This window comes from Solibacillus ferritrahens (assembly GCF_037027585.1).
Taxonomy (GTDB): Bacteria; Bacillota; Bacilli; order Bacillales_A; family Planococcaceae; genus Solibacillus; species Solibacillus ferritrahens.
In genome coordinates this window covers 1-230,686 of the sequence record NZ_JAXCLE010000002.1, presented here as the reverse complement: position 1 = coordinate 230,686, position 230,686 = coordinate 1, and the positions used below count along the sequence as shown (strand labels likewise).

The window sequence follows — 230,686 nt, the reverse complement described above, 5'->3', positions numbered from 1 at the left end:
GAATAAATTCAAATTGTAAGCCGGCTTTTTCCGCTTCGGCAAAAGCTGTTTTGATACGTTCGTCATCTGTATCATAGTCGAGTAATCCGCCGACAATAGCTACATCTGTGCCATGGCCCCGATAGGTTTCAGCAAATGAACCATACAAATAGATTTTAACCCATTTAGGTTGACGTCCGAACAAATCGCGTGCGACACGACCAATGCGTGCTGCACCAGCTGTATGTGAAGAGGATGGCCCAATCATAACTGGACCGATAATATCAAAAACAGATGTAAACTTCATAATGATAATCCTCCATTTTCTTTCATACTTTCATATACCTCTAGTGTACTCATTTTCTCTGCAATTAACAAACTTCTTGTTGTTAAAACAGAATAATAACCATTATAAGGATAAACGGCCATTTCTTCCTGATTGAAAAATAAACGAAGAAATCCTATTCCGTGGATAAGCGGAAAGTCTTTCATTATTTTAGCCCATATAAGTACTTTATCTATAATAAAAGCGGAATATCTCCACTTATTATAGGTTACCTCGTAAATTAAATCCCACATGATTGCAAACAGAAAAACATCAATTATTTCTCTGTGAGAAAAATTGATGTTTTTCGGATTATCCCAGCTGCTTTTACTATTTATTCTACAGAGAGAATGAATGGGTAAAGGGATTGCTTACCTTCAACAATTTCCACTTCTGCATCTGGATAATTTTCTTCAATAAAGTTTTGTAATTCATCTGCCTGCTCTGCTGTAGCATCTTCACCAAAAATGATTGTAACGATTTCTGAATCTTCATCCATTAATCCTTCAAGCACTTTTTTCGCTGCATTCATCAATTCAGAAGTCGATAAAATAATTTTGCCTTCAGCTAATGCCATGTAATCATCTTTGCGGATTTCAACACCATCAATCGATGTATCGCGTACTGCAAATGTTACTTGACCTGTCTTCACATGTGCAAAGCCTGATGTCATATTATTTTTGTTGTCTTCAACCGACTCGGCAGGATTGAATGCTAAAATAGCAGCCATCCCTTGAGGTATTGTTTTTGTTGGCACAACAGCAGCTTCAATTTCTAAAAGTTCCACTGCCTGTTCTGCTGCCATAATAATGTTTTTGTTATTCGGTAAAATTAATACACGTTCTGCACCAATTTCCTGTACTGCTTTTACGATATCCTCTGTAGAAGGGTTCATAGTTTGACCACCTTCAATTACATAGGAAGCACCGATTGAACGTAATAAATTTGAAACACCTTCTCCCATTGCAATCGTTACAATTGCATATGGAACTTTTGCTTTTTGCTGTTTAGCAGGTGCTTTTGGTGCATCATTTACGATAGCAGAATGCTGTTCACGCATATTATCTACTTTAATTTTAATTAGACTGCCATATTTTTGACCAGCTGCAAGTACAGCTCCTGGAGTTTCCGAGTGAATATGTACTTTCGCAATTTCATCATCTGAAATCACTAATAATGAATCACCCATTGGATTTAATTCTTGACGGAACTGCTCTTCGTCAAATGGCGTTTTATCTTCTTCAAATCGCACCATGATCTCTGTACAATATCCGAATTCAATATCAGATGTGTCCATGAAATCCTGTACACGATGGTGTTCAGCATTGATTAAATCATCTAGTGAAGATTCATTTTTCGCTGGTAAAGGTTCACCTTTCATTGAAGCAAGGAATCCTTCGTAAACAAATAGTAAGCCTTGGCCACCACTATCTACAACACCAACCTCTTTTAATACTGGTAAAAGATCTGGTGTACGATTTAATGATTGTTTTGCTTCTTCGATAAATGCTTCCATTACCGTAATCATATTATCTTCAGTTTCTGCTACTTCGACACCTTTTGCCGCAGCTTCACGTGCTACCGTTAAAATAGTACCTTCCACTGGTTTCATAACGGCTTTATAGGCAGTATCTACTCCTGCTTGGAATGCATTCGCTAAGCCCTTAGCATCAATTTCAGCATCTTTCTCGATTGCTTTACCGAAGCCTCGGAATAATTGAGATAAAATTACACCTGAGTTACCACGTGCTCCCATAAGTAAGCCCTTTGATAGCGCTTGTGCAGTTTTACCGATATGTGCACTTACATTTGCTTCTGTTTCATCTGCACCAGATGTCATTGATAAATTCATATTTGTCCCTGTATCACCATCCGGCACAGGGAATACATTTAGTGAATCAACATATGCTGCATTTTGGTATAGGTGATGTGCACCCATTTGGACCATTTCAGCAAATTTAATTCCGTCTAGAGACTTCATTCGATTCATTTCCTCCTCTTACACATTCGCAACACGAACGCCCTGTACAAAAATATTGACTGATTTAACGCTCATACCTAATGTTTTATTTACTGTATATTTTACTTTTGATTGTACTTGATAAGCGATTTCAGAAATTTTTGTACCGTAGCTTACAATAATGTACATATCAATATGTAAGTCATCACCTTCTTGGCGGATGAGCACACCTTTAGCAAAATTCTCTTTTCGTAAAATATCTGTTAATCCATCACGAATTTGATGTTTTGATGCCATGCCTACAATGCCATAACATTCAATCGCTGCTCCACCAGCAATTTGAGCAATAACATCATTGGAAATATCAATATGACCGAATTCGTTATTTAATTCTACTGACATAGTGAATGCCCCCTTGGCTCTATTTAACTAATCTATATTGTACTACACAAAAGTTGATTATAAAAGAAAACGTTCATCCACGTCTAGCTTGAAGTCATCTTTTTACCAAACTTCAATTTTTTTATTTAAAAAATTTCCATTCCATTCCTTTATGGAGTTGTTCAAACTTGATAATCTAGTATTCGACAAAATCCAATTGTTATACGGGAGCATAATTAATAATTGCTAATTATTACAATAAAATTCGATATGATTATGCAAAACTGTAATTTTCGCCGGCAATTGACTAATTAAGTCACCATCAACATTTAAAGGAAGTGCTTCATCTGCATTAATTTGAATTTCTTGTGCATCAAATTTAGTAATATTATCGTCCTTCTCATGATTTCCAGTTATGAGATTTTTTGCTGTACCGACTACCTGTAATGTATTAGTGCTTTTCACGATAAAACCGTGCAGTAGACCATCCGACGTGTCAGCGTCTTCATTGATTTGTCGGAAGCTGCCGACAGAGTTGGTTAACACACATATAAAAAGCATTATATCTTCTTTATAAGTTTGTCCGTTTGCTGTTATTTCTATATTGCAAGAGTCATTTTCGATCGCTGCTTTTACGCCCTCCAATAAATAGGCGAGTGCACCAAGTGATGTTTTTTGCTCTACCGATACTTCTCCAACTGCTTCCGCCAATGAACCGATGGCAATAATGTTTGTAAAATATTTATTATTTACCTTACCGATATCCGCCTTTCTTGTACGTCCTCCAAGTAAAGCTATAGCTTCATCCGGATTGAGGGAAATATTTAGCGCACGTGCAAAGTCATTAACTGTTCCTAATGGGACAATTCCGACAACCGGTCTATGCGGCTGTTCAGCAATACCGTTAATCCCCTCATTTAATGTTCCATCTCCACCTACTAAAATCACAGTATCATAGTGCTCATCACATGCCTTTTTAGCATGTTTGGTCGCGTCCCCTTCACCCGTTGTTTCTTTCATCACCACTTCATAATTATGTAACTGGGCAATAATTTTTTTTTCGTATTCTAACGCTTTCTCTTTTCCTGAAGACGGATTTATAATGACCATACATTTTTTCATGTAAATTTCCCCCAATAAAATATATTTTTTCATATATTCTATTACCTTTTATCAAGAATTTTTAATCTATAATTTTAAATATGGTGTAAAGGTTTTTTTCTTGAAAGGTTATGTAAAATGTCTTGCACTCATTGCTTTGGTATGTTAAATTATTATGGTATGTGAAATAACGAACTGAAATAAAGATTTCAGATTCAGCTGTAAGGAGGAATTTTACAATGCCAAAACAATGCGTAATTACTGGCCGTAAAGCTCGTACAGGCAACAACCGTTCACACGCTATGAACGCTAACAAACGTACTTGGGGTGCTAACCTTCAAAAAGTTCGTATCTTAGTTGACGGTAAGCCTAAACGTGTATGGGTTTCTGCTCGTGCTTTAAAATCAGGTAAAATCGAACGCGTTTAATCGCGTATAGAGTATCGGCTCTTTTGCTGGTACTCTATTTTTATGCAAAAAAAAACTACAGCCCCCAATCTTTATGAGCTGTAGTCAGGAACTTTATTTTTCTTTCTTTTCTCTACGAAACAACTTCACACAGCCTCTCGCTACCCCACTTAACCATTTCGGCATTTGAAATGTATAAACTTTCAGTGTTGTTCCTCCTTAATCTTTACTCTTTATCATTAAACATATGCCACCCGTAAATGAAATAGACCCTTCGCCTATTATTTCATTACTTGTAAAACGAGATGTGCCTTGCTCAATCAATTCATTCACTGTTTCATATTTAACACCGCGCAAAGTAACATTTTGAAGTGTCTTGCCATATGCAAAAAAGGAAACATATGAATAATCGGATTGTTCCAGCATATGTGTGCCCGGGAGTAAAAATTGAATAGTATTTTGTAAATTAATAATTTTAAATACTATATGAGGATATTGTTGCTGCATTAAAAATACTGATCGTAATGTCGCTTCATAATGATCTAAACGACCACCTGTAACACCCGTCAACAATACTTCCGTCGGCTCAAAGGTTATTGCTTTTTGCAATGCCAAATCTGTATCTGTTTCGTCCTTTTCTGCCTGAAATTGTTCAATATGATCAATAACTTCGGAGATTCGCGCAAATTCCCCCGCTGTGACTGAATCAAAATCCCCTACAATATGGTTCGGGTAAATGCCTTCGTCAATTAAATATAAAGCACCCCGGTCTACCCCTATCCATTTATCAGGCATTAAAGAAAAGGCGACCTCATCTATGGGGCCGCCTGAGCAGATTGCTACAATCACTGGATTGCCGCTAGTCCTGCCTGTTTAATTTCCTGTAAAGCCTGTGCGCGATCTTCTTTACTGTAAATAGCTGAGCCTGCTACAAAGACCGTTGCTCCTGCTTTAGCACACGGAACAATAGTTTCTGCGTTAATGCCACCATCAATTTCAATTTCGATATTTAAACCGCGTTCTTTAATAATTTTGGATAATGCCGCTACTTTTGGCACTACCGATTCGATGAACTTTTGTCCGCCAAAGCCGGGATTTACAGTCATAAATAATACCATATCTACATCTTCCAAAATATGCTGAATCGTTTCAATCGGCGTATGTGGATTTAACACGACACCCGGCTTTACACCGTAAGAGCGGATCAATTGGATTGTGCGGTGCAGATGTCTACATGCTTCCACATGAACAGTAATATAATCCGCGCCTGCTTTAGCAAATTGCTCAATATATTGGTCTGGATTTTCAATCATTAAATGTACGTCCATCGGTAAAGTTGATAGTGGGCGAATCGCTTCCAATGCAATCGCACCGAATGAAATATTCGGTACAAAATGACCGTCCATTACATCGATATGAATCAATTCTGCTCCTGCCGCTTCTACTTCCTTCACTTCTTGCCCCAGCTTTGCGAAATCTGCTGCTAAAATCGATGGTGCAATTTTAATCATGTCTAATACCTCGGCTTTCGATCGATAATTTCTTGTAAAATTTGTTCGTAATGCTCGTAACGGTACGAGCGAATTTCACCAGCTTCTACCGCTTGTTTTACCGCACATTTCGGCTCCTTAATATGTAGGCACCCACGGAACTTACAATTCTCGCTGATTCGCTCGAACTCCGGTAAACAAGATGTCAGCTCTTCTTTTTCTATCATTTCAAAATCAAATGAACTAAACCCTGGTGTATCCGCCAACAACCCGCCACAAACTTCAATTAGTTCAACATGGCGTGTTGTATGTTTCCCGCGCCCTAAGCTTTTTGAAATAATGCCTGTCTTCAAATCCAATTCAGGAAGTAATGTATTTAATAAGGTTGATTTTCCAACACCTGATTGTCCCGCAAGCACTGATGTCTTTTCTTGCAAGAATGGTTTGATTTTCTCCAGTAATGTTGGATCATCAATGTATGTTTCAATAATCTCATAACCAATTTCTTTATAGTCGTCGATATATGTTTGTAAATGCGCACGTTCTGCATCATTCAATAAATCTATTTTCGTTAAAATAATAATCGGTTGTACTTGGAACGATTCGAGCACGACTAAAAATCGGTCAAGCAGAACCGTATTAAAATCAGGCTCTTTTGCAGAAAATACAAGTAATGCCTGGTCAACATTCGCAATCGGTGGTCGAACTAGCTCATTTTGTCGTTCCAGAATTTTATCAATAGAACCATCCGATTCTCCATCATACGAATATTCTACAAAGTCACCGACAAGTGGAGATTCTCCGCGATTACGGAAAATCCCACGTCCACGGCATTGAATTAATTCGCCTTCTTTTTCAACATAATAATAACCACTTAATGCTTTTCGAATTTGGGCTTTCGCCATCCAATTCCTCCTCTATTCCACTAATTCTTCGTACGTAATTGTTTTATTTTCGATGACACTGTTATCACGATCAATTCGGTAGGCTGCTTTATCACCTTCCACAATAAATAGTTCAATTTGATACATCGTGTTTTGGGTAATCGTAAATGTCTCTACAGGCTCAACCAACGAACGTGTTTTATCCTGAATATATATCGTTACCGTTTGTTCCATACCTTCTTCGGTCGGTTCGTACGGAATTTCGATAGTATCTCTATATGACTTTTCTTTTTTCGCCTGTGGACCTTTAGACACTACTACATTAATCGTTCCACCCTTTTCAAGCTTTGTGCCTGCCTTTGGTGTTTGACTAATTACTTCTCCGACTGGTTTATCCGAATGTTCCTCACCTGTTACATTCACTTTAAAACCTGAACTAAGTTCGTATTCTTTGCGGTTGGCTTCGTTAAAAGTAAGTAAATTTCGAACCTCTACAACTTCTTTTCCTTTACTAACCGTCAATACGACATCCGTTTCATTGAAGAGTACTTCTTCTCCAGCTTCTGGTGTTTGCTCAATAATTTCGCCTGGTACATGATCAGAAGAATACACCTCTTCAAATTTGTAGTCCTTAAAGCCACCTTCCTCTAAGAGAGGTATAGCTTGATCCCGTTGAATCCCTACAAAATCCGTCATAGAGGTAGGTGCTTTCCCAATGCTGACAATTAAATCAATTTCCGAACCTTTTTCTCTTTCTCGACCGGCAATCGGATTTGTTTCAATGATTTTACCGGCTTCAATATCTTCAGAATTACGTTCCTCTTGTTCGCCAATAACAAAGCCTTGTTCCTGTAAAATACGGATGGCATCCTCTAATGTTTCGTTTGTCACATCTTCTATCACGACTTTATTCGGGGTCATCATAAATGCAATGACGGTAAAAATTATCGCTAAAGCAGCTAATATGCCGACAATTAACGGCCATTTTTTCTTCTTTTTTTTCTTCTGCTCTTGCGGTTCTATTGTCGGTTTTGACTCCATGCGTACTGTTTCTTCAGTCAATCCTGTAGATGGTTGTTGAACGGGTGCTACTACAGGTTTAGGGTCTTTTATGATTGGGATCAGCTTTGTTGCACCATTATCTACAGGTGGTACAAATTTAGGTTCATTCACTCGTTGAATAGATAAACAAGTATCTAAATCTTCTTCCATTTCTTCTGCGTTATTGTAACGGTGATTTGCATCTTTTGAAGTTGCTTTTAATACGATATTTTCTACACTTTGCGGAATGCTCGCATCAAATTCTCTAACAGAAGGTGTTTCTGTCTGTAAGTGCTTTAAGGCAATTGATACAGCTGATTCACCTGAAAATGGCAATTCCCCTGTTAACAGCTCATATAACACGATACCAAGTGCATAAATATCGGATTTCATCGTTGCAATGCCGCCACGCGCCTGCTCCGGCGATAAATAATGAACCGTCCCTATGACAGAATTTGTTTGAGTGAAGCTTGTGGCTCCAAGCGATGTCGCTATCCCGAAATCGGTAATTTTCACATTGCCTTCTTCATCCATTAATATATTTTGCGGCTTAATATCCCGGTGAATAATGCCATTTTCATGTGCATGTGCCATCGCAGAAGTGAGCTGTTTCATAATATGAACACTGCGCGCTGCTGATAAAGGTGAAAACTCCTGTATGTATTGTTTCAATGTTTTCCCTTTAATATATTCCATAACAATATAGTGCATATCTCCATCTTCGCCAACATCATAAATGCTAACGATATTAGGATTTGTTAAACTTGTAGCGGACAATGCCTCACGCTGAAAACGACGGTGCAATTCTTCTTCATTTGCTAAATCATAGCGTAAAATTTTGATCGCGACATCACGACCTAAAATAATGTCATGTGCTAAATACACATTTGACATACCGCCTCCGCCAATTAATTGTAATATCTTATAACGGCCACTTATATGTTTTCCTACAAGCATTGCTACACCTCCTGCACCGTTGTCATTAAAATAAGGGAAATATTATCTTCGCCACCACGGTCATTTGCCAGTTGCACTAATTTTTTCCCCTTTTCCTCTATGGAGATTTGGGGCGAAATAATTGTGGCCATTTCTGTTGTCGTTAGCTTATTGCTTAGACCATCTGAACAAATGAGTAAGTAGGCTTCATTCGATAAAGTCAATTCATAAAAATCTGGTTCAATTGAAATTTCTGTACCTAATGCTTTTAAAATAAAATTTTTCTGAGGATGATTTATTGCCTCTTCTTCACTAATTTCCCCATTTTCTAATAAAATATTTACATAAGAATGATCTCTTGTTACTAACTTTACTTCTTCATCTGCAAAATGGTAAACGCGACTATCGCCTACATGACTAATAAGGCATTCATTTTCATCAAGCAGCGCCGCAATCATCGTCGTTCCCATACCTTGACAATTTTCATGTGTTAAGGAATATTGATAAATTTTTTGATTAATATGTGAAACCGCATTGCGTAACCATTCCAACTTTAATTGTTTCGATGCAAAATCTTCTGCATCCACCAGTTTAAAAAGCCTGTGCATTTCCGTGATGGCCATTTCACTCGCAACATCACCTGCATTATGTCCACCCATACCATCTGCTAAAATTGCAAGCTTAAAATGATCGGGACGCTCAAAAAACGCGGCCCGATCTTCATTTATTTTTCGCTTTAACCCAATATCACTTTCCACTGTAAAGTTCACTATAGTCCACCTACTTTGTTTCGTGTGATCGTTCCTGTGCACGTAACTGGCCACAAGCAGCTGCAATATCAGCACCTTGCTCACGACGAATTGTTACGTTAATACCTTGCTCTTTAAGCGTTTTTTCAAAGGCAAAAATCTTACTGCGTGACGTACGAATATAATCGCGCTCCGGCACGTAGTTAATAGGGATTAAGTTGACATGACATTTAATATTTTTAATAAGCTTGGCAAGTTCTAACGCTACTTCTTCTGTGTCATTTTCTCCGGACATTAGGCCATATTCAAACGTTACACGGCGTCCAGATTTCTTCGTATAATATTTTACCGCTTCCATCAGATCTTCTAATTTATATGCTTTTGCAATCGGCATTAGTTTTTGGCGAGCTTCCTGATTTGGCGCGTGAAGTGATACAGCAAAGTTAATTTGCATGCCTTCATCGGCGAATTCATAAATTTTCGGTACGATACCAGATGTCGAAACGGTAATATGACGTGCACCGATATTTAGACCTTTGTCATCATTCATGATTTTCAGGAAGTTCATCATCGCATCATAGTTATCAAATGGCTCACCGATTCCCATAATTACGATTGATGATACACGTTCATCTGTTTCATCCAATTGCTGCTGCACTTTTACAACTTGCTCAACAATTTCGCCAGCCATTAAGTGGCGTTTTAAACCGCCTAACGTTGAAGCACAGAATGTACAGCCAATCCGGCAGCCTACTTGAGTCGTTACACAGATTGAATTTCCGTAATCATGACGCATTAATACCGTTTCGATTGAATAACCATCTTGCAATTGGAATAAAAACTTAATAGTGCCGTCTTTCGACTCCTGTTTAATAATTGTTGAAAGCGTAGTTAAAGCAAATTCAGCCTCTAGCTTTTCACGTAATGCTTTCGGCAAGTTTGACATATCCTCAAATGTTTGAACACGCTTTTCATAAAGCCATTCATAAATTTGCCCTGCACGGAAGGCTTTTTCCCCATTCGATGTTAACCATTCTTTCATTTCATCCAGACGCAATGAATAGATTGAAGGTTTTAACTGAGGTTTTTCCTTTTTCACACGACGTACTGGTTTATCTGTTGTTTCTTCCACTAAATCCTGAATTCGTTCATCAAATTGTTTTAATTGTTCTTGCTCCATTAGTTAATTGGACGCTCCTTTTTTTACGAATGCAGCAACGAAAAATCCGTCACTACCGATATCTTGTGGGAATACTTGCAGCATCCCGTTCTGTTGTTTCGCTTTTAGTTGTTCTGGTAAATTTTCTATTGGCTCCAAATTCATTTCAGGATGCTCTTTTAGGAAGGCTTGTACCGTGCCTTCATTTTCTCTCCGGTCAACTGTACACGTTGAGTACACTAATCGTCCGTTTTGCTTTAGTAGCTGTACTGCATTATTTAAAATTGCTAGCTGGATTGTTTGTAAACTTTCCAAATCTTCTTCGCGCTTCGTATATTTAATATCCGGTTTACGTCGCATTACACCAAGTCCTGAACAAGGGGCATCAACAAGTATTGCATCATAGCTTTCTTTCGCTAATAAGTTAGCTGCCTTTCTTCCATCAAGCGGTGCTGTTTCGATAATATTCAATCCTAAACGTGCAACATTCTCATCGATTAAATCCAATTTTTTTACATGTAGATCGGTCGCTAAAATTGAGCCTTCATTTTTCATCACTTCCGCTAAATGCGTCGTTTTCCCGCCAGGAGCTGCACACATATCCAGCACCTTCATGCCCGGCTGTGGATTCAGTACTTTTGCCGGTAGCATTGAGCTTTCATCCTGAATCGTAATAAGTCCATTTCGGAAAGCTCCTGTTCGTGCTGCTTGACCACTTTCCAGATGTATACACTCAGGCATAAATTCACTGCGACGCGCTTTTACACCTTCACGCTCAAGTGTTGTCAAAACCTGTTCAACAGTTGCTTTCGTCGTATTTACTCGCACAGTTTGCAACGGTGCAATATTGTTTTCAAGAAGCATTTCACGCGTCTGTTCATAGCCATAGCTTTCAACCCAACGATTGACTAACCACTGTGGATGGCTTGTTTCCACGGCTAATCGTTCATTTGCATCTTTTATTAAATCAGTTGAACGAACACCTTCACGTAAAATGGAACGTAATATTCCATTTACCATTGAGGCAATCCCTTTATGGCCACGACGTTTTGCAATTTCCACAGCTTCATTCACTGCAGCATGTGCCGGAATACGTGTTAGATAATGCATTTGGTACAGCGACATGCGGAGCAGCCAACGAACCCAAATATCAACCTTGCCATGAATAAAGGGTTCTAAATAATAATCCAGTGTCAGCTTATACTGTAAAGTTCCATATGTCAGCTCGGTTAACAGGCCGCGATCTTTTGCTTCTATTTTATATTTTTCAATCGTTTGGTGTAATAATAAATTACTGTAGGCTTGGCTTTTATCGACCGTTAATAAAATCGTCAAAGCCGCATCCCGTACATTGCCATCCCAAATTTCTTGCTTTTTTTTATTTTTACTCATTCAAAACGGTCCCCAATCTGTAATTTCGAGCCCGTTCCACGTAAATATTCTTCTGCGGTCATACGTTTTTTCCCGGCTGGCTGGACATCATATAGTGCCAAGGTATTTCCATCACCTGTTGCAACTTCGAAGTAATCTTTTGCTATTTTCACTACTGCTCCTGGTGTCGCATTCGTTGTAGTATCCCCAACTTTTGCCCACCAAATTTTAAAATTAGCCCCTTCAAAAGTTGTATATGCTACTGGCCATGGATGTAGTCCGCGCACTTGATTATACAATGCACGTGCATCATTATTCCAATCAATCAACTCCTGCTCACGGCTAATATTGCGAGCATATGTCACAAGCGATTCATCTTGAACGATGCGTTCATTCGTCCCATCAATAATCGAAGGCATTGTTTCTTTTAATAATTGACGACCGACCATACTAAGCTTTTCAAACATGCTACCTGTATGATCCGTATCTTCAATTGCAATTTCGCTTTGGGAAATGATATCTCCTGCATCAAGCTTTTCCGCCATATACATAATCGTCACACCCGTTTTTGACTGACCATCGATAATCGACTGGTGAATTGGTGCCCCGCCTCGATATAAAGGTAAAAGAGAGGCATGTACATTAATACAGCCTAGTCGTGGGGCTTCAAGAAGTTCTTTCGGTAAAATTTGACCGAATGCAGCTGTTACGACTAAATCCGGGTTTAATGCTAAAATTTCTTCAAGCTCCTTCGAACCGCGCAACTTTTCAGGTTGAATTATTGGTAAGCCTAATGCTAGTGCTTCTTCTTTTACAGGTGGTGGCGTCAATACTTTTTTCCGCCCTACAGGTCTGTCCGGTTGAGTAACAACAGCTAGAACATCATAGCCTTCTTCATGAAGCATACGCAAAATTGGCGCTGAAAAGGCAGGCGTTCCCATAAATACGATTTTTGTCATCGATTATTCCTCCTCAACATCCGCGTACAGCTCTTCTATTTCTTCGTCTGTCAACACCCGCGTCATTTTGGAATCAAATAATACACCATCTAAATGATCGATTTCATGCAATATACAGCGTGCTTCAAAATCTTCCGCTTCAAGCTCATATACACGGCCTTCACGATCAGATGCTTCAATTTTTACGTAAGTTGGTCGCTTTACCATACCAAAAAGGTCAGGGAAGCTTAAGCAGCCTTCCACATCTTCTGCTTCACCTCGGGTTTCAAGTACAATTGGGTTAATCATTTCAAGAATATCTTCACCTAATTCCACAATCGCTACTCGTAAGCCTACGTTGATCTGAGGTGCCGCGATTCCAACTCCATCGTTTTCGACCATTGTGTCATATAAATCATCCAGAAGCTGAATCGTACTTTCATCAATCACTTCTACTTCTTTTGTTACTTGCGATAATACATTCGCTGGGTTTTTTACTACTTCTTTAATAGCCATTTCTACTACCTCTTTCTATATGCATTAGATCATTGTTGGATCTAAATCAACTGTCAGCACAATGCCTTTTTTTATCCATTCCGAGCGATACAGCTTAATAAGCTGTAAAAGGACTGGAATTAATTGAGGCTCTACTTTATATTTTATCAAACATTGATAGCGATATCTATTTTGGAGCCGGGCAATACTGGCAGTCGTTGGCCCAATCACCGAAACATTAAATGATAAATTCTCTCGCAAATATTCCGCTACACGTCCTGCATATTCTGCAGCAAGCATCACATCTTCGTGAGAAACTTGAACAAGCGCAATATAATAATACGGTGGATATCCCGCTATATGCCTGGCATGCATTTCCCGTTCGTAAAACGGTGTATAATCCTGATCTTTCGATAACTGGATCGCATAATGATCGGGCGTATACGTCTGTACAAATACTTCACCTAATTTTTCATGGCGCCCTGCTCGTCCACTTACTTGGGTCATAAGCTGAAACGTCTTTTCTGCCGCCCGGTAATCCGGTAAATGGAGGGAAGTATCTGCACTTAAAACCCCGACTAACGTAATATTTGGGAAATCCAAACCTTTTGCAATCATTTGTGTACCGAGCAGAATGTCCGCTTCCCCGCGCCCAAATGCATCGAGCATTTTTTCATGTGCCCCTTTTTGCCTTGTCGTGTCTACGTCCATTCGCAGTACACGTGCTTCAGGAAACAATTTATAAATTTCCTCTTCTACCTTCTGTGTACCTGTTCCAAAATAACGAATGTTTTCACTTTGGCATTCAGGACAAGTTTCCGGAATGTATTCATCATGACCGCAATAATGGCATTTCAGCTTTTCCTGATAACGATGATATGTTAAGGAAATATCACAGTTCGGACATTGTACGGTTGTTCCGCAATCACGACATAAAACAAAGGAAGAGTACCCTCTGCGGTTTAAAAAAAGCACGGTTTGTTCTTTTTTATCCAGTCGATCCTGCAAGGCCTCCATTAATGGTTCGGAAAACATTGAGCGATTTCCCGCCTGCAGTTGTTCACGCATATCTACAATACGAACTGTAGGCAATGCTTGGTTTTTCGCACGATGGGCTAATGTAAGCAATGTATATACACCTTTTTTCGCCCGCGCAAAAGATTCCAAAGCAGGCGTCGCACTACCTAAAATAACCGGACAGTTATAATATTTCCCACGCCAGATTGCTACATCCCTAGCATGATAACGAGGTGAATCTTCCTGCTTATATGTGGACTCATGCTCTTCATCCAGAATAATTAATCCTAAATTTTTAAAAGGCGCGAAAATAGCTGAACGAGCTCCAACGACAACCTTTACTTTTCCTTGTTGTACTTTTCGCCATTCATCATATTTTTCACCAACAGATAACCCACTATGCATTACAGCTACTTCATCGCCGAAACGTGATTTAAAACGCTCTGTCATTTGGGGTGTCAGTGAAATCTCAGGTACTAATACGATTGATTCTTTTCCATCAGCGATAGTACGTTGAATCGCCTGCAAGTACACTTCTGTTTTCCCGCTACCTGTAATACCGTGCAGGAGAAACGTTTCCTGGCGCTGATCATCTATAGCAGCAATAATTTTAGATAGAGCATGATCCTGTTCATCTGTTAGCTGTAGAAATTCAGTTTTCTCAACATTTTTTGTGAACGGATCACGATATACTTCCTCTTGAATATACGCTGCAGCACCTTTATCAATGACACTATTCAAGACACTATTTGTAATATGCACTGCTTCGCAAATATCATCAGGCAATAAGATTTCCCCCGCATGCTGCATCATCCATTCGACTAACGCTACTTGCTTCGGTGCACGTTTACCTATTTGCTGCAATACATTTTCCAATTGTTCCTGGGAATGTATTTGGACTTTCCGTATTTGCTTAACTTGCCCTTTTTGTTTCACTTCATTGTCGATAATTATAAGACCATCTTTAACTGCACGCTTTATCGGTTTTAATAAATTTGCTTTTTCAAAATGAGATAAATTGACTTTTGCTGTTTTCAAATAGTATGGCTGAAGTATTGCTGGTAAATGTGAAGGTTCCCCATTTAAGACTGCATACTTTTCATACTTTGCCCGCAAAGCACCTGGCAGCATTACTTGCAGAGCATCAATTTCGTAACAGATTGTTTGGTGCTTTAGCCATTTTCCCAAACTGAGCATTTCCTCTGTTAAAATCGATTCTATATCAAGTATTTCGGTGATCGGCTTCACTTTTTCTACTGGCACTTCAGACTCGGACGTAATACCTACGACAAAACCGAGTACATTCCGTGGCCCAAATGGTACTTTTACTCGACACCCCAAATCGATTAATTCTTCCCAATCTTCCGGTATTAAATAATCAAACGGACGGTCCACCGGATAAGCTGAAACATCGACGATTACTTGTGCAAATTTCATTGTTCATCGCTTCCTAATTGATGATAAAAATGATTCACTACAAGTTCTGTAATTTTCTCCGGCTCTTCCAAACGACCTTTTCCAACATACCCACATGCTAAAAATCCTTCAGACGGCTCGATAAAGCGAATGCCATCTTCATGTAGTTGATTGATATTGCGTAGAACTGCTGGATGCTCATACATATGTACATTCATCGCGGGTGCTACCCAGACTGGAGCAGTAGTTGCCAGAAGTGTAGTCGTCAACATATCATCAGCCATTCCATGTGCCATTTTAGCAATAACATTTGCTGTTGCTGGTGCCACGATGATTAAATCTGCCCAATCTGCTAAATCGATATGGGCAATGACATTTGAATCTTTTTCATCAAAAGTATCATAAAACACATCATTTTTTGACATCACTTGAAAGCTTAAAGGTGTAACAAACTTTTGCGCAGATGCCGTCATTATTACTTTTACATTAAACCCTGCCTGTGACAGCTTACTTACTAACGCCACAGCTTTATAAACGGCTATTCCACCGGAAACACACAGTAATACATTGTTTTTCTTCATCACTTTAACCGTCCTTTCAAAGGATAAGCTCCCAAAGAAAGATTCTTAGGGAGCTTCTACTCAAAAATTATTCGATTATGCGCAAAAACTAAATTTCGTCTTCATAAACAGTAGAAGCATCTTGCTGAACTTTACGCAGCTTACCAGCAGCTACCTCTTCCAATGCTTTTCCTACTGGCTTATAAGAAACATATGAGCTTAAATGCTCGCCACCCTCTTCTTGCATTTGGCGGGCGCGTTTTGATGCTAAGCTCACTAAAGAATACTTAGAATCGATTTGTTTTTTTAATTTATCCACTGATGGGTATAACATGGTTTCATTCTCCTCTCAACATTGACAAATAGCGTTTTTCTACACGTTCACGACGGCAGTGTTCTGCTACAATGATTGCATTAATTTTATCACATGCATTATGAACTTGGTCGTTTTCTACAACATAATCGTATAAACTCATCATTTCGACTTCTTCACGAGCGGTTGCAATACGACGGGCGATGACATCTTCTGTTTCCGTACCACGTCCAACTAAACGTTGCTCAAGTTCTGTTATGCTTGGTGGTGCTAAAAAGATAAACAACGCATCTGGTGCTTTCTCACGAATTTGGGCTGCTCCCTGAACTTCGATTTCCAAAAAGACATCGCGCCCGGCTTCTAGTGTTTCTTGTACGTATGCAAGCGGTGTACCGTAGTAATTGCCGACAAACTCTGCATGTTCAAGTAACCCTCCTTGCTCGATTAATACTTCGAATTCCTCACGTGTTCTAAAGAAATAGTCTACACCATCTACTTCGCCTTCGCGAGGATTACGTGTTGTCATCGAAATCGAGTATTCGTAATTTGTATCAGGCTGCGAAAAAAGTTCTTTACGTACCGTACCTTTTCCCACACCTGATGGACCAGATAAAACAATTAATAATCCACGTTGTTTCTTCATAAGTAACTCCTTTATTTCATTCAATATTTTGAACCTGTTCTCGCATTTTTTCTAAAATTGTTTTAGCTTGCACAACTGCAGCTGAACAATCGGTTGATTGATTTTTTGAACCTATTGTATTAATCTCACGGTTCATTTCCTGCATGATGAAGTCAAGCTTCCGACCAATTGCAACTCGTTCGTTTAGCGTTTCTGTTAACTGATTAAAATGACTATCCAGACGATCCAGCTCTTCTGTAATATCAATTCTCTCTGCAAAAATCGCAACTTCTGTAAGCAGGCGGTCATCTAAAGTTTGCCCAATCGCTACTTCTTCCAATCGATTCATTAAACGATTCCGATATTTTTCAACAGCAAGTGGCGCACTTCGTCTTATATGTGCAATTTGCGCTTCAAGCTCTGCTTTATACTGTAACATTACGCCCTCTAAGCCCTGTCCTTCGCGTTCACGCATGGCAATCAAGTTTGTAATGGCTTCAGACAAAGCACTTTTTACAGCTTCAACGATTTCCTCCTGCTGGAGCTCTACCTTTTCCACTTGAAGCACTTGTTCAAGACTTACAATTTCTTGCATTGTCCATTTTTCCTGCATCGGAACCGTCTGGGACAATTCTTCTTTTGCCTGAAGGAAAGAATTAAGCAGCGACCAATTAATATGGATTGTTTGTTGTGTATCATGAAGCTCCTTCAAAAAAATGATAACATCTATTTTCCCACGGGAAATAGTATCCGACAACATTTTTTTTGCTATAACTTCAGATTCCATCCATTCTTTTGGAAACTTAGTATTAATTTCTAAAAAACGATGATTCACAGCACGAATCTCAACAGTCAGTTGAAAGTTTTTCGTTGTTGTGACCCCCCTGCCGAATCCGGTCATACTGCGTACCAAGGTTCGTCACATCCTTCTTTACATATTGTTTCAATTATAGCATATGTTCTACATATATTGCTTTAACGTTTATTGTATAGAAACATATTTTATCATAGTTAGGTTGTAATAAAATAGTTTTTATCTTTTTAATAAATGTTTAATTATCATTACAGTATATTGGAGCAACTACAGAATTGAATGAAAAAATGGTATGATAAAATAATCAAATAGACTTATTTAATGAAAGAGGCATAGAGATGGCATTTGACGGACTATTTACTCGTTCAATGAGCAAGGAATTACAAAACTTAACATCTGGACGAATTACAAAAATTTATCAGCCGAATGCACTTGAAGTCGTATTACAAATCCGTGCAGCCGGTCAAAACGTGAAGTTATTATTTTCTATTCACCCTTCATACTCACGTGTTCACCTAACTAATCAATCTATAGAAAACCCTTCAGACCCCCCTATGTTTTGCATGCTTTTACGCAAACATCTTGAAGGCGGGTTTATTCAGTCTGTTGTTCAAGATGGCTTTGAACGAGTAATTACACTGGAAATAGATAGCAAAAACGAAATAGGTGACGCAGTAAAGCGAAAACTTATTATCGAAATTATGGGACGTCACAGTAATTTATTATTAATCGATGCTAAAACAGATACGATTATCGATAGTTTAAAACATTTACCCCCATCGATGAACAGCTTCCGAACTGTTTTGCCTGGTCAGCAGTATATTGCGCCACCAAAACAGCAAAAGATTGCGCTTACTAGTTTATCAGATGAAGAAATTAAGCAGTTCTTTTCTAAGGAAGTAACGACGAAGGAAATAATTGAGCATTTTGCAGGTTTTTCTCCTCTCCATGCTGCCGAATTATTATATCGTTTATCCACAACGGATGCAGTTACGGCCTGCCGACAGCTAATGAATGAAATTGCAACAAGCGCTCAGCCAACCTATATGGAGCAAGAAGGTAAAATTTATTTTTCACCTACGAATTTGACACATCTATCCGGTGTCTCAACAATATATGAAACGCTAGGCGAATTACTGGACCGAGTATTTTTTGCCCGTGCCAAACGTGACCGTGTGAAGCAGCAGGCCGGTGATTTGGAACGCTGGCTGCAAAATGAATTAAACAAATTAAAACTCAAACAAAAAAAGCTCCAAAAAGATTACGAACGTGCACAAAACTTGGATCAGTTCCAACTTTACGGAGAGTTATTAATGGCAAACCTTTATAATTTTTCAAAAGGTGCGGAGTTTGTAGATGTAGAGAACTACTATAGTGAAAATGCGGAGACAGTTAGAATTCCAATCAGCCCAAGGAAAACACCGATTGAAAATGCACAAAGTTACTACACGAAATACAATAAGGCAAAAACAGCCTTAATTATGATAGAGGAACAGAAGAAAAAAGCAGCCGAAGATATCAACTATTTAGAAATGCTTACACAGCAAGTACAGCAGGCTTCTCCTTCTGACATTGAAGAAATTCGCGAAGAACTTGCTGAACAGGGATTACTTCGTATTCGCCAAGCGAAACGTAAGAAGAAACCGACGAAACCAGATCCTGAAAAGTTTATTTCTTCAACGGGAGTACCCATTTCTGTGGGCAAAAATAATAAGCAAAATGATTATTTGACATTCAAAATTGGGAAGCGTAATGAAACCTGGCTGCATACGAAGGATATTCCAGGCTCACATGTTGTCATTCATTCTGAAAATCCGGATGAAACAACATTGAAAGAAGCCGCGGTATTAAGTGCTTATTTCTCAAAAGCACGTGATTCGTCTTCGGTTCCAGTAGATTATACTGAAATCCGCCATGTAAAAAAACCAAATGGTGCAAAACCCGGATTTGTGATTTATTTTGAACAAAAAACACTTTATGTTACACCTGATGAAGCAGTCGTTATGCAGTTGAAAAAATAGCTAAAAATCTTCCTGGAATTTTTCCGTCTATTTTTTATGAAATTGTATAGATGTTTATTTAAATACAAAGAGCCGCTTAGAAAATTATTCTAAGCGGCTCTCTTTGTGCTAAAGATTATTTAATTGGGTCTTCAGCTGTTACTTCAAGTAAATGTAAATTATCCATTGAATCATTTGCGTAGTTAACATTGTATTGTTTCACACGTTTGTTAACAGGGATGATTTCTGTACGGAAGTACATTGGAACTGTTGTTGCTTGCTCAAACATGTACTCTTCCCATTTACGGAATGCATCAGCACGGTAACCTGCATCAATCGCTTCTTTTGAGTCGATATCTGCTAATAAAGTTTGTAGTTCAGGTGTTACGAAACGGCTGTAGTTGAATGCAGAAGCTTCACCGTATAAACCTAGTGGTGATGGGTTCGTACCTGTACCCCAAGCTGCCATAAACATATCGATTTCTGGATCATCTGCTTTTACTTTATCGTAGAAGCTGTTGAACTCGATTAGGCGCCCAGTAGTTAACTGTACATCTAAACCTACATCTTTCCAGTTTTGACGGTAGTACTCTACGATTGCTTCGTCAGTATCTGAACCTGACATACTCGCTAAACGGATTGCAAATTTCTCACCATTTTTATCTTCACGGATACCATCGCCATCAACGTCTTTATAACCTGCTTCTTCCAATAATGCTTTCGCTTTTTCAGGATCATAGTTATATCCTTCTAAAGTGTTGTCATGGAATGATGCGAACGCCGGTGGAATTAATGATGTTGCACGAGAACGTAAGCCTTGGTAGAAGCGCTCTCCAACTTGCTCGATATCCATTGCATAAGCAACAGCTTGACGTAACTTAGCATCGTTCATTTTTGCATTTTCATCAGTAATGTTTAAACCTGCATCACCTGCAGCTTTATCCCATTTACCAAGTTTGAAACCAATATAAGAGTATGCTAACTCTGGACGAGCTAAAACTGTTAAGTTTTCTAAATCTTTTACGCCGTCATACTGATTAGTCGGATAAGATGATGCCATATCATATTGACCAGTACGTAATGCTTCACCGATAGAAGTTGGAGGTACTACTTGCAATACAACTTTATCTAATTTCGGTTTACCTTTCCAGTAGTGCTCGTTGGCTACGAACTGAACAGATTCACCGTCAATTAATTTGTCTAATTTGAAAGCACCTAAAGTTACTGGAGCTTTACGAACTTGTGGTGAAGAAATTAAATCTTTGACTGGTGTTGTTTCTAAGTAATGTTTAGGCGCTGCATAACCCCATAAACCATCACCACCAGAGTAAATTGCTGGTGAAACTTTAGTCATAGAAATTTCTACAGTTTTGTCATCAATCTTTTTAATACCTGAGATCGAATCTGCTTTGCCTGATTTGTATTCTGTAGCACCGATAATGTTTTGGAAGTCAGCATCAAAACGGATACCTGTATAATCTGGGTGACCAATAATTTCATATGCATAAATAACGTCATCAGCAGTTAATGGCGTACCATCCGACCACTTAACATCATGTTGTATTGTTACTGTAACTTTATTGTTATCAGCGTCAACATCTAATTTTGCGATACCTTCATCAGTAATTAAGAAGTCACCATCTGTAGCAAAAATAGAGTTTGTCATAAAGTCCATAATATCAGCGTCATAACCATTTTCGTATAATTCAGCTAACAAAACTCCTGAGAATGGAGTGTCTGTTACTAAAGCGAACTTTAAAGTACCGCCTTGAATAACTTCACCATCGTTTGTTACTTCTTCTGGTAATGTAGGTGCTTCGGCTGTAGTAGCACCGTCATTTTTAGTATCTTCTGTTGCAGTGCCTTCCTTTTCAACCGGTTTTTCATTTGTAGTTTCTGTATCGTCCCCTCCACAAGCAGCTAATACTAACGCAGTAGCAAATACAGAAGAAAGCATAAGACCTTTCTTTTTCATCATTTGTTTTTCCTCCCTTTTTTTATCCTAAACGTTGTTTTGCGTCAGCTGCACGACGTAGCGCTTGGCCGACGTAATTTATACCAAGCATCATAATTAAAATTAATAATGACGCGGGTAACCATATCCACCATTTACTCGATAAGATTATCGGGTTCATAGCATAACTTACTAAAGTACCTAAACTTGGTGTTGACGGTGGTAAACCGAAACCTAAGAACGAGAGACCTGTTTCAATCCCTACGTTACCTGCAAAGCTTAATGTCACTTCGACAATCAGCAATGAGCTTAAGTTTGGCAATAAACCTTTAAACATAATCGCGAAATCGCTAGTACCCATTGTTTTAGAGGCACTAATGTAATCACGACGTGCTTCAGATAGTGCTTTTGAGCGCACAAGTCTTGCCGTCGACATCCATTGAAATGCTGCAATAATTAAAATTAAATCCATTATTCCGTATGATGGAATGATTGTTATAACTACGATGATAATCATAAGAGTTGGTAGAGTGATGAAAAAGTCGATAATACGCATGAAGAAGTTATCGATAAATCCACCGTAGTACCCCATGATAATCCCTAAAGCAATACCAACAAAATTGGCAAGAATCGTAATGGCGATTGCAATTAAAATCGAGTTTTTTGCACCTATGATTAGCTGACCGAACATATCTCGACCAGCTTCATCGGCACCAAGAATATAACCTCTTACCCCCGGTTCAGTAAAGCGCTCCAATAATTGAATGTTCATGATTTTAGCTTGGTCGATCACAACCGCTAAAACCATAACTGTAACTATTAATAAAATAACCCCTATTAAAGAGAACATTGCTAATTTATCTTTTTTAAACTCCCGCAAAATAACTTGAATTCCAGTTGGCGGAGAGCTTTGAGATTCTAACTTATCTACTGTCTGTGCATTATTATTTTCCATGATTAAAATCACCTCTCCTTAGTCATTATTAATTTGATTAGTCTATGCGAATACGCGGGTCAACAATACTTAAAATAATGTCGGACAATAGACTACCTAATAATGCTAAGAAGCCAAATAACATAACTAGTGCTGTAATGACACTGTAGTCACGACTTAAAATTGAATCGATAAATAATTTACCCATACCCTGATATCCGAATACAGTTTCAATGAAAATTGATCCGCTAAGTAATCCGGTAATCGTGAATCCTAAAAATGCTGCGATTGGTAATAGTGAGTTCCGGAAGATATGTCGAGAATATACTTTCTTCATCGGAATCCCTTTACTGCGCGCTGTTTTCACATAATCCATCGTCTTTGCATCAATAATCTCTGTACGTAAATATTGAATAATCCCTGTTGTCCCTAACAGCGCATATGTTATAGCTGGTAACAGCAGGTGGTAGAAACGGCTCCAATAATACTCCCACGTCCCTGCATCGAGAGATATATCTACCGTACCACTTGTTGGAAACCACATGAGCCTGTACCCAAATACGTATACGAAAATCAACGATAATACAAACGTCGGGATAGCATAAGAGATAAAGCTATATAGGACGATTGATTTATCCAAAAACGATTCTTGATAACGACCTGCAAGCACCCCAAGTGGAATGGCAATTAAATATACTAAAATTACACTTAATAATGAAAGTAATAAAGTATTCAATCCACGAGCTCCGATAATATCGGCAACCGGTTTTTTATACGTATAACTTTGTCCAAAGTCTCCTTTTGCAGCATTGGCAATCCAGTTATAGTACTGAACATACCATGGGTCATAGAACCCGGCTTTAATTCTCATTTCTTCAAGTACATTCGGGTCCGTTTCCGGTGTAATTAAGCCTGTAAAAGGATCCCCCGGCATTTGTTTCGCTAATATAAAAATTAGGAGACTTAAAATAAATAGCTGCGGAATCATTATTAATACACGGCGAATTATCGTTTTCCACATACTATACACGCTCCTTTTCATCTACAGACATGGCCACTTTATGTGTGTCTGAAATCGATTTTAAAGGATATACTTTTCCATCCTCATCATAATATTTATGCTGTTCTTCACGGTATGCTGCTTCTACTTTTTGACGTTCAAGCTTTCGCTCATTTCTCGTTTCTGGCTCTATATCAGGAATAGCAGAAAGTAGTCGGTTCGTATAGATATGCTTTGGATTTGTGTATATATCTTCACGCTTTCCTGTCTCTACAAATCTACCTTTATACATAATTGAGATGTTGTCACACATATGACGAACTACCCCTAAATCATGCGAAATGAATAAATAACTTATTCCGTATTGCTCCTGAATGTCCTTCATAAAGTTTAAAACTTGTGCCTGAACAGATAAATCAAGTGCTGATACTGGCTCATCTGCAATAATCATTTTAGGGTTACATGCTACTGCACGAGCAATCCCTAAACGTTGCTTTTGACCACCTGAGAATTCATGCGGATATTTCAGTAAAACATCTTCTGACATACCAACGATTGCAAGAAGCTCATTAATGCGTTTACGTTCTTCCTGCGGAGACAATTTCAAGAAGTTGCGAATTGGCTCTGCTAAAATATCCAAAACACGTTTTTTTGGATTCATACTGGAGTGTGAATCCTGGAAAATCATTTGAATATCCCGGTTATATGCTGAATCACGTTTACGTCGTGCATTCGTAACTTCTTCACCTTCGTAAATAATGCGGCCTGATGTAATTTTCTCTAGTCCAATTATCGCTTTACCAGTCGTTGACTTCCCTGAACCAGATTCTCCTACTAGACCGTAAGTTTTTCCACGTTCAAATTCCATTGTTACACCATCTACTGCATAAACATGGTCAACTACTGTGTTAAAAAATCCACCTCGGATAGGATAGTGAACTTTTAAATCTTCTACTTGCATAAAACTCATTGATTTACGCTCCCTTCCTCATCCTCAAAATGGAATTCCTTCCAGCAAGTACAGCGTACAAGATGTCCTGGAGCCACTTCGTGAAGCTCTGGGTTTTCTTCATGTGCTGATTGTGGTATCCACGGGATACGAGAGGAGAAACGACAGCCCTGGCGCGGCAGCTTCACAAGAGAAGGTACCATCCCTTGAATTACTTCCAATTGTTCATTCTCACTATTCGTTTGAGGGATAGATTTCAGTAATGATCTTGTATAAGGGTGCTTTGGATTTCTAAATAACTCTACAACCGATGCTTCTTCAATAACTTCTCCGGCATACATTACAGCTACGCGATCTGCTACTTCAGCAACAACACCTAAGTCATGCGTAATCAGAATAATGCCTGACTGAATTTCATCCTGTAGTGTTTTTAATAAGTCCAAAATCTGTGCTTGAATTGTTACGTCAAGTGCCGTTGTCGGTTCGTCAGCAATTATAATTGCCGGCTTTCCTGACAAAGCAATCGCAATCATTACACGTTGACGCATACCACCTGATAATTGGTGAGGGAATTGTTTGGCAACACGTTGAACGTTTGGAATTCCCACTTGATCCAATAGTTCCAATACACGATTCTCACGCTGTGTTTTGTTTAATTTAGTGTGATAAACTAAACCTTCCTCAATTTGCTCTCCAATTCTCATTAACGGATTTAATGCCGATAAAGGATCTTGGAATATGAATCCAATGTCGTTGCCTCGCAGTTTGTTAAATTGAGTATCCGTTAAATTTACTAAATTTTGATTGTTATAAAGTATTTCACCTTCAACTTTTGTATTAATTGAATTATGTAATCCAACGATTGAAGTTGCTAATGTACTCTTCCCACAACCTGATTCTCCTACAATTGCTAAAATTTCATTTTTACGAAGCGTTAATGAAACATTGTCTACAGCTGGGTAGTATGTATCTTTAATACGGAAACTCGTACGTAAATTTCGGATTTCTAATAATTCGTTCGTATTCGTAGACATTAAAATCGCTCCTTTCTTCATAAACATTCTTTCAACTCAGCTAAGCTCATCCTATAATCAAGTACGCTCTGGCGTAATTGCATCTTTACTCGAGAACTACAGTACATTTTCCTCAGTAGCCGATAGTTTATGAAATACTTTTGACCAACTGTTTTTCATATGTACTTAGCTCAAATCTACGATTGTTACTCTAGCTTTAAATTTCCCAAACGGGTTATATACCCTTGTTTAAAAGATTAAAACTTTTTATAATAATCAGATTTTTCAAGTGTTAATAATTTGTTGATTTTTTGTCAAATTTATAAAGAAATAAATTTACATATTAATTATTAAACTTTCTAACTATTCTAATTTAACATTTGGAAATTATCAATAGCAAACTATTCTTTAAAATTAAAATTTTCCATTAATTTTTTATAAATAAATTGCGTTTATGACTGTATTTATATCTTTTTTACATAAAACAAACTTAACAAATTCACTAAAAAAGTTTAATACACTAACATTCTATTAAACTTCACTTTTAAAAAAACTGAAAATTTTTATAACTGGATTATATAACTATAATAAAAACGTGTAAAGTAAATTTTTTTTACTTTCACACGTTTTTGAAAATTTATAATAATTTTTTATTTTAATTTTCCATCTTTTAAGTCTTTATGCCATTTTTTCAAGAATGGGATTTCTTTTTCTTGAATATTACCTGATTCTTTAGCCGCATCAACTAAAAAATCAAAATTTGTTAATGAAGTATATTTTACATCCGCTGCTTCAAATGCTTGCTCTGCTTTAGGTAAATTATAAGTGTATACACAGACAACACCTAAAACTTCACAGCCCGCCGCTCGCAATGCCTCTACTGCGGTGATCGCTGAGCCACCCGTCGAAATGATATCCTCTACTACGACTACTTTTTGACCCTTTGAATATTTCCCTTCAATTTGTTTGCCGCGCCCATGTTCTTTTGCTTTTGAACGTACATATACCATTGGCAATTCCAAAATATCAGCAACCCATGCAGCGTGTGGGATACCTGCTGTTGCTGTACCTGCTACTACATCACAGTCTGAAAAATCTTCTTTAATAATCTCTGCTAATCCATTAGCAATTTGTTTACGAATAATTGGATCAGAAATTGTTAAACGTGTATCACAATATATAGGAGATTTAATACCAGAAGCCCATGTAAATAAATCGGTTGGATTCAGTTCAACAGCTCCTACCTTTAACATTGCGTGTGCGATTTTATTTTGTAATGACATATTAGTTTTCCTCCCAAAGTTTAGAAACTTTTTTATAGGCAGCGACAGGATTGTCTGCCCCTGTTATAGCTCGACCGACTACTATAAGGGATGAACCATCTTTTTTTGCTCCATCTGGTGTAGCAATACGTTTTTGGTCATGCGCCTCACCGCCAAGCATACGAATACCTGGGGTTACCCGTAAAAAATCTTCACCGCAAGCTTCACGTATTGCGTGCGCTTCATGAACTGAGCATACTACCCCGTTAAGGCCAGCTTGTTTCGTTAACTGAGCATAATGTAAAACTGACTCTTGAAGCGATAAGCCGGTTTTTTGTTCATTTTGCATTTGCAGTTCTGTTGTTGATGTTAGCTGTGTCACTGCAATGAGTGCAGCACGTTTTTTCCCTGCTTCTGTTCCGGCTTCCAACCCGTCCAAAGCGCCTTCCATCATGGCACGTCCTCCCGCCGCATGAACATTCACCAAGTCCACTCCAAGTCGTGCTAAGCCCTTCATAGCCGACTTTACAGTATTAGGTATGTCGTGAAGCTTTAAATCCAAAAAGATGTCATGTCCTTCACTTTTTACTCGATGAACGATGCTAGGACCTTCCTGCATATAAAGCTCCATTCCAATCTTAACGAAAAGCTTTTCTTCAAACTGCGCTAAAAAGCCCATTACATCCTTTTCACTCGGAAAATCCAATGCAATAATTGGTTTTGTATTCATATTAACTGTGGCTCCTTCCGATAATTTCTGAAATATGTTCAACTTGCAATACATCTAGCAAACCTGGTAATTCTTCAATAATCGTAGGGCATACGAAGTGATCGACAAAGTTTGCAGTACCAACTGCAACGGCTGATGCACCTGCAGACATAAAATCAATGACATCTTGCGCGCATGTTATACCACCCATACCGATAATCGGAATATTTACCGCTTTATAAACATCATATACCATACGAATAGCAACTGGTTTAATAGCTGGACCGGATAATCCACCTGTTCCATTAGCGATGACTGGTTTGCCTGTTCGCTCATCCAAACGCATACCCACAAGTGTATTAATCATTGTAATGCCATCTGCTCCGCCTGCCTCAACAGCTTTTGCGATGTCGACAATATTCGTTACATTTGGCGATAATTTTACATAAACCGGTACGCTTGAAACAGCCTTAACAGCAGCAGTTAATTGTTGAGCAGTACTAGGGTCTGTTCCAAATTGGATCCCCCCGCATTTTACGTTCGGGCATGAGATATTTAATTCCAAGGCTTTTACATTAGATGCTTTCGATATACGTTCTGCGACTTCTACATAGTCTGCAACTTCCGTACCCGCAACATTTGCAATAATCGGTACATCATAGTCTTCTAAAAACTTAAGTTCTTCCCCCATAACTTTTTCAATACCTGGGTTTTGCAATCCAATCGCATTTAACATCCCAGCAGAAGTTTCTGCCACACGTGGCGTTGGATTCCCTTTACGTGTTTCTACAGTTGTTGCTTTAATCATGATTGCACCAAGAAGTGATAGGTCATAAAGCTTTGCATATTCGCGCCCGAAGCCGAAGCAACCTGAAGCAGGCATAATTGGGTTTTTTAGTTCTAATCCTGGAAGTTGTAAATTTAATCGGCTCATAATGCCACAACTCCTTTCGGGAATACTGGCCCGTCAGAGCACACTTTAACATAATCTTTTTCGTAGTTTTCAGTTGTATCACATACACAGGCAAAGCACGCCCCGATACCGCAGCCCATACGCTCTTCAAAAGATAAATAGCCCTCTTTTTCCGGATAGTAGGCTTCCAATGCACGCAACATCGGTAACGGACCGCAAGAGTAAAATACGTCAAATTCAGGTTTCACTTGGTCGAATACAGTTGTGACAAAACCTTTCGTTCCTTTCGTTCCATCTACAGTTGCAAAGTAAGTGTCGCCTAAAACCTTAAATTGCTCCTCATAGAAGCACACATCTTCCGATTGGAAACCTAAAACATGGATTGTTTTCACACCGCGCGCATTTAGTTGCTTAGATAATTCGTGTAGTGGTGGTACACCAATACCTCCGCCGACTAAAAGCGCTGTTTGACCAGGTTCCGCTGCTTCAACAGGGAAGCCATTTCCAAGAGGCCCTAATACATCCACTATTTGTCCTTCACGGTTTGTTGCAAGGAATTTTGTTCCGCGGCCTTCTGCACGATAAATCATTGTAAATTGGTTTTTTTCTTTATTTACATTTGCGATACTAATCGGTCTACGCAGCAACGGTTCGAATGTATCCGACACCTTTACATGAACAAACTGGCCAGGAGTCATGTCCTGAACCAGTTGTCCTTGTAGTGTCAATTCGAAAATATTCGTGGCAATTTGCTTCTGCAAAATAACAGTCATTTTCTCTTGACGAATCATTTTAATGTACTACCTCCGCTTTCGGCATTTCTTCTGCTGTAAATGTCATGGATTCAATAACACGCAGCATTGCTTCTGCTGTATCAAGTGATGTTAAACAAGGTACACCATTTTCCACTGACTCACGGCGAATTCGGAAGCCATCACGTGCTGGTTGTTTTCCCTTAGTTAATGTGTTAACAACTAATTGTGCTTCGCCATTTTGAATCATATCAATTAACGTTTTCCCTTTACCGCCGATTTTTTCAACGACATCGGTTTTCACACCATTTTCTTCAAATAGCTTAGCTGTACCTTCTGTCGCTACAATGCGGTAGCCAACTGTTGAAAAGCGTTTTGCTAAATTAACAGCCTCTTCTTTATCTTTATCCGAAACTGTAAACAGAATTGTACCGTGTGTCTTAATTTCCATACCTGCCGCTACAAAGCCTTTGTATAATGCTTTTTCGAAAGTTGCATCTTTCCCCATTACTTCACCTGTCGATTTCATTTCAGGTCCTAAAGTAATATCCACGCGACGTAATTTTGCAAACGAGAACACCGGAACTTTCACGAATACGCCTCGTTTTTCAGAAGCTAATCCTGTAGGGTAACCTTGCTCGACGATTGTTTGACCTAGAATCGCTTTCGTTGCAATGTTTGCCATTGGGATATTTGTGATTTTACTTAAGAATGGTACTGTACGAGAAGAACGTGGGTTTACTTCGATTACGTAAATCTCCCCTTCACTCATGACATATTGGATATTCATTAACCCAACAATTCCCAAACCTTTTGCAAGACGTGTTGTATAGTCTACTAATGTTTCTTTCTGTGTATCTGTTAATTTTTGAGGTGGATAAACTGAAATGGAGTCACCAGAGTGTACCCCTGCGCGTTCAATGTGTTCCATTATGCCTGGGATCAAAACGTTTTCTCCGTCACAGATTGCATCAACTTCAATTTCCTGACCTGTTAAATAACGGTCAACTAGCACCGGATGATCTGGAGATGCTTCTACTGCATGCTCCATATAATGCGCCAGTTCTTCCATATTGTAGACAATTTCCATTGCACGTCCACCAAGGACATAAGAAGGACGGACTAATACCGGGAAGCCTAATTTTTCACCGATTACTAACGCTTCTTCCTTTGATACCGCAGTTTCCCCAGCAGGTTGTGGAATACCAAGTTCCTGCAAGGCTGCTTCAAACTTATTACGGTTTTCAGCACGGTCAATATCTTCCAATGTCGTACCTAAAATTTTTACACCGTTCGCTTCCAACTTGTCAGCTAAGTTGATTGCCGTTTGACCACCGAACTGTACAACAACGCCAATTGGCTGCTCTAAATCGATAATATGCATAACGTCTTCGATTGTTAATGGCTCAAAGTATAATTTATCCGAAATCGAGAAGTCTGTTGATACCGTTTCAGGGTTTGAATTGATGATAATCGCTTCGTAGCCTGCTTCTTGAATTGCCCATACCGAGTGAACTGTTGCATAGTCAAACTCTACCCCTTGACCGATACGAATCGGGCCTGAACCAAGTACTACCACAGATGGTTTGTCTGTACGGATTGATTCATTTTCTTCCTCGTATGTGCCGTAGAAGTACGGTGTGTTCGATTCGAATTCGGCCGCACAAGTATCCACCATTTTATATACTGGGATAATGCCCTGCTCTTTACGGAATGCATACACCTCTTGCTCTTTCATCTCCCATAGCTGGGCAATTTTCTTATCTGCAAAGCCTAAACGTTTTGCTGTGCGTAATACTTCTTTATTCATTTTATTTTCGACAAGTGTATTTTCCATATCGACAATTTTCTTCAATTTTGTCAAGAAGAATAAGTCGATGGCAGACCACTCATGAATTTTTTCCACAGATACACCGCGGCGAATCGCTTCTCCAATGAAGAATAAGCGCTCGTCCCCAGCTTTTTTAATACGCTTTTCAATCCAAGAATCCGATAACTCTTCAGCGTTTTTCATCTCAATGTGTACATGACCTGTTTCCAATGAACGTACTGCTTTTAATAATGCTTCTTCAAATGTACGACCAAGTGCCATTACTTCACCTGTTGCCTTCATTTGAGTACCTAAGTTACGTTTTGCAGACTCGAACTTATCAAATGGCCAACGGGGAATTTTAGCTACGATATAATCAAGTGCCGGCTCGAAACATGCAAATGTTGAACCAGTTACCGGGTTTTTAATTTCATCCAAAGTAAGACCTACTGCAATTTTTGCAGCTAATTTCGCAATCGGATAGCCTGTTGCTTTTGAAGCTAATGCCGATGAACGAGATACACGCGGGTTTACTTCAATTACATAGTATTGGAATGAATATGGGTCTAACGCTAATTGTACGTTACAGCCACCTTCAATTTTTAATGCACGAATAATTTTCAGTGAAATATTGCGCAGCATTTGGTTTTCGCGATCCGATAATGTTTGTGTCGGGGCTACTACGATTGAATCTCCAGTATGAATACCTACTGGGTCGAAGTTTTCCATATTACAAACAACGATTGCATTATCTGCAGCATCACGCATTACTTCATATTCAATTTCCTTAAATCCTGCAATCGATTTTTCAAGTAAGCATTGTGTAACTGGAGAATATTTCAAACCTGAAGTTACAATCTCCTGTAAATCCTGGTCATTATGACATATTCCCCCGCCCGTACCACCAAGCGTGAATGCTGGACGCACAATTACCGGGTATCCAATTTTTGCAACGAAGGCTTTCGCTTCTTCCATATTGTGGATGATATCTGATTCTGGAACAGGTGCTCCTAGCTCATACATTAAATTACGGAAAAGATCGCGGTCTTCAGCTTTATGAATGGCATCTAATTTTGTCCCTAAAATCTCGATTCCTAACTCATCTAAAATACCCGACTCATCAAGCTCAATCGCCATATTTAAACCTGTTTGACCACCTAAAGTAGAAAGGATTGCATCTGGACGCTCTTTACGTAAAATACGGGATACGAATTCTAAAGATATTGGCTCGATGTACACTTTATCTGCAATTTCTGTATCCGTCATAATTGTCGCTGGGTTTGAGTTAATTAAAATTACTTTATAGCCCTCTTCTCTTAATGAAAGACAAGCTTGTGTTCCTGCATAGTCAAATTCTGCTGCTTGTCCGATAACAATGGGACCTGATCCGATTACTAAAATTGTATTTATGTCTGTACGTTTAGGCATGTTGGTTCTCCTTTGCTGCTTCTATTTCCATCATTTCAATAAATTCATCAAATAAGTGATTCGAGTCTTCCGGACCTGGTGAAGCTTCCGGATGGTATTGCACAGTGAAGATTGGATATTTTTTATGACGTACTCCTTCACAAGTACCATCATTTAATGCGATATGTGTTAATTCTAAATCTGTATCTTTTAATGAATCGATATCAATTGCATAGCCATGGTTTTGGCTCGTTAAATCGGTACGACCTGTTCGTAAATCTTTTACTGGATGGTTGCCCCCTCGGTGACCAAATGGCAACTTAAAGCTTCGCGCGCCACATGCTAATGAGAATAGTTGGTGACCTAGACAAATACCGAAGATTGGCACTTTTCCGATTAGACCTTTAATTGTTTCAATACCTTCTGATACGTCTTCCGGATTACCTGGTCCGTTTGATAGCATAATACCGTCTGGATGCAATGCTAAAATTTGTTCAGCTGTTGTGTTATAAGGAACAACGAGTACGTCGCAATCACGTTTGTTTAACTCGCGTAATATCCCATGTTTCATACCAAAATCCAATAAAACAACTCGTTTACCACGACCTGGTGATGGATATGCTGCTTTAGGCGACACTTCACGAACATGGTGTGTAATAAATGGTGTTTCCTGAAGTTGTGCAACTGTTTCTTCTACATTTACTTCAGCATCTGCTTCAGTTAAAATGGCACGCACCGCACCTTTTGCACGAATAATCCGTGTTAATTTACGTGTATCTATTCCTTCAATCCCAGGGATGTCCTGCGCTGTTAAATACGCATCCAACGACATATCCGATCGCCAATTTGATGGGTAATCCGCCAATTCACGTACTACAAATCCTCTAATAGCTGGTGTAATGGATTCAAAGTCATCACGGTTAATGCCGTAATTTCCGATTAAAGGATACGTTAATGTAACGATTTGACCATAAAATGAAGGGTCAGATAATGTTTCTTGGTAGCCCGTCATCCCTGTTGTAAATACAACTTCTCCCTGACTTGCTTTATCACTACCGAATGCCGTACCTGTAAATACAGTACCGTCTTCTAAAATTAATAAACGTTTCTTCATTATTCTGCCTCCTGATATACAATATTGCCTTCAAAAATTGTTACTACCGGCCAGCCTTTTGCGGCCCATCCATTAAATGGCGTGTTGCGTCCTTTTGATACAAAACCTTCTGCATCAATCGTCTGCTCTTTTTCTAAATCGATTAGTACGATATCCGCTGAAGCTCCTACCTCCAATGTTCCGTATGGAAGATCAAAAATTTGAGCCGCCTTCACACTCATCCAATCTACTAATTGTTTTAATGTCCATTTTCCCGTTGCTACAAAGTTTGTATATAGTAATGGGAATGCTGTTTCAAAACCGACAATTCCGAATGGTGCACCAACCATGCCACAGCATTTTTCTTCTACTGTATGTGGGGCATGGTCTGTTGCGATACAATTAATCGTTCCGTCAAGTAATGCTGCATACAGTGAATCTTTATCGTCTGCAGCACGTAATGGTGGGTTCATCTTCCAGTTGGCATCGTCTGATGGAATGTCCATTTCTTCTAATAATAGGTGGTGCGGACAAACTTCCGCTGTCACTTTAATTCCTGCTGCTTTGGCGTCTCTTACTGCACGTACAGATTCTTTCGTTGATACATGGCATACATGGTAGCGTGCACCTGCAGCTTCAGCTAGCAGTACATCACGTGCAATTTGAACAGATTCACAAATTGACGGAATCCCCGGTAAGCCTAGTTCTTTATTTCGTTTTCCTTCGTGCATAACACCATCGTAAATAAGCGAGTTATCTTCACAGTGTGCAACGACTACGGCATCAAGTTTTGCTGCTTGCTGCATTTGCTCATACATTGTAGAAGCCAACTGAATACCAACCCCATCATCAGAGAATGCTACTGCACCATGTGCTTTTAACTCTTCCATGTCAGTTCGGACTTCCCCTGATATATCCTTTGTTAGTGATCCATATGGTAATACGCGAATGATTGCACTGTCTTTAATTAAATTATTAATCAGCTGCATATTTTCTACAGAATCTGGTACAGGTTTTGTATTTGGCATGGCACAGATCGTTGTAAAGCCGCCCTTTGCAGCTGAAGCTGATCCTGTTGCAATCGTTTCTTTATGTTCAAATCCTGGCTCGCGTAAATGTGTATGTACGTCTACAAAACCTGGTGATGCGAAAAGACCTTTTCCGTCTATAATTGCGGCATTAGATGGAATGTCCCCATTAATTGAAGAGATTTTGCCATTTTCTATTACAATAGTAGAAATTACTAATTCTCCTTTTTCATTTAGCAAGTTTACGTCCTGTATTACTGTTGTCATCTTATTCTCTCCCTTTCAAAATCGTTTCTAAAATAGCCATTCGTGTGTAAACACCGTTTCGTACTTGTTGAAAAATTCGGGAACGTTCGCATTCTACAAGAGCATCAGCAATCTCTACATCACGGTTAACCGGGGCCGGGTGCATAATAATCGCATTTTCTTTCATCCGTATTTCTCTTTCAACCGTTAAACCATATTCTTCATGGTAGCTCTCTTTTGAGAAATTTTTACTTACTGAATGCCGTTCGTGTTGAATTCGTAATAGCATAATGACATCGCTATCTTCGAGCACTTCATCCCAGCTATGTGCTGCTTCAAAATCCCCCGCCCAGGCAGGGGGACATAAAAATCGGACATTTGCCCCTAAACGTTGTAGTGCTGTCGCATTCGACTTTGCTACGCGACTATGTGATATATCACCGACAATTGTTATATTTAAGCCTTCAAATTCACCAAACTCTTTTCGAATGGTATAAAGATCGAGTAAACATTGGGAAGGATGTTGACCAGCACCATCACCTGCATTAATAACCGCGCACCCGATTCCTTCTAAAAGCTCGTTGTAATATTCATCTTCCTTATCCCGGATTACGACTGCATCGATTCCGATCATTTCCAATGTTCTGACAGTATCGTACAGGGTTTCCCCTTTTGTAGTGCTCGAAAATTCTGCATCAAAGGGTATTACCGTACAACCTAGACGGCGTTCTGCCATTTCAAAGCTTGTTTTTGTCCGAGTGCTAGGTTCAAAAAATATATTTGCTACATTGTAAGCGCGCTTTAGAATCGGTTCTTTTCCATTTTCGAAACTTTGTGCTCGTTCTAAAATAGACATTATTTCTTCATTCGATAAATGATCCATTGATAATAAATTTTTCATGCCCGCGCCCTCCGCTACTATCATTTACATGTCAGCATAACTGATAGCGTAATTTTATTTTATTACATTATGTATATTTAATCTACTGATTGTTTAAATATGCATACACTGTTCATAAATAAGCCTCGCTATCATAGTTAGCGAGGCTTAAAGGGTGTAACAAACTAAGGTATCATTCTGTTAATGAACCTTGCATGTCATACCCTTCGCTGCCTCTCTGGACAAATCTTTAAAAGGTATTGCTTATTCTTCTATTTCATATATATCTTTTTCAACTATTTCACGACCAGGTAATACTAGATTTAAAACAACACCGATAATCGACGCTAACGCCATACCTTCAATTGCAAAGCTTTCTGTGAATCGCATTGCCGCTCCGCCGATTCCTACTACTAAAATGACAGAGGCAATTACCATATTACGGTTGTTTCCAAAGTCTATGTTGTTCTCCACAAACATACGTAAACCGCTTGCTGCAATGATACCGAACAGTAAAATTGAAATCCCGCCAAGCACTGCTGTTGGAATTGTTTCTATTAAAGCCATTAACTGCCCTGAGAATGACACGATAATTGCGACTATCGCTGCACCTAAAATAACGTAAACCGAGTAAACACGTGTGATCGCAAGTACACCAATATTTTCGCCGTACGTTGTTTTTGGAGGTCCCCCGATTAACGCTGATGCAAATGTTCCTAGTCCATCTCCTAAAAGGGAGCGATGTAAGCCTGGATCTTTAACATAGTTACGGTTTACAACTTTTCCTAATACTAACTGGTGACCGATATGTTCTGAAATCGTTACAATAACAACTGGTACCATACCGATTAAAATAGCACTTGTAACTTTGAATTCATAATCAACGCCTGGAATCAGGAAGTCCGGCATTGCCAAAAAATTCGCATTTTGCACTGCTGTAAAGTCAACGATACCAACAATTACTGAGTAAATATAACCCACTACGATTCCAAGTAAAATTGGCATTGCACTTAAAATATTTTTAAAGAATACGTTGAAAATAATAGCTGCTGCTAATGTTACCAATGCTGCCGAGAAGTGAAGTCCATTGTATTCCCCATCCACGTTCATCGCCATATCGACTGCTACACCTGAAAGTCCTAATCCAATAACGATAATAACCGGTGCTACAACGATTGGTGGTAATATATTCATTAGCCACTTATAACCTGTTTTCCAAATTAATAAAGATACAATTCCGTATACTACCCCGACCGCCATTGCTCCGATCATGGCATTTCCCGGATTCACCTCCACACCTGCTTGACCAAATCCTGTTACTAAAAGAATTGGTGAGATAAAAGCAAAGGAAGAGCCTAAGTAAGCTGGCACTTTAAATTGCGTTACGAGCAGGAAAATAATTGTGGCAATCCCGCTTGTTAAAAGTGCAATTGCAGGGCTTAACCCAACTAATTTCGGCACTAAAATTGTTGATCCGAACATGGCAAACATGTGCTGGAAGCTGAACGTTATAAGTTGACCGGCTCTTGGTTTCTCATGAATATCTAATACTGCTTTTGACATTATTTTCTCTCCCTGTACGCTCTAATTAATCTACTTTATGAATCGTGATAATATCTTGTCCATCTGTTTCTTCTAAATTCACTAGTATACGCTCTGCACTAGATGTCGGGATATTTTTCCCTACATAGTCTGCTCTGATAGGAAGTTCCCTATGACCACGATCCACTAAAACTGCTAACTGAATTTGCGCAGGTCTTCCTAAATCCATGACAGCATCCAAAGCCGCCCGTACTGTCCTTCCTGTATAAAGAACATCATCAATAAGAACAATTTTTTGGTCGCTTACTTGATATTCAATATCTACTTGCTGTACTTGAGCCTGATCATCCACTTGCTTTGTGGATAAATCATCGCGGTACAATGTAATATCCAGCTCCCCTGTTCGGATCGCTTTCCCTTCAATTGTTTCAATTCTTTCTGCAAGACGTTTGGCTAAATAGGCACCGCGCGTTTTAATTCCTACTAGAATTACTTCATCAATACCTTTATTACGTTCAATAATTTCGTGTGCAATCCTTGTAATTGCACGGTTCATCGATGGGCCATCCAGTAACACTGAAATATGTTCCATGTTCATTCTCCTTTCATTTTTTAGTAATGTTCACGGGGATGTTCAATGTCTTCATCTCAAACAAAAAACCCTCTAGAAGTTCTAGAGGGTTTGAAAAGGTCATGTTGAAAAAACTGCATACGGGTATTTTTGCGCACAAAAGTTCCGTAATGCTTACATTATCCCTTCTCAGCCTCTCTGGACTGCCATTAAAGGTGAACAATATTCTGATTAGTAGCGTCTACTTGCTTGCTCTCGTCAAGGTCTGTAGCTCACTGTAGTCAGTATATGCCTCATCAATTTAGAAGTCAATAAACATTCTGAAGGTCAGACAACTGAAAATAATGTTTAAATAATCGTAATTATCTGTTATTTTAAATCAAAACTACATAACCTATTATCTTGAAGTATATATAAAGCTAATCTGTACTTTCTATCAATTTTATATACCCTTCATTCTCCATTAGTTGTTCTGGTTCGGCAATTGATAAATATAAATACAAATTCCCCATAGGAGTTGTCTCAGCTTTTATTATATGAGAAGTTTCACTTGAATAAAGGTAATGGTCTCCATAAGCCGTAAATTTCATTCCATTGTATGCATTATATATTTTTTCCAACTGTTCTTCATTTGTATTCAGAAGTAACATTAAAAATAACTTCTCATCATAAAAATAAAATCTGGCCTCTCCCTTATAATCTAATATAAAATCAGCACCATTGCCGTCCTCTTGAATTTCTGTTATTTCATTATCCGCAAATAGTTCTGCTACTTGAATTTTTGTTGACTCCTTTTCTCCTAAGCGTTCTATTACTTTTGATTTTGAGTCGCCTAAAGTGAATCCATTAATAAAAAATAAGCCTTGTTCTTCATAAAATTCTAGTTGAGTAAAGTCAAATTGTGGAACATTAGCTGAATGCTGATTATCATTCATTATTTGGTTTAACATAAAGAACATCACACATAATGTAAAAACTGCACTAATTATTATAAAACGCCATTTATATTTTGGTTTTGGTGATTTATTCTCGATTTCATGCACTACATTTTGCATAACACGTTGTTTAATTATTTTTAAATCTTTTATCTCATTAGGTGTATAGTTATCCATTTAGCAGCACCTCCCATTCTATGTCTTTCAATCCATCCTTTAATAGTTCTTTTCCTCTTCTTAATCGCGTTTTAATTGTACTTTCTGGAGTAAATAATAACTGGGCTATCTCACTAATTTTCATTTCATTAAAATAATAATAGATAAGAACTTCTCTATGTTTTAACGGCAATCTAAGGATTGCCTCACCAACGATTGTTTGCTCATCTTTTCTAACCATTTCATCTGATTCTATTCTACTCGTCGAAGGAAAGATTTTATTTTGCAGCTGTACTTTTTTATAAGTCCAACTTTTCAAGTAATCTTTACTTTTATTGGCGGTTACTTTATATAAAAAAGCTTTTAGTTCCCCACGTTCTTCATATTTATATTGAGCATGATATATTTTTATAAATACTTCCTGTACAATGTCCTCGGCTGCTTGGCGATCCTTTACGTAGTAATAAGCTAAACGGATTAACGGTTCTGTATAGTGATTCATTATTTCTTTTAAATCATGAATAGTTAACAAGAATACAACCCCTTTCTCTAGATTATTAACGATTTCCAATATGTAAGAGTTTGGATTTATAAAAATAATTGTTTTCAATGTTTTAACTTCTCAGCATGATCAATAATATGGTATATATTGTATTATTTTACCATCAAAAAACCAAGTTTTTCATTCCCCCCTAAAATAAGGGAATATTTTACCGTTATTTGAATTAATTGTTCATTTTTAGGTTAAATAAGGGAACGTTTTACCGTTATTTTAAATAAAATTTTGAAATTTCATGTTTTTTAGGTCAATAACGGAAATTTCTCCCCTTATTTTCACTATTTTTTATGTTATTTTAAAAATAATGGAAATTCATTCTTCTATTTATCTCGTTATGCAATTCAATCTACAAAAGCTTTGGAGCCAAGCAGCCGGAAAGGATTACAACGGACACGAGCTTCAAAAACACTCGCTTCAACGCGTTTCCCTCGTAGCGTAGCAGATCGAACTTCAGTAGAAATTTTTATTTTTTCAATTTTGTCATTCCAACTTATGGTGAAGAATCACCTAAAAAACACAAAAAAACCGAACCCTCTAAAGGATTCGGTTGCTCTTATAGGAAATAAATTACCCGCGTAATTCTTCTATTAATTGTTTGAAGTCTTCCGGTATTGGGGACTCGAACTCTAAATATTCTTTTGTTACTGGATGGATGAATCCTAATACACCTGCATGTAATACTTGCCCGCCAAAATCGATTGTTTTCTTTGGACCGTATTTTGGATCGCCTGCCAATGGGTATCCGATATAATTCATGTGCACACGGATTTGATGTGTTCTTCCCGTCTCCAAGCGACATTCTACTAAAGTAAACTCACCAAAACGCTCCATTACTTGGAAGTGTGTCACTGCATGTTTGCCTTTATCTACAACTGCTTGCTTTTGGCGATCTTTTTGATCACGCCCGATTGGAGCATCAATTGTCCCTTTTTCATGAGCAATGTGACCATGTACAAGAGCTGTATATTTACGCGTTACCGATTTATCGACCAATTGATTTACTAATCCTTCATGGGCAACGTCATTTTTTGCAACCATTAATAAACCCGATGTATCTTTATCAATTCGGTGCACAATTCCAGGACGTGCGACACCGTTAATGCCTGATAAGTCTTTGCAATGATGCATTAAACCGTTTACTAAAGTGCCTGAAGCATGTCCAGGTGCTGGGTGTACTACCATGCCACGTGGTTTGTTTACAACTAATACATCTGCATCTTCATAAATAATCTCTAAATTTAAATCTTCTGGGACGATTTCTAAATCTTCCACTTCAGGAACATCTACTTCAATGACGTCCCCTTGTCTTACTTTGTATTTTGCTTTTACTTTCACGCCATTTACTAAAATGCGCTCTTCTTCAAGCCAATTGCCAATTTGTGAACGTGACCATGATTCTTCCATTTGTGAAAGTGCCTTATCAATACGTTCTCCAGCTAGTTCCTCTATCGTTAATGTGACTACTGCCATTATTTCACCTTTTTCTTATCCTTTTTTTCTTCTAGAATGATCGTAATAAAGAGCATGACTACAGCAATTGTCAATGCTGCATCAGCTATATTGAAGATTGGGAAGTGATAATTGACTACCGGTATATAAACATCGACAAAATCAACAACTTCTCCACGGAATAAACGGTCAATAAAGTTTCCAACCGCACCACCTAAAAGTAGCATTAAACTAATATGATAAAGTGGCTTACCCTTTGCTTCTGTATGATTAAAATAAATAATGGCGATAATGACAGCAACTGTTACGATTGTGAACAACCACATTTGTCCTTCCAGCATGCCCCAAGCAGCACCTCGATTACGATGCGATAAGATGCCAAACCAAGGATCCCAAACACTGATGCGTTCACTTAATTCCATATTTTTAACGACTAGCCATTTTGTCCATTGATCTAAAATGACTGCAACTATAGCTATTCCGTAATATTTATACACAGCAAATCCTCCGTTTACGATATATCTTTCCTATCTTATCATATAGACAATGCAACAAGCTACAAAAACACAAGCTCAAAGCCTTATAATATCAAGGTTTTCTATTTATATTATTAGCTTCAACTTTGCAATAAAATATATATTAATGTTTGTATTTGGGGCAAATTGGGCTAATCTTATGTACTAAATTTTTAGGGAAAGGAAATTGATACAGCAAAGGTTTATGAATTCTAAAATTTACGAAAATGGCTCAATTCCACTGATTTAGGAATCGAGCCATTATTATGTAATCGATGGACCGGAGATAAACAATTAATCCAATCCATCCGATATAAAATAATTTTTTCACTTTGAAATGTCATCTTTTTTAGTTTCAGAGTAGATTTTCAAAATTTCTTGTGTGACTGTCTGAATGTTAAATTTCTCTTTGATAATCTCTCTAGATTTCTTTCCATTTAGCTTGAGCTGTTCTTGATCCGTCAATAATTTTGTTAAATCGTCTCTTACTATGTGTCTGCTACAAGGCACTATTGATCCATGGTCTCCAAAGTAATGGTTCCATGCTTCTTCTAGATTGTCATTATTCACAATCCCAAAATAGCCATGGTTTCCAATCGCAATAATTTGTTTTTCCGATGCCATTGCTTCTAAAGCCACGCGTCCTGTTCCGACTATACAATCAGCAGCTCCATAAAAAGCATTCAAATTTTTTTGTTCACCTACGACGTGAATGAACGTGTCATTACATGTTTCTTCAATCTTTCGGGATAAGAATTTAATGTCATCTAATTTATCGCCACCTCCTACAATAATTACATGAAGATTAGGAAATAAATTCAATTTCAAATCTTTACAGGCTCGTAAAAAGATACTACAAACATGAGCCTTTGCCCATGCAATTCTACTTGCGTACAGAAGGACAATAGAGTCTTTAGGTATTTTTAAATCATTTCTAATCTCTTCAGAAGAGGAATTTCCTGGATAATCTTCTAAATCAATTCCGTTTGGTACTAAGTAAGGATTTTCTATATTAAATGTCTTTGCATAATTACATAAGGGAGGACTAACACAGATCACTGCATCGGCTAATTTAAAAAGTTCCTCTATTTCATGGTTTGGATAATAGGTTCCATGTATGGTTAAGACTGTAGCAATACCTTTATTATTTGCTGCCTGCCCAGCTAAATAACCTGATGGTGTCTGATGAATATGAATATGAGAAATATTTTCGAAGTCTATGATCTGTTCTATTTTTTGAACTAACTCTAATTCATGATTTTTTGAAAGGGAAATCGTTTTTGGGAAATCTATATGATAAATAGGACATTGCAACTCTTCGAAGGAATTAACTAAACTTCCATTTTTTTGAGCTGCAATAGCAACAAAAATATTATTTTTAATTAATTCTTTTGCTAAACCTAATACATGTGTTTCAGTTCCTCCAATATATAATGCATCAATTACAAGTAAAATTCTTACCCTATCCAATATTATCACCGCCATAAAATGTTTTAGATCGTTGTTGATCATGTTGCCGATAGTAATATAAGACCTCATTTAAATTTTCAACCATTAAATTCGCATTTAAAAATTTCACGATAAATTCATAGTCTTCTGCACCAAGAATTCTTCGAGTCGGACCGCCAAGCATGTCAAAAACCTTTCCACGGAACAAGATGGTTCCATGACAGATACAGTGACCACCTTCTGCATAAATCTTCCGAATATCATCCCCATATACTAACCAATTTGCCGTTTGCCCATTTTCTTTTAAATTGATATCAGTAAACACCTGATAATTTGTTCCGATTAAATCATACTCTTGATTTTTTTCTAAAAAGTCTACTTGTTTTTCAAAACGAAATGGATGTGAAATATCATCCGCATCATTAACCGCAATATACTCACCTGAACTCATAAAATATCCGATTGTCAGAGCTCCTGCAAACCCTGTATTTTTAGGAAGATTACATACGATTATTGGGAAAGTTGGATTTGATTCTTCTATCCACTTTTCTACTATATTTTGCGTTTGATCAGTCGAGGCATCGTTCACGAGTATTACTTCCATTTTTTCGTATGACTGGGCTTGTAGTGAATTTAGGCAATCTACTATATATGGGCCAGCATTATAGCACGGAATAACAACACTTACTAATCCATCTTGTCTATCCTTCATAATGATCACCTCACAGGTATGATATGAATTTTATTTCATATACTTTGTGCGCAATACTCAATTTTTATTAAAATAACAAAAGTTAGAATATATACCTAAGTAACTTTTTATTACAAACATATACTTTAAGATTCCATTATAGAAGGGGGATTAGTATGCAGCAGCTTCGTGCAGTTCTTAATTCTTTAAAAGATTCAACTTTAGAAGTTACAACGGAATATTCAAAAGTTTCTGGGACGTTAATAGAAGTTAAACCTGACTATATCACGCTAAGGTCAAATTCTAGTTTACTGTATATTCCATTAGGGAGTATTCAAAATATAGCTTATTAAAATAGGGGGTGATTGGATTGAATACAAAATTATTTTTACAGCTTGGAGAATATTTGAATAGGGAAATAACCGTTGCAGTAGGTGAAGAACTAATTACTGGAACATTAGAATCGGTAAATACGGATTTTTTAATACTAACTGAATCAACAGAACATTATGAAAGAGAATCTAGAACTAGAATCATCATTTTCTCACAAATAAGCTTTGTACAAGTAGCCGAACAGTTAGCATAAGTAAATGAACAAAGTTGATGTGATGGAATACAAAAGGATACTGTAAAAAAAAGGCTATCCTATAGTTCAATTTTTATGGATAGCCTTATTAATATAGAAGTGTAATTTTTGATGCAATTATGTTTAGGATTACAAAATATCAGCTTTTCACTTTAACTGAAAAAAAATCGAAATCCGGCCATTGTCACGACTCCGGCAATCACTGTTTTCGATAAACTTTTTGAAAGTAATGCGACAAGTAATGTCGGGATAAACACAAGTATATTTATCCATTGTACCGTTACAATAGTAGAATCTTTTTTGAAAAAACCTTCAATTACCAATGCTGATAATATACAAACGGGTATGTATGCAAGCCAGCGCAGGACAATTTTTGGCAATTTCATATTTTTCACTAATATAAACGGCAATATTCTAGGGATCCATGTTACAAGGGCACAGCCTAAAATTAATAATACCATTGCTATAGAAGTTGTCATTTTTCCAATGCCACCCCAATCGTTGCTACTACAACAGTCGATAATAGGACGGCTAAATGTCCCGGCATAAAGTAGAGCATTCCGTACATGCTGAAGACCATAATGAGAATCAGCTTTATGTAATGCATTAATTTTTCTTTTGGGATACTCGCGAGTGTTAGAACAAGCAATGCGACAAACATTGCCACTAACGCATAGTCCAGCCCCCATTTTTCAGGATTCGGTAGCCATTGACCGATGACTCCACCTATTGTACACGCCGCAATCCAAGTCGTATACGCTGTAATATTAAGACCATCCATCCATTTCCCGCCAAGACGTCCTTCTTTCCCAGCAGCGACAACGGATACGCCGAACGTCTCATCGGTTAGTAACGTACCAAAGCCTATGTTGCGCAATGTTGAATACTTAGTAAAATAAGGAGCAATCGTTAAAGACATAAGTAAATGACGTAAATTTACGATGAAAATAGTGATGATGACAGCAGTAACAGGTGCACCCGCTAAATAGAGTCCACAGAATATAAACTGAGCTGATCCTGCATAAACAAGCATCGACAGTAAAAACACTTCAAGTACAGAAATTCCGGATGCAATTCCAACAACTCCAAATGCTACACCGATGCTTATATAGCCGAGTAAAGTTGGGATACAATCTTTTACACCCTGTATAAATGTATCAGGTGTAAGCTGCTTTTGTTCTACTTGTTCCAAAGCTATATCTCTCCTAATTTTTTTATTTTTCAGAAAACAAAAAGCTATAAAGAACGCCATTACCTATTCGGCAACAGCGTTCTGAATTTTTTATACGTAATAGTTTTCTACAACATCCGCACAGCGTTTACATAAAGTCGCATGTAATTCGCTCGTCCCGACTGTTTCTGAAATTGTCCAGCAGCGCTCACACTTTTCACCGTCCGCTTTTTCTACTACTAAAGCTGTTTTCTCTAGTACTAAAGCTTCTTCCGGTGCATTTTCTTTACTGCCGGCGATAAAGAATTGAGAAACGATAGAAAGCTGTGCAAAGTCGATATTTGCATCATTTAACAATTCGATTGTTTCACTGTCTGCATAAACTGAAATTTTTGCTTCTAATGATTTACCGATTGTTTTTGCATTACGCGCTTCTTCTAGCGCCTTTAATACTTCATTTCTTACTGCAATAACTTTCGACCACTTTGCACGTAATTCGGCAAAGTTTTCTTTCTCTACCGCTTCAGGGAAGTCTGTTAATTGTACAGATTGTGGCTTGCCTTCAAATTCAATATAGCTCCACAATTCTTCAGTAGTATGTGGAATAATTGGAGTTAATAATTTTACTAACGCCATTAACGTATCATACATCACTGTTTGCATTGCACGACGGTAATTATTATCTTTCCCTTCGATATATACAACATCTTTTGCAATATCCAAATAGAAAGAAGAAAGCTCGATTGCTACAAAGTTATTCACAGTTGTATATACTGTCGAGAAGTCATAACGGTCATATGCAGCTCGAATTGTTTTGATCACATCTTGTAATCGCATATACATGTACTGATCCATCTCACGCAAATCTTCATATGCTACCCGGTCAGTCGTTTCGTTAAAGTCTGTCACATTTCCGTGTAAGAAGCGCAGGGTATTACGCACTTTTCGGTATGTTTCAGAAACTTGCTTCAACATATCCATTGAAATACGAACGTCCCCTGTATAATCAACTGATGCTACCCACATACGAATAATATCGGCACCATATTGATTCATCACTTTGATTGGGTCAATCGTGTTGCCAAGTGATTTTGACATTTTACGTCCTTCTCCATCTAATACGAAACCATGAGTTAATAGACCTTTATATGGTGCATGACCATTAATAGCTACAGATGTAATTAGAGAAGAGTTGAACCAGCCACGGTGTTGGTCGGAACCTTCTAGATAAAGGTCAGCTGGATATTTCATACCACGCTCTGCAAGTACACCTTGGTGAGATGAGCCTGAGTCGAACCATACGTCCATAATGTCATTTTCTTTTGTAAATTTACCGTTCGGGCTACCTTCATGCGTAAAGCCTTCCGGTAATAATTCTTTCGCCTCACGCTGGAACCAAATATTTGAACCATGCCCACGGAATAATTTTGAAATATGAGCAATAGTTTCTGGAGTAATGATCGGCTCGCCATTTTCTGCGTAGAAGATTGGAATCGGTACACCCCATGCACGTTGGCGGGAAATTACCCAGTCACCACGGTCACGAATCATATTGTAAAGACGTGTCTCACCCCATGCAGGTGTAAACTCAGTTGCAGAAACCGCATCTAATAACTCATTACGGAACATTTCTACAGATGCGAACCATTGTGGTGTTGCACGATAAATTACTGGTTTTTTTGTACGCCAGTCATGTGGGTAAGAGTGTTGGAATTTAGAAACACTCAATAACGCGCCTTCTTCTTTTAATTTTTCAATTACAATTGGATTAGCTTTTTCATAGAATAATCCTTCAAAGCCAGGTGCTTCGTCCGTGTAGCAACCGCCGTTATCGACTGGTGATAAAATATCCAAGCCGTATTGTTTACCAACTTGATAGTCATCTTCACCATGACCTGGTGCTGTGTGTACACATCCAGTACCCGCTTCAGCCGTAACGTGCTCACCAACCATTACTAATGAATCGCGTTTATAAATTGGATGCTCCGCTACGATCATTTCAAGCTCTGCGCCTTTTACTTCCTGAACGATTTGCACATCTTCCCAACCAAACGTAGAAGCTAATTTATCTAATAAATCTTTCGCTACGATATATTTGCCACCATTTGCTTCTACTACAGCATATGTGAATTCCGGATTTACTGAAATTCCTAAGTTTGCAGGAATTGTCCATGGTGTCGTTGTCCAAATAACAAATTTTGCATCTGCAGGAACAACACCTTTTGCATCTTTAATACCAAATCCTACGTAGATCGAATAAGATTCAACGTCTTTATATTCAATTTCCGCTTCTGCTAGTGCAGATTCAGAAGATGGTGACCAGTAAACTGGTTTTAAACCTTTGTAAATATAGCCTTTTTCCGCCATTTTACCGAAAACTTCGATTTGACGTGCTTCGAACTCTGGTTTTAATGTGATATACGGATTTTCCCAATCACCACGTACACCTAGACGACGGAATTGACCTTTTTGATTTTCGACTTGTTCATATGCATATTTTTCGCAAAGCTGACGGAATTCTGCAACCGACATTTCTTTACGCTTAACACCTTTATTCGTTAACGCCTGTTCGATTGGTAAACCGTGTGTATCCCACCCTGGAATATAAGGTACATGGAAACCTGTCATCGATTTTTGACGATTGATCATGTCTTTAATTACTTTATTCAATGCATGCCCGATATGGATATCACCATTGGCATATGGAGGACCATCATGTAATACATAGTGTGGACGATCTTTTGTGCGCTCTAACACCAATTTATTGATGTCCATTTCATCCCATTGTGCCTGAACTTGCGGCTCCTTCGTTGGTAACCCTCCACGCATCGGGAAGTCGGTTTTCGGCATTAATAACGTATCTTTATACTCTACCATTTAAAATTCCTCCTAATTATCTTATTGATTGCTGATTACTGATTGTTGATTTCCATTCCGGGGCGGACGCTTTCCGCGGGCGTGGCCTGAGCCTGTAGTCTCAGGCGTCACGCTATTCCCGCTGGAGTCGCCTCCCCTCCATTCCAATCAACGTTTAAGCAAATGATTTAGCGTTCTATATTAATTATAATTTTTTTAACGCTCTTAAGGATTTGGTTACTTTTTAAACAACAAAAAAGCCCCTCCATCCCTTATAAAAAAGGGACGAGGAGCATTAATCTCGTGGTACCACCCTAAATTCGCTAAAAATATAGCCTCATTAGACACTGTAACGTCGTGTTCTACGAAATAGCTTACTAATCAATTACGCCTTGGTGTAATTGTGTCCAGGTTTTTTTGAGTAAACTCAAAAATTCCCTTTAAAAAATCTGTGACATCTGCCAGAGGCTTCTCTTTATTAGAGTTTCAGCTATTTAGCTCGAGAGTGATTTTCAATTTAACCTGTTTCGTTCGAGCTCCCACCATCCTCGAATCGCTAACCCACACTGTTAAATTTACTGTCTCCGTCAACGCATGATGCAATATGCATCCTATTCATTATTTTTCAGTATATGAAAAGGCAAGATGAAATGTCAAGTCCCCACCATTAATAGACAGCATTTTCATCATTTTGACTATCTTCATTAGTTTCATGGCGATTGTTATCCTGAATTTCCGTTAAATCGACATCGTATTCTAACAAACGATCCCAATCATCAGTATTTAACAAATCGAGTTGAGCTTCTACTAGCATTTTAAAACGATTACGGAATACTTTAGATTGTTTTTTTAATTCGTCAATTTCAATTGCAATTTTTCGTGCTTTTGTTAAGGCATCATTTACAATACGATCTGCATTTTTCTCGGCTTCCTTGACGATTAACTTCGCTTCTTTTTCTGAGTTGCGACGCACTTCACCTGCAGCCTCTTGTGCAACGATAATCGACTTTTGTAATGTGTCTTCCAAAGAATTATAGTGATTCATTTGAGTAGACATCATTTTTACTTTCTCTTCCAGATCCTTTTTCTCGCGTAAAATAATTTCATAGTCTTTAATTATTTGATCTAAAAACTCATTTACTTCGTCTTCAGCGTATCCACGGAATCCGCGTGTAAATTCTTTATTATGTATATCAAGAGGGGATAATGGCATATCGTTCTACTCTCCTTTTTTTGCGTATGTTCTTAAGAGTATTATAATCGTTTCTCTACTGAATAACATCATATTTCCCCAAAAACTGATGAAAAATTATACTTTTTGCTCTAAACGTCCTACTTGTAAACGTATTTTATCTTTTTTCGTTCGCCCTTCTGTCATAATGACTTTCATGCGTCCATATCCGCGCGCAGAAATAATATCTCCTTCCTGTAGTTCAAAGGCGACTGCTTCACGCACTGTCCAATTTACTTTAACCTTGCCGCCCTGGATTAAGCTTTGCGACTTTTGCCGTGAAATATTTGTGATCGTTGCAAGTACAACATCCAATCGCATCGATGAAACAGTATGTGAACTTTCGCTCCATTGTTCCTCGTTTAGAATAAGAGCTGTACCAGGATTCACTACTTCAGCATGCACCTTTACTTTGCCAATTCCCGATAAATTCGCTCTTACATAATCAGCTATTTCTGTTGCCAAAGCAAATTGCACTGTATTTTCAGCAAGACGGATATCCCCAAACTTCCCACGATCCAAACCAATTGATAAAAGTGCACCCAATACATCAGGATGGCGAAGCTGCACAAACTTTGATGGATAACTCAACGCATAAACTTCTATTTGAAAATCCGATTCTTCCGGTTGTAAATAGGAAGGCGCAATCAACATACGTTTGCGCTCTGCATCTTCAAAGACTCCTTCTGTAAACACTTGAATTTCTTCCGATTGATGAATGATGGATTGAACGATAAAACGTTGGCGAGGATCTAAAAAATCAGTGAGCTTCGGGGCGTAACGATCCTCTACTTCACGTTGCCAACCGATTACTTGCTCAATAAATGGCTGCTCATCTTTGCGGAAATGTTGTATTAAATGCTCCATCACTATGCCTACTTTCTTATAGAATATATTTCTATTTTTTCCATTTTTCTTTTAATATAAACTTCTCGTAAAACATAATTACTTTACTTTTTATTAAAAATAAAGAAAACTCCTACATTAGCAGGAGTTCGTTCAACTATATTATAAGAAAAATGCTAGTACGCTATAAACGCCACGCTCAATAAATACTAATGCAAATAAACCTACAATTGGTGATATATCAATCATGCCAATCGGTGGGATAAACTTACGGAAAAATCCTAAATACGGTTCACATACTGTTTCAAGGAAACGACCAACGGGTGAATCTTGTAGCGCTGGAACCCAAGACATTAATATGTAACCAATCAGCATAAAACGATATATTAGAAATGCTGTTGATACTAATTGAAAAATCATAATTTTTTTACCTCACAAAATTTAATTACTCAAACGTTAAATTGGATATTTCTCCTGAAACTTCTACATTTTCTGGTGTACATAAGAAAATATCATTTCCAATACGTTGAATATCTCCACCTAAAGCATACACTGTTCCGCTTAAAAAATCGATTATTCGTTTCCCTTGGTCACGATCAATCCGTTGTAAATTAACTACGGTAGCACGCTTGTTTTTTAAATGTTCTGCGATATCCTGTGCTTCGGCATATACTCTAGGCTCAATTAAAACAAGTTTTGAATTTTTTGATGACGATGCAGCCTGTAAGCTCACAACATTGTTATGATTTTGCGTAACAACTTCATTGCGCGGTGGTTGCTGTTGCATTTTACGCTCCTTTTTCATTCGATTTTGAATGAGTTGTGGTTGATGCTTTTGCCCCGAATCCTGATAATACTGTTGTGAATCACTTTGTACAGCTTTTGGTGCTTGCTTTTGCGATGTTTGCGTTTGAGCCTGATCATATTCTTCTTCTAATTCTTCTAAATAAAAGAATTTATCAAAAATGTTTTTAATGCTCATATTAAACCCTCCTTAACCAACAAGAGCTGTTCCAATTCTAACAAATGTCGCCCCTTCTTCAACTGCAATTTCGTAGTCATTTGACATGCCCATCGATAATTCAGTACAAGGTACATTTGGTATGTTCAATTGTGACACTTCCTGTTGCAATTGTTTTAACTGTTTAAACACTTGCCTTATAACGGTTTCGTCTTCTGTAAAAGGAGCCATTGTCATTAAACCCACTACTATAATCTTTGAAAATTGCCCAAGTTGCTTCACAAATTCCAGCGTTTGCTGCTTAGTTAAGCCGTGTTTGGATTCTTCTCCAGAAACATTCACTTGTATAAAACATTTCACAGCTTTTGTTGCTCGTTTTTCAATTTCCTCAGCTAAGCTTAAACGATCAAGTGAATGTAAATAGTCAATATCATTGATAACTTGTTTTACTTTTCTCGTCTGTAGAGAGCCAATATAATGCCAGGAGACATTTGAATTAATAGATTGCAATTTATTCGTCAAGCCTTCAGGGCGATTTTCTCCCAAGTTTGTTAACCCAGCTTCTATTGCCTCTTTAGTACGATTGACATCTACTTCTTTTGTCACTGCAATAATGTTTACTGTTTGATCTGTATTTGCACGTTGTTTAGCATTTACTATTTGTTTTTGAATATTTAACAGATTATCCTCGATTTTCGCCACTTTTTTCCCAACTTTACAACAATAGTTTCTTACATTGTAACAAGGGACACTGGAATTTTCAATGAATAGGGTGAATTATTCATCATATGATTTCACCAATATAACATCTTTTCCAACTGTGAGTATATGACTAAATGCAATCTTCTTCACTAACTCTTCCCCTTGAAATAAATGGTAAAACTTTTTAGGTGGAGATATTATAAAGGCAGTGATAACTCCTTCTTTTTCATCTACCTCTGCATCCACAATATAACCTATAAATTTACCGCTTGTTGCTTCAATGATTTCCTTCTCTTGAACGGTTGAAAAACGCATTCCTCCATCCTCTCTTTGAAATTTAAATTACTCTTGCATAAGTATTTGAATATAGAATAAAAGGACAGCCCTACATAGTTGGACAGTCCTCATCATTTCTATTTAACGAAAATCACGTTTCATCATTTCTACTGCACTTTTTTCCAATCTTGAAATCTGTGCTTGTGAAATACCTAAAGATTGGGCAATTTCTGTTTGTGTCTCACCTAGGAAAAAACGTTTTTCTATAATCATTTTTTGTCTGCTATTTAATTTTTTCATACTTTCTTGCAGTGAGATCGACCCCACCCAATGTTCTTCTGTAACTTTGTCTTTAATCTGATCAATCATAAAGATTGCATCACCGCCATCGGAATAGATCGGTTCCTGTAATGACATAGGGTCCTGAATTGCATCCAGTGCAAATAGTACATCTTCTTTTTTCATCTCTATAGCCTGAGCTAATTGTTCGATAGTTGGTTCTGTTAAATGTTCTGCAATATATTGCTCTTTCGCTTTCATCGCCTTATACGCAATATCGCGTAATGATCTGGAAACACGTAATGCATGGTGATCTCTCAAATGACGGCGAATTTCACCCATAATCATCGGTACAGCATATGTCGAAAATCGTACATTATGCTTTAAATCAAAATTATCAATTGCTTTCATTAAGCCAATGCAGCCTACCTGAAATAGATCATCCGCCTGTTCACCACGATAGGCGTAGCGGCCGACAATGCTGAGCACTAAACGTAGATTGCAAAATACCAATTGCTCACGAACAATCAATTCCCCTTGCTGTAATCGGATAAATAAATCCTTCATTTCATCTGGCTTTAGTACCGGTAATGTTGATGTATCTACACCACATAATTCCACTTTTGTACGCATACAACTTCACCTTCCGAACTTGATTGTCTTTTGTCTTTTCAATCATTTTGTCCGAAATGTTCGTCGCTATGCGCGCCAAAATTAACCATCTTATGCAATTGGTTCGTTTAAATATTCCCGTAAATCTAAAATAATTTTTTTCTCTAATCTAGAGATATATGATTGCGATATGCCTAAATGATCCGCTACTTCCTTTTGCGTCATTTCGTCCTTTCCATTTAATCCAAAACGGCATTCCATAATGTATTTTTCTCTTGGTGTTAGTTGATTAATGGCATTGAACATGTGCTGACGTTCGATTTTACGTTCTACGTCCAATGTAATAATATGTTCCTCAGTACCTAGTATGTCAGATAGTAGTAATTCGTTGCCATCTGCATCGGCATTTAACGGCTCATCAAAGGAAACTTCCCCTTTCATACGGCTCGTCTTACGTAGATGCATCAAAATTTCATTTTCAATGCAACGTGATGCATATGTGGCTAATTTTATATTTTTGTCCAAATTAAATGTTTCGATCGCCTTAATAAGACCTATTGAACCGATGCTAATTAAATCCTCTATCGGTGTGCTTGTATTATCAAAACGTCTTGCAATATAAACAACTAAACGTAAATTTCTTTCAATTAACATGTCTCTGGCATGCAAGTCACCATTCATAAAAGCTTCGACTACGACAACTTCTTCTTCTCGAGTTAATGGAATAGGCAATGAATCATGTCCCCCTATATAGTATGTCCCTTTTTTTCTAAAGTAGCTCAGTATGTTTAAAATTATTGATTGAATTTTTCGAAACAATATCGATCCTCCCTTATGAATTCGTTAGGACAAACACATGTGCAATCATTTGTGCATTTTGCGGAAAACGCGCATCATTTTTCGTAAAAACAACATAGTGGTTTGGATACGCTTTATCACCAACAGTAATCGAAGCACGAAAAGCTGGTACGAGTACTGTGCCTTTTTGTACCGTGGTAATCGGAACTATACGTATTCGTTTTTGTACTTCTTTTGAAAACATTGTCAATGAGTAAGGTTCAGTTTCACTCCATGCAAGTAAACGTTCATTAAATTCCTGAGATAACATAGATTGAACAGATTTAAATGAGATAAAATGTACGGGTGCTTGGCTAAAAGGCTCCGTGCTTTCATTCCCTGTATCTATATAAGTTAATAGCTCTAATTGCATATCCAGTAATTCAACTTTACTAGTTGTCACATAACGACTTTGTGCAACTTGCTGCAATTTTTGAAACCAACCTTTTCTCATTATTGTCAAACTAATACATACTATGCCGAAACATATAAAAATATATGCGAAAAATGGAGATGCAAGCAAAAATGGCTGTAATGCTGTTAATAATCCACCAGCGAGCAAAGTAGCGATCACAATCCACTTGCCTTGCTCAAAAAATATTTTCCATTTAAATGAAAAAGCAATGCCTAATAGTAAGATGAAACTTACAAGCAACATAAAGATGTTTCCCATAAATAACACAGCAATCATCGCACTACTAAAGGCCGCTAAAATTAATCTCCAAATTGGAATGATGGTGTATGTCATAGTTGCTGTAAATTTTAATAATACGAGATTCATTAAAAAGTTCATTAAAAGAATCCATTCTGCATACATGTATTGTCCTCCTAAAACAAGGTTATCAAAGCAAATGCGAGATTTTTGTCTAACCGTTGCAGTAAAATCCAATAATCGTATGACATAGTATTACTTCATTCAAAATCATTCGACAAAAAAGCTAGTTTAACGCTTCAATTCCGAAACGTTAAACTAGCTTTTAAATTGTATATTTAATTGATAATTAGCGATTGCGACGGTTACGTAAAAACGTCGGAATATCCAGCGCATCATCCTGCTGATAGCTTGTTTGCTGCTGCTGTTGTTGTTGTGGTTGACGCGGCGCTTCTTGTTGTACCTGTTCTTGCATACGTGTAGGTTGCTGTTGTGTCGCAGCTTGTTGGCGCGCTCCAATTGACGGGCGCACAGGCTGTGGTTTTTGGACAATAAAGTCGTCAGAGAACCCTGTTGCAATTACAGTAACAATTATTTCATCATTTAAGTTGTCATTAATAACAGAACCGAAAATCATATTAACCTCTTCATCTGAAGCTAATTGTACGATATCTGCTGCTTCCTGAACTTCAAATAGACTTAAGTTCGTTCCACCTGTGATGTTCATAATAACACCTTTTGCTCCATCAATTGATGTTTCAAGTAATGGAGAAGAAATAGCCTTTTTAGCTGCTTCTACTGCGCGATTTTCACCTGCAGCAATACCAATACCCATCAATGCAGAACCTTTATCGGACATGATTGTTTTCACGTCAGCAAAGTCCAGGTTGATTAAACCCGGTGTAGCGATTAAATCCGAAATACCTTGTACACCTTGACGCAATACATTATCCGCCTCACGGAAGGCTTCTAGCATCGGTGTTGATTTATCTACAATTTGCAATAATTTATCATTTGGTATAACGATTAATGTATCAACGGCTTCCTTCATGGAAGTAATACCGCCAATTGCCTGAGTCTGACGTTTACGGCCTTCAAATGTGAATGGACGTGTTACAACACCTACCGTCAATGCACCTAAATCACGCGCAATAGAAGCGATTACCGGCGCTGCACCTGTACCTGTACCTCCGCCCATTCCAGCAGTAACGAATACCATATCTGCTCCGCGCAATACTTCTTCCAACTGTTCGCGGCTTTCTTCAGCGGCTTTTTTTCCTACTTCCGGGTTGGCACCTGCGCCAAGTCCTCGAGTTAATTTACCGCCAATCTGTAATTTATATTCAGCTTTTGATAGATTTAAAGCTTGTGCGTCTGTATTGACTGCAATAAAATCTACGCCTTGTACACCATGCTCTATCATGCGGTTTACAGCATTGTTACCGCCCCCACCAACGCCTATTACCTTAATAACGGCTAATTGGTCCATATCCGTTTCGAATTCTAACATACACTTCTCCTCCTAATTGTTCACGTCATTCATTTTCGTATTAATCGAAAAATTTGTTTAACAGGTTTTTTGCGCGATCAATCACACTTACTTTATTTGCGCTTTCTACTCTCTCCGGCCCATTTGCTTGTTTTTTAGAAGGAGTTGATTGAGTAGGATAAGGTGCTGCATATGAAGAAGCGTCTACTGGCTCACTTCTTCCATAAAAGTCGTCTTCTGCATTCGCGTATCGTATTAAACCAACCGAAGTTGTAAAGGCTGGTTCACGAACACCGATATAATCCGGCGTATAAATACGAACTCTCGTCAGCATAATTTGACGTGCCAATTGGGCAATGCCCTCCAGCTGTGCTACTCCACCAGAAATCACTATACCACCGGGTAAATCCTGTATACCCATTCGAGCTAATTCATCTAAAACTAGTTCAAATAACTCTTCTAAACGTACACCGATAATCTCCGAAATATAGCGTTGGCTATATTGATCTGTTGTATCTGTTCCAACGACAGGTACATCAAATAATTGCTCATCGGAAGCATCATCATAAAAAGCATGTCCATATTGCTTTTTAATTTTTTCCGCTTGTTCAGTTGGTGTTTTTAATACAATTGATAAATCTTTTGTAATATGATCTCCACCGACTGGGATAACAGCTGTATTCTTCAATAAACCATCCTGGAATACAGCGACCGTTGTGGAGCCGCCACCTAAATCTATATAAGCTGTTCCTTGGTTTTTTTCGTCTTCCGTCAGCGCAAAATTTCCTGCTGCTAACGGTTGTAAATAAATTTCACGAATTTGTAAACCTGCACGTTCTACACATCTTAATACATTATGTACAAGCGTCTTCGAGGTTGTAATCATCGTTGCATCCATCTCTAAGCGAATACCAATCATACCGCGCGGGTCCTTAATTTCATCTAAGTTGTCTACTATAAATTGTTTAGGAATTAAGTTTACTAGCTCTCGCTCTGGTGGAATCGACATAACTTGTGCAGAGTCAATTACCCGTGCCAAATCATCATCCGTAATTTCACGGTCTTCCCCATTTACCGCCACAACTCCTTTTACAGGCTGTAATATGGTTTGATTTGCTGGTACACCGAGCACTACTTCCTCTATTTTTATACCAGTCATTCGTTCTGCTTGGTCCACAGCTTTTTTTATCGACTGTACAGTTGCATCTATATCAACAATTGCACCTTTTCTTATACCAGTTGATTTCACATGACCTACACCAATTACGTGCAATTGATCATCGTTCATTTCTCCGATTAGGACCTTTATTGAAGAAGATCCTATATCGAGTGAGACATAAATTTCTTGATGATTCAACTTCTGCACCTCCTTCGATTACTCCTATAGTTTATTCTATTGTAAATTTACATGATTGTCTAAGTAAAACGATAAATTGTAATGATATTTTAACGTGATTGTTATGAGTTTTCCTACTTATTAAGTTTTCTATTTTCAAATTTTGTCAAAATTAGCCTACGAATTACCGCAATATTTTGAAATAGTCGTACTCCAAAGGCAAAAATTGCTGCTAAATACAAATCTACCCCTATATGAACTCCTAAAAAAGCTAACCCTGCAGCTAAAATTATATTAAAGAAAAACCCTGAAATGAATACTTTATCGTCATATACTTGTTGAAGTTGTGCGCGAATTCCGCCGACCATTGTATCGAGAGCAGCTAGCACAGCAATTGATAAATAGTTTTCATAGACGGATGGAATTTGAATATCTGTTAAAATACCCAATACCACACCAAATATAAGTCCTAAAAGTGGTAACCACATATTCGCATCCCCTTCTATTTCTCAGATAGATAATTACTTTTTTGTACGGTTACGACTGAGTTTATTCGTACATTTTTTTCTGCTTCATGAATCGTCAACACAAGATTGTCAATGTAGAATTCATCCTGAAATGACGATGCCAATAAATGATTCTTTAATTTTTCAGCTTGCTCATAAGTAGGGGTTATTACATTTATCTCTATATTTGTATCCTCTATCGGCTCACTATTTACAGTTGTTTTTCCGTTAATATCACGAATGGCGGTATTATACGTCAATCTTTTGTCATCAATTTCAATTGCTTGTGCATTACTGCGATATAAATCGTTAATAAGGCGAATTAATAATTCAGGGGATACGGGCTTGATTTCATAACCAAAGTTCATTAGCTCCTGCGAAGGCTCGATTGTCAATGTCAAACCTGGTCCCCTTGTTGGTAATATACCTGCACTCTCTTTTAAATTATCTACTGTTTGTTCTAATAGAATTTCAGGATTATTAAATTCCGCATCTTCGTATTTACTTACTGTGTCAGACAGGTCACTAATTGCTGTCAGAAGCTCTGAATGACGCTCCTGTTCCACTGAAAGTTGTTGACGTATTTCCCATATATCTACTGTGTTTCGTTCAGCTGGGCTTTGAACAGTGTTGTATTGCACTGCCAGCATAAAGCCAATGATGAACGAGATCATCGTAATATTACGGTACATTTTTTTCGTCATCATCTTCCCTCCGATATTATGCCTTACTCATCGCTGATAGTTTTCATTTCTATTAAGTCGCTTTTTTCTACCGTCACGACAATTTGTTCATTTATCAACTGGTCAAAGACCCCACCTGACAATTCCAATGAGGAGACTAACACCTCTTGGTTTCCTACTGCTTCCACAACAAACGGTGCTGGATACTGTTGTCCATCTATCGTAATGACTGGTCCGTTACAAATAATATACGAATTTGGTTTTAACCGCTGTCCGTTAATTGAGATGCCTTCAGCTCCAGCAATTTTTAATTCATTTAATAATTTAAATATGTGACTTTCGTGAACAATATACTCATTTGGATTCGTTGTATTGGGATTATAATCACCATCGCGAAGTGTAATTTTGATTCCTGGTCCTACTCCTGCCGATAATCCTAATAATAATCGTAATTGTTCTGCATCCTGTCGATTTTGTTCATATTGAGCCTCATTAGAGGAAAATTGCTTTTCATATGCTCGAATTTTATCTTCCAATTGTGCGAGCTCTTCTGCCAACTCTTTGTTGCGTTCCTTTTTTGCAATTAAATCTTCTCTGTACTGATTTTCTTGCTCAAATTGTGGCGAGGCAGAGCTTAGCGTACGCTTGTCCTTTGATAAATTATAAGAAAAACCGATTATAAAACCGGTTATTATACATACAATTAGTAAAGCAATATATTTACGAGACAACAATAATGACTTTTGCTTAGGTTGCTTACTGTTGTTGTTATCGCTATTCATCATTTTGTTCTTCCAGTTGCCCCCCTTCTTCGGTCTCCGCACTACCTTCATCATTTAACTCCGGATTTTCTGAATCCTTGCCCAATAAAGAGTATTCATCTGAAAAAGGTCTGTAGTAAGAACCCACTTCAATATCTACAACCCCTTTTTCAAATGCTTCCTCATTTTCAATTTGAGCGACAATTGACGGATAGTAATTAAGCTTTTCAGCTAAAGTATTTGCATCTGCCCTTACTTCATAACCATCATTCATATAAAGTGTAATCGAATAAGGATCAGCCTCGGAAGGATTTGCATTAATTTGGGATATGAGTGACAATACTTCAGGCTTTAATTTTGCAAGCTCCTTTAATAGCTTTTTCCGTAATGACTCATCTTCAAATTTCAAAAAAATTGGGGCGTCGATTGGAACAATTTCATTAGGTTCATTAAAAACAACCCCATTATCCAACATTGGGTGAAATTCTCCATCCTTTGAGATATAGGCAACTTTTTGCCATTCCTCGACCGTAATTTCAATTTCATTTAAAAACTTCCGTCGTACCTCTACCGATTTGACCCATTCATGCTGAGCAATCAATTCCTGCACATCAGGTATTTTAAATCCCCATAAAGAATCATCAACATTTAGATTTGACTGCTCAATATAAAATGTATCTTCTTTAAGCTGTGCGCCCTTTATATTGATTTTTTTAATATCGCTATAAGGTAATTGAAAATAAAGAAGTATCATGATGATGAAAAGAAATACCGTAACTAATGCAAGAAATTTTAAATTTGTACGTCGTCTTCTACGTTTTTTCATAGTAGGTACGCGCTCTGTAATATCGATTATTTTTTCCATCATCTTCCTACTCCTTTCTTTTATCATTTGAAAGATTCAAAATGAGCGCTACGGTGACCCATATTACAAGCAACGAAGTCCCTCCATAGCTAACAAATGGTAATGTAACACCCGTTACGGGTAATAAATTAATAACAACCCCGATATTAAGACCTGCCTGAACAGCAATCATCGTTGTTAGTCCGCATATTGCATAAAAGTGAAATACATGATCACACTGTAAAGCCAATCGATAACCAAATACTAAAAAGCACGCAAAAATAAGCAGTAGTCCCATCCCGCCAACAAGTCCGACTTCTTCCAAAATAATGGCAAAAATAAAATCATTCTGCGGCTCTGGTAAATATAAATACTTTTGTCTGCTTTTTAGTAAGCCATGTCCAAATAATCCTGCGGGTCCTATTGCAAATAAGGATTGTACTGCCTGGAATCCACTGCCCAAAGGATCGGCCCATGGATTGATAAAAGCTTCAATACGTTTTAGCCGGTATGGGGCAGCAATGATTAACCCGACCAATCCAGCCATTCCAAGACTTATTAGAATTACATAGAGTCGCAATGGATATTGCGCAATAAAAAACACAATTAAAACAACAACTACTAAAATAAAGACAGCACCAAAATCTGGCTGCAACATAATAAGTGCAGATGGAATCATTAAAATTACAAAATGTTTCAATTGAACAATACGTTCATACGATTTACGCTGAGATAATAATGCGCTAATATAAATAATTGTTGTTACTTTGGCAATTTCTGCAGGTTGAACGGTTAATGGCCCTATTCCAATCCAGCTCTGTGATCCATTTCTAACAATTCCGATACCAGGAATCAATACTGCAATAAGTAACACAATCGAGACAATATAAAGCATGCCCCATACCTGTTGACTTCTCAATAATTCCCATTTCATCATGGCTATACAAACAAATAGCGCAATAATAAAATATATAGCCTGCTTTTGGTAAAATGGGGTTTGTCCAGTATAGTGAACATTACCCCAATATGTACCCGCAGAAAATATAAAAACTATTCCTATTATTGACAAAACGATGGCACTTATAAAAAAATATTGCTGTAACTTTTGTGACAGTGTAACTATCCTTTCTTATGAAAGTTTCATAACACGATCAATAAATAAGTCGCCACGAATTTCAAAGCTCTCATGTTGATCCCAGCTTGCACATGCAGGTGACAATAGAATAATGTCACCTTCATCAGATATTTTTGCTCCATAACCGACTGCGTCCTCTACATCAATTGCACGTACAATATTTGTAATTCCACATGACTTTGCAAATTCAATTAAGCGAAGTGCAGTTTCCCCAAATGCGACAACTGCTTTTACGCGTGTCATTTCCTTACGAAGCTCTTCAAATGAATGCCCACGATCCAATCCACCGGCCAACAAAACAATTGGGCTGTTAAAGGCTGCTAATGCACTTTTTGTTGCCAGTACATTTGTTGCCTTTGAATCATTATAAATTTTTCGTCCTTGCCATTCTCGCACAAATTGTGTACGATGGCGAACTCCTGCAAAAGTTGCAAGCACTTCCTGAATCGCTTCAATCGGACAGTTTTGCAGCTTAGCGGCTGCTACGGCACATAATATATTTTCCAAATTATGTTCACCTGGTAAAACGATTTGTTCACGACTTAATATCGCTTCTCCGTACCAGTAAATATTATTAGTATCTGCACTAATGCCATTATCCGACCGGCCTTTAGTTGTGAAAGGTACTAATTGCGCTTTTGACTTTCGAGCATAATTAGCAACAATTTGCTGATCAGCATTATAAATAAAATAGTCGTCGCTCGTTTGATTACGTGTTACACCGAATTTTGCTTCTGCATATTCCTCAAATGTCCCATGGTAATCTAAATGGGCTTCATAAAGATTTGTTAAAATGGCAATACGTGGTCGGAAACTTTTAGTGCCCATTAGTTGGAAAGAGGATAATTCTGTCACAATGACCTCTTCTGCGCTTGCTTCTGCCGCAACACCACAAGCCACAGTACCAATATTCCCAGCAATTAGCGGCTTCAATTGGCCAGCTTTCAACATTTCATAAAGCAAAGTCGTTGTTGTCGTTTTACCATTCGAACCCGTTATACCGAAGAAAGGTGCTTCACTTACTAAATAAGCAAGTTCCATTTCTGTTATGACTGGCAAGCCCTTTTCAACGGCATCCGCAATAATTGGGTTCGTATAAGGAATACCTGGATTTTTAACGACAAGTTCAAATCCTTCATCCAACAAATCTTCTGGATGACGTCCACAAATTACTGTAATCCCTTTTGATAGTAGCTCTTGCGCTTCCGGGTTTGCATCAAATGGTTTTGCATCATTGACTGTTACAAATGCTCCTAATTGATGAAGTAGTTCTGCAGCCGCAACCCCACTTTTTGCTAAACCTAACACTAGTACTTTTTTTGATTGCAATCCTTCAAACTTCATCATATTAACGCCTCCGCTAAAACTGCTATAAGTGCTACGACACAACCAGTCGACCAAAATACAAGGACGACTTTCCATTCAGACCAACCTGATAATTCAAAGTGATGATGAATAGGGCTCATTTTAAAAATGCGCTTTTTACGAAGTTTGTAACTTCCTACCTGTAAAATAACCGACAATGTTTCGATGACGAATACAAGACCGATTAATAATAACAGCAACTCCTGCTTTACTAATACCGAAATCATTGCCAATGCACCACCAAGTGCAAGAGATCCTGTATCTCCCATAAATACTTTTGCCGGGTTTGCATTGAAAATTAAAAACCCAAGCAGAGCACCTGTTACAGCGAATGCAAATAGTGCAATATCGGGCTGCTCATTAAACAGCGCAATAACACCGAATGCTGCAAACGCGATTGAAGCTGTACCTGATACAAGTCCGTCTAACCCATCTGTTAGATTAACTGCATTCGAAAAGCCTACTAACCAAAAAATTAAAAACCCTACATACAAGATTCCTAAATCAATGGACATATCTGTATATGGAATTCCTACTGATGTGTCAAAAGATCCTAAACGTAATAGCAAAAATGCTGCAATAGCAATAGCAATTTGACCAATTAACTTTTGTAGTGAAGTTAATCCTAAATTACGTTTAAAAATAACTTTTAAACCATCATCCAAAAAGCCAATAACCCCAAACCCAACTAAAACAAGTAATAATACAACCGTTTGTGTTGTAAATAAGTCGAAAATAATTGCGACAATTATTGTCGAAATTATAATGGCTAATAAGAAAATTAATCCACCCATTGTAGGTGTCCCAGCTTTTTTCATGTGGGATTGAGGTCCTTCTTCTCGAATACTTTGCCCAAACTTCAATCTACGTAAAAGCGGTATCCCTATTGGTGCTAAAATGACCGTCAATAAAAATGATGAAAAAAGTATGGTCAATGTTGTTGATAATGTCATAATATATCTCCTTTAAAACTTCTGTCTGGATATGATGGAACGTTTGATTTTTCAACGGTTTGTATCTGTATATGTTATTGTGAAAAAACAACCCTCACTATAATAGTTGTTTTAGAGGAATTTTAAAAGGCTGAAATCCAATTAATTTCCTAAATATAAATGAACAATGTCGGTTTGAAGAATTTGGCTATCTGGTTTCGGCACTTGCTCGATCACTTCATTTCCTTCTCCGTGCCATTGAATTCTATAAGGATACAAATTCGGTATAACCTTTTCCTTTGTCAACCCAACAAAATTTGGTATGCGCTCTGTCAATTCATCGCCCCAAACATAGTTTCGTTCTATTTGATTCTCTTGCTTTTCTATATTGTATAGTGGTGCCGCGTCCTCAATAATGCGACCGACAATCGGTGCAGCAATTACACTACCAAACTGCAATCCACTTTTTGGGTTATCTACCGCTACATAAACGATAATTTCCGGATCATTCGCTGGTGCAAAACCGATGAAAGAAACGATATAATCTCCATCCTTATAACGTCCATTCTCAACTTTTTGGGCAGTCCCAGTTTTGCCTGCAATACGCAATCCATCTCGGAAAGCTTGGCGGCCGGATCCTTTTGCTACAACTAACTCTAAAGCATGACGGACTTTCTCCGATGTTTCTTCACTAACTACCTGGGCTTTCACCTCAGGTTTCTGCTCCATAATTACTTCATTTGTATTTCCATCCAAAATTTTTGCTACCGTATACGGCTTATACAGTGTGCCACCATTGATAGCAGCTGCGACCGCTTGCATTTGCTGAATTGGCGTTACGGAAACACCTTGACCAAAGGACGTAGTAGCGTGTTCTACAGGACCAAATGCCTCTTTTGAAAACAATATACCTGAAGATTCACCCGCTATATTGGAACCTGTTTTTTTACCGAAACCAAATCGATGGATATACTCGAGTAATTTATCCGAGCCAATTCGTTGTCCAAGCTCGACAAATCCCGGGTTACAGGAGTTTTGTACGACTTCGTAAAATGATTGGTCTTTATGCCCTTCACGTTTCCAGCAGCGTAAACGTGCTCCTTCAACCATTGTATAGCCCGCATCATGAAAATGGTCATGTTCCATATCTACAACATCTTCTTCAATAGCAGCGCTCAGTGTAATAATTTTGAATGTTGAACCTGGCTCATACGACATAAATACAGGCAGATTACGATTATATATACTTGGATCCACTTCTGAAAATTTGGTTGGATCATACGTTGGAAAAGAAGCAAGTGCCAGTATTTCCCCACTGTTCGGATTCATGGCAATCGCCAGCGCCTGATCAGCATCATATTCCACCATTGCCTGCGACAATTCTCGTTCGACAATCTTTTGGAGCTTTAAATCAATCGTCAGCTGGATTGTTGCCCCATCCTTACCGTTTTTCCATTCGTCATCTACATGCTCTAACGTATTCCCTTTTGCATCAGTGAATAATCGAATTGCTGCATCCGAGCTTTTTAATAATTCATCATATTCGTATTCAATTCCTGCTAAACCTTGATTGTCAACACCTGTAAAACCTAAAAAACGCGCTAACAAATTCCCGTGTGGATAGGACCTCACATAATCGACTCCACTGTACAAGCCTGGAATTTGCATTTGCTGGATTGTTACCGCTTGATCATATGAAATATTTTTTGCTTCCGGTGCTATTTTTACTAAAGAGATGCGTTGCTCCAGTTTTTTCAAAATTTTGGCTCGATCTTTGTTCAGTACTTTGGATATGGCATCTGCTACATACTCTTTATCTTCATTTTGTGATGGCATGAAGTACAACGTTGGTGCTAATTCATTAGAGACGATTACCTCTTCGTTTCGATCGGTAATTTTTCCTCGCTCCGCATGGAATGGAATTTCCCGGTCCCAATTCTCTTTCGCCATTGTCGAAAGCTTATCATACTGAATAACCTGAACGGACACTAACTTAACAAAAATCGCCACGCCGTATACTACTAGTGCGATGGCGATCCATGTTAAGCGTTTTTTTGATTTTGTTGTTACCCACTTCATTTTATGACACCTCACCTAAAATAGCGTATGTTATAAATGAAGTTTGTATTCAACTCTCTCTAATCTTGTGGAAGTTCTTCTTCAATTTCTTCGTCTTCCAATTCCATATCTTCTGCTGGTGGTATCGAATGTTTCTCTTCAGGTGTTTTCAGCTTTACAACAATTGGAGCATCGTCAACAATTATCGTCCCTTGGGATATACTCTGACTTTCTACATACCCCTCACCAACAATTTCAATCGGAAGTTTTGACAATGATTTATAGACAAGTAAATTACGCAATGACCAGTTTTCAAATGAAGGTACCGTAATGTCACCATCTGTTTTTAAAAATACGATACTTCCTTTTGTCAATGAAGTATCGGCAACCGGGAACTGTTCTGAAATCTCTCCGCCTTGACCGATTAATACTGGCTGTAGCCCATCTGCCTGTAGTTTAGTCATTACTGTATCGGTTTGTTGTCCTATATAATTCGTAATTTTGCTCGTTTGCACTTCTGCTACGTCCGCTGGATTAATATTCATGTATTTCAAACTATTTAATATAACTGAATTAAATACTTGAGATACCGGGTCAGAACCGATTTCTGTCTTACCAAGTTTCGGTTTTGCCACTGAAATAAACATAACCAGCTGCGGGTCTTCCATAGGTGCCATCCCTAAAAATGAATAAAGGAATTCATTTTTCCCCCAGTCATAGCCCACACCACTTACTTTAGGCATTTGCGCTGTTCCCGTTTTCCCAGCAACATTATACCCTTCAATTTGGAAACGTTTCGCATTACCTGCTTCACCATAAACTGTGGAAGCTAGGAGCTCTCGCGCTTTTTTTGCTGTATCTGCAGAAATGGGTTGTCCTTTTTTTGTAGGCTCAGAATCTACTATAATCTCACCTGTGTTTGGATTTACGATTTTATCAATAACATATGGCTGCATCATTTCACCGTCATTCGCAATTGCAGTTATACCTTGAATTAACTGAATTGGTGTAACAGTTGAGCCTTGTCCGAATGTTGTTGTATACTTTTCCAAAGGATAACGCGAGTTAATAATTCCACTTGCTTCATTTGGAAGATCAATACCCGTTTTTTGACCGAAGCCAAATTCCTTTATATAGCCTTCGTAAGTTTCCCATCCCATAATATCAAGCAAATTTGTCATTGCTGTATTGGATGAGCGCTGGAAACCTTCTAAATAGGAAATCCTTCCCCAACCGTACGTATTATGGTCTTTCACCGTATCTTTATAAACTTTATACTGTCCCGACTGGTATTTTTCATTCGGGTACCAATTTCCAGAATCGATTGCTGCTGCAACCGTAAATGCCTTAAAAGTAGAACCTGGCTCAATCGTGTTTTCGATCACATCGTTCAGCCAGTTACCCTCCAAACCTTCACGTGTATCCGGGTTAAATGTTGGCCGCTGTGACATTGCCAATATCTCTCCTGTTTTAGGATTCGCAACGACAGCAACCATTGATTGAGGTTTGTACTGATCATTTACGCGGGACATCGCCTCATCCAAAAAATTTTGAATGGTTTTATCGATTGTCAAATAAATGTCATTACCATCTTGCGCATCCTGTATAATTTTATCGCTATTTGGCAATAAATAATTACGAGCATCTCGTTGGTATGACAATTTACCATCTTTACCTGTTAACTGCTCGTTATAAATAGATTCAAGCCCCATTTTGCCTACGACAGAGGAATTGCCTTTATCATCCGTTTCGCGCAATGCAAAACCGATTAGATGGGAAGCGAAAGCACCATTCGGATAATAGCGCTTTTTGTCGCTATATAAAATGATTCCAGGTAATTCGAGTTCTTCAATTTTCTTTTTCACTTCATGACTAATCCCGCGCCCCGCAAGTCCAAATTCAACTTGATATGTGTTTGCTCCAGACTTTGGAGTTAGTCGGGCCAATATTTTTTCTTCATCCATTGGGATAAATTGAGCTAACAATTTGGCTGTTTCTGCCTTATCCACAACATGACGAGGTTTATTTTTATTTTCTGTTGCAGATTCATTAATCACGGCCACGAGCCGATAGCTTAGCGTATCTTCAGCAATTACATTTTCATTACGATCTAAGATTTTCCCACGGTCTGCCGATAGTACATAGCCCGTCTCGTACCTTGCTAAAGCTTCAGCCTCTAGCTCATGCCCTTTTACTACCCCAGTTGCCTGTATCGATACGAAGCGCCAATATAATAGTAAAAAGAGCCCTCCAAAGATTAAAAACATTAGAAAGGCTCCATACTGGTAACGAAATCTTCTCTTTTTCATTCCCCCGGCACTACCTTCACATTTTTCTCATTTAGTGTTAATCCGAGTTCTTTCGCTTTTTCCCAAATACGTTGATGAGTGGAGCGTTCACTTACTTGAACTTTTAAATCAGTATTATTATTATTTACCTCAGCTATGTCTCGTTCAATTGATTGGATTTCCATACTAAGTGTTTGGATTTCTCCTTGAGTATGTAATATGGAAACAGCGAAAAATGCTACTATGACTGTAAAGATTACGAACAAAAACTTTTCCCGTGCAGAAAAAAGCTTTAATTTCGGCTTTTTTCTAATGACAGGTTGTCTTTGTTCTTCTTGCTGATGTTGAGGTAGTTCTGGCTGCTGTTGAATATATACTTGCCTAGCTCTTAATGCCATTTATTACCCACGTCCTTTGTCATTAATTTTTTCAGCGATGCGCAATTTTGCTGAACGTGAACGATTATTCGCAGCTAACTCCTCGTCTGTTGGTAAAATAGGCTTTCTCGTCACTAATTTAAGGATAGGTTTCATATGTTCCGGAATAACCGGTAATCCATGAGGTAAATCCGGTAATGATGAAGCCTCTTTAAATAGTGTTTTTGTCAAACGATCTTCTAATGAGTGGAATGTGATAACACTAATACGACCGCCAATTTTCAATAAATCGATAGCATCTACTAATGAATCTTCTGCTGCACCTAACTCATCATTTACAGCAATTCGAATTGCCTGGAAGATTCGTTTTGCGGGATGCCCACCTTTTCGACGTGCTGGAGCTGGAATACCATCTTTAATAAGCTCTACCAATTGCCCTGTCGTTTCAATAGGAGCAATTTCACGAGCTTGTTCAATTTTACGCGCAACTTGTTTTGAAAACTTTTCTTCCCCATACCGGAAGAATATACGTACTAAATTTTCGTATGACCATTCGTTCACTACATGATATGCACTAATTTCTGCCGTTTGGTCCATACGCATGTCAAGTGGCGCATCATGGTGGTAGCTAAACCCTCGTTCTGGTGTATCAAGTTGTGGTGAAGAGACACCTAAATCATATAAAATTCCATCTACTTGATGTATATTCAGTTTGTGTAATTCCTCTTTTAAATAGCGGAAATTTGCATGGACGAATATGACACGATCTAAATAATCGGCTAATCGCACTTTTGCGTTTTCAATGGCTGTTGTATCTTGATCGAAACAGATCAAACGGCCGTTTTCTGACAATTGCTGTACAAGGTATTCGCTATGTCCCGCACCACCTAATGTACAGTCTACATATATACCATCTGGATTGATGTTCAACCCATCAACAGTTTCTTTCAATAATACAGTTGTATGATCGAACATAATTTAAAGCACCTCTTACTTAGTAGTTAAAAATCAAAACCAATTAAATTCTCTGCTATGTCACCAAAAGATTCAGCAGACTGTTCAAAGTATTGCTGCCAAGCTTCCTTAGCCCAAATCTCAATTTTACTCGATACTCCTAAAACAACGCACTCTTTTTCAAGATTAGCGTATCCGATTAGTGTAGATGGAATGTTAATTCGGCCTTGCTTGTCCACTTCTACCTCTGTTGCTCCTGAAAAGAAAAACCGTGCAAATGCACGAGCATCCTTTTTCGTCATTGGTAAATCTTTTAATTTTTCTTCGAGTTTTCGCCATTCATCCATAGGATATCCAAAAATACACTGATCTAGCCCACGTGTCAGTACAAAGTGTTCGCCAAGCGAATCTCTAAACTTTGCCGGGACTATCATTCGACCTTTTGTATCAATAGAATGTTGGTATTCTCCCATGAACATGCTACTCACCCCACTTTAATAAATAATGTACCACATTCCCCCACTTTCCACCACTTATTTCATTACTTCTAATACCAATAAAAATAAATTAAGTAAATGAGCATATTCTCACACATACGTTCGGTGAAAAAAGACCTAAAAAAGAGTTATCTTCATATGAGATAACTCTTGTTTCTTATAATGAAATTAGGTTGTGTTGATCTGAAATACCCATCGGAAGTTCTAATAAATCATCAATCAAAGACTCTCCGTAGGTGTTAAGAAATAAATACGGGTTATAAAATCGTTCTTGATACTGGTTATTTGGATATAATGAAGCTTGAATCGTTTTGTAGTGCCGAATTTCAGTTTCATGCTTATCAATATTTTGCTTCTCGAGCTTCGTTTTCAAATAGTTAAATTGTCTTTCATGGTAGTTTTTATTCTTTTCTAATAAATCCTCTCCATGATAGTTTTCACTTCGTAAATAGTCAGTAAGTTCTTCATATTGACGGTGCAATTGCATCTTCATCTGTTCAATAGCATTGTTTACGCGATCGTCTTTTAAGCTTTCTACGAATTGTGCCATCTTTTGCTCATTTTTATTTGTAAATACATCTGTTACCGTAAGCTCTTTTTGCTTCAACAATGTTTCTACCTGACGTGTAATCAATGTCATGCTTAATCGCGGTGCAAAAATCGGCATCTGCAGTTGCAATGTCTCAAAGGCAGGCTTTAATGTTGCCCAATAGGCTAATTCACCAGGACCACCAACAAAAGCTAGTACTGGAAGTGCCATTTCCTGCATTAAAGGACGAGTAACAACATTGTTGCTTAAATTTTGAGGAGATTCGCTCGCAAAGGCTAACAGCTCCTCTTCCGAAAATTTTACAGAAGCAGCACTGTTTTTGAAGATGTTTTTTTGCCGTTCCAATAAAAAACGCTCTCCTTCTCTAATGTAAAACAAATTCGCATTTTGCTCTGTCGCTTCAATAGGCATAGAATATCCTGCTTGAGCAAGCTTTTGCTCTTGAGCAACGACACCTTTCGCAATTTGTTCATTACGCTCAATCAATTGTGCAAAATACATTTTTTCATATTGTCTAAACGGCTCAAATGTTGCATCCAACATTAATAAACCATGTTTTTCGAACAAATCATTCATCAATAATGTGAAAAAATCAGTAAATGTTTTACTATTGCTCGCATGCTGCAATACATTTTTCAGTAATTCCTCTGTATATTGTGTTTCTCCAAAATCTTTAAAAACATTAACGATAAATTGCTGTAGGGCCTCGCCATTCAATTCAGTCGTAGATGCCATTTTTTTCAGCTTAGAACGTTCACTATAGCCGCGCTTTTTTATTTCTCCATTCACCATTGTGTACGTGTGATTTATCTCTTCTATGTCATGATCTTCACCGGCAATCCAAAACACAGGTACGACTGGTGTATTTAAAGCTTTTCGTTGCTGTTCGGCAAGTAAAATGACCGAAATTGCTTTATGGATAGAGTAAAGCGGTCCCGTTAATAGACCTGCTTGCTGACCACCTACTACAACTACAGCTCCTTGCTCCAATTCATTTAAGTAATGATTCGCCTTTTCCGATAAGCCGTATCGTTCCATATAACTTCGTATCACTTGAGATAATTCTTTTGAACGGTATGAACGGTTCTTTAAATACGCCATCCTTTTCCCAAAAGATTCCACATTGTATTTGTATTCAAAAAAAGAATGTATATTAGCGTGTTCCGACCAATAATCTTCCAATAGCTTATTCGTCACGGGGGAATGGATTTGTTCTAGCTGCATGAAAATTCTCCTCTACTTCTCTCTTACTCAATTTTAAAACCATTTAATAAATGCTTTTATCCCCTATTTGCCATTTAATTACAGCAAAAGAAGCAAGCAATACTATTTAATCTATCATCATAAATACCATAACTGAATGGGTAATTCCAACAATCCAAATCAGGAAATAACTGAAGCTGAACAACAGGAAGTAAATACGCCAAATTTTCCTTAAAAGCGGCTTTATTTCAATCTCTTTCTTCGTTCGCCAATCAATATATGTAAATACAATCGCAATAACAAGCACCATAATGAGCATTGGCATCAACACTCCAATATCCCATAGTCCCCTCATCGCAATCGGAATTGAAAAAAATAAAAGAAATGTCGTTATATCCGCCGCCAAACCAATCGTTCTACGTTTGTTCAGTCTCAGTTTACGGCAAACGGCTACTACGGCGATAAAAGCAATGATAGGACATATAATAATTGTCGCCAACGCGAATTGAAGGAATACGATCACGTTTTTTCACCACTCTCTTCAAATGCTTTCACGAGCAAATAAAGCGTCTGTAAAATAGGCATTTTTTTATTATTTTGCTCTGCTTTTTTTAAGACCGCACCTGCAATTGTATCAATTTCCGTTCTCCTATTCGCCAGTCTATCCGCCAGCATGGATGATTTGTTTTCCGCTGTTTGTTCACACAATGCGACAACTTGATCAAATTGGAATGTTTTTTCAAATTGCGGAAATGTAAATATTATTTCACTGTATAGACTTTTCAACAACAAAAAAGTACTGTTGTCGGAAATTAATTGGCCATTCTTTACTTTTAGTATCGCAGTCAATGGATTGATAAAACAATTTAATAACGCTTTTTCCATCAACATCATTTCTGCATCCCGCTCAAATATTATTGGAAGCTGTATAGATGAAAGTTTTTCTAAAAAAGCAAATTTATCACTGTCACCTTTAGCTACTGCAACTTTCATCACACCATTACCTTTATGTGCAACATGGTTTGCTGAAAGTTTCTGCGCACCAAATTGAATTGAGCAAAATGCAATATGTTGCATGTTCAGTGCAAGTGCTTCCTCATAATGAGCCAATCCATTTTGCAAAAACAAAACAGGAATAGAGGTTTTTACACCTTCCATACTTGCATACACTTCATGAAGTTGTCCATATTTTACAGCCACGATTATTAAATCCGCTTTATTTGAAACTGCAGAAATATACTTACCTTGAATAGTAGTAATAGATTGATCCAAATTTGTACGTATATATTTAAAGTCTAAATTCATCTCTTGTTTAGATGTTTTCCTGACAATAAATACATCCATTTTCTTTTCCGTAAAATAACTTGCTAGTAATAAACCAACTGCACCTGCACCTATGATTTCAATTCGCATTTATTATACCCCAAATTTATTTCGAATTAAAAAGGTCTGCCTTCAAGACAGACCTTCAGCTTACATTATTATACTGGATACACCGGATGTTTTCGATACGGTAAAACAATTTGTTTTGAATTATAGTAATTAAAGCGCTGAATTAATGTATTGCGCAGTTGATTTGGTGCAACTATATCGTCAATTACCATTTCTGAAGCCAATTTATATAAATCAATTTCTTCTTTGTATTCTTCTATTTTTTGTTTTACAAATTGAACGCGCTCTTTTGGATCCTCAATCGCCTCAATTTTATTTGAATAAACAGCGTTTACAGCAGCTTCCGGACCCATTACCGCAATTTGCGCAGTTGGTAATGCAATGACTGCATCAGGTTCGAATGCAGGACCGCACATCGCATAAAGACCAGCACCGTAAGCTTTACGAACAATAACTGAAATTTTCGGTACAGTCGCTGAACTCATGGCAGAAATGAATTTCGCACCATGTCGAATAATTCCTGCTTTTTCAACTTTCGTACCAATCATAAAGCCTGGTACGTCTGCCAAAAATAATAGTGGAATTGAAAATGCATCACATAGCGTAATAAACTTCGCAGCTTTGTCTGCTGAATCTATGAACAATACGCCACCTTTAACTTTCGGCTGATTTGCAATAATCCCTACTACCTGACCATCTATACGAGCGAGCCCAGTAATCAACTCTGGTGCAAATAGTTTTTTTATTTCAAAGAAGCTGTTTTCATCTATTAATTGATCGATACAGTCATACATATCAAATGGAGCATTTTGATTTTCAGGAATAATTTCTTCCAATGTTTTACCGCTTTTCGGAGACTTTGTTTCGTCAACCGGCGGAAACTCTGCAAAGTTCGCAGGGAAGTAGCTCACATAGCGTCTTGCTTCAAGTATTGCTTGTTCTTCATTTTCCGCCAATACATCTCCACAGCCACTTACGGTACAATGCATGCGGGCCCCGCCCATTTCTTCCAGCGAAACCTTTTCACCTATTACCTTTTCAGCCATACGCGGAGATCCTAAGTACATTGAAGCGTTACCATCCACCATTATAACTATGTCGCAAAAGGCTGGGATATATGCCCCCCCTGCAGCAGATGGACCAAATAAAATACATATTTGAGGAATCATTCCACTCATACGCACTTGGTTATGGAAAATACGTCCCGCACCACGGCGGCCCGGGAACATTTCAAGCTGATCTGTAATTCGGGCACCTGCAGAATCAACTAAATACAGCATTGGAACCTGCATTTTTTCTGCAGTCTCTTGAATACGTATTATTTTTTCAACCGTGCGCGAACCCCATGATCCTGCTTTAATTGTCGAATCATTTGCCATAACGCAAACGGTCTGTCCATCAATTTGGCCAATTGCCGTTACGACGCCATCTGCCGGTAAATCTCCAGCCTCACAATTGGCAAAACGAGCATCTTCCTCATACTTTCCATCGTCAAATAGTTGTTTTAAGCGTTCACGGACAAAAAGTTTGTTTGTTTCTTTTAACTTTTCGTGATACTTCTTTTGTCCGCCTTCATATATTTCTTCTACTTTTTGCTGTAAATGCTCATTATAAGTAGGCTGTGTCATTATCATTCCTCCATCGCTTATGCTAGTTCTACTAATACATCATTCTCTTCAACAAAATCTCCTTCAGCTACTACAACTTTCGCCACTGTTCCATCGGATTCTGCATCATGAGCGATTTCCATTTTCATAGATTCCAAAATAATAAGCGTTTGCCCTTTTGTCACACTGTCCCCTTCTTTAACACTTACTTCAAATACCGTACCTGCCATTTGTGCTTTTACTTCTGCCATACTAAAAGGCCCCCTTGTTAGAAGATATTTGCGCATTATTACGCTATGTTTCTACTTCTATTGTAAGTAGCCTTAAAATTAATTACAAATATTTTCTCGAAAAATAATTTTATTTCTATCTATTGCCTCATTTCCTTCAACTTGTTTTACCTTTTGTCAGAGTAACTCCTTGTTGAAGCCACTTCGAAATTTTGTCATAGTCCGATTGCAGTTCTGAATATTTCATTTCCAGATCGTTATACGCCTCTGTCAATTCTTCGAAGCTGGATAGGGCTAATTTCAGATGACTGCGCATTAATTGCTTAGGACGCTTTCTGACGCTATTTAGCACCTGTCCATACTGTGCACGTAATGTTTTATTCCAGCGGAAACCACACGCTTGTTTTGTCCTGTTCAATTGCTGTGCTGCCTCTTCAAACGCTTCTAATTGTGTACGTCCATTTTGCACCGTTTGAATAACAATTTCAGCTAACTTTTCATCATCTGTAATTGTCCATTGATCTTTCCTTCTTTTTTGTTCCACAGTTGCACCACCTCATATTTTTTACTACTATATGCCATGATGAACAAAATAGACTTAAAAACAAAAAAAGTTACGAGAAAAATAGTTTTCATCGTAACTAGGGGAATTGATTGCCATTTGGGTTCGGACACTTCCACAAAAGTCACCCCCTCCACTCCAATCAACTTGCTTTATATAACATTGTTCATTAATAAATCTTATACAAATTTATTTTTTCTTATTCAGGAAATTTTGTACCGCTTTATGGTGCGCTTCGGACTCCCATAGCTTTGCACATAATCTGATTTCTTCCATGACGCGCTCATACATGTTACGTTCACGCCATTTCCTTAATTCAATTTCTTTGTAGGCCTGGTGGACAGAAGGGTGGATTTTTGCCATATGTTCGATAAAATCCGCAAGCGCCTGTTCTTTTGTCCCTTCAATATATACACGCATAGCCCAACCTATATCAAATAAGGTTTGCGCATCATACGGCTTTGCATCGACCAACATCTTCAAAGCTCGGTCATGACGTAAACCTCGCTCAAATAAATACGTTCCACCACCCCATCCAGATGTAATCGCCAAAGAACCCTGAATGAAGCCGGCTTTTGCATGAGAGGCGATTAAGCGAAAATCACAAGCTGTCGCAATTTCACATCCACCACCCACAGCCGTACCATTTATTAACGCAATTGTCGGAACCGGCAATGTCGCTAAATCATATAAAATCTGTCCCATTTTATTAAGCATACCAAAAGCTTCTTCTTCTGTTTCCAAACTATGAAATTCAGATAAATCCCCACCTGAACAAAATGATTTTTCACCGGCACCCGTGACAACTAGAAAACGTACATCATCATGACTTTTTATGTATGTAATAACTTCCTTTAACCCATCCATAACAGCATAGTTAATTGCATTTCGTTTTTCTTCTCGATTAATCGTAAATGTCATAATTCCGCCTTCATTATGAATTAAGTAATCCATTCACCCATCCCCTTTTACTTTTAATATAACAGAAAATATATTTTGCTATTTCTTCAATCTAACATAATAGTAATGGAGCATGATTCGTTTGACAATCTATCCACGCCAATCCATGAATATATAGAAAAAAGACTAGTTAAGAGCCATGGCCTCTTAACTAGTCTTTATATAGCGTAAATACTGAATTATTTCGCTACTACTTCTTTACCTTTGTATTGTCCGCAAGCTTTGCAAACGCGGTGAGATAATTTAGCTTCTCCACAGTTTGGGCAAGCTACCATACCAGGTACAGATAATTTGAAATGCGTACGACGCTTTCTTTTTGCAGTTTTAGAAGTTCTTCTAAATGGTACAGCCATTGATGGCACCTCCTTACAGATATTTATTCATCTGTTTGATCAAAATACTTAGCTAAAGCAGCCAGTCTTGGATCCAATTTTGGTTCGTCAACTTCCTTAGCTTTTTCTACATCTTCATCCGTTGAATAGTCCCAGCCTTTACCGCCTTGCACTTGTCCTTCGGTATCCTCTTTGAATACTTGCATCGGTACTTCCAGAAGAATTAATTCTTCCAGGACTGGTTTCATATCAACGACGTCTCCAGTAACATAATGGATATCGCCTTCAATATCCCCGCGATTTTCTTCATCTACCCAACTGAAAATTTCAACTGTATCGATGTTCACAGGGTATTCAACATCTTCCCACGTGCGAGCACATGGAAGCGTTAACGTAGTGCTTACCGTTAATTGACAAGTCATTTGCGATGCACCTAAAGTACAAAGCCCTTTTACATGAACGGGTGAAACGTTACGTATATCTGTGTTACGAGTTTTTACATCATCCAATTGTACAAAAGTATCAATCGGCATTCCGTCTTTTCGAAACTTTGATAATTGATGAATTGACCATTTCATTCGTTAATCACCTCGAGACAACACTGTTGATTATATAGCTTACAAAAAAAGATGTCAAGATAATTTCTTGTCACTCTTTTAAAACATGCTTATAATCAAGTTAATTCTAACATAATGCATTATTACATTCTTTTATAATTGTAATAATGCGAACAAAAATTTATTTTATCGTAAGGAGGAAGTTTATGCAAGCAGTTGGCATTATCGTTGAATATAATCCTTTTCATAACGGGCACTTACATCATGTAAAAGAAGCGAAGTGTACAACCAATAGCGATGTTGCCGTTGCCGTAATGAGTGGTCATTTTCTACAGCGAGGCGAACCAGCACTCGTCGACAAATGGCACCGCACAAAAATGGCACTCGCAAGTGGAGTTGATGTTGTCATTGAGCTCCCTTATATTTTCAGTACCGCACAGGCCACTGGATTTGCTTCAGGAGCTGTTCAACTGTTAGAGGCAATGCAATGTACAACATTAGCATTCGGAAGCGAACAGGGTACCATTGAGCCCTTTCTCAGCACATATCATTTAATAGAGAACAATCGTGCACGCTATAACGAAATTATAAAAGAAAATATTCAACTCGGAAAAAGCTACCCACAAGCACTCTTTATTGCCTACGAACAGCTTAAACAACTTTCCCCAAATGCATACATTGATTTAGGTAAACCAAACAATATTTTAGGGTTTCATTATGTCGAAGCAATAGAGCAGCTTCATTGCTCGATGCGACCTGCTACAGTTCAGCGCATCGTAGCGGGTTATCATGACGCGATTGATACAAATCATGAAATTGCAAGCGCTACAGGTATTCGACAGGCATTATTCAGTGGACAATCGCTCCAGGAAGTTACTAAATATTTACCTTCTGCCAGCACGGATCAACTGCAAAATTGGCTGGCAGAGCATAAGAATTTCGCCAGCTGGGAAAGCTTTTGGCCTTTGTTAAAATATGCTATTTTAAGACATACTCCGCAACAATTAAAACAGTATGCAGATGTATCAGAAGGGCTTGAAAATTCGTTAATTAAATATGCCGCTTCAAGCTCAAATTATATGGATTTCATGAATGCACTTAAATCAAAACGCTATACGTGGACACGTCTCCAAAGGATGCTTACACATATTTATACCGGTGTAACGAAAGAACAGCTCCATGCCTATTCGGAACCCCGATACATTCGTATATTAGGAATGACAACAACAGGACAACAATATATTTCAGGTATTAAGAGGTCACTATCGCTGCCTCTAATAAGTAGAGTCGGAGCGGTTACAGACCCGATATTAGCAATTGACCTACGTGCCACACAAATGTATCAATTAGGCATACAACAATTTTCAAATAAAAAAATAGACGAAGATTATAAAACTCCGCCTATACGTTACTAATTTTTATTTTTTTGGTTGTAGATTTTTCAAATAGTTTAGCGCATCATCTATCGTTTTTACAGGAATAATTTTCATGTCTGAATCGATGGCTTTTGCTGTTTGAAAGGCGACTTCATAATTTGAGGTAATGCTCGGGTTATACTCAAGCATTGCTTCTGTTATGGTATCGTCAGGTGCAAAGAAAATGTCGATGTCTTCTTTATCAGCAGAAACAATTTTTTTCTCAATACCTCCAATTCGTCCTACCGTTCCATCCTCCAACATCTCACCAGTGCCTGCAATTTTATAGCCCTTTGTAATATCTTCGTCGATTAATTGATTCAACAGCTCTAACGTAAACATTAATCCGGCAGATGGACCACCAATATCTTCTGTTTTTACCGTCACTTTCGGATCAGTTTTAATGGATTTACTTTCAGAATAGGTTATTCCGATTCCAAATCGCCCATCTGAGCCGGGGATTTCTTTTATTTCCAGATTTTGATCAATAAGCTTTCCATCACGCTTTACAACAAGATGAACCTTATCTCCCTTAACTTTCGGTGTAATGATAGTACGAAACGTTTCCAAGCTATCAATACGCTCATTGTCTACTTCGACAATTTCATCCCCAGGCTTTAAATGCCCGGCTGCTGCTCCTTCTGCAAGCACATTCAATACGTATAGTCCTTTATATGTTACTTGATAATCAAGCCCCGCTCGGTCAAATGCTACATATGTTGCATTAAACTGCGAATCGGTCATATATTTTAATTGGCGCACCGTATATTCTTCATCGTCTTCTTCTTCCTGGCGCACATCGGTCATTTTAACGACATCATAGTAATCTGTTACTGCCGCCATCGCATAGGATAATGGTGTTGCCTGCCCCATTGCTACAGTCGTCATATAAAATGACCCCTGATCATCCTGATCACCATTCTGAATTGCCAGAAACTCACTTACATTATATGTACCACCCGGTTTTGTAATATAAAAATCCAACCTATAAAAAGATAAGCCCATTAATATAATGAAAAAAATACCGAACGCGTATTTAGCTTTATTTCCCATTTATTATAACGCCCCCAAATTTGTTGAAAGACTAATTCAATCGTCGTCTGCATACAATTAGTGTAGCATTTGAACGAGCGAATGACAAAATATTGAAAAGGATGAAAATTATTTGGACAATCCTTTTATGTATTACACTAATTAGTTTATTATTATTTTTTCCAGAAATAACGCATGAAGGCGCAGATATTGGCATTAACCTATTTATGGAGGCATTATTCCCCTATTTATTACCATATTTAGTATTAACAAATTGGCTTTTGAAATTAACACATTCTCATAAAAACGTATCTTTCCTTGTATTTATACAGACATATGGCATTAGTGCAATTGGGGGGTATCCTACAGGTGCTGCGACAATTACGCAACTCGTGAAGCGTAATTCGATTACCAAAAAACAAGCTGCCTATTTACTAGGAATATGCCATTGTCCAAGCCCACTTTTCTTATTTGGATTTGTCGGTAGTGACCTATTAAATTCCTCTACACTTAGTTGGCAATATTTAATTCTTTTACATAGCTTTTCATTCATTTTGCTGATCATCGTATATTTAAATGTTCCTACTCTTTCCAATGAAGTTCATAGAGTGCCGAAAGATCCTACTCCGTTCACTACGAGCATTCGAGAAAGCGCTCCGACAATATTAATTGTAGCAACAACAATTATTTTTTTCACGACGATTTATCACGTGTTTTTACATAGTGTTGAAGTCGTATTTGATTCAATTCCTACCTATTTGGAACTTGCGATTGCAAGCTTTCTTGAAATGACAAATGGTTTATTTTTGCTTCACCAAAATTTGTATGGGGATATGCTGCTATTTTTTACTGTAGTATTATTAACTACCCAAAGTCTAAGTATTCACTTACAAGTAATCGTCATTGCACGCACTGCCAATATCGCTATTCGCCCCTATATTATGATTAGAGTTCTATACAGCATTATCATTCCTCTTCTGTTTGCTTTATTTTTTCTATAGAAGAGATTTGGTAGTAAAAGCTTGTGGTAGAGAATTCACAAAAAGAGCTTTTGCGGAGGTTTTTCTCGTCCGCAAAAGCTCTTATTTTTGATTAAATTTTTCTTTTAATGCTTTTTCGACGACAGATGGTACAAGCTCGCCCACTTTACCGCCATACTTGGCTACTTCCTTGACAATACTTGAACTTAAAAACGAATATTGGTTTTTCGACATAATGAAGAATGTTTCAATATTTTCATCAAGCACTCGGTTCATCGATGTAATTTGCATCTCATATTCAAAATCCGAAACAGCGCGTAAACCACGGACGATTGCTTTTGCTTTTTTTTCGCGAGCATAATCAATAAGCAGTCCCGATGATGTTTCAATTCGAATATTCGGCAAATCTTTTGTAACTTCTGTTATTAATGCGGTACGCTCTTCAATTGAAAACAATGGGTTCTTTGAAGAATTATTCAATACAGCAACATATACAATATCAAAAACATCTGCTGCACGACGGATAATGTCAATATGGCCATTTGTTATTGGGTCAAAACTTCCAGGTACTACTGCAATTTTCTCTGTCAAACGATTTCTCCCTCTTCCTCTACATGACGATAAATTGAAATGATTGTACTACCATAAACTTCCTGTCTCACTAGGTTGAATACACCATATCTTTCAGGCAATGTCACTTCTCTAGAATGTTCACACATAATGATAGCATCTTTGGACAATTTTCCGCCTTCTACAAGTGTTTCCACTAAATCATAATATTCATTTTTATGATAGGGAGGATCTACGAACAAATAGTCAATTACGATATCTCTTTTTAGTAATGCTTTTACCGCACGCATTGCATCTGTTCTAAAAAGTTCCGATATCTCTTCATAGCGGCACTTTTTTATATTTTCCTGGAGCACTTGAAAAGCTCGTGCATCCTTCTCGATAAATAAAGCATGCGCAGCCCCGCGACTTAACGTTTCAATTCCAAGCCCACCACTACCTGCGAATAAATCCACTGCTGTACCACCATCAAAAAACGGTCCAATCATATTAAATATGGATTCTTTTACTTTATCTGTAGTAGGACGTGTCGTATTTCCCGTAATCGCCTTTAAAGGCATACCTTTTCTGTTCCCTGCAACAACGCGCATGATTTCCACCAAACTTTCTGATAACTAATTTCCAGGTGCCGTAATTGTAATACGTTCCTCCGACTTTTTTAATTCAACTAAAAATAGACGCTGCAACCATGACTCTTCAATAAAGTACTGTCCCGCAACTTGTTTAACCGGTAATGAAACCGTATTGTAACGTCTTTGGTTGAATACATAGAATCCCGAGTCATTCGGGAATCGGAACGCACGAGTCTCACTCGTAACATAATACCCATTTTCACCAATACTCACATCATAACCTAAATGTTTTAATAATGAATCTGCAGAATAAAGAACTTCGGCATCTTTTAAAACGACTTGAATATCGGATTGTTTTTCCTCGTTCACATAAATTTTTCTTGGGTCATTAAATAAAAATGGGTATGGCTGATTCGTTTGGGCATTCATCGTTAAATATTTTGTTGAAGCACCTAAAACTTCAGACAATAGTGCATCCAATGATTCCGTATTCAAGGTTTTGCCTTCCATTTCAAGTAAACGCTCTTTCCACTCTGCCAACTGATCATCCGTCATTTGGGAGGTAATTGTCGCAGAGACATATTTCGTTTTTTCACTTCCGAATACTGTACCAGTTAAAAATGATGCGACCATCTCTTTTAGCCAATGTGGACTTTCTCCAAAATCATAATTTGTTTCAACCTGAGTAATAATAACTTTTTGCTGTACTTTTTCTACGGTTATATTTGGCAAAAAGAGCATACGAGATCCTTCTATACCGTCTATATTTGTACCGTTAATAACAGCCAAATGCTCTTCACTTATAAATTTCACATTTTGCAGTTTTTCGTAAAATCCTGGTTTTAATGGGGTTTTTGAATAGATGGATAAAGCACCTATCTCATTTTGCAATCGAAATCCGCCATCTTGCCAGAATAAATCTTTAACAGGACCTTCCCCACTGAACATGGAATAGTTGACTAAGGATAGTTTTTGCTCACCAATTAACGGTAAGCCTGTTACCCATTGACCTTCAATTTCCTGTTCTGTTGTAATATGTACAGTTGAAAATTGAACATTGCCATTTTTTAATGTGGCTAATACATTTTTCATTAATTTCCGCGACTGCAGTCCATTCTCCAATGGAATAACGTAGGAAATAGATTGTGCCCTAGTTTCCCCTTCTTTAAACTTCTTGGAATCCTCACTTAAGCGCGCACAGCTATGTTCATTTTCTATAAAGCAATTCGGGTTAATAGAGTTTCTCGGCCATTCTATTGTTAGCTCTTCTTTCGGCAAATTTTTGAAATGTTGTCGAATATCCAAGCTTCCCCCACGATATACTATTTCAATTTCCTGTGAATACTTGTAGCCTTTATCTACACTCCCCACTTCATCTGAATAAACTTGGAACTGCATAAAAAGTACAGTTCCAATTAAAATGGCTAAAAACGAAAAAATACTTACGGCAATTTTCAAGTGCCTATCCTCCTGCGTCATGATACTATTGTAAAGAAAGGATGTGCTATAATTGATTCAACAATTTATCGAACTAGGTCAAGGCTACGGAGATATTTACGAGCTTTGTGAACTGATTAAAACAAATGAGACCCGTTTCCATAACGCGTTCGTTTTTACTGCGAACCATGAGGGTGTTTCTGTTGCTTCACTTGCCGTTGCATTTAAACCATCAGGCGAAAGCAAATTCATGCCAATTTATATTTGCCGCGAAGGGATCCCTTATAATGAGGAAAAACTATCAAAGCGAATCCAAATATTTAAACAAACAATCCAGGCAGCTGGACAACAGGAAAATATCCTCGAAATTAAACACTCATCTATTTTTTCGGAAAAAAATCAATTTTATCAATACCTAATTGGCATTTTACGATTAAATCATTATATACCACCTATGCAATAAGCAATTTATAATCCAATTTTATAATCATACTCTTTTGCTTTATCAGGCTTTGCATTTTCAAATTCATTTTTTACAAATGGACGGTATGATTCTACAACGTCTTTCACAAACGGAAGACGTTGTAGTTTATTTTTCAGCATTTCGATTTCATCTCGGTTGCAATAAATTACAACATACTTTAATTTTCTTGAGATGAAATTTACATGCCCATACTTTCTTAACGACTTCGCGTGCTTTAATTGATGAACGTATATAATTAACCCTTGTCTTTCATTCATGGAAAACTCCCCATTTCTACTATAAAAAAATTTATATTTAGCCAATTCATACAACAAATTTCTACAAATTCCCTCTGTTTTTCTACCTTCTTATCCAATAAAAGCATACCAAATGTACAATTTGTTAGCAACAGAGTTTAGACAGTTGCACGTATTTTCCGTTATAATGGAAAATAGTAGCGTGTCATAAACACACTATACTATTCTAAGATTTCAACACCTTATTTTTTGCACATAACTTACAATTAACAATGTACGGTTAGAGGAGGACGAATTTAATGGGAAAGAAAACAAAAGTTGCTTTAGCAATTGCTGCGGCAAGTGCAGCGGCATGGGCAGGAACAAAAGCGATTTCGAAACCACAAAAGCGTGAATCAAAAGAAGCATTGCAATTTGAACGTCCAATTATTATCGCACAACACGGTGGAGCAGGTTTAGCACCTGAACATTCTTTGCTTGCCTTTGATCAAGCAAAGAAAATTGGTGTCGATGGTTTTACAGTCAGTGTCCGTCTTTCAAAAGATGAGGAAATTATTGCTTTTCATGACGAAACTATAGATCGTACAACAAATGGCTCCGGTTTTGTGAAAGACTTTACATTCGAACAACTAAAAGAATTTAATATTGGCTATAATTTCGAAGATTTACAAGGTACATTCCCTTATAGAGAACAGCATGTTGCTGCAGTTACGTTACGTGAATTATTTGAAGCCTATCCGGACAAGTTGTTTATCGTTAACATTCAGGATAGTCCAGATACGTATGAAGGAAGTTTAATGCCTTCTAAACTATGGCGCTTAATAGAAGAATTAGATATTCAGTATCAAATTATCGTTTCCAGCCCTTATAGCGAACAAATTGACCGTTTCAATCTGTATGCACAAAATCGCATCGCTCTAGGTGCAGGCGAGGGGGATATCAAAAAGGCAATGACTTCTTTTACAAGTCAATTCGGCCATTTGTATCATCCGAAAGTCGATTTATTTGTAGTCCCTCTTAAACAGGGAATGTTCAATTTTGATTCGACTCGTTTTGTAAAGTTTTTATCGGAATTAAATGTACCAACAATCTATAGCGATATAGATGATCTAGTGACGATGAACCGCCTTCTTCGTCAAGGTGCTATGGGAATTGTAACAAACCGCCCGGATGTAGCAGAAGTTTTAATTCAAAAAATTTCACAGTAAGACTGCTTAATAAATTCGTTAAAGTTTACCATGTATATTGCTTTAATGGGCTTCAATGATTAACTTTATTTTAAAACACAAAAGCTCCCGTTTTTTTACGGGAGCTTTTGTGTTTCTATTGTTAGGCCGAACAAGAACACCCTCCACCTGTGCCACAACCTGTGCCACAAGAGGAACTACTAGCAAAAAAGGGATTGCTTACCGGAACTTTAACGGCTTCCGAAACGGAGCGTCCGATAATCAGGCTGATTTCATCCAATAAATCCTGAAAATCATTTTCTGCAACCTTGAGTGTCGCAATCTGTTCGATCATATCAATCCGACGCTTTTCTGTTCGGATTTTTTTCATAATTGTATTGTAATCAGGATGATATTTGCCAAAGCGCTGTACATCCTCATATTGATCTTTTAAACGTTGAAAGGCCATAATTTGTGCGCTTAATTCTATATCCTCATATACCGCCTGCTTTGCGAGGCGTAAGTTTTCGGCTTGTTTAGAGGAAAGGATCATCGCACTTAATTCATCGACCTCATCTAAAATAAAAACCCAATCAGAAGTCATGAGCATTTGTTTATTCCTCCCATCTCACTTTAATCATAACAGAAATGAAAGGAAAATCAATGTTGTTAAACCCGCTTTTCTAGTTGTTTTACCATTTCCTGGACGAACACCTTATCTGAAAAATACTTTTGTTTATCACCAATTTGTTGAGTTTTTTCATGACCTTTTCCTAATAAAACAATTGTATCTCCTACTTCTGCATAGTTTAATGCATGCTCAATCGCTTCTTTTCGATTCAATCGTTCAATATAGGATTGCGTTGAAGAAAAGCCTTGCCGAATTTGCTTATTAATAAGCTGCGGACTTTCATCACGCGCATTGTCTGTTGTTAAAATAATATAATCGGCATATATAGACGCGATCATACCCATCTTCGGGCGTTTAGCTCGATCCCGGTTTCCTCCGCAGCTAAATACAACAATTAATCTACCTGTCGTATGCTTTTTTAAGGTCTGTAAAATCATCTTCATCGCATCAGGTGTATGGGCATAATCTACGATAATTGATATACCTAATTGGTTTTCTACCCGTTCGAATCTACCTTCTGGCAATAGTAGTTTTTGAGCCGCGTTGCAAATATCCACCAATGGGAAATCCAGTTGGTTCACACAAGTAATGGCAGCAAGTACATTACTGCATTGATAGTCTCCTACTAAAGGAATATTCACAATATGCTTTTCTTTTTTATGCTGAATACAACATGTAGTGGATGACGGACCGTCGACCAGTGTTTGCAAAAAATAATCGACATGGCTCCCTTTCCCAAAGAAAATACGCTTTCCTTTAGTTGCTAAACCGATTGAACGACAAACACTATCATCACTATTAATAATATTTCTTTTCGCCAAAGTTGCTAAAATTTGCTTCGACATTTTGTATCGTTCAAAGCTTCCATGGTCTTCAATATGATCTTCCGTTACATTTAGGAAAATGCCAAGATCAATATCACAATAATCCAATCGATGTTTTTCCAACCCTATAGAAGATGCTTCTAAAATGACGTACGGAATATCGAGACGGATTGCTTCACTGAACAAAAAATGAATATTTTTTGCTTGCAGCGTAGTTAATGATTCCATATCCGGGTAGTATTTTTCCCCATCTATAAAAACCCCATTTGTTCCAATTACCATTGCTCTGTTATTAAGATTATTCAAAATTTGTCCTATAAAATGTGTGACAGTCGTTTTACCATTTGTTCCTGTTACTGCAATCACTTTTAAGGCTTCCGCAGGGAAGTTATGCATTTTTGCACTTGCATAGGCTATAAAACTTAAACAATTTGGCACCCATATTATCGGAACAGATAATTCAGACGTATTAAAATACGCTTCATCATCTACGACTACAGCAACCGCCCCTTTTTCCAACGCGCTATCAATAAAAGAAATACCACTCGATTTATTTCCCTTTCTTGCTATAAAAATATCTCCAGGTAAAATATGGTTGGCGTTATCTTCCACTCGATTTATTTCCACTCTAATGGAGCCCTTCATAGTGCAAGGCCAATCTTTAATTAATTCTCCAATTTGCACGGTTTCACTCCTTACCATACTTTATGAAGACAATAAAAAAAACGCTACAAATGCAGCGTTTAATTTTCATTATTTTATTTTTGTTCAACATAAAGTTGTGTAAAGTAATTTAAATAAGCACCCGAACCAATATGCGTAAATTGCTCATCTGTTAGCAATGCCCGATGCTCTTTGGAGTTTAGCCACCCGTGCAACACCTCGATTGCATCTTTATAATTTGTTGCAACATTTATCCCGTGCTGGTTATATTGCTGTTGCAATTCATTTAGTTGCTGCTCTATTGAGTTTTCACCATTCGTAGTATGCGACTCCATCGTCTGCAAAAACATTTCCTCGCTGTTTTCACTAGCTAATGATGATAGACTATCCAGCGGCAATAATACTGGTAAATCATATTTTATGCGAAATGAATTAGCCAAGTCAGTCAATTGCCTTCTGTTGGCCAAATTTATATCAATCTGCTTATAGCTTGATGGTGTGCTTGCCTCGTAAAGTTCCCCAAAAAATTGCATTTCATAAGGTTTATGCAATACAAGTGTTTCTCCATCCAGAAAACGGACACTATGCAATTGTTTTGTAATGTCATCTATGTATAATTGGGCATATAGATCATCGTATTTTACTAAAATTCTATTATGTAAATCCTGTTCATTCATTGCAAAAATATACATATTTTCATCAATCTCCACAGTTACCTCTTGCCCAAAAACAGTTGTCCGATAAATTTCTTCCAATGTTTGTCCTATTACAAACGGACTTGAGTGAAAGCTCATGTTGTTCGTATAGATTTGATTAACTCTATTATCTTTTATACTGACCATTAACAACCCATTCTTTAAATTATAAATCCACCATTCATAGCCAAATTCTGATTGATCAATGCGATTTGGTCGATTGTAGGTTTCCAGGATATCATTCGGTGTTTTGCCGATAAAATTAGAAATCCCTGATGCGGGACGCGGTTGATATTCAAGATCTCTCTGCTGGCTTTCTACATCCGCAATCGGTTTTGTTATGACAGGCGGTCCTTCCAATAATTCCGTTTGTGGTGAGTTACCCTCTGTATAATAGACAAGAATAACAAGACACGTCGCTACTATTAATATTTGAAACATCACCTTCATAGAAGTCCCCCATAACACTATTTTACTTAGTATAATTATACCAATTTTGGTCACGATGACACAATGTTGTCATTGCATCGATTACCATTTTGTTCTATTATTAAATTTGACCATATACTTATGTATGTTAGGCAAAAGGAGGATTATGAAATGTATTTTGAAGACACACAACTCGAAAATGTAAAGGTTGATCAAGAAGTTTTAACGACAGTAATGGGCAAATTCGGTTTAGAGTGCCATGGTGCATGGGATTATGACCGTATGGCATTTGATCGTTGTTATGATGTACGTGAAGGCCGTTTTTATTTACGTGTTTTTTGTAACGCAGTATCAGGTGACGTAGGTGCTCATAATGCCACTTTAAACATTAACAAGCCTGCAATTGGAAAATACTATTATCCACATGGCGTTGAATACACTGATGAAGTATTCCCTGGCCATCTTGTAAAAGAATGCGAAAAAGTATTGGCAGATGTTCGAAGAGAGCTTGCTGCATACGGTATATAATCCTTTTAAAAAGCTGGCAAATATCCAGCTTTTTTATTTTGGATTAAATACAAAAAAGTTCCTATACAAAATACTGTATAGGAACTTTTTGAATTAGAAGCCTAAAATGGCTTTGAATACAGAAGTTGTTTCTCCACCTTCATATATAATATACAACAGTGAATATACGGCCACACCTGTAATAGCTACGAAAAACCAAATAATACTTGTAATCGGTCCGATACGGCGATGCAACTTCAGGTTATTCTTAAAACCAGAAAGTAAGCTCGTAATTCCAAACACTGCCCCCACTGTTGCTAAAGTGATATGGAAAATTAAAAAGAATGTATAATATCCTTTTAATTCATCTGGACCACCGAAAGCTGTGTTACCAATGAATACTGTACGTGATGCGTAGATTATAAAGAAAATCAAAGCTGATGCACCAGCTGCCATCATCACTTTTTTATGTGCTTCTATATTTCTTTTTGCAATTAATACCCAACCAATTGCAACGAGCACCGCACTGATGACGATAAACGCTGTGCTTATTGTCGGTAAAATAGGTACATTCATTTTCAAATCCCCAATCTAAATAATATGTCCAATATAAATCCAATTATTTGATGCTTCCAACATGTATAAACAGTTTACCATGCTATTGATATCGAGTTCTATTTTGGAACTCTTTTAAAGCATTTTCTGTAATTTCCTCTGGATTTTTACGTTCTGTATTCCACCATCTACGGAAAATCTTAAATAAAATAACTCCGAAAATAATTTCCTGAATTATTTTCATCAATACACCGCCTACTTGCTGGTCACTTATTAAATCCATATTCGAGAATAACTCTGGCCCTGATAACGTAAGCCCTGACAATGTTGTAGAAGGTACACATAATTCCATTGCCTTCAGCCACATATCACTATCGCTATATGTACCATACATCGGACTTGTAGCAAAAATAATAAGTGCACATGCAGGTGTAATTAAAACCGCATTCGATGCAATGTAAGCTAATTTATTCATATTTTTCATTTCATGCTGACCCTCTACATTATTTAATAGTGGCCAATACATAAAAATAGCGGAAATAAATAAGATCGATGTATACGCTAAATGATAAAGCTCATTTAGTTTTATCGTGTCAAAAACAGATGGTAAATGGTAAACCGAAAATAGACCAATAAATACTACAATCGAAACTAATGGTTTAGTGAAAACCTGAAAAATTGTCCGGATAATTGGTGCCTCCACCACTACCTTCCAAACCCACCAAGGAATTCCTTTTATAAATAGGATCGGAACTAATAATAATAAAAATGCCATTTGCACCATATGCATTGTAAACATAATATGGCCAAGCAAATCAATAGGAGATCCTTTAATAATATAAAAAGAAATGATTCCAAGAATGAAGTATACTGCCTCGTTTTTCTTTAAAGGTTCACTTTCTTTAAATTTACCTTGCCACTTGACCGTTATTAAAAAATAGAAAATTGTTATGAATAGTAAGCCCACCAATAAATAGGGACTCCATAATGCTTGAAAACCAAATATACTTATCGGCATATGAACCGCTCCTTTAACCTCAGTAACTTCATTATAGATGGCAACTTCTCCAACATCAATGAAAGAACTATGACAATTGCTTGAAATTAAACATGTTTTTTTAATATTATTTATAATAAAAAATTAGTTCATCACCATACGTTGGGGATGACAAGATTGAAAAACAAGATTTTTCAATTAAAATCATTCTGCTGCGCTGTGGGGAAATGACGTTGAGGCATGTGTTTTTGAAGTTCGAGTCTGTTGTACTACGTTCCGTGGTAGAGTCTTTCCTTGCAATGAAAGCGTCAGCGACAGGAGCAACCCATTTTCCTTGCACGCTTAATCACCAAGGAGTACTCCCTACACTTCACATAACCCTTTTCGTTGAAGGAAGTATTTTGGTGGCTCACCCTTCACTCCGCGTCAATCTGCTTTGGCATAAAGTGAATTTCTGCAAAAATAAAGATATAAAACATAGTATTTCCGCTTTCCGCCGCGTCGCGATAGCGCAAGCGGCTTGATCCAAAAAATAAAAAAACGTCCTTAGCTTTCGCTAAGGACGCCTGGTTTAGTAATTGCCCCACCAAATAATTGTTGTAAACGCTACGAAGAACGTAAACGCAATAAAGGCTGCACTCCAAATAAAGAATTCAATTACGCCAACCATATGAGTTGAACGATCTTCCAAGTGCATAAAAGCATATAGTTGCAGCACCACTTGTATTCCAGCTAACAATAAAATAATTGGAATGATAAAAGTTGGTGAAAAATCTGCTAATACAGCAGCAAACGCGATAAATGTTAAGAAAATCATGATCGCAAAGTTTACTACTTGTTTACGCATATGAGCTCTTGAATGAGCTTTATCATATTCATATTGTGCCTGAGTACGTACTTCTACATGAGTTTCGTGTCCCATATTATCCCAACACTCCCATCAGATATACTACTGTAAAGATGAATACCCATACAACGTCGATGAAATGCCAGTATAGAGAAGCGGCAAAAAACTTCGGTGCATTGTATAAGTTTAATCCACGACTACTGTTACGGATGATTAAACCTGTAATCCAAACTAAACCAATGACTACGTGAAGCCCATGCATCCCTACAAGTGTAAAGAATGCAGAGGAGAATGCAGATTGTGTATAACCAAATCCAATATGCACATAGTGGTAAAACTCGTAAATTTCCAAGCATAAGAAACCTAAGCCTAAAAGAACTGTAATCCCCATCCAAGTACGAACACCTGAATAGTTGTAATTTTTCATATGGTACATTGCATATACCGATGTCAACGATGATGTTAAAAGCAGCATTGTCATAATAAATGCTAACGGTAATTCATATAGATCTCTTGCCGCGAACTCCATACCTGCTGGACCGCTATCTTTAAGTGCGATATATGTAGCAAATACACTCGCGAATAACACTGTATCCGATGCAAGGAAAATCCAAAGTCCAACTAACTTGTTTTTCCCTTCCAATGTAGCTTGTTCAGGGTGTTTTGGCCAAGTTTGTGGAGTAAATTTTTGATTAATATCCATTACTTGTTACCCCCTTTTTTACCTGTTGCACGGTAGTTAGCTAAATCTGCTTCAATGCTTTCAATTTCGGCAACTGTTACATGGAATCCTAAATCATCTTTGAATGAACGAATAATCATACATGCAATAGTTAAACCTAATCCACCAATAATCAATGCTAATGAAACCACTGCTGGAGCACCTGTAGCTGTACCTGCTTGCACTTGATCACCCCATGGGCTATATAACGCACCAAATGCAGCAATCATCGTACCAATTGACATAATGAACGGTAAAATTGAATTGTTTGGCATATGAATTTCACCTAGTGGCTCTGCATAGACCATACCTTCTTTGTTACCCTCTTCTTTTTCAATCCAATAAGGATCAAATCCACGAACAAGTGGAGTTTGTTTAAAGTTATAGAATGGCAGTGGAGTTTCGATTGCCCACTCAAGAGAACGACCATCGCCCCAGTAATCACGACGGTTAACCGGCTCTGATTTAATTGATAATAATACATCGATTACTAATATTATTACCCCGATACCCATCATAATAGCACCGATTGATGAAATAAAGTTGAATAAATCCCAACCTTGACCACCCATGTACGTGAATACACGACGTGGCATACCCATTAATCCTAAGAAATGCTGTACGAAGAACGTTAAATGGAAACCAATAAAGAATATCCAGAAAGTAAGTACTCCCAGTTTCGGATTCAACGCACGGTTAAACATAATCGGCCAGTAGAAGTGTGCTGAACCGAATAATGCTGTTACGATACCACCTACAATTACATAATGGAAGTGGGCTACGATAAAGTAAGAATCATGTAATTGGTAGTCAAGTGGTGCAGTTGCCTGCATTACACCTGTTACCCCACCCGCAACGAATGACGGGATGAAACCAAGTGCATAAAGCATTGGTACTGTAACTTTAATTGAACCGCCCCAGATAGTAAGAATCCAGTTGAATACTTTCATCCCTGTCGGAACAGCGATCGCCATTGTTGCAACAGCGAAGATTGCGTTCGCAGTAGCACCTAAACCTACTGTGAACATGTGGTGAGCCCATACCATGAACCCTAGGAAACCGATTAAGATTGTTGCGAATACCATTGAAGAGTATCCGAATAGACGTTTACGAGCAAACACTGGAATAATCTCAGAGAATAGGCCAAATGCTGGTAATACTAAAATATAAACTTCAGGATGACCGAAAATCCAGAATAAATGCTCCCAAATAATTGTGTTACCACCCATTGTATGATCGAAGAAATTTGCTCCGAACATACGGTCAACTAACATTAAGAATAATCCACCTGTAAGTGGAGGGAAAGCGAATAAGATTAATGAACTTGAAACTAAAGTAGTCCAAGTAAATAGTGGCATACGCATAAACGTCATACCAGGTGCACGCATCGTAATGATTGTTACGATAAAGTTAATACCTGAGATTAACGTACCCGCACCAGAAATTTGTAGACCTAAAATATAGAAATCAATACCATGGCCCGGTGAGTATAAAGATAATGATGCATACGAAGTCCAACCTGCATCAGGTGCTCCACCTAAAAAGAATGATAGGTGAAGGAATACCGCACCAATAAAGAATAACCAAAATCCTAATGAGTTTAAAAACGGGAATGCAACGTCACGCGCACCAATTTGAAGTGGAACGATCGCGTTCATAAATGCAAATATAATAGGTGTTGCTGCTAAAAACAGCATCGTTGTGCCGTGCATTGTTAATAATTCGTTAAATAGGCCTGCAGAAATGAATGTACTTTCTGGGAACATTAATTGAATACGCATAAGTAACGCTTCAAATCCTGCAATTGCGAAGAACAGTGTACCGGCGGCTAAATACATAATGGCGATCTTTTTATGATCGACCGTTGTTAAATAGTCCCATACATGTGCCCCGAAGCCCTTTTTCTGTGTAACAGAGCTCACAACTTTAACCTCCTTCAAAGTTTCTCTCTCGTTTTAAATTACTTTTCAACTGTTAATGTCATTAAGTACTCTGAAATTGCTTTTGCTTCTTCCGGAGTAACATTATATTTACCAGTCATTAAGTTACCTGGTTTTAGTTTTGATTCAGGCTCCATACCATCCATAATCCATTCAGTAGTATCTTCTACCGTATGATCCATGAAACCAGCTACGCGGTTACGGTCACCAAATGTTGTTAAGTTAGGGCCAAGACCATTACCGGCAACTGCCGATACTGCGTGACATCCTAAACAAGAGTTAGCAAATGTTGCTTCACCAATATCAGATGATTCTCTATCTGCTGTTTGGCCTTCTGTTGCTTGCATTGCTGTTACCCAAGCATTAAATGCTTCTGGCTCAAGCGCTTTTACTTTAAAGTCCATTAATGCATGGGAAGGACCACATAATTCAGCACATTTACCGTAGAATACGCCTTCTCCATCATTTAAGCCTGCAGACTCTTTATCAAACTGTAAATAGAATTTGTTAATGCCATCAACGTTTGTATCCATCTTACCGCCTACTGCAGGAATCCAGAATGAGTGCTTAACGTCAGATGCGATTAGGTTGAAGTATACTTTTTCTCCAGTTGGAACTACTAATTCTTGAGCTGTAATAATTCCTTGGTTTGGATACTCAAACTCCCACCAATATAACTTTGCCGTTACATTTACTGTAAGTGCAGTTTTATTACCTTCTTCGTCTACCTCATCCATTGCAGCTACATCTGCAAATTTATAAGTATAGGTTAATGTCGGTACAGCTAAGATTATTAATAGAATAATCGGAATAACTGTCCAGATAACTTCCAATGTGTGGCTACCTTCCACTTGCTTTGGCATATGGTTTTCGCCAACTTTTGTACGGCGGAATTTGAAGAATGCTACTAAATAGATAGCCGAAACTACAACTACTACTAATGTCATAATCCAAATAGATAATATTAAAATATCTAATTGCTCTTTACCGACCGCACCTGCTGGGCGAAGAGTTGAAATATATTCTTCACCACATGCTGAAAGGAATACTGTCATTACTGTTAATAGCGAAAATAGTCGCCATTTTTTAAGCCCTTTCATCATAGCTTATTAAACCCCTCTTTCTTCATTATATTTTCATGTGCAACCGGGACTGAATGTTTATAAGTCCCCACATGCCGGCAGCGAATCATGCCATCTTTTACAAAATTTCGCCTACGTATGAGGAAGGATATTGTAATTTTGGTTACACCTTTACCTGCTGTCTTCTTCACTTAGCGAATCTTTCTCACGTACTATTGGCATGGCGAGAAGCGTTTTAGACTATTTAACTTTTAATCTTCATTTAAGTCTTCACTGGTTTTGATTACCAATTTCAATCTATAAGTGCAAGAAAACTTATTAGAAGTATTATCGTTAAAGCTATAGTGTTACATGCACTATGGTAAATGTGTCCAATATATTACTACTCCTTTCAAATTTGTAAGCATATTCCGCTACCATAACTATATCTAAATTTGTATCGGATTTCTACACGTTTCGAGAAATTTCAAATTTCACCATGCCAAACAGGTCGAAGCGTACAGAAATCTAAAACAACATCTTTATAGTAATGCATTTTCTGCCAATATTTGTGAAGGATAGGAGACGAATTTATGAACAATTTGTGAAAAAATGGATACGTTTACATTACAAACCTTGATAGAAGTTGTATTTTTAACATTTTTTCGCTATCATCTAAAACTAGAGACGCTCTTTGTAGCGACCTGAAAATTAAAGTAGGTGGGCTCACTATATGCATCAAAAATATCATAAGTTTTTAAAATGGTTTGCTGTATTGTCTACACTCGGTATGCTACTCATCCTTCAAGGAGGAGCACTTGTTACAAAGACTGACAGCGGTCTTGGGTGTGGAAGAAACTGGCCTGACTGTAATGGTTCGTTGATTCCCAAAGAAATAACAACGGAAGTATTAATCGAATTTTCACATCGTCTTGTTACTGGATCTGTATCAATTTTCATTTTAATTTTAGTTGTTTGGACGTGGCGTACTCTAGGTCATATTCGTGAAGTAAAATTATTAGGCTTTTTAGCAATGTTCTTCTTAGTTCTCCAAGCGTTAATTGGTGCTGCCCAAGTTCTTTGGGGTCAAGGCGACTTTATATTAGCGTTGCATTTCGGTATTTCATTAATCTCTTTTGCTGCGGTTCTACTTCTTACATTAATAGTATTTGAGGTTGATAAAAAATTTGATGCTGACCGCTTATACATGAGCAAGAAATTAAAAATACATACAATATGCGTTACTTTATATTCATATATAGTTGTATACACGGGTGCTCTAGTGCGCCATACTGATGCAAGCCTTGTATGTCCAGATTGGCCATTCTGCCGAAACAATCAGCCATTTGCGTTGCCATACAATATGTACGAATGGGTTCAAATGGGTCACCGTTTTGCAGTATTACTATTCGTTATATGGATTGCGTATATTGCCATCCATGTCATTAGAAACTATAAACAGCAACGCGTTATTTATTGGGGCTGGATTATTGCCCTTTCAATTGTTATTTTACAAGTTATCGCTGGAATGCTTGTAGTACTTTTAAAGCTACAGTTGTTTGTATCTTTAATGCATTCTTTATTGATTACCCTATTATTCGGATTATTATGTTATTTAATTATGATAGTTTCAAGATCGAAGTAGAAAAGAAACAGAGATTAGTAGGACTAGTCAATTTTAAAATAAAAAGCGCCGCAAATTTTTGTTCTGAAATTTGCGGCGCTTTATTATTTTTTTATGTACTCATTGAGGGCGGACCCTCCCGAACTTGAACCTAATCCCCCATACGTAAAAAGAGAAATTGCACTGTACAATTTCTCTTTTTATCTGAACTAATTATAAAGTAGCGCTATCACTATTAATTACTCTAATTCTATTAATAAATCACCTGTTGAAATAGCGTCGCCTGCTTTAGCGTACACTTCTTTTACAATACCATCTTTTGGCGCCTGTACTGTCGTTTCCATTTTCATTGCTTCCGTGATTAATAAATGTTCGCCGCGTTTAACTGAGCTTCCTTTATTCACCACAACTTTTAATACCGTTCCGGGCATTGTTGCGCCTATTTGATTAGGGTTGGAAGGATCGGCTTTTAACGCAATGCTGCCATCTACTTCAACTGTTAAATCCTGAATAACTAGCTCACGGGATTGACCGTTCATTTCAAAATAAAGTACGCGTGTACCATCATGTTGAGGCTCGCCTATTGAAACAAGTTTGATAATAAGTGTTTTTCCTTTTTCGATTTCTACTTCAATTTCTTCACCCAGCCTTAAACCATATAGGAATGTTGCTGTGTCGAGTACAGAAATATCACCGAATGATTCTACCGCTTGCATATATTGCTCGAACACCTTCGGATACAATGCATATGCCAGTACATCTTGTTTGGATGGTGTACGTTCGAACTTTTCTGTTAACTCCTCTGACAATTTATCAAAATCAACCGGTGGCAATAGCTCTCCTGGTCGCACCGTTATTGGTGTACGGTCTTTTAATACAACTTGCTGAATTTCCTTTGGGAATCCTCCATGTGGCTGACCTAAATAACCTTGGAAAAATTCAATTACAGACTCAGGGAAGTCGATTGTTTGCCCACGCTCAACAATATTGTCTTCTGTTAATTCATTTTGGACCATAAATAATGCCATATCGCCAACAACTTTTGAAGAAGGCGTTACTTTTACGATATCACCAAACATTAAATTTACGCGAGAATACATCGATTTCACTTCATCCCAACGGTCGCCTAGCCCTACAGCTTTTGCTTGCTGCTGCAAATTACTATATTGGCCACCAGGCATTTCATGTACATAAATTTCAGAATGTGGTGCATTCATACCGCTTTCAAAATCAACGTAGTATTTACGTACATCTTCCCAATAATATGATAGCTTTTCCAAGCTTTCAATATCGGCTCTTACATTTCGTTCTGAACCTTTCATCGCATAGTATAAGGAATTGGCACTTGGCTGTGATGTTAAACCAGCCATAGAACCTAAGGCTGTATCAATAATATCTACGCCCGCTTCGATTGCTTTTGCATATAAATAAATTCCATTCCCGCTCGTATCATGTGTGTGCAAATGTATTGGTAGACTTGTAGATTCTTTAAGCTCTGAAATCAGGCGATATGCAGCTTGTGGTTTAAGTAAACCTGCCATATCTTTAATCGCTAAAATATGCGCACCTGTTGCTTCAAGCTCTTTTGCCATATCTTTATAATATTGAACTGTATATTTTGCACGGGAATCATCTAAAATATCTCCTGTATAGCAAATCGCCGCTTCTGCAACTTTTCCGCTATTACGCACTTCATCAATTGCTACTTCCATGCCCTTAATCCAGTTTAGTGAATCGAATATACGGAAAACGTCCACTCCAGAAGCTGCTGACTCCTGAATAAATTCACGGATTAGATTATCCGGGTAATTCGTATACCCGACTGCATTTGCTCCACGCAATAGCATTTGGAATAAAACGTTTGGAACCTTTTTGCGTAATTTTTCTAACCGGTCCCATGGGTTTTCGCTTAAGAAGCGATATGCTACATCAAATGTTGCACCGCCCCACATTTCAAGCGAGAAATAGTTATGCATTAAACGTGACGTTTCATCCGCAATTTCAAGCATATCCTGTGAACGCACACGTGTAGCAAGCAGCGACTGATGTGCATCGCGGAATGTTGTGTCTGTTAAAAGTACATCTTCCTGCTCTTTAATCCATTTCACTAGTCCATCCGCGCCATGGGAATCCAAAATTTGCTTTGTTCCAGAAGCTGAAGGTATTAAAATATCCACTTTCGGCTTTTCAGGCTGTACAAATATTGGCTTCGTACGTTTCTCAACACCTGGGAAACCATTCAATGTTACATTGCCGATATAGTTTAATAGTTTTGTTCCACGGTCTTTGCGTTCCGGGAATTCAAATAATTCAGGCGTTGTATCGATAAAGCTCGTATCAAATTCGCCTGATAAAAATTTATTGTGCAATACTACATTGCCTAAAAACGGAATATTCGTCTTAACTCCACGAATACGGAACTCGCGCAAGTTACGGTCCATTTTTGCTGCTGCTTCTTCAAACGTCATACCCCACGTTGAAATCTTAACCAACAATGAATCATAATATGGTGTTACAACAGCACCTTGGAAACCATTCCCAGCATCTAAACGTACACCAAAACCACCGCTTGAGCGATATACCATCAACTTACCTGTATCTGGCATAAAATTGTTTGCCGGATCTTCTGTCGTTACACGAGATTGGATTGCGTATCCGAATAGTGGAATTTTATTTTGTGCAGGTACGCCAACTTCCTTCGAGTGCAGGTTACGCCCTTCTGCTACTTTAATTTGAGCATGTACAATATCAATTCCGGTAATCATTTCTGTAATTGTATGTTCTACTTGAATTCTCGGATTTACTTCGATGAAATAAAATTTATCATCCGCTACTAAAAATTCCACAGTACCTGCATTAATATAATTTACATTTTTCATTAATTTAACAGCTGCTTCACAAATCTCGTTGCGCAATTGCTCCGAAATTGAATTGGATGGTGCGATTTCAACAACCTTTTGATGTCGTCGTTGAATCGAGCAGTCCCGCTCATATAAATGCACAATATTACCGTGTGTATCACCGATAATTTGCACTTCAATATGCTTCGGCTTAATAATTGCCTTTTCTACGTATACTTCATCTGAGCCAAATGCTGCTTTTGCTTCTGATTTTGCTCGTTCATAGGACGATTGAAGCTCTTCTTTCGAGGTTACTAAACGCATTCCACGCCCACCGCCGCCAAGAGCTGCTTTAATCATAATTGGGAAACCATAATTTTCACTGAATTTCTCAACTTCTTGTAAACTATCTACAGGCCCATCTGTACCTGGGATAACAGGAATATCAGCAAAAATTGCTTGTTCACGAGCTTTTACTTTATCGCCAAACATATCAAGGTGTGCCGAAGTAGGACCGATAAATTGAATGCCTTCTTCTTCACAACGTCTTGCAAAAACAACATTTTCAGATAAAAATCCGTACCCTGGGTGAATTGCATCCACATTCGCATCTTTAGCAATTTTCAGGATGCTTTCAATATCCAAATATGCATCAATCGGCTTTTTCCCCATACCGACAAGATAAGCTTCATCCGCTTTATAACGGTGATATGAACCACTATCTTCACGTGAATAAATCGCTACCGTCTTAATATGTAATTCATTACATGCTCGTAAAATACGAATGGCTATTTCGCCCCGGTTTGCAACTAGAATCTTTTTAATCGACTTCATTTCTCCTCATCCCCCAATTACTTTCTTTTTTCCAATTTGTGATGTGTGGAGACATTTATAAGTATCCCCATTGCTACTGAAAGCAATAATATAGAAGTACCGCCATAACTAATAAAAGGAAGCGTTACTCCGGTTAACGGGATAAGTCCCGATAATCCACCTAAATTAATAAAAGTTTGTAATCCAATCCATGTAGAAATGCCCGCCGCTAACATTCGTGCAAGCGGATCCATCGTTGACATCGCGATATAGTAACCGCGCATAACAATATAGCCTAATCCAATTATAACAATTGATACCCCCAAGATCCCCAATTCCTCGGCTATAATTGCCATTATAAAGTCAGTTTGAGGTTCTGGTACATATCCCAGCTTTTGAATCGATTGTCCGAGCCCACGTCCTTCCAAGCCCCCTGCACCTATTGCGTAATAGCCGTTCACAACATGATACCCCGAATTGAGCGGATCGCTGAAAGGGTCCAAAAAGGAAGTAATACGGCCTCTACGACTCGCATTAAAAACCGTATCCCATTTAAATATTAAAATCCCAATCATTCCGACAACACCCAATGCCGATAATAATCCAAAAATTCTGCCGAGCGTTTTACCCTTAAGTCCGCTCGTAATAACAACGACCAGTGCAATGGCAACAATGATAACCAGTGCGCCTAGATCTGTTTCAAATCCAACAACAAGAACGATAAATAGCCACATGCCCAAAGGATACGACACATCATCAAATGTTAGTAGCTGCATTGAACCACGATTCACGCTTTTACGATAAAATGTACCCGCAAAGAATACTATAATAAAGAGCTTTGCAAATTCGGATGGCTGGAAATTCATAAGGCCAAATAGGCTAATCCAACTTTTTGATCCGTTAATATTTTTACCGGCAACTATAAGCCATAACTCTAGTATAAACATAACAGCAAGGAGTACGCCTAAAATTGTTTTGCTTGATAATCTTTTATAAGGCGTAATGACAGCGACCGTAAACAAAATTAACGCTAAAATTATATTGACGAGCTGGCGATTATAATAAAAATTCGGATTTGCATCATATTGAATAATAGAAATCCAAATACTCGAACTATAAATCATAACAAGTCCAAATAACATTAATAGAATATAAACAAACAACAGACTGTAATCGAAATTGCGAAAATAATTTTTAAAGTAATGTTTCATGTTATAAACCTCTTCTTTGAAAAAAAAACTCAAACCGCAATGTAGCGTTTGAGTTTTCTTTTATTTGTCTGTATACGCATCATGTAATAAAGAAAGCTCTTTCTCTAAAGAATCGAGAATTTTCTTTCCCTGTTCACGCTCAATTAGCCCAAGCCTTGCAGCAAATTCTATTTCACGTGATAAACCAAACATTTGTGTATCTAATACTTCTTCATATAACGGACAAGACGGCATAGTTAAATTATCCATTTGTACGCGAATTAATCGAGCAATTTTATCTGCATCCGCAGTTAGTAGCTCTAATGCTTTTTCCTGAAAGGAAGCTTGTGCTTTCGTATCCATGAGGACGCCCCCATCTATGATATTTCTTCGATTCTATCTTAATAAAGTGTATCTTTTTACATTCAAAAATGCAAGCGTCTTTGTATGATTTACATTCAATTCAATTATATTTCTTTCTACCGGGAATAGCGTTATAATGATGAAGGAAAATAGTTTAGGGGGGACTTACAAATGGTCGAAACAATCATTCCTATAAAAGGCGCGGTCAAATTCCAATTGACGTTAGACCCTACCGTATGGATTTTTGATGATCGTAAACTTAATCTGAAAACGTATTTTGTTTCGGAAAAAGTTGAAGAAGATAATGAAAAGTACTTACGTGATATGGGTGCACACTGGTCACGCGAGATAATGGAAGGTGCTGTATTTCCGCCGACTTTAAAAACAGAGCGTAAATTTGATCGAAAAGGTATGCTTACAGGAACATTCGGAATGGAAATTAAGCCGTTTTTAAATAATGCACAAATTATAGATGGTGCAAACGAAGTCGTTTTCGAATGTACGACAGATGAAGAGTTTGTATTCCCACTGCAACAGGCTGAAAACTTTATTTTTAAATTTAGCCAAGATGGTAAACCGCTTGTAGAGGACGGTCCAGTACATGTACTTTTTGCAGACGGTTCAAATGTGGAAAATCCAATAAAAAATGTGCGTGCGATTCGTATTCAATAGGAGGAATTCGTCATGCGTGTAAAATGTGTCATTTGTGATACACTACATGATTTGCCAAACGATCTACCTTTAGCAAAAAAATTGCGAAATCGCCCAATTCATACGTTTATGTGTCCATCGTGCTCAGAACGCATCACAGATAATACGCAGAAACGTATTGAAACAGGAAATTTCCGCTTCTTCAGAACATCGTCTAAATTTGATGAAGAATTTTAAAGAGTCGGGAACAAAAACAAAAAATATCAATTTTCTCTCCCATGAGAAAATTGATATTTTTTCTTATTCTTATTAATTTCAGTTAGACATACATAACATCTGCATTAATTAAAATTGAAATGACTGATTGTGGAACTTGAAGTCAACAAAGCTTTGTGCATTGATTTTGCTTAGTTGGAAAAAATTGATTACTTCTGTTTTTACCCCTTCAAATACACGTTCTTCATCTACAACATAAGCTTCTACCGTAACTGCGATTTCCCCAAATTGAGCTTTTAATGTATCGGCAATTTTCTTGGCTGTATCTTCTGAAATATCTTCATCCACCACTAAATGAACCGTAGCTTTTTCGACATTTACTTCTTCCAAAGTCGCTTCTTCTTTCAAGCCATCCTGGAATACATTGGACATAACTAAAATATCTTCTCCAACAATTGGTTGAATCATTTCGTTAACTTGTATGTTAACATTTTCAGCAAAGTATTCACCAAAATATTCACCGTCTTTTACTTCAAAATCATACACTGCATTTGTCTTTTCCGACTGGACAGTAATTTCAAAATCATCACCAATTGCAGGTGCTGTCGATTTTGTTACGACAAATTGATCATTGTAAATATTGCTTAATTCTGCCGCTGCATTATCTTCGTTTTTTGCTGTTAGAACAGCGGGAACGAAGATAATGCAAGATATGATAACTAGCGCTAAAGCGACTGTTATAATGACTTGTTTTTTAGTAAAATTCATTTTATTCTCTACTCCATTTAATTTATTATCCCCATTAATGAATTATAACGTTTCCATTGAAGCGGTTTCAAATAAACACACTTAAAAATAAAGAGGTGTGTTAAATTAACACACCTCTTTAAAAGTATTAGTTTGCCTGCTTCGCTTCTTCTCGTTTTTCTCGCCATAAACGTGATTTATAAACAATTAGAATCAACGCAGCGACAATTAAACCTTCAATCATCGGTAGGAATAACGCTAGAAAAGTTAATATCATACATCCGATAAATAGGAACGCATAGATAACAATATTTCTTCCTAATGTTAGTTTTTTCGCAAACCCTAGTTTGTAAACTATTGCCGACATAAGGAACACGAGAATAAATGTTACATAACCAGCCATGTCGTAGTTTGGTAAATTTTGGTATAAATAACTTGTAATCCCTGACATACGATTAAAGACATATTCATTTTCACTACTAGATATAGATGCTAGTAATACTAAATCAAAATAGCTACTTAACACAGCCAACATCATTCACCTTTCCTTATTGACGCCAATTAAGCTTCTAACTCAGCGTTCTTTTTCTTTTTAGCAACGCGTTCACGTTCGCCTTTATCAAGAATCTGTTTACGTAAACGAATTGATTCTGGTGTTACTTCTAAATACTCGTCATCACCTAAGTATTCTAATGCTTCTTCAAGTGATAAAATACGAGGCTTTTTAATAACATTCGTTTGGTCTTTGTTTGCCGAACGGATATTTGTTTTTTGTTTTTGTTTTGTAATGTTAACAGTAATATCAGAATCACGTGTATTTTCACCAACGATCATACCTTCGTATACTTCAGTACCTGGCTCGATGAATAATGTACCACGATCTTCTACACCCATCATACCGTAAGTTGTTGCTTTACCGTTTTCCATAGATACTAATACACCTTGGTGACGGCCGCCAACTTTACCTGCTACTACTGGAGCGTAGTGATCGAATGTATGGTTCATCATACCGAAACCTTTTGTGATTGACATGAACTCAGTTGTGTAACCGATTAAACCTCGTGCTGGTACGTTAAAGATTAAACGTACTTGTCCTGATCCGTTGTTTACCATATCTAACATTTCACCTTTACGAGTACCGATTGATTCGATGATCGAACCTACAGAATCCTCAGGTACATCGATTTGAACGCGCTCGATTGGCTCAGACTTCACGCCATCGATGTTACGGATGATTACTTGTGGTTTAGACACTTGTAATTCGAAACCTTCACGACGCATATTTTCGATTAAGATTGATAAGTGAAGCTCACCACGACCAGAAACTGTCCAAGCATCCGGAGATTCTGTATCTTCTACACGTAGAGATACGTCAGTTTGTAATTGTGCAAGTAAACGTTCCTCAATTTTACGAGAAGTTACCCATTTCCCTTCGCGACCTGCGAATGGTGAGTTGTTTACTAAGAATGTCATTTGTAATGTTGGCTCATCAATACGTAATGGTACTAACGCTTCTTGATGATCAATTGGACAAACTGTTTCACCAACGTTGATGTCTTCCATTCCTGAAACCGCGATTAAGTCACCAGCAATAGCTGTTTGGATTTCTTCACGTTTAAGACCGAAGAAACCAAAGATTTTTGTTACACGGAAGTTTTTCACTGTACCGTCTAATTTCATAAGAGAAACTTGTTGACCTACAGAAATTCTACCGCGGAATACGCGACCGATACCGATACGACCAACGAAGTCATTATAGTCAAGTAATGCTACTTGGAATTGTAATGGATCTTCTGAGTTATCAATTGGTGCTGGGATTGCTTCAATAATTTTCTCGAATAAGCAAGTCATGTTTTCTTCTTGGTTTGCTGGGTCTGGATCTAAAGATGCTGTACCATTTACACCAGAAGCATAAACAACTGGGAAATCTAATTGATCTTCATCTGCACCTAGCTCGATTAATAATTCTAATACTTCGTCTACTACTTCAAGTGGGCGAGCTGAATCTTTATCTACTTTGTTTACTACAACGATTGGTGTTAAACGTTGTTCTAATGCTTTCTTTAATACAAAACGTGTTTGAGGCATACAACCCTCATACGCATCGACAACTAAACAAACGCCATCTACCATTTTTAAGATACGTTCAACTTCTCCACCGAAGTCTGCGTGTCCAGGCGTATCAAGGATGTTGATACGAGTACCGTTATAATCTACTGCTGTATTTTTAGCTAAAATCGTAATCCCACGTTCACGCTCTATATCACCAGAGTCCATTGCACGTTCTTCTACACGTTCATTTGAACGGAAAGTACCTGATTGCTTTAATAATTGGTCTACTAACGTTGTTTTACCATGGTCAACGTGAGCTATAATTGCGATATTACGAATATCTTGACGTAAATTTGTCATTATTCCACTCCATATTCTTTTTTCAATTGTTTAACTGTGATATTATAGCACATGAAAGATTAAATGTCTTTTCACAATAATTAATATCATTTTTTAGTCACATATAAAAGATGTCCGGAGGCAGGAAATATGAATAAAGCAAAATTTGTAATGTTTATTTATGCATTGGCAGCGATTCTATCAATGATCAGTATTGGATTTGCCTTTTCACTTGTATTTATGATTGGCGATAAATATGAAACGATAGGTTGGATTGGTGTTGTTGTAGGGGTTGTCGTTATGTGTGCAATCTTTGGAATGGCATTTAAAACGAAACGTAAATTTAGAGACCAAGGCTTACTCTAAAATGCATAAAACTTCGGTGCGTATACGCACCGAAGTTTTTATTTTTTTTCTTCAATATATTTGTCTAAAATTAACTGATGGATAGAAGGATTCGCAATTAAAAATGTATCCATTGATAAGAAATCGAAATTTTTCCCATTAAAGTTTGTTGCAATAGCTCCTACTTCTTTAGCAATAATGACCCCGCCACCAATATCCCATGGTGCTAAACGCATTGAAATATAAGCATCCAGCTTTCCACTTACGACAAAAGCTATTTCCATCGCAGCAGATCCATAAGAGCGAGTACCACGAACTGTTCGGACTAACTCAGTTATTTTTTCGTGATTAATACGATTATTCGGTGTTACCCAACTTGCATTGATTCCGATAACAGCCTGTTCAATTTTTACAGGCTGAAGTTTGCGAAGTGGAGAATCGTTATACCATGCTCCTACCCCAGAAATGGCATTAAATAGATCCTCCCGCATTACATCAAATATGTAGCCTAAAACTCCAACACCATCCACATAAATGCCAATTGTAATCATGAAATGGCGATGTTGCTTAACAAAATTCATGGTTCCGTCAATTGGATCAATAATCCATACGACCCCTTCTAGATTTTCGACTTTTTCACCCATTCCCTCTTCACCTAAAATACGATGATCCGGATTAAATGCTTTGATTTTTTCGATAAAAAATAACTCTGTTTCCCGATCAATATTCGTCACTAAATCATTGGGACTAGATTTTGTTTCGATTTCAATATCGTATGAAAATGCTGCACGGATATTTTGCCCCGCTTCAATAATAATTTTTTTCGCAAATTCATCTAGCTGTTTTACATCCATCGTTCATCCACCTTCCGACAACCATTGCTAATTTTAATATGTAATATATGGAACTTTTTTTAATAACTTCATTATAACAAAAAATCACTTGCTATCTAACTTTGGCAAGTGATTTTTTATTTTGGTAACATTTTTTTATTATGCATATACATGTAGACCTTTTAGTTCCTCTTGAATTTCTGTTAAACGTTTTTTGGATTTTTCAATTTCAGATTGATTTTTATCATTCATAGCTGAATAAAGTGTTGCTAGCTCGTAATCCATTTCCAACATTAAAATCTCTTCATATTGCTTTTCAATATCGACTTTGCGTATAATTTTAATCATCTGTTTCATAAAAATCACTTCCTCATCATATTATTTGAACTTTTCCCTACTTTTATAAAAAGGTTTGGATACCATGACTAATTACTTATAATAATATCCACACCATTTGTAAAATATAACGGTATAAAGTTTCTATTAACAGATTTTTTCCCAAAAACTTAATAAAATAAACATTAATTCGAAAGGATTTGAAAAATTTGAGTAATGTAAAATGGACCGCAGAAGACTTCCAAGTATTTGAAATTGATGGTTTAGATGAACGCATGGAAGCTTTAACAAATCTAATTCGCCCAAAGTTTCATGAGCTTTCGGAAACTTTCACAGGTTATTTCAGTGCACAGACAGGGGAAGAATTCTTTGGTCATGTCGCAAAACATGCACGTCGTACTGTTAACCCACCAAAAGATTCTTGGGTTGCATTTGCCCCGTACAAGCGTGGCTATAAAGCTTTACCGCATTTTCAGATCGGACTCTGGGGTACACATCTTTTCATCGTTATTGCAGTTATTTATGAAGCACCACAAAAGAATGAAATGGCACAGCGTCTATTAACTAATATTAATACCATTAAAGATTTATCAGATGATTACGTGATTTCCGGGGACCATATGCAGCCGGATGCCATTCCTTTAAAGGAAGCACGCGATGAGAAACTGGAACAGCTCCTTGTACGTCTCCGCGATGTAAAAAAAGGAGAATTCCTGATTGGTCGACATATTCCCGCCAACGATGCTATTCAAATGTCTGCAGAGCACTTTTTACAACTAGTGGAAACGACATTTGATGAACTTCTCCCAATTTATGAAATCATCAAAGGTAACAATTAACCATTTATTATTAATATGTACAAAAGACTGCTAAACATTCCAATAATCTAAAAGAATTTTCAAAAAAATTAATAAACTAAAAAGAGAAATTGCACAGTTGAAGTGCAATTTCTCTTTTTTGATGCTGAAACAAATTATGTTCCACATTCATTTTCTTATTTCATTTTTACAATTTGTCCATCAGCCAATTCCTTCGCTAGCTTTACAACACGATATGGTACGTAGGAGCTAGCTTGTTCAAAATCACGGCAAATCGTTTTTTCTTCAGCTTGTGACGGAACAACTTTTTTAAAGCTTTTGTAGCGTTCCATAACGATTTCACGCTTTACACCTTTTTCGTATGCCATTTCCACTACCTCAAAGAAATGTACGACATCGACCATTTCTTCTGTAGTCCAATCTGTTGATAATGGGTATGAATATTCCATAGATTATTACCTGCCTTTAATTATTGCTGCCCCCATTTTAAACGGATTTCTTCTGCTTGTACAACCATACGCTGAATTAATTCCTCAACAGTTGGAATATCATTTATCAAACCTGTCACTTGGCCTGCCCATCCATATCCATTTGCTGAATCACCATCATATATAAATTTTTTGTTTGCTTCTCCACTAATATAAGTTTTTAAAGCTTCATAAGTAGGAGAATGTTGCTCAATTCCCAAGATTTTATCTGTAAATTCATTGCGAATTACTCTGGCAGGTGCACCAATCGAACGTTTTATAATTGCCGTATCAGTTTCTTCACTTTCAATTAATGCCTGCTTGTACGCCAATGAGGCATGAACACATTCCTTAGTAGCAATAAAACGCGTCCCCATCTCAATTCCGTCTGCACCCAGTGCATGAGCAGCCATCCATCCCCGACCGTCTCCTATGCCCCCAGAAGCTATAACAGGAATCGATACACTATTTACTACTTGAGGCACCAATACCATCGTTCCAACATCGTCTCTTCCTAAATGACCGCCTCCTTCTTGTCCAACAACCATGACAGCATCCGCTCCGAGCTGTTCTGCTTTTTGCGCTTGACGCTTTGCTGCTACCAATACTAGTTTTTTACAAGATGCATCTTTTAATATATCAAAAATAGGCGCTGGATTGCCCCCTGTAATCGTTACTACAGGAACGTCCATTTCCGCAGCGACTTCTACCATTTTTTCATACCCTTTTCCATGCATACCTATCGCAAAATTTACTCCAAATGGTTTATTTGTCATTTCTTTCACTTTTTTTATTTCTTCCTTTAAAGCATCGGGCGACGATAAACTCATTGCGGTAATTTGCCCTAATGCACCTGCATTAGAAACAGCTGCAGCAAGCTCTGAGTAAGCTAAATATGCCAGTCCACCTTGGATAATCGGATATTGAACCTGTAATAATTCTGTTACCTTTGTATGCCAATTCATAGCCATTCCTCCTAAAATTAGTGTCTTCATTTCAAGTATTCGAAATATTTATATAGTCAGCATCTTTAATAGGTGCTATAATTCACTTGTTTTAAAATTACAATATAGTGAGGTGGTACCTGCGTTGTCACAGTTAGAGACTCCTTTGTTTGATGCATTACTCAAGCATCGCAACAGACATCCTATTCAGTTCCATATTCCAGGTCACAAAAAAGGACAGGGAATGGATCCAGCTTACAGAGAATTTGTAGGCGACAACGTTTTATCAATTGATTTAATTAATATTGCTCCACTAGATGATTTACACGCTCCTAAAGGTGTGATTATGCAAGCACAAAACCTTGCTGCCCAAGCCTTTGGGGCTGACCATACATTCTTTTCCGTACAAGGTACTAGTGGCGCCATTATGACGATGATTTTAACCGTCGTCGGTCCGGGCGATAAAATAATAGTACCGCGGAATGTACATAAATCAATTATGTCAGCGATTGTTTTCGCGGGTGCTATCCCAATTTTTATCCATCCTGAAGTAGATAGTGAGCTTGGCATCTCCCATGGGATTTCACCTGAGTCAGTTGAGCGTGCACTATTGAAATATCCGGATGCGAAAGCAGTACTTGTTATTAACCCTACTTATTTTGGTTTTGTAGCAGATTTAAAACGTATTGTTGACATTGTTCACGCGAGAAACATTCCTGTAATTGTAGATGAAGCTCACGGCGTTCATATTAAGTTCCATGATGATTTACCCTTATCGGCAATGCAAGCAGGCGCAGATATGGCTGCAACGAGCACACATAAGTTAGGTGGCTCAATGACAGGTAGTTCAGTATTAAACGTTAGAGAGGGCCTTGTGTCCGCTAAACGTGTACAATCTGTATTTTCAATGTTAACAACAACATCCACTTCCTACCCTATGCTTGCTTCAATTGATACAGCCCGTCGTCAATTAGCTGTTCATGGGCAGACTTTGTTGGACGATGCGATTCATTTAGCAAAAGATGCGCGTAAACGTATTAATTCCATACCACATCTTCATTGTGTAGGACGTGAGAAGCTTGGTACATCTGCAACTTACGATATGGATCCATTGAAACTATTAATCAGTGTAAAAGATTTAGGTATTACAGGTCATGTTGCTGAAGAGTGGCTTCGAGTAAACGCCAATATAGAAATTGAACTATCGGATCTCTACAATATTCTATGTTTAGTAACGATTGGAGATTCGAAAAAAGAAGTAAATTTACTTATAAATGCTTTAAGACGTATGTCAAAAACGTTTGAATCAGATGCTTCAATTACAGAAACAAATGTTCAAATTCCAGAAATACCGGCACTTGCTATGTCACCACGGGATGCTTTTTATGCACAAACAGAAAGCATACCGCTTGCACTTTCTGAAGGTTACATTTGTGCTGAGTTTATAATGGTTTACCCACCTGGAATTCCGATTTTTATTCCCGGGGAAATCATTACGCAAAGTAATATTGATTTCATTAAGATGAATGTTGAAGCGGGTCTTCCTGTTCAAGGGCCTGAAGATAGTACGTTACAAAATATACGAGTTATAAAAGAGAGAAAAGCAATATATTAATATGTTTGACAGACGACTCATTTATGTCGTCTGTCTTTTTTAAATGAAATAAAAAGAAATAAGCGGTATTATAAATGCCCCTACAACTGCACTAAGCCCCATAGATAATGATCCTATAGACAAATCCTCTTCACTGTATTCTTTTAGCTTCGTTAAACCAACACCATGTGAAGCACTTCCCATAGCAACACCTCGGCTAATAGCTGTATCAATTTTAAAGACTTTAAATAATACAGGCCCCAAAATAGCACCTGTAAAACCTGCAACCATCACCAACACGACAGTTAGAGGTGGGATTCCTCCTATAAGATCGCTTACTTGCATCGCAACAGGTGTCGTCAATGATTTAGGTAAAGAAGTATAGATAAAGGCTTTACTCGATCCAAACAGTAAAAGAAACGCTACAACACTTATAAGACCTGCTAACATTGCCACAATAATGCTAATTATAATTGAGTATTTATATTTAAAAATAATATCCCGTTGATTATAAAGCGGAAAGGCTAATGCTACAACTGCAGGACCGAGCATTTTTGATAGCCATTGACCGCCTTCCATATAAGTTTCGTACGGTATGTTAAAGATCAACAAAACCGCTACCGTAATGCAAGTAACAGTTAGAATAGGCAACAAAAAAGGATTGCCAATTTTCAAGTACAGTTTATTCAGTAAAACGAAAAGTAACACCGTACTACTTATGATAAATAGACTTAGCAGAACTTGCGGTAACATGTTCCCCCTCCTTTTTTTGCTTTTCTTTTTCCTCAATAATTCTACTAACTTTCCCTGTAATGACTAACGCTAATATTGTACTTATAATTACCGCCAATATGAGGAGCCCACCAGACACCGTAAGTAATTCCGGATAGTTAATTACCGCTACAGTGGAAGGAATAAAAAATAAGGTTAAAAATGCCAACATAAAACTAGCACCCTTTTGAATGAATTTCACATTCAATATTTTGAAATAAAGTGATAACCATAATAATACAAGTCCAACGATACTTCCCGGTATGATAATTCCAGTTATTGAAACTATGTATTCTCCTACTAAATAAAATAAAATGATGATACCTATTTGAGCGATTGTACGTATAATATCCACTTAAAAAACCCCCTTGCGCACACTTTCATTGTACGACTATTAGAAATTTCTGTCTATTTCATTCTCTTACTATAATATAAAATATTCCAATATTACTTTTGAATATATCCATCTATATAGACAACAAAAAGGCTATGCAGTATTTTCAACTGCATAGCCTTTAATCATTATTATTTAGATACGATATGGATTGGGTTGCCTAATAATACTTCAGCAGCTTCCATCGTAATTTCACCTAAAGTTGGGTGAGCATGAATTGTTAATGCTACGTCTTCAGCTGTCATACCAGCTTCGATAGCAAGACCCATTTCAGCGATCATATCAGATGCACCAGCACCGATGATTTGAGCACCTACAAGTAAGCCATCTTCTTTACGAGCAACTAATTTCACAAAGCCTTCAGTTTGGTTAAGTGCTAATGCACGACCGTTTGCAGCGAATGGGAATTTAGCAGCTTTCACTTCAAGACCTTCTGCTTTAGCTGTTTCTTCAGAGTATCCTACAGTTGCCATTTCTGGATCTGTGAAGCATACTGCTGGAATCGCTAAGTAGTCAACTACTGATGGTTCACCAGCAATTGCTTCTGCAGCAACTTTACCTTCATAAGAAGCTTTATGGGCAAGTTGTGGACCTGCAACGATATCACCGATTGCAAAGATGTTAGAAACTGAAGTACGACCTTGTTTGTCAACTTCCAATAAACCGCGTTCTGCGAATTTAACTCCTACTTCTTCTAAGCCCATTTCATCTGTATTCGGACGACGACCTACAGTTACTAAAACGTAATCCGCTTCAACTGTTTTCTCTTCGCCGCCTGCTTCATAAGTAACTACAACGCCATTTTCGTTTTCTTCAACGCCTTTAGCAGATGCGTTTACTACTACTTCAACGCCCTTTTTCTTAAGACCTTTTTTAACGATTTGCGTCATTTGTTTTTCGAAACCAGCTAAAATATCTTTACCGCCTTCGATAATTGTTACTTGAGAACCTAAGTTAGCATAAGCTGAACCAAGCTCAGTTCCGATGTAACCGCCACCGATTACTACTAATTTACCTGGTACTTCAGGGAAAGATAATGCACCAGTTGAGCTTACTACGCGCTTTGTAAATTTGAATGTTGGGATTTCGATTGGACGAGATCCTGTTGCTAAGATTGCATTTTTGAATGTATATGTTTGGGCGTTATCGCCATCGATAACACGTACAGTGTTTGCATCTACGAAATATGCTTCACCTTTTACGATGTCTACTTTATTCCCTTTTAATAAACCTTCAACGCCGCCTACTAATTTTTTAACAACGCTGTCTTTAAATGCTTGTGCTTTAGACCAGTCAAGTTTTACTTCTGATGCAGTAACACCCATATCATCTGAATGTTGTGCATCCTCAAAGCGGTGACCTACTGAAATTAACGCTTTAGACGGGATACAGCCTACGTTTAAACAAACTCCACCTAGTGCTCCACGTTCAACGATTGTAACTTTTTGACCTGTTTGTGCTGCACGAATTGCTGCAACATATCCACCAGGGCCCGAACCTACTACAAGAGTATCTAGTTCAATTGGAAAATCTCCTACTACCATTTTTTTACGCCTCCATTAATAATAGTTGCGGCTCACTTAATAAACGTTTTAAATGATTTAAAGCGTTTTGTGCAGTCGCACCATCGATCATACGATGATCAAAGCTCAATGATAATGCTAACACATGTGCCGCTACAATTTCACCATTTTTTATTACTGGTTTCTCTGAAATTCGACCAATTCCTAAAATCGCAACTTCAGGGTGATTAATTACTGGTGTAAACCATTGACCACCTGCAGAACCGATATTTGTAATGGATATTGAAGCACCTTTCATTTCATGAGATGCTAACTTACCATCACGTGCCTTTACAGCCAGTTCATTAATTTCCTGTGAAAGGCCAAATACCGACTTACGATCAGCATGCTTAATAACTGGAACTAATAAACCTTTTTCTGTATCGGCAGCAATACCTATATTATAGTAATGTTTCTGAATAATTTCCTGTGTTGCGTCATCTAGCGAACGGTTGAATTCAGGATATTTTCGCAAAGTCGAGATTAAAGCCTTCACAACGTACGGTAAATACGTTAATTTAACACCTTGCTCTGCTGCAATATCCTTGAATTGTTTACGATGCGCAACAAGCTCTGTTACATCCACTTCATCCATTAACGTTACGTGCGGAGCTGTATGTTTTGAATGAACCATCGCTTTAGCAATGGCTTTACGAATGCCGCTCATTTTTTCGCGTGTTTCAGGGAATTCCCCTTCAGGTGCAACTTGTTTTGTTTCTTTTTGCGTCTCTACAGCTTCTGTCTGTTTTGTTTCATTAACTTCTTCAGATGCAGCATCAGGTTGTCCCCCGCCATTTAAGAAGCTTTCAATATCTTCTTTTAAAACGCGGCCATTTTTACCTGTACCTGAAACTTGCTGAATTTCGACACCTTTTTCACGAGCATACTTTCGTACTGACGGCATTGCAATAATACGTTTGTTTGAAGTATCCTCTTCACTCTGCGGTGTAGCTTTTTCTGTTTGGGATGGAGCTTCTGGCTTCGCTGCTTCCTCTTTTGCCTTTGGTGCTTCCTGTTTTTTCATATCTTGGCCTGATTCAGCAGTGGATTGTACTTGGGCTTCTGTTTTACTTGATTCATTTGATTCGTGGTGGTCATCACCTTTTAATTTTAAATCTTCATAGCCTGGTGCATCAAAGCGGATTAAGGCATCTCCAACAATCGCTACTGTACCTTCTTCCACCAAAATCTCTTCAACTGTACCTTCTACTGGTGACGGAATTTCCACAACTGCTTTATCATTTTGAACTTCAGCTAAAATATCATCTTCTTTGACTTGATCGCCAGCTTTAACGAACCATTTGACGATTTCACCTTCATGTATACCTTCTCCGATATCTGGTAATCGAAAAGTAAATGCCATATTTCTCACCCTCAATTCTTAGAATGTTAAAACTTTCTTCGCAGTTTCCATTACATCTTTATATGTTGGTAGCCATACACCCTCTGCTTGAGGGAATGAATAAATTGTATCTGGTGCAGCAACACGTAATACTGGAGCTTCTAATGAAAGAATGGCACGCTCTGTAATCTCTGCGACAACATTTGCTGCAATACCAGCTTGCTTTTGAGCCTCTTGAACAACGATTGCACGACCTGTTTTTTCAACAGAAGCTATAATTGTTTCAATATCTAAAGGCTGAATCGTACGTAAATCGATCACTTCTACCGAATAGCCTTCTTTTTCAAGTTCTTCTGCCGCCTTTAAACTTTCGTGAACCATTAAGCCATAAGCAATAATTGAAAGGTCTTTTCCTTCGCGCTTTACATCTGCTTTTCCAAGTTCAATTGTATATGATTCTTCCGGAACTTCTTCACGGAACGAACGGTAAAGTTTTAAATGCTCTAAGAAAATAACTGGGTTATTATCACGAATTGATGCAATTAGTAAACCTTTTGCATCATATGGTGTTGATGGAATTACCACTTTTAAACCTGGTGATTGTGCCATTAAACCTTCTAAAGAATCCGAATGCATTTCCGGTGTATGTACACCACCGCCAAATGGAGAACGAATTGTTACAGGTGCATTGTACGTACCACCAGAACGGTATTTCATACGAGCTAATTGACCACTAATTGAGTCCATTACCTCAAAAACGAAGCCGAAAAATTGAATTTCAGGCACTGGACGGTATCCAGTTAACGCCAAACCAATTGCTAAACCGCCGATTCCTGATTCTGCAAGTGGCGTATCAAATACACGATCAACGCCAAATTCTTTTTGAAGACCTTCTGTAGCACGGAAAACCCCGCCGTTTACACCAACGTCTTCACCGAATACTAAAACGTTTTCGTCATTTTTTAATTCGCAACGTAATGCATCTGTAATTGCTTGAATCATTGTCATTTGTGCCATGGCTTATTTCGACTCCTTCTCTTTATAAATCGCGTACTGTTCTTTTAAGTTTGATGGCATTTCACCATCATACATATTATCCATTAACTCTGTTACTTTTTGTTTCGGAGCTTTATCGGCTTGTTTGATTGCTTCTTTAATTTCCTCTTTAGCACGCTCAATTACTTCTTCTTCTTTCTTCTCATCCCATAACCCTTTACCTTCAAGGTATTTACGGAAGCGTACTAATGGATCTTTTGCTGACCACTCATTATCAGTATCAGTAGTACGATAACGTGTTGGGTCATCACCTGCCATTGTATGAGGACCATATCGGTAACACATTGTTTCAATAAGTGTTGGACCTTCTCCGCGAATTGCTCGGTCACGGGCGTCCTTAGTCGCTGCATAAACAGCTAACGGATCCATACCATCCACTAATACGGACGGTATGCCGGCTGCTATACCTTTTTGCGCGATAGTTTTTGCGGCAGTCTGTAATTCACGCGGTGTTGAAATCGCGAATTGGTTGTTTTGCACGATGAAGATAGCTGGCGATTTGAAAGCACCTGCAAAGTTAATCCCTTCATAGAAATCACCTTGCGAAGAACCACCATCCCCTGTATATGTGATTGCAACCGTTTTTGAACCACGCTTTTGTAAACCAAGTGCCACACCTGCCGTTTGAATATATTGTGCACCAATTATAATTTGCGGTGCCAATATATTTACACCTTCCGGAACTTGGTTTCCGATAAAGTGACCGCGACTGAATAAGAATGCTTTCCATAATGGCAAACCATGCATAACAATTTGTGGAACATCACGATAGCCCGGTAAAATCCAGTCTTCTTTTTCCAATGCATAATGGGAAGCAAGTTGTGATGCTTCTTGACCAGCAGTTGGTGCGTAGAAACCTAAGCGTCCTTGTCGGTTTAATGAAATTGAACGTTGATCTAAAATACGGACATAAACCATACGACTCATTAATTCAACTAATTGCTCATCACTTAAATCCGGCATAGCTGCTTCGTTTACAACTTCCCCTTGCTCATTTAACACTTGGAACATCTCGAACTTGCCTTCAATTTCCTGTAACGTTCCAGCTGGGTCCAATTGATTCATCATTTTATCTGCCATTGTTTACATCCCCTTTAAACTGTATTAAAAAAATCATTATTTTCACTAGTACAATATAACTCTACCCCGAGTATAATGAATAAAAATCTATCGGTCAATCATTGTTTACCATCTTTATTAAAGAATTTTCATAATTAACATCAAATTAATACAGTTACATCATCTGTACCACAAGTTCGCCGCTACTGTACTATAATAGAAACTTTTAAAACATCCAAATATTATTCGTTTAATAGCACTTCAACAATATTTATTCCCTTAATTCGAATTCTTAAATCGGAAATCCCGAAGTTTTTTCTACTTCCATTCTGTAGAGTCGTGTATACTTATTCCTATAAGTTCTAACTGAAAGGAAGTTTCACATGATATTAATGGAACATATTATTCGCGAAGGACATCCGACATTGCGCACTCGGGCGGAGGAAATTGATTTTCCATTATCTGCGGAAGACCGTAAACTTGCTGAGGATCTACTACAGTATTTAATTAATAGCCAAAATCCTGAAATTGCTGAAAAATATAATCTACGCGGAGGTATTGGCTTGGCTGCTAACCAAGTTAACAGCTTAAAGCGGATGTTTGCCTTACACTTGGAAAACGAGGACGGTGAGTTATTAAGCTTCGTTGCAATCAATCCTAGAGTTGTAAGCCATTCTGTGGAGCAGACGTATATTACAAGTGGTGAGGGTTGCCTATCTGTAGATCGCGCTGTTCCAGGCTACGTCCCTCGTTATGCCCGTATTACAGTTAAATTTATGACTGTGGACGGAGAAGAAAAGAAAATGCGTTTATCAGGACTCCCTGCAATCGCCTTTCAACATGAGCTGGACCATTTAAACGGTATCATGTTTTATGACCGAATTAACGAAAAGGACCCATTCGCGGTAATTGAAAATAGCATCCCATTTGGTAGAGATTAATTGTAAAAAACGCGTGTGAATTAAATATTCACACGCGTTTCAGACTGTCAGGCGAACTCGAAGAAATTCGAGTTTGCCTACAGTCTTTTTTGATTAAAATAAAGTTTACCAGTGAAAATCAAACGAATGAACGAAATCAATTTCTTTACCTTATACTAGTTTAAGCTTTTCCATCGCCAGAGCCAACCCATCTTCATCTACATGTGCCGTTATCATTGATGCGGCTTCCTTCGCCTTTTTATGACCATTCCCCATTGCGACACTTTGAGGGAATTCCGAAAGCATTTCGATGTCATTAAGCCCATCCCCAAAAGTTACAATCTGTTCTTCTGAAAAACCGGTATACTCCAGCAATTTTTTAATACCATTTGCCTTGGATCCCCCTTTTGGCAACATATCGCATGAAAGTGGATGCCATCGAACGAATTGTACTTCAGGAAACTGTTGTTCATAAATAGGCTGTTCCTGTTCATTTATAAAAATTAAAGTTTGATAGACTGGCGTATGCAAATAATAATTTGCATCAATTTGTGGATATGGAAAATAAAGTGTAGCCAGGCTTTGCTCGATACTCTCATAATCACCTTCCGTGGCAATCATTTCTTTCTCATTAAGAAAAACGAATGGATGATTTCTTTGTGAACCGAATTTTAAAATAGTCGCTAACATTTCATTTACAATTTGGTTGGTATAAATAACTTCACCTTTATAAACGACATATTGACCATTGAACGTCACATATGTATCAATCTGTAGTTCTTCCAATATATCTTTTATCATAAATGGAGCACGACCTGTTGCAATAGCGATTTCATGACCTTTTTCGCGCGCTTTGAGAATCGCTTCTTTTGCAGAATTCGGCAATTTTTTTTCGGAATTGTACAGCGTGCCATCTACATCAAAAAATAATAATCTTTTCAACTTAAATTCTCCTTTATTTTCAAAGACCCTTTACAGAAATCTGAATATTTAGTATAATGAGGTAGAGGAGTGATGACCTATGTTAAAACGTCTCAAAAGGAAATGGCGGGAACGATTAAAAGGCATCCTCGGTAAAAAATTAATTGCCTAAACACTTCATTGATTGGCGCGCCCTATTTAAGGACGTGCCATTTTTTTATTTTTATTCAATCAGTATGTTCATGTATTTGATGGGCTTTTCTTTATTTTAAAGGACTCCCATGATAATATAAAGGAAATGCATTTTTCTACTTATTAGAAATGCAGTAATAATGTTCGTAATTAAAGGAGAGTAACTATGATTTACAAAGTTTATTATCAAGAAAACATTACTGAGATTCCAGTTCGCGAAAACACAAAAACTCTTTATTTAGAGGCGTCATCTGAGCGTGAAGTACGTCACTATTTAAAAGACCGAAATTACAATATTGAACTTGTTCAACTTCTAGAAGGCAACTATTTAGAATATGAACAAAATAGCCCTAATTTCCGTCTGGAGAACGCTTAATTGTTATGAAATTCGTTAAGAATGATCAAGCGGCTGTATTCGCACTCGGCGGACTGGGCGAAATCGGCAAAAACACATATGCAGTACAATTCCAAGATGAAATCATTTTAATTGACGCAGGTATTAAATTCCCTGAGGACGACTTACTTGGAATTGACTACGTAATTCCAGACTATACGTACTTAGTTAGAAACGTAGACAAAATTAAAGGCTTATTTATAACACATGGTCACGAAGATCATATTGGCGGTATTCCTTATTTATTGCGTCAAGTTAATATCCCTGTTTATGGTGGAAAGCTTGCATTGGGACTGCTTCGCAACAAATTGGATGAACATGGCTTATTACGCTCTACAAAATTAATCGAATTCAAAGAAGACGATGTTATTAAATTCCGTAAAACAGCCGTAAGTTTCTTCCGTACGACACATAGTATTCCCGATGCATATGGTGTAGTTGTTAAAACACCACCAGGTAATATTGTGCATACAGGCGACTTTAAGTTTGACTTTACTCCAGTTGGCGAGCCTGCCAACTTAACAAGAATGGCCGAAATTGGTCGCGATGGTGTACTTTGTTTACTTTCAGATAGTACAAATGCCGAAAAAACGGATTTTACAATGTCAGAGCGTACTGTCGGGAAAAGCATTGACGAAATTTTCCGTAAAGTTGATGGTCGCATTATTTTTGCGACATTTGCTTCGAATATTCACCGTCTGCAGCAAGCGACAGATGCAGCTGTAAAATATGGTCGTAAAATTGCCGTTTTCGGACGTTCAATGGATAACGCCATTACTATCGGCCGTGAATTAGGATATATTACTGCACCGAAAGAAACTTTTATCGATGTGCAAAGCTTAAATCGTTTACCTGCAAATGAAGTAATGATTTTATGTACAGGTTCTCAAGGTGAGCCAATGGCAGCTTTATCACGTATTGCCAACGGAACACACCGTCAAATTCAAATTCAGCCTGGTGATACAGTTGTATTCTCTTCTTCTCCAGTACCAGGAAATACGATGAGCGTAAACAAAATTATTAACTTATTATTCCGTGCTGGTGCTGAAGTTATCCACGGTGCATTAAATAATATTCATACTTCAGGTCACGGCTCGCAGCAAGAACAAAAACTAATGCTACGTTTAATGAAGCCAAAATTCTTTATGCCAATTCACGGTGAATACCGTATGTTAAAAATTCATACAGAATTGGCGGAAGCTTGTGAAGTACCATTAGAAAACTCATTCCTTATGGAAAATGGTGATGTATTGGCATTGAGTGCAAATGAAGCACATGTTGCCGGTCGCATCCCTTCAGGTGATGTGTATATTGATGGAAATGGGATTGGAGATATCGGAAATATCGTATTGCGAGATCGCCGTATTCTTTCTGAGGAAGGTTTAGTTATCGTTGTTGTAAGTGTTGATATGGCGAAAAACAAAATCGTTTCTGGTCCGGATATTATTTCTCGAGGATTTGTTTATATGCGTGAATCAGGCATGATGATTAACGAAGCACAAAAAATGTTGAATTATCATTTAAATAGCACGATTCAGGAAAAAGATACACAATGGAATGATTTGAAAAACGAAATTACGGACGTATTGGGCCCTTATTTATACGAAAAGACAAAACGTCGCCCTATGATTTTACCAATTATAATGGAAGTATAATTAAAATTGGTAAAGTCACCAAAATAGTTTTTCCATAAAAAATACCCGCTTACTTATTGTAGGCGGGCATTTTTTATTTGATTTTTTGATTTAAGTAACTGCTACTTTTGAATAACTTTCTTCACAAAGCGATTTATATCAACATCCGCACCAATCATCAGTAGAATATCCCCTACTTCAATACGCTCAGTCGCTGCTGGAGAAATCATAATTTCATCGCCACGTGTAATGCCTACAATATTCACACCGTATTTTGCGCGTACATCCAGCTCAATCAATGAATTACCAGCTATTTTTTCATTCGCTTTAATTTCCATAATCGAGTGCTCGCTGGAAATCTCCAAATAATCAAGTACACTATTCGACATCATATTGTTAGCAATACGAATGCCCATATCCCGTTCCGGATGCACAACAAAATCAGCACCTATTTTACGTAGCACTTTTTCGTGATAATCATTTTGTGCTTTAACAGTGATTTGAGCTACACCGAGCTCTTTTAAAATAAGGGTCGTTAGAATACTTGATTGAATATCTTCGCCAATTGCTACAATAACATGTTCGAAATTCCAGAGTCCTAGTGATTTAATTGTTTCTTCCTCTGTCGTATCTGCTACTACTGATTGAGTGGCAATACGGGCATATTCATCGACACGTTCACTATCTGTATCGATAGCCATTACATTCGCCCCTTGTTTAACCAGTTCGCGAACAATACTCCCACCAAATCGCCCTAATCCTATTACTACAAACTCTTTTTTCATTGTCTCTCCTCCGAACATCCAGTTCCCATCATTTTAACTTATAAAAATGTATATTGTCATTAAATAATACGCTCAATTTTTCCTTGCAGGGATTTAGTCGCTAGAGCTCCAGCGTGATAGAAGCGCAATTTCTGTTGTTGATCGAATAAATAATAGGCTGGTACAATTTTATTTCCAAACCTATCGCTAATGATAAGTTCATTATCTAGGTGAATAGGGTAATTTATACCTAATTGCTTTACTTTTCGCCTTACTAATTCAGAAGTAAAGTCGAGCTCTTCCCTTGGCATATGAATCGCTTGAATATTTAATTTGTCACTGAAAATATTACCAATAATATTCAATTTCTCTATGGATTGTTCACATTGCGAACAACTCATTGCCCAAAAATAAATTAATGTCGGCATATCCGATAGCTCATTCATATTTTTTTTATTAATAATTTTTGTTGCCCCGCTTAGCGAAGGCATTATTGTCCGAATTCTCAATCGCATCCTCCTCGCTGTAACATATGTAAAGGAGTTTTTTTCTGTACCGAACAAATGTCCAGTAACTAAACAAATAATATCTTTCATTTCACAAATACACTTGAAAATCCCCGTATATTATGTATAATTATTATTATTTTCGTAAACTAAAAGTTTTGTAATAGTAAACTTCCTTACTGGATGTTTATCATATGTAAACTCAATCGATTAATGGATAAGGAGCGTGACAATATGCAAATCGGAACCAAGATTAAAGCGTTACGCATAAAAAAGGGTCTAACCCAGGAAGAGCTTGGAGAACGTACTGATTTAACAAAAGGCTATATCTCACAATTAGAACGGGATTTAAACTCACCTTCAATTGAAACATTATTCAACTTATTGGAAGTTCTCGGGTGCTCGCCACGGGACTTTTTTGATGATGAGCAAAAAAACGAAAAAATTGTATTTACGAAAGATGATCAAACTAGTTTTACCGACCATGATAAAAACTATGAAATTGAATGGCTGATTCCTACATCAAATGAAAAGGAAATGGAACCTGTATTTATTACCTTACAAAAGGATGCGGAATTTAAATCATTCGAACCATCATTAGCGGAAACATTTATTTATGTAGTAAAAGGGCGAATCCGTGTTGTTCTCGGAAACGACGAATATATCGCAAGTGAAGGAAATGCTGTTTATTACGAAGCATCTTCCAACCATCAAATTTTTAATGCGCATAATGGGATAACAAAGTTACTCCTTGTCGCAACTCAATCTTACTTATAAATCAGGAGGCTACTTAAATGAATAACACGATTATTCGCTTTGAAAATGTTACAAAATCATATGATGACGGTACAGTTGTCTTAAAAAATATTAACTTCGAACTAGAGCGTGGTAAGTTCTACACATTACTCGGTCCATCCGGATGTGGTAAAACAACTATTTTACGTATTATTGCTGGTTTTACTGATGCTTCAACAGGTGATGTATTTTTTAATGGGAAACGTATGAATGATGTACCGGCAAATGAACGCCAAGTAAATACTGTATTCCAGGATTATGCGCTATTCCCTCACTTAAATGTGTTTGAAAATGTGGCATTTGGCTTACGTATTAAAAAAGTGAAAGAAACAGAAATAAATGACAGAGTGCAAGAGGCATTAAAATTCGTCAATTTAGCAGGCTATGGTAACCGTGAAATTTCAGAAATGTCCGGTGGTCAACGTCAACGTGTCGCTATCGCACGTGCTATCGTTAATGATCCGGAAGTTATTTTATTAGATGAGCCATTATCAGCACTCGATTTAAAATTACGTACAGAAATGCAGTATGAGTTACGTGAATTACAGCAGCGATTGGGCAAAACATTCATTTTTGTTACACATGACCAGGAAGAAGCTTTGGCAATGAGTGATGAAATTTTTGTTCTTTCTAATGGGGAAATTAAACAATCGGGAACTCCAGTAGATATTTATGATGAGCCAATTAACCGTTTTGTAGCAGACTTTATCGGAGAGTCCAACATTGTAGATGGATTAATGATTGAAGACTATAAAGTTCGATTCGCTGGAAAAGAATTTGAGTGTGTAGACGGTGGGATGAAGCCAAACGAAAAAATTGACGTTGTCATTCGTCCGGAAGATTTGGAAATCACAACACCGGAAAACGGCAAGTTAATTGTTACTGTTGATACTCAATTATTCCGAGGTGTTCATTACGAATTATCAACGTATGATCAGGACGGAAATGAATGGTTAGTCCACTCATTGAAAAAAGCGGATGTTGGAGCAGAAATTGGATTGGACTTTGATCCTGAAGCTATTCACGTTATGCGATTAAATGAGACAGAAGCGGACTTCGACAAACGTTTGGAAGCATATGGGGACGAAGATTATGAATAAGACAGCAAAAGGCCCGTTAATTCCCTATATTTTTTGGATTTTATTATTCGTTATTGCACCAATTGCGTTAATCGTTTATTATTCTGTTCTTGATTTGAATGGCAACTTCACTTTAACCAACTACGCAAAATTTTTTACACCTGTTTATTTAAAAATGACATTGAGCAGCTTCTGGTATGCATTTCTGATTACGCTATTTACGTTGTTATTTGCCTACCCTACTGCTTACTTATTAACAAAAACGAAACATAAGCAATTATGGCTTATGCTCATTATCATTCCATCTTGGATTAACCTGCTCTTAAAAACTTATGCATTCATCGGTATTTTTGGTTTATATGGCCCTATTAATGCAATGATTGAAGTGTTTGGTTTTAACCCAAAGCAAATTTTATTTACAGACTTTAGTTTTGTTTTCGTATCGGTATATATTTTCATTCCATTTATGATAATCCCGATTTTCAATTCATTGGACAAAATGAATCCGTCGTTAATCTATGCCGCCCGTGATTTAGGTGCATCCAGCTGGACAACCTTCCGCCGAGTTATTTTCCCATTAACAATTGATGGCGTAAAATCAGGTATTCAGGTTACCTTTATTCCGGCTTTATCTTTGTTCATGATTACACGTTTAATCGCCGGAAACCAAGTCATTACTTTAGGTACTGCCATCGAGCAGCAATTCCTTGTATCTCAAAACTGGGGAATGGGTTCAACAATTGCCGTATTCTTAATTCTATTTATGGTTCTTACAATGTTATTTACTAGACAAAAATCAAAAGGAGGACGCGTTTAATGAAAAAATTATCAGCTATGTCGAAAATGTATTTAATTTTCGTATTCGCGGTCCTTTATGCTCCGATATTTTATTTAATTTTTTACTCATTCAATAGCGGTGGCAGTATGAATAATTTCGAATCGTTCACACTGGAGCATTACGCAGCAGTATTCGAAGATTCAAGGTTAATCATTATTTTACTTAACACTGTACTCGTTGCCCTTTTATCAGGCTTAATTGCAACAATCATCGGAACACTGGGAGCTATTGGTATTGTTTCAATAAAAGATAAGAAAATGCGTAATACATTACTTTCATTAAATAATGTTCTTATCGTTTCACCGGATGTTGTGATCGGGGCAAGTTTCCTCATTTTATTTACAATGATTGGTGTAAAATTAGGGTTTGCTTCTGTTTTAGTATCGCATGTCGCATTTAGTGTACCGATTGTGGTGCTCATGGTTTTACCAAAATTACTTGAAATGAATACATCATTAATTGATGCTGCAAGAGATTTAGGTGCGACAAAACGTGATGTATTAATGCGTGTTATTTTGCCGTATATTTCTCCTGGTATTTTCGCAGGATTTTTTATGGCCTTAACATATTCACTCGATGATTTTGCAGTCACTTTCTTCGTTACAGGTAATGGGTTTAGTACATTGTCGGTAGAAATCTACTCAATGGCCCGTGCCGGAATTTCCTTGACGATCAATGCTATTTCAGGATTGGTATTTGCTGTGACGGTCTTAATCGTTATTGGGTATTATTTCATTAACAAACGTTCAAAATCAGTAGCAACGGGGGGACATCGATGAGAGATTTAATTCAAGCAACAGTTGCCATAGTCATTGTTTGTGCCCTTCTGTTTGTTGCAGTGGACCGTATGCAGTCTGCCGGGTCTGCTGGAAGCAAGGATACATTAACAGTGTATAACTGGGGCGAATATATCGATCCAGAGTTAATCGATAAATTCGAAGAAGAAACAGGTATTAAAGTAACGTACGAAACATTTGATTCAAATGAAGCCATGTTAACAAAAGTACAGCAAGGGGGCTCGGCATATGATATTGCTGTTCCTTCCGAGTATACAATTGAATCGATGAAGGATGATGACTTACTGATTCCAATCGATCATAGTTTAGTACCGAATTTGCAAAATATTAACGAAGACTTTTTAGATTTACCGTTTGATCCCGGCAATGAATACTCCATACCATATTTCTGGGGCACGGTTGGAATTGTATATAACCCTAATCTCATCGAGGACCATTTAACGTTCGAATCTTGGGATGATCTATGGGACCCTTCATTGGAAAGAAAAATATTTTTAGTGGATGGCTCGCGGGAAGTAATCGGTATGGGGCTTAACTCAATCGGCCATTCCCTAAACGTGAAAGATGACAAGTTGCTGCGTGAAGCTACAGATAATTTAATCAAGCTTTCTCCAAACATTAAGGCAATTATTGGCGATGAAATTACACCGCTTATGATTAATAACGAAGCCTCAGTAGCACTTACATTCTCGGGGCAAGCTGCAGATATGATGTGGGAAAATGAAGAATTGGAATTTGCTGTTCCACAGGAAGGTTCCAACTTATGGTTTGATAATATGGTTATTCCTAAAACTTCAAAGAATATTGAAGGTGCACATAAATTCATTAACTTTATGTTAGATGCAGAAAATGCTGCTCAAAATACTGACTATGTTGGATATTCATCACCAAATGAAGCAGCTTGGGAGCTATTGGATGAAGAAGTAGTAGATGATGAACGCTTCTACCCTTCACATGAGCAACGAGAAAAGTTGGAAGTATACGAAAATCTAGGGCTTGAATGGCTAGGGAAATATAACGAATACTTCTTGGAATTTAAAATGAGTTTTTAAAAAATTTAGGGCAGCCTAAAAGTCAATTTAATCCTGACTTTTTGCTGCCCCATTTTTATAACTTATGTATAATTCGTCGATCAAGACAATCATTTTCTTCATCCCAAATCATATGAATTTCAAATGTCCCTGGCTCGAAAAAGTAATCGAAACGGACCTGTATATCTTCCTGCATCGGATAGTTTTTTGCTTCACTAATTTTTACCCACTCCAATATCCCTTCTTCACATGTTTTGAGCAGCTCCCCTGTAAAATCATCAGTCCAGTAATTATAAATAATAAAATGATCTTTTTTTACTTCATTTGTATAATGGGAAATCCCTTTAAATGTTAAAGAATGTACATCCAACCCTGTCTCCTCTTTTACTTCACGAATGGCCCCTTGTGCAAAACCTTCCGGAAAATCCACTTTGCCACCTGGAGGTATGTAGCCTTTAAAATGATCATGCTGACGATTGAGCAACAGTACTTTATCCTCTTTTTGTACCATCACAACTGTCCAAAATTTATAATTCATAAGCTACCTCTTTTCAATTATTCTATATTTATTTTGGCAATATTCAGGTAAATTTTCAATATATAATATCCTTCAAAGGATTGATGTATTTTATCGTGAAAGTTTGTACAATATGGTATGCTATTGGAAATATATATTTCCGTAACCGAAATATTTAAATAGGAAGGCTGGCTTTATATGACACAACAATCGAATAAATTGGCACTTTATTTATTAATGTTTAATATGTTTATTACAATGGGTGGGATTGGTATTATTGTCCCTGTTATGCCGGCTTATTTGCAATTATTCGGTGTTGGGGGACAAGTCCTTGGATTTTTAATTGCAGGGTTTGCACTTGCCCAGTTTCTACTTTCACCGATTGCAGGGGATTTATCGGATCGGCATGGTCGAAAAATGTTCATAATAGCAGGTTTAATCGTCTATGGCTGCGCTCAAATTTTATTTGGACTTGCCACTGAAGTATGGGTATTGTTTTTATCACGTTTTTTAAGTGGTGCCGGCGCGGCGTTTATTATGCCTCCTATTATGGCCTTTGTAGCCGATATAACAACCCACGAAGAACGCGGTAAAGGAATGGGCATGATTGGAGCAGCTATGTCTTTAGGCTTTATGATTGGGCCAGGTATCGGCGGGTTTTTATCAAATGTAAATTTAACGTTTCCATTTTTCTTAGCCGGAGTTGTTGCATTTATTGCAGCCACTTTATCAGCTTTATATTTACCAAACATTAAAAATAGCCAGGCAGTTTTAGCTCCAAGAGAAAACTTATCAAAGCAATTAGTTAAATCAGTAAAAACCTCCTATTTCGTCTTTTTAATAGTCGTCTTTACATTTAGTTTTGGAATATCAAATTTCCAAGCGACTTTAACGCTATATTTAGATAATAAGTTTGGCTACACACCTGGTGAAATAGCGATAATATTAACTGTTGGCGGCTTTGCAGGTGTTGTATTGCAAATGTATGTTGTCAACAAATTATTTAAGCGTTTCGGGGAAGTAAAAGTTATTTTAGTAAACTTGCTCCTGGCTGCAGTGACTATGCTGTTGTTTATTTATATTAGTGGTTTCTTCATAATTTTAGTTGTTGCTACCTTATTCTCGATCGCTACAACCTTTATTCGTCCGGCAGTTAATACGCTCATTTCAAAACTTGCCGGTAATGAACAAGGGTTTGCAGCTGGTATGAATAACGCGTATATGAGTCTAGGCAATATGTTCGGACCTGCACTTGCAGGCGTTCTTTTCGATTGGAACCGTAATTCTCCTTATATTTTGGGAGCAGTCGTTTTAATTGGTTGCTTCATCCTTGCCTATATGTGGACAGCAAAAAAAGCTCCACATTTGCTGAAAGCCTCCACAGATTGAAAAAGGGATGACCAGGAAAATTCCTGGCATCCCTTTTACTTTATTAAACTCTTAACGTTGTCGCAAAAATTGTTCTACAAATCTACAATTGAGTGGGATTAACGATTCATCCGGCACCATTTTCGCATGATGAAGGCCATATGATGAATTTGCCCCAGTCCAAAACATCGCACCTGGTATATCCTTTATAAAATAACCAAAATCCTCACCTGTCATCGCTGCAGGACATTCATATGCTATAGCGCCGTCGAATTGTTCGGCAAACTGAAGCAGTGCATTCGCACAATCGGTATCATTATTTACTTCATAATACATCGAGCCATAATCAATTGAAACAGCGCATTCAAATGCTGCTTCAATACCTGCACAAATTGCCTCAATACGTCGTTTCACCTCTGCCATTGCGTCTGCATTCAATGTTCGAATAGTACCTTCCAACCGCGCATTTTCAGCAATTACATTTTGTACTGTGCCGGCTGTCATTTTTCCTACCGTAATAACTGCACTATCCATCGGGTCAACATTCCGGCTAATAACTGTTTGGAGCTGCAAAAGTAAATTCGCCGCTGCAATTGTCATATCTCGTGTCTTATGTGGGTAGGCTGCATGCCCGCCAATACCTTTTAAATCGATGAATAGCTCAGACGTATTCGCAAATAATAGTTCTGGCTTAGTCGCAATGGTCCCTACAGGATACTCAGGAGCAATATGCAGTGCATAGATTTCATCGGCAACAAGCAGTGGGTGTTCGGCTCTTAACCACTCAAGCATCGGTTCTGCTCCCCCTGGTCCTTCCTCTGCCGGCTGAAAATAGATTACGACATTCTGTATTGGAGGCTGTTTTGAAAAAGCTTCAACTAAACCAAGCGCAATCGCCATATGACAATCATGTCCACAGGCATGCATATACCCTCCAAACTCCGAAGAAAACGGTAATCCCGTTTCCTCCTGTACTGGAAGCCCATCAATATCTGTTCGCCAACCGATTAGTTTTGTTGGATTCGTTCCTTTTATATAAACGACGATACCCGTTTTCCACGTTGTGATTTGCAGATATTGTTGATTTAAGCTTGAAATGAACTGCAATAAATAGCTTTGTGTTTTGAATTCCTTAAATCCTATTTCCGGAATTTTATGTAGGTCCCGTCTTATATCAATGAGATGGCTCATAACACCCTACCTTCTTATAACTGTCTTAATGAATCTATAATTTCTGTTTTTGACTTCGTTTTTTCATCTAATTTTTTAATTTCACGAGCAGGAACGCCTGCCACGACTGTGTATGGTTCTACATCTTTAATAACGATCGCACCAGCTGCTACAACCGCTCCTTTACCGATACGCACACCTTCCAATACAACCGCATTAGCACCGATTACTACATCATCTTCTACTACAACTGGTAAAGCACTAGGTGGCTCCACGACACCTGCTAGTACCGATCCGGCACCAATATGGCAATTTTCTCCGACTGTTGCGCGACCACCTAATACAACGCCCATATCAATCATCGTTTTTGCTCCGATTTCAGCACCAATATTAATAATTGCACCCATCATAATGACTGCATTATCGCCAATCGTTACTTGATCACGGATAATTGCACCTGGTTCAATACGTGCGTTTACATGTTTTAAATCTAAAAGTGGAACACCTGAATGACGGCGATCATTTTCTACAACATAATCTTCAATGTGTTGAGCATGTTCTTTTAACGAAGCCTCAATATCTGACCATTCACCAAATACAACAGCATGGTTCCCTTCACCAAAAACTTTACTTTGTTCACCATATGATAAATCTGCAACACCGTTACCCTTTACATAAACCTTTACTGGTGTAACCTTTTTAGATTGAGAAATAAAATCAATAATTTGTTGTGCATTTAATTTTTCCATATAGACACCCCACTGCATGTTAGTTTTTTTAACACGACTAATTGTACTAAATTTTCAGCCAAATTAAAACTTTTTTAATTGGTTTCTTTTGAATAATCATAAAGACAGCGCGCATGATCTTGCACCACATCAACAAATGCCTGCACTTGACGCAGTTCAAATGTTGATTCATAGCCTATCAGCCAAGTATCACGTGTTAAACCTAAACCATCATCTTTTTCATTATTTGTTAAGGAAATTTTATGAACATTTTCCTCACCGTTTAACGTAATAGAAGGTAAAATTGCATAGCCAATTCCGTTCAATGCCATTTGCTTACATGTTTCAATTTGATCCACGATAATTTGATGCTTTGGATTATAGTTGAAATGACGCTGCCACCATTGCTGAATTTCCTGATAATAGTTTGAATCACTTTTAAACTGAATAAAAGGTCTATCCGATGTAATAATATCTTCCATATCTTTAATTTCTTTATCTACTAAATACATTGTATCTCGAAATAAGTGTATCTTTTTTCCCTTCCATTCCGATTGACCGCGGACAATACCGATATGCGCTTCTCCATCATAGAGTGCTTTTACGATTTCCGAGCTCCAGCCAGTCATGAGAGAGATTTTTGTATCAGGATATTTTGTTACATAATCCTTTAACACTTTTGGTAACCAATTTTGCCCTACAATCGAGGCACACGCAATTTTTAATGTACCATGAACCTTTGAATTCAATGCTTGGATTGTTTCAAAAATGTCTTCCCGCTTTATAATCATTTCGCTCGAATATTGAATAACGAGCTCTCCCGCAGGTGTCGGTGTCAGCCCCTTTTGGGAACGTATGAAAAGTTGGGCCCCCCATTCCTTTTCAATTGATTGTAATCTTTGCGATAAAGCAGGCTGTGTTAAAAATAGACGCTCTGCCGCTTTTCGCATGTTTTTTTCTTCTGCCAATACTTTAATAATTTCGGCTTCCGTTGCTGTCATTGCCATTCTCCCTTCTATCTAATCGATTAAAAAATCGACAAAATCCATTTGGACTTTGCCGATCTCCTATTTAAGCGTTATGTTGATAAATATATTTTTTTAATTGTTTTAAAATAATTCTACGAGTCATTATACCGACAAATGTACCTTCGTCATCGACAACACATAAAAAGGCATGGTTAATGACTAAATCAAGGGCACGCTGGAACGTATCAGAAACTTTTAAATACACGACTTCTTGATTCATTACTTCATCGACACGAATATCAGCCAATTTATCATATTCAATTCGCTCTAGCCCTAAAATCGACTCTGTAATCATTTTTGTACTTAATAACCCCTTTAAGCGATACTTTACGTCCAATACTGGAATGGAAGAATATCCGGTTTTCGTTAATACTAATAATGCATGCTCTGCGCTATTGCCACTTTGTACATGTGCTACCTTCTCAGATGAAATAATAAAGTCTTTAATAGGCATATCTAGTAAAGCTCTGTTGTTCGTTGAAATCATGACATTCTACTCCTTTTTCCCGCTAATAACAAGTAGCCCAATAGTCAATAACCTAAAACCACTACCGTCATTCGTATGTTCTGCCCTATGACAAAACAACTTCTCTCATACTTATAATACCATACCAATCAACTTTATTACTAAGAAAGGTGCCTATTCAAAAAAAGAAAAAGCATAATTAGACGAGTAAAAACGTCTCATTATGCATAAAAGTCAGTATCCTCTTGCCCAGTAATAGAAAATAATAACCCCGGTAAATGCTCCAAAAACAACATAGGATAAAATAATCGGATTAAGCAAAAAAGGGTGCTCCTGAATTTCTTCAGGCACTTCAGAATCTCGCTCTTGCCCACTATCCTCTATATTATGACCAACACGAACCGTCAAATAGTAGCCAATAAAACTAAGAAGAATCACAACGAAAATCGTTGGATATAGCCACATACCTATCGCGATCGCCTCCTTCTACGATTAGCAATAGTATGTAGCAATTAATGGCAGACTATACTTTTTAGAACGGGTGTTGATTCAGCCATTGACCACCGTCCAATGTAATGCACTCACCATTTAAATATCTTGCTTTATCAGATAGCATAAATGTTGCTAAATCCGCGATTTCTTCTGGGGTACCAAGTCGTTTTAAAGGTACAGAATTAATTGTACGCTTTGCCTGTTCCTCTGATTCCCATAATTTATCCGCGCCACCTGTACGTTCAATTGGACCTGGAGCAATAGCATTCACCCGAATACCATATTGCCCTCCCCATTCAACAGCTAGTGAGCGCGTCAGTGATAATACACCCGCTTTAGCAGCCGCAGAATGGACAACTCCTGCTCCTGCGCCCCATGCATATGTTGCTACCATATTAAGAATGGAACCTTTAATACCGTTTTCAATCCAATAACGCCCTACTGCTGAAGAACAATAAAATGTACCATTTAAAACAATATCAATAACCGCTTTCCAACCATTTGGCGATAATTTTTCAGCATGGACTATAAAATTCCCCGCTGCATTATTTACCAAGCCGTCTACTTGACCAAATTTTTCTACAGTAAAAGCGACCATTGCCTGAGCATGCTCTGGTTCACGAACATCCATTTGAAATACCTCAATAGTTGAACCAATCGCTAAAATTTCTTTCTTTGCATTTTCAAGGCGTTCTGTATCGCGGCCGGTAATAACAATGTTTGCTCCCTCTTTCACGAACTGCTTCGCCATCCCAAGCCCCATCCCGCTAGAGCCACCTGTAATAATAATCGTCTTATTTTGTAGCATTCCATACATCCCCTTTGAATATAAAATGAACAACCATTCATATTTATATTTTACTACAATAGACTGCAAATACATACTAAAATATAAATTTTTCTGTTTTAAGCAGGAATTTTCTATATTTTAAATTTAAAAACTACTATGGTCTTTTCACCCATAGTAGTTTTACTTTGTTTATTCCTCTACAATCGTACCAAGCGATTCAATTAAAAAGATTTCTTGACTATTAATGCGAAGCTCACTATTATGATCTTCCCTATAACGGTAATTACCATTCGAGTCTTGAATTCTTGCCTTTTGGTTGTCCTCGATTTGTGTCAGCATAATTCGTTGGATACGTTCTTTAATTTCCTCGGAATATATCGGGAATAGAATTTCTACACGTTTAATCATATTCCTTGTCATCATATCAGCAGATGATAAATATATATTATTTTCTCCATTGTGATGGAACCAGAAAATTCTTGAATGCTCAAGGAATCGCCCTACAATACTTAACACAGTTATATTTTCCGAAATTCCGGGAATTCCTGGGCGAATGCAGCAAATCCCTCGAATAATAAGCTCGATTTTTACCCCTGCAATAGAAGCTTCATAAAGTTTCATCATTAAATCCTTATCCGTTAATGAGTTCATTTTTGCTCGGATAAAGCCATTGCCATGCTGTTTATGTAACGCAATTTCCCTTTCGATTAAATTTAGGAACTCATCGCGGATATCAAAAGGAGCAACGACAATATGATTAAATTTAGGCTTACTCGTATAGCCACTCAAATAGTTAAAGAAGTTAGTCGCATCAATACCAAATTCTTTATTTGAAGTAATAATACCCATATCTGTATAGATTTTCGCTGTTGCATCATTATAATTGCCCGTACCTAAATGAACGAAACGCTCAATTTTTCCTTGTCTTCGACGCACGACTAGTGTAATTTTTGAATGTGTTTTCAAATTATTCATTCCATATATTACAAGACAGCCTGCCTGTTCTAGCTGCTTTGCCCAATGTACATTATTTTCTTCATCAAAACGTGCCTTAAGTTCCACCAGCACAGTCACCTGCTTGCCATTTTCTGCAGCTTGTTTTAATGCTTGTATAATGGGCGAATTTCCACTTACTCGATATAAGGTTTGCTTAATTGCTAATACACTCGGATCTTCAGCTGCTTCAGAAATAAAGTCGACAATAGGTACAAACGATTCAAAAGGATGATGGAAAAATAAATCCTGCGTTAATGCTTTTTCATAAATATTTTCATCTGATTGTAGATCTTGGGGTGGCTGAGGAATAAAGCTTTCATATTCTAAATGCTCTCTTCCCGCTGATATCACCTTTACAAAAGCAAACATAGCTGTTAAATCAAGCGGTCCATCAATTTTAAATACATCGGATTCCTCGATTTCAAATTCATCCAATAAATACTCTAAAACATCATCATTCATCTCACCGTCACGGACTTCCAAACGTGAACCAACGCCCCATTTACGCTTTTTCAGCTCTTTTTCGATTTCTACTAAAAGATCCTGTGCGCCCTCCTCGTGAATCGTTAAATCAGCATTTCTTGTTAAACGAAAGGCTTGGGTCGATTTTACTTTATAACCGAAAAACAAACGGTTTATATTGTTTGAAATTACATCCTCCAATAATACGAATACCGTTTCATTCCCTGTTGATGGTACTTTAATAAAACGGTCCAATACAGACGGAACCTGTACTATTGCCACTCTATCCATATTTTCTGGGTCCGGAATGTTGTTTTCCAACCGGACAAGTAAGTTAAGCGTACGTCCTAACAAAGTTGGAAATGGGCGATAAGCATCGACAGCAACTGGTGTTAATACAGGGAAAATCGTCTCTTCAAATAATTCATTTACGAAGTTTTTCTGCTCGGGATTCAATAATTTCAAATCGCGAATATGCACATTTTCTTTCGGCAATAATTCATATACTAAATAGCGATATACTTCAGTTTGACGACGAACTAATGCTTGTGTACGCTCAGCAATTTTTGCAAGTTGCTCTTTTGGTGTCAATCCCGATTTATTTTCAGGTTTGTGGAATCCTGCACGAATTTGATCTTGCAACCCCGCGACGCGAACCATAAAAAACTCATCCAGGTTCGAACTGAATATTGCCAAAAATTTCAATCGCTCTAATAGCGGATTGTTTTTATCCTCCGCTTCTTCCAGAACACGCTCATTAAATGCCAGCCAACTCAATTCACGATTATTATAATATTGGGGCTTGGCAATCTCCTCAAGAATATGAATTCTAGAATTCAGTTCCTCATTATTCTCTTCGAAAAAGGAATCTGCTTCAATATTCTTAGTCATAACTAATTCCACCCTTCTTCTTTGAATAAAAGTTTCACTTCACTTTTGAAAACACGTTCTATATGCTTTTTTTGTTTTTCTGCTTGTGCCAATTCGGCAATAGCGCGTTCTGTTGTAATTACTTCTATTTGAAGATAATCATTTACTTTTTTTATCGTAAGTTTCTTTACAACATTACGCTTCGTCATATTGAGAGCATAAGCGAATTTTAGGATGGCACCAAAATCACGGAGCTTCTTCAATTCTTCCTTTGAAATCCATGTCTCATATGGTTTGGCAAACCTTGCAAAGTAATCCCGGTTTTTATAAGATGCGAGCAAGGCAAGCTTTACTCTATCTAAATGGGATAAACCAGCTATAGATTGGTTTGAAATTAAATAAAATGTATGCTGACTTGAGGAATCCAGTTCGATATATTCTCCTATTGCATAAACTTTAGCGGATTTTTTTAAGAGCTGTAAGTCAACTTCATTGTATTCAAATAATTTACCATTACAGCATTCTACATAAAATTGCTCTGTCAGTTTTTCTAATGTGGCAGCTTCTTCTTCAGAACGCCCATACGCTAAAGCAAGCTGCCGACCGCTCTCTTCAAAAACATTATATTTATCATATGCTTTTGGATTTCCTTGCAATACGCGGCTAATAATTAGACCTTCTCGCAAACCTTTCTTACTAATCTGAAAAATTTCTGTATCTACAACTGACATGAGCGCAATAAATACTTCGAGAGCGGGTACAATCGTATCTGCACGATCTGAGGAAAGTCCATCGAGCTGCATTAATTCTTCGTACGTTAATGCTGTTAAAAAGCCGCCTAGCTTTTTTAGCTCATTATGCTTCATTTCATAATGATGGACACCTGATAATGGATAGCCTATTTGCTGTTGGTGAACTTGCGCGATATTACGGGCACTACCACCAATTGCGATAACTGGCAATTTAGCATCCACAATCCATTTTAAAGAAGAAAATTGTTCCAGCAAAAAAGTACGAAGCTTCTCTCGTTCCTTTTCACTTATAAGGGTATTGCCTACAAATTTCTGTTTTAATGTAACGGTTCCAAATGGAAAACTGAATGTTTTTTGAAGTTTTTTATTTGTAAACAATGTAATTTCGGTAGATCCCCCACCAATATCTATTGTCACGGCAGAGGGTGTATCCATCGATTGTGCTACTGCAACAAAACCGTAATATGCTTCCTCTTCTTCCGATAATATCTCCACATTAATGCCTGTCTCTACTTTCATACGGCTAATGATTGCTTCATTGTTTATCGCTTGGCGAACCGCAGCAGTTGCAGCGGCCTTTATATCGGTCACTTCATAATCTGCCAATATTAATCGGAATGACTTAAGCGTCTCTGCCAATAATTGAATCCCTTCTTCGGACATTTCTCCATTAGGCATAAGGTATGTGCGAAGGCGTGCTACTGTTTTAATATTCCCAAATTCCTTTAATCCTTCATTTTTACTATAAGAATAGAGTACAAGTCGAATTGTATTTGAACCTATATCAATAATTGCTGTTTTTATTTTTTTCATAGGTGCGTATCGCCTCTTTCTTCATGTTTCCAATTCATAAGTAGGTGTAAATTTCCAAATTTGTATAAGAGCTACTCTATCATTAAAGAAATTTTACATTTCATTATACAAAAATAGCCGGAATTACTTTTACAAGTACCCGGCTTTTTCATTATTCTATACATTTTATAAGGAAGTATCAATTCATTGAATGAACATTTACAGAATCAGCTTGTCCATACGTAAAATTAACTCTGTAATTTCAGGCTTGGAAATCTGATCTTCTGCTCCTACTTTTTCCCCTTTATGACGTAAATCGTCGGTAATTAGGCTAGAGAAAATAATTACAGGGAGCTTTTGTAAATCCGGATGGGATTTAATTTTCTTCGTTAAATGATGTCCATCCATTTGGGGCATTTCAATATCTGTAACAACCAATTGGACATACTTTTCAATTTCTTTATCCGCTTTGACTAATGCTTCCAAATAATCGTAAGCATCACGGCCATTTTCAAAAAACTCTGTATTGACATAGCCTGCTTCGATCATCGTATCGTACAATAATTTACGGAGCAATGGTGAATCTTCTGCAATTATGACTTTCTTTTCAGTTCGCTCACGCTTACCAAGCTTTTTCACTGCTTCTACACTGATACTCGATTCAGGATTAATATCAACCATTATTTTTTCAAAGTCTAAAAGTAATATCATTTCACTGTTATGCTTTATAACACCAATTACTTGTGATGTCCCTCCCTGATACATATCAGAAGGCTTTTCTATCTGATCCCAGGATATACGGTGTATTTGCGTAACATTATCTACATGAAATACTACACGCTGCTTATTAAATTCTGCCACGATATACTTTTGCTGTGAATTTCGGTTTTCTGTCGGAATCCCCAACACTTTAAGCATATCAACCACTGGCAACACTTCTCCACGTAATTGTATAATTCCCTCTACATGTGGATGTGCATGTGGAATAAATGTGACTGGAATTGGTTGAATAATTTCCTTCACTTTAATTACATTAATACCAAATTTATTATTTGCTACTTCAAATTCAACAATTTCAAGTTCATTTGTTCCACTTTCCAGTAAAATTCCTTTTTGATTTTCCAATACATGACTCTCCTTCCAAACTCCCAGGTTTACAATAACTCTATTGTACCACGCAGCATTTGTATCTACTATAAATATTATGTCAAATTACTTACTTATAGTATTTAACTAATGCCTGAGTACCGTTATCGCCATACCCTTGTTCAAGCAATTGGTCATACATCGATTTGGCTAATGCCAAACCAGGTAGTTGGAGATTCATACGTTCTGCTTCATCAAGAGCAATCTTCATATCTTTAATTATATGTTTAATATAAAAACCAGGATCCAAATCACCCTTAAGTATGCGCGGAGCAAGGTTCGATAAGGACCACGAGCCTGCTGCCCCAGCTGTAATCGAGCGAAGAACTTCATCCATTGAAAGACCCGCCTTTAGCCCGTAAGCCATCGATTCACATACGCCTATCATTCCTGAAGCAATTGCTATCTGATTACACATTTTTGTATGTTGACCATTGCCAGCTTCCCCCTGATAAATTATATTTTGACCAAACACTTCGAAAATAGGTTTCATTTTTTCGAATATATCTAAGTCGCCACCTACCATAAGGGATAGTGTTCCATTCTTTGCTCCAATATCGCCACCTGACACAGGCGCATCTAAACTATGTATACCTTTATTTTTTGCCTCATTATAAATTTTCTTCGCAAATGTTGGTTCGGAAGTAGTCATATCTACGAGAATCGAATCTTCTTTTACAACAGAGAAAATGCCATCGATACCAAAATATACTTCTTCTACATCTTTTGGATATCCAACCATCGTAAATATAATTTGTTTTTCTTTACTAGCCTCTGCGGGTGATGACGCCCACTTCGCTCCTAATTCAATTAGACCATCCGCTTTGGCTTTTGTTCTTGTGTATATCGTAACTTCGTGACCTGCATTGAGTAAATGCTTTACTATGCTTGCTCCCATTACCCCTGTGCCTATGAAGCCAATCTTTTTTGATTCCATAATTATTCCCCTTTAGTATTTTCTTTTATTTTAACAAACCTAGGATAAACTTCAATGTCAGTAATTTCTAAATATTGAGAATAGTTTTGTGTATTATACATAAAAAAAGAGAGCAGTAGCGTTTGTCCGCTTCTACTCTAAAGGGGGAAATGAGAATGTTGCTGTGTTCAAAGATATTATTCCCCCTTATTAGAAATTTAAACATAAAATTATAAATTATTTTCATTTGCCGAATGTATCATTGTTTTTGCATTTTGTGATTGATCAAAAGCATTTATTAAGCGATCAACTTGTTTGCTTAATTGAAGGGTAATATCACTTTGTAATCCATTTTCTAAGCCTGATTGAATCATTTGTTTGCGTTTCAATTCAATTTCGATTAGTAGCGCCCTATCCTGCATTGCTCTACCCAATCCTACACCCTCCTCATCATAGTGGATTACCATTATTATACTCTCTTTGTAAGGATCTTACAAAAAAATCATTATGCAAAATTCGACAATAATTATGTTCTTGGATTTTCTAAAAATGTGTATTCAACGTCTCCGCCTTGCTTGGCTACTCCGCGGAAATGTTTAAATTGCTGATCTTTCACCAAATGTTCACGAAATTGTAAAAATTCACTCTTCTTAATTAATACAGACTTGACTTCTCCGTTTCTTAATTGGTCTAGTATCGCTTGATAGTCAGCCATTTAAACACACTTCCTTCTTCTAATTTTTCCTTTTATTATCCCATATATTAAGCTCCTAATCTAAAAGAAAAAATAAATAAATAATATTAAAATGACAAAATTATTCAAACTAACAGAACTTTATAGTATAATTTCAAACAAACTGTTAATTAATAGTCGATGAAGGGGCTGACTGTGTATGAAAATTGCTGAAGTTGGAAATATAATCGAGTTTAAAGACGGCATTAAAGGTGTCGTTGAAAAGGTGAATGAGAATTCGGTCATTGTAGATATTACAATTACGGATAATTTTCATGATTTAGAAATGGAAGAAAAGACAGTTGTTAATCACAAACGGTATAAAATATTAGCTAATAACGAATAATTTAATGCAAAATACCCTTTTTAACATTGAGATGATGATAAAAGGGGTATTTTTTGTTAACATACGTTAAAGGAGGCTGAAATCATTGAAAAACAAGAAACAAATTATTATTCTCCTTGTATCATTAGTTTTTATTTTTAGTATGATGTATTTTACATTTCAAGAAAAATCTGTATTTTGGTATTTATATGCGTTTACATTGCTAGTAGGAATCGCTATAAGTTTAGTGGCAGGGAAATTTGAAGATCGTATCCCAACCTGGCAATATTTAATTTTTGGTATAGGTTATGGAACGATTACATATGGTCTCGTAAAACTCGGCTATATGCTCCTGCCTTATATCGATAAAAATGCTGTAAATGAAATCACAAAATTTTTGGATGTGTACGGTCCACAAAATATTTTTCATTACCTAATGTTAATATTTATAGTTGCTGTTGGGGAAGAAATATTTTGGCGTGGCTATGTACAACAACAATTAAAACAGTTCACATCACCTTTTTGGGCGGTTATTGTTACCTCTATTTTGTTTTCGCTTTCACTAGCGGTTAGCGGCTTTCTCCCAGGTGCATTAGCAGCTATTGTCGCAGGTATTTTATGGGGCACTCTATACGAATGGAAGAAAAGTTTACCACTAATTATCGTTTCCCATATCGTGTTTGTTTTGCTATTATTTTTAGTTTTACCTTTATTCTGATACAATTAAAGCAGAAACTTATCTTTCGAAATTCCGTCTATACATTTAAAGAGGGGGAGCAATATGAAAAAATCATTAACAGCAATCAGTGCAGCACTTATTCTATCTACTGTATTAGCAGCTTGTAATACAGACACAGACGAGCCTATTACGACATCCGCAAGCGAAGAGCAGTTAGAAAACGAAAATGCTCAAAATGAGGTACAGCAAGAGGAACAACAAGAAGAAAAAACCGAATCAACAGAACCAACTGAAGAAACACAGGATGAACAGGAAGTAAATAAAGAAGAGATTACAACATTAACTTATTCTTCCAATAGTCAACCTTTTACTGAGGAAGTAGTTGAAGCAAAAAGTGAGGAAATGAATTATTCAATTCAGCATTTTGAAAATTATACCCTAGTAGCAGAGGAACCTGGTGTAGATCAACTTATTTTTAGTAAGGATGATGGCCTTTCAATGCAAATTGAAGTTGTCAATAAAGAAGAGGCTACTTTCGAGCAAATGAAAGCAACAGCAAAAGAAGCGATTTCTGCAATTGCACCAGATAATGTAAAGGATCTTGATTTCTCAACAATTTTAACAGAACGTCCAGAGATTTTAAATATTACGGGATATGAAGGCGTAGTAGACGGAGAAAAAGTCGTAAAAGTAGTTCTTGAACGTACTAATTTAATTGCTACATTAACTATTTACGATACACCTCAAGCAGACTTAACAGATGCCTTTTTACAAATGGGTTTAACAATTCAATAATATTGCCGGTAAAGTAATATAAGCGGAATTCCTCCGTCCTAATTGCTTTTTAAGATTCAATGTTAGGATTAACCATACAAATGTTAAGGGGGCTGTGATAAAAGTTAATTCAACTTTTAACACAGCCCCCTTTCTGTAAGAACTAGAACTATTATTTTATTCCAGACCCTATATTTTAATAAGATAAATCTTTTATAGAAAGCCCGAGTTTTTTTAGTAATTCAATTGCTGTTTGCTTTTCTTCTCCTGATAAAGCGCCCAACAACTCATGTAAATGCTGCTCATGCTCAGGAAACAACTTGTCCATGAATTCAGCACCTAAATCGGTAATTTCCGCATATGTTACACGTCGATCGTTTGGACAGGATATCCGAGCCAAAAACTCGCGTTTCTCCAATTTATCAACAACATATGTAATAGAACCACTAGCCAATAAAATTTTTGTTCCTATTTGTTGCAATGGCTGGCGACCTTTATGGTATAAAAGCTCAAGTACTGCGAACTCTGTTGGATTTAATCCATTTTTTTGTATAAATTGATTCGTCGCTTCACTTATTGCTTTATGAGCTCTTGATAATACAATAAATAATTTCAACGATTGTTTTACTTCCTCTGAAGCCATAAATACCATCCTCTATTTTTGAGTAATATGCTTATTATAGCGATGGATTGAAAGTTTTGTCAAAATCACTTCATATATGCCGAAATTTTATTCTCACCTATTTTGTAGGCATGCAAAGGATTCAAATATTCTATATCACTCTGTAAATTAAATTCAACTATAAAATTGGAACCAACACCGACCTCACTCTCAATATGAAGGGTCGCATTATGCTCTTTTATAACTGACTGAACGAGTAAAAGCCCTAATCCAGAACCATATTCTTTCGTTGTATAGAACGGATTCAATGCATTTTCCAAATCAACAGAGTCCATGCCTTTCCCACTATCCTTAATGGAGAGCTTAATAAAGTCACCTTTAGAATAATGTAATTTCACAACAATATAATTATTGTATTCCACTGATTCTATAGCATTTTTAAGAATATTTATAACCATTTGTTTTAAACGGCTATAATCTCCCATCATGATATATTCAATTTCTTCCTCATATTCAAATACAATCATAGCATTGGTACTCATTGCCGTCGGCTGCATAAGTTGAATCGCTTCATCAACGAGCAATTTCATATCTAGGTTTTTAAAGACCTGCCTTTTAGGTTTAGCGATACTCAATAAATCCACGAGCAAGTCATCCATTCGTTTTAGTTCCGATTCTACAATTTGAAAATAAGGATTTTGCTCCTCATTCAAACTGCTTTTAATCATTTGAATAAATCCTTGGATAGAAGTCATTGGATTACGAATTTCATGAGCAATTGATGCAATGTTTTGCCCAATGAAAGATAGTGACTGCTGATGCTCAATCTTTTTAAGCAACATCATCTCTTCTGTCTGATCAATAATTGTTGTTACTAAAAGCCCCAGATTTTCATCTACTTTACTTATGAAGTTCAAATAAACTGTTTTGCCGTCAGCGGTTTCCCTTTTCACAAAGAGGCTGGCCATTTCACGGTTTGAAATCTTTTTATAATACTGGACAATAACCGAAGACTCATATTGGCAATCTTCAAACAGATAATCATAGCTTCTGTTTTCTATTTGCGCAGGCTTTCTATCCAATAAATGTAAGGCCATCTCATTCACCGATAATATCTTTCCATTTAGCATCGTCAATATAACGCCCTGTGCCATCCCGTTAATTAAATTCTGAAATTGTAGCATCTCATTTTTTTCTTCAAATGAAATAACTTTAGATGGGTTTAATTGAATTCGCGTAAAAATCAACTGTTTCTGCTGAAGATAATATCCCCAAATCTTTATTGGCATTTTTTGATGATATTTATTTACTAAAAACAAAGTAGTACTCGAAGTTGAATTTTCTATTACGGTACGTATAAATCGTTCCCATTCGCTATTATTTTTATCAGTGTTACTCCAAAAGTTTGAAAGAAGATGCACAGATCTTAAAGTTTCCTCCGCCTTATTATTAATAAATTCTAAGTTTCCAAGGCGGTTAAAGATAATAATTTGCTCATTCGATTCATTAAAAAGCGCTTCTACCATCATAGGCAATTGTCCTTCCAATACATTATTTCCCCCATTTTTTAGAAGTTATAGAATTTTCTGAAATATACTTGTTATTATTATATTATTTCATATTTACATTTGTAATAAAATGGGTATATTATCCCATATTGTTTGAAGCTGTTTACACTGCTACAATAGAGTCTATGAAGAGGAGAATAAAATAATGAAAATCATATTAAGTACACTTAATGCAAAATATATTCATACAAATTTAGCGATTCGCTATTTAAAAGCAGCAGCCCAGCCTGAATTCGATTGTGAGCTTGCTGAATATACGATTAAAGATCCTGCATTTAATATTGTATCTGATATATTCCAGAAGAAACCGGATGTTGTTGGATTTAGCTGTTATATTTGGAACATCAATGAGACGATTGCTGTAATTCGTATGTTAAAAACGGTATTACCCAATGTCAAAATCGTATTGGGCGGTCCGGAAGTTTCTTACGATGTCCATGAATGGATTCGTAAACACGAAGAAATTGACTACATTATAATGGGTGAAGGAGAAGTTTCATTTAAGGAAATGCTCCGTTATTTTAATGGAGAGCTTCCATTAGAAAAAGTACCTGGAATCTGCTATTTGGAAGAAGGCAAATTAAAAATCCACGCACAACCGCCTAAAATCGATTTACGTGAAATTGCTTCACCTTTCCGTTTCGAAGAAGATTTACCTCATTTAGGTAAACGAATTCAATATATTGAAACGAGCCGTGGGTGTCCTTTTAGCTGTCAATTCTGTTTGTCTTCAATTGAAGTAGGAGTCCGCTACTTTAACCGTGAAAAGATTAAAGAAGATATCCGCTACTTAATGGACAATGGCGCAAGAACGATTAAATTCGTAGATCGTACCTTTAATATTAGCCGAAGCTATGCGATGGAAATGTTCCAATTTTTAATTGATGAGCATCAGCCAGGTGTCGTGTTCCAGTTTGAAATTACAGCCGACATTATGCGTCCTGAAGTTATTCAGTTTTTAAATGATAATGCTCCAAAAGGGCTGTTCCGTTTTGAAATCGGTGTCCAATCAACAAATGATTTAACGAATGACCTGGTAAAACGTCGCCAAAACTTTGAAAAGCTTACACGTACTGTCACAATGGTAAAAGAGGGCGGCAAAATCGATCAGCATCTGGATTTAATTGCCGGTCTGCCTGAAGAAGATTATGCATCATTCCGCAAAACTTTTAATGATGTATTTGCAATGCGTCCTGAAGAATTACAGCTTGGCTTCTTAAAACTATTGCGTGGGACAGGCTTACGACTGGAAGCCGAAAAGTATGGCTACACATATGTTGATATTTCGCCTTATGAGATTTTCTCCAATAATGTGTTAACGTTCGATGATATCGTACGGATTAAACATGCAGAAGACGTGCTGGAAAAGTATTGGAATGCACACCGTATGGACAATACGATTGAATATTTAGTAACAAAAGTATTTGATACGCCATTCGATTTCTTCCAAAGCTTTGGTACGTATTGGGAAACGAAAGGTTGGTCACGAATCGGACATCAGCTTGAGGATTTATTCCGTCGCTTACTTGAGTTTCTGCAAACGGTCCAGGATGTCGATTTAGAAGTGATTACAAGCTTGATGAAATACGACTTCCTTCAGGGCCAGCAGTTCCAGCCACGTAAACTTTGGTGGGACGATCGCCTTTCTGAGGATGAAATGAAGGATGTCTATGGAAGTATTAAAGAAAATCCCTCTCTCGTAGGCGAGAAATTTGAAGCAATGCAAATTCCTGAAAGGGAATTATTTAAGCATTCTTTAATTATTCCGTTCCACATCGATTTACAAAATTATGAAGTCGGTGCCCCACAAAAGAAAACGGGTTATTTATTCACCTACTTCCGCAACGGGCAACAGCCTTATTTCAGTACATTTAAATAATTTAAATCTAAAAACGCTGCAAACTCTTGATATTGAGTGGGCAGCGTTTTTAGATGAAGTGAATACTTATTACTTTTTCGCTTTAGAATCATTCATTTGTTTTTCATGGTGTCCATTCTTATCAGAGCTACAGTCAACCTATTCGTTTTATACCCCAAAAAAGAGGGCATAATTCAAATAAAAGAGAGGAGTGTAGTTTTGAAAATTATTTTAGTAGCTTCAACTATTGTTGTTCCGCTCATTATGATTTATTTAAGAAAAAAAATCAGTAAGTTAGCAATTGTTTTTAATATATTGGCAGTTATTTTTGTCATTATTTTTGGCAGTATTGCATCCACTTCGATATATCAAATCATTATTGATGATGCTGTATTTATGACGAAAATACATGCCCTATTTTTAAATGAACTTTTTTTAATTTCTGGTGCGTACATCGGGCTTTATGTTATTTATAGATTAATGGTTCTAACACTGGAGGAACGATAAGTTTATTACTGAAAATTAAAACATCCATTTCCCCTTCGAGAAATGGATGTTTTACTTAAGAATATAATCAGTTTAATATTTATCCTATGATGATCCGCTCTTTTGGATAATGGTATTTTTTCTTGCTTGATGAACCTCCGATTGTATAGAGAAATGAGATTAGTCCAACTCGGCCTACAAACATAAGAACCATAATTACCATTTTCCCAAAGGCAGTCAGCTCTTCCGTTATGCCTAACGACATCCCACATGTTCCGAAAGCCGAGGTTATTTCAAATATGACTTCAATCATCGTAGCATGTGTTTCTGTAATAAATAACACCATCGCCGCGCCCAGTACCATAATTATTGCAAAAATTAACACTGCGAAAGAGCGGTAAACATCGATAAGGTGAATTTCACGATTAAAAACCTGTATGTCGGATTGTCCACGGGAAAATGCAATTAAAAACAAAATAACAATCGCAAATGTTGTCGTTCGAATTCCCCCACCAACAGAACTAGGCGATGCTCCGATAAACATGAGCACACTCATAAATAGCTGAGTCGCTTCATTAAATGAGGTGACATCATATGTTGTTAAACCTGCAGATCTTGTAGAGACTGAGTGGAACATTGCTGAAAATACCGCCTCATGCCACCGCATTCCTTTAAATGACTGAAAAATTTCAATGATAAAAATAACGACAGCACCAAAAGCAAATAATGCTACATATGTTACAGTTGTCAGCTTTGTAAATAAGCTAAAACGAAATGCCGGGTCTTTTTTCATTAAATATGTCTTCACTTCAATTAAAACAGGAAAACCAATTGCTCCTAGGAATATTAAAATCATACAAACAAACTGAACGAAATAGTCGTGATGAAATGGCTGTAAACTCATCCCGGTAATATCAAAGCCACCGTTTGTCGTTGCAGATATCGCTGCAAATATTCCGTTTATCGCTGCCTCTTCCCAAGTCGCAAAATAACGCTTGAAATGTATAGCTAAAATAAGTGCACCTGTAAATTCAATCATTAAAAGCAGCTTTGCAATTTGGCGAATTAATGCAACAACTCCGGATAAATTGTATTGGTTATGGTCAATCATGATTAGCTGTCGTTCACGCATGCCAATCTTTTTTCCGAACAGCAGCCAAAGAAAAGTACCGATTGACATTATACCAATAGCTCCAAATTGAAGGATGAGCAATATCATCGTTAGCCCAAAGCCACTATACGTTTCAGCAACCGTAACCGTTGTTAAACCTGTCACACTGACCGCGCTCACAGCCGTAAAAAAGCTATCTAAATGTGAAACGCTCACACCCTCTATATGAACCCCTGGAATACGTAACAGTAAATATGAAATAAGAATAGCAATAGAATAATATGTGATTAGTATTTGGAAAGGCGTAATAGTTCGCCTTTCTATTTTTTTAAAAGGCATACAAATGGCCTCCAATAATTGTTACATTTTTTCTAGTATAATGAATTCTTTTGGAAATGAAAAGAAGATACTTCATTACAGAAGTATCTCCAAAAAAACATTTAACTTGCCTGTTCTTTTTTATTTTTATACACACTTACTAAGTAGCCGCCGATTACAAGACCAAGCAGTACTGCCCAGAAGATGACTTTCCACATTGTTGAATGCGGGAAATGTGGGTCAATAATAGCTAGATTTTCGTGACCTAATGCTAACACCGCTAACTTTACCCCAACCCAGCCTACAATTAGGAAAGCTGTCGTTTCCAGTGTTGGATAGTTATTTAATAGCTTAACAAACATTTGAGCTGCAAATCGCATAATAACAAGTCCGATAAAACCACCTAGGAACATAACCGCGAATGGACCTGCATTAATTCCACCGATATGATAGTCACCGATATGCGGCAACGTAATTGCAATCGCTACTGCTGCAAGCATTGAGTCAATTGCAAAAGCAATATCAGCAAGCTCGACTTTTAACACTGTCATCCAGAAGCCAGAGCCTTTTCCTTCTTTTATTTCTAGACTCTCATCTTGCTTCTTAAAGTGATTATCATATAAATGCTTTATGGAAATGAATAATAAATAAGCTGCACCAAGCGCTTGTATTTCCCAGTATTTTGCTAAAAACGTTATTAAAAACAGTGCGATAAAGCGGAACAAGAATGCCCCAAATAATCCGTAAAATAATGCTTTCTTCTGTTGCTCTTTCGGTAAATGTTTTACCATTACCGCCATTACGACTGCATTATCAGCAGCCAAAAGCCCCTCAAGGAAAATTAATACAAGTAGTACCCATGCATATTCTAATAAAATTGCTTCCATGAAAGTTTCCCTCCTAATAATTTACTTGTAGCCAAATATTCAGGCATTTATTATTGATAGTTGAAAAAAATCCACTTATTTTTGCCAAAAAGAAAAGACCTCTGCCTATAAAAATAGGCAAAGGTCTTGCTAAGCACATTTTATGCTATCACACCCGATGGCTCCTAACCATGTAATGACGAATGTGAAGTAAGTTCAACTAAAAGTAGTGGCCATCTTAACAAGCTACTATTTTAATTCCTTATAGCTACTCCCCTTTGACAAATGTCAATGGATATTCAATTCAATTATATTGCTATTTTAACGATAATGTATTGAAAAATCAAATCTTTCTTCCAAAAATCATCAAAACTTTACAAATGAAATAAATTTAATACTCTTTGCTGTATTACGTAAATTCACTTACGACGCTTTCTTGGGACCAGCATTATAGTATGATGTCCTTCTGTCGGATGCTACGCAGTTCCATGTTCTGAAGTAAATAAATGTGCTTTAGCAAACATTACTTTGTTTCTTTTTCAATTAAGCTGTAAATGATTGGTACGATAAACAATGTTAAAATTGTTGAGCTTATTAACCCCCCAATAACAACGATGGCCATTGGTTGATTCATTTCCGTACCTTCTCCTATTCCAAGTGCTAATGGGACTAAGCCTAGAATTGTCGTTAAAGCCGTCATTAATATTGGGCGTATCCGGTCTTGAGCCCCTACAATAATTGCATCCGTAACATTTAATCCTCGCTGACGTTTTTGGTTAATATAATCAATAAGGACAATTCCGTTATTTACAACAATCCCCACCAATATGAGTATCCCAATAATCGCCGTTACCCCTAGCAATGTATTTGTTAAATATAATGAAGCTGCAACCCCTATTAACATTAAAGGAACACTAAACATCATAACAAATGGAAGCTTAAATGACTCAAATTGAGCGCCCATTACGAGATAAATAAGTATTACAGCAAGTATAATCGCTAAGATCATATCTTGCTTTGCGCTATCAAATAGTTCTCGGTCACCGCCAAATACAATTTTCGTTGTCGATGGAATCCCTATTTGCTGAATTGCTTCATCCACCTTTTTGGAAATACCGCTCAATGATTCTGAAGTTTGATATTTCACAAAAATTGCAATAGCTGCGGCTTGATCCGACCGACGAATGGCCGTCTGCGATTCTTGGATTTCAATTGTTGCAATTTCCTGCAGTTCTACAAATACACCAGCATTCGTACGAAGCTTCATCTTTTTAAGAGCTTCTACATCTTCCCGAAAAGCTTTGCCAAAGCCTGTATACACGCCCAACACTTCACTGTCATCAGCGATAATCTGTGTTGTAAAGGCACCACGAGTCATCATATTGACTGTTTGAGCAATTTGTGAAGGCAACAAGCCATATTGATTTGCTTCATCCCGCTTTACTTCCACTTGGATTTCTTCTTTCACCTCATCCAAATCAGTTGTAACCTCGACAATCGAATCAATATTTGTAAGCTTTTGCTGAATTTGAGTGACTGTCTCTTTTAACCGCTGTTCATTACTATCGGTGACTCGGAATGATAATGAATTTGGAGTCGAACCTGATGAAGAAGAAAGTGAAAAGCTTACTTCCGCTCGCTCTCCAATTTGCTGCTGAACCCGCTTTTCAAATTGCTCTACAAAGTCAAAAATCGAACGATTACGTTCGGATAATTCAACAAGCTTAATCGAAATTTCCCCTTCATTTTGCTTGCTGGTCCCCCGTGATAAAGATTGCTGATTGCCGCCTATTAAACTTACTACGACATCAACTTCTTCATATTTCCTTGCCATCTCCTCTATTTCACTAACAATTTCCTCTGTCTTTCCAACCGATGCACTGTTTGGAAGCTTAACGGATAACGATACAAACCCCTCATCTGTCGGAGGCAAAAATTCTGTACCTGTTTTGTAAACCGCAAAGCTCGATAAAACAAGTAAACCTACCGTAATTGATAAAATGAGCGTCCGTCTCTTTAATACCCATTTCAATGCTTTAGTATAATTTCGATAGAGCCCCTTGCTTTGTCTCTTATCAACAGAATTTGCCGGTTTCGTACGTAAAAAGCGGCTTGCAAGCATTGGAACGACTGTTAATGCAACCGCTAGTGAAGCAATCAAACTAAATGAAATGGTTAATGCGAACTCCATAAAAATTTTACCGATTAGTCCACTTATAAAAATAACAGGTACAAAAACCGCAATAGTTGTCACGGTTGAAGCAGTAATCGCTAAAGCTACTTCCTTTGTGCCATTAATTGCTGCTTCTATTGGGCTTTCACCGAGCTCTAAATGCCGCTCAATATTTTCAATAACAACTATGGCATTATCGACGAGCATCCCAATTCCTAAAGCAAGCGCTCCAAGCGTCATAATATTTAAAGAAAAGTCTGCAAAGTACATGAGTACAAATGTTACGATTACCGAGTACGGAATTGCAATCCCAATAATAAGTGGACTTTTTATACCAGATAAAAAGAATAGAAGTACAAGCATTGCAAATAAGCCGCCAAAAATGAGAGATGAGCTGATATTACTAATCGCTAAACGTACATAATCTCCCTGGTCAAATAAAATGGTTGCTTCAATTCCCTTATATTGTGGTTCGTTTAATAAACGATCGAGCTCCTTTTGAAATGTTTCAGAAACACTCGCAGTATTTGCACCCGATTCCTGTAGAACCGAAATCAGAACTGCCGACTGATCGTTTGCACGCGTTATTGTATTTGTTTCCTGCTCTTTTCGTTCTACAGTCGCAATATCCTGAATTTTAAGGGTTTCCCCTGTTAATGGATTTACGGACAGTACAAGATTCGCTATTTCATCCGGGTGATTGAATAAACTCACTACACGTGTCGTTAATAATTGATTATCTTCTGTACTTAATTCTGCTCCAGGCATCGAGATATTACTTGCCTGTATGACTTGCATGACGTCCGTTTGCGTTAAATTTTTTTGTTCAAGTTTTTGCGCATCCAGCTCTATTTGAATCTCTTCAACAATTTTCCCTGAAACGGTTACACTTGCTACCCCATCAGTCCGTTGTAATTCCTGTTCCAGCGACTCCGCTATCTGTCGGATATCTATCTCTTCATTCTCAGCAGCCAGTGCAAGCTGAATAACCGGAAACTGCGCAGGATCGAATTTCAAAAAACTAGGTCTCCCAGCATCTTCAGGTAGAGGGACAAGATCAATGCGCTGCAATATATCAGTTTGCACTTTATCCATATTTGTTGACCAATTAAACTCTAAAATGATTAAATTCGAGCTTTCAAGGGATGTCGACTGCACCTTTTTTATCCCTGGCAATGTAGCAAGAGAAGCTTCTAATGGCTTTGTCACTTTCTCGTTAACTTCAATTGGACTTGCGCCAGGGTAACTTGTCACAACAACTCCAATAGGCGGATTCAAATCGGGTATTAAAGTAATTGGAATTTTAAATAAAGAAACAACTCCCAATATTAATACAAAGATCATCGAAACAATCGTAAACACGGGACGTTTAATAGAAAATCTGCTTATATTCATGGATGTTAAATCCTTTCATTTTGTCATTGTATTATTTAAAATTCGTGTAAAGGTTCCTTTTCCCTTTACCATTCAACAATAAAATACTTTCCTAAAATAAAATGTTACAAATTTTCAAACAATATACTTTCGGGGGTTTAACTATGTGTTTAATTGCATTTTCATATAAAGTTCATCCAAATTATCCACTTTTTATCATTGCAAATCGCGACGAATTTTATGATCGACCTACAGCTGCTGCCCATTTTTGGGAGGATAAGCCTTCTATATTAGGTGGCAGGGATTTACTGCAACATGGCAGCTGGATGGGGCTCTCAAAGAATGGGCGATTTGCTGCCATTACGAATTATCGCGAACCAAGCCAGCCAGAAACAGTGCTCCTATCACGTGGAGAGATCGTCTCCCAGTTTTTACTTTCTACTCAGCCAATTGAATCCTTCATTGATTCATTACGGGAAAAAAAGAATCTGTATGGAGGCTACAACGTTTTATTGTTCGATGGGCAGCAAATGCATCATTACAATAACGTATTTGACGAGCACAATAAGATCGAACCAGGTACTTACGGTCTTAGTAATGCTACATTAAATACGTCTTGGCCAAAAGTCGAAAAAGCGAAAAATTCATTAATAAACAGTACTCAAAATAAACAATTTGAAGTACAAGATCTGATTTTATTATTAGCAGATGATAAAATTGCACATGATGAAGTATTGCCAAATACTGGGGTAGGCATTCATTTAGAACGAGCACTCTCAGCACAATTTGTGAAATTACCCAATTATGGTACGCGTTGTTCAACAGCCATTACTTATAATAAAAATGGAACAATCGATTTTTTGGAACGGACATACAATGAAGGTAACATTCTATTTGATCGTCCTTTTTCTATTAAAACACAGAACGAGACTGAATCGAAAGCTAGTCAAGTTGTAGATGATGATAAATGAATATAAAAATACCCGGCAATTTTTCTAACTGAGAAATTGCCGGGTATAGTAAAATTGCCTGTTACAGCAAGCTATATAATTGAATTTGTTCGTTCTTTTCAGAGAACCAGCGCATTGCAAATTCATTTTCAAATAAAAATACTTTGTTGTCAAAACGGTCACGCACTAGCATTGAGCGCTGAGAATGCATTGATTCCTTTACATCTTCCTCATTTTCAATCCAACGTGCGATCTTGCTGCCGATTGGCTCCATCGTTACTTCAACATTGTATTCGTTAATCATACGGTGTTGGAAAACTTCGAACTGTAATTGACCTACTGCACCAAGAATGACATCTTCAGTGTGTAAAGTCTTGAAGTATTGAATTGCACCCTCTTGGACTAACTGTAGTACACCCTTTTGGAATTGCTTACCTTTCATTACGTTTTTCGCCGAAACGCGCATGAAAATCTCCGGTGTAAATTGAGGTAACTTCTCAAAGTTAAATCCTTTTTTACTGCCAACCACTGTATCGCCAATTTGATAAGTACCAGTGTCATATAGACCGATAATATCCCCTGCAACTGCTACGTCCACTATTTCACGGTCATCTGCTAAAAACTGAGTTGATTGGGTTACTTTGAATGATTTCCCTGTTCGAGCTAACGTCATATTCATCCCACGTTCAAACTTACCGGAAACGATACGTACGAACGCAATACGGTCACGGTGAGCAGGGTTCATATTTGCCTGAATCTTGAAAATAAATCCTGAAAAATCTTTGTGCTCTACAGGATCGATAAATTGCTCATCTTCTGTAATACGAGGCTGTGGTGTTGGTGCAAATTTTAAATACGTATCAAGGAATGTTTGTACCCCGAAGTTAGTCAATGCCGATCCAAAGAATACTGGTGTTAATTCCCCACGACGTATTTTATCTTCCGAGTATTGATTACCCGCTTCATTTAACAATTCGATATCATCCATTGCCTGTGTATAGTAAGATGTTACTTTCATTGGATGATCAACCGCTAATCCACCCTCTTCATTTAGTGGTAAATAACGATTCGCCTCATCTGTACGAAATTGCTCAATGCGTTTATTATAGCGATCGTATATCCCAAGGAACTCTTTCCCCATACCGATTGGCCAGTTCATCGGATATGCTGAAATACCCAGCACTTCTTCCAGTTCTTCAATAAGCTCCAATGGCTCTTTTCCTTGACGGTCTAATTTATTTATAAATGTAAAAATCGGTATCCCGCGCATTTTACATACTTTAAATAGCTTTAATGTTTGTGCTTCGATCCCTTTTGCAGCATCGACTACCATAACAGCAGAGTCTACTGCCATTAGAGTACGGTACGTATCTTCCGAGAAATCCTGGTGACCAGGTGTATCAAGAATGTTAACGCGACAGCCTGAATAATCGAATTGCATAACAGAAGATGTAACTGAAATCCCACGTTGTTTTTCGATTTCCATCCAGTCGGATGTTGCGAACTTTCCTGATTTTTTCCCTTTTACTGTACCCGCGTCACGGATTGCACCACCGAATAATAAAAGCTTTTCGGTAATCGTCGTTTTACCAGCATCAGGGTGACTGATAATGGCGAATGTTCGACGCGATAATATATCTTGTTCTAAAGTCATTGTTTTCGTCTCCTTTTTCCATACTTTCTTATTTTAAAAGACAATAGTCATTCGTTACAACCTTTTTTACTTTTGAGATAGCATTTTGCGTATTCTTCTCATTATTTTAAATAGGACAAAGCCTATGACAATTGCAATCGCATTTAATAATACATCATCTACATCAATGCTGCGACCGATAAAATATTGTGTCCCTTCTATAAATAACGGAATGCTGAATGCAACGATATGCATTTTGCGCCAGCCTCTTAGTTTTTTCCATAGCCAAGGTATAAAAAAACCAAAAGGAATAAACAGAACAATATTGCCTGCCAAATTATAAAATGCGATATTCGCTAATGGTCCATTTAATTGATCATAATATAAAAGAATTGTTTGTAATGGGGTGAAATTACTGCGGACATAGGCAGTAGATGTATCTAATACAATTTGTCCATTTGAAATATAAAAATTCGGTATAATCGTTTGCGAAAAAATGCTCACGCAATACAGGAAAAATACGAGCATGACAAGCTCACGAAGCATATCTTTCTTTTTGTTTTTTAAGTATAGTGTTCGACTGATTATATAAAAAGGAAAACTCAATATACAATACCCAATCATACTAAGTAAATAGGAATGAATCATTTTTTCTTTCACCTCCAAAAAAAATCCACCGTTAACGCAATTACGTTAACACGGCGGATTTGAAAAAGATATAGGTTCATCTATACAAATTTTAACTTCCCAGCTTCAATCGCAATTTTTGCATCACTATGCGGGTATTTCGTATTTTCGATAATTTGGTAATCTTCATGTCCTTTACCGGCAAAAATAATAATATCACCAGGATTTGCTACGCTCACAGCATGTCTAACGGCTTCTGCACGATCACCGATACATGCATAGTTATTATGCAGCATCCCTTTAGCTAAATCGCCTGTAATACTGTCGTACTCCTCATAGCGTGGATCGTCGGTTGTAAGTACAACATAATCTGCAACTGATGCCTTTTCTGCCATCGTTGGACGCTTCGTTTTGTCACGGCCACCACCCGTTCCAACAAGGAAAATCAATTTATTTTCCGGTTTTTTATATGGAAGGGCCGCATTGATCGCTTTTTCAATTGCATCCGGTGTATGTGCGTAATCAATAAAAATTTGAATCGGTAGATCCGATTCCACTTTTTCCATACGACCTTTGACCGGTGGAAGCATCTCAATCTGCTCAATAATGACTTCAATCGGGAAGCCACGTGCATAAAACACCGCTGTTGCTGCAAGTACATTGTAAATATTGAATTCCCCCAACAAATGCATAGTCACTGGGAATGTACCTTCAGGTGTTTCCATATCAAATTGTGTCATCCCATTTTCATAGTGGCAATTTACTGCGCGGAATATAGCATTATTTTTTAGGCCATATGTCCAAATCGGAAACGGCGTTATTTGGGCGTAGCGCTCTGACCATGGATCATCTGCATTTAATACGACATGCTTGTTCTTTTCCAGGTCCTGACCAAGCTGAGAGAACAACAAGCCTTTCGTGTTACCGTAGTTTTCCATCGTTCCATGGAAATCTAAATGATCATGTGTCAAATTTGTAAATACCGCGACATCATAATCGACGCCTGCTAAACGACCAAGTGCTAAACCATGTGACGAAACTTCCATTACCATCGCACGGCAGCCTTCACTTTTAGCTCGGAAAATCATTTGCTGAGTATTTAAAGAGTCACTAGTTGTGTTGGCCGATTCATATAGTACGCCATTTAAATTGAATCCTATCGTACCAGACAATGCTGACTTTTCACCTAATCCAATTAGAATGTTGTGGATAATGCCAGATACACTTGTTTTCCCGTTTGTACCTGTTACCCCAATCATCATAATGTCTTTCGATGGGTAGTCAAAAAACTTTGCTGCTAGAATACCTAATGTACGTGTCGTATTCTTAACGATTACTTGTGCAATGACGCCCTCTAACTCCAATAGACGCTCTGTTACGATAATTGTTGCACCCGCATCGACAGCTTTTTGCGCATAATCATGACCATCTACCGTAAAACCTTTAATGCAAATAAACACACTGTTCGGCTGTACACTGCGAGAGTCAATCGCAATATCCGTAATCATCTTCGGCAATTGCCCTACTATTTTCTTTTGCATGAGTGTACTTAAAAGCTCTTCTGCATACATAATTTTTTCCCCCACACTTGCAATATACTTGCGAATCTAATTTTTTCAGTTAAGTATTGTTATTTATATGTATTAACCATCATACTGCTCATAGATTGAAATTTCCATGCTTTTCATTAACTGTAATGATTCCGTACAAAATAAACATGTTTGCAAAATAAGGACTTTGGACATATAATACATAAGTTCAATTTTCTAGTTATTGACTCAACGTCCAGAAATTATGAACTAAAATACCGTATTAATATAAAGACTTCTCTTTGTTCACCTATTTTATTTATACGTTATATCTATCATATCAAAATTCGCCATTTATCGACATTAGAAATTACTGTATGATTACAGTTATTATTACTTATCCGAGGTGTTTTATGCAGCAAAATGAAATTCTGAATAAGCGCAACTTGCTTATGGTTATTACTTATTTTTTCTCGACGCTTATTTTTACCACAGTCATTGTTTCACAGCTGTTCAATCAACCTTATTATTTTTTAGGTATTAGTATTGGAAGTTGTCTTATACTTTTTGCCTTGTATTATGTGAAAACGCCGCCAAAAGTACTTCAAATTATTTTGATTTGTACCTGGCATATGATCGTTTTCCTTTTTAACTATCAAAATGTAACTATACTTTCGTTTTATACTTTTATCTGGCTTATAGCGATATTAACAATTTACCGTTCATTTATTATTACTTTCATCAACATTGCTCTAGTGTTCATTGAGATTTTTATTTTGGATAAGTTATCGATGATTCCATATCTAAGTTTTAAATCGGATGGTTATCTTTTACTTCTCGGTTTTTTAATTGCAGTTTGTATCATGAGTATTGGTCAAAGTTACTTTATTAAAAATATTTGGTTAAAGTTAGAGAAAAGTGCAATTGACCGTGAATATTATTTGAATTCCAAACATGCGTATTTACATTTGTTTTTCGAGCAGGCTAATGATGCAATTGCGGTATTTGATTTGGAAGATCGTGTGATTGCGGTGAATCCTGCATTTGAAAAATTATATGGCTGGACAAAGGATGAAGCAATCGGAAGGAAATTGCCCCTTGTTCCTCCAGAACATAAAGAAGAGGCCAAAAAGCGGATAAACATGCTGAAACAGAGACAAAGCTTCCATTTATTTGAATCAATTGATATGAAAAAAGATGGTACGGTGTTTGATGCCCAAATCTCTTTGTCTCCGATTTTAAGTCCACATGGCGAAATAATAGCGTCATCTGTAATTTCACGGGACATTTCATATATTAAGGAAAATGAAAATCTAATTTTGCAATCCGAAAAATTAAAGCTTGTCGGTGAACTTGCTGCCGGGGTTGCACATGAGATACGTAACCCCATGACTGTCATTTCCGGTTATGTTCAAATGATGAATGAAAACCCCAATTCGCCATACTATGAGTATACAAAGCTTATCCAAAGCGAAACAGAGCGAATAGAATTGATTTTATCTGAGTTCCTTGTATTATCAAAACCACAACCAAATCAGTTTATACCGATTAACTTAGTGGAAGCCTTAACAGAAGTAGCGAATTTTTTCCAATATGAGCTTCAACAAAAATCCATTACCGTAAATATTTCGAATGAATATTCCCACATGACTATTTTAGGTAATAAAAATCAAATTAAACAAGTATTTATAAATTTATTTAAAAATGCTATTGAAGCAATATCAGATGGTGGAATAATTACGGTAGAAGTATGCAAAGATGAGAAAGACATATACATTAGTATAGTCGATACGGGATGCGGTATTTCCCCCCAAGTATTGGATCGGATTTTTGAGCCTTTTTATACAACGAAAACTGCAGGTACCGGTCTCGGAATGGTTATCATAAACAAAATCATTCAAGATCACAATGGAACAATTAAAATCAATAGTCAACTGAACGTAGGGACAGAAATATTATTATCATTTCCAGTATTAATGGAAAATTAGAATTGAGGCTTTCTTGAATCGTTGTTCAAGAAAGCCTCTTTAAATGCATTACTACTGTTACTTCATAATCGTACGTACAAGTTTGACTTTTTGTTTGTACGGCGGATATAGTAAACTATTTGCCAGCTTATTAGAGCGCTGCATAATCGATTTAGGGTGTGTAAAGTTCTCGAAGCTTGCCTTTCCATGATAGGATTTTACGCCTGAAGGACCAACCCCTCCAAACGGTAAATGAGTATTTCCTACATGTGTAATAACATCATTTATACAGCCTCCGCCAAATGGCAGCTCCTGTAGGAAATAAGCGATTGCCTTTTCATTTTCGGAAAACAGATAGGCACTTAATGGCTTAGGCAATTGGCGTATTTCATGAATCGCTTTTGGTAATTGCTCGTAAGTCAAAATCGGTAATATTGGTCCAAATAGCTCATCTTCCATTGATGGACGATCCCACGTAATATTTTCCAACACTGTAGGCTCCATATATAGATCTTCTCGATCCGTTCGACCACCAAATGTTACCGTATCACGTTCGTTATCCAATATAGTTTGTAGACGGTCAAATTGGCGCTCATTGATTATTCGCCCATAGTCCGGACTTTGCTGTGCATCATCTCCAAAGAATTCACGAATCGTTTTCTTAAGTAAACGTGTAAACTTTTTAGCTACTGAAGAGTGAACAAGCAAATAATCAGGTGCTACACATGTTTGCCCTGTATTATTAAATTTCCCCCAGACAATACGCTTTGCCGCCACGTCTAAATTAGCGGTTTGATCTACAATGGCAGGGCTCTTGCCTCCAAGTTCCAATGCAATAGGTGTTAGACGCTCTGCAGCAGCCTTTGCTACAACTTTCCCAACAGCTACACTACCCGTAAAGAAAATATAGTCAAATGGCGCATGAATCAGGGCCGTAACTTCCTCTCTTTCACCTTCCACAACACGAACATAATGTGGTGGGAAAACTTCCTCTAAAATTTTCTTTACCATAATTGCAGTATGAACGGCAGTTTCAGATGGTTTGACAATCGCTGTATTGCCTCCGATAATCGCCCCGATTAATGGCTCCATAATTAATTGAAAAGGATAATTGAAAGGTCCAATAATTAATGTAACCCCATATGGTTCACGGACAATGTAACTTTTGGCAGGTTGGAAATGTATGGGTGTTTTCACAGGCTCTGGTTCCATCCAGCCATCTATATTTTTCAAGAAATAGGAAATACTATCATAGACAATTCCGATTTCAGTTGAATACGCCTCAAATTCACTTTTTCTTAAATCCAGTGCTAATGCTTCTATTACTTGTTCCTCATATTTTTTTATTGTTTCCTTTAATAATATGAGGTGTTCTTTACGATATTCTATGTTTTTTGTGGCGCCGGTAAAATAAAACGAGCGTTGATCTTCAATCATTTGTTCAACATCTTGTGCAGTAAAATTCATTTTTTATCATCCTTTCAAAAAGAAATGTATGCATAAATTATAGCTGTTCACACATATTAACTATAGTAATAACTACTACAAAGTTAAAATTAATTCCTTCAAATGTTAGCAAGGAAGTTATGTAAGGAGGTAATATCAATTTTCAGAAAAATGTTTACTGGAAAGTCTAAGTGGGAAATTCATAAGTAATTAATTAAACAGACATAATACTACTGTAAAACAATCGTACAAGGAGGCTATATAAATGATTATGACTGAAACTTGGTGGGGCGAAATTTTTTCTGGACCATTATCTGTTGGATTAAATGAACAAAAGATTAAGCAGCTAGAGGATGAATCATTTTTATACTTCGACGAATTTGTTGCTACAATTCCTCATGAAGAACAAAATACTTAACCGTAAAAGGACTGTCACATTTGTCAGTCCTTTTTTGCATTTTTCTATGGCATAATGACTATATATAATAGAAATTTGGTCAAAGTCCATAGGAGGTCATCCTTATTTTAAATAAAATGCTGAAATTCATGCTAATATTTTTACTTATTTTCGTCTGTGTCATTTCAGTACAATATATTATGAAAAAAAACAATTTGGAACATCTAGAATCGATTGAAGAGGCCCAAGCTGCTGTTTCTCCGGAACAGTTGAAGCTCCAAACGATGCTTGCCATATCTGAAATTGTGCTCCAACAATTTATTGAAAATATTATACTTAATATTGAAATCACACCAATGGATGATAAACATAATGTTACCATTTCACTTCAGGCAACTGAATTTTTACATGAAACTACATTGTTAAAAGACAGTTACAATTTATTAAATGAGCTCCAGCATGTAGAAGCTTTAAATGATGTCACATTGAAATGGTTCAGACCGGTGCAAAATAAAAATACGGAAGTATTCACATTGGCATTCGATGCTCAAACACTTCAAACAATTAATGAAATCTCATATAAAGATATACCTCAAGCGGCAAAACAATATATAAAGCATGCAGCTTTAAACTAAAAAGAGCTGGGACATAATCTATACTCCATACAAAAAAAGCAGTACAAATTTTTACCTAACTTAAAAAATTTGTACTGCTTTTTTGTATTGTTCTCTGTTACATTCGAACATTTATTTCAATGAATCATTCATTTCCTGTAATGCAGAGCCTACACGTTGAACACCCGTTTTCAGCTCTTCTTTTTGTTTTGCTGTAAAGAAGCTATAGTTCACATAGTCTTCTTTTCCTATTTCATAATAAGCGACAATTTCATTTAATTCTTTCAAAGCTTCTGATGTAGTTTCCGCACTTTCTGTCGAGACGCGGGGAATAAATATCTCCAATAAATCTTCCGCAGCTTCTGTCTGTGCTTTGACAGCGTATACTTCATTATTAGAAATGCTTTGTGCAGACAAACGGTTCGTTGCCATCGTGTTGAACATCGTTATAGCTGAAGCTAACACATTATTTTCGGAAACATCCATCGTAGGAAGCTCTGACTGTAATGCCTTCACATTTTCAACAAGCTCATCGGTAACTCCCTCATAGCCTGCAGTTTTTTTCTCTACAAATAATCCATGGGCCAAACTTTGGAAGCCTGATGCCTCCGCTTCTTTTCCTTCTTCTACTTCACTATTAATTTTCACGTCAAGCTCCTGAAAATTTGACGCAAGAGGCTGCATTCGTTCATAGTACATTGTTACTAAAGGATATAGCTTTTGTGCTTCTTCCAGCTTCCCTTCTTTCACATATGTGGCTAGAAGCTCGGTATCTGCTGTGAAGCTGTCCATTTGCCCCATTACTAGTGATTTATACTGCTCTGCCTCGTCAGCTACATCTATTTTAATTTCTTGCTGTTCTACAGGCTCTGTTACTGGATTTTCCTCTTTTGTGCCACATGCAGACAATAATCCTACTGCAAGCAAAGCGATCATTATTTTTTTACTGTTTTTCATATTGATTCACCTCTTATTTTTCTAGTTCGACTACCTTTGTATGAACAACAAATCGTTCTTTGTCGTCAGGGGATGTCGTACAAGTCGAAAAAGTCGCGATTTTATCAGAATTTGCTACTTCGACTGGCATTTTTATTGAAGATTTTTGTTGAATATCTAATAAGAACTGGTCAAATGTATCATTCGTAAATTGCGTTTCGATATAATAAAAATCTGTTGTCGTTTCATATGCAGCAAATACATGCAGAGCATAGCGATTGGCATCTGTCTCATAATAAAAAACAGCATGCTCTACTGCATAAGCTTGCTCGTTAAACTTCGTTAAATCGCCAAACATCGTACCATTACGTAAAACATGCCCATAAAAAATCGTATGCCGATCTTCCATTACATCATTTCGGAAATCAGCAAAAATACTTCCACCACGACTTTTTTCATCTAAATAATTATGCTTTAAGTAAAATTCATTATTATCCGTTTGTAATACAGGATTATTTAATCGGGTATTTTCCAATGTAAGCCACCCGATGATATTATTATTTTGTTGCTGAAGTTCCTTAAGCTCACCTAGTTCCATTGTTTGCTGTGCCTGTTCTAGCTTTTCGTTTACTTCACTATATCCTAAGTAATGGCGAACAACGATAACTGCACAAACAATCATTACAACTGCGCTCAATACACGAATCCATTGTCGCATAATCATATGCTTAACGGCATCATATAAAGTCCCAGTTTTTCATCTTCATGAAACACGGAATTGACACCGTATACTTCCTTAATGACTTCCTTTGTAATGACATCGCGTGGAAGGCCTTCTGCAATGATTTTTCCGGCTTTCATTAGAATAACATGGTCACTGTACCGAATTGCCTGATTAATATCATGAAGAACCATGACAATCGTTAAACCATATTGTTCATTTAATTGCTTTACAAGCTCTAACAGTTCAAGTTGATAATAAATATCCAAATACGTTGTCGGCTCATCCAGGCACAGTATTTCAGATTGCTGAGCAAGTGCCATCGCAATCCATACTCGTTGACGCTCCCCACCTGATAGGGCAGATAAATCATTATGCCGTTTACCAAGTAAATTCGTACATTGCAATGCCCATGTTACTGCCTCTTCATCTTCATTAGTCTTCTTTTTAAATAGGGAATTATGTGGCATGCGACCATACATGACAAGCTTCTCCACAGTTAAATCTGCCGGAATATCATTTTGCTGATAAACAATCGCAAACTTTTTTGCGAATTCTTTCGGTTTATATTCGACTAAATCTCGGTTTTCAAGAGTAGCTTTCCCTTCGAGCGGAACCTTGTTTCGTGACATTACACTTAATAATGTCGACTTCCCACAACCATTTGGACCAATTATTGTCGTTACTTTCCCTTTCGGAATGACTGTGGATACTTCATTTAAATGCCGCGCCTTACCATCATGCGAAACGACTACTTGTTTAATTTCCATTTTGTCACTCTTTTCTAAGTAAAAATATGAGGAACGGACCACCGATAATCGCCATAATTGTCGAAGCCGGCACTTCCATCGGGCTAAACATCGTACGACCTAACGTGTCTGCTAATAATATAATAAATGCTCCTAATAGTGCTGTAAAAGGAATCAGCACTTTATGATCATAACCAACAAGTCGGCGCGCAATATGTGGCACTAATATTCCGACAAAAGAAATGACACCTGCTACGACAACCGAAGCCGCCGCCAATAGAACGGCAACAGCGGCGATAACTATTCTTGCAGCCGTTACGTTAAAGCCCACACTTTTAGCTGTTTTATCAGATAGCACGAGGACATTACAGGAAGCATATAAAATTATTGCCAAAATAAGTCCGATTGAGCCGTATGTTACGATTAACGATACGTCATCCCAAGTTTTAAATGATAAATTAGATGTAATCGATCCTGATGCAGAAGCACCAAAGCTAATCATTGCTTCTGTAAGACCAGAAAACATTGCATTAATCGCAATGCCGACCAATATTAATTTTAATGGATTCAATCCTGATTTCCATGAAAGTAAAAAAACGAAGAAACAAGCTAGCGCACCACCGATAAATGCCGCGATAGGCGTGAAGAAAAATAGTGTTGGTACGAAGCTAACAATAAATAGTTTAGTAAATGCTGCCCCGGCGGAAATTCCAATAAATCCTGCATCGGCTAATGGATTTCTCATAATGGCCTGCAGCAATACGCCCGCAACTGATAACGCTGCTCCAGCAAATAATGCAACGATAATTCGTGGAAAGCGCAAGTCTTTAATGGCAGCCATATCTGCATTATCTGGATTAAAAAAATTTGTTATAAATTCAATAAATGACATTTGGATACTGCCAGTTGTCGCGGCATAAATAACAGTTATGATTAATAAAACAGCAACAGCTATAAAGCTAATGATTTTTTTTGTCACAGCAAACACCCTTTATGTAAGGAAACAGCAAAACCTCCCTCAAGGCTTTGCTTTTTCACATTGTTATTGATAGAAAATTTTCTCCAATTGATGAAGTGCATCTGGTACATTCAATGCTGCTGTCGTACCGAATAACTCTTCTTCTAGATCAAATACTTGTCCATTTTTCACTGCATTAAAATGTTTCCAAACATCATTTTTCACAAATTCTTCATCAAACATTTTTATTACTTCATCTGGCATGCCGTGAGCTAAACGTAAAATTATATCAGGATTTGAAGAATATAAATATTCAGTGTTAGAAGGCAAATATTCTGCATCCTGACCGGCCATTACATTTTCCCCGCCGGCTAAACGAACTAAGTCGCCCGCGTACGAATTTTCTGTTGCTACTAAATAACTGCCTGGTACACCTAGTAAAATCAAGACACGTGGTTTTTCTTTATCACTTGCAGCTACTTTTACTGCATCAATTTCCGTCTGTAACTCATCATTTAATAGTTTCGCTTCTTCTACACGATTGTAGCGCTCTCCAAGTACCGTTATCTCATCCATCATTGCTTCAATACTTGTTAGATCCACAAAATCTACAGGAATTTTTAATTGTTCAAATTTATCCTTTAAATCATATTCCAATGTTGAAACTGACAATACCTCAGTAGGATTAAGTGACTTAATAATTTCTGCGTCAGGGTCCATCGCATTTCCAATGTCAGGCAGTCCATCAAAACGCGAGGGCAATTCCTTAACCGTATCGGGAATCGCTACAGCATTAAGATTTAATCGATCCAGAATTTGCGCGATTACCACTGTTCCCGCAATAATGCGATGCTCTTCTTCTATAGCAGACGCTTGGCCTGAAGCCGTATTTTCTGCCACTGTTTCGGCGTTTTCTGTTTGTTTCTCTCCATCTCCGCAACCCGCAAGTACAGCAACACTTAGTGCGAGTCCGATAAGCCACTTTTTCATTTATTTTTCCTCCTAGTGTTTAAACTGAAGTAAAATTTCATCTCCAACATAGATGGAATTTTACTTCAATTTAAGCGTCATCTTATAAATATTTTTCGTAAAAATAGGATTGGGGCTGCGCTAAAAGTAACACTTTTAACACAACCCTACCTACTATAACTATTTGCTGATGGCTTTTTTAAAATCCATTACTCAAACCGTCTGCAGTTCATTTAATTATTTTTTTAAACCTTCAACAACTGTTAAAGTATTGTTTAAAATTTTAGCCATTTGTGAACGAGTTAATTTGTTTTCTGGATTAAACTTACCTTCAAAACCAGAAATAATACCTAATTTATTTAATTCAGAAATTGCTTTTGAAGCTTCCACTTCTTTTGGCATATCAGAGAATTTAGCTGTATCGCCAGTTGCAGTATAACCATTCTTCTCTAATAAACGGTAGATCATTAATGCAGCTTGTTTACGAGTCACATCTTGTGCAGGTGCGAATGTAGTAGCTGTTTTACCATTGATGATGCCATAACCATTTAAAGCGTTAATCGCTTTTTTCGCTTCGTCACCATATTTCACGATATCTGTGAACGCCGCTTTTGCTGGTACATCTAATTTTAATGCACGGTTTAACATTAAAGCGAACTGAGCACGTGTAACGTTATTGCCTGGATTAAAGTTGTCTGCAGCGATGAAGATACCTTTGTTGAATAGGTTAACGATTGCATCTTTGTTTCCGTTGTTAGCAATATCTTTAAATGGAGCTGCTACAGGAACTGGTTTCTTTTCACCGAATTGTAATTGTACTTTATGAACTGAATCATATTTTACTCCAGCAGCATCAACTGTTAAATCAACAGTTGCATTATAAATCTCATTAATATCCTTTAATGAGATCGTGTAAATTTGAACTGTATTTTTCCCTACAGTTTCTTCTGATTTCAATGCTACTGTCGCACCTTCAACTTTGAAGTCATTTAACCATTGCCCTTGTGGGAATGTTACATCAACATCGTATCCCCCCTCAGTAGAAGTAACCATTACTTCATTAGCTAAATATGTGCCTTGCATAATTGATTGTTCTTTTGTTCCATCTTTAAATACAGTAACAGGCATTTTTGTTGCTTCAACCGGAGCTGGTGCTGGTGCAGCTTCTGCTTTTGGTAATTCTAAGTTAGCCGTTTCAATAGCGAAGCCAAATGGATAAGGTTTATCCATATTCATTGCAGGTACAACAACGTGTACTGAAGCTTCATGTAAATCACTGATTGATGGAATTTCTAAAGTAACGATGCCATCTTTTGCAACAACATTTTTACCCGCAATTGTTACATCCGGTACCATTGCTTTTGAATCTTCAGTAATAGTTAGCTGTACTGAATATTTGCCATCTTTTACGATTAATTTTGCATCAGGTGAAAAATGGCTTGTAATTGCTTTGTAGTTTCCTACTTTATCTTTATAAGCATCCCACTTAATATCATAAGTACCGTCTGCTACTGAATCGAATGTTTTACCTACTTTGAAGATTTTTTCTTCTTTTGCTTCTTCAACGGGTTTAGTTGTTTCTGTTGCTTCTTTTATTGATTTTGCATCTGGAGTTAATGTAACTTTATAATCTACCGGATCTTTACCAACGAAAGTAATTGTCATATTTAAAGTTACTTCCACTGGCGCATAATCAGCTGTTACTGGAATATTAATATGTTTTTTTCCGTTAAATTCAGCCATTGCTGGTTGACCCGCTACTGTTACGCTATTTACCATACCTAATACTGCGTCAGATAATTCCAGATTAATAAATTGCTGACCATTTCGCTCAACTAATTTACCTGTAGTAGGAATAAAGCGCTGTAAAGATTCAGGGGCATCTACTTTAAAATCAATCGTCTTTGCCGCTGCAGTAGTTGTTGCTTCACCCGTACGAGTCGTTTCCCCACCTACTTCAGCAGATACTGCCATTGCTGGTACAATTGCAGATGTTGCTAATAGCGATGCCAAGACCGCTTTTGTTGCTTTTGATTTTTTAACCATTTTCATTTCCTCCAATTTTCTATCTTGTTTTTGTTTGTTTTGTGCGAATAAATACAATCGCCGCTACGATGAATAACATCATCGCCACAAGCGGTAATTCATCGCTCGTCTCCGGATTTTCTACTACCTCTGAATTTTCAGCTTGCGCCATTTCAGATGCATTTTCTTCATCTGTCTTTGTAGAATCATCTGTATTTGCTTCTGTAGTTGCTTGCTCTGTTGATGATTCTGTTTTTTGTGGTTCAGTTGATGGTGCTGTTTTATTTGAAGAAGTATTACTTCCTGACGATTGTGTTGTTGACTCCTTAGCAGATGTTGCTTGATTTGTTTCCTCTTTTACTGGCTTTACCTGCGCTTTAGGCTCGTCCACTTTTGCTTCTGGTAAACCTGAACTGTTGAATACAAAATCCACACTATAGGCATGGTGGTAATCAATATCATCAATATCTATTTTCATGGCGATTGTTACTAAATTTGCATTCGACACTGGAAACTGAACAGTACGTTGACCTGCAGACTCATTTGTACTAATTACTTTTGCCCCGCCCGGAGGTTTAAACTCTGTAACCCAGCTACTGTTTTTTATCGTAAGCTGCATTGTCATCTTACCGTTATTTACAATTAACTTGGCAGGCTTTAAAAAATAATCATTAGCCATGGAAGCCGAATTGCTGCCAGGTTTATTTACTTGATAGTTCACTTCGTAAGTCCCATCGGCAATTGCAGCAAATGAAGTGTTTGGCAAAGTAAACGCTACCAAAAAAAGCGCCGCAAAAATCATGAAGAAGTTTTTTTTCATACGAATTCTCCTCCTTTTCTTCATAATATGTAATTAACTAATAGAGAATATTTCTCAATGCCATTATATAGCATGCCATAAAAGTGATTGTTTCTCAAATACCAACATTCTTCTTTAGTATAAAATTTTTGTGAATCGATTAAAACTTCATAAATTTGTCGTTATTTTAACTTGACTATATTTATACTGTATTATTATATACTTTTCACTTAGGTATTTTTCAACCTATATTTAATTAAAAAAGACTGTAAGCAAACTCGAATTTATACGAGTTCGTCTACAGTCTAACAGAGAAGAAATTGAACTTTTTTCCTTATACCGAATTTCACTTGCCCTATACCTTTTACTGAAATGTCCCGTATTTATTATTAATCCGCTCCAACTTTTCACGAATTGGCCTTGCAAGTATTAATAAAAAAATTACGTTGGACACTGCATAAACAATCGTAAATGGAACTGCTGACGTCAGAGCAACTATATAAGCTTCCATGCTAAACACTCCATATAAAGACATCGTCCCCCAAATATCCATGCCAAACGAAAATAGGATGCCCGCAAAAATCCCAAATAATATAAGTGGTATTTTTTTATGCATAATTCCTGTCCTTCCTAATAGTCCGCCAATAAAACCAATCATTCCCCACATAAACATTTGAAAAGGAGTCCAAGGTCCTTGACCAAAGAACATATTGGATACAAGAGCAGATATAGCACCTGTTAAAAAACCTGCCTCAGCTCCAAGTGAAAAACCTGTTATTGCTGCAATTGCTGCAACAGGCTTAAAACCCGGTGTAATAACAAATAATGCACGCCCTGTGACAGAAATGGCTGACATAACTGCTATTATCAATATCTCTCTAGGCTGTGGCTTCCTTCTCTCAAACGAAAGGAAAAATGGAATCGATGCTAAAATTATTATCATGATTGATATAAAATAATATTTTCTATCATTAAACAGTACAATGCCGGCGTATAAAGTGAGAGGGATGAATATAAAAATGATAACTAAAGAAATTATGAGACTTAATCTTTTTTGCATAATATCACCAAATCGTCACAAACAATTACTTCATTCATTATTCCTCTAGCAATACGGTGTGCAGCAGTAGTATAAAAGTTATTTCCACTATAAAAAGTACGCGGATCAGCCTCTGAAACGATATTTCCATCAAATAATAAAGCACAGCGACTACTATGCTGAGCAGAAAATTCAATATCATGTGTCACCATAACAATTGTCAGTCCATTTACTTGTAGTTTTTTCAAAATAGTAGCCAATTCTTCTTTTGCATAAGCATCCAGCCCTTTTGTCGGCTCATCTAGCAGTAATATTTCCGGCTCTATTAATAATAGCTTTGCAAGGGCTAATTTCTGCTGCTCACCACCACTTAAATCATAGGGGTGCCGCTGCAGTAAATGAATTAGCTGAAATTGCATTATCATTTCCTCAACTTTATCATCCAAAATATTATGATATTTTGCTGTATCTTCCAACTCTTGCTTTACCGTTTTTTGAACAAACAATGTTTTAGGTTCCTGTGGTAACAATGTTATAAATTTTTGATAAAGCTCTTTATTACGATAAGTTTTCAATAATTTATCGTGCAGGAGAATCTTCCCTCGATATGGTTTTTGTAAGCCAGCCAATAATGACAAGACCGTTGATTTCCCTGTTCCATTACCTCCGATAATAGTTAGAAATTCTCCTTTTTTCACTTGTAAATTTAAGTGCTGGATAATATCAGTAGCATTTTTTTCATAACGGAAAGCTACATCTTTTGCTTCCAAAACTATTGTATTAGAAATGCCACTGGCCACAGGAAGCTGTTTCCCAGTATGTAAATCGACCTTTTTCTTTGCTAGCCATTTTCGTCCTTCTCGAATCGTCAGAGGTACTGGTCCTTCACCATCTAATAGGTGGTACATTTTTGTAGCTGTTGGCAATGCTGTAATCAATTCATGTTTTGGGGGTAATGTATTGATAATTTCCCGGGGGTCGCCATCAAATAATAAGTCCCCCTTTTCCATTATTAAAACACGGTCAGCAATAGGAAGGACCTCCTCAAGACGATGCTCAACCAATATTATAGTTATGCCTAATTCTTTATTTAAACGGTTTAACGTTTGAATAAACTCCATAGCAGCAATCGGATCAAGCTGAGATGTTGGTTCGTCTAACAATAGTAGTTTTGGTTGCATCACCATAATTGAGGCTAAGTTTAAAAGCTGTTTCTGTCCTCCAGATAACTCTGAAGTTTTTTGGTGAAACCACTTCTGAATACCAAAGAAATTAGCCATTTCCGCTACTCTCCTACGCATCGTATGTTTATCTACTCCCAAGCTTTCTAAACCGAATGCTAATTCATGCCAAACCTTATCCGTTACAATTTGATTGTCCGGGTTTTGAAAGACATAGCCAATTTCCGATGCGGCCTTTTCAGGCATAACTTCATCCAACCTTTTACCATCATAAAAAAATGTACCTGCTTTCTTACCATGAGGAGAAAGTTCACTTTTAAAATGTCGTAGTAATGTACTTTTTCCACAACCAGATTGACCAATTAGAATAATGAATTCACCTTGTTCAACAGTTAAATTAATGTTTTTCAAAATGGGTTTTGACTCATTTGGATATGTAAAGCTTACATTTTCGACTTTAACAATTTCCATTCGATTCCCCCCTTTATCTCGATTATTATTGGGATAGCAAGCAGGAGAAAATAACTGCAATAAAATAGGATATTTTTTAAATCCCATTGAATGATTGAAAAAGTCGGATAAAAATAAAAAGTTGTTGTACCTATTATACTTGCCCAAATATTCACCATTAAAAGGAACATAATGAAAAGCAAAACTATTCCGTCGCGACGTTCAAAAATAAATAAAGAGAAGGATGTCCGCTTCCCTATACCATAACCTCTCGCCTTCATGGAATCTGCCGTATCTATTGCATTGTCCAATGCCCAAGTAATTAGAATGGATATAATTCGAATAGTACATTTAATACGGTGTAATAAGGATCCACTTCGATAATCCATGCCAATTACCTTTTGAGCATTTGATATTTTGTGTAATTGCTGTTGAAAACGTGGCACTAACCTTAAGCTAATCGATAACGTTAAAGAGAATACCGGCGATATTTTACCGAATAAGTAAATAAACTTATCTGTAGTTATCGTTTCGTTATAGCAGCTAAACCATAGGATAATTGAAACAATCATTGTGGCAATGCTTAATCCGTAAACAATTGCCTCTACTGTAATGGCATTGTAATTTATATAAAACAATACTAGTTTCCCATTATGGCTAATTAATGGATTTATAATAGCCATAAGGAAAAATAAAGGAACATATAGCTTCCAATCCTTAAAAAACTGCCCTCTACGTAAGGCGATATTCAGGCTTACTGCTAGGAAAATAGTAATCACTAAATAAGCCGGGTGCATAAAAAACATTGATAGTCCAATAGCTGCAGCAAAAAAAGCGAAAATAACCAGTGGATGAAAAGTTTCAAATGATTTCATTCGCTGCTTTTCCAGACATGTCCTAAATCGCGTCCTAAATCAACTGTGTAATGCCATTCTATTACATCGCCATCTTTCAAAACATATTGACTACAGCCATAATTAGGATACACACCGTTCACTTTATACATCCATCCACTTAATTCACCCGCGCTAAATTCATATAGATGATTAATTCCCTCTATATAAACACTGTTATAAATATTTTCGTTTGCCCCTTGATATTCAAGTTGAATTTTATGTTCTTTCGTTGCACGTTGTAGAACGTCCCAAACGGTATCTTTTTCAGATAATAGCTCGTACGTTGTCGGCTTTAATATGACTCCGTTTTTAGGTACATATTTATCACTTTGTAGTGCTGGATCTAACTTATCCCAATTTTTAAGCAAAGTGTCTACGCGAATTGCAATTGTAACAGTTTTCTTTTTTTCAGCTAGAAGTTCACTTTTTTCGACAGGAACCTGCTTCGGCTTTTCTACTTTCTGATTATCAGTAGCAGTTTTTTTATTGGAAGTCTCCTCTTTTGGCGGTAATTCTTTGTGAGGCTGCCGCTCTGACTTTATCGAGTCCTTTGCTTCTTCTTTAGCTTCCACTTTCTTTTCCTGGTTTTCTATTGGTTGTTTCTTATTATTTATTTCTGAAGTTTCCTCTTTTTTTGGAGGGCTAGCTTCTTCATTATCTGATTCTGATTTATCTTCTTTTATATTTTCATGATTTTTTTCTGAATCTTTTATTTCCTGATTTACTGTTTGTTCTTGGCCTATTTTAGACTTTGAATCTAAACTTCGCTCTTGTTCTTTCATTTGTTCATATTGTTCGACTGATTGAATATTACACGCCGCTAATAAAAAAACGAAGATAACAACTGTTAGTAAGCGAATTGTTCTTTTCATTATTTATCCACTACCTTTAAAAAGTTAATAAACATTTTTGCGGCATGCGCTCTTGTTAATGAATTGAATGGTTGAAACGCTCCATTAGAACCTTGTGCAATATTAAAATCATATAATAAAGCAATCGCATTTTTTGACTCATTCGAAAGCTTGTTAATATCGTTTAATGGTACTACCTTGCTCGGTATATAAGCTTGACCATTTATAGACGTATAGGCACGATAAAGCATAATCGATAATTCCTCACGTGTTATAGGTGCCGATGGTAAAAATTCACCTGAATTGACGGTTAATAGTTTTGCCTCATACGCTGCTGCGATTTCTTTTTTCGTAATTTCACTATAACGGTCTATATCTGTAAATGGCGCTTGTTGTGTACTCGTCAAGTTTAATGAACGAACTAAAATGGATACAGCTTGGACACGTGTTAAATGATTATTTGGCTTAAACGTATTATCCTCATATCCTTTTAATAAGCCTTTAGCTACCGCAGCTTCAATATCACCCTTTGCCCAATGTGATTGAATATCTTTAAAGCTTAATTTAGTAGGAGCTATAATTGGTTTCTCTTGCTCAACAGGTGTTGAAGGCTTATTTTTCTTTGTATCCGACATGTCATATAATTTTGTTTTTCCTGCCAAAAGTCGATTATAGGCTGCCAGTGTATAGGAAGCCTGCTCTGTTGCCATACCGTTAGAAGCTGTTTCAGTCAATACATGCTTGAACCCACCATCTTTAGCATTGTAGAAAGTAAAAAAGCTATTGAATGCTTTAGAGAATCGTGCATCCTCTTTTGAATCTATATCTATACTGGATAATGCAGTAATAACTTGAGCTACACTTTCCGAGTTGGATGTTCCCCAGCTTTTATAACCACCATTAACGTCCTGTATTTTTTGTAAAGTATCTAACGCTCGATTTATTGATTTTTCTACATTTGGTCGATCTTTATAGGTAGACAGTGCCTGCACGGCCATTGCAGTCATATCAGGATCTGCTTTCATTCCGGATAAGTCCCATCCACCATCAGCTAATTGCTTTGATAAAATATGATCTACTAATTTTTCTCTTGTAGTCGTAGCACTTTTTGGAAGTTCAAAGTTCCAAGTGTCTAACGCAATTAATGCAAAATAGGCACCATTCGGACCTTGCCAAATGACTTTATCGAAATCCCCCAATTTTTCAACTAAATTATATCCTCCTACATTAGTTGGATCTTTTCCAATTGAAGTAAGAGCAATTATTAGACGTGAATACTCCGTATATTTACGATTGTGTAATTCACCTTTCATGGACTGAATATGTTTTAGAACGTTTTCATAATACGTTTCATAATAATTTTTTGGAACATTATATTCACCGCGAGCAAGTGCAATAATAAACCATTCATCACCGAACTTAGGACTTGGTGCTTGTTTTACAATATAATCACCCGTCGTTTTATAAGCATCTATTGTTGAAATACTTTGTGCAGAAACGGGTGTAACTATTAATAAAACAGCAAGTAGTAGCATAATAAACATCGTTAATTTTTGCTTCATTTAGATATCCCCAATTCTAGTTAAAAGATACTAACCCAAAAGCAAAGTGCTATTGGGTTAGTTTGAAATTACATCATGTCTGCTATAGTTAACGCACGTTTCAGGATTTTTGCTGTTTGCGATCTCGTTAAACTTTCTCTTGGATCAAATGTTCCGTCTTCTTTACCTGTCATAATATCGAGGCTGCTTAATAGCTCAATATAACGTAAATATTCAGCGCTGATTCTATTAGCATCTTTGAAATGAATGTCACCATTTTCCTTAGCCATTACATTTAGATATTCAAGGATACGTCCTGTAAATGCGGCTGCCTGCTGACGTGTAATTGGCGCTTCCGGATTAAATGTGGAAGCAGTTGTACCTTTCGTAATGCCGGCCTCAAACAGTGCTTGGATATCTTTCTCATACCATTTGCCCGATGTATCATTAAACGGATTTTCTCCTGATGTTTGTAATCCCAGCGCCCGGCTAACTAATGCGGCAAATTGTGCACGTGTTATTGGCTTGTTTGGTTCAAACGTCTCCGGAGTTTTACCTTGAATTATAAGACGGCTGGCTAAAAACTCTATTTCATCTTTATTTGCAAGCTTTTCTATATCTTTAAAAGTAACTTGCTTTTCAATAATGACAAATGTACCGCTTATTTTTGTAAATAATACAATTTCGCCGTTAATCACTTTATGTGGAACAGGCTTATACTCGCCATCAATAAGCTGTAGAACAACAGTATTTGGTTTCACCTCATCAGCTGGTAGCGTTACTTTCACATATTCTTTGCCCAGAGAAATAGGCTTTATTTGTCCTTGTGAAGTCTCAACTCCAAAATTCACCGTAAATTCTTTGCTCTCAGTACTTGAAACAATAGAGGCAACTAATTTTTCATCTTCTGCAAGAATAATGCTTTTTAATGAAGACGTTGGGAGTTCTAAATTTTTGCCATTAATTTTAATGACAAGTGTTTGCATATCATTTTCAAGGTATTTCTGAATATTCTCAGCTGTAATAAATGCTTTGTCACTGCCATCTTCAACTGTTATTTCAGCTTTTGTATTCTCTTTGCTTTCTTCCTCACTGTCTTCATCCTTGCTTGGTTCTTCTGTACATTGTTTATCTTCATCTGTACATTTATTTTTTTCTTTACAATCCTTTGTTTCGTCCTTACACTCTGCTCCTCCACCAGGAGTGGCACCAGGTGCTGAACCATTTTCGATTCCATCCACATAGCCGCCAATATCTTTTCCTAGATCCAGTGTGTACAGCCATTCAACAGTATCACCGGGAGATAACGTATAAATTCCCGCAGAGTATGATGGGAAGCTTCCATTTACACGATACATCCATCCACTTAATGGACCACGATCAAACTCATAAAGACCTGCTATACCTTCAATATAAGTACCATATTGCGTTTCACGGTAACTTAACGAAATACCGTTCTCTGCTGTTACACGCTTTAACACGTCAACTACTGTTTCCCCTGGGAATAAATCAACAGTTGTTGCTCTTAATGGAATTTCCGATGAGGAAATTTTAATTAGGAATGTTGTTTTGCCGTATGCGAGATTACCACCTGGACTGTTATTTCCTCCTCCAGCGCCAGGTTTACTTCCATTTTCACTGTCACCAGGTTTAGAAGGATTATTTTCATCATCTCCCGGATTTGATGGATTGTTTCCACCGTTTCCTGGATTTGATGGATTATTTTGCTTAGTATCGGTCATATCATAAAGTGCTGTTTGCCCGTTTAACAAGCGATGATAGGCAGCTAATGTATATCCTACCTGTTCAGTTGCCATACCATTCGCTTTCGTTTCAGTCAGAACATGTTTAAAGCCACCATCTTCTTTACTGTAGTAGGTCATAATATTCGAGATGACCTTATTAAAACGAGGGTCTTGATTTGCATCTATTCCTAAGCTAGCTAGTGCTGTGATAACTTGCGCTGCACTTTCAGCATTTTCTGTATTCCATGATTTATAGCCGCCATTTTCCTCTTGAATAGCAGATAATGTAGCTAATGCATGATCAACAGATTCTTTTACTTGTGGGTTACTGTTGTAATATGGCGCTAACGATTGGATAGCCATCCCTGTCATATCAGGATCTGCCTTAGTTCCTGATAGAGCCCAGCCTTTGTCTGCTAGTTGTTTATCTAAAATAAAATCAATCAGTTTCTCACGTGTAGTAGTTGCTGAATTTGGTAAGTCGAATCCCCAAGTATCCAGCGCAATTAATGCAAAATAGGCACCATTTACACCTTGCCAAACGACTTTATCGTAATCTGACAGTTTTTCAATTAAATTATAGCCGCCGACATTTGAAGGATCTTTTCCAATAGCGGTAAGAGCAATGATTAGACGTGAATACTCTGTGTATTTCCTTTGATCTAAGTCGCCATTTTTTGAAATGACATAGTCCACTACATTATTGTAATAAGTGTTGTAATAGGATTCAGGAACTTCATATCCACCACGAGCTAAAGTAATAATCCACCATTCACTGCCGAATTTAGGATTCGGTAATTTATCTATCATGTATTTTCCAACAGTATTGTAAGCCTGTTGAGTTGGTATAATTACTTTAGATTTTGCACCTAATTTTTTCGCTTGATTAAATGTTTCCGTGGATTGGTTTAATGCTAATACTTTTGCATCGATTGCAACTTGTGTTTTATTCTCATCTGCAAGTAGTTGTTGTGCTGAGACAATGATATTTGTATAAGTATCTACTTCCGCTTGCGTTACCCAATATTCTGTTGGATCTATATCTTTTCCATCATTGCTTATTTTTACGGAATCTTTATTTACTCCAGCCTCAATAATCGATGTCTGTAGTTTGGTTTTATCAACAGGACCATCGATAATTGTAATTTTCGGGAAAATGCCGTAGTATGCCTCTATTTCGGAAGCAGCAAAGTTAGGATTTGCCCCTACAGTTGGGTTAATATTTCGATGGTCACCGATAGGACTTCCGAAAAAGCTTAATTGGATATGACCATCATGCAAACTGTATTCGCCCTCATAGTCTTCTGGAATTGTAAAAGTTATACTGTTTCCAATTGTTGTCATATTATATTGAACTGCTTGACCAACAATGGATGTATGATTATTTCCACCTAGGTATTTTAATTGACCACGGAAATTATATATTCCTGATAATTTGTTGGCCGGGAAAGAAATACCTTTAAATGTAACTTTCACTTTATCTCCTGCTGCAATTTCCCCATTAGGATTTGTAACATTCTCAATTGTTATGTCAAGCGGACGCGCAGTCATTACATGATATTCAGCCTTACCGTCCTTCTCAACTTTAACTATATTACGTCCTTCAGTTAGTAATACCGTATAAGAACCATCTTCGTTTAACGTTATATTTTCTGTTGAAAATTCAGCATTGCCATAAGAAACAGTACCTGCTGCATGATTAATTTCAGGGCGTAAAATACTTACTGTACTATTGGCAGTTGGCGTAAATTTGAAAAACGCTCCCGGCTCACCTTTAACATAGTAAACACTATCAATATCTGCATCATAAATGCCGTTTTGAAGGTTATTTACCTTTTTTTCATTTGCCTTTTGATTACGTTCTTTATTACTTTCAATTCCTGTTGAAATACCTGTTTTACCTTGACCAACAGTTACTACGAATACACCGACATTTTCTGGCCAAATGGCGCTATACGCATCATCTGCCGCTTTAATATCTGTTGAACCATTAACCTTCAGAGCATCGTACGTAACTTTTACAATAGCTGTCCCATTTTTTATTGCTTTTACTATGGCATAGCTCCCTGGTTTTCCAGGCTCAATTTCAACTACGTCATTACCTGTAATGATTTCATAGTTAAAATCAGGCTCGAAGAAGTAGTTCGTAATGCCATCTATTAGAGCTTGCCAACTACGAAGAGGAAGCAATTTAAAGTTATCGCCTTGACTTAATTTTAAATGGTTTTGTTCGTTGATATTTAGATAAATATTCCCCTCGAAATGTGTACCTTTATTTAAGACTGCTCTCGGTGATAAAATATCCAGCTGCTTTTGTGTGACTTCCAAGGCAGCATTTTGTGCGTTGGCTGTAAATATACCTGTATTTGTAAGTTTTCCTTCTTGGCTAACACGGTAGTTATATTGCCCATTGTTAGCAAGCTTGTACGAAAATGTTTTTGTTCCATTACTATTTACAGTCGCTTCACCTTCAGGCTTAATTTCTTCAAATGAAATGAAATGTTTAATTTTTCGTCCTAAAAACAATTCCGCTTCCAGAGGTACTGTGAATGTTACATTCCCTGAAAAAGGAATGGACCCGCTAATTGATTGTGCCGATCCTGCAATTGTTACTGTAATACTATTTTTTAGAGCTGTGTATTCCTTGTGTGTTGAAATAGGTTCAAAAGAGTAAAAGTATGTTTTTCCTGTGAGACCTAATACAGGTATGTGACCACTTGACAGTTCATCACCAAACTTTAATGACGTGTCGTCGTAGCTATCCAGGCCTACTTTAATGGTATAGTCATTTCCGACTTTCCAGTTTGTGTTGGTTGCCTTAAAATTAAGCTGACGGAACTGATATTCCTGCTTTGGTTCAGTTGTAACAGTTAGTTTACCACCACCAACACTTTTCTCGCTGCTGTCAAAACCTTCATAACGGTAATCACCGGCTTGTAAATTTGCTGTATATACTTTATACGTACCTACAACACCAGTTCCGATATTTACTTCCTGATTGTTAGCATCAAAAAGCTTGAATGTAACGGTCTTTGGTGCAATAGTGAATTTCACTTCATTTACTGTAGGTACAGCATTTTTTAATCCTTCTTTTTTTACTGCATTAAATGAATCTGTTGCTTGATTTAGTGCCAAAACTTTAGCATCGATAGTATCTTGAATTACTGCTTGATCTGCAATAAGCTGTTGTGCAGAAACAATGATATTTGTATAAGCGTCAAACTCGGCTTGAGTAACCCAATACTCTATAGGTTCCACATCTTTGCCATTAGAGCTTATTTTTACTGAATCTTTATTTACTTCAGCAGTATTAACTGCTGTTTGTAATACAGTTTTATCAGTTATTATTACATCTACTTGCCCCTCAAGAGCAGCTTCTAATTGTTTTAAAGCGTCATCAATATTTGTTTGACTGCTTTCCATATCTTTTAACTGTTCATAAGCAGCGTCGTAGGCAGATTTTACACTTTGATTAGCTAAAATTACTCCTTTATCCGGATTACTATTAATTTCGGCAACCTTTGCTGTAAGCCTGTCTTTGTTAGCGACTTCGATATAGGGTAATTCAAAACTAAAACCAAGGTCACCACCGTAACCGTATACTGTAAACTGTAACCGAATTACACTTCCGTCTGTAACTTCATATTCACTCATACCTACATCCGGCAATTTATGATTGGCAGTATACATCCAGCCTGACATATCGGTATAGTCAAACTGTCCAAGCCAGTCGCTGTTAGTTCTCGCTCCTATTGTAGAACCGCTTTTCAAAATTTCCTTCTGAATATATGTCGGAATATTAACAGTGCTTTCTGCATCTTTAATATTCGCAAGGTATGAGATATTTTCTTCATCCATACCATTATTATAGTTACCACTTCCAAGTACTCTGGCAACTACTTGTCCTGCCATTTCCCCTTCATAAAAAGGAACTTGGATGGGGTCAATTGCATATCCTTGTCCAAGTGTAAATTTTTCTACTGATACCGTCACATAGCCTGAAGGGAGAACTTCAGATAAGTTTGAGGAATTGATTTGCGCACTGTCACTCGTTGTCGGTAATGAAGGTGCATTCTTTGACGTCTCATCATTAGGGTGAAGACTCTGTTCATCATGGTTGTATGTACTAGAAGTGGCATTTGATTCTTCTGCTTCAAATCCTTGCCCTTTCACGATTGCAGCGGGTGATAATAGCGAAAATGACAATATGAATATAATCGCAATACTTAACCACTTTTTATAAATTTTCACTTACAAAAACCTCCTATTTTGTTATAGTGAATGTTTTTGCTCTTAACTCTCTACAACAAAAAAACGGTGCTTCTCCATTTAGAGAAACACCGGTAAACAACAGAAAAAAAGGGTATAAAATATACCTGCCCGTCTATTTGCCGTAAGTTCTCCTAGCTTCCGAAGAGAGTTAATACGATAAAATAAAGGTAGGTCTCCTGGCTCATGTATCCCATTCAGAACCTTCCCATCTACTAGAAGCATTTTTCTTCATTCGACAGTGGTATACTCTGTGGTCGTCTACATTTACAGTTGCGGAAACAGCTTCGGTTTTTCACCGAATTCCCTTTTAAGCTCAAATTGAGCACCTTTATTCTGCAATCCTTATTCACATAACAATGAGTGTACCATATCACTTCCAAATCTTCAAAATATTTCGAGAGAACAAATATATTTTTCAAAAATTGTTTCCACTGTAAATAAAAAAAAACTTATGCAAATCGAACCTTCTCGATTTGCATATAGTCAATTTTTTTAAGAGAAATCTATTTACTTACTCACTTCTTCTGGATGAAATCCGTCATGCTGTAAGTAATTGTCGTGGGCCCAAATATTGAGTTTTTTCTGTTCAGCCTGTTGTTGAATTTCCAGCAGCTCTTTTTCCAATGTATCGTTCGGTTTATTTACATAACGCACTGCAGCAAGGCCTTCACTTAATAAAACTTCATGCAAGCTGATATTATCAACAAATGCGTATGCTAACAGCCGGTCATAATTATCCGTTTCTGGACCTTTGTCGAACAATAGCTGAACTGAATCCGCCTTTTCCAATAACGCGGTAGTACGTGCCTTCGCTTCTTCAGCATATGGCATCGGTTCGCCTTTATTATAGTTCATTTCAGGTGTATCGATCATAAGTAAGCGCACTCGCTCTGTTTTACCATCAATTTCAACATTGAATGTATCTCCGTCATTAGCATTTAAAAACTTCACATCAACCAGTTGTTTCCCTGTTTTGTCCATTACCATTTCAGGTGTAATGTTATATGCACTATTTTGCTCTGTAATTGCCGGTGAATCTGTCTGCTCTGTCTCTTGCTTCGGTTCGCTGAATACTAAATATAACCCTACTGCTAAAATGATTGTTCCACTCGTAATGAGCGTTTTAATATCTTTTAATTCCATTGTTATCGTTTAAACCCTTTCTATATCTCCGTGTTCAACTTTGGTGCAGGTCCTAATTCAACCGGGGGAATATCTGCAAATGTCCCGCCTTCTTCTTCTAAATCGCGCATACGGTGTGCCAGGCGTGATGCTGCACAAGCCGCAATACTTCCAACTAAATCATCCAAAAATGTATTAACTGATTCCCCAGCCTTTGTATCAAGCTTCTCAATAATACCGATCTTTTGCTTATCTAAATGACCGAATGTTGTCACCGCAATGCTTCCATAAGTAAATACAGAACCTAATGCCAGTGTTTCATCCACCCCAAACAACCCTTCATCTGATTCAATTATAGCTTGAAGCGGCGCAGATAATAACCTTTTTTCGGCTAGTTCATCAAGTTCTATTCCGACTAAGACCGCATGCTGTACTTCACGTTTAGTTAGCACACGTTCAACCGACTGAATACAATGTTCAATCGTTAAACCTTCATTATATGGGGATTGCATCGTATAAACGATTTCAGCAATATCTTCAATAGTTACATGGCGGCGTTCTAGAGCGTCATGTGTAGCTTTCGTCACTTCATCTGAATGTACACGAATTCTTTTATTATGCATAAATATATCCTCACCTTTATTTATATTAAGCGCCCATTCACTTGTCTACCCTCTATATTACACCTTTATTTTTCTTTATGATACAATTTTGAATACATCAATAGACAGGGGTGACAACTTTGGAAAAAGGCACAGTAAAAGACGTTGCTTTTTTTAGCAAGGCATTAAACGAGGAGTTGGAGCTGTTAATTTATATTCCAGCAAACTATTCTCCACTGTACGAATATAACATCTTAATCGCTTCCGATGGTAAAGATTACTTCCAGCTTGGTGGCATACCACGTTTAGCGGACGAACTAATAGATGGCTATATTATCGAAAATACAATTATCGTCGGTGTCCCATACAAAAATTATGTGGATCGTAAGCGAAAATATACTCCAACAGGCGACCAATTTGAAGCATATATGCGATTTTTGGCGCATGAGCTTGTGCCTTACTTAGACGAAGAGTACTCAACGGCACAAATAGGTGGCGGGCGCGCTTTAATCGGAGATTCCATGGCTGCAACGATTTCATTAATGACTGCTATCCATTATCCAAATATTTTCGGTAAAGCTGCTTTGCAATCGCCTTATGTAGATGAATATGTATTACAAGCTGTTCGCAGTGCAAACAACATCAATTTTCTTTCGGTGTACCATATTATCGGACTACAAGAAGATAAAGTGACTTTAAAAGATAATACCGTCAAAGATTTTCTGACACCAAACCGTGAACTTCACCAATTGTTGATAAACCATGGGATTGAGACCTTTTATGATGAATTCGATGGCAATCATACATGGACATATTGGAAGCCCGATTTAAAACGCGCATTAATTGAAATTTTCGGATAATAATGGGTTCTTAAATGTTTATTCATAGTTTTTTCTGTTATACTTATATCAATTGCGCCTACGGGGTATTAATGTCCAGTTTTTTTAATTTACTGAAAAAATTTCCCAAGGGAAAATTGGGCACCTAAAGGCTGATAAAATTTGAATAATTTTCTAGGGGGTAATGAATTTGAAATATGGTATTGTTGCTTTTCCATCTAAGAAAATACAAGATTTAGCGAACACTTATCGCAAACGTTATGACCCACATTATGCGTTAATTACACCTCACATTACTTTGAAAGATGCATTTGATGCGGATGAAGCCCAAATGGATCAAATATCCAGCAATTTACAGCAGGTGGCATCACAATTTGCCCCTTTACAAATTCATGCTTCACGAATCAGTTCATTTTACCCTATTACGAATACGATTTTTTTCCGAATTGATCCAACACCGCAATTGGAAAACATTCAAAAGCTGATTCAAGAAAAAATCAATTTTGGTGCGCCAAAGCATGTCTTTGTACCACATATTACAATTGCACAAAAGTTGAGCGCTTCCGAACATGATGATGTTTATGGTCAGCTGCGCATGGTAGGTGTTGATGAAAAGGATGTAATCGATCGTTTCCATTTACTGTACCAATTAGAAGATGGCTCATGGACAACTTATGAAACATACAAATTGACTGGAGCTGAGTAATACGTGTTTGAAGTAAAGTTAGTAACAACTGACGAAGACCGTGAACGCGCATATGCTTTACGGAAAGAAGTTTTCGTCAAAGAGCAAGGTGTTCCACTAAGCTTAGAAATAGACGAATATGATGAAACAGCCATCCACTTTCTTGTAAATGAAGGTGAAAATACGATTGCTACAGCGCGTCTACGTGAAATCGAGCCAAAAGTTGGCAAGGTGGAGCGAGTATGTGTTTTGAATAGCTATCGAGGGAAGCGCCTCGGTGTATTAATTATGCAGGCAGTGGAAGAATATGCAAAAAATGCAGCATTTAAAAAGCTTAAGCTTAATGCTCAAAGCTATGCCGTACCTTTCTACGAAAAGTTGGAGTTCGCTGTAATTTCTCCTGAGTTCATGGACGCCGGCATTCCGCATCGTGCCATGGAAAAGAGTATTTAAAAGATTGTATTATTCTTTCCATATGATATGTTATATCTATTTATAGGAAACGATAGCCACCAAGTAGATTTGCTTGGTGGCTATCATTGTTATAGATGTTGCTAAAAATAAGCACAATCTGTATTCACGTGTCTTTCCAGATTATCTCATATCTTGAACTGCAGTGAACTTTATTTCATCATTTTTTCGATTTTTGAAAAATCTAATGATTTACCGTCCTGAATGATTGATGCCACGATTTTTTCTTCTAGCTCACTAGATACCGGTTTATTTGCTAGTTTACTCACTTTTTTGACGATTTTACGAACTTGCTTTTCATCCGAAAAATCTGCATATGTCAATGCATTTGCAAGATTCATAATTTCATCAAAGTCAACGCCTGTTTTACGCTCAATATTTTTAAAAAATGAACGTTCCATTTGAAAATACCTCCTTAAATGATCACGCTACCAACGATAATAAGTAAAATGAATAGTACAACAATTAGTACAAACGTGCCACTATTGCTACCGCCATAACCTGGAGATCCATAACTTGGATATCCATAATCGCAACCTTGCTGCCAACCTTGTTGTTGTTGTTGCCAACCATATCCGTATCCTGACATACTAAACCCCCCTTTCTATTTTGTAGTGTATGCATACACACAAGAAAAAGGAGGGTATTCGTCTAGTCTACTTTGCCTTTTGGTTTAAATATTAATGCTGCAATAAATCCAAATATAATGGCTGCACTTATTCCAGAACTCGTCACCTCAAACATGCCTGTTAAAACACCAATCCAACCATGTTTTTCAGCCTCAGCCAACGCCCCATGTGTTAACGAATTCCCAAAAGAGGTAATGGGTACTGTCGCACCTGCTCCTGCCAAATTAATCAGAGGCTCATATAAGTTAAGTCCATCTAAAATCGCTCCTGCTACGACTAATATTGATAATGTATGACCGGGTGTCAACTTTCCTATATTCATTATTAACTGCCCTATTACACAAATGATACCACCTACTACGAATGCCAATAAAAATGAAAAGCCGATTGTCCTCACCCCATTCCAATTTCGATTGCATGTGCTGTGCACGGGATTGTGTCACCCTGCTGAAAAGTAAGCGGCGATAAAAGTGCACCAGTTGCTACTAATAATACGCGCTTATAGCGGCCTGTTTTAAATTGTTCCATCATGTAGCCACTATAAACTGCAGCTGAACAGCCTGGACCACTTGCCCCTGCTAAAAACGATGCATCTTCCCCATAAAACTCTGCACCTGCATCACGGAATCTTGATAAATCTTCTTTTTTCACACCGCTTTGTGCGAACATTGCAATTAAAATTTTTAATCCGATTTTCCCTAAATCACCAGTCATAATAACATCATAATCTTCCAGTTTTTGTGAGCGCTTTTGTAAATGCGCTTGAATTGTATCAAATGCTGCTGGCGCCATTGCTCCGCCCATATGATAGGGATCTGTTGCACCATAATCAATCACTTTCCCCACAGTCGCCGCTTCTATATATGGAAGCTTTTGCTCATGTTTTCCGATTAAAACAAATCCTGCAGCAGTTACAGTCCATTGTGAAGTAGCTGGTTTTTGAGAACCATAGTCAATAGGATAACGGAATTGTCGTTCGACAGAATTGTGCTGACTAGATGCTCCAGCAATAGCGAAATCACTTGCGCCGAGTTCTGTTAACAAAGCTGCAATTATCATCGATGAAACAGAGGTTGCGCATGCTGAAAACAGTCCTATAAATGAAACCGCCAGTTCACGTGCGGCAAAATTTGTAGGTGTCATTTGATTGACTAAATCGCCGCCTAATAAATAATCGATATCCAAATTATTTAAATTCGATTTCTTCAATATTATTTGACAAGCATCTGAGATGAGCATTGTATTACCTTGCTCATTCGTGGATTTTTGAACCCGTTCATCCTGACTTATCTTATCAAAATATGTTTGGAAAACACTCCGCTTTTCTAATGGACCTACAACAACGCCCGAAGAAAGAATTGCTGGTTTTGATTGAAATACGATCACCATGATGCGACACCTACCGATACTAATATCAATTTAATTAGCGCCACAAAAAAAGCGGATACAACTCCGAATAAAATAACTGATCCTGCAAGTTTAAACATATTGCCACCTACGCCTAAAACAAGCCCTTCGGATCTATGTTCAATTGCTGCAGAAATTACCGCGTTTCCAAACCCAGTTACAGGTACAGCGCTTCCGGCCCCCGCAAACTGTCCGAGTTTCCGATATTGACCAAACCCGGTTAAAAGCATTGCGAGAAAAACCATCGTTGCTACAGTCGGATTGCCCACAGTCTTTTCCGTGAAATCAAAAAAGATCATGTATAAAAATGATATTGCTTGTCCTATAGAGCAAATTAAACCGCCCACAACAAAAGCCTTTAAACAGTTTATGAGTATAGGTATTTTTGGTGTAATTTGATCCTTTAAAGTATTGTATTGTTGTTGTTTCAAATTACGTTTCCTCCTTCGCAAGCTTTTTTAAATGCTGTAATTCTTCCATCATTTTTTTTTGATCCTTTTCTTCCATAAGTTTGGTCGACTCCCAAAACATTTTAAAATCAGCCGAAACATTTACTGTAGTATTGGCAAATTGCTTTTCTAACTTCTTCTGCCAACGATCTTCAATTTTTTTACGATTCCACTTTTTTAAAGGCTTTAGTTGCATTGCTACAAATAATTCATTTTCAATTACGACAATATTTACTTGTTCAATTTCTGAATCCTTTTCAAAAAGTTTTTCAACTTCATGCTGATGTTGCGTATTGTCTGTTTTCGAATAAGTCACTACCTTCTCACGATCACCACAACCAGTAAGAATTACAATTAAACTTATTCCTAAGAGCGCTTTTCGCATGACAGTCCCCCTTATGTCCATTTTTCTCCAAGTATAACCTGTCGTATTTTGAATTATTCATTGGCCCAAGGAAGTTTTATAAAGCCCCATCATTCGCCCGATTCTTTCAGGAAACAGGTCATATTTTAGATAGAGTTAAGTTTTAGGAGGTGAAAATTATGGGTTGTGGAAGAGGAAATAGTGATTCAGGCAATCACTCTTCAAAAGGGTGTGTTTGTGAAGTTGTTCGCGCAATTTTAGAAATTCAAAATGCTGCAGTACAGGATGATTGTAATAAATGTACAACAAACTGCTTCTTAGAGCCACTTGGAGGAATTGTTAACCCTGCACGTTCAAATGCTGATACACGTGTGTTTACATTATTAAATAAAGATGGCTCACCGTTCTTTGCTACATTTTCAGGTAACGGATCGTCTTCTCCATGTGTATCGATTTATTTCCGTGTAGAGGATATTTTTGATGGCTGCTGTGCAACATTACGAGTTCTAATACCAGAAGATTCAAATGGGGATCCAGTAGATTTATTAAGTAATTGTGGTTCTAAGATTGATTTCCGTGAAGTATGTAGAGTTACACAATTCGAAGCTTCAGACAGCTGTATTACAGTTGATTTAGATTGCTTCTGTGCTGTTCAATGTATCGATGATGTGGACCTTGGCATTTGTGACTAATTGAAATATAAAAATGAGGAGCCAAATAATTGGCTCCTCATTTTAAACCGTATGATGAATCATTACAATTTCATTTGCATGGATCCAGCGCTTTGTCTGAAAACAATTCAATAATACTTGACTGCCATTTATTTTATCAATGGAAGCATGTATTCTTTCACCTGATTGTAAAATAAACAATAACATTCTTGGCTCCTTCATTGGCTTGGAGAAATAATTAAGCTGTCGGGCAATGAGGGAGTTTTCAATTTTTTCAGGGATAGGACGTACATAAATAGACGTACTTTCCTCCTCAATTTTCTTTTCTTGAATATAACTCGGACTTGCAATAAAAAGTAATGGATGAATTTCCACATTCCACATCCTTTTTCATACAATATGCAATAAAGTTTCAAATCGTTACTTATAGAATAAGACCAATAAAGGTCGTAGCCAATCCTAAATAAATAACAATACTCGTGACGTCGTTTAACGTCGTAATAAAAGGACCTGATGCAACGGCAGGGTCGACACCAAGCTTATGCATGATAATCGGAATAAATGATCCCGCTAATGTGGCGACAACAATGGAACAACAGATCGATGCCCCGACAAGTAAACCTACTATCAAGGTACCTTTCCAAAAGAAAATAATCCCCACTACAATAGCACCACTGACCAATCCCATAATTATACCTGTACTTAATTCACGAAGGACAAGCTTGAACTTACTTTTGCCTCCGATATCTCCTGTAGCAATACCACGAATCGCTACAGCTAGTGCCTGTGTACCACTATTTCCTGATGTGCCAGAAATGAGTGGAATGAACGTTGCTAGTAATGCGACTTTATCGAGAGTTGCTTCAAATATCCCCATTAATCCTGACGTAAGCATCCCTAAAAATAATAAAATAATCAACCAAGGCAAACGTTTTCCTGCTGCTCGAATCGGTCCTGCATCATTGTCATCCATGTCCGAAATACCCGCAAGTTTTGAGTAGTCATCTTCTGCTTCTTCTTCAATAACATCGATAATATCATCGAATGTAATGATGCCCTGGAGTTCTCGATTTTCATTAATAACCGGAATTGCCAAAAAGTCATAGTCTTTCATTAAGTTTGCGACATTTTCCTGGTCGTCGGTCACCTTCACCGAAAGGACACGATCACTCATAATATCACGAATATATAAATCTCCTTCTGCGACAATCAATTCTCGTAACGTCATGACACCAAGTAGTCGATGAGCGCTGTCGACAACAAAAATATAATAAATGGTTTCGGCAGTCTGCGCTTCTTGGCGTAATACCCGCATCGCTTCACGAACAGTTGAACTCTCCAGAACCGAAACATACTCAGTTGTCATGATTGCCCCTGCTGTGTATTCCTCATAGCCTAAAAGCTCATTGATCTCATCAACAGTTTCGTCATCCATCATATCTAAGTAATTTTCTCGTTGCTCAGTGTCTAATTCATTTAATATATCCACCGCATTATCGGTATACATAAATCCTAGCATCGCAGCACCATAGGATGGATCCATTTCATTTAAATAATTTTCATATTCATCATCTTCAATTTCTGTCGACTCAAAAATAATGGCCATTTCCTGAGGAGACAAGTAACGATAAATAACCTGCCTTATATCTGGACCTACCTCTTCGTAAAACTTTGCTTGATCAAATGGATGGAGAACTAAAAAATGTTCACGGAATGCCTCAATATTTTCCTCATCGAGTAGCATTCGCAAAAATTCCTCATCATACTGGACTTCATTCTTTTTTTCCTCTATCATGCTTGTCCCCTCCTTTCAATTACTGTAGTAATTCTATTATATGCTTACAATTTCCAATTTTCGCAACATCAAAATTAACTTTCATATTGCCATAATCAATATTAATATAGCAACGAACTATTTTATTATTAATTTTTCCAGTTCGTCAAGGAGGGAAAATATTGTCTTTACTATGCGGTTAGATTAAAAATATCCATTGTGTGAAATCCTTCTATGCATATATATAAACAACTTTCAGATAGTCCCTCTCCAGTATATTCCCTTTTTCATCAAAAAATAAAAGACACCAATTCAGGAATTGGCATCTTCTATTAAATAATAAGACTCGATATTTCAGTTGGGAGCTTGCTGCAAAAATGCATATTTTCTTTCGTTAATGGATGTTCGAACTGTATACTTCGACAATGGAGTGCTTGACGGTTTATTAATTTCCTACTTCCACCGTATAATTCGTCCCCTACTAACGGATGCCCTATATGAGCCATATGAACTCGTATTTGATGCGTTCTCCCAGTATGGAGCTTAAGGCGAATATGAGACATATTATTTTTACGCGCTATTACCGATACATCTGTATGTGCAAATTGACCATCAGCACGGACTTCACGTTCAATAATACTGGTATCTTTTCGTCCGATTGGTAAAATTATAGACTGTTGATCTTGTTCTACATACCCTTCTACAATTGCTTCATATTCACGATGAATGCATCCATTTTTTTGCTGACCACTCATGATATGGTGTATGTGACGATGTTTCGCAATTACCATCAGTCCTGATGTATCACGGTCGAGTCGTGTAACAATATGCACCGTAGAAGCGAGTTGCTGTTGAACGAAATAACCATATACATAATTTGCGATGCTGCCGTTTAGCTGCTCTCTTGAAGGGATTGAATTCATAAAAGAGGGCTTGTCCAATATGAGTAATGCCTCATCTTCATACACAATGGCTAAAGCACCTACTTGTGCGGCCAGACCTTCGCTAACTTCCTCTTGCGGAAAAATAATTGTTACAACATCCCCAATTTTAAGCTTATGCCGTACATTTTTTTCTTCCCCATTGACCAAAAGTTCACCACCATCAAACTTGATGGCAGTCAAAGCACGCTTCGAAATTCCCCATTGAGCAATCGCATCACGCAACAGCGTGTTTTCTATTGAATTAACAAATTGTAATTGAAATCTTTTATCCATATAACCTCATTCTATTCATTCGACACAAATGAATCATGTACACGTTCCCAAAATGGAAATGGTCGGAAGCGCGCAAATCGCACTTTTTCATTTGCAACATTGAAGGTAATCGACTTTACATCTGTTTCCGTCATGCTTATGTGGTCTACCGTCATATTAAATTGCTGCTCATGGACTGGCTTTAATACACAATTATGATGTGCAGGCAACACTAAGGATGAACCTACAGTACGAAAGACACGATTGTTGATCGAAGCCATTTCTGTAATTTGAAACGCTTGTAATGTTGGATGGATAATTGCTCCACCTAAAGCTTTATTGTATGCTGTACTGCCGGATGGTGTCGAAATACACAATCCATCACCACGGAACCGTTCGAAATGCTCCCCATTTAGCTCAACATCCATTACAAGAGTAACGTCCGGAGATTTTATCGTAGCTTCATTCAGTGCCAAATAAGTGCTGGAGTCCGAGTGATGGCGATGTACCTGCACTTCCAACAGCGGATATTCAACTACGTTAAATTCTCTTTTAGCAATAGACAATACTAACTTTTCCAGCTCGGAAGGTTTCCAATCAGCATAAAAACCTAAATGCCCAGTATGGATACCAACAAATGCTGTTTTGTCCAAACGATGCAAATAGCGATGAAATGCATGCAATAATGTCCCATCGCCGCCAATGGAAAGAACAATTTCAGGCTCTTCCTCATCAAATTTCAACCCGAAATCGATTAAATAAGATTTTGCGAGCTCCATCAATTCATTTGATTGGTCATCTCTGCGTGATTGAATTGCAAACTTCATTAGCTTTCACGCTCCTCTTTGTCAGTTGACTTATGAATAGCTGTATTAGTTGCTTCTTTTACTTCACTAAAATATGCTTGGGCCTCATGGATTTCACTTTTAATTGAGGACATTTCCTCATCCAGACGAAATGCCGCCTCAGCCGCACTTTGCAATCGATTTTTTATTTCTTCTGGGAAAATTCCCTTATACTTATAGTTTAATGAATGCTCGATAGATGCCCAAAAGTTCATGGCCAATGTACGGATTTGAATTTCGGCAACGACAACAATGCGGCCCTGAATCGTTTCTACAGGATATTCTACAATTATATGATGGGAGCGGTAGCCACTCGGTTTACTATGTGTAATATAATCCTTTTCTTCAATAACCTTCATATCATTACGCTGGCGAATCAATTCCGTCACTGTAGCAATATCGTCCACAAATTGGCACATAATACGTACGCCTGCAATATCCTGTAATTCATTGCCTAGGCGCGGATTCGGTTCAAATGGTATCCCTTTATCAAACGATTTATCATATATACTCGCAAGTGGTTTAACGCGACCTGTTACGAATTCAATTGGTGAATTTGCACTCATGATCCCGAACTGCGAACGCATTCCTTTTAATTTAATTTTCAGTTCGTCCACTGCCTGTCGGTATGGACTTAAAAATACTTCCCACTGCCCCATTTACAAAGCCCCCCAACTTGAAATAGTACTTTCATATCACACTATTCCAAAACACGTTGTTTCAAACAATTATACTTCTTGTGCATAAGAAAAACACATTTCACACTTAAATCGCACGAAATGACGCTTTTTTTCATTTCAACACCTTTAAACTGCAGATTCACTCTTTACAAAAAATCAGCAAATTCCTTTTCTACGGCCTCTACAAAGCGATTACCATAGTTACTGTTTCCTACTATATTGTAAAGCAATCCTTTTAATTCATCGGTAAACTGATTAAGAGGCATCAAACCATCTTCTACTTTTAAATATGGCTGTTGCCCTGACTTTAACATTTGTACTAATTGCGACCATATAGCTTGTGGAAAACCAATATAACTATATGCATCATTTTCTTCTATGATATAAAGAAACGCCTCATTATCCGAATCAACAATCACTTGTCCTACAGGTTGTAATTGGCTAAGTTGTTTCTTTTCATTTAAAATAAAATGGATTTCATTATGTACTGCTTGAAATTGATTAACTATATATACATTTCTCAATGAATTGAACTCCTTTTTCAATAACGCCTCAACGTGTTATGTTGCATTTTTTTTAAACGGGCATGAAATTTATGTTGAAAAATCTATGCCATCCTCTACGGACCTTCACTTCATATTTTACCATAGGACTATCAATTGGTGCAGTTTCGTTTTAGTGATTTAAAAGAAAAACCAAGACAGCAAAGGAAGATTAAAAAATGACACAGCATATCGAAATAGAATTTAAAAATATTATAACAAAAGCTCAATATGAAGGGCTTCTTCAGGCCTTTTCTATACAGCCAGAGCAGATTATTCGTCAAGTTAACCATTACTTTGATACATCCGGGAACCATTTAAAGGAACTCCAATGTGCGCTGCGAATTCGAGAGATTGGAGAAACAATCGAGTGTACATTAAAAGAAAAAACATCAGAACATCAACATTTAGAAACAACCGATTTTATAACAAGGGAACAAGCCGACCAAATGCTGGCTGGCAAGAGCATTTTATTGCCTGCTGTAAATGAGCGTTTAGCACTTTTTGACATTCCTATGAACACGTTACACTGCTACGGAACATTGACAACAGACCGAGTAGAGATACCATACGAGGGTGGCTTACTTGTGTTCGATCATTCTTTTTATTTGCACTGCGACGATTATGAGGTAGAATATGAGACAAATGATGAAAAGATTGGAAAAAAGATTTTTTCAACATTTTTAGTAAACCATTCAATTGAGCCACAGCCCGCACAAAAGAAAATTGTGCGATTTATGATGGCATTGAATAATCAGAAAGGCTAGGTGCTGTCATGGATATTTCATCAATGAAGTCATTGTTGGAACTACAGGCAATACAAAACATAAATACATCACACCAACCAGGCTCGAGTACGTTATCCTCATCGAATTCAACTTTATTTTCTGATTTAATGAGTGATATTTTAAATGGGCAATCCCTTAATGGACTTGGCGATGTAGGTACTTTACAGCAATTCACAAATACAGAGCTGCAAAATTCACCTACCAATAATTATATCGCTTCATTTTTGTTAGAAAATTCAACAAACTCAACGGATTCAGCAGGTACTCAACACCTTCAAGCAACGAACGTACCACCAATCAATCTTGAATCATATATGACAGATTATATTCGTAAAATCGATGTAAATAATTTCTTTAATGGGGCAGAAAAGTATCAGGCTGAAATTACGGCTGCCGCAAAAAAATTCAATATTCCGGAAAAATTAATTACCGCAGTAATGAAGCAGGAGTCGAATTTCAATGCGTCTGCCATTAGTTCTGCCGGGGCATCGGGTTTAATGCAACTAATGCCTGCAACAGCAAGCTATTTAGGGGTGAAAGACCGCTTTGATCCAGAACAGAATATTATGGGAGGGGCTAAATACTTACGTCAAATGCTGGACCAATTTGATAACAATATAGAAACAGCACTTGCCGCATATAATGCCGGTCCAGGAAATGTAAAGAAATATGGAGGAATTCCACCTTTCCAGGAAACTCAGAATTATGTAAAAAAAGTAATGAACTATGTAAACGTATAGCTTATAGAAAAACGATTTCATTTTTAAATTGATGTGAGTATATAGATTTTTAACATGTAAATGTTCCTACGATAAAATTTTTTAATAAACAAATAAACCTACTATATATATGCGTTTCTAGCATAGTTTATATGGATGTAAAGAGCCCTACAAATTATTTGCAGGGCACTTTATTTGTTAAAACATCATTCCGTTGCTAGAATGAATGTAACGCCTAAATGAAATTTATATAACGGAAACATCATTCGTATTTCATTTATGGGCAAAGAAAGACACAAAGGAGTATAACTAATGAATCGAAATTTTACGATTCCTTATGAGGAACTCGGCGCTGAAAAGCTTTCTGAATTAATTAACGCGTTCTACTCTCGAGTGGCGAAGCATCCATTATTAATTCCTATTTTCCCAGATGATTTAAGTGAAACAATTCGTAAACAAATACAATTCCAAACGCAGTATCTAGGGGGTCCTAATCTCTTCACTGAAGAACACGGTCATCCAATGATGCGTGCCCGACATATGCATTTTAAAATTACACCCGATCGTGCCCAGGCATGGCTAGAATGTATGGCAGAAGCGATGGACGAGGTTGGCTTAGACGGTAAATTCCGCGAAGTTTACTATAAGCGTCTCGTAATGACTGCTCACCATATGGTTAATGCCCCAAATGATGAGGAGGGATTTGAGTGAATAATGTCCAACTTTTACAGCAACCTGTAGCACCATCCACATGTAATAAACCAATTGAGCTTTATATTTTCATTGACCCTCTTTGTGAAAAAGCATTACTTATGCAAATGACATTACGTAAGCTTCAGGTAGAATATGGTCATTACTTTACATGTCGATATGTCCTCAGTACGGAACTTTCTGCTTTAAACAGCATTACTAGCCGTATGAAAGGCTGTGTTTCCGGAGCGGAATTGGATATTACACATCCTGCACTACCTTCAATCGCAATTAAAGCCGCCGAACTGCAAGGAAAGCGAGCTGGTTTCCGCTATTTAAACAAAGTTCAGGAAGTAGCGGTTCTTAATACCCGAAATATTAATTCTCATGCAACATTAATAGAAATTGCGCAGCAAGTTAACTTGGATATGGATGAATTCGTATCTGACTTTGGTTCCAAAGAAGCTGCCCGTGCATTTCAATGTGATTTATACTTAACGCGTGAAATGGAAGTAGAGGAAATTCCAAGCATTGTATTTTTCAACGAATGCATTGAAGATGAAGGATTAAAAGTAAGTGGTTCATACAATTATGAAGTATATGAACATATTTTAGCAGAATTACTCGGTGAAGAATTAAATCGCCAACCCGTTCCTACATTAGATGATTTATTCGATCATTTCAGCATTTTGACGACTGCGGAAGTAGCAGAAATTTATTCAATCAATGAACAGCTTGCTGAACGTGAACTAAAAAAACGGATGCTTCAACAAAAAGTAGAACGTATTATGACTGATGAAATAACACTATGGCGTGCAAAATAGCACAATTTATAATTACAATATAATTTAATTGCCCTTATATATTTATTTTAGCCAGCGACGCATTTAAGCGAGCTGGTTTTTTTGTCCTATAATATTTATTGAAGTTTGAAACAATAAGTATAAATAAATGGAGATAATCCGGAAAACAATAATATAGATAGTCATGGAGTAAAAAAATAAAAGAGGCGCCTTATTCTCGAGAAATAAGACGCCTCTTTTTCACAAAGGGGATGGGAGAAATGTTCACGTTCAAACAAAGGGGTGTATGTTTGTTATGTGATTTATTTCACAAATATTACTCTATCATGAAATAATATTCCTTGCAATAATTCTTTTATAATTTCACAATTTCGCCATATAGTAAGCGTTTTCAAATCTGAAACATCCCATATATTATGCTGAAAACTAAAAAGCTCTCAAATCATTGATATATATACATTTGTTACCTATTTGCTGCAAAAATTTTTTTAGGAAATACATAGCTTTAAATACAAAATTTCTATTTTTAAAAGCAAAAAACGCACCTGAAACAGATGCGTTTTCACAAACAATTAATTATTTAATAATAATTTTTCAAGTTCTTCTAACTTCTCTTCGAATACTTTACATGCAAGCGCGATTGGTTCTGGTGATTCCATATCTACACCTGCTGCTTTTAATACTTCAATTGGGAAGTCTGAGCAACCAGCTTTTAGGAAGTTGTTAATATAACGCTCAACTGCAGACTCGCCCTCTTCCAATATTTGCTTAGATAATGCTGTCGCAGCAGATTGTCCTGTTGCATATTGGTATACGTAATAGTTGTAATAGAAGTGTGGGATGCGTGCCCATTCAAGACCGATTTCTTCATCTACTGTCATCGAGTCCCCAAAATATTGTTTGTTCAAATCATAGTAGATTGATGTTAACTTCTCAGCCGTAATTGATTCGCCTTTAGCATCCAACTCATGAATCATATGCTCAAATTCAGCAAACATAGTCTGGCGGAATACTGTGCCGCGGAATCCATCTAACCATTGATTCAACAAATATATTTTTTTCTTTTCATCATCTAGCGTGTTCATTAAATGATCAAATAGAAGCTCTTCATTGCATGTTGAAGCAACTTCCGCAACGAAAATCGAGTAATCTGAATATTGGTATGGCTGATTTTCACGTGAATAATAGCTATGCATCGAGTGACCAAATTCATGTGCCAAAGTGTATAGATTGTTCACATTGTTTTGCCAGTTCATTAAAACATATGGGTTTGTACCGAATGTACCTGATGAATAGGCACCACTGCGTTTCCCTTTGTTTTCCAACACGTCAACCCAACGGCTATCCAAACCTTTTTGTACAATTTCTTGATATTCCTTACCTAAAGGCGCAAAGCTTTCAACCATCGTTTTCATTGCTTCTTCGTATGTTACTTCCATTTTTACTTCTTTTACAAGAGGTGTAAATAGGTCATACATATGCAATTCATCTACACCTAAAACCTTTTTGCGCAGCTCCACGTAGCGATGTAGTGCTGGTAAATAGTCATGAATTGTTGAAATAAGTTGATCGTATACTTTTTCAGGAATAAAGTTATTGCTCAACGCAGCATGACGCGCTGAATCGTAATTACGGATTTTTGCATTGGCATTATGTGCTTTCACATTCCCTGCCAAAGTTGTCGCAAATGTGTTTTTATATTGGCCATACGTTTTGTATACTGCTTTAAATGCTGATTCACGTACTTCACGATTATCACTTTCCAGCATTGTGATGTAATTACCGTGTGTAATTTGAACTTCTTCCCCATCTTCACCAATAATTTTCGGGAATTCCAGATCGGCATTATTTAGTGCACTGAATGTTTTGCTCGCTGAAGAAGCGACTTCCGACATTTGTGCTAGCAACTCTTCTTTTTCCGCAGATAATACGTGCGGACGACCTAAGTTAATTTCTTTAAGGCTTTGTTTGTATAAAGCAAGCGGTTCATAGCTATCCACATAGCTGTTTAATGTCGCTTCATCCAACGCTAAAATTTCAGGAGTAATAAATGACCATGCAGCTCCTACATTTGTAATAACAGAACGTACTCGACCGTCCAAATCCTGATATTTGCCGTTCGTTGTATCCTGGTCATGCTTTAAATGAGAATACACATATAATTTGTGTAGACGCTCATATAATGCATCACTAAATTGCAATGTATTGTATAAACTTTCCGCGCTGCCTGCTACTTTCCCTTTAAAATCCGAAGCTTGTTTGGATAATTGATCCACTTCTTTCAGCTCTGCTTCCCAAGCATCATCCGACTCAAAAATTGATGTTAAATCCCAAGTTAAATGCTCAGGTACTTCTTCACGTGTTAAAATTTGCTTTGCCATTCATTTGCCTCCTAATATTCCGAAATTCGAAATTATAAGTCTATTTAATCAATTTCACTATCCAATTGCAACCCATTGGTCGTATAGAACTTCAAAAAGTTTATTTAAGTTAATTTTTTCATGTACTTGCTCAATATTCAGCGCTCTTAATATTTTTAAATACTGCTCAACTGCCACTTTCCTTTCACTCGTTTGTTCCATATCACTCCATTTTAAAAAATATGGAATAGCCTTTCGATTCATCGTTTTGGGGATAAGGTTGTGACATTTCATAAAATAAAATAATTGTACTTGCCACTCTAAACAAAAACTATCAAAAGCAGTCGTATTCAATACAGGAATCCCCAAAAAAACCGGTAAATTAGCGGTCGTTAAATGCAGTTCATACAGAGCGCGTAAAAACCGGTCATTGACCCCCTTTTTGCTCAACAATAAACGAGGTCGCAAATATTGATCTCGATACTTTCTGAAACTCGTGAGTACCTGACGGAATACTTCCTTAGGGAGTTTCTCGGGAATAAGGAATGGGAATTGCTGTTGATGTAGTGGAAGTTTTTTAACGAATGCAAAGTACTGCATTTTATTAATATGAATTAAGTTACTCATATAGTAAAAATTTTTACTTTTTACATCATAGGTTAGGAGGAAATATTGATTTTTATACCGTTGAATAAATTGAGCATTGAAATAGTTAATTGAAATTTTCATAATTCCTGATGCTTGAAATTTTTGAGGTATGTGTAATAGCCAAATCGGTGTAATATTTGCCTTTAAATACCCCTTTGTTCGCTGTAAAAAAAGTTCCTGCGAAATTGGGCTGCATTGGAATTCGATGGCATATTGCCTGTCCTTTTTAGAAATGAAAATATCAGGTCTTTGACCGAGAAAGGGCAAATATGGCTCAAGCATTGGTTGCAGCTTTAGTTTTGTGAATAGCTGAAATAATTGTTGCTTGCCTAATAAATGGGCGGCCGATTCCCGCTCTGAAAATAATGAGACACAATTACTGTTTTTAGAATGTGCAAAGTGAGGAATTTTAATCTGTCCCGCTTTTAGTAAAAGCTTCTCCTTGCATTGGGGACAATAAAACTGCCGTTGTTGCTTTAATTGTTGCAGATCCTGCTCTGATAGCTTTGTCGTTAAATAAAGTAACTGTTGTTTTTCTGTCAGTGCGACCAGCAATACCTTTCACTCCTTTTTATCTATCGTAAGCAAATGAATAAAAGCTTTCAACTTACAATTAGTAACTAGTGGGAAAGTGATATTTTCAATAAGTTTCATATAAGAAGCAAGCACCCCTTTCAAAACAAAAAAGCCACCTCGGAATTTCAGGTGGCTTCAACTACTGCTTGATTATTCAAAATATGTGATAATTGTTTCAAAGCAGTCTTCTGGAATGATTGTCTCCGCGTATTCGTCCAGACGGTGACCCGTTACTTTGGAAGCGGATAAATATTCACTGCATAATGCAACGACATTTTTCGCTTCTTGGATTTCCAGGTTTTCTAACTCTACATATAAATAGTAGTAGTCCTCCCATTTATACAGCACAGACTTAATTCCCAACGGGGCTGCGCGTTTTGCAAGAGGCACTAGCTCATCAATATCTTTAAATCGGAATCGTGCATTTTCAAGCGTTTGCTCTTCATCTTTGGCTGCCTTACCAATTGCATTGAAAATCGATTCTTCCATTTCGTTTAATTGATCTGCTATATGAAGGTCGTCTTCAAAAGTACCAACCATCGATGAAGTTTCGGAATCATTCCCTACAGATGCACGCGTTACAACGACTTCTAACCCACTTTCAGAAGCATTAATATGAATCCAAATCGGACCATCCAAGTCGAAATAATCATCTGTATTTACTTCGCCAATGATATCCCAAAAGAGCTCTTCTCCCTTAGCGCGATTGTACCAAATTTCTTCACGCGTATAACCACGGTCTTCGATATCACTATACGTAATAAATAGTTTTAACGTATTTTCATTAATGCGTTCGATGTCCATTAGACCTCAACTCCCTTCACAGTCATTGTATAGAACGTCAATTATATTCCAAAATGCTACAATATTACGCTCTATTGCATCGGAACTAAGATACTTTTAATAAATGGGAAGTATCTATAATTCTATTGTATGATGGTTTGGATAAAAATGAAAAGAAAAAACATTATTCAGCATAAATTATTTGAATAATTGAAATTGTATTGCACGCATCATTTTAAATCAAGTATTAAAGAATCACTATTAATATGTTCGAAAATAAAAAAAAAGATGCCACAATTGCACCCTAGGCAACCGTAGCATCATGAGTGTCTTTTATTTAGTTAACCATGCGTTGTGCTTCCTGCAGCTGGTAAGCACGTACTTTACGAGGCAGGAATCGACGGATTTCATCTTCATTATAGCCGACTTGCAAACGTTTTTCGTCCAAAATAATCGGTCGACGCAGAAGACCTGGATACTCCTGTATTAGTTCGTATAATCTTTGCAATGGCAATGTTTCAACATCTACATTTAATTTTTGGAAAATTTTAGATCGCGTTGAAATAATTTCATCTGTACCATCTTCTGTCATTCGTAAAATTTCTTTAATTTCACTAATTGTAAGTGGCTCCGAAAAAATATTGCGCTCTGTATATGGGATATCATGTTCCTCTAACCATGCTTTTGCTTTTCGACATGAAGTACAACTTGGTGAAGTAAATAATGTTACTAACATTGTCTCACTCCTCTCTAATTGATTTCAATTCAACTGATATATGCTGCTTCATTTCATATAGAAGCGTAAATATATAATACTTAGTTTAGAATTAATTTAATTTAAGATTCTGTTCCTATTATACATGAATACGCCTTGTTTGAATACACATTGTCAACAAATAATTCAACTACCGTAATAATTTTTATTACATATTTTTCTCTATTAAGCGCACTTTCTTTATTTTTGTGCTACACCATTTTTGTACCCCGATGCTAATAGACTTAAACTTAATAGGCCGAATGTTTTTTCTCATTTATTCAAATATAATTGAGAAACAAACTAAGCGAAGAATTGTTGTTTCAAATAATCAGCTTGTTATTTTACTACTATTTCCACTACAATGCATTTTTATTCCTATTTCTTTCAAATAAAACAATTGCTTTCTTTTCGATATTTGCGTTATAATCACTTTCAAGATTATTATAACGATTACGAAAAACGATGACGAAGAGTAGTACATTTAAAACGAGTGCCTAGAGAATCTGTGGTTGGTGCAAACAGATCATTCATTAAATGGAATGGACTTCCGAGTTAGCTTGATGAAAGGACTTCAACGTATAAGTCCCATTAGTTAAGCTCGTTCCCTTCACGTTACGAAGAAGAGTGGCCAATTAAGGCAAGCTGGGTGGTACCGCGGATTTCAACATCATTCGTCCCTTCTATTATTTATTTAATAGAGGACGCATGATGTTTTTTTCAGTTTTTGAAAAAAATTCGATTTACCCATTTTAAGGAGGAACCCCCAATGAAAACCATCTTTTCAGGCGTACAGCCAACAGGAACAATTACTTTAGGAAACTATATCGGTGCAATTAAACAATTCCCTGCACTACAGAATGACAATAATGCAATTTACTGCATCGTTGACCAACATGCCATTACCGTTCCACAAGATCGATTGGAATTACGCAAAAATATCCGCTCATTAGCAGCGATGTACATTGCCTGTGGTATTGATCCGGAAAAATCCATTTTATTTATCCAATCTGAAGTACCCGCTCACGCACAGGCTGGCTGGATGCTACAATGTGTCGCGTCCATCGGTGAATTAGAGCGCATGACCCAGTTTAAAGATAAATCAACTGGAAAAGAATCGGTTTCTGCCGCATTATTAACATACCCACCACTGATGGCAGCTGATATTCTTTTATACAATACAGACATCGTTCCTGTAGGAGAAGATCAAAAACAGCATATCGAGCTGACACGCGATTTAGCGGAACGTTTTAATAAGCGTTACAATGATGTTCTAACGATTCCTGATATCCAATTACCAAAAGAAGGCGCCCGCATAAAATCATTGCAGGAACCGACGAAAAAAATGTCAAAATCGGATACAAATACGAAAGCGACAATCCGATTATTAGATACACCAAAAGATATTGAGAAGAAAATTAAATCTGCTGTAACGGATTCTGAAGGTATTGTAAAATTCGACGTTGAAAATAAGCCAGGCGTATCCAATTTACTCATCATTGAATCTGCATTATCAGGAGTTTCAATTAGGGATTTAGAAGAAAAGTACGAAGGCAAAGGCTACGGCGATTTTAAAGCAGGTGTGGCGCAAGCTGTTATAGACCATATTACACCTATTCAAGAGCGCTATTATGCATTAATCGACTCTCCGGAACTAGATCTTATTTTAGATGAAGGAGCTGCTAAAGCGGATGCTATCGCAGCCAAAACGCTTAAGAAAATGGAGAACGCGATGGGATTAGGCCGTAAACGACGCTAACCATTCCGATTACCGCAACTAGAAGCAAGTACAGTTCTGCACCATGAAGGATGTACAGTAGCACTGCATGCCATGAATAGCCCAGTGTACGATAGTTTAAGTATAATATCATATTACTAATCGACATTACACAAAGCCCATAGAAAAACAAAAATAGTACGAAACGTGTCAAAACACCATCCTTTGTACAACTATACGAAAAACGAACGGACGATAGAATTCGTCCGTTCGTTTTTTATATCCTATTGTTCTGTGTATTTCTTAAACAATAAACAAGCGTTATGCCCACCAAAGCCTAATGAATTGCTTAATCCATATTCTACATCCGCTTTTCGTGCTGCATTTGCAACATAATCCAAGTCACACTCCGGATCAGGATCCTGTAAATTCATCGTCGGTGGTAAAATCCCCTCTTTTAGGGCAAGTACTGTAAATATTGCTTCAATACCACCCGCTGCTCCTAATAAATGACCAGTCATACTTTTTGTCGAGCTCATTGCCAGCTTGTATGCATGCTCGCCAAATACTGTTTTAACCGCTTGTGTCTCAAATAAGTCGTTGTACGGCGTACTCGTACCGTGTGCATTAATATATCCTACTTGCTCTGGAGAGACATTCGCATCATCTAACGCCATTTTCATTGCACGTGCAGCACCTTCACCATTTGGAGCTGGCGCTGTAATATGATGGGCATCTCCAGTTGAACCGTAGCCAACTACTTCTCCATAAATTTTCGCACCACGAGCTTTTGCATGTTCATATTCTTCCAAAATTAAAATCCCTGCCCCTTCACCAATAACGAATCCATCACGATTTTTATCAAATGGACGAGATGCTGTCGTAATATCGGGATTTAATGATAATGCAGTGTTTGCACTAAAGCCCGCAACCGCCATTGTTACGATAGGCGCTTCTGTTCCTCCTGTAATCATTACATCCGCATCACCACGTTCAATTACTTTGAAAGCATCTCCTATTGAATTCGTTCCTGAAGCACAGGCCGTTACGGAGCATGAGTTGACTCCCTTTGCTCCTAAATAAATGGATACTTGGCCAGAAGCCATATCCGGAATCATCATTGGTACGAAAAATGGACTTACACGGCGAACACCGCGCTCTTGGAAAGTCAAAAATTGTTGTTCATGCGTTTCCATTCCACCTATTCCAGAGCCAATCCATACACCTACACGAGGTGCCATTTCTTCTGTAATCGTAAGGTTTGCATCTTTTGCGGCCATCATTGAAGCAGCTAGAGCATAATGAGTAAAGCGATCCATTTTACGTGCTTCTTTTTTCTCAATGTAATCTTCTATATTAAAATCTTTCACTTCCGCTGCTACAGACACCGTAAATTTACTTGTATCCACTCGCGTTAGTGGTCCGATTCCAGATTTACCCGCTACTACATTTTCCCATGATTGCTCTGCATTGTTTCCTACTGGCGTTACTGCTCCGATTCCTGTTACAACAACTCTTCTTTTCTCCATTATTTAACACCCTTCTCTTTCGTTATTTTCCCCATTTTAACGCGAGTGCTCCCCAAGTAAGCCCTCCACCGAATCCAACTAAAACTACGATATCATCATCTTTAATTTTCCCCTCAGCTAAATCATCGACAATTGAGATACCAATAGATGCAGCCGATGTATTGCCGTACTTATGAATCGTTTTCGACATTTTTTCTTCCGGTAGCCCTAGACGCTCTCTAGCAGCTTCCATAATGCGGATATTCGCCTGGTGCGGTACTAAATAATCCACATCTCCCTTTGTTAATCCAGCCTTTTCCAGTACACTGATTGCAGATTCACCCATTTGACGAACCGCAAACTTAAATACTTCACGACCATTCATCGAAATGTGGTTTTCAGGATTTAAATACAAATGTTTTCCGCCTGTCCCATCAGCACCAAGTTCAAATGCCAATATGCCACGGCCTTCAGAAACTTTTCCAATTACTGCTGCACTTGCGCCATCACCAAATAAAACAGCGGTGTTGCGGTCATTCCAATCGGTTATTTTAGATAATTTTTCAACACCTACTACTAATATATATTCATAACTATTACTCTCAATAAATTGTTTTGCTATAGCCGTCCCATAAATAAAGCCAGAACATGCAGCGGAAATGTCCATTGCACCACAACCCGAGATGCCAAGACGTTCTTGTATTTGGCAGGCTACACTTGGAAAGTTTTGATCTTGTGTAACTGTTGCAACAATGATTAATCCCACTTCTTCAGCTGTAATACCGGCATTTTGAATAGCTTGTTGTGCAGCTTTATAAGCTAAATCCGATGTTTCCTCATTCTCTGCGATATATCGATTTCCAATACCAGTCCGAGAACGAATCCATTCATCCGATGTATCTAAAATTTGTTCTATTTCCGAATTCGATAAAGCTTTCTCCGGAATGTACTTGCCTATGCCAACTATACCAGCATTCATATATTATCCCCCTTGTTTTCAAACATCTCCAACCCAAATCTTCTGCTGAATAACATTAAATAATCACTAAATATTAGTATCTGGTACTAATTATAAAGTATAATTATTTTGAAAACAATTAAAATTTATGGAAAACACAATTGACATGTTTTTATGGTGTTGAATTTTCACTTTATGACATCTTAGCGAAAAGTTGTTTTCCCCCTTTTATTTTCATGAAGGCTTGTGGTATGATATTGAGGATGTAATTACAAAATAACGATATAAATAAGTTCAATGAGGTGAAATTGATGCAATATATTATTACTTTCTTTTGGTCATTCCTATTAGTAACAATGACAAACTATGTAGTAAGTTCTGTATTAGGTGTAAACTTTAATTTCATGAATGGCGTAATCGTATCTTTAGTATTCAGCGTTTTAGTTATTATTATCGCTGCAATCATTCCAAACGAATCAACTCCAGAAATAGAAGCAGAGCAACATTAATAGATGACAAGGGGCTGTCCGGTATAAAACTGGACAGCCCCTTGTCATTTAATTTAATTTCGTATTGCAGATTTATATTAGAAAAACTCCATTTTTTGCACCTTCTACTTCTAGGAAATCACCAGTTCATCATTTTCTAGCGTAATTTCCAGCACACCACCCGCTGTTACTACTCCTTTTAATAACTCCCGCGCAACAAGTGTTTCCAGATGGCGCTGTACGAAACGTTTCAATGGACGTGCACCATATTGGGGATCAATACCATGTTCTACGATCCAATCCACTACATCCTTACGTACATGCAACGTAATTTCCTGTTCTCCAACTCTTTCCTGTAGCTGCTTAACATATTTCCAAGCAATTGCATGGAAGTGTTCTTCCGACAATGCATGGAAAATGATAATATCATCCATTCGATTTAATAACTCCGGCTTAAAGTGCTGACGCAAAGCCGTCTGTACAAGCTTCTCTGAATCATCAGACGCCTCAAGTAAAAATTGCGACCCAATATTAGACGTTAAAATAACAACCGTATTCGTAAAGTTTACCACTCGGCCTTGGCTATCGGTAATTCGACCATCATCCAACAATTGCAGTAAAATATTCGCTACATCCGGATGAGCCTTTTCAATTTCATCTAAAAGTACAACCGAGTATGGATTACGACGTACTGCTTCTGTTAATTGCCCACCTTCCTCATAACCGATATAACCAGGTGGTGCTCCGACAAGTCGAGATACAGAATGCTTCTCCATGTATTCACTCATATCGATGCGGATGAAGTGATCTTCTGAATCAAATAATTGCTCAGCTAGTGCTTTTGCCAACTCCGTTTTACCGACACCTGTTGGACCTAGGAACAGGAAGCTTCCAATTGGCTTATTAGGATCCTTAATGCCTGAACGGGCACGCCACACTGCCTCTGCTACGTATGTGACCGCATCATTCTGTCCAACAACACGTTCATGTAATGTATCTTTTAAACGCAATAACTTTTCACGTTCCCCTTCGACAAGCTTCGTAACTGGAATACCTGTCCAGCGAGATATAATTTTTGCGATTTCGTCTTCTGTTACTTCTTCACGCAGCATACGATTGCCTTCCGAATCTTTTAGCTGTTTTTCCATTTCACCAAGTTCTTTTTCAAGTTGCGGAATTATACTATACTGCAGTTCACTTGCCCGCGCTAAATTATTGCCAGACACGAATAATTGATCCCGCTCTGCTTCATATTTTTTCAATTTGTCTTTTTTATCGCGTACAATTTGCAAACCGTTTTTCTCAAGCTCCCATTGCTCTTTCATTGATTTCATGGAAGCTTCCAAAGTATCGATTTCATTCGTAAGGATATCCAGTCGTTTCTTACTTGCATCGTCCTTCTCTTTCTTCAATGCTTGTTGTTCAATTTTAAGCTGAGTGAGACGGCGTGTTAATTGATCGAGTTCCTGCGGCATTGAGTCAATTTCAATCCGAATCATTGCACATGCCTCATCAACTAAATCTATTGCTTTATCAGGTAAAAAACGGTCTGTAATATAGCGATTCGCTAACTGGGCCGCTGCAATAATGGCACGATCATGAATACGAACTCCGCGGTGATGCTCTTCAAAGCGGTCTTTAATCCCACGTAGAATGGACACCGTGTCCTCAATGGAAGGCTCACGTACTAAAACTTGCTGGAATCGACGTTCCAAAGCCGGATCCTTTTCAATATACATACGATATTCATCCAATGTCGTCGCACCGATACAATGCAGCTCCCCGCGCGCAAGCATTGGTTTGAGCATATTTCCTGCGTCCATGGCTCCATCTGATTTCCCAGCACCTACAATTGTATGAATTTCATCAATAAATAAAATGATACTTCCTTCTGAATCTTTCACTTGCTTTAATACGGATTTCAAACGCTCTTCAAATTGACCACGGTAAGAAGCGCCGGCGATGAGTGCACTCATGTCCAGCTCATATAACTGTGCATCCTTTAATCCTTCCGGCACATCCTGTCGAACGATGCGTTGAGCCAACCCTTCCACAATAGCCGTTTTACCAACACCTGGTTCGCCAATCAATACAGGGTTGTTTTTTGTTTTACGCGATAAGATTCGGATGACATTGCGAATTTCCTCATCACGTCCAATAACCGGGTCCATCTTGCCATTCTTTACTTGTTCAATTAAATTACGACCAAATTGTTCTAAAGGTGGTCGATTGTCTTGTGTTTGGTTAAATTGCATATATTGCACCCTCCAATTAGTTTGACCTTTACTGACTAATTTTATTATAGGTCAAAATTAGTCAACTCACAAATTTTTACACTCCCTTTTAGGTACGGTATTATATTTTTGAATATACGATAAATAAAGTAAAAAGAAATAATCATTAGTATATGTGTAACAAATAGAACTTTATCCTTAATATTTTAGAAAAGCATTTCATTAATAATTATTTGATGTTAACCGTATATTTAAACTGGATTCAACTGGAAAACATAAAAATTCCTTTACGACTCTACGACTTAGACCGTGATATTTATCTAAAATAAAAATCGATTATTTTGCTTCTGCAAAATAATCGATTTAATATTTTTTATTAACGGATACCTAAAGCCATTTTTGCGTAGCGTGACATATTGTCTTTAGACCATGCCGGCTGCCATACGATATCTACTTTTACCTCTTTTACTTCCGGTAATTCATTTAATGCTGTTGTTACTTGATCCACGATTACTGGTGCAAGCGGGCAACCCATTGATGTTAATGTCATTGTAACAATCGCTAAGCCCTCTTCTGTTAAATCCACTTCATATACTAAACCTAAGTTGACAATATCGATGCCTAGCTCAGGGTCGATTACATTTTCTAAAGCTCCGAGCATGCTGTCTTTCATATCTTGATCAATCGCCATTTTTTGTTTCCCCTTTCGACATAGTGTTATCGTCTATCATAGCAGAACGAATGCTTTATGCCAAACGTTGTGCAATGAAATCTGTCACTTGTAAAATACCATTTCTTGAAACGGCATGTCCTGCTTTTGGCTCTGCGATATATTGAATATTCGCTGCCTTTCCTTCTTTTTCAAGTTGTTCATAAAAAGGTCTGCTCATACTAAATGGAACGACCGTATCTTTTTCACCATGCCAAAATATTATTGGTTTATTTGCCCACAATGATCCATGTTGTTCCATATCATATTTGCCGAGCATATTGAACAAAGCACTTTGCTGTTCATCAGATATCGGAAGTTGAACACCTTTTTGCTTCAGTTCCTCAACTTGATGAAGTGCGACCTTCGTGTAGCTCGTTGTTCCCATGCAAATACCCGCAGCCTGAATCCATGGATAAACAGTTAAGCAGCCCGATGTTACAATGCCGCCCATTGACGTTCCGGCAATACCAATTTTGCCGCCTGCCAATTTTTTCAGCTTCATTTCTTCATAAAGAGTATGTACTTCTCCGATCGACTTTAAGACAATTTTCCAAAAGTTATAATTCATCTGTTCATCCGTTAAATAATCTGACCGTTCTCCATGCATGATCGCATCAGGTAGAATAACTCGGATACCTTTTTGCACAAACTGATACGCATAATGAAGATTATGTTCCTTAGCACTTAAGAACCCATGTAAAAAAATAACGACGGGTGTATGTTCGTCCATCGTTTCATCATACACATGCAATAACGGAATCGACTTCCATAACTCTTGCTCTACAATCATTTTTTTCACCTCGTCCTTACCTTATCAAAACTCCGCGATTGTTTCAAAACTTTGACGAATGTTAATTTTTCACGTTACAATAATACCCATGCTAAAGGAGGCTTATTCTCATGAACGAACATTTAATAGTATTGGATTTAGACGGAACATTATTGACGGATGATAAGAAGATTTCCTCCCTTACAAAGGAAACATTATTTAAGGCAAAGCAAGCGGGGCATCAAGTAATGATCGCGACAGGACGTCCTTTCCGGGCTAGTCTTCCCTATTATAAAGAATTGGAGTTAACGACACCAATTGTCAATTTTAACGGGGCGCTTATTCACCACCCAAAAAACCCAATGTGGAAAACAATCCATACACCTGTGGATTTAAGTGTAGTCCACGATGTTGTTGAATCAGTCCATAAATATGAATATGATAATTTAATCGCCGAAGTAATGGACGATGTATATCTCCATCGTGAGGATGAAAAAGTACACGAAATGTTTAATATGGGTAGTCCTAATATTTTAATGGGTGATCTCAAAAGGACATTAAAGGAAAATCCGACGAGTTTATTGATTCAGGCAGATGATGTAAATACGCCAATTATCCGCAAACATTTGCACGATGTACACGCTGAGCTGATCGAGCATCGACGCTGGGGTGCACCTTTCCCAATTATTGAAATTGTGCATAAAGGGTTAAGTAAAGCAATTGGTATTGACTTCATTTCAAAAGAAATGGGTATTCCACGTGAGCGGATCATTGCATTTGGCGACGAGGACAATGATTTTGAAATGATTGATTATGCCGGAATTGGTGTAGCAATGAGTAATGGAATTGATGATTTAAAAAATATCGCCAACGAAATTACGTTATCCAATAATGAAGATGGTATTGCAAAATTTTTGCATGACCGATTAAAACTATAGGACACGTTACTGAATTGAGTCCAATTATTAAAAATAGCCCGGAAAAGCGAGGTATTCACTTTTCTGGGCTATTTCATTTTATTTTGCTGAATTGGCGCGGCGTTGTTTTCCACGTTTCATAATGACAATCATGAATGCCGTATAAAGTACAACAACTAGTCCAAGTGCCACAATATAGGAAGTATTAATTCCTCGCGCATCGATGACCTGATACACCTCAACCATTTCACGGTCTAAAATGATTGTATAGTTGTTATCTTTATTTTCACGAATGATTTCACTATTGAACATCCCACGGATTTCTTTTCCTTCCCCCAGCTCTGCTACAGGGATATGGACACGTTTTGTTTTACTGCTATTGTTAATAACAACAATCCATGTTTCCGTGTCAGATTTCCGCTCAAATACGATATAGCCATCTTCATTTTCAAGCCATTTAAATTCACCATTACGTAATGTATCTGAATCATTTCGTAAAGATTGAAGCTTTCCAACATAATCCGCCAGTTCTGAATCTGTCTTAAAATTATAGTATTGATGCGCCTCTTCACCGGCAGTACCATTCATTGCAATTTCAGATCCGTATTGAACGACTGGCACACCCGGCAATAATAGTGTACTTGCAATCGAAATTTTACTACGTGTCGGAGGATACATCCCTTCAGCCGTTGCAGCTAAAGTAAAACGGTCTGACCAAATTGTATCGGTCATTGTCAACACAGGTGTATCGGATAATGTTTCTTCAATATACGGCTCCAACACTGTCGTATCCAAATCAACATTTTTAAAGGAATTTGTATATTGGGAAGCCATATCATTATAGAATTTTGCATCAAAATTAGCATCGCTTTCCGCATTTGCAATAACGTAAGCACCAGTAGCTTTTAATTGCTCAATCATGCGGTTTAAAAATGCTGTATCTGCTTGCTCAATATTCGTTAGACGCACGCCATCCAGTCCGTATGTATCCACAAATTGTACGGCACTGTCGATTATTACATTTTGTACTTCTTCGTTTGTTAAATCCCACTGTATTTTCCCATCATTTGTACTTGCCACAAATCCTTGCTTTGCTGCAAGTTCATGGTTTGGACTAACATTCGTAATAGGAAAATCAGCCATTATTTTCATTTCACGCTTTTGATATGAATTTACCATTTTCTTGAATTCATTAGCTGTACCAAAACGAGGGTCTAATAGTGTATAGCTTGTCGGCATCGAACCGTCATATTTTTCTGTTGCAAAAACTGAGCCTACTGAAAGTATTGTATAGCCCATATTGGTAACATAATCAATTTTCTTTAAGACACCATCAAAGTCTCCACCCGCAAACATTGTCGGGTCTTGGGCATTTACTGTATCATCATCATTTTTGCCTGTTCCATTAAAGAAGCGGTCCACTAAAATGTCATATATACTTTCATCTGCAATTGTACGATTTTCTTCAGCATTTGCTAATGATGCAAATGACAATGAAGTTGAAAGTACTACACCTGCAGTAAGTGCACTAAGCCATTTATTAAATCTCAATTTATTTCCCTCTCTTTCACATACAATCCAACGTCATTTTACCAAAAAACCTATACACGTAGCTATGATTACAAAAGTTATTTGTAGGAAATCCAACAAATACGTGACAAAAATGTGTATAGATTTAAAGAATAGCAAATCATATATGTATATGGAAATAATTTATGCATCTGATAAATCAAATAGAGGGAAATGCGAAATGAAAGCCTGATGTAATATATATAGTTTTTTAAATTAAAAAGTGTGCAAAAAGTTGATTTCACTTTTTGCACACAATGCTTTTATTAGAAGTTTATACCGATACCCATGCTTAAGCCTAAGTATAATGTTACTAGTAAAACGATACCGAATAGTACCCAGAACATATTAACAGATTTGCCTTTGTTTTTACGCACTAATACCATTTCCATGAATGCAATTACTAAAATACCAAATAACACTTTCATATCATAGTTCATGCCGCTTTCAGTGATTTTATCGCGCCATTCTAAGAATAAAGCCAAACCAGTAATGATAACTAAAATATACATTACACGTAAAGTCATGTGTACAGCTGTTAATTTTTTGCCTGCTAATGCAGCTACAAAAAATAGGATTAATGTGATTGCCCATGCTGTAATGTGCAAGTGTGTTGAACTTGATAAGAAATCCATGAATTTTCCACCTCTTCTATTTATTATCTACAGGAAATATCCTACCATGCTAGCATGTATAAATTCAATGGATTCGTCCAAGTAACAAAAGAAAAGGTCATAATAAATGAATTATATTAAACAAATCGGTTTGCCAGAGTCCCAATGCCTTCAATCGAAACTTTCACCTCATCACCGGCTTTTAAAAATTTAGGTGGATTCATTGCTTTTCCAACTCCTGCTGGCGTGCCTGTTAAAATAACATCGCCTGGCTCCAGCGTTACATATTTTGAAATAATTGAAATAATATCCGAGACGGTAAACATCATATCTTTTGTCGAACCGTTTTGACGAACTTCCCCATTAACCTTCGTTACAATTGTTAATGTATGCGGATCTGGAATTTCATCTTTTGTAACTAAATATGGACCCATAGGACAGCTGCCATCCAAGCTTTTTCCTAGGAAATATTGTTTATGTTTTTCTTGTAAATCACGCGCTGTAATATCATTCGCAATTGTATAGCCAAATACGTAATCGTACGCCATTGCTTTAGGAATATTTTTGCCTTGCTTACCGATTACAACCGCCAATTCTCCTTCATAATCAAGAGAATCCGTAAATTCTGCATGAGCGGATAATGTCGATTCATCCGACGCAATCGCAGTTGGGGATTTAGTGAATACTACCATATCTTCCGGCGCTTTCTCTGCACCCATTTCAACCGCATGGTCATTATAATTTTTGCCGACACACATTATATTTTTCGGTGTACGAGGAACCGGCGACAACCATTCTATATTAGAATATGCTAATTTGAATTTAGCACCATCTTCATGCTTTTGTGCTGCCTCTACTAATTTACGAACTTGCTCTACAAATTCATAGCCGTGTGCTATCCCGTCGATAATTGTTTCTGGAAAGTCTTTTAGTACATTGAGTTGTTTTTGAATTTCGACAACATCCCATACTGCCTCTTCTTTTTTCACTTTAGGGCCAAACTTTACTTGTTCGTTTACTTTAAATGATAACAATTTCATAACGTGGAGCACTCCTTCTGTTTTTTTACATCATACATTAAAAATAAAATAATTACCTTACTTTTCTGACAAAATAATATTATTCTGTAAAACTAAGCTTTCTTTCTATAAATTTACATAATAATAGTTTTTATTTCCGAGAAGCAAACTGGCCATAAGTAATTTTTTTCAGTAATGCTTCCAGTGGTCCTTGTTTAAATTTTGAAAAATAAAGTTCTGCAAATAATACTTGAATGACGAAGATTCCAATTGCCATATAAATACCCATTTGCACATCCACTTTTCCGTAAAGACCGAAGCCCCATTTATAAAACAGCACCGTACAAATAACAGATTGCATAATGTAAAGAGTCAACGACATACGTCCCGCTGTGGCGATTGGAGACAGAAGTTTAACAACGAACGGTAGCTGCGTTAATAATGTCACAACCGCTATATAGCCGACTGCTAAAATAGGACCGCCAATATAGACTTGTAAATACTCATTACCAATCGTTTGAGCTCCGGCAATCGGCAGGCTTTTCACATACAGTCCGCCAGCAATACCAATTATCGCTAAAATAATCCATAAAATAATTTTTTCCTTTGCCCATTCGATAAGACGCCATTTTGCAATGGCCGCACCGAATAACATATAAGGCAAAATCGTAAATAATGAGGATATCCACATAAATATACTCATTTGAATTGCCAGATCATCAAGACGCTGCATAAATGCGTCTGTCCAACTGCCAATCCCATAAGCTGTCACTGCACTTTGAATCGCATCAAAATTCACAGATATTGAATCTGTTGATGTCGTAAAAAAACCTGCCAGTGCATACAAGCTTAAATTAAATCCATGATACAAAGCATTTATAGCAATTGCTACTAGTAAAAGCCAAATTGCCGGCAGACGGATAAGTGCAATTAAAAACACACCACAAAATGCATACATTGCTAAAATATCGCCCCACCAAATAAGAATGGCATGGAACATTCCCATACAGAAGATTAGCAAGAGACGTTTCGGGGCAAATTGATAGAAGTTAATGCCCCTTTCTTTTGCTTTTACATACTGCATTGCTAAACCATACCCGAAAAGCATAGAAAATAACGGATAAAAACTACTTTGAACATATATATCCAAAAGCTGGTGAAGCACAATATCCTGCACTTCACTAAACCAGCTGCTTAAATCCGCAATATGTGGCATCGGTAAATAAAAGCCAAACATATTTACTAATAGAATGCCGAGCAAACTAAATCCTCGTAAAATATCAAGCGTTGCTATACGCTCATTCGTACCTACTGGGCGAAAATCCACCTTTTATCCCCCTAATCTATTTTCACTTCTAGTCCTATGCTATATAAATACAATATACGTTCGCTTATTTCGATACGCTTAATGGATTGTACAGCATGCTGATAATAGTTTAATTGAATTTGGTAGGATTTTGTCATTTTTCGTTTAATTTTCTCTAAATCGTCTAAAATCATCTGTTCAATATAATCGGTTTTATAGTCCAGGAGTACCCATTTACCTTCTTCATCTTCAAATATACAGTCAATGACCCCTTGTATAATTTGCGCATCACCGTCTTTATCCTTCAAGCTCATAGTAAAAGGTACTTCCCTTAAAATTTCCTTCGCCGTTTTAAAGCGCTGCCCTACCTCTGTTCCGAAAAAGGCATACACCTTTTCAGCCGACACAGCGTCCGCCTCCAGTTGTTGAAGTAATTGGCGTTCGACAAGGAATTGTATAAAGTGTTTCGTTTCTTCAATTGTAGCAAAGCCATGCTGCGGTATATGCTGCATAACGGCATGCACTGCTGTACCAACTTCAGTAGCGGACAGTTTTCTTTTTTTCTTCTCTTTTAACATAAAGCTTGGTACTTCTGTCTTTACATAACGTTTTGCTTCTGAATTATATAAATGCTCTTCTTCCATTTGCTGCAGGCTTTCCATACGTTTTAGCTCTGAAACCGAGGTTTTTGATTTTTTTGTTACAGCATTCGTGTAAGAATAGGGTGTCGTAAAGCGTTCTGTCAGTAGCTGAACCATATCTTCATTTACAACTTCCTGCTCTACTACCTCTTCCGTTTCTTTTATTTCAGTTGTTGTTAAATAGTCACGATTGGGTATAACCGTAATCGACCACTGTGGTGTAGTAGTAGCTTTGTTCGAATACCCGTAGTTCACAAATAGAAAGTCTTGATGACGAGCAACAGCAGGTCCAACCCAGCTTAAATAACTATTCGCCTTTGAACGGATATATGCCGGGAGCACTGTGTCTTTCAACTCCTGGTAAAATGCCCATTCTTCCTTCTGCTTTTCCCAATCTTTTATCGAGCCGACTAAAATAAGCCGCTCTTTTGCACGGGTCATCGCCACATACAATACACGCATTTCCTCGGCTTTCATTTTTGCCAATTTCTTTTCCTTCACATACAAATGCGGAAGAGAAGTTGAAATAATATTTAGGTCGGGATTTACGGATTTAATCGCTAATCCAAAATCCTGATCAAATATATAGCGATTGCCCAAATCTTTCGTATTAAATGTTCGGCTCATGCCTGCTACGAATACAACTGGGTATTCAAGCCCCTTTGATTTATGGATTGTAAGCAAGGTTACTACATCATCTGTTTCACTTGTGGACTTGGCAACACCTAAATCATCTCCGCGAGAGTTCATGCGGTCGATAAAACGTAAAAATCGGAACAAGCCGCGGAACGATGTTTTTTCATAGCTCAATGCACGGTCATGAAGCGCACGTAAATTTGCCTGACGTTGCTTCCCGTTGGCCATCGCACCGACCATTTCGAAGTAATTTGTATCCAAATATACTTGCCATACTAAATCAGCGAGCGCCCCGTGACGGCTGAAATTACGCCATTTGTCATGCAATGCGAAAAATCTGTCCAGCTTAGCTTCTGTTTCAATCGGCATTTCGCCCATCGCTTCTTCTTTATACTGCTTTAACGCTTCGTAGAATGGTACTTTACCATTTACTAACCTTATTTTCGCCAATTCATTTTCTGTCAGCCCAATGAATGGCGCCCGCAGAACAGAGGCAAGCGGAATATCCTGATAGGGATTGTCGATTACTTTTAGCGTGTTAATCATAATCATTACTTCCAACGATTCAAAATAGCCGCCATCTGTTTCAGCATAAAGTGGAAGACCTGCTAATTTAAATTCCTCCGCAAAAGTCGTATACCATGTACGTGAACGCATTAATACAACGATATCCCGGTAGCTAACTGGACGCATCGACTTCATTTTCGGATTGTAAACCTGTCCACCATTGTCAACTAAATCGCGAATGCGTTGAATAATGTAGCGCGCCTCCTGTTGGGCTGTGTTAATGCTTTCTTCTTCAGCTCCGTCATCTTGACCGGGCACGTTTTGCGCCTTCGAGTCACCTTCAAGCAACACAAGCTCAATCGGTACTTGCTGCGCATCATAGCTCGCACCAAACTTCAATTTGGCTTGCTCATCATACGCAATTTCTCCGACTTCCTCGTCCATAATTTGCTCAAATACATAGTTCGTACCTTCCAGCACTTCCGAGCGACTGCGGAAATTAGCATTTAAATCAATCTTCATTCCTGTATCGGCTGGATTCTCCTCAAAGCGCTTATATTTTTCAAGAAATAGGCGCGGCTCTGCAAGTCGAAACGCGTATATGCTTTGCTTCACATCACCAACCATGAACATGTTCCCGTCCTGCTCTCCGCCACTTTTCACTAGTTGTAAAATCGTCTCCTGTAAAAAATTCACATCTTGATACTCGTCGACAAGCACTTCTTTGAAACGTTTTTGAAAAGTGCGTGCCACATCGGATGGCTGTGTTCGTTTGGAATCACTCTGTGGATCTGTTAATATTTCCAGTGCATAATGCTCTAAATCCGAGAAATCAAGTAAGCCGCGCTCTTGTTTGGCTAATTTAAATGCTTCACTATATTCAATTGTCAGCTTTACAAGCGTTTCTAAAATGGGCTTTGTCGCCGCCATTTCCTGTACATAAAGCTTTGGATGACGAGCAAAAAATGTATCTTTTAATGAATTCAGCATTTCTTTAGCTGTGTCACGGTGATTTTTGGCCACCGCATACAATTCTTTGTCTTCTTCTGTATCTTTTTTCGTCAGCGGTTTAATGCGTCCGAATTCAATGGCAGGAATTAGCCCATAGGCTTGCTCCCACGAACTATTTTCCATTGCATTTAATACATGTTTCACCCCTGCATATTCCGCTTCAAACAATGGCTTATTTTTTTCCAAAGCGGGCACGACCGTTACAATTTGCAAGCCTTTTTCAAGACGTGCTGTAATCTCCTTCAAGGTGGCAATAATAAACGGGCGAACTTCCTGTGCAATAGCTAAATTGTCAATGGGACTTTTCGGATCAATATCGTATTTTTCCGGCAATGTTTGCAGCCATTCATACGGATTTGGTTGTACCCGTGAAACTTTGTACATCTCCTGAAGCAATAGCTCGATTGCCTGGTCACTTCGGTCTGACGCAAAGCTATCGATCAATGTATAAAGCTCATCTTTCGTAAAGAGCGTCTCCATATCACCACGATACGCCTTTTCAAGCACGTCCATCAACACATCATCTTGCAATAATGATGCTTCCTCCGTACTTGCCAGGCGAAACCCAGGGTCTAAATCAATCGTGTATGCATATTCGCGGCAAATCGATAGACAAAACGAATGTAGTGTAGAAATTTGCGCTTTGTTCAATAAACTTAATTGTCTACGCAGGAAAAGGTTGCTTGGATTTTCAGTAAGTGCTTTTTCGAGTGCTTCTGCCATTCGATTCCGCATTTCTGCAGCTGATGCATTCGTAAAGGTTACGACCAGCAGTTCATCAACATCAATGCGTTTTTCTTCTGGGGCTACTATTTTTTGAATAAGCCGCTCGATTAAAACAGCCGTTTTCCCTGAACCCGCTGCCGCAGATACTAAAATATCATGGCCAGCTGCATAGATGGCTTTCCACTGTACATCCGTCCATTGAACGTTATTCGGCTTCGCTGGAATCGTCATGAACACACACCACCTTTTCAATATTTTTAAATACTTCCTGCTCCGGCTGTTTCTTTATTTCATTGAAGCTATTGCCAGTCTCTGCCTGATCAAATTGGCAAACCGCTTTATAGCTGCAAAATGTACAGGCCTTTTGGTTGCCTAGACTGTACGGTTTAATTTCTGTATTGCCTTCATAAATTTTATTTCCTGCCTGACGGAATTTATAATGAACAAACTGCTGTAGATTTTCCATTTGATCCTGTTCAATCACTTTCGACGAGCGGTTATTAAATTCAGGGTCTTCACCGCTTTTAAATGCTGCCGGAACGATAATTGACGATTTGTTCGGTTCGAGTGACTGATCCATTAATTGTGCGATTTCTACATCCTTTAACATATAACCGCTTAATTTGAATTTCTCCTGACGCATATTTTCCACTCGGTCGTATTCTTCATAATCTTCAGTAGGAATAAGCGGATTGTGTACATGTAAATAAAACATACCTGCCGCTTGAACAATGATATTTTCAAGATCCGATAAGTCCTGAATGAATTTACCTTCGCGTGCAATAATTGGTATGTTTTTCATCGCGACATCCAAATATGTTAACAGCTGCAAGGAAATTCCGTTATATACTTCAGTAAAATCAAGCTTGCGGCCACTTGATTTGTAATCAATGACACGCAAATATAAGTTTTCCGCGTCCTTGTATGCATCAATACGGTCAATTTGACCACGTACATACATTTTACGGTTATGATCCAATTCAATTTCAAGTGCTTCCAATGGATTGCGGTCATCTTGTTCAGTATTTTTGTCATCGCGCTTTCCGAAAGGCTTTTCATGGGCAATTGCTTTAAACTTGGATAGCTCGCTTTGATTCATAAGGGCATAAACGGTACGGGCTACTATTTTCACAAGCTTTGTTTTAATATATTCAAAGCGATGGCTACTTTTTAAAATGCTATATGAGAAATAATCGACTAGCTTCGTAATGGTATCATTCGCCTTTTTATAGCAATTTACATACGTATTCAATGCAATTGTCGGCTCTTTTTCCGATAATATTGTCCGAATTGCCTCATGGAACAGATCACCCATCGCAAATGTCTCTAACTTAAATTCTGTACGTTCCTGCAATTTTAGACCGTATGAAGCAAAATGCGAATACGGACAGCTGTAAAAACGTTCAATGCGCGATACGCTTGCCAAGAAGTTTTCCCCATATAATGCCGTAGCAACTTCTTCTGTCAAAGGTTCCGCTTCATTTGTTGAATACAATGGTTTTCCTACGATATTCAGTACATTCTTCCATTGGGAATCCCGTTCATAAAATGCTTTCAAGGCAGCCCATTCCTCTGTGAGCGGACGTCGCTCAATTTGCGCCTGTTTCAGCTGTGTCATTAAAAAGCCAATCGATGGAGATGGGTGCTGGATATAGTGGAGTACATTAGCTTTTTGCTGTTCATCCAATGGATCCATCGCTATTTGTCGATGCGGCAATGTACGAATCGTTTTATCCTGTTCCATCCCCTGATTTTCCACAATCTCGAACATTTTATGCAATCGATTAACATAGAGCGACGGAAGCTTGCCTTTACTTTCCTCATCTGCATTTGCATACGTAATATATAAATATTGTGTCGACGAGGAAATGGCACGATAAAATAAAAAGCTCTCCTGAAGCAGCCTACTTTTTATACCTGGCGCCAATTCAACATCTATTTTTTCAAAGGCTTCCCGCTCATCATCCGATAATAACCCCCCTGCATCCATACGCATCGGATAAACGCCATCGTTGACCCCGATTACAAAAATCGCCTTTTTATTATCAAAGCGTGCAAACTCAACTGTTGAAACTGTCACCTCATCCAATGTTGGGGGCACACTTGAAAATTGCAGTGTCTCAAAGCCTTCATCGAGAATTTGTGCAACTTCTTCTAACGGCATGATTTTGTCGCCGAACATTAGATCGAATTGCTCTAAAATATGCACCCAGCCATTCCAAGCCTGCTCATGTTCCAGTGATTGATGAAGTGCATTACTCAGTTCTTCCTGTTCCTGCATTTTTACAAGCTTCTTGTAGATATCCAGCTGCTCCATAAACTCATACAATGCCACTACAATTTCACGGCCTGTCCTTTTGCCTTTTAAACGATTTTGCAATGCCAAGACTGGTTCGCGGATTAAATCCCGGACTGATTTTAAGAGCTGTTCATGCTCCAATTCATCTTCTGTTTGTATCGCATTTACTTTTTCTAAAGATTTAAAACGACGGTAATGCCAAACCTCTTCGTTCATCCAACGATCATGGACAATACCTTTTGCAATGACAAAATTTTCAAGAATATCAGCTCGGTCCCGCATTACCATTAAGTTGGCCCCATACGGAAAGAACAGATCCGTTTTAACACTCCTGAATATCGGCTCGTATTTCCAGTTAGTCGTAATAATTTCCAACACAGATCGACTAAATTCAATAAGCGGATGATACAGCATAGCCCGCTTCTCATTTGAGAAAAAAGGTATTTCGTATTGCATAAATGTCGTACCGATAATAGCGTCATATACATCTGCCTGGCGGTACATAATCCCGATATCTTTATAGCGCAACCCTTTTTTTAAGACGAGTTGCTTTATTTCCTGGGCAATTCCTTGCACTTCAGCTCGCGGATTTACACCTTCCAGTATTTGCGCATGTCCTGTCGATTCAATCGGAGCGTCTATAACTTTGTCAAAGCTTCGTTCAATTTGCAGCAAGTCTTGATTTTTTGCACGGTAATTTACTTCGAGATGAACTCTTGGCTCCTCTTCAATGTCGATTCCCCGTTCAAAACGCAGCTTTTGCAGTTCATGCTTTATTTTGTCATATGTCATGGCGGCCCTGTAAAATACGGATCCTTCGAGCATATCAGCCTGAGGGTCCTCCAATGGCAGAACAATTGTGACACGCTTTGCATAAATTAAAAGCTCTTTTAATATCGACATTTCCTGTCCATTGAATGAAACGAACCCATCTAAATACACATGGGTATCCCGCAAGCTTTCCATCTTCGGAATGCGTTCAATTAACATTGGAAAGTAGCCGTCTCCGTCAATATATTCCGTCCCAATGCGTTCATGTAGCTGCTTTAATATAATGTGTAAATCATGCATTTTATGGAGTAGTACTTCGCTCGCTCCATTTTCCCTAAGTGAATTAATTAGTGGCTCAATTGTCTCCACATCAATATGGTACTGACTAAATTCTTTTAGAATTTGTTCGACTTCCTTCGTAAAACCACGCTTACCTGCCGCTCGTTTAAATAATAAAAATTCTTCTTGGTGTTCTTCCAAAATACGGCGCAATAACATGCGGTACCCTGTGCCATCAATACGCTCTCGTGCAATGCCGCCTTCATTTTGCAGTACAAACCAGGCCAACCGCTTAAATGTCATAACTTGCGCCCGCATCATGCCTTCTATGTCATAATTCGTCGTCAGTTCATACTCTGTTGTAAATGACATTTGGTCAGGCACTAAAATAAAAATTGGATTGGCAAACAAATTTGTTTTTAAATCCTCCACAATCTCACGGTGAATAAAAGCTGTTTTCCCAGTACCTGCCCGACCCGAAATGACTCGTAATGTCATAATTTCACCTCATTTATCTTTATTAATCTATTATAATATAAGAATACATGTTCGTACATTAATGGTGTTCATAAAACAAAACCTTGTCCTTTTACGCAACTGTAAAAAACAAGGTTTCATCATTACATATTATTTATTTCTTCTAAGCTTTTCAATTTCGCGCAAGTCGCGCTCTACCCGCTTGTTTAAGATCCGTTCGATAAATTTACCGATACCCCAAATGACCAATACAACCACAATCGATACAATAATTTTCAACGGTGATGTTAAAACTTGTCTTAAATCGCTACCTAAATAACTAATCAAAAAAATCATGATCGGCTTTGAAATAAACAGTGTTAAAAAATAATACTTTTTCTTAATATTTGAGAGACCAGCCACGCTGTTCACAACAACAACTGGTGTAAACGGCAGGCATAGTAATACAAATAATGGCGTAAAGCCTCTTATATCTACCCAATGTATCAGTTTTTTCACTTGGGTTTGTTCCTTTATGCGACGGAAGATACGATACTCTCCAAACTTTCGAATCATCAGGAAAAACAGATAAGAACCTGCAACCGTTCCTAGCCATGACAGTAAGAAACCCCAAAACAGTCCGTAGGCAGCAGCATTGGCAATTACAATGATAAATAACGGCAATACCGGTATAAATGATTCCAAAAAAGTTAAAAATACACTGAAAAAAGGACCTAATAATTTATATTTTTCTACAACAATTTCCACATTGTCGATAGTCATCCAATCCAACATAACCTTCACTCCTGCCACAAACATGAAATCCTGGAAGCATTCAAAATTTTAATTTTGATCTTTTTCACTTTTATAGTAACATAAATTATTCTATGTAACCTTAAAAAAAGAACCCTGTTTTTCACAGGATTCTTTTACGTTCTATAATCTAGTTCACTACTAAAAGCCCAATTTTATAATTATCATCCCGATGTACAACATGTTGGGTTAAACGCAGCTCACCGGCATGATCCAGCACTTCCAGACGACAATGGGCTGCATTAATTTGCAGTGCTTTATATAAATCTTCTTCCGTATAAACATCTTGTCCATTCACACGTTTTATTACTTCTCCTGCCAATAAGCCCATTTTTTCCGCCGGAGAATTCGGTAAAATCCCTGCAATCATAACACCTCTATCACTGCGCATTACCGCATAGCTGTTGCGATCTTCTGAGCGGCTATAATAAATGCCTATAATCGTACGGGAAATTGCCCCTAATGCCAAAGCTGCTGCACCCAAGACTGGTGAAAAATAGGCAGCTAAACCGACAATCAGTACGAACTGTCCAATCATGACAATCGTACGGCCCATTTGAGGGTAAACATTCATCGGCAGCTTTTGGCGAACCATTTGCTGGAAACCAATAATAAACGGGAAGACAATGAGTGAAAATTGCTCTGCACCGACTGTAAATTGCGGCCAAAAAGGAGCAAAATTTTGAATCCCATCGCCTGGTATTATTGTAAATACAGGCAATACCCAAAGCTGTTTACTATAATAACCGATTCCATTTAATCCACGCTTAGTCGTCTCCATAATTGGCGAGGCAAAACGCCCTCCATAACGGCGAATCAAAATTCCTTCCGCCATTAATAAAAGACCTGTCAAAATCGGTACTGTCATGACAAGCTCTTTTACCGCATTCGTGCCTGTCAGTTCAAGCGGACCGATAGAGTATGTCCAATTTTGCCATTGCATAATAACGATCATACAAAAAGCAATCGCCATGACAATAGCGGGTGACAATAAATGATAAGTATAAATGATTAGTCCTAAGAGACTTACTACAAAAACGACAGTTAATAACTCGAGTGAGACCGTTAAGCCAATGACAAGACTAAAAACTGAAATAATGACGGATAGTACAAACCCCATTACAAGCATATTTTTCAACTCGGACCAGCCACCTAATATACGCCTATTGAAGAATCGCCGTTCACGCTTCACCCTGCGATACCCTAAATAAATTGCAGATAGTATGGCGACATACAACAAAGGATTTAAAAAAAATCGGCCAATCCCTTTCAAAATTTCAATTAAAATTGTTTCATCCATTTTCTCACCTACCGTACGATTAATTGTATCAAATCCTATTGATTATGCGTAGTCCCATTTGTACCGATAATAAAATAAAGGCGACCTCGAAAAAAATTCGAGATCGCCTTTTCTTTTACTTAGGAAGATGAAGTTAATAGTTTATCCTTCACCCAACTGATGCATTAAATAACTAATTCCCATCTGTAATTGCATATCATTTACTTTTGATTGTTTAAATGTTTCAAGCTGTTTCGTTAGCTCCGCGAAGAAAATTTCATCCATATGCTGTCCCTCAGGTAAATCCTGTTGCCGCCTAAAGCTTGCTACTTCCTGTGCTGTATCCATATCGTAAAATCCATCGGTACGACTTATAGTAAAACCTAATTCACTTAAAATTCGCTGACTATAGGCGATTTCTTCACTATACTCGCCTACTTCATAACGACCTTCTAATATTTTTCTTTCTACACGATATAGCGGGTGTTGAGTCACTTCTACATCAGGATTGATACCTACGTCATGTACCCAACGCTTAGATGGTGTGAGCCATTTATTAGTCGATAGTTTCAACTCTCCACCATTTTGAAGATCCCATGTTTGCTGAACAGTACCTTTCCCAAAACTAGTGACACCAATAATGACGGCGCGTTTCCAATCTTGCAGCGCACCTGCAAACACCTCACTTGCCGAGGCACTTCCTTCATTTTGTAAAACTGTGACGGGTGTTGCACGCAGCCATTTGGCATACGGCTCAAATTGTTCGATTTTTTTTGTTTTTAGTGGCTCTGTTACACCATCATGATTTTGCATATAAGCAAATACAGTTTCCTTTTGCTCAAACATGCTCATCATCTGTGCAACACTATGTAAATAGCCACCTGGGTTGTCACGCACGTCAATGATTAACCCTTCTACATCCTGCTCCATTAATGCATCAAGAGATTTTTGCCATTCCTCGGCAGTTTTTTCGCCAAACATTGAGATAGTCATGTATCCAATTTTCGTTCCTTCTACTTCAATTACATCGCCTTGCACAGTATCATTTTTCAGGCGTTCCCTTTTTATACTTAGCTTTACATGTTGCTCGAGCTCCGGTCGAAACAATACGAGCTCCACACTTTCCCCTTCCTTACCATGCATGAGCTTACGAACTTCCCCCATCGTTTTCCCTTCAAGCCGTTCCTCATTGATTTGTACAAGCTCATCCAATGGCCTGATACCTGCTTTTTCTGCCGGTGATGATTTAATTGGTGCCACTACGATAAACTTACCATTCGCTTCAGATAGTTCCAGACCGATTCCAATCCGTTCACTAGCGAGCGTCTGTTTATGTAAGGCCGCCTCTTGCTCTGAATAATACGTACTATATGGGTCATTAATTGCATTAGCCATTCCTCGAAGTGCGCCTTCTACTATTTTTTCGGAATCAACATCATAAACTGACTCGTTCGTTATTAGTTGATGTAGTTCATTCACCACAGCGAAATCAGCTTGTTTAGCTTTTGGCTGTGCCTGCATTGTCATAGCCCAATAAACACCTGCTCCTATACATAGCAATAAAATAATTAATAAAAAAATCCGACTTTTCCGCACAAATTCTCCTCCGTTCCATAAAATTTATGAAGTGAAAGAAAGATTCATACTTATAAAGACGGATAGAACATGAATTAATTTAATTGTGTCACATTTTCTCGTAATGTTTCTAAATCAAGGGGACCTACAATTGTCTTTTGAATTTTCCCCTCCGCATCAATCATAAAGGTTGATGGAAGTGTTATAATTTCATATTGGCGAGAGACTGATTCCTCCAATTCCAAAACAATAGGAAAGGTTATATCATAGCTTTTCAAAAACTGCTCAACACGTTCAATCTTTTCCCTGTGATACGTTACATTGATACCGATAATTTCAACATTGTCTGTTTCACGGTATTTCTCATAGTACTTTTGCATATGTGGCATTTCTGCCTCACAGGGCGGACACCATGTTGCCCAGAAATTCAATACGACCCGTTTTCCACGTAAGTCTGAAAGAGTCACTGGTTCTCCCTGTATATTATATAAAGTAAAATCAGGTGCAAATTGTCCTTTTTCAAGTCCGATTTCCTCACCCAATTCAAGTTCAGTTCCTAATTCATCACTGCTGATTGCTACACTCTGATCGAGTTCCTTTTTTATATATGTACTTAACATCGTAACGACGAGAACTAAAATTACAACGATGCCTATATTCTTTTTCATCAACCTCACCTCACTATTTATTCCTATTAGTACAATATCATACCTTTATGGAATTTATTCAAAATTAAAAGGCAAAACTTTAACAAATAAAGTTTTGCCTTTTTATTATTATAAGGATATATATCGTAATGGATTTACTGCATTAGAACGACTTCCATTCCACTCGCCAACATGAATTTCAAAATGCAGATGGGGTCCTGTTGAATTTCCTGTATTCCCCATTCTAGCAATCTGCTGACCTTTTGAAACAGCATCCCCTACGCTAGCATCAAAGCCACTTAAATGGGCATATGTCGTCGTAAAGATTTGTCCCTCGATTGAGTGTGTAACCATCACTACATTGCCATAGCCATTCATAGTTCCTGCATAGGAAACCACACCATCTGCTGCTGAAACAACTGGAGTCCCAATTGAGTTTGCAATATCAATACCCAAATGATATTTACTTCCAATAGGACCGATATTACGTGGTCCGTGCCCTGAAGTAAATCTTCCCGCTGCTGGTCTTGTCCAAGTACCTGCCGCAACTGTCGGTAAATTTCCAGAGCTTGAAACATTGTTTTTCTTTTTATTTCTTGCAGCTTCCAAAGCTTTTTGACGTGCAACTTCAGCTAATCGACGCTGTTCTTTAAGAAATTTCTCTTCTACTTCTTTACTTAACTCTACTTTATCATCGTACTCTTCTTTTAAGCTTGTTTTTTGAGCACGTAATTTTGCTTCTTCTTTTTCAAGCTCGTCCACTAATTGATTCTTTTCTTTCTTTTGTTGCTTTAATGACGCCATCAATTTTTGCAGTTTTGCTTTATTCGCTTCTAAACTCTCTTTTTTCTTCAGTAGCTCTGCTTTTTGGACTTCCAGCTTTTCCTGGTCTTCCTTTTGCTCACGCATAATTTGACGGTCAGCATCCATTAGCGTGCTTACTGCAGAGAAACGGTCGATAAAATCAACAAAACTATTGGCACCTAAAAGCACATCCAGGTAGCTAACCGTACCGCTTGATTGAATAGCACGAGCGCGTTCACGCAATAGCTCATCACGTTTCTTAATTTTAGTTTGCAATTCTTCAATGTCGTTTTCCAATATCGAAATTTCTTCATTCGCAATTTCAATATCCAATTCGACAACTTCTATTTCTTGATTCGTTGCATTAATTTTTGCCCCAATTTGCTCTAATTGAGAAATAATTTTTTGCTGACGATTTTGATTTGTTTGGATTTCATTTGTTTTTTGTTCGAGTGATTTGTTGAGCATCTTTTTCTCAGCTTCAAGTTGGCTGCGCTCTTTTTTTAGTTCACTTAATGATGCTGCATAAGCTGCCGGCATTTGAATAAATAAAATAAGCGCTAGTAGTACAGCCATGATTTTAAATGAACGCGTTGTTAGCTTCTTCAAAACCTGTTTCCCCCTAAATGCATGAATAGTAGTCGCTCGTTCGTCTCTCTTTTATTGAATGTTCAAAGAGCATGATGCAATTTATGTTCTATTACACTTTTAAAAACTTACGCACTGACATAAAGCTGCCCCATATACCGATGAACATGCCGATGAATAAAATTAGTCCATTCACCTGCAGCATAAGTGGTGCAACCTCTAATAATTGGAATAGCTCGCCTTTTAATCTTGGTGCAAGCAATTCATAAATATTGTAATAAGCAATCGTAACGGCTGTTATCGGAATGATTGATCCAATTATTCCTAGCCACATCCCCTCTAATACAAATGGAATGCGGACAAAAGAATTTGTAGCCCCTACTAGCTTCATAATTTCAATTTCATCTCTACGTGCAGTAATCGTAATGCGAATCGTGTTGGAAATTAGGAACATCGCTGTAAACAGCAAACCTAAGATTAACACAAGACCTACATTACGTGCAATTTCTAAGAAGTTAAATAGTTTTTCTACTTTACCTTCACCATATTTTACTTCATATGTGCTTTCAAAGCTTTCAATCTTCTTTGCTACTTCAGCAGTTTTTAATGGATCCACCGCTTTTACGTATAGCACATTATATAATGGATTGTTTTGTTCAAATAAACTTAATTCATCACCAAAATCTTTAATTAACTTACTTAACTCTTCTTCCTTCGAAGAATATGTAACTTCTTCAACATCCGGTAGATTATGAATCTCATCAACTAACTGATCTTCTGCTAGCTTAGCCTCTGCCTCATCAGGAATTATTTCAATCAAAACACGAATTTCAACATCATTTTCTAAATCCGAGGCCACTTTGTTTAAATTCATCATAATAGTTGCAAATACGCCTACCAATAATAAAGTTACCGTTACAGCACTGATAGAGGCGATTGTCATCCAACTATTTCTTCCCAATGATTTTAAACTCTCACGAAAATGACGAGCTATTGTTCTAGTTTTCATAGCCGTAATCACCTCCGTACTCATCACGGACGATCATTCCGCCTTCTATTGCAATAACACGTCTACGCACTGTATTAACAATTTCTCGGTTATGTGTTGCCATTACAATCGTCGTACCTTGGCGATTAATTTCCTCAAAAATATTCATTATCTCCCATGATGTTTCTGGATCGAGATTCCCTGTCGGCTCATCGGCAATCATCACTTTCGGACGGTTTACGATTGAACGGGCAATTGCTACACGTTGCTGCTCCCCACCAGAAAGCTCATTTGGCAACATACGTACTTTATGCTTTAAACCAACTAGTTCAAGCACTTCCATTACTCTCTTGCGAATCACTTTGGGCTGTTCTTCAATTACTTCCATGGCAAACGCTACATTTTCGTATACCGTTAAGCGCGGCAATAATTTAAAGTCTTGAAACACTACACCGAGCTGACGACGCAAATGTGGCACACGGTTATTTTTTAACGTTCTTAAGTTAATCCCGTTAATTACTACATCACCTGAAGTTGGCTTTTCCTCGCGGTACATCAACTTTATAAATGTCGATTTTCCTGCTCCACTCGGTCCTACTACATAAACAAACTCACCTTTTTTTATTTGAACTGTAATCCCGTTCGCCGCAACGACCCCATTAGGATACTTTTTAACTACATTGTTCATTTGAATCATTAACGAAACCACCTAAGTCTTTGTCTTAATTAAATTATAGTCTAATCTATTATAGCACTTTCAATCTATAAATTTATTACATTTTCTTTTCAATGTAGGCTAGCATAATCAATTAAAGCATAATGTCGACGCTGCAGCCTTCATATCATCAAATAATTAGTGCTTTCGAGTTCAATGTACACTATTTTTATATTTTCGTAATGTATTTGTTAAACTACGAAATTTTATTAATATAACATAAGGTTCCTATTATTTAAATAATTCGACATATAAATTGGAATTCCTTTACATATATTGATGAATTTTGTTTTTTTGAAGTGAAAAGTGAGATTATTTTATATTTGAGATTTTTTAGTGATAGGGGTTTAACTTTCTTATCATTTTCTGGAGCCCAAATAAGTCGAAGTTTTCCTTGTTATTTGCGTAATGGCTCTAGTATTAAAGGTGAATATTGGGGAGTTTTTCCGACTATGGATATCTAATCATCTTATTTAGGTATCTTCTGGTGTGATAGACGGAATTTCTCCGTCTATTTTTTGTTTAATACTCCAACAAAATCATCAATTCATACAAAAAACATACTAACATTAGTAGTACAAACCAAGGCCATGGTTTGTGCTACTATTTTTTATAGTAGAAGTGAAGAAAGGTCGAGAGGTGCCAGGGACCATTTCAGAGTCCGTATAAAAAACAGG

At 37.4% G+C, this 230,686-nt stretch carries 221 protein-coding genes, 2 pseudogenes, 1 riboswitch and 2 other annotated features (1 of these 226 cut by a window edge); of the genes and pseudogenes, 44 read left to right on the top strand and 179 right to left on the bottom strand.

The features are described from left to right. From sdaAB to SNE38_RS03210, 5 genes are all read right to left on the bottom strand, one after another. On the bottom strand, positions 1-286 hold the beginning of the coding sequence (sdaAB, locus tag SNE38_RS03230) for an L-serine ammonia-lyase, iron-sulfur-dependent subunit beta (protein ID WP_191702349.1). Its footprint begins 377 nt before the window's first position; 286 of the gene's 663 nt are visible here — the first part of the coding sequence; its start codon is at positions 284-286; the stop codon falls past the left edge of the window. Further along, a complete protein-coding gene (locus SNE38_RS03225; protein WP_336045845.1) occupies positions 283-471 on the bottom strand; it encodes a hypothetical protein in 189 nt (62 codons plus the stop codon). Before SNE38_RS03225 ends, sdaAB begins: the two co-directional genes overlap by 4 nt. 167 nt (positions 472-638) lie before the next feature. Further along, positions 639-2,285, bottom strand: coding sequence for a DAK2 domain-containing protein (locus SNE38_RS03220; RefSeq protein ID WP_336045884.1), 1,647 nt, complete (start codon positions 2,283-2,285; stop codon positions 639-641). Between the two features lie 18 nt (positions 2,286-2,303). Then, complete coding sequence (locus SNE38_RS03215) at positions 2,304-2,666, bottom strand: Asp23/Gls24 family envelope stress response protein (protein WP_008403339.1); 363 nt, start codon at positions 2,664-2,666, stop codon at positions 2,304-2,306. A 225-nt stretch (positions 2,667-2,891) separates the two neighbouring features. Further along, complete coding sequence (locus SNE38_RS03210) at positions 2,892-3,767, bottom strand: diacylglycerol/lipid kinase family protein (protein WP_191702347.1); 876 nt, start codon at positions 3,765-3,767, stop codon at positions 2,892-2,894. Positions 3,768-3,985: 218 nt separating this feature from the next. Between SNE38_RS03210 and rpmB the strand changes: the two genes are divergently transcribed. After that, a complete protein-coding gene (gene rpmB / locus SNE38_RS03205) occupies positions 3,986-4,174 on the top strand; it encodes a 50S ribosomal protein L28 (protein WP_004227417.1) in 189 nt (62 codons plus the stop codon). 198 nt (positions 4,175-4,372) lie between these two features. Here the strand turns inward: rpmB and SNE38_RS03200 are convergent, their stop codons facing one another. The 14 genes and pseudogenes from SNE38_RS03200 to SNE38_RS03135 form a co-directional block, all read right to left on the bottom strand. Beyond that, a complete protein-coding gene (locus SNE38_RS03200; RefSeq protein ID WP_191702346.1) occupies positions 4,373-5,002 on the bottom strand; it encodes a thiamine diphosphokinase in 630 nt (209 codons plus the stop codon). Beyond that, complete coding sequence (gene rpe / locus SNE38_RS03195) at positions 4,999-5,664, bottom strand: ribulose-phosphate 3-epimerase (protein WP_191702345.1); 666 nt, start codon at positions 5,662-5,664, stop codon at positions 4,999-5,001. Before rpe ends, SNE38_RS03200 begins: the two co-directional genes overlap by 4 nt. Before the next feature lie 2 nt (positions 5,665-5,666). After that, entirely contained in the window at positions 5,667-6,548 is an 882-nt protein-coding gene (gene rsgA / locus SNE38_RS03190) for a ribosome small subunit-dependent GTPase A (RefSeq protein WP_191702344.1), read from the bottom strand. Positions 6,549-6,560: 12 nt separating this feature from the next. After that, positions 6,561-8,525 carry a Stk1 family PASTA domain-containing Ser/Thr kinase gene (gene pknB / locus SNE38_RS03185; protein ID WP_191702343.1) on the bottom strand — a complete coding sequence of 655 codons (1,965 nt, stop codon included), beginning with the start codon at positions 8,523-8,525 and terminating at the stop codon, positions 6,561-6,563. Positions 8,526-8,527: 2 nt separating this feature from the next. After that, positions 8,528-9,274, bottom strand: coding sequence for a Stp1/IreP family PP2C-type Ser/Thr phosphatase (locus tag SNE38_RS03180; RefSeq protein WP_191702342.1), 747 nt, complete (start codon positions 9,272-9,274; stop codon positions 8,528-8,530). Positions 9,275-9,284: 10 nt separating this feature from the next. After that, on the bottom strand, positions 9,285-10,433 hold the full coding sequence (gene rlmN / locus SNE38_RS03175; protein WP_191702341.1) for a 23S rRNA (adenine(2503)-C(2))-methyltransferase RlmN: 1,149 nt from the start codon (positions 10,431-10,433) through the stop codon (positions 9,285-9,287). A 3-nt stretch (positions 10,434-10,436) separates the two neighbouring features. Further along, positions 10,437-11,804, bottom strand: a complete 1,368-nt coding sequence (rsmB, locus tag SNE38_RS03170) for a 16S rRNA (cytosine(967)-C(5))-methyltransferase RsmB (protein WP_336045844.1) — start codon at positions 11,802-11,804, stop codon at positions 10,437-10,439. After that, the gene (gene fmt / locus SNE38_RS03165) at positions 11,801-12,742 is read right to left on the bottom strand and encodes a methionyl-tRNA formyltransferase (RefSeq protein WP_191702339.1); all 942 of its coding nucleotides are present in this window, start codon (positions 12,740-12,742) and stop codon (positions 11,801-11,803) included. Before fmt ends, rsmB begins: the two co-directional genes overlap by 4 nt. A 3-nt stretch (positions 12,743-12,745) precedes the next feature. After that, positions 12,746-13,237, bottom strand: coding sequence for a peptide deformylase (gene def, locus SNE38_RS03160; RefSeq protein WP_191702338.1), 492 nt, complete (start codon positions 13,235-13,237; stop codon positions 12,746-12,748). A 24-nt stretch (positions 13,238-13,261) separates the two neighbouring features. After that, entirely contained in the window at positions 13,262-15,670 is a 2,409-nt protein-coding gene (gene priA / locus SNE38_RS03155; protein WP_191702337.1) for a primosomal protein N', read from the bottom strand. A gap of 26 nt (positions 15,671-15,696) precedes the next feature. Then, positions 15,697-16,230: pseudogene (gene coaBC, locus SNE38_RS03150) on the bottom strand (bifunctional phosphopantothenoylcysteine decarboxylase/phosphopantothenate--cysteine ligase CoaBC); the annotation flags it as partial. Between the two features lie 88 nt (positions 16,231-16,318). After that, a complete protein-coding gene (rpoZ, locus tag SNE38_RS03145) occupies positions 16,319-16,543 on the bottom strand; it encodes a DNA-directed RNA polymerase subunit omega (protein WP_008403352.1) in 225 nt (74 codons plus the stop codon). A gap of 4 nt (positions 16,544-16,547) precedes the next feature. Then, the gene (gmk, locus tag SNE38_RS03140; RefSeq protein WP_191702335.1) at positions 16,548-17,165 is read right to left on the bottom strand and encodes a guanylate kinase; all 618 of its coding nucleotides are present in this window, start codon (positions 17,163-17,165) and stop codon (positions 16,548-16,550) included. Between the two features lie 16 nt (positions 17,166-17,181). After that, positions 17,182-18,057 carry a YicC/YloC family endoribonuclease gene (locus SNE38_RS03135; RefSeq protein ID WP_191702334.1) on the bottom strand — a complete coding sequence of 292 codons (876 nt, stop codon included), beginning with the start codon at positions 18,055-18,057 and terminating at the stop codon, positions 17,182-17,184. Between the two features lie 239 nt (positions 18,058-18,296). Here SNE38_RS03135 and SNE38_RS03130 point away from each other — a divergent pair, with 239 nt between their 5' ends. Continuing rightward, a complete protein-coding gene (locus SNE38_RS03130) occupies positions 18,297-19,979 on the top strand; it encodes an Rqc2 family fibronectin-binding protein (RefSeq protein ID WP_191702333.1) in 1,683 nt (560 codons plus the stop codon). A 115-nt stretch (positions 19,980-20,094) separates the two neighbouring features. On the opposite strand, the gene SNE38_RS03125 is transcribed toward SNE38_RS03130, so the two are convergent. From SNE38_RS03125 to SNE38_RS03025, 21 genes are all read right to left on the bottom strand, one after another. Continuing rightward, on the bottom strand, positions 20,095-21,936 hold the full coding sequence (locus SNE38_RS03125; RefSeq protein ID WP_336045843.1) for an oligopeptide ABC transporter substrate-binding protein: 1,842 nt from the start codon (positions 21,934-21,936) through the stop codon (positions 20,095-20,097). 19 nt (positions 21,937-21,955) lie between these two features. Then, positions 21,956-22,867, bottom strand: a complete 912-nt coding sequence (locus SNE38_RS03120) for an ABC transporter permease (RefSeq protein WP_191702331.1) — start codon at positions 22,865-22,867, stop codon at positions 21,956-21,958. Positions 22,868-22,904: 37 nt separating this feature from the next. Further along, on the bottom strand, positions 22,905-23,867 hold the full coding sequence (gene opp4B / locus SNE38_RS03115) for an oligopeptide ABC transporter permease (RefSeq protein WP_336045842.1): 963 nt from the start codon (positions 23,865-23,867) through the stop codon (positions 22,905-22,907). 1 nt (position 23,868) lies between these two features. Beyond that, positions 23,869-24,816 (bottom strand): ATP-binding cassette domain-containing protein, encoded by a 948-nt coding sequence (locus tag SNE38_RS03110; protein ID WP_191702329.1) that lies wholly within the window; start codon positions 24,814-24,816, stop codon positions 23,869-23,871. Beyond that, positions 24,813-25,829 carry an ABC transporter ATP-binding protein gene (locus SNE38_RS03105; RefSeq protein ID WP_191702328.1) on the bottom strand — a complete coding sequence of 339 codons (1,017 nt, stop codon included), beginning with the start codon at positions 25,827-25,829 and terminating at the stop codon, positions 24,813-24,815. The genes SNE38_RS03110 and SNE38_RS03105 overlap by 4 nt, the downstream gene beginning before the upstream one ends. 629 nt (positions 25,830-26,458) lie before the next feature. Continuing rightward, on the bottom strand, positions 26,459-27,091 hold the full coding sequence (pyrE, locus tag SNE38_RS03100; RefSeq protein WP_191702327.1) for an orotate phosphoribosyltransferase: 633 nt from the start codon (positions 27,089-27,091) through the stop codon (positions 26,459-26,461). 1 nt (position 27,092) lies between these two features. Further along, positions 27,093-27,800, bottom strand: coding sequence for an orotidine-5'-phosphate decarboxylase (gene pyrF / locus SNE38_RS03095; protein WP_191702326.1), 708 nt, complete (start codon positions 27,798-27,800; stop codon positions 27,093-27,095). Between the two features lies 1 nt (position 27,801). Then, on the bottom strand, positions 27,802-28,713 hold the full coding sequence (locus SNE38_RS03090) for a dihydroorotate dehydrogenase (RefSeq protein WP_336045841.1): 912 nt from the start codon (positions 28,711-28,713) through the stop codon (positions 27,802-27,804). Continuing rightward, on the bottom strand, positions 28,710-29,483 hold the full coding sequence (locus tag SNE38_RS03085) for a dihydroorotate dehydrogenase electron transfer subunit (RefSeq protein ID WP_191702324.1): 774 nt from the start codon (positions 29,481-29,483) through the stop codon (positions 28,710-28,712). Before SNE38_RS03085 ends, SNE38_RS03090 begins: the two co-directional genes overlap by 4 nt. A 1-nt stretch (position 29,484) precedes the next feature. Continuing rightward, a complete protein-coding gene (gene carB, locus SNE38_RS03080) occupies positions 29,485-32,682 on the bottom strand; it encodes a carbamoyl-phosphate synthase large subunit (protein WP_191702323.1) in 3,198 nt (1,065 codons plus the stop codon). Beyond that, positions 32,675-33,775: a carbamoyl phosphate synthase small subunit gene (locus SNE38_RS03075; protein ID WP_191702322.1), complete on the bottom strand. Its 1,101-nt coding sequence runs from the start codon at positions 33,773-33,775 to the stop codon at positions 32,675-32,677. Before SNE38_RS03075 ends, carB begins: the two co-directional genes overlap by 8 nt. Further along, positions 33,775-35,049, bottom strand: a complete 1,275-nt coding sequence (locus tag SNE38_RS03070) for a dihydroorotase (RefSeq protein WP_336045840.1) — start codon at positions 35,047-35,049, stop codon at positions 33,775-33,777. Before SNE38_RS03070 ends, SNE38_RS03075 begins: the two co-directional genes overlap by 1 nt. Position 35,050: 1 nt before the next feature. Then, on the bottom strand, positions 35,051-35,929 hold the full coding sequence (locus tag SNE38_RS03065) for an aspartate carbamoyltransferase catalytic subunit (protein WP_191702320.1): 879 nt from the start codon (positions 35,927-35,929) through the stop codon (positions 35,051-35,053). Positions 35,930-36,172: 243 nt separating this feature from the next. Further along, positions 36,173-37,471, bottom strand: coding sequence for a solute carrier family 23 protein (locus SNE38_RS03060; RefSeq protein ID WP_191702319.1), 1,299 nt, complete (start codon positions 37,469-37,471; stop codon positions 36,173-36,175). A 25-nt stretch (positions 37,472-37,496) separates the two neighbouring features. Further along, positions 37,497-38,042, bottom strand: coding sequence for a bifunctional pyr operon transcriptional regulator/uracil phosphoribosyltransferase PyrR (pyrR, locus tag SNE38_RS03055; RefSeq protein WP_191702318.1), 546 nt, complete (start codon positions 38,040-38,042; stop codon positions 37,497-37,499). A 398-nt stretch (positions 38,043-38,440) separates the two neighbouring features. Continuing rightward, positions 38,441-39,133, bottom strand: a complete 693-nt coding sequence (locus SNE38_RS03050; RefSeq protein WP_336045839.1) for a hypothetical protein — start codon at positions 39,131-39,133, stop codon at positions 38,441-38,443. Continuing rightward, positions 39,126-39,722, bottom strand: coding sequence for a sigma-70 family RNA polymerase sigma factor (locus SNE38_RS03045; protein ID WP_225223613.1), 597 nt, complete (start codon positions 39,720-39,722; stop codon positions 39,126-39,128). Before SNE38_RS03045 ends, SNE38_RS03050 begins: the two co-directional genes overlap by 8 nt. A gap of 516 nt (positions 39,723-40,238) precedes the next feature. Next, positions 40,239-41,141 carry an RluA family pseudouridine synthase gene (locus tag SNE38_RS03040; protein ID WP_191702316.1) on the bottom strand — a complete coding sequence of 301 codons (903 nt, stop codon included), beginning with the start codon at positions 41,139-41,141 and terminating at the stop codon, positions 40,239-40,241. After that, a complete protein-coding gene (gene lspA / locus SNE38_RS03035; RefSeq protein WP_191702315.1) occupies positions 41,141-41,617 on the bottom strand; it encodes a signal peptidase II in 477 nt (158 codons plus the stop codon). Before lspA ends, SNE38_RS03040 begins: the two co-directional genes overlap by 1 nt. A gap of 345 nt (positions 41,618-41,962) precedes the next feature. Then, complete coding sequence (locus SNE38_RS03030; protein WP_336045838.1) at positions 41,963-43,147, bottom strand: glycosyltransferase family 4 protein; 1,185 nt, start codon at positions 43,145-43,147, stop codon at positions 41,963-41,965. After that, a complete protein-coding gene (locus tag SNE38_RS03025) occupies positions 43,098-43,796 on the bottom strand; it encodes a glycosyltransferase family 2 protein (RefSeq protein WP_191702314.1) in 699 nt (232 codons plus the stop codon). Before SNE38_RS03025 ends, SNE38_RS03030 begins: the two co-directional genes overlap by 50 nt. A gap of 155 nt (positions 43,797-43,951) precedes the next feature. Between SNE38_RS03025 and SNE38_RS03020 the strand changes: the two genes are divergently transcribed. Further along, positions 43,952-44,128 carry a DUF2642 domain-containing protein gene (locus SNE38_RS03020; protein ID WP_191702313.1) on the top strand — a complete coding sequence of 59 codons (177 nt, stop codon included), beginning with the start codon at positions 43,952-43,954 and terminating at the stop codon, positions 44,126-44,128. Positions 44,129-44,145: 17 nt separating this feature from the next. Then, entirely contained in the window at positions 44,146-44,361 is a 216-nt protein-coding gene (locus tag SNE38_RS03015; protein WP_191702312.1) for a hypothetical protein, read from the top strand. 152 nt (positions 44,362-44,513) lie between these two features. On the opposite strand, the gene SNE38_RS03010 is transcribed toward SNE38_RS03015, so the two are convergent. The 35 genes and pseudogenes from SNE38_RS03010 to SNE38_RS02840 all read right to left on the bottom strand — a co-directional run bounded on the left by SNE38_RS03010 (position 44,514) and on the right by SNE38_RS02840 (position 77,423). Further along, entirely contained in the window at positions 44,514-44,840 is a 327-nt protein-coding gene (locus SNE38_RS03010) for an AzlD domain-containing protein (protein ID WP_191702311.1), read from the bottom strand. Then, positions 44,837-45,553: an AzlC family ABC transporter permease gene (locus tag SNE38_RS03005; RefSeq protein WP_191702310.1), complete on the bottom strand. Its 717-nt coding sequence runs from the start codon at positions 45,551-45,553 to the stop codon at positions 44,837-44,839. Before SNE38_RS03005 ends, SNE38_RS03010 begins: the two co-directional genes overlap by 4 nt. A 90-nt stretch (positions 45,554-45,643) precedes the next feature. Next, complete coding sequence (gene ileS / locus SNE38_RS03000; protein WP_191702309.1) at positions 45,644-48,409, bottom strand: isoleucine--tRNA ligase; 2,766 nt, start codon at positions 48,407-48,409, stop codon at positions 45,644-45,646. A gap of 257 nt (positions 48,410-48,666) precedes the next feature. Beyond that, positions 48,667-48,988 (bottom strand) — a binding site (T-box leader). 67 nt (positions 48,989-49,055) lie between these two features. Continuing rightward, positions 49,056-49,601: a DivIVA domain-containing protein gene (locus SNE38_RS02995; RefSeq protein WP_191702308.1), complete on the bottom strand. Its 546-nt coding sequence runs from the start codon at positions 49,599-49,601 to the stop codon at positions 49,056-49,058. A 96-nt stretch (positions 49,602-49,697) separates the two neighbouring features. Then, positions 49,698-50,486, bottom strand: coding sequence for a YlmH family RNA-binding protein (locus SNE38_RS02990; RefSeq protein ID WP_191702307.1), 789 nt, complete (start codon positions 50,484-50,486; stop codon positions 49,698-49,700). 141 nt (positions 50,487-50,627) lie between these two features. After that, positions 50,628-50,885: a YggT family protein gene (locus SNE38_RS02985; protein WP_191702306.1), complete on the bottom strand. Its 258-nt coding sequence runs from the start codon at positions 50,883-50,885 to the stop codon at positions 50,628-50,630. 25 nt (positions 50,886-50,910) lie between these two features. Beyond that, a complete protein-coding gene (locus SNE38_RS02980) occupies positions 50,911-51,447 on the bottom strand; it encodes a cell division protein SepF (RefSeq protein WP_191702305.1) in 537 nt (178 codons plus the stop codon). Between the two features lie 12 nt (positions 51,448-51,459). Next, entirely contained in the window at positions 51,460-52,128 is a 669-nt protein-coding gene (locus SNE38_RS02975; RefSeq protein ID WP_191702304.1) for a YggS family pyridoxal phosphate-dependent enzyme, read from the bottom strand. A gap of 75 nt (positions 52,129-52,203) precedes the next feature. Continuing rightward, complete coding sequence (locus tag SNE38_RS02970) at positions 52,204-52,443, bottom strand: PRC-barrel domain-containing protein (RefSeq protein WP_191702303.1); 240 nt, start codon at positions 52,441-52,443, stop codon at positions 52,204-52,206. 102 nt (positions 52,444-52,545) lie between these two features. Continuing rightward, entirely contained in the window at positions 52,546-53,316 is a 771-nt protein-coding gene (gene sigG, locus SNE38_RS02965) for an RNA polymerase sporulation sigma factor SigG (protein WP_191702302.1), read from the bottom strand. Positions 53,317-53,406: 90 nt separating this feature from the next. Then, positions 53,407-54,114, bottom strand: a complete 708-nt coding sequence (gene sigE / locus SNE38_RS02960; protein ID WP_191702301.1) for an RNA polymerase sporulation sigma factor SigE — start codon at positions 54,112-54,114, stop codon at positions 53,407-53,409. A gap of 13 nt (positions 54,115-54,127) precedes the next feature. After that, on the bottom strand, positions 54,128-54,949 hold the full coding sequence (locus SNE38_RS02955) for a sigma-E processing peptidase SpoIIGA (RefSeq protein WP_191702300.1): 822 nt from the start codon (positions 54,947-54,949) through the stop codon (positions 54,128-54,130). A 184-nt stretch (positions 54,950-55,133) separates the two neighbouring features. After that, positions 55,134-56,294 (bottom strand): cell division protein FtsZ, encoded by a 1,161-nt coding sequence (ftsZ, locus tag SNE38_RS02950; protein ID WP_191702299.1) that lies wholly within the window; start codon positions 56,292-56,294, stop codon positions 55,134-55,136. A gap of 40 nt (positions 56,295-56,334) precedes the next feature. Further along, positions 56,335-57,630: a cell division protein FtsA gene (ftsA, locus tag SNE38_RS02945; RefSeq protein WP_191702298.1), complete on the bottom strand. Its 1,296-nt coding sequence runs from the start codon at positions 57,628-57,630 to the stop codon at positions 56,335-56,337. A 113-nt stretch (positions 57,631-57,743) separates the two neighbouring features. Next, positions 57,744-58,097, bottom strand: a complete 354-nt coding sequence (locus SNE38_RS02940; RefSeq protein ID WP_191702297.1) for a small basic family protein — start codon at positions 58,095-58,097, stop codon at positions 57,744-57,746. Between the two features lie 14 nt (positions 58,098-58,111). Continuing rightward, entirely contained in the window at positions 58,112-58,819 is a 708-nt protein-coding gene (locus SNE38_RS02935) for a DUF881 domain-containing protein (RefSeq protein ID WP_191702296.1), read from the bottom strand. Positions 58,820-58,842: 23 nt separating this feature from the next. Continuing rightward, entirely contained in the window at positions 58,843-59,583 is a 741-nt protein-coding gene (locus SNE38_RS02930; protein ID WP_191702295.1) for a DUF881 domain-containing protein, read from the bottom strand. Continuing rightward, positions 59,573-60,424, bottom strand: a complete 852-nt coding sequence (locus SNE38_RS02925) for a cell division protein FtsQ/DivIB (protein WP_191702627.1) — start codon at positions 60,422-60,424, stop codon at positions 59,573-59,575. Before SNE38_RS02925 ends, SNE38_RS02930 begins: the two co-directional genes overlap by 11 nt. Positions 60,425-60,431: 7 nt before the next feature. After that, positions 60,432-61,487, bottom strand: a complete 1,056-nt coding sequence (ftsW, locus tag SNE38_RS02920) for a putative lipid II flippase FtsW (RefSeq protein WP_404829002.1) — start codon at positions 61,485-61,487, stop codon at positions 60,432-60,434. Positions 61,488-61,532: 45 nt separating this feature from the next. Continuing rightward, positions 61,533-62,885, bottom strand: coding sequence for a UDP-N-acetylmuramoyl-L-alanine--D-glutamate ligase (gene murD / locus SNE38_RS02915; RefSeq protein ID WP_336045837.1), 1,353 nt, complete (start codon positions 62,883-62,885; stop codon positions 61,533-61,535). Next, positions 62,882-63,856, bottom strand: coding sequence for a phospho-N-acetylmuramoyl-pentapeptide-transferase (gene mraY, locus SNE38_RS02910; protein WP_191702293.1), 975 nt, complete (start codon positions 63,854-63,856; stop codon positions 62,882-62,884). Before mraY ends, murD begins: the two co-directional genes overlap by 4 nt. Positions 63,857-63,997: 141 nt before the next feature. Continuing rightward, positions 63,998-65,914 (bottom strand): penicillin-binding transpeptidase domain-containing protein, encoded by a 1,917-nt coding sequence (locus SNE38_RS02905; protein ID WP_191702292.1) that lies wholly within the window; start codon positions 65,912-65,914, stop codon positions 63,998-64,000. 329 nt (positions 65,915-66,243) lie between these two features. Further along, positions 66,244-68,160 (bottom strand): annotated as a pseudogene (locus SNE38_RS02900) (penicillin-binding transpeptidase domain-containing protein); the annotation flags it as partial. A gap of 38 nt (positions 68,161-68,198) precedes the next feature. Then, the gene (ftsL, locus tag SNE38_RS02895) at positions 68,199-68,579 is read right to left on the bottom strand and encodes a cell division protein FtsL (RefSeq protein ID WP_191702290.1); all 381 of its coding nucleotides are present in this window, start codon (positions 68,577-68,579) and stop codon (positions 68,199-68,201) included. A 3-nt stretch (positions 68,580-68,582) separates the two neighbouring features. After that, the gene (gene rsmH, locus SNE38_RS02890) at positions 68,583-69,533 is read right to left on the bottom strand and encodes a 16S rRNA (cytosine(1402)-N(4))-methyltransferase RsmH (RefSeq protein ID WP_191702289.1); all 951 of its coding nucleotides are present in this window, start codon (positions 69,531-69,533) and stop codon (positions 68,583-68,585) included. A gap of 26 nt (positions 69,534-69,559) precedes the next feature. After that, entirely contained in the window at positions 69,560-69,991 is a 432-nt protein-coding gene (gene mraZ, locus SNE38_RS02885; RefSeq protein WP_191702288.1) for a division/cell wall cluster transcriptional repressor MraZ, read from the bottom strand. Between the two features lie 175 nt (positions 69,992-70,166). Beyond that, positions 70,167-71,783 (bottom strand): bacillithiol biosynthesis cysteine-adding enzyme BshC, encoded by a 1,617-nt coding sequence (gene bshC, locus SNE38_RS02880; RefSeq protein ID WP_336045836.1) that lies wholly within the window; start codon positions 71,781-71,783, stop codon positions 70,167-70,169. Positions 71,784-71,889: 106 nt separating this feature from the next. Beyond that, the gene (locus tag SNE38_RS02875; RefSeq protein WP_336045835.1) at positions 71,890-72,285 is read right to left on the bottom strand and encodes a DUF3397 domain-containing protein; all 396 of its coding nucleotides are present in this window, start codon (positions 72,283-72,285) and stop codon (positions 71,890-71,892) included. Continuing rightward, a complete protein-coding gene (locus SNE38_RS02870) occupies positions 72,282-73,175 on the bottom strand; it encodes a ketopantoate reductase family protein (RefSeq protein WP_336045834.1) in 894 nt (297 codons plus the stop codon). The genes SNE38_RS02875 and SNE38_RS02870 overlap by 4 nt, the downstream gene beginning before the upstream one ends. 68 nt (positions 73,176-73,243) lie before the next feature. Further along, entirely contained in the window at positions 73,244-74,782 is a 1,539-nt protein-coding gene (locus SNE38_RS02865; RefSeq protein WP_336045833.1) for an acyl-CoA carboxylase subunit beta, read from the bottom strand. 17 nt (positions 74,783-74,799) lie between these two features. Beyond that, on the bottom strand, positions 74,800-75,012 hold the full coding sequence (locus SNE38_RS02860) for a biotin/lipoyl-binding carrier protein (RefSeq protein ID WP_191698509.1): 213 nt from the start codon (positions 75,010-75,012) through the stop codon (positions 74,800-74,802). 136 nt (positions 75,013-75,148) lie between these two features. Beyond that, positions 75,149-75,535 (bottom strand): transcriptional regulator, encoded by a 387-nt coding sequence (locus tag SNE38_RS02855; RefSeq protein WP_191702283.1) that lies wholly within the window; start codon positions 75,533-75,535, stop codon positions 75,149-75,151. A gap of 207 nt (positions 75,536-75,742) precedes the next feature. After that, a complete protein-coding gene (locus tag SNE38_RS02850) occupies positions 75,743-76,507 on the bottom strand; it encodes an enoyl-CoA hydratase/isomerase family protein (RefSeq protein WP_191702282.1) in 765 nt (254 codons plus the stop codon). A gap of 185 nt (positions 76,508-76,692) precedes the next feature. Beyond that, a complete protein-coding gene (gene rpmF / locus SNE38_RS02845; RefSeq protein ID WP_008403415.1) occupies positions 76,693-76,866 on the bottom strand; it encodes a 50S ribosomal protein L32 in 174 nt (57 codons plus the stop codon). Between the two features lie 23 nt (positions 76,867-76,889). Then, positions 76,890-77,423, bottom strand: coding sequence for a YceD family protein (locus SNE38_RS02840; RefSeq protein ID WP_336045832.1), 534 nt, complete (start codon positions 77,421-77,423; stop codon positions 76,890-76,892). Between the two features lie 185 nt (positions 77,424-77,608). Here SNE38_RS02840 and SNE38_RS02835 point away from each other — a divergent pair, with 185 nt between their 5' ends. Then, the gene (locus SNE38_RS02835) at positions 77,609-78,817 is read left to right on the top strand and encodes a nucleotidyltransferase (RefSeq protein WP_191702280.1); all 1,209 of its coding nucleotides are present in this window, start codon (positions 77,609-77,611) and stop codon (positions 78,815-78,817) included. Positions 78,818-78,820: 3 nt separating this feature from the next. Here the strand turns inward: SNE38_RS02835 and SNE38_RS02830 are convergent, their stop codons facing one another. Beyond that, positions 78,821-79,870, bottom strand: a complete 1,050-nt coding sequence (locus tag SNE38_RS02830) for a SepM family pheromone-processing serine protease (RefSeq protein WP_191702279.1) — start codon at positions 79,868-79,870, stop codon at positions 78,821-78,823. Between the two features lie 101 nt (positions 79,871-79,971). On the opposite strand from SNE38_RS02830, the gene SNE38_RS02825 reads away from it, so the two are divergent. Then, entirely contained in the window at positions 79,972-80,850 is an 879-nt protein-coding gene (locus SNE38_RS02825; RefSeq protein ID WP_336045831.1) for a hypothetical protein, read from the top strand. An 81-nt stretch (positions 80,851-80,931) separates the two neighbouring features. Here SNE38_RS02825 and coaD read toward each other — a convergent pair whose 3' ends face one another. Genes coaD through SNE38_RS02810 form a run of 3 tightly spaced genes read right to left on the bottom strand, consistent with a single transcriptional unit; the run spans position 80,932 to position 83,429 of the window. Continuing rightward, entirely contained in the window at positions 80,932-81,420 is a 489-nt protein-coding gene (coaD, locus tag SNE38_RS02820; protein ID WP_191702278.1) for a pantetheine-phosphate adenylyltransferase, read from the bottom strand. Then, complete coding sequence (rsmD, locus tag SNE38_RS02815; RefSeq protein ID WP_336045830.1) at positions 81,417-81,989, bottom strand: 16S rRNA (guanine(966)-N(2))-methyltransferase RsmD; 573 nt, start codon at positions 81,987-81,989, stop codon at positions 81,417-81,419. Before rsmD ends, coaD begins: the two co-directional genes overlap by 4 nt. A gap of 24 nt (positions 81,990-82,013) precedes the next feature. Next, positions 82,014-83,429, bottom strand: coding sequence for an RNA polymerase II (locus SNE38_RS02810; protein ID WP_336045829.1), 1,416 nt, complete (start codon positions 83,427-83,429; stop codon positions 82,014-82,016). Between the two features lie 52 nt (positions 83,430-83,481). Between SNE38_RS02810 and SNE38_RS02805 the strand changes: the two genes are divergently transcribed. After that, a complete protein-coding gene (locus tag SNE38_RS02805; RefSeq protein ID WP_191702275.1) occupies positions 83,482-83,871 on the top strand; it encodes a DUF7147 family protein in 390 nt (129 codons plus the stop codon). A 5-nt stretch (positions 83,872-83,876) separates the two neighbouring features. Here SNE38_RS02805 and SNE38_RS02800 read toward each other — a convergent pair whose 3' ends face one another. Further along, on the bottom strand, positions 83,877-84,149 hold the full coding sequence (locus SNE38_RS02800; RefSeq protein ID WP_191702274.1) for a YlbG family protein: 273 nt from the start codon (positions 84,147-84,149) through the stop codon (positions 83,877-83,879). A 278-nt stretch (positions 84,150-84,427) separates the two neighbouring features. Here SNE38_RS02800 and SNE38_RS02795 point away from each other — a divergent pair, with 278 nt between their 5' ends. Beyond that, positions 84,428-85,336, top strand: coding sequence for a glycerophosphodiester phosphodiesterase family protein (locus SNE38_RS02795; protein WP_191702273.1), 909 nt, complete (start codon positions 84,428-84,430; stop codon positions 85,334-85,336). Between the two features lie 121 nt (positions 85,337-85,457). On the opposite strand, the gene SNE38_RS02790 is transcribed toward SNE38_RS02795, so the two are convergent. The 3 genes from SNE38_RS02790 to SNE38_RS02780 all read right to left on the bottom strand — a co-directional run bounded on the left by SNE38_RS02790 (position 85,458) and on the right by SNE38_RS02780 (position 88,557). Continuing rightward, positions 85,458-85,904, bottom strand: a complete 447-nt coding sequence (locus SNE38_RS02790) for a YlbF family regulator (protein ID WP_336045828.1) — start codon at positions 85,902-85,904, stop codon at positions 85,458-85,460. Between the two features lie 59 nt (positions 85,905-85,963). Further along, on the bottom strand, positions 85,964-87,433 hold the full coding sequence (locus SNE38_RS02785; protein ID WP_336045827.1) for a UDP-N-acetylmuramoyl-L-alanyl-D-glutamate--2,6-diaminopimelate ligase: 1,470 nt from the start codon (positions 87,431-87,433) through the stop codon (positions 85,964-85,966). Positions 87,434-87,507: 74 nt separating this feature from the next. Then, positions 87,508-88,557, bottom strand: a complete 1,050-nt coding sequence (locus SNE38_RS02780) for a CAP domain-containing protein (protein WP_336045826.1) — start codon at positions 88,555-88,557, stop codon at positions 87,508-87,510. Between the two features lie 150 nt (positions 88,558-88,707). On the opposite strand from SNE38_RS02780, the gene SNE38_RS02775 reads away from it, so the two are divergent. Further along, positions 88,708-89,064 carry a YugN family protein gene (locus tag SNE38_RS02775; RefSeq protein ID WP_191702269.1) on the top strand — a complete coding sequence of 119 codons (357 nt, stop codon included), beginning with the start codon at positions 88,708-88,710 and terminating at the stop codon, positions 89,062-89,064. A 93-nt stretch (positions 89,065-89,157) separates the two neighbouring features. Here SNE38_RS02775 and SNE38_RS02770 read toward each other — a convergent pair whose 3' ends face one another. From SNE38_RS02770 to coxB, 6 genes are all read right to left on the bottom strand, one after another. Continuing rightward, positions 89,158-89,619 (bottom strand): DUF420 domain-containing protein, encoded by a 462-nt coding sequence (locus SNE38_RS02770; RefSeq protein ID WP_191702268.1) that lies wholly within the window; start codon positions 89,617-89,619, stop codon positions 89,158-89,160. An 82-nt stretch (positions 89,620-89,701) separates the two neighbouring features. Then, on the bottom strand, positions 89,702-90,616 hold the full coding sequence (gene ctaG, locus SNE38_RS02765) for a cytochrome c oxidase assembly factor CtaG (RefSeq protein WP_191702267.1): 915 nt from the start codon (positions 90,614-90,616) through the stop codon (positions 89,702-89,704). A 550-nt stretch (positions 90,617-91,166) separates the two neighbouring features. After that, positions 91,167-91,517, bottom strand: coding sequence for a cytochrome C oxidase subunit IV family protein (locus SNE38_RS02760; RefSeq protein WP_191702266.1), 351 nt, complete (start codon positions 91,515-91,517; stop codon positions 91,167-91,169). Position 91,518: 1 nt separating this feature from the next. Beyond that, complete coding sequence (locus SNE38_RS02755; protein WP_191702265.1) at positions 91,519-92,145, bottom strand: cytochrome (ubi)quinol oxidase subunit III; 627 nt, start codon at positions 92,143-92,145, stop codon at positions 91,519-91,521. After that, entirely contained in the window at positions 92,145-94,085 is a 1,941-nt protein-coding gene (locus SNE38_RS02750) for a cytochrome c oxidase subunit I (protein ID WP_191702264.1), read from the bottom strand. Before SNE38_RS02750 ends, SNE38_RS02755 begins: the two co-directional genes overlap by 1 nt. Positions 94,086-94,123: 38 nt before the next feature. Next, positions 94,124-95,206 carry a cytochrome c oxidase subunit II gene (gene coxB / locus SNE38_RS02745; protein WP_191702263.1) on the bottom strand — a complete coding sequence of 361 codons (1,083 nt, stop codon included), beginning with the start codon at positions 95,204-95,206 and terminating at the stop codon, positions 94,124-94,126. A gap of 691 nt (positions 95,207-95,897) precedes the next feature. Here coxB and SNE38_RS02740 point away from each other — a divergent pair. After that, positions 95,898-96,809, top strand: a complete 912-nt coding sequence (locus SNE38_RS02740) for a COX15/CtaA family protein (RefSeq protein WP_191702262.1) — start codon at positions 95,898-95,900, stop codon at positions 96,807-96,809. A gap of 218 nt (positions 96,810-97,027) precedes the next feature. Here SNE38_RS02740 and pyc read toward each other — a convergent pair whose 3' ends face one another. The 3 genes from pyc to SNE38_RS02725 are packed head-to-tail and all read right to left on the bottom strand — an operon-like array spanning position 97,028 to position 101,994. Continuing rightward, positions 97,028-100,462, bottom strand: coding sequence for a pyruvate carboxylase (gene pyc, locus SNE38_RS02735; RefSeq protein ID WP_191702261.1), 3,435 nt, complete (start codon positions 100,460-100,462; stop codon positions 97,028-97,030). Between the two features lie 17 nt (positions 100,463-100,479). After that, on the bottom strand, positions 100,480-101,652 hold the full coding sequence (locus SNE38_RS02730) for an FtsW/RodA/SpoVE family cell cycle protein (RefSeq protein ID WP_191702260.1): 1,173 nt from the start codon (positions 101,650-101,652) through the stop codon (positions 100,480-100,482). Positions 101,653-101,712: 60 nt separating this feature from the next. After that, positions 101,713-101,994: a YlaN family protein gene (locus SNE38_RS02725; RefSeq protein WP_191702259.1), complete on the bottom strand. Its 282-nt coding sequence runs from the start codon at positions 101,992-101,994 to the stop codon at positions 101,713-101,715. A gap of 171 nt (positions 101,995-102,165) precedes the next feature. Between SNE38_RS02725 and SNE38_RS02720 the strand changes: the two genes are divergently transcribed. Both SNE38_RS02720 and SNE38_RS02715 read left to right on the top strand, forming a co-directional pair. After that, the gene (locus SNE38_RS02720; protein WP_191702258.1) at positions 102,166-102,666 is read left to right on the top strand and encodes a peptidyl-prolyl cis-trans isomerase; all 501 of its coding nucleotides are present in this window, start codon (positions 102,166-102,168) and stop codon (positions 102,664-102,666) included. Positions 102,667-102,678: 12 nt separating this feature from the next. Further along, complete coding sequence (locus SNE38_RS02715; protein ID WP_336045825.1) at positions 102,679-102,882, top strand: YlaI family protein; 204 nt, start codon at positions 102,679-102,681, stop codon at positions 102,880-102,882. Between the two features lie 108 nt (positions 102,883-102,990). On the opposite strand, the gene SNE38_RS02710 is transcribed toward SNE38_RS02715, so the two are convergent. The 3 genes from SNE38_RS02710 to typA form a co-directional block, all read right to left on the bottom strand. Beyond that, positions 102,991-103,629, bottom strand: a complete 639-nt coding sequence (locus SNE38_RS02710; protein WP_336045824.1) for a fucose permease — start codon at positions 103,627-103,629, stop codon at positions 102,991-102,993. Positions 103,630-103,756: 127 nt separating this feature from the next. Continuing rightward, entirely contained in the window at positions 103,757-104,143 is a 387-nt protein-coding gene (locus tag SNE38_RS02705) for a YlaH-like family protein (RefSeq protein ID WP_404829001.1), read from the bottom strand. A gap of 26 nt (positions 104,144-104,169) precedes the next feature. Continuing rightward, positions 104,170-106,020, bottom strand: coding sequence for a translational GTPase TypA (gene typA / locus SNE38_RS02700; protein ID WP_191702255.1), 1,851 nt, complete (start codon positions 106,018-106,020; stop codon positions 104,170-104,172). A gap of 129 nt (positions 106,021-106,149) precedes the next feature. Between typA and SNE38_RS02695 the strand changes: the two genes are divergently transcribed. Beyond that, the gene (locus SNE38_RS02695; protein ID WP_191702254.1) at positions 106,150-106,365 is read left to right on the top strand and encodes a DUF5325 family protein; all 216 of its coding nucleotides are present in this window, start codon (positions 106,150-106,152) and stop codon (positions 106,363-106,365) included. Between the two features lie 38 nt (positions 106,366-106,403). Here SNE38_RS02695 and SNE38_RS02690 read toward each other — a convergent pair whose 3' ends face one another. Together SNE38_RS02690 and SNE38_RS02685 are read right to left on the bottom strand one after the other, a co-directional pair. Then, positions 106,404-107,198, bottom strand: a complete 795-nt coding sequence (locus tag SNE38_RS02690; protein ID WP_191702253.1) for an inositol monophosphatase family protein — start codon at positions 107,196-107,198, stop codon at positions 106,404-106,406. A gap of 138 nt (positions 107,199-107,336) precedes the next feature. After that, complete coding sequence (locus tag SNE38_RS02685; protein ID WP_191702252.1) at positions 107,337-107,534, bottom strand: hypothetical protein; 198 nt, start codon at positions 107,532-107,534, stop codon at positions 107,337-107,339. Between the two features lie 188 nt (positions 107,535-107,722). Between SNE38_RS02685 and SNE38_RS02680 the strand changes: the two genes are divergently transcribed. Further along, the gene (locus SNE38_RS02680) at positions 107,723-108,352 is read left to right on the top strand and encodes a YktB family protein (protein WP_191702251.1); all 630 of its coding nucleotides are present in this window, start codon (positions 107,723-107,725) and stop codon (positions 108,350-108,352) included. Positions 108,353-108,507: 155 nt separating this feature from the next. Here the strand turns inward: SNE38_RS02680 and SNE38_RS02675 are convergent, their stop codons facing one another. Beyond that, positions 108,508-108,780 carry a UPF0223 family protein gene (locus SNE38_RS02675; RefSeq protein ID WP_191702250.1) on the bottom strand — a complete coding sequence of 91 codons (273 nt, stop codon included), beginning with the start codon at positions 108,778-108,780 and terminating at the stop codon, positions 108,508-108,510. A gap of 20 nt (positions 108,781-108,800) precedes the next feature. Beyond that, entirely contained in the window at positions 108,801-109,763 is a 963-nt protein-coding gene (locus tag SNE38_RS02670; RefSeq protein ID WP_191702249.1) for an NAD(P)H-dependent flavin oxidoreductase, read from the bottom strand. A 124-nt stretch (positions 109,764-109,887) separates the two neighbouring features. On the opposite strand from SNE38_RS02670, the gene SNE38_RS02665 reads away from it, so the two are divergent. Then, positions 109,888-111,357, top strand: coding sequence for an aminotransferase class I/II-fold pyridoxal phosphate-dependent enzyme (locus SNE38_RS02665; protein ID WP_191702248.1), 1,470 nt, complete (start codon positions 109,888-109,890; stop codon positions 111,355-111,357). A gap of 39 nt (positions 111,358-111,396) precedes the next feature. Here SNE38_RS02665 and SNE38_RS02660 read toward each other — a convergent pair whose 3' ends face one another. The 6 genes from SNE38_RS02660 to pdhA all read right to left on the bottom strand — a co-directional run bounded on the left by SNE38_RS02660 (position 111,397) and on the right by pdhA (position 117,541). After that, a complete protein-coding gene (locus SNE38_RS02660) occupies positions 111,397-112,089 on the bottom strand; it encodes an LrgB family protein (protein ID WP_191702247.1) in 693 nt (230 codons plus the stop codon). Next, on the bottom strand, positions 112,049-112,462 hold the full coding sequence (locus tag SNE38_RS02655; RefSeq protein ID WP_191702246.1) for a CidA/LrgA family protein: 414 nt from the start codon (positions 112,460-112,462) through the stop codon (positions 112,049-112,051). Before SNE38_RS02655 ends, SNE38_RS02660 begins: the two co-directional genes overlap by 41 nt. Positions 112,463-112,632: 170 nt before the next feature. Then, positions 112,633-114,045, bottom strand: coding sequence for a dihydrolipoyl dehydrogenase (gene lpdA / locus SNE38_RS02650; RefSeq protein WP_336045823.1), 1,413 nt, complete (start codon positions 114,043-114,045; stop codon positions 112,633-112,635). A gap of 4 nt (positions 114,046-114,049) precedes the next feature. Further along, positions 114,050-115,426 (bottom strand): dihydrolipoamide acetyltransferase family protein, encoded by a 1,377-nt coding sequence (locus SNE38_RS02645; RefSeq protein WP_191702244.1) that lies wholly within the window; start codon positions 115,424-115,426, stop codon positions 114,050-114,052. Positions 115,427-115,444: 18 nt separating this feature from the next. Next, complete coding sequence (locus SNE38_RS02640; RefSeq protein ID WP_336045822.1) at positions 115,445-116,422, bottom strand: alpha-ketoacid dehydrogenase subunit beta; 978 nt, start codon at positions 116,420-116,422, stop codon at positions 115,445-115,447. Positions 116,423-116,425: 3 nt separating this feature from the next. Beyond that, positions 116,426-117,541, bottom strand: a complete 1,116-nt coding sequence (gene pdhA / locus SNE38_RS02635; protein ID WP_191702242.1) for a pyruvate dehydrogenase (acetyl-transferring) E1 component subunit alpha — start codon at positions 117,539-117,541, stop codon at positions 116,426-116,428. A 362-nt stretch (positions 117,542-117,903) separates the two neighbouring features. Here pdhA and def (SNE38_RS02630) point away from each other — a divergent pair, with 362 nt between their 5' ends. Beyond that, the gene (def, locus tag SNE38_RS02630; RefSeq protein ID WP_191702241.1) at positions 117,904-118,461 is read left to right on the top strand and encodes a peptide deformylase; all 558 of its coding nucleotides are present in this window, start codon (positions 117,904-117,906) and stop codon (positions 118,459-118,461) included. A 150-nt stretch (positions 118,462-118,611) separates the two neighbouring features. On the opposite strand, the gene SNE38_RS02625 is transcribed toward def (SNE38_RS02630), so the two are convergent. Then, positions 118,612-119,382: a Cof-type HAD-IIB family hydrolase gene (locus SNE38_RS02625; RefSeq protein WP_191702240.1), complete on the bottom strand. Its 771-nt coding sequence runs from the start codon at positions 119,380-119,382 to the stop codon at positions 118,612-118,614. A 337-nt stretch (positions 119,383-119,719) separates the two neighbouring features. On the opposite strand from SNE38_RS02625, the gene SNE38_RS02620 reads away from it, so the two are divergent. Together SNE38_RS02620 and rnjA are read left to right on the top strand one after the other, a co-directional pair. Next, complete coding sequence (locus SNE38_RS02620; protein WP_191698555.1) at positions 119,720-119,929, top strand: DNA-dependent RNA polymerase subunit epsilon; 210 nt, start codon at positions 119,720-119,722, stop codon at positions 119,927-119,929. 5 nt (positions 119,930-119,934) lie between these two features. Then, positions 119,935-121,602, top strand: coding sequence for a ribonuclease J1 (gene rnjA, locus SNE38_RS02615; protein WP_191702239.1), 1,668 nt, complete (start codon positions 119,935-119,937; stop codon positions 121,600-121,602). Between the two features lie 101 nt (positions 121,603-121,703). On the opposite strand, the gene SNE38_RS02610 is transcribed toward rnjA, so the two are convergent. Both SNE38_RS02610 and SNE38_RS02605 read right to left on the bottom strand, forming a co-directional pair. After that, a complete protein-coding gene (locus tag SNE38_RS02610; RefSeq protein ID WP_191702238.1) occupies positions 121,704-122,366 on the bottom strand; it encodes a potassium channel family protein in 663 nt (220 codons plus the stop codon). Positions 122,367-122,425: 59 nt separating this feature from the next. Further along, positions 122,426-122,836 carry a TlpA family protein disulfide reductase gene (locus SNE38_RS02605; RefSeq protein WP_336045821.1) on the bottom strand — a complete coding sequence of 137 codons (411 nt, stop codon included), beginning with the start codon at positions 122,834-122,836 and terminating at the stop codon, positions 122,426-122,428. A 249-nt stretch (positions 122,837-123,085) separates the two neighbouring features. On the opposite strand from SNE38_RS02605, the gene SNE38_RS02600 reads away from it, so the two are divergent. Genes SNE38_RS02600 through SNE38_RS02580 form a run of 5 tightly spaced genes read left to right on the top strand, consistent with a single transcriptional unit; the run spans position 123,086 to position 127,412 of the window. Beyond that, complete coding sequence (locus SNE38_RS02600) at positions 123,086-123,628, top strand: helix-turn-helix domain-containing protein (protein WP_191702236.1); 543 nt, start codon at positions 123,086-123,088, stop codon at positions 123,626-123,628. Positions 123,629-123,645: 17 nt separating this feature from the next. Then, positions 123,646-124,746 (top strand): ABC transporter ATP-binding protein, encoded by a 1,101-nt coding sequence (locus tag SNE38_RS02595; protein ID WP_191702235.1) that lies wholly within the window; start codon positions 123,646-123,648, stop codon positions 124,744-124,746. Continuing rightward, on the top strand, positions 124,736-125,542 hold the full coding sequence (locus SNE38_RS02590) for an ABC transporter permease (RefSeq protein ID WP_191702624.1): 807 nt from the start codon (positions 124,736-124,738) through the stop codon (positions 125,540-125,542). The genes SNE38_RS02595 and SNE38_RS02590 overlap by 11 nt, the downstream gene beginning before the upstream one ends. Further along, positions 125,542-126,342, top strand: a complete 801-nt coding sequence (locus tag SNE38_RS02585) for an ABC transporter permease (RefSeq protein ID WP_191702234.1) — start codon at positions 125,542-125,544, stop codon at positions 126,340-126,342. The genes SNE38_RS02590 and SNE38_RS02585 overlap by 1 nt, the downstream gene beginning before the upstream one ends. Beyond that, entirely contained in the window at positions 126,339-127,412 is a 1,074-nt protein-coding gene (locus tag SNE38_RS02580) for an ABC transporter substrate-binding protein (protein WP_191702233.1), read from the top strand. Before SNE38_RS02585 ends, SNE38_RS02580 begins: the two co-directional genes overlap by 4 nt. A gap of 55 nt (positions 127,413-127,467) precedes the next feature. On the opposite strand, the gene SNE38_RS02575 is transcribed toward SNE38_RS02580, so the two are convergent. Continuing rightward, positions 127,468-127,929: an 8-oxo-dGTP diphosphatase gene (locus SNE38_RS02575; protein WP_336045820.1), complete on the bottom strand. Its 462-nt coding sequence runs from the start codon at positions 127,927-127,929 to the stop codon at positions 127,468-127,470. A gap of 177 nt (positions 127,930-128,106) precedes the next feature. Between SNE38_RS02575 and SNE38_RS02570 the strand changes: the two genes are divergently transcribed. After that, entirely contained in the window at positions 128,107-129,297 is a 1,191-nt protein-coding gene (locus SNE38_RS02570) for an MFS transporter (RefSeq protein WP_336045819.1), read from the top strand. Positions 129,298-129,348: 51 nt separating this feature from the next. Here the strand turns inward: SNE38_RS02570 and SNE38_RS02565 are convergent, their stop codons facing one another. The 12 genes from SNE38_RS02565 to SNE38_RS02510 form a co-directional block, all read right to left on the bottom strand. After that, the gene (locus SNE38_RS02565; protein ID WP_191702230.1) at positions 129,349-130,467 is read right to left on the bottom strand and encodes an N-acetyldiaminopimelate deacetylase; all 1,119 of its coding nucleotides are present in this window, start codon (positions 130,465-130,467) and stop codon (positions 129,349-129,351) included. Between the two features lie 14 nt (positions 130,468-130,481). Then, positions 130,482-131,195: a 2,3,4,5-tetrahydropyridine-2,6-dicarboxylate N-acetyltransferase gene (gene dapD / locus SNE38_RS02560; protein WP_191702229.1), complete on the bottom strand. Its 714-nt coding sequence runs from the start codon at positions 131,193-131,195 to the stop codon at positions 130,482-130,484. Positions 131,196-131,269: 74 nt separating this feature from the next. Next, positions 131,270-132,175, bottom strand: a complete 906-nt coding sequence (locus SNE38_RS02555) for a LysR family transcriptional regulator (protein WP_191702228.1) — start codon at positions 132,173-132,175, stop codon at positions 131,270-131,272. Between the two features lie 70 nt (positions 132,176-132,245). Next, positions 132,246-132,689: a cyclic-di-AMP-binding protein CbpB gene (gene cbpB, locus SNE38_RS02550; RefSeq protein ID WP_191702227.1), complete on the bottom strand. Its 444-nt coding sequence runs from the start codon at positions 132,687-132,689 to the stop codon at positions 132,246-132,248. A 213-nt stretch (positions 132,690-132,902) separates the two neighbouring features. Continuing rightward, a complete protein-coding gene (locus SNE38_RS02545) occupies positions 132,903-133,133 on the bottom strand; it encodes a short-chain dehydrogenase (RefSeq protein WP_191702226.1) in 231 nt (76 codons plus the stop codon). 67 nt (positions 133,134-133,200) lie between these two features. Next, entirely contained in the window at positions 133,201-133,968 is a 768-nt protein-coding gene (gene fadH, locus SNE38_RS02540) for a 2,4-dienoyl-CoA reductase (protein WP_191702225.1), read from the bottom strand. Between the two features lie 171 nt (positions 133,969-134,139). Then, on the bottom strand, positions 134,140-136,299 hold the full coding sequence (locus tag SNE38_RS02535) for an RNA degradosome polyphosphate kinase (RefSeq protein WP_336045818.1): 2,160 nt from the start codon (positions 136,297-136,299) through the stop codon (positions 134,140-134,142). A gap of 2 nt (positions 136,300-136,301) precedes the next feature. Then, positions 136,302-137,843, bottom strand: a complete 1,542-nt coding sequence (locus SNE38_RS02530; RefSeq protein WP_336045817.1) for a Ppx/GppA family phosphatase — start codon at positions 137,841-137,843, stop codon at positions 136,302-136,304. A 198-nt stretch (positions 137,844-138,041) separates the two neighbouring features. Beyond that, a complete protein-coding gene (locus tag SNE38_RS02525) occupies positions 138,042-138,947 on the bottom strand; it encodes a chemotaxis protein (RefSeq protein WP_191702222.1) in 906 nt (301 codons plus the stop codon). A 91-nt stretch (positions 138,948-139,038) separates the two neighbouring features. Then, positions 139,039-139,905, bottom strand: coding sequence for an NAD(P)-dependent oxidoreductase (locus tag SNE38_RS02520; protein ID WP_191702221.1), 867 nt, complete (start codon positions 139,903-139,905; stop codon positions 139,039-139,041). 209 nt (positions 139,906-140,114) lie between these two features. Beyond that, positions 140,115-140,318, bottom strand: a complete 204-nt coding sequence (locus SNE38_RS02515; RefSeq protein WP_336045816.1) for an aspartyl-phosphate phosphatase Spo0E family protein — start codon at positions 140,316-140,318, stop codon at positions 140,115-140,117. A gap of 92 nt (positions 140,319-140,410) precedes the next feature. Further along, positions 140,411-140,599: a hypothetical protein gene (locus SNE38_RS02510; protein WP_336045815.1), complete on the bottom strand. Its 189-nt coding sequence runs from the start codon at positions 140,597-140,599 to the stop codon at positions 140,411-140,413. Between the two features lie 178 nt (positions 140,600-140,777). Between SNE38_RS02510 and SNE38_RS02505 the strand changes: the two genes are divergently transcribed. The 3 genes from SNE38_RS02505 to SNE38_RS02495 all read left to right on the top strand — a co-directional run bounded on the left by SNE38_RS02505 (position 140,778) and on the right by SNE38_RS02495 (position 142,416). Further along, positions 140,778-140,963: a YkvS family protein gene (locus tag SNE38_RS02505; protein ID WP_191698577.1), complete on the top strand. Its 186-nt coding sequence runs from the start codon at positions 140,778-140,780 to the stop codon at positions 140,961-140,963. 85 nt (positions 140,964-141,048) lie between these two features. Beyond that, the gene (locus SNE38_RS02500; RefSeq protein WP_191702218.1) at positions 141,049-141,660 is read left to right on the top strand and encodes a CPBP family intramembrane glutamic endopeptidase; all 612 of its coding nucleotides are present in this window, start codon (positions 141,049-141,051) and stop codon (positions 141,658-141,660) included. Between the two features lie 63 nt (positions 141,661-141,723). Continuing rightward, entirely contained in the window at positions 141,724-142,416 is a 693-nt protein-coding gene (locus tag SNE38_RS02495; RefSeq protein WP_336045814.1) for a chemotaxis protein, read from the top strand. Positions 142,417-142,591: 175 nt separating this feature from the next. Here the strand turns inward: SNE38_RS02495 and SNE38_RS02490 are convergent, their stop codons facing one another. After that, positions 142,592-143,038 (bottom strand): MarR family winged helix-turn-helix transcriptional regulator, encoded by a 447-nt coding sequence (locus tag SNE38_RS02490; RefSeq protein ID WP_191702216.1) that lies wholly within the window; start codon positions 143,036-143,038, stop codon positions 142,592-142,594. Between the two features lie 65 nt (positions 143,039-143,103). After that, on the bottom strand, positions 143,104-144,564 hold the full coding sequence (locus SNE38_RS02485; protein WP_191702215.1) for an ATP-binding protein: 1,461 nt from the start codon (positions 144,562-144,564) through the stop codon (positions 143,104-143,106). Between the two features lie 166 nt (positions 144,565-144,730). Between SNE38_RS02485 and SNE38_RS02480 the strand changes: the two genes are divergently transcribed. Both SNE38_RS02480 and SNE38_RS02475 read left to right on the top strand, forming a co-directional pair. Beyond that, on the top strand, positions 144,731-146,464 hold the full coding sequence (locus SNE38_RS02480; protein WP_191702214.1) for a B12-binding domain-containing radical SAM protein: 1,734 nt from the start codon (positions 144,731-144,733) through the stop codon (positions 146,462-146,464). A 198-nt stretch (positions 146,465-146,662) separates the two neighbouring features. Beyond that, entirely contained in the window at positions 146,663-146,950 is a 288-nt protein-coding gene (locus SNE38_RS02475; RefSeq protein WP_191702213.1) for a transposase, read from the top strand. A 79-nt stretch (positions 146,951-147,029) separates the two neighbouring features. Here the strand turns inward: SNE38_RS02475 and SNE38_RS02470 are convergent, their stop codons facing one another. From SNE38_RS02470 to SNE38_RS02460, 3 genes are all read right to left on the bottom strand, one after another. Continuing rightward, positions 147,030-148,379, bottom strand: a complete 1,350-nt coding sequence (locus tag SNE38_RS02470) for a TrkH family potassium uptake protein (RefSeq protein ID WP_336045813.1) — start codon at positions 148,377-148,379, stop codon at positions 147,030-147,032. A 101-nt stretch (positions 148,380-148,480) separates the two neighbouring features. Next, on the bottom strand, positions 148,481-149,245 hold the full coding sequence (locus SNE38_RS02465; protein WP_191702212.1) for a TerC family protein: 765 nt from the start codon (positions 149,243-149,245) through the stop codon (positions 148,481-148,483). Between the two features lie 502 nt (positions 149,246-149,747). Beyond that, a complete protein-coding gene (locus SNE38_RS02460) occupies positions 149,748-152,792 on the bottom strand; it encodes an efflux RND transporter permease subunit (protein WP_336045812.1) in 3,045 nt (1,014 codons plus the stop codon). Positions 152,793-152,935: 143 nt separating this feature from the next. On the opposite strand from SNE38_RS02460, the gene SNE38_RS02455 reads away from it, so the two are divergent. Further along, on the top strand, positions 152,936-153,742 hold the full coding sequence (locus SNE38_RS02455) for an NRDE family protein (protein WP_191702210.1): 807 nt from the start codon (positions 152,936-152,938) through the stop codon (positions 153,740-153,742). A gap of 61 nt (positions 153,743-153,803) precedes the next feature. Here the strand turns inward: SNE38_RS02455 and SNE38_RS02450 are convergent, their stop codons facing one another. From SNE38_RS02450 to SNE38_RS02440, 3 genes are all read right to left on the bottom strand, one after another. Further along, positions 153,804-155,375, bottom strand: coding sequence for a peptide chain release factor 3 (locus tag SNE38_RS02450; RefSeq protein ID WP_191702209.1), 1,572 nt, complete (start codon positions 155,373-155,375; stop codon positions 153,804-153,806). Positions 155,376-155,441: 66 nt separating this feature from the next. After that, the gene (locus SNE38_RS02445) at positions 155,442-156,014 is read right to left on the bottom strand and encodes a VanZ family protein (protein ID WP_318247661.1); all 573 of its coding nucleotides are present in this window, start codon (positions 156,012-156,014) and stop codon (positions 155,442-155,444) included. 68 nt (positions 156,015-156,082) lie between these two features. Further along, positions 156,083-157,552, bottom strand: a complete 1,470-nt coding sequence (locus SNE38_RS02440) for a UDP-N-acetylmuramoyl-L-alanyl-D-glutamate--2,6-diaminopimelate ligase (RefSeq protein WP_191702208.1) — start codon at positions 157,550-157,552, stop codon at positions 156,083-156,085. Between the two features lie 371 nt (positions 157,553-157,923). Here SNE38_RS02440 and SNE38_RS02435 point away from each other — a divergent pair, with 371 nt between their 5' ends. Continuing rightward, complete coding sequence (locus tag SNE38_RS02435) at positions 157,924-159,498, top strand: two-component system sensor histidine kinase NtrB (protein ID WP_191702207.1); 1,575 nt, start codon at positions 157,924-157,926, stop codon at positions 159,496-159,498. Between the two features lie 57 nt (positions 159,499-159,555). On the opposite strand, the gene SNE38_RS02430 is transcribed toward SNE38_RS02435, so the two are convergent. Then, the gene (locus SNE38_RS02430) at positions 159,556-160,944 is read right to left on the bottom strand and encodes an aldehyde dehydrogenase (protein ID WP_191702206.1); all 1,389 of its coding nucleotides are present in this window, start codon (positions 160,942-160,944) and stop codon (positions 159,556-159,558) included. Between the two features lie 244 nt (positions 160,945-161,188). On the opposite strand from SNE38_RS02430, the gene SNE38_RS02425 reads away from it, so the two are divergent. Then, a complete protein-coding gene (locus tag SNE38_RS02425; RefSeq protein ID WP_191702205.1) occupies positions 161,189-161,341 on the top strand; it encodes a hypothetical protein in 153 nt (50 codons plus the stop codon). Between the two features lie 128 nt (positions 161,342-161,469). Further along, positions 161,470-161,955, top strand: a complete 486-nt coding sequence (locus SNE38_RS02420) for a hypothetical protein (protein ID WP_336045811.1) — start codon at positions 161,470-161,472, stop codon at positions 161,953-161,955. A gap of 111 nt (positions 161,956-162,066) precedes the next feature. On the opposite strand, the gene SNE38_RS02415 is transcribed toward SNE38_RS02420, so the two are convergent. From SNE38_RS02415 to SNE38_RS02345, 15 genes are all read right to left on the bottom strand, one after another. After that, positions 162,067-162,891 (bottom strand): EfeM/EfeO family lipoprotein, encoded by an 825-nt coding sequence (locus SNE38_RS02415; protein ID WP_336045810.1) that lies wholly within the window; start codon positions 162,889-162,891, stop codon positions 162,067-162,069. A gap of 13 nt (positions 162,892-162,904) precedes the next feature. Beyond that, on the bottom strand, positions 162,905-163,588 hold the full coding sequence (srtB, locus tag SNE38_RS02410) for a class B sortase (protein ID WP_336045809.1): 684 nt from the start codon (positions 163,586-163,588) through the stop codon (positions 162,905-162,907). A gap of 2 nt (positions 163,589-163,590) precedes the next feature. Continuing rightward, the gene (locus SNE38_RS02405) at positions 163,591-164,361 is read right to left on the bottom strand and encodes an ABC transporter ATP-binding protein (RefSeq protein ID WP_191702201.1); all 771 of its coding nucleotides are present in this window, start codon (positions 164,359-164,361) and stop codon (positions 163,591-163,593) included. Between the two features lie 4 nt (positions 164,362-164,365). Then, the gene (locus SNE38_RS02400; RefSeq protein ID WP_191702200.1) at positions 164,366-165,319 is read right to left on the bottom strand and encodes a FecCD family ABC transporter permease; all 954 of its coding nucleotides are present in this window, start codon (positions 165,317-165,319) and stop codon (positions 164,366-164,368) included. Between the two features lie 63 nt (positions 165,320-165,382). Beyond that, positions 165,383-166,288 (bottom strand): heme ABC transporter substrate-binding protein IsdE, encoded by a 906-nt coding sequence (gene isdE, locus SNE38_RS02395; RefSeq protein ID WP_336045808.1) that lies wholly within the window; start codon positions 166,286-166,288, stop codon positions 165,383-165,385. Between the two features lie 216 nt (positions 166,289-166,504). Next, entirely contained in the window at positions 166,505-168,313 is a 1,809-nt protein-coding gene (locus tag SNE38_RS02390; protein ID WP_191702198.1) for an S-layer homology domain-containing protein, read from the bottom strand. 19 nt (positions 168,314-168,332) lie between these two features. Continuing rightward, the gene (gene isdC, locus SNE38_RS02385) at positions 168,333-169,112 is read right to left on the bottom strand and encodes a heme uptake protein IsdC (protein WP_191702197.1); all 780 of its coding nucleotides are present in this window, start codon (positions 169,110-169,112) and stop codon (positions 168,333-168,335) included. Between the two features lie 343 nt (positions 169,113-169,455). Further along, entirely contained in the window at positions 169,456-170,151 is a 696-nt protein-coding gene (locus SNE38_RS02380) for an ECF transporter S component (RefSeq protein ID WP_191702196.1), read from the bottom strand. Continuing rightward, positions 170,136-171,782, bottom strand: coding sequence for an ABC transporter ATP-binding protein (locus SNE38_RS02375; RefSeq protein ID WP_191702195.1), 1,647 nt, complete (start codon positions 171,780-171,782; stop codon positions 170,136-170,138). Before SNE38_RS02375 ends, SNE38_RS02380 begins: the two co-directional genes overlap by 16 nt. Next, positions 171,755-172,636 carry an energy-coupling factor transporter transmembrane component T gene (locus SNE38_RS02370; RefSeq protein ID WP_336045807.1) on the bottom strand — a complete coding sequence of 294 codons (882 nt, stop codon included), beginning with the start codon at positions 172,634-172,636 and terminating at the stop codon, positions 171,755-171,757. The genes SNE38_RS02375 and SNE38_RS02370 overlap by 28 nt, the downstream gene beginning before the upstream one ends. After that, positions 172,633-173,529, bottom strand: coding sequence for a DUF4430 domain-containing protein (locus SNE38_RS02365; protein WP_191702193.1), 897 nt, complete (start codon positions 173,527-173,529; stop codon positions 172,633-172,635). The genes SNE38_RS02370 and SNE38_RS02365 overlap by 4 nt, the downstream gene beginning before the upstream one ends. Then, positions 173,529-175,070, bottom strand: a complete 1,542-nt coding sequence (locus SNE38_RS02360) for an S-layer homology domain-containing protein (RefSeq protein ID WP_191702192.1) — start codon at positions 175,068-175,070, stop codon at positions 173,529-173,531. The genes SNE38_RS02365 and SNE38_RS02360 overlap by 1 nt, the downstream gene beginning before the upstream one ends. A gap of 68 nt (positions 175,071-175,138) precedes the next feature. Next, a complete protein-coding gene (locus SNE38_RS02355; RefSeq protein ID WP_191702191.1) occupies positions 175,139-181,045 on the bottom strand; it encodes an S-layer homology domain-containing protein in 5,907 nt (1,968 codons plus the stop codon). 170 nt (positions 181,046-181,215) lie between these two features. Then, positions 181,216-181,411, bottom strand: a riboswitch (cobalamin riboswitch). Positions 181,412-181,573: 162 nt separating this feature from the next. Beyond that, on the bottom strand, positions 181,574-182,209 hold the full coding sequence (locus SNE38_RS02350) for a thermonuclease family protein (protein WP_191702190.1): 636 nt from the start codon (positions 182,207-182,209) through the stop codon (positions 181,574-181,576). Between the two features lie 20 nt (positions 182,210-182,229). Further along, on the bottom strand, positions 182,230-182,811 hold the full coding sequence (locus SNE38_RS02345) for a phosphatidylglycerophosphatase A family protein (protein WP_191702189.1): 582 nt from the start codon (positions 182,809-182,811) through the stop codon (positions 182,230-182,232). A gap of 119 nt (positions 182,812-182,930) precedes the next feature. On the opposite strand from SNE38_RS02345, the gene SNE38_RS02340 reads away from it, so the two are divergent. The 3 genes from SNE38_RS02340 to SNE38_RS02330 all read left to right on the top strand — a co-directional run bounded on the left by SNE38_RS02340 (position 182,931) and on the right by SNE38_RS02330 (position 184,767). Next, positions 182,931-183,650 carry an alpha/beta hydrolase gene (locus SNE38_RS02340; protein WP_191702188.1) on the top strand — a complete coding sequence of 240 codons (720 nt, stop codon included), beginning with the start codon at positions 182,931-182,933 and terminating at the stop codon, positions 183,648-183,650. Between the two features lie 169 nt (positions 183,651-183,819). Beyond that, the gene (locus SNE38_RS02335) at positions 183,820-184,335 is read left to right on the top strand and encodes a YjcG family protein (protein ID WP_191702187.1); all 516 of its coding nucleotides are present in this window, start codon (positions 183,820-183,822) and stop codon (positions 184,333-184,335) included. A gap of 3 nt (positions 184,336-184,338) precedes the next feature. Next, positions 184,339-184,767: a GNAT family N-acetyltransferase gene (locus SNE38_RS02330; protein ID WP_191702186.1), complete on the top strand. Its 429-nt coding sequence runs from the start codon at positions 184,339-184,341 to the stop codon at positions 184,765-184,767. Between the two features lie 170 nt (positions 184,768-184,937). Here the strand turns inward: SNE38_RS02330 and SNE38_RS02325 are convergent, their stop codons facing one another. From SNE38_RS02325 to SNE38_RS02300, 6 genes are all read right to left on the bottom strand, one after another. Then, on the bottom strand, positions 184,938-185,186 hold the full coding sequence (locus tag SNE38_RS02325) for a stage VI sporulation protein F (protein ID WP_191698606.1): 249 nt from the start codon (positions 185,184-185,186) through the stop codon (positions 184,938-184,940). Positions 185,187-185,200: 14 nt separating this feature from the next. Continuing rightward, positions 185,201-185,374 carry a YjcZ family sporulation protein gene (locus tag SNE38_RS02320; RefSeq protein ID WP_191702185.1) on the bottom strand — a complete coding sequence of 58 codons (174 nt, stop codon included), beginning with the start codon at positions 185,372-185,374 and terminating at the stop codon, positions 185,201-185,203. 62 nt (positions 185,375-185,436) lie between these two features. Then, complete coding sequence (gene spoVAE, locus SNE38_RS02315; RefSeq protein ID WP_404828997.1) at positions 185,437-185,811, bottom strand: stage V sporulation protein AE; 375 nt, start codon at positions 185,809-185,811, stop codon at positions 185,437-185,439. Beyond that, on the bottom strand, positions 185,808-186,803 hold the full coding sequence (locus SNE38_RS02310; protein WP_191702184.1) for a stage V sporulation protein AD: 996 nt from the start codon (positions 186,801-186,803) through the stop codon (positions 185,808-185,810). The genes spoVAE and SNE38_RS02310 overlap by 4 nt, the downstream gene beginning before the upstream one ends. Further along, on the bottom strand, positions 186,797-187,252 hold the full coding sequence (gene spoVAC / locus SNE38_RS02305; RefSeq protein ID WP_191702183.1) for a stage V sporulation protein AC: 456 nt from the start codon (positions 187,250-187,252) through the stop codon (positions 186,797-186,799). Before spoVAC ends, SNE38_RS02310 begins: the two co-directional genes overlap by 7 nt. 1 nt (position 187,253) lies before the next feature. Then, positions 187,254-187,655 carry a YhcN/YlaJ family sporulation lipoprotein gene (locus tag SNE38_RS02300; RefSeq protein ID WP_191702182.1) on the bottom strand — a complete coding sequence of 134 codons (402 nt, stop codon included), beginning with the start codon at positions 187,653-187,655 and terminating at the stop codon, positions 187,254-187,256. A gap of 158 nt (positions 187,656-187,813) precedes the next feature. Between SNE38_RS02300 and SNE38_RS02295 the strand changes: the two genes are divergently transcribed. Next, the gene (locus SNE38_RS02295) at positions 187,814-188,326 is read left to right on the top strand and encodes a CotY/CotZ family spore coat protein (protein WP_191702181.1); all 513 of its coding nucleotides are present in this window, start codon (positions 187,814-187,816) and stop codon (positions 188,324-188,326) included. 42 nt (positions 188,327-188,368) lie between these two features. Here SNE38_RS02295 and SNE38_RS02290 read toward each other — a convergent pair whose 3' ends face one another. The 6 genes from SNE38_RS02290 to SNE38_RS02265 all read right to left on the bottom strand — a co-directional run bounded on the left by SNE38_RS02290 (position 188,369) and on the right by SNE38_RS02265 (position 193,324). Next, the gene (locus SNE38_RS02290) at positions 188,369-188,689 is read right to left on the bottom strand and encodes a 4-diphosphocytidyl-2C-methyl-D-erythritol kinase (protein WP_225223608.1); all 321 of its coding nucleotides are present in this window, start codon (positions 188,687-188,689) and stop codon (positions 188,369-188,371) included. 40 nt (positions 188,690-188,729) lie between these two features. Then, positions 188,730-190,100, bottom strand: coding sequence for a magnesium transporter (mgtE, locus tag SNE38_RS02285; RefSeq protein ID WP_191702179.1), 1,371 nt, complete (start codon positions 190,098-190,100; stop codon positions 188,730-188,732). Between the two features lie 311 nt (positions 190,101-190,411). Then, entirely contained in the window at positions 190,412-191,296 is an 885-nt protein-coding gene (locus SNE38_RS02280; RefSeq protein ID WP_191702178.1) for an RluA family pseudouridine synthase, read from the bottom strand. 11 nt (positions 191,297-191,307) lie between these two features. Then, positions 191,308-192,102: an NAD kinase gene (locus SNE38_RS02275; RefSeq protein WP_191702177.1), complete on the bottom strand. Its 795-nt coding sequence runs from the start codon at positions 192,100-192,102 to the stop codon at positions 191,308-191,310. Continuing rightward, complete coding sequence (locus tag SNE38_RS02270; protein WP_336045806.1) at positions 192,102-192,779, bottom strand: GTP pyrophosphokinase; 678 nt, start codon at positions 192,777-192,779, stop codon at positions 192,102-192,104. Before SNE38_RS02270 ends, SNE38_RS02275 begins: the two co-directional genes overlap by 1 nt. Before the next feature lie 167 nt (positions 192,780-192,946). Continuing rightward, positions 192,947-193,324, bottom strand: a complete 378-nt coding sequence (locus SNE38_RS02265) for a UPF0738 family protein (protein ID WP_191702175.1) — start codon at positions 193,322-193,324, stop codon at positions 192,947-192,949. Positions 193,325-193,521: 197 nt separating this feature from the next. Here SNE38_RS02265 and SNE38_RS02260 point away from each other — a divergent pair, with 197 nt between their 5' ends. The 4 genes from SNE38_RS02260 to SNE38_RS02245 all read left to right on the top strand — a co-directional run bounded on the left by SNE38_RS02260 (position 193,522) and on the right by SNE38_RS02245 (position 196,363). Beyond that, positions 193,522-194,109 carry a CYTH domain-containing protein gene (locus tag SNE38_RS02260; protein WP_191702174.1) on the top strand — a complete coding sequence of 196 codons (588 nt, stop codon included), beginning with the start codon at positions 193,522-193,524 and terminating at the stop codon, positions 194,107-194,109. A gap of 8 nt (positions 194,110-194,117) precedes the next feature. Further along, positions 194,118-194,870: a lytic transglycosylase domain-containing protein gene (locus tag SNE38_RS02255; RefSeq protein WP_336045805.1), complete on the top strand. Its 753-nt coding sequence runs from the start codon at positions 194,118-194,120 to the stop codon at positions 194,868-194,870. Between the two features lie 291 nt (positions 194,871-195,161). After that, the gene (locus SNE38_RS02250) at positions 195,162-195,560 is read left to right on the top strand and encodes a globin domain-containing protein (protein WP_191702172.1); all 399 of its coding nucleotides are present in this window, start codon (positions 195,162-195,164) and stop codon (positions 195,558-195,560) included. Further along, positions 195,557-196,363, top strand: a complete 807-nt coding sequence (locus tag SNE38_RS02245; protein WP_191702171.1) for a DsbA family protein — start codon at positions 195,557-195,559, stop codon at positions 196,361-196,363. The genes SNE38_RS02250 and SNE38_RS02245 overlap by 4 nt, the downstream gene beginning before the upstream one ends. 551 nt (positions 196,364-196,914) lie before the next feature. Here the strand turns inward: SNE38_RS02245 and pepF are convergent. The 4 genes from pepF to spxA form a co-directional block, all read right to left on the bottom strand. Further along, entirely contained in the window at positions 196,915-198,723 is a 1,809-nt protein-coding gene (gene pepF / locus SNE38_RS02240; protein ID WP_336045804.1) for an oligoendopeptidase F, read from the bottom strand. Positions 198,724-198,780: 57 nt separating this feature from the next. Then, complete coding sequence (locus tag SNE38_RS02235) at positions 198,781-199,905, bottom strand: competence protein CoiA (RefSeq protein ID WP_336045803.1); 1,125 nt, start codon at positions 199,903-199,905, stop codon at positions 198,781-198,783. A gap of 171 nt (positions 199,906-200,076) precedes the next feature. After that, entirely contained in the window at positions 200,077-200,730 is a 654-nt protein-coding gene (gene mecA, locus SNE38_RS02230) for an adaptor protein MecA (protein WP_191702168.1), read from the bottom strand. A gap of 316 nt (positions 200,731-201,046) precedes the next feature. Beyond that, a complete protein-coding gene (gene spxA / locus SNE38_RS02225; protein ID WP_008403575.1) occupies positions 201,047-201,445 on the bottom strand; it encodes a transcriptional regulator SpxA in 399 nt (132 codons plus the stop codon). Positions 201,446-201,919: 474 nt separating this feature from the next. Next, positions 201,920-202,148, top strand: a binding site (T-box leader). Positions 202,149-202,232: 84 nt separating this feature from the next. Between spxA and trpS the strand changes: the two genes are divergently transcribed. Next, complete coding sequence (gene trpS / locus SNE38_RS02220) at positions 202,233-203,222, top strand: tryptophan--tRNA ligase (RefSeq protein WP_191702167.1); 990 nt, start codon at positions 202,233-202,235, stop codon at positions 203,220-203,222. 242 nt (positions 203,223-203,464) lie between these two features. Here the strand turns inward: trpS and fabF are convergent, their stop codons facing one another. Next, positions 203,465-204,709, bottom strand: coding sequence for a beta-ketoacyl-ACP synthase II (gene fabF, locus SNE38_RS02215; RefSeq protein ID WP_191702166.1), 1,245 nt, complete (start codon positions 204,707-204,709; stop codon positions 203,465-203,467). A gap of 22 nt (positions 204,710-204,731) precedes the next feature. After that, complete coding sequence (locus SNE38_RS02210) at positions 204,732-205,667, bottom strand: beta-ketoacyl-ACP synthase III (protein WP_191702165.1); 936 nt, start codon at positions 205,665-205,667, stop codon at positions 204,732-204,734. A 290-nt stretch (positions 205,668-205,957) separates the two neighbouring features. Here SNE38_RS02210 and SNE38_RS02205 point away from each other — a divergent pair, with 290 nt between their 5' ends. Next, on the top strand, positions 205,958-206,155 hold the full coding sequence (locus SNE38_RS02205) for a YjzD family protein (RefSeq protein WP_191702164.1): 198 nt from the start codon (positions 205,958-205,960) through the stop codon (positions 206,153-206,155). Positions 206,156-206,265: 110 nt separating this feature from the next. On the opposite strand, the gene SNE38_RS02200 is transcribed toward SNE38_RS02205, so the two are convergent. The 3 genes from SNE38_RS02200 to SNE38_RS02190 form a co-directional block, all read right to left on the bottom strand. After that, complete coding sequence (locus SNE38_RS02200) at positions 206,266-208,389, bottom strand: ATP-dependent Clp protease ATP-binding subunit (RefSeq protein ID WP_336045802.1); 2,124 nt, start codon at positions 208,387-208,389, stop codon at positions 206,266-206,268. A gap of 355 nt (positions 208,390-208,744) precedes the next feature. After that, positions 208,745-209,053 (bottom strand): metal-sulfur cluster assembly factor, encoded by a 309-nt coding sequence (locus tag SNE38_RS02195; RefSeq protein ID WP_191702620.1) that lies wholly within the window; start codon positions 209,051-209,053, stop codon positions 208,745-208,747. A 61-nt stretch (positions 209,054-209,114) separates the two neighbouring features. Continuing rightward, positions 209,115-209,870: a prolyl oligopeptidase family serine peptidase gene (locus SNE38_RS02190; protein WP_191702162.1), complete on the bottom strand. Its 756-nt coding sequence runs from the start codon at positions 209,868-209,870 to the stop codon at positions 209,115-209,117. A 110-nt stretch (positions 209,871-209,980) separates the two neighbouring features. On the opposite strand from SNE38_RS02190, the gene SNE38_RS02185 reads away from it, so the two are divergent. Next, a complete protein-coding gene (locus SNE38_RS02185; RefSeq protein ID WP_191702161.1) occupies positions 209,981-210,787 on the top strand; it encodes a Cof-type HAD-IIB family hydrolase in 807 nt (268 codons plus the stop codon). 78 nt (positions 210,788-210,865) lie between these two features. On the opposite strand, the gene SNE38_RS02180 is transcribed toward SNE38_RS02185, so the two are convergent. From SNE38_RS02180 to ftsE, 13 genes are all read right to left on the bottom strand, one after another. After that, the gene (locus SNE38_RS02180; RefSeq protein ID WP_191702160.1) at positions 210,866-212,317 is read right to left on the bottom strand and encodes an alpha-amylase family glycosyl hydrolase; all 1,452 of its coding nucleotides are present in this window, start codon (positions 212,315-212,317) and stop codon (positions 210,866-210,868) included. 284 nt (positions 212,318-212,601) lie between these two features. Continuing rightward, the gene (locus SNE38_RS02175; protein WP_191702159.1) at positions 212,602-212,970 is read right to left on the bottom strand and encodes a YisL family protein; all 369 of its coding nucleotides are present in this window, start codon (positions 212,968-212,970) and stop codon (positions 212,602-212,604) included. A 116-nt stretch (positions 212,971-213,086) separates the two neighbouring features. Next, a complete protein-coding gene (locus SNE38_RS02170) occupies positions 213,087-213,989 on the bottom strand; it encodes a fumarylacetoacetate hydrolase family protein (protein ID WP_191702158.1) in 903 nt (300 codons plus the stop codon). Positions 213,990-214,119: 130 nt separating this feature from the next. After that, the gene (locus SNE38_RS02165; protein ID WP_336045801.1) at positions 214,120-215,295 is read right to left on the bottom strand and encodes a DUF418 domain-containing protein; all 1,176 of its coding nucleotides are present in this window, start codon (positions 215,293-215,295) and stop codon (positions 214,120-214,122) included. Positions 215,296-215,306: 11 nt separating this feature from the next. Beyond that, positions 215,307-219,026, bottom strand: coding sequence for a helicase-exonuclease AddAB subunit AddA (gene addA, locus SNE38_RS02160; protein WP_336045800.1), 3,720 nt, complete (start codon positions 219,024-219,026; stop codon positions 215,307-215,309). Next, on the bottom strand, positions 219,001-222,642 hold the full coding sequence (gene addB, locus SNE38_RS02155; RefSeq protein ID WP_336045799.1) for a helicase-exonuclease AddAB subunit AddB: 3,642 nt from the start codon (positions 222,640-222,642) through the stop codon (positions 219,001-219,003). The genes addA and addB overlap by 26 nt, the downstream gene beginning before the upstream one ends. A gap of 129 nt (positions 222,643-222,771) precedes the next feature. Next, on the bottom strand, positions 222,772-223,395 hold the full coding sequence (locus tag SNE38_RS02150; protein ID WP_191702154.1) for a TVP38/TMEM64 family protein: 624 nt from the start codon (positions 223,393-223,395) through the stop codon (positions 222,772-222,774). A gap of 148 nt (positions 223,396-223,543) precedes the next feature. Then, positions 223,544-224,713 carry a PDZ domain-containing protein gene (locus SNE38_RS02145; protein ID WP_336045798.1) on the bottom strand — a complete coding sequence of 390 codons (1,170 nt, stop codon included), beginning with the start codon at positions 224,711-224,713 and terminating at the stop codon, positions 223,544-223,546. A gap of 141 nt (positions 224,714-224,854) precedes the next feature. After that, a complete protein-coding gene (locus SNE38_RS02140; RefSeq protein WP_336045797.1) occupies positions 224,855-226,288 on the bottom strand; it encodes a S41 family peptidase in 1,434 nt (477 codons plus the stop codon). Between the two features lie 74 nt (positions 226,289-226,362). Continuing rightward, positions 226,363-226,935 carry a peroxiredoxin family protein gene (locus SNE38_RS02135; protein ID WP_336045796.1) on the bottom strand — a complete coding sequence of 191 codons (573 nt, stop codon included), beginning with the start codon at positions 226,933-226,935 and terminating at the stop codon, positions 226,363-226,365. A gap of 108 nt (positions 226,936-227,043) precedes the next feature. Beyond that, positions 227,044-228,327: a murein hydrolase activator EnvC family protein gene (locus SNE38_RS02130; RefSeq protein WP_191702150.1), complete on the bottom strand. Its 1,284-nt coding sequence runs from the start codon at positions 228,325-228,327 to the stop codon at positions 227,044-227,046. 91 nt (positions 228,328-228,418) lie between these two features. Continuing rightward, positions 228,419-229,315: a permease-like cell division protein FtsX gene (gene ftsX / locus SNE38_RS02125; RefSeq protein ID WP_191702149.1), complete on the bottom strand. Its 897-nt coding sequence runs from the start codon at positions 229,313-229,315 to the stop codon at positions 228,419-228,421. Continuing rightward, positions 229,305-229,991 carry a cell division ATP-binding protein FtsE gene (ftsE, locus tag SNE38_RS02120; RefSeq protein ID WP_191702148.1) on the bottom strand — a complete coding sequence of 229 codons (687 nt, stop codon included), beginning with the start codon at positions 229,989-229,991 and terminating at the stop codon, positions 229,305-229,307. Before ftsE ends, ftsX begins: the two co-directional genes overlap by 11 nt. Between the last annotated feature and the right edge of the window lie 695 nt (positions 229,992-230,686).

Excerpts from the sequence above, each read along its gene's own strand:
- SNE38_RS03225 (WP_336045845.1), bottom strand. The coding sequence starts at position 471 with ATGAAAGACTTTCCGCTTATCCACGGAATAGGATTTCTTCGTTTATTT.
- SNE38_RS03220 (WP_336045884.1), bottom strand. The coding sequence starts at position 2,285 with ATGAAGTCTCTAGACGGAATTAAATTTGCTGAAATGGTCCAAATGGGT.
- SNE38_RS03215 (WP_008403339.1), bottom strand. The coding sequence starts at position 2,666 with ATGTCAGTAGAATTAAATAACGAATTCGGTCATATTGATATTTCCAAT.
- SNE38_RS03210 (WP_191702347.1), bottom strand. The coding sequence starts at position 3,767 with ATGAAAAAATGTATGGTCATTATAAATCCGTCTTCAGGAAAAGAGAAA.
- rpmB (WP_004227417.1), top strand. The coding sequence starts at position 3,986 with ATGCCAAAACAATGCGTAATTACTGGCCGTAAAGCTCGTACAGGCAAC.
- rpe (WP_191702345.1), bottom strand. The coding sequence starts at position 5,664 with ATGATTAAAATTGCACCATCGATTTTAGCAGCAGATTTCGCAAAGCTG.
- rsgA (WP_191702344.1), bottom strand. The coding sequence starts at position 6,548 with ATGGCGAAAGCCCAAATTCGAAAAGCATTAAGTGGTTATTATTATGTT.
- pknB (WP_191702343.1), bottom strand. The coding sequence starts at position 8,525 with ATGCTTGTAGGAAAACATATAAGTGGCCGTTATAAGATATTACAATTA.
- rlmN (WP_191702341.1), bottom strand. The coding sequence starts at position 10,433 with ATGGAGCAAGAACAATTAAAACAATTTGATGAACGAATTCAGGATTTA.
- rsmB (WP_336045844.1), bottom strand. The coding sequence starts at position 11,804 with ATGAGTAAAAATAAAAAAAAGCAAGAAATTTGGGATGGCAATGTACGG.
- fmt (WP_191702339.1), bottom strand. The coding sequence starts at position 12,742 with ATGACAAAAATCGTATTTATGGGAACGCCTGCCTTTTCAGCGCCAATT.
- def (WP_191702338.1), bottom strand. The coding sequence starts at position 13,237 with ATGGCTATTAAAGAAGTAGTAAAAAACCCAGCGAATGTATTATCGCAA.
- priA (WP_191702337.1), bottom strand. The coding sequence starts at position 15,670 with ATGAAATTTGCACAAGTAATCGTCGATGTTTCAGCTTATCCGGTGGAC.
- rpoZ (WP_008403352.1), bottom strand. The coding sequence starts at position 16,543 with ATGTTATACCCATCAGTGGATAAATTAAAAAAACAAATCGATTCTAAG.
- gmk (WP_191702335.1), bottom strand. The coding sequence starts at position 17,165 with ATGAAGAAACAACGTGGATTATTAATTGTTTTATCTGGTCCATCAGGT.
- SNE38_RS03130 (WP_191702333.1), top strand. The coding sequence starts at position 18,297 with ATGGCATTTGACGGACTATTTACTCGTTCAATGAGCAAGGAATTACAA.
- SNE38_RS03125 (WP_336045843.1), bottom strand. The coding sequence starts at position 21,936 with ATGATGAAAAAGAAAGGTCTTATGCTTTCTTCTGTATTTGCTACTGCG.
- SNE38_RS03120 (WP_191702331.1), bottom strand. The coding sequence starts at position 22,867 with ATGGAAAATAATAATGCACAGACAGTAGATAAGTTAGAATCTCAAAGC.
- opp4B (WP_336045842.1), bottom strand. The coding sequence starts at position 23,867 with ATGTGGAAAACGATAATTCGCCGTGTATTAATAATGATTCCGCAGCTA.
- SNE38_RS03110 (WP_191702329.1), bottom strand. The coding sequence starts at position 24,816 with ATGAGTTTTATGCAAGTAGAAGATTTAAAAGTTCACTATCCTATCCGA.
- SNE38_RS03105 (WP_191702328.1), bottom strand. The coding sequence starts at position 25,829 with ATGTCTACGAATACGAACGAATTATTAGAAATCCGAAATTTACGTACG.
- pyrE (WP_191702327.1), bottom strand. The coding sequence starts at position 27,091 with ATGTCATTACAAAATAAAATCGCACACGCAATGTTAAAGGTAGGAGCT.
- pyrF (WP_191702326.1), bottom strand. The coding sequence starts at position 27,800 with ATGAATACAAAACCAATTATTGCATTGGATTTTCCGAGTGAAAAGGAT.
- SNE38_RS03090 (WP_336045841.1), bottom strand. The coding sequence starts at position 28,713 with ATGAGCCGATTAAATTTACAACTTCCAGGATTAGAACTAAAAAACCCA.
- SNE38_RS03085 (WP_191702324.1), bottom strand. The coding sequence starts at position 29,483 with ATGATTCGTCAAGAGAAAATGACTGTTATTTTGCAGAAGCAAATTGCC.
- carB (WP_191702323.1), bottom strand. The coding sequence starts at position 32,682 with ATGCCTAAACGTACAGACATAAATACAATTTTAGTAATCGGATCAGGT.
- SNE38_RS03075 (WP_191702322.1), bottom strand. The coding sequence starts at position 33,775 with ATGAAGAAACGTTTATTAATTTTAGAAGACGGTACTGTATTTACAGGT.
- SNE38_RS03070 (WP_336045840.1), bottom strand. The coding sequence starts at position 35,049 with ATGACAACAGTAATACAGGACGTAAACTTGCTAAATGAAAAAGGAGAA.
- SNE38_RS03065 (WP_191702320.1), bottom strand. The coding sequence starts at position 35,929 with ATGAAAAATTTATTATCAATGGATCATTTATCGAATGAAGAAATAATG.
- SNE38_RS03060 (WP_191702319.1), bottom strand. The coding sequence starts at position 37,471 with ATGTCAAAAGCAGTATTAGATATTCATGAGAAACCAAGAGCCGGTCAA.
- pyrR (WP_191702318.1), bottom strand. The coding sequence starts at position 38,042 with ATGGAACATATTTCAGTGTTACTGGATGGCCCATCGATGAACCGTGCA.
- SNE38_RS03050 (WP_336045839.1), bottom strand. The coding sequence starts at position 39,133 with ATGGATAACTATACACCTAATGAGATAAAAGATTTAAAAATAATTAAA.
- SNE38_RS03040 (WP_191702316.1), bottom strand. The coding sequence starts at position 41,141 with ATGGCAGTAGTCACATTAACGATAGAGGAACTAGCTGGAGAACGTATT.
- SNE38_RS03030 (WP_336045838.1), bottom strand. The coding sequence starts at position 43,147 with ATGATCAACAACGATCTAAAACATTTTATGGCGGTGATAATATTGGAT.
- SNE38_RS03025 (WP_191702314.1), bottom strand. The coding sequence starts at position 43,796 with ATGAAGGATAGACAAGATGGATTAGTAAGTGTTGTTATTCCGTGCTAT.
- SNE38_RS03020 (WP_191702313.1), top strand. The coding sequence starts at position 43,952 with ATGCAGCAGCTTCGTGCAGTTCTTAATTCTTTAAAAGATTCAACTTTA.
- SNE38_RS03010 (WP_191702311.1), bottom strand. The coding sequence starts at position 44,840 with ATGACAACTTCTATAGCAATGGTATTATTAATTTTAGGCTGTGCCCTT.
- ileS (WP_191702309.1), bottom strand. The coding sequence starts at position 48,409 with ATGGTAGAGTATAAAGATACGTTATTAATGCCGAAAACCGACTTCCCG.
- SNE38_RS02995 (WP_191702308.1), bottom strand. The coding sequence starts at position 49,601 with ATGCCATTATCCCCTCTTGATATACATAATAAAGAATTTACACGCGGA.
- SNE38_RS02990 (WP_191702307.1), bottom strand. The coding sequence starts at position 50,486 with ATGGAGCATTTAATACAACATTTCCGCAAAGATGAGCAGCCATTTATT.
- SNE38_RS02985 (WP_191702306.1), bottom strand. The coding sequence starts at position 50,885 with ATGATTTTTCAATTAGTATCAACAGCATTTCTAATATATCGTTTTATG.
- SNE38_RS02980 (WP_191702305.1), bottom strand. The coding sequence starts at position 51,447 with ATGAGCATTAAAAACATTTTTGATAAATTCTTTTATTTAGAAGAATTA.
- SNE38_RS02970 (WP_191702303.1), bottom strand. The coding sequence starts at position 52,443 with ATGCGTTTTTCAACCGTTCAAGAGAAGGAAATCATTGAAGCAACAAGC.
- sigG (WP_191702302.1), bottom strand. The coding sequence starts at position 53,316 with ATGCGTACAAAAGTGGAATTATGTGGTGTAGATACATCAACATTACCG.
- SNE38_RS02955 (WP_191702300.1), bottom strand. The coding sequence starts at position 54,949 with ATGTATGCAGAATGGATTCTTTTAATGAACTTTTTAATGAATCTCGTA.
- ftsZ (WP_191702299.1), bottom strand. The coding sequence starts at position 56,294 with ATGTTAGAATTCGAAACGGATATGGACCAATTAGCCGTTATTAAGGTA.
- SNE38_RS02940 (WP_191702297.1), bottom strand. The coding sequence starts at position 58,097 with ATGTGGTTACCACTTTTAGGACTTATATTTGGTGTGGTATTGGGTATT.
- SNE38_RS02935 (WP_191702296.1), bottom strand. The coding sequence starts at position 58,819 with ATGACGAAAAAAATGTACCGTAATATTACGATGATCTCGTTCATCATT.
- SNE38_RS02930 (WP_191702295.1), bottom strand. The coding sequence starts at position 59,583 with ATGATGAATAGCGATAACAACAACAGTAAGCAACCTAAGCAAAAGTCA.
- SNE38_RS02925 (WP_191702627.1), bottom strand. The coding sequence starts at position 60,424 with ATGGAAAAAATAATCGATATTACAGAGCGCGTACCTACTATGAAAAAA.
- murD (WP_336045837.1), bottom strand. The coding sequence starts at position 62,885 with ATGATGAAGTTTGAAGGATTGCAATCAAAAAAAGTACTAGTGTTAGGT.
- mraY (WP_191702293.1), bottom strand. The coding sequence starts at position 63,856 with ATGACATTATCAACAACATTGACCATACTTTTTTCATCATTTTTATTG.
- SNE38_RS02905 (WP_191702292.1), bottom strand. The coding sequence starts at position 65,914 with ATGAAGTGGGTAACAACAAAATCAAAAAAACGCTTAACATGGATCGCC.
- ftsL (WP_191702290.1), bottom strand. The coding sequence starts at position 68,579 with ATGGCATTAAGAGCTAGGCAAGTATATATTCAACAGCAGCCAGAACTA.
- rsmH (WP_191702289.1), bottom strand. The coding sequence starts at position 69,533 with ATGTTCGATCATACAACTGTATTATTGAAAGAAACTGTTGATGGGTTG.
- mraZ (WP_191702288.1), bottom strand. The coding sequence starts at position 69,991 with ATGTTCATGGGAGAATACCAACATTCTATTGATACAAAAGGTCGAATG.
- bshC (WP_336045836.1), bottom strand. The coding sequence starts at position 71,783 with ATGCAGCTAGAACAAATCCATTCCCCCGTGACGAATAAGCTATTGGAA.
- SNE38_RS02870 (WP_336045834.1), bottom strand. The coding sequence starts at position 73,175 with ATGCGAATTGAAATCATAGGTGCAGGTGCAGTTGGTTTATTACTAGCA.
- SNE38_RS02865 (WP_336045833.1), bottom strand. The coding sequence starts at position 74,782 with ATGACACAGCCTACTTATAATGAGCATTTACAGCAAAAAGTAGAAGAA.
- SNE38_RS02860 (WP_191698509.1), bottom strand. The coding sequence starts at position 75,012 with ATGGCAGAAGTAAAAGCACAAATGGCAGGTACGGTATTTGAAGTAAGT.
- SNE38_RS02850 (WP_191702282.1), bottom strand. The coding sequence starts at position 76,507 with ATGGATTACTTAATTCATAATGAAGGCGGAATTATGACATTTACGATT.
- rpmF (WP_008403415.1), bottom strand. The coding sequence starts at position 76,866 with ATGGCTGTACCATTTAGAAGAACTTCTAAAACTGCAAAAAGAAAGCGT.
- SNE38_RS02840 (WP_336045832.1), bottom strand. The coding sequence starts at position 77,423 with ATGAAATGGTCAATTCATCAATTATCAAAGTTTCGAAAAGACGGAATG.
- SNE38_RS02835 (WP_191702280.1), top strand. The coding sequence starts at position 77,609 with ATGCAAGCAGTTGGCATTATCGTTGAATATAATCCTTTTCATAACGGG.
- SNE38_RS02830 (WP_191702279.1), bottom strand. The coding sequence starts at position 79,870 with ATGGGAAATAAAGCTAAATACGCGTTCGGTATTTTTTTCATTATATTA.
- SNE38_RS02825 (WP_336045831.1), top strand. The coding sequence starts at position 79,972 with ATGAAAATTATTTGGACAATCCTTTTATGTATTACACTAATTAGTTTA.
- rsmD (WP_336045830.1), bottom strand. The coding sequence starts at position 81,989 with ATGCGCGTTGTTGCAGGGAACAGAAAAGGTATGCCTTTAAAGGCGATT.
- SNE38_RS02800 (WP_191702274.1), bottom strand. The coding sequence starts at position 84,149 with ATGAATGAAAGACAAGGGTTAATTATATACGTTCATCAATTAAAGCAC.
- SNE38_RS02795 (WP_191702273.1), top strand. The coding sequence starts at position 84,428 with ATGGGAAAGAAAACAAAAGTTGCTTTAGCAATTGCTGCGGCAAGTGCA.
- SNE38_RS02790 (WP_336045828.1), bottom strand. The coding sequence starts at position 85,904 with ATGCTCATGACTTCTGATTGGGTTTTTATTTTAGATGAGGTCGATGAA.
- SNE38_RS02780 (WP_336045826.1), bottom strand. The coding sequence starts at position 88,557 with ATGAAGGTGATGTTTCAAATATTAATAGTAGCGACGTGTCTTGTTATT.
- SNE38_RS02775 (WP_191702269.1), top strand. The coding sequence starts at position 88,708 with ATGTATTTTGAAGACACACAACTCGAAAATGTAAAGGTTGATCAAGAA.
- SNE38_RS02770 (WP_191702268.1), bottom strand. The coding sequence starts at position 89,619 with ATGAATGTACCTATTTTACCGACAATAAGCACAGCGTTTATCGTCATC.
- ctaG (WP_191702267.1), bottom strand. The coding sequence starts at position 90,616 with ATGCCGATAAGTATATTTGGTTTTCAAGCATTATGGAGTCCCTATTTA.
- SNE38_RS02760 (WP_191702266.1), bottom strand. The coding sequence starts at position 91,517 with ATGGGACACGAAACTCATGTAGAAGTACGTACTCAGGCACAATATGAA.
- SNE38_RS02755 (WP_191702265.1), bottom strand. The coding sequence starts at position 92,145 with ATGGATATTAATCAAAAATTTACTCCACAAACTTGGCCAAAACACCCT.
- coxB (WP_191702263.1), bottom strand. The coding sequence starts at position 95,206 with ATGATGAAAGGGCTTAAAAAATGGCGACTATTTTCGCTATTAACAGTA.
- SNE38_RS02740 (WP_191702262.1), top strand. The coding sequence starts at position 95,898 with ATGCATCAAAAATATCATAAGTTTTTAAAATGGTTTGCTGTATTGTCT.
- pyc (WP_191702261.1), bottom strand. The coding sequence starts at position 100,462 with ATGAAGTCGATTAAAAAGATTCTAGTTGCAAACCGGGGCGAAATAGCC.
- SNE38_RS02730 (WP_191702260.1), bottom strand. The coding sequence starts at position 101,652 with ATGAAACATTACTTTAAAAATTATTTTCGCAATTTCGATTACAGTCTG.
- SNE38_RS02725 (WP_191702259.1), bottom strand. The coding sequence starts at position 101,994 with ATGGATACGAAAGCACAAGCTTCCTTTCAGGAAAAAGCATTAGAGCTA.
- SNE38_RS02720 (WP_191702258.1), top strand. The coding sequence starts at position 102,166 with ATGGTCGAAACAATCATTCCTATAAAAGGCGCGGTCAAATTCCAATTG.
- SNE38_RS02715 (WP_336045825.1), top strand. The coding sequence starts at position 102,679 with ATGCGTGTAAAATGTGTCATTTGTGATACACTACATGATTTGCCAAAC.
- SNE38_RS02710 (WP_336045824.1), bottom strand. The coding sequence starts at position 103,629 with ATGAATTTTACTAAAAAACAAGTCATTATAACAGTCGCTTTAGCGCTA.
- SNE38_RS02705 (WP_404829001.1), bottom strand. The coding sequence starts at position 104,143 with ATGTTGGCTGTGTTAAGTAGCTATTTTGATTTAGTATTACTAGCATCT.
- typA (WP_191702255.1), bottom strand. The coding sequence starts at position 106,020 with ATGACAAATTTACGTCAAGATATTCGTAATATCGCAATTATAGCTCAC.
- SNE38_RS02695 (WP_191702254.1), top strand. The coding sequence starts at position 106,150 with ATGAATAAAGCAAAATTTGTAATGTTTATTTATGCATTGGCAGCGATT.
- SNE38_RS02690 (WP_191702253.1), bottom strand. The coding sequence starts at position 107,198 with ATGGATGTAAAACAGCTAGATGAATTTGCGAAAAAAATTATTATTGAA.
- SNE38_RS02685 (WP_191702252.1), bottom strand. The coding sequence starts at position 107,534 with ATGAAACAGATGATTAAAATTATACGCAAAGTCGATATTGAAAAGCAA.
- SNE38_RS02675 (WP_191702250.1), bottom strand. The coding sequence starts at position 108,780 with ATGGAATATTCATACCCATTATCAACAGATTGGACTACAGAAGAAATG.
- SNE38_RS02670 (WP_191702249.1), bottom strand. The coding sequence starts at position 109,763 with ATGAATTGGCATACAAAGGTAACAGAATTATTACAGGTTCAATATCCG.
- SNE38_RS02660 (WP_191702247.1), bottom strand. The coding sequence starts at position 112,089 with ATGTTACCGCAAGTTCTGCTAAGTCTATTTATCATAAGTAGTACGGTG.
- lpdA (WP_336045823.1), bottom strand. The coding sequence starts at position 114,045 with ATGGTAGTAGGAGATTTTCCAATTGAACTAGATACTCTTGTAGTAGGT.
- SNE38_RS02645 (WP_191702244.1), bottom strand. The coding sequence starts at position 115,426 with ATGGCATTTACTTTTCGATTACCAGATATCGGAGAAGGTATACATGAA.
- SNE38_RS02640 (WP_336045822.1), bottom strand. The coding sequence starts at position 116,422 with ATGGCACAAATGACAATGATTCAAGCAATTACAGATGCATTACGTTGC.
- pdhA (WP_191702242.1), bottom strand. The coding sequence starts at position 117,541 with ATGGCAGATAAAATGATGAATCAATTGGACCCAGCTGGAACGTTACAG.
- def (WP_191702241.1), top strand. The coding sequence starts at position 117,904 with ATGATATTAATGGAACATATTATTCGCGAAGGACATCCGACATTGCGC.
- SNE38_RS02620 (WP_191698555.1), top strand. The coding sequence starts at position 119,720 with ATGATTTACAAAGTTTATTATCAAGAAAACATTACTGAGATTCCAGTT.
- rnjA (WP_191702239.1), top strand. The coding sequence starts at position 119,935 with ATGAAATTCGTTAAGAATGATCAAGCGGCTGTATTCGCACTCGGCGGA.
- SNE38_RS02610 (WP_191702238.1), bottom strand. The coding sequence starts at position 122,366 with ATGAAAAAAGAGTTTGTAGTAATAGGATTAGGGCGATTTGGTGGGAGT.
- SNE38_RS02605 (WP_336045821.1), bottom strand. The coding sequence starts at position 122,836 with ATGCCTTCGCTAAGCGGGGCAACAAAAATTATTAATAAAAAAAATATG.
- SNE38_RS02600 (WP_191702236.1), top strand. The coding sequence starts at position 123,086 with ATGCAAATCGGAACCAAGATTAAAGCGTTACGCATAAAAAAGGGTCTA.
- SNE38_RS02595 (WP_191702235.1), top strand. The coding sequence starts at position 123,646 with ATGAATAACACGATTATTCGCTTTGAAAATGTTACAAAATCATATGAT.
- SNE38_RS02585 (WP_191702234.1), top strand. The coding sequence starts at position 125,542 with ATGAAAAAATTATCAGCTATGTCGAAAATGTATTTAATTTTCGTATTC.
- SNE38_RS02580 (WP_191702233.1), top strand. The coding sequence starts at position 126,339 with ATGAGAGATTTAATTCAAGCAACAGTTGCCATAGTCATTGTTTGTGCC.
- SNE38_RS02575 (WP_336045820.1), bottom strand. The coding sequence starts at position 127,929 with ATGAATTATAAATTTTGGACAGTTGTGATGGTACAAAAAGAGGATAAA.
- SNE38_RS02570 (WP_336045819.1), top strand. The coding sequence starts at position 128,107 with ATGACACAACAATCGAATAAATTGGCACTTTATTTATTAATGTTTAAT.
- SNE38_RS02565 (WP_191702230.1), bottom strand. The coding sequence starts at position 130,467 with ATGAGCCATCTCATTGATATAAGACGGGACCTACATAAAATTCCGGAA.
- dapD (WP_191702229.1), bottom strand. The coding sequence starts at position 131,195 with ATGGAAAAATTAAATGCACAACAAATTATTGATTTTATTTCTCAATCT.
- SNE38_RS02555 (WP_191702228.1), bottom strand. The coding sequence starts at position 132,175 with ATGACAGCAACGGAAGCCGAAATTATTAAAGTATTGGCAGAAGAAAAA.
- cbpB (WP_191702227.1), bottom strand. The coding sequence starts at position 132,689 with ATGATTTCAACGAACAACAGAGCTTTACTAGATATGCCTATTAAAGAC.
- SNE38_RS02545 (WP_191702226.1), bottom strand. The coding sequence starts at position 133,133 with ATGTGGCTATATCCAACGATTTTCGTTGTGATTCTTCTTAGTTTTATT.
- fadH (WP_191702225.1), bottom strand. The coding sequence starts at position 133,968 with ATGCTACAAAATAAGACGATTATTATTACAGGTGGCTCTAGCGGGATG.
- SNE38_RS02535 (WP_336045818.1), bottom strand. The coding sequence starts at position 136,299 with ATGACTAAGAATATTGAAGCAGATTCCTTTTTCGAAGAGAATAATGAG.
- SNE38_RS02530 (WP_336045817.1), bottom strand. The coding sequence starts at position 137,843 with ATGAAAAAAATAAAAACAGCAATTATTGATATAGGTTCAAATACAATT.
- SNE38_RS02520 (WP_191702221.1), bottom strand. The coding sequence starts at position 139,905 with ATGGAATCAAAAAAGATTGGCTTCATAGGCACAGGGGTAATGGGAGCA.
- SNE38_RS02510 (WP_336045815.1), bottom strand. The coding sequence starts at position 140,599 with ATGGCTGACTATCAAGCGATACTAGACCAATTAAGAAACGGAGAAGTC.
- SNE38_RS02505 (WP_191698577.1), top strand. The coding sequence starts at position 140,778 with ATGAAAATTGCTGAAGTTGGAAATATAATCGAGTTTAAAGACGGCATT.
- SNE38_RS02495 (WP_336045814.1), top strand. The coding sequence starts at position 141,724 with ATGAAAAAATCATTAACAGCAATCAGTGCAGCACTTATTCTATCTACT.
- SNE38_RS02490 (WP_191702216.1), bottom strand. The coding sequence starts at position 143,038 with ATGGCTTCAGAGGAAGTAAAACAATCGTTGAAATTATTTATTGTATTA.
- SNE38_RS02480 (WP_191702214.1), top strand. The coding sequence starts at position 144,731 with ATGAAAATCATATTAAGTACACTTAATGCAAAATATATTCATACAAAT.
- SNE38_RS02470 (WP_336045813.1), bottom strand. The coding sequence starts at position 148,379 with ATGCCTTTTAAAAAAATAGAAAGGCGAACTATTACGCCTTTCCAAATA.
- SNE38_RS02465 (WP_191702212.1), bottom strand. The coding sequence starts at position 149,245 with ATGGAAGCAATTTTATTAGAATATGCATGGGTACTACTTGTATTAATT.
- SNE38_RS02460 (WP_336045812.1), bottom strand. The coding sequence starts at position 152,792 with ATGAATATAAGCAGATTTTCTATTAAACGTCCCGTGTTTACGATTGTT.
- SNE38_RS02455 (WP_191702210.1), top strand. The coding sequence starts at position 152,936 with ATGTGTTTAATTGCATTTTCATATAAAGTTCATCCAAATTATCCACTT.
- SNE38_RS02450 (WP_191702209.1), bottom strand. The coding sequence starts at position 155,375 with ATGACTTTAGAACAAGATATATTATCGCGTCGAACATTCGCCATTATC.
- SNE38_RS02440 (WP_191702208.1), bottom strand. The coding sequence starts at position 157,552 with ATGTATGCAGAAGAGCTTTTAAGTACACTCATGCAAAAGAAAATAGTA.
- SNE38_RS02435 (WP_191702207.1), top strand. The coding sequence starts at position 157,924 with ATGCAGCAAAATGAAATTCTGAATAAGCGCAACTTGCTTATGGTTATT.
- SNE38_RS02430 (WP_191702206.1), bottom strand. The coding sequence starts at position 160,944 with ATGAATTTTACTGCACAAGATGTTGAACAAATGATTGAAGATCAACGC.
- SNE38_RS02425 (WP_191702205.1), top strand. The coding sequence starts at position 161,189 with ATGATTATGACTGAAACTTGGTGGGGCGAAATTTTTTCTGGACCATTA.
- SNE38_RS02420 (WP_336045811.1), top strand. The coding sequence starts at position 161,470 with ATGCTAATATTTTTACTTATTTTCGTCTGTGTCATTTCAGTACAATAT.
- SNE38_RS02415 (WP_336045810.1), bottom strand. The coding sequence starts at position 162,891 with ATGAAAAACAGTAAAAAAATAATGATCGCTTTGCTTGCAGTAGGATTA.
- srtB (WP_336045809.1), bottom strand. The coding sequence starts at position 163,588 with ATGCGACAATGGATTCGTGTATTGAGCGCAGTTGTAATGATTGTTTGT.
- SNE38_RS02405 (WP_191702201.1), bottom strand. The coding sequence starts at position 164,361 with ATGGAAATTAAACAAGTAGTCGTTTCGCATGATGGTAAGGCGCGGCAT.
- isdE (WP_336045808.1), bottom strand. The coding sequence starts at position 166,288 with ATGAAAAAGTGGCTTATCGGACTCGCACTAAGTGTTGCTGTACTTGCG.
- SNE38_RS02390 (WP_191702198.1), bottom strand. The coding sequence starts at position 168,313 with ATGGTTAAAAAATCAAAAGCAACAAAAGCGGTCTTGGCATCGCTATTA.
- isdC (WP_191702197.1), bottom strand. The coding sequence starts at position 169,112 with ATGAAAAAAAACTTCTTCATGATTTTTGCGGCGCTTTTTTTGGTAGCG.
- SNE38_RS02380 (WP_191702196.1), bottom strand. The coding sequence starts at position 170,151 with ATGCAAAAAAGATTAAGTCTCATAATTTCTTTAGTTATCATTTTTATA.
- SNE38_RS02375 (WP_191702195.1), bottom strand. The coding sequence starts at position 171,782 with ATGGAAATTGTTAAAGTCGAAAATGTAAGCTTTACATATCCAAATGAG.
- SNE38_RS02370 (WP_336045807.1), bottom strand. The coding sequence starts at position 172,636 with ATGAAATCATTTGAAACTTTTCATCCACTGGTTATTTTCGCTTTTTTT.
- SNE38_RS02365 (WP_191702193.1), bottom strand. The coding sequence starts at position 173,529 with ATGAAAAGAACAATTCGCTTACTAACAGTTGTTATCTTCGTTTTTTTA.
- SNE38_RS02360 (WP_191702192.1), bottom strand. The coding sequence starts at position 175,070 with ATGAAGCAAAAATTAACGATGTTTATTATGCTACTACTTGCTGTTTTA.
- SNE38_RS02350 (WP_191702190.1), bottom strand. The coding sequence starts at position 182,209 with ATGGAATTAAAAGATATTAAAACGCTCATTACGAGTGGAACAATCATT.
- SNE38_RS02345 (WP_191702189.1), bottom strand. The coding sequence starts at position 182,811 with ATGCATAATAAAAGAATTCGTGTACATTCAGATGAAGTGACGAAAGCT.
- SNE38_RS02325 (WP_191698606.1), bottom strand. The coding sequence starts at position 185,186 with ATGGAACGTTCATTTTTTAAAAATATTGAGCGTAAAACAGGCGTTGAC.
- SNE38_RS02320 (WP_191702185.1), bottom strand. The coding sequence starts at position 185,374 with ATGTCAGGATACGGATATGGTTGGCAACAACAACAACAAGGTTGGCAG.
- SNE38_RS02310 (WP_191702184.1), bottom strand. The coding sequence starts at position 186,803 with ATGGTGATCGTATTTCAATCAAAACCAGCAATTCTTTCTTCGGGCGTT.
- SNE38_RS02300 (WP_191702182.1), bottom strand. The coding sequence starts at position 187,655 with ATGCGAAAAGCGCTCTTAGGAATAAGTTTAATTGTAATTCTTACTGGT.
- SNE38_RS02295 (WP_191702181.1), top strand. The coding sequence starts at position 187,814 with ATGGGTTGTGGAAGAGGAAATAGTGATTCAGGCAATCACTCTTCAAAA.
- SNE38_RS02290 (WP_225223608.1), bottom strand. The coding sequence starts at position 188,689 with ATGTGGAATGTGGAAATTCATCCATTACTTTTTATTGCAAGTCCGAGT.
- mgtE (WP_191702179.1), bottom strand. The coding sequence starts at position 190,100 with ATGATAGAGGAAAAAAAGAATGAAGTCCAGTATGATGAGGAATTTTTG.
- SNE38_RS02280 (WP_191702178.1), bottom strand. The coding sequence starts at position 191,296 with ATGGATAAAAGATTTCAATTACAATTTGTTAATTCAATAGAAAACACG.
- SNE38_RS02275 (WP_191702177.1), bottom strand. The coding sequence starts at position 192,102 with ATGAAGTTTGCAATTCAATCACGCAGAGATGACCAATCAAATGAATTG.
- SNE38_RS02270 (WP_336045806.1), bottom strand. The coding sequence starts at position 192,779 with ATGGGGCAGTGGGAAGTATTTTTAAGTCCATACCGACAGGCAGTGGAC.
- SNE38_RS02260 (WP_191702174.1), top strand. The coding sequence starts at position 193,522 with ATGACACAGCATATCGAAATAGAATTTAAAAATATTATAACAAAAGCT.
- SNE38_RS02255 (WP_336045805.1), top strand. The coding sequence starts at position 194,118 with ATGGATATTTCATCAATGAAGTCATTGTTGGAACTACAGGCAATACAA.
- SNE38_RS02250 (WP_191702172.1), top strand. The coding sequence starts at position 195,162 with ATGAATCGAAATTTTACGATTCCTTATGAGGAACTCGGCGCTGAAAAG.
- pepF (WP_336045804.1), bottom strand. The coding sequence starts at position 198,723 with ATGGCAAAGCAAATTTTAACACGTGAAGAAGTACCTGAGCATTTAACT.
- mecA (WP_191702168.1), bottom strand. The coding sequence starts at position 200,730 with ATGGACATCGAACGCATTAATGAAAATACGTTAAAACTATTTATTACG.
- spxA (WP_008403575.1), bottom strand. The coding sequence starts at position 201,445 with ATGTTAGTAACATTATTTACTTCACCAAGTTGTACTTCATGTCGAAAA.
- trpS (WP_191702167.1), top strand. The coding sequence starts at position 202,233 with ATGAAAACCATCTTTTCAGGCGTACAGCCAACAGGAACAATTACTTTA.
- fabF (WP_191702166.1), bottom strand. The coding sequence starts at position 204,709 with ATGGAGAAAAGAAGAGTTGTTGTAACAGGAATCGGAGCAGTAACGCCA.
- SNE38_RS02210 (WP_191702165.1), bottom strand. The coding sequence starts at position 205,667 with ATGAATGCTGGTATAGTTGGCATAGGCAAGTACATTCCGGAGAAAGCT.
- SNE38_RS02205 (WP_191702164.1), top strand. The coding sequence starts at position 205,958 with ATGCAATATATTATTACTTTCTTTTGGTCATTCCTATTAGTAACAATG.
- SNE38_RS02200 (WP_336045802.1), bottom strand. The coding sequence starts at position 208,389 with ATGCAATTTAACCAAACACAAGACAATCGACCACCTTTAGAACAATTT.
- SNE38_RS02190 (WP_191702162.1), bottom strand. The coding sequence starts at position 209,870 with ATGATTGTAGAGCAAGAGTTATGGAAGTCGATTCCGTTATTGCATGTG.
- SNE38_RS02185 (WP_191702161.1), top strand. The coding sequence starts at position 209,981 with ATGAACGAACATTTAATAGTATTGGATTTAGACGGAACATTATTGACG.
- SNE38_RS02175 (WP_191702159.1), bottom strand. The coding sequence starts at position 212,970 with ATGGATTTCTTATCAAGTTCAACACACTTGCACATTACAGCATGGGCA.
- SNE38_RS02170 (WP_191702158.1), bottom strand. The coding sequence starts at position 213,989 with ATGAAATTGTTATCATTTAAAGTAAACGAACAAGTAAAGTTTGGCCCT.
- addA (WP_336045800.1), bottom strand. The coding sequence starts at position 219,026 with ATGACGATTCCAGCGAAGCCGAATAACGTTCAATGGACGGATGTACAG.
- addB (WP_336045799.1), bottom strand. The coding sequence starts at position 222,642 with ATGACATTACGAGTCATTTCGGGTCGGGCAGGTACTGGGAAAACAGCT.
- SNE38_RS02150 (WP_191702154.1), bottom strand. The coding sequence starts at position 223,395 with ATGTTGGATTGGATGACTATCGACAATGTGGAAATTGTTGTAGAAAAA.
- SNE38_RS02145 (WP_336045798.1), bottom strand. The coding sequence starts at position 224,713 with ATGGATGAAACAATTTTAATTGAAATTTTGAAAGGGATTGGCCGATTT.
- SNE38_RS02135 (WP_336045796.1), bottom strand. The coding sequence starts at position 226,935 with ATGAAAAAGAATATAGGCATCGTTGTAATTTTAGTTCTCGTCGTTACG.
- ftsX (WP_191702149.1), bottom strand. The coding sequence starts at position 229,315 with ATGAAAACTAGAACAATAGCTCGTCATTTTCGTGAGAGTTTAAAATCA.
- ftsE (WP_191702148.1), bottom strand. The coding sequence starts at position 229,991 with ATGATTCAAATGAACAATGTAGTTAAAAAGTATCCTAATGGGGTCGTT.